Genomic DNA, 219,894 nt, shown 5'->3' on the forward strand with positions numbered 1-219,894 from the left:
AGCGGCCCGGTGACGAGCAGGGCCAGCATGCGCGGCAGCACCAGGTGCTCGACCGGGTCGACGCCCAGTGTCGTCAGCGCGTCGATCTCCTCGCCGGCGCGCATGCTGCCGATCTGGGCCGCGAAGGCCGCACCGACGCGCCCGGCCAGCACGATGCCGACCACCAGCGCCGCGATCTCGCGCACCACGCCGATGGTGACGAGGTTGGCGATGAAGCTCTGCGCGCCGAAGCGCTGCAATTGCTCGGCGCCCATATAGGCCACGATGAGGCCGACCAGCGAGCTGACCAGCAGCACGATGGGCAGGCTGCGCGGGCCGGTCTGCTCGATCTGCCACAGCCAGTCGCTCATGCGCATGGCGGTGCGGCCGCGTGCCAGCCGGCCGACGGCGGCCAGCGTGTCGCCGATGAAGACCAGGGTCTTGCGCCATTCGGGATCGGGGGCTTCTGCTTCTTCCTCTTCGGCCTTCTTCTTGGGCGCCTGGGTATGAGGCAGGCTCAGCCCCAGCAAGGGCTGCAGGCCGCGCGGCAGTCCCGCCAGGTCCAGTTGCACGCCACCACGCGCCAGCGGCGCCAGCAGTTGCCACAGCGCGCCGGCCAGCGGCGGCTGCCAGTGCGACAGGGCCGAGCTGTCAAACCCCAGCCGTGTGCCGTCGGCGACCGGCAGTTCCGCGGGCGGCTTGGGCAGGTCCACGTCGCCGCCGTCGCCCGCCAGCACCAGCCGCCACTGCTGCCCCTCGCCCTCCCAGCGCGCCTCGTCCACGCCGACAGCGTCGGACGAAGGCAGGGGGGAGGAGGCGGCAGGGGACATGACGCTGCATGCTCTGTCCCGGCTGCCCGTTCGCGGCCCGGACGCCGACGGCGCGATTTGTAGGACGGCGCGCCGCCGCGGGCGGGTTGTCGGTGCGGACCGACACGCCAAAGGCGGCCCGGACGACCGCGCGTGCGCGCAGCGGCGACGAAAGTTGTAGTCAGCCCACTCGATTCAGGAGCCCGCCATGAAATCCACCGCCAAGACACCCGCTCAGGGAGACGGCCTGCAAGGCGAAGGCAACTACGACGCCGCCCGCCGCCACCGTGAATCGGCCGAGAAGTTTGTGAAGAGCGGTGCCGTCGAGCCCGCTGCGCGCGAGGCTGCGCCTCACAGCATCGACGAAGCACGCGAGTTGCGTGAGGCCGAAGAAGCTGGCAAGAGCCACGCCAAGCGATGAGCAAGACCATCAATCCCGATGCCGCCCGGCCCGAGGGCAAGCCCTCGCTGCCGCATGAGCGCGATCAGCAGAACACCGCGACCAACCCCGAGCCGGACCCGCAGGTGAAGCGCGCCGCGCGGGATCTCAAGCAGGGCCAGGTCGACACCGACCTGCGCGCCACGCCGGGGCTGGACGCCGATCGCCGTGGCGACATGGTGAAGGGTGGCGAGCATGGCGCGGGCGACCAGAAGGGGCGCCCGGGCCGTTGAGCTGCCGTGCGCTAGTCGCTGATGAGCAGTTCGCGGGCGCGCCAGGCGGCCTTGGCCTGCTCCATGACGACAAGCGCCAACAGCAGCAAGACGACAAAGGCGGCACCGCTGGCGATGCGCTGGCCGGTGTTGTCGGCGGTCAGGCACAGCCAACCGGTGACAACGGTCATCAGGCAGAGGAAGGGCGCCATCAGCAGCCACATGGAACCGGTCAGCAGGACTTCGCCGTTCACATGGTTCTTCCAGCCCGCGATGGACTGCCAGCTGCCCGGCGTTCTGAGCACGACAGTGACGCGGTCCCCGACCTCCAGCCGGGGTGAGCCAGGCAACTCCACGGAGAGATGACGTTCCCCATCCGCGATGCAGGAGAACTGCACATGCGGATAGTTACCGCTGCTGCGATGCTGAACGTCGAAGACGCGCTCAAGCTGGACGGTGAGGACTTGCACGGGAGTGAGGCGGGGCGATCGCGAATGGATGCAGTCTCGCCGATGCGGCGCACCAGGCGGCTAGGACGCGGCCAGCCGCTGCACCACCTGGTTGCGGCCTTGGGCCTTGGCCTGGTAGAGGCCGGCGTCGGCGCGGTTGAGCAGGGTGTCCAGCGTGTCCTCGGCTCTTGCCGTCGCCACGCCGATGCTGACGCGGTAGCAGGGCAGCGTCGCCTCTTCACAGGCACTGGCGCGGATGCGTTCGGCCACCGCCAGGGCCTGGGGTCCGTCGGTGTCGGGCAGCAGGGCCACGAATTCTTCGCCGCCATAGCGGCCCAGCACGGCCGGCCGGCGCAGCACGGCGTGGGCGCGTTGGACGAAGTCCGCCAGCACGCGGTCGCCCACCAGATGGCCGTGGGCGTCGTTGATCTGCTTGAAATGGTCCAGGTCCAGCATCAGCACCGACAGCGGGCGGCCCTGGCGCCGGGCGCGTGACAGCTCCGCCTCGCCACTGGTGAACAGCGCGCGGCGCGTCAGCGCGCCGGTCAGGCTGTCGTGGGTGATGAGGCGCTCCAGCTCCTGGCGCAGATGCTCGGCAGCCATCAGCACCGTGCCTATGCTGGTCAGCAGCGTGCCGAAGGCCAGGCCCAGCAGATAGACGACCTGCATGGGCGACGGCGTGAACAGGCCTTCCTGCGGCTGCATGAAGGGCGCCGTGACCGCGCGGGCCAGGATGATGGTGCTGCTGACCAGCAGGGCGACGATGGTGAAGCGGGTGGCGAAGCTGTGCACCGGCCGGTTCCAGATGAAGTGCGCATGCCAGCCGCCGACGCCGCCGAGCAGCACGCCCATGAACAGCACCCGCCAGCCATAGGGCCCGGTGAAGAAGTGCATGAAGCCGACGATGCCCAGGCCGATCAGCCACAGCAGCCCGGTGGCGCGCCGCGACAGCGGCCGCTCGAAGAAGCGGTAGCTGCCCGCCACGAAGAGCACGGCGCCGGCGAACATCAGCGCATTGGCCAGGCCCAGGGACAGCAGATCCGGCAGCTTGCCACGCAGCGTGAACAGCACCGCCGATGCGAAGGCCACCAGCGGCGCGGCCGCCCAATGGCCCAGGCCGTGGATGGACGGCGGATAGCTGCGGCGCTGGAAGAACATGACCAGCGCCATCAGGCAGCCCATCACCCCGGTGACGCCGCTGATGGTGCGAAGCTGCAGCATGTCCAGCACGATTGGCCTTCCTCCCGCCGATTCGCGAGTCTAGGGGCCGGGACGGTGGAGCCCGGATGGGAATAGTGCGCAATCCGGGTTGATGCGTCACCCGGATCGGGGCTGGCTGGGGGCAAAGCGCCGCGCCACACTGCGCGCCCCTTTGCCCGCCGCCCCGCCTTGATCTGCCTTGACGCGCCCCCGCCCGAGCCCTGCGTTGCGCATTGGCGCCAGCAGTTCCTGCGTGAGCTGGCGCAGCCGCTGGTGTGGGTGGAGGGCCTGTTCGACCGCCAGCCCGACATGGTCTTCTCCATCAAGGACCGCAGCGGCCGCTATGTGTCGATCTCGCAGGCCTGCGCCGAGCGCTGCGGCCTGGTGCACCAGGGCGACGCCATCGGCCGCACCGCGCGCCAGCTCTTCCCGGCCCACATGGCTGAGCGCTACATGGCCCAGGACGAACAGCTGTTCCGCACGGGCGAGCCCGTGCTCGACAACCTCGACCTGACGCTGTTCCCCAACCGCGAGCCGGGCTGGTGCCTCAGCACCAAGCTGCCCCTGCATGACCGGGCGGGCAACGTCATCGGCCTGGCCTGCCTGTCGCGCGACCTGGAGGAGCCCAGCCGCTCCGGCATGGTCGATGCGCGCATGGCGGCCGTCGTGGACCTGATGCAGGCGCGGCATGCCGAGCCGCTGGGTGTCGAGATGCTGGCCGACCATGCCGGGCTCAACGTCGCGCAGTTCGAGCGGCGCATGAAGAAGATCTTTCGCCTAAGCCCCAGCCAGTACCTCACCAAGCTGCGCATCGACGCCGCGGCGCGGCTGCTGCAGGCCAGCGACCGGCGCATCAGCGACATCGCGCTGGACTGTGGCTTCTGCGACCAGAGCGCGCTGACCAAGCAGTTCCGCGCCTTGACCGGCCTGACGCCGCTGGCCTTTCGCCGCTGGGTGCGCGGCATCCATCCCGAGGCGTGACGTCTTGTATCCGCGCCCCGCGTGGCGCGCCTGGGGCCAACCCGGCCCAGGACAACCCGCGCGGCGCCCATTGAAGCCGCGCTGAGGCCGCGCCTGCGGCCAGGTGCAGCACCTCGCCGATCGCAGCGAATCCGCACAAGACGGGTCGCCGGGCCGCGCGTACGTTGCGCCCCCGCTGCATCGCCACATCACCGGCAGCGGCGTCAACACAGGAGACACCCATGAAGACCTTGCACCGCCTGGCAACGAGCCTGGCGCTGGGCGCGCTGGCCACGCTGGCCCACGCCCACGAAGAACCCAGGCAGCAGGCGCCGCGCCCCAGCCAGCGCAGCGCCCTGCCACCCTCGCCCGAGCAGACGCAATACCGGCTGCTGACGCCGCCGCGCGATGCCGTCAAACCCGTCACCGGCCGCGTGAAGGCGCTGGCCGCGGCGCGGCCCTGCGAGGACATGAACGTGATCGCCGGCCTGCAGGGCAGCGCCCTGGCCGACTACATCGCCAGCCTGCCGTCCTTCGACTGCCACTACGGCCTGTTCTCCCTCGGCGGCGCACGCGCGGCCACCGTCTTCAGCGCCGCCAACGCGACGGCCGTCGCGCAGCGCTTCGCGCAGGAGTCCGCCAGCTACGACGCGACCAACATCCGCCTCGTCAACCTGGCCCTCTATCTGCGCGCCGGCTACTACGTCGCGAGCGGCGGCAATGGCCCGGCCCTGCCGGCCGGCGTGCGCGACCTCACGCGCAGCGCCATCGGCGGCCTGATCGACGGCGGCCGGCTGATGCGCAGCAACGCGCCCGGCTACACGACGGCCGGCGAGGTGATGACGCTGATCACCAACCAGAACGACGAGCTGTACTACATGCCCCGCATGCGCGGCCTGGTCACGCGCTTCACCAACACGCCGGCCAACCCGAGCGCCGCGCAGGCCCTGAGCGACCGCACCGTGGGCGCGGGCTTCACCGGCGTGCTGACGGTCATGTACTACGTGCACTGGCGCGACGGCGCCACGGCCGCGCTGCAGAACGACGCCAGCTACACCCAGGCCCTGTACGGCTTCGTGCGCGGCAACCGCGCCTCACTGCTGGGCACGGCCAACGACTATCAGCTCAACGACGCCCTGCGCGAGGCGCTGCGCTATGGCCAGTACCCGGCCCTGCTGCCCACGGTCAGCCAGCAGATCCGCGACACGCTGGCCAACAGCCGGCCGGGTGACAACAGCGTCTCGCTGTGGGCCGCCGCGGCCGAGGCCGTCAGCTACTACGACAACGCCAACTGCGCCAGCTACGGCACCTGCAACTACAAGGCGACGCTGGCCGATGCGGTGCTGAAGTTCTCGCAGAGCTGCAGCAGCACGCTGCGCGTGCGCGCCCAGTCGCTCACCGCCGCGCAGTTCAGCGACAGCTGCAGCCAGCTGGCCGCCGAGGAGAGCTATGCCCACACCATGCTGAAGACCCAACGCAAGCCGGTCGCCAATGACAACAACGGCGCGCTGGAAGTGGTGGTGTTCGACGACTACGCCAACTACCAGAAGTACGCCTCGCTGCTCTACGGCATCAGCACCGACAACGGCGGCATGTACCTCGAAGGCAACCCCGCCGATGCGGCCAACCAGGCACGCTTCGTCGCCTACAAGGCCACCTGGCTGCCCGACTTCCAGATCTGGAACCTCAAGCACGAGTACATCCACTACCTCGACGGCCGCTTCGACATGGCCGGCGACTTCGCGCTGGGCACGTCCAAGCCCACGGTCTGGTGGATAGAAGGCATTGCCGAGTACCTCTCGCTGGGCAACAACAACCAGGCCGCCATCGATGCCGCGCGCACGGGCCAGTACAAGCTCAGCGACATCTTCGGCAACACCTACGACATGGCCGACTACGTCAGCCGCGCCTACCGCTGGGGCTATATGGCCACCCGCTTCATGGTCGAGCGCCATCGCAGCGACGTGGACGCCACGCTGGCCTTGTTCCGCCAGGGCGACTACGCCGGCTACCAGGCGCGCATGCAGGCCATCGGCACGCGCTATGACGCCGAGTTCGCCAGCTGGGCGGCCAGCGCCACCACGGCCGGCCAGCCCCCGCTGCCGACGGAACCCAATCTGCCCGCCTGCAGCGACAAGCCCACGCCGTATCTGGGTCGCAACTGCACCCTCCCGCTGCCCACGGCCACGGTCAACTATCTCTACCTGCGCCTGCCGGCCGGTGCAAGCAATGTGCGCATCGCCACCAGTGGCGGCAGCGGCGACGTGAGCCTGTCGGTGGACTATGGCCGTTGGCCGACTGCAAGCCAGTACCTGGCGCGCTCCGCCCAGCCCGGCACGGCGCAGAGCGTCAGCATCGGCCAGCCCGCTTCGTCCGACTGGTACTACGTCGTGCTCGGTTCCAAGAACGCGAGCGCCAGCTACAGCGGCGTGCGCATTGCCGCCACCTACGACATGCCGGCGCCCTGACGCGCTGGAGCGAAGCGCGGCCCCGCCGGGGCCGCGCTCAGCCGTCCGTGTCGGCGCGTGCAGATCGACACCGACCTGCGCGCCACGCCGGGCCTGGAAGCCGAACTGCGGCGGCATGGTCAAGGGCGGCGGCGCCCAGAAGCCCAAGCGCTAGTTCGGCAAATCGATCAGCTTGTAGTCGCTCTGCGCTCGCAACCCGTCGCTGGAAATGCTCATCGACAGCAGCGGGAAGCTGGGCAGAAAGGCCTGGCTGTCGAAGGAGGCGTCCTTCCAGGACCTCTGCAGGCTGCCGTCGGCGCGCAGCAGCCACAGGTCCGCGCTCGGGCCGGAGGACGAAGGGCTGGTGCCGACCAGCATGCGACCGTCGCTGCCCAATGCCCAGGCGATCTTCGAGTGGAAGGTGAGTGCGTTCAAGGCGTCCCGGATGGGGCTGGGCGCGGCAATCAGCGCGCTGTCCGTGCTGACAAAGACGTCGAAGCCACCCATGACGCCGCCGCCGGGCATGGCTTGTGGCGAGCTTCCCGGCGCCCGCGCGACGCGGGCGAAGACCGTGCCTTTCGAATTGACCGCCGGGCGCACTTGCAGCAGCTCCCGCGCCGAGCCGTCGCTTTGGCCGGCGTAGATGAAGCGACCGTCCACGCTGGGGACGAGGTTCAGCAGGTGCAGCCCTGCGCCCTCCAGGGTCAGACTCGCTTCCTTGGCCCCTGTTTGGGGATTCAGCAGCGTTGAGACGCCGATGGTGGAGAGCGGTCCGTCATTGGCCAGCAGCATGCCGCGGCCGCTGAGGCGGAAGAAGGCAATCCGCCCGGCGCCGAAATTGGTGAACAAGCCGTCCAGGCTTGCGACGCTGAAGGATCTGTCGATGCGGGAGCGCTGCAGGTCGATGACGTGGATGCTTTTGCTGCGCTGTTCCAGTGCATACAGCTCGCGGCCGTCGTCGCTGACTGCCAGGCTGAGGATGCTGCCGCGCAAACTGCCGGTGGTTTCGCCCAGCAGCGGCCATGTCGCCAGCAGTTCGCCGGTATAGAAATGGCGCGCAATGATCCTGTCGGTGTAGCTGGCATAGAGCACCGGGCGGACGGGGTCGACCGCCGCGCTCCTGCCATGCAAGGCCGCCTCGGCGTCATGGCTGTGGGGCCGCTGCGCCATTTCGGCGGCCCGCGCGCCGCGCGTGACATACAGGCCTGCGGTGAGCGTCTGCGTGCCGGTGATGCGCGGGTTGTCGGAACGCACCGTCACGGTGGCCACATGCTGGCCTTCCGCCAGGCCGCTGTCGTTCGCTGCCAGGGTCAGGGTGCCCCCCGAGTTTCCAGAAGCCGTGACTTGCAGCCAGCCCGCGTCGCTGGTGGCGGTCCATGAGCTGGTGCTGCTGACGGTGTCGCGAACCTTGACCGCCTGGCTGAGCCGCTTGCCATGGGGTGCCGCCGCGAACGCGACGCCATACTGCGACAGCTCCAGCGCGGGCGTCGCAGCGGCGGCGCGCAGCTTGAGGTTGACGTCGACGGTCTTGGGGCTGCCCGGCACCTCGCGCGTGCACTTGCTGTCGAAGCAGGCGCGCACCGTGATGCGATCCTTGTAGCTCCCCGGCTGGAGCGCTGTCCATGGGCGGGGGTTCACGGTCAGCTTGCCGGTCGTCGCGCCGGTCAGCTCGAACTGGGCGGAACTGATCGCGACATCGGTGTGTTCCACGAACAGCAGGACGGGCTCGCTGGCGCCGTTGATGGCCCCCGTGATGGCCAGCGGACCCGCGGGCTCGGCTTCTTCGATGTCCCAGTCCAGGGCAGTCTGATCCAGTGTCAGGCCTTGGGCCGGCGTAACACTGCCGCCACCCGGGGCCGCCCCGCCGCCGCCGCCCCCACATGCGGCCAATGCCGCGCAGGCCAATGCCAGCCAAAACCGAGACATCATTTTTCTCCCTGCTGCGCCGCGTCTTGTGCGGGTGCTGGCGGGTGTGACGGTAGCAGAGCGGCGCGGCCGTTTTGTGGCGAGTGGTCCTGAATTCGGGGTGGATGCCGGCCGCGCCGATCGGCTGGGCGATAACCTCTGGCCATGCCCCTGCTGCCGCGCCGCTGGCGCCTTCCCTATTTCGCCGTGCTGGCCGTCATCGGCCTGCTGCTCAGCATTTCGGCGCTGCAGACCTACCGGCTCACGGGGCGCGGCCACCCCTGGGAACCCTTTCTGTGGGAGTTCAGCTCCGTCGTGGTCATCGGCGCGCTGGCCCTGGGCGTGCACGCGTTGATGGGGCGGCTGCGGGGAAGGCCCTGGCTGCGCCAGCTGGCGGCCCATGCGGTGGCGATGCCGCTGTTCAGCCTCGTCCACGTCGGCGGCATGTTCGGCCTGCGCTTTGCGGTCTACGCGCTGGCGGGCGTGGGCTACCACCCCGATGACCTGCAGACGGTGCTGGTCTACGAGGGCGGCAAGGACGCGGTCAGCTACCTGAGCTTCTGCCTGATCTCGCGCGGCGTCTGGATGGCGCAGGCGGCCGCGGCGCGTGCCCAGGAGCTGGACCGGGCGCGCCGCGAACTCGCCGAGGCGCGGCTGGCCCGCCTGGCCGACCAGGTGCAGCCGCACTTCCTGTTCAATACGCTGAACCTGATCTCCTCCGTCATGTACGAGGACGTGACGCGGGCCGACCGGCTGCTGTGCCAGCTGGCCGACCTGCTGCGCCAGACCCTGGCGGCCCAGCAGCGCGTCGAGCATTCGCTGCGCGAGGAGCTGGCCCTGGTGCAGCCCTTCCTGGCGCTGATGCAGGCCCGCTTCGGGCCGGAGCGGCTGGTCGTGCAGATCGAGGCCGATGCGGGCGCCGCTGAATGCCGGCTGCCGGCCCTGCTGCTGCTCGCGCCGGTGGAGAACGCCGTCAAGCACGACGTGGCGCGGCATCGCGGCCGTGTGACGGTCAGCGTGCGGGCCGAGCGCGCGGGCGGGAGGCTGCGGCTCAGCGTCAGTAACCACGGTGACACGTCGGTGCCCGAGTCGCCACCCGACCCCGATGGCGGCTTCGGCCTGCGCAATCTGCGCGAGCGGCTGGCGGCGCGCTATGGCGACGCCGCCCGCATCGAGTTCGGTCCGAGCGGCTCCGGCATGGCGCTGAACCTGGAGCTGCCGTGCGAGTGCTGATCGTCGACGACGAGCCGGCCGCCCGCGCCAAGCTGCGCCGCCTGCTGGCGGCCGAGGCCGATGTGGCCGAGCTGCTGGAAGCGCCCGACGCACCGGCGGCCCTGGCCCTGGTGCGGGGCCTTGCCACGCCGCCCGACCTGGCCCTGCTCGACATCGAGATGCCCGGCGGCAACGGCGTGCAGCTGGCCGCCGCGCTGCGCGAGGCCGGCGTGCGCTGCGTCATCTTCTCGACGGCCCATGCCGAACATGCGCTGCGGGCTTTCGAGCTCGCGGCCCTGGACTATCTGCTCAAGCCCTACACGGCCGAGCGGCTGTCGCAGGCACTGGCGCGCGTGCGCGAGCTGCTGGCGCGGCCGGTGGCGCCGGTCGGCGAATGGTGGGTGGACGGGGAGCGCATCCAGCTTGCCGACGTGCAGTGGATCTCGGCCGCCGACAACTACATCGAGCTGCATTTGCCGCCGCGCAGCCTGCTGGAGCGCGCCACGCTGGCCGATGCCCTGGCCCGCCCCGGCTGGGCCGCGCGCTTCCTGCGCGTGCACCGCAGCCATGCGGTCAATACGGCCCATGTGCAGCGCATCGAACGCCTGGCCAGCGGCGAGGCGCTGCTCACGCTGGCGGGCGGCGAACAGCTGCGCGTGTCGCGCGGCTACCGCGCGGCCATCGACGCCTTCGCGTCCTGAGTCGCGCTTGCAGGGCAGGCGTAGTGCCGGTCCAGGAAGGCGCGCATGACGTCCAGGTGCTGCTGCGGCACCGTGTGGCCGCCCTCGAACACACGGTGCTCGTGCACGGGCGCCGCGGGCAGGGCGTCGAGGCGGCGCATCAGGTTGTCGCCCATCTCGCGCGAGGGCCAGAGCTCGTCCTGCGTGGCCGACATCAGCAGCAGCGGTGCCTTCAGCTGCTCGATGCGGATCAGCGCCTCGGCCGGGGCGGTGGCGCGGATGGCTGCGAAGGCGGCGCGCTTGTCGCCGCGCATCGCGGGCGCCACGGCGGCCTCGGTCATGGGCGCGAAGGGCAGGGGCTTGCCGTCCAGCGCCCAGGAGGAGGTCGACAGGTCCATCGTCAGTGCCGGGAAGACGGCGTCGCCCGGCACGATGCCGACCACCGCCGAGGCCTCGTCGGGAAAGAGGGTGGCCAGCAGCAGCACCAGCTCGGCGCCCTTGGAGCCGCCCACCAGGGCCGCGCAGCCGTCGGCCACGCGTGGGTCGGCCTGGGCCTCGCGGATGGCGCGGCGGATGCTGGCGAGCTCGATGCGGTCCAGCATCGGCGGCAGGCCGGGGCGGCCGAAATAGCCCACGGCCAGCAGCGCATAGCCACCGTCCAGCAGCTTCTGCCGCTCGGCCTCCCAGACGCGCGACCCCCAGGCATTGCCGCCCTCAGAGCCGCCGAAGCCGACGACCAGCTTCTGCCGCTCGCCGCTGCCGAGGAAGAGCCGCGTCTGCAGCTGGCCGTGGTGCTCGGGCAGGGGGGCATCCGCGCTGGTGGCGGTGGTCAGGGCCAGGCCCAGCAGTGCGGTGCAGAGGGATCGCATCATGTCGGCTCGCTCCAGAAGAACACTTCGTTGATCGGCTTGTTGAACACATGGGCCAGGCGGAAGGCCAGCTCCAGCGACGGCGCATAGCGCTGCGCTTCCAGCGCGATGACGGTCTGGCGCGTGATGCCGGCGGCGCGGGCCAGCTCGTCCTGCGTCATCTCGCCGTGCTCGAAGCGCAGCCGGCGCAGATGGTTGCCCACCGGGCTGCGCGCGGTGCCATCGCCGCTCAAGCCGGCACTCCGGCCGCGTCGCGGCGGTAGGCCCACAGCGCCCACCAGCATTGCGCCATCGCGGCGATCTCGATCTGCAGGATCAGCACATGGGCCCACCAGGCCGGCGTGATGCGCTCCAGCACGCCGGGTGGCAGGAAGCCGATGAACAGGATGACCAGCGTGACCAGCACCAGCAGCGCGTGGTAGCCGATGCGCGAGGCGCGCAGGGCCAGCCAGCGGTCGCGCTCGTCACGCACCCGCGAGCCATGGCGGCGCAGCACCAGCAGCGCCACCAGCAGGCCGAAGAAGAGGGTCCAGGTGTCGATGCCCACGGCATGGGCCGCGTGCGTGTGCATCACGAACTGGCCCTGCATCTGCCACAGCACCGCGCCCAGGAAGCCCACCAGCACCGCCACGCCGAGCAGCCAGGCCAGCGACTGGCGCTCGGCATCGCCGATGACGGCGGCGCCGGCCGCCGCGCGCTGCTGCCAATGCCGCACCAGCCACAGCGCGATGCCGACGATGAGGACGACGCCGGCGAAGCCGGGCCGCAGCGGCAGCAGGCCGTTCGAGGCCTGCAGCGCGATACCGATCAGCAGGGCCAGGGCGACGCCCAGGTTGGTGAAGAGCATGGATGTTTAACCAGACAATATGTAAAACATAGATTACATCAAGTCTGGTTTACAAGACAACTGCGAGAAGCGCTGTCGCGAGTCGCCCCGCGCCAGCCGCCGTTCGCCCCGGCGCGCTCGCGGCGGCAGGCCGCGGCCGCGAAGCTGGCGGCCATGAACACCCCCACCGCCCCACGTCTGCCGTTTCTCGACGGCCTGCGCGTCGCTGCCTTTGCGCTGCTGATCCCCTATCACGTCGGCATGTACTACGTGACCTGGGACTGGCATGTGAAGAGCCCGGCGGCCAGCAGCGTTCTCGAGCCCTTCATGCAGCTCAGCTCGCCGTGGCGGCTGGGCCTGCTCTTCCTCATCGCCGGCGCGGCCTGCCAGGGGCTGTTCGCCCGGCGCGGGGCGCTGGGCACGTTGAAGGACCGCTCGCTGCGCCTGCTGCTGCCGCTGATCTTCGGCATGCTGGTCATCGTCACGCCCCAGGCCTATTACGAGGTGGCGACCCAGGCGCCCGAGGTGCTGCCCGGCGACGGCGGCTACCTGGACTTCTGGCGCTTCTACCTGACGGCCGGCAAGGCCTGCCGCGGCAATGACTGCATGGACATGCCGACCTGGAACCATCTGTGGTTCCTGCCCTATCTGTGGGTCTACGCGGTGCTGGGTGCGCTGGCGGTCCGCTTCATCAGCCGGCATGGTGAGCTGCACCTGCCCGCCTGGGCCTGGCTGCTGCTGCCGGCCCTGCCGCTGGCACTGCTGCGTGTGCTCGTCATGCCGCATTTCCCGAGCACGCACGACCTCGTGCACGACCTCTACAACCATCTTCAGTACGGACTGCTGTTCGCCATCGGCTGGGCCAGCCGCACGCCGCTGGCTGCAGGCTTCTGGGCCGCGGCGCTGCGGCTGCGCTGGACGGCCCTCGGCATCTCGCTGGCTGGCTGGGTGGCCGTGGTCGTCTTCAACAGCCATTACGACGAGGTCAAGCATCTCGAAGCCGTGGTGGCGGCTGCGCGCGCGGTGCGCGGCGCGCTGACCTGGTGGGCCATCGTGGCCTGCTGCGGCTGGGCCCAGCGCGCCTTCACGCGGGAGTCCCCATGGCTGCGCGAGGCCGGCAAGGCGGTGTTCTGCCTCTACATCCTGCACCAGAGCGTCATCGTCGTGCTGAGCCAATGGCTGAAGCCGCTGGCCCTGCCCTGGGGCCTGGAAGCCGTGCTGCTGATCGTGCTGACCTTGGGTGTCTGCGCAACGTCCTATCTCGTGCTGCGCCGCGTGCCGGGCCTGGCCCTGCTGATGGGCATCCAGCGCAAGCCGCGTGGCGCTGCGGCACCGGTGCTAAGGTCCGCAGCCTTGTCCTGACCCTGCCATGACTGATGTCCCGATTCGCCCCGGCGCTTGCCGCCCTGCTCCTGGCCTGCGGCTTCGCGCGGGCGGTTGAACCCCCGCCGGCCGAGCCGGCCTACGCCACGGTGCGGCCGATGATTGCCGAGCGCCAGCAGCTCGTGGCGCCGAATGCCGTCGAGGTCAGCGAGGCCGTCGAGCTGGGCGGGCTCAAGCAGTGGATCACCATCCGCGGCAACGACCGCGCCAACCCGGTGCTGATCTATGTGCATGGCGGGCCGGGTGCCGCCGAGATGGGGCGCAGCTGGCCCTACCAGCGCGGCTGGGAGGACTTCTTCACCGTCGTGCAGTGGGACCAGCGCGGCACCGGCAAGACCCTGCGCCATGGCGGCGAGGCGGCCAACAAGGCCGAGCTGACGCGCGAGCGCATGGCCCGGGACCTGGTCGAGCTGATGGCCCATCTGCGCCAGCGCCTCCAGGTCGAGCGCGTCGTGCTGCTCGGCCACTCCTGGGGCAATGTCATCGGCATGGACGCAGCCATGGCGCGGCCCGAGTGGGTCAGCGCCTATGTGGGCGTCGGGCCGCTGATGGCCCTGCAGGCCAACGAGAGCGCGCAGTACGCGGCCCTGCTGGCCGAGGCGCGCAAGCGTGGCGACGCCACTGCCCTGGCCGAGCTGGAGGCCATCGCGCCCTATCCGGGCGACGGCGAGATCCCCTTCGCCAAGGTCAACGTCACGCGCAAATGGGTGCAGGCCTGGGGCGGCCTGGCGGCCTACCGCGACAACGCCAACTTCTTCTACCGCGCTGCGCGGCTGTCGCCCTATTACGAGTTCGAGGACCGTGTCGCCATCGACCAGGGTGGCCAGCTGTCGGTGCCGGCCCTGCTGCCCGACATGCGGCGCACCGACCACACGCGCATCCGCGAGACGCGCTTCCCGGTCTTCATGTTCCTCGGCCGCCACGACCTGACGACGCCGGCCTCGGTCATCGAGCCCTGGCTGGCGCGGCTCAAGGCGCCGGCCAAGAAGCTGGTCTGGTTCGAGCATTCGGCGCATCTGGCGCCGCATGAGGAGCCGGGGCGCTTCCTCGTCGCTCTCGTCGAGCACGTCAGGCCGCTGGCGGCCCGCTAGTACCAGTAGACCGGATACACGCGCCGCGTGGCCCGGTGGTAGATCACGGCGACCACCACCATGGTGATGGCGCCGGCCAGTGTCGGGAAGAACAGGAAGCCCCATTTCGGGGCGGCCAGGAAGACGATGATGGGATTGGAGCCGGCGGGCGGGTGCATGCAGCGCGTCGCCATCATCAGCGCCGCCGACACCGCGGCCGCCGTCGCGAGGGACCACCAGCTCGGGCCGAGCAGGGTCAGCGCCGCCAAGCCCACGGCCGTGCAGATGAAGTGGCCGCCGATGACGCTGCGCGGCTGCGAGAAATGCAGCTCCGGGAAGGTGAACATCATGACCGCTGTGGAGCCGAAGGAACCGAGCAGCAGCAGCAGGCCCAGGTTGAAGGACGCTATCCCCAGCACGCCGATGATGGTGAAGACGCCGGCGCAGGCGACGATGCCGGCGCGCAGGCTGTAGCTGGGCGCGCGGCTGGGCTGGCGGACGGTGGGCGCCGGCTCGGCGGGCGGTGCCACGACGCCGGATGCAAGCTCGCTCATGGAGGTCCTCGGCAGGTCCCGGAGATCTAGCAAGGATCAGGCCGGATCGGGGCAAAAAAACAGGGGCAGGCCCTTGGCTCCGCCCCCGGCAAACGCCGCCGACACCTCACAGCGGCGGCGTGGAGATCAGGTCGGTGCTCAGGCGGTGCTGCTGGCCGTCGAACCGGGCACGGCGCCCAGTTCGCCGGATTCGCGGGCCTTCTTGCCGTAGACCAGTTCGAACACCGGGCTGGCCATCATGGTCGTGATGACGGCCATCAGCACCAGCATGGAGAACAGGGCCGGGCCGATGATGCCCTTCTGCAGGCCGATGTTGATGATGATGAGCTCCATCAGGCCGCGCGAGTTCATCAGCGCGCCGATGCCCAGGGCGGTGCGGTTGTCCTCGCCGGCCATGCGGGCGGCCAGGTAGCAGGCGCCGAACTTGGCCAACACCGAGGCGGCCAGCACGCCCAGGGCGATCAGCAGCAGCTGGACCGAATTGATCATGTCCAGGCGCGTGTTCAGGCCCGAGTAGGTGAAGAACATCGGCAACAGCAGGATCACGGTCAGCGGTTCGACCTTCTTCTTCAGCTCGGCGGCGAACAGGCCGCGCGGCATGACGGCGCCGAGGATGAAGCCGCCGAAGATGGCGTGAATGCCGACGGCGTCCATGATGAAGGCCGAGGTGCAGAAGGCGATCAGCGTGATGCCCAGCACCGTGTTGCTCATCTGGCCTTCACGCTCGACCCTGCGGCCCAGCGGTGCCAGCAGCTTGCGGCCGAAGATCATCACGAAGGCCGCCCAGAGGGCGCCGCCGCCGATGGCCAGCACCGCCACGCCGGGGCCGGCGCCAAAGGCCGCCAGCACCAGGGCCAGCACGCACCAGGACACGGCATCGTCGAAGGCGCCGGCCGTCAGCGACAGCGTGCCGAGCGAGGTGTTGGCCAGGCCGCGCTCATTGATGATGCGGGCCAGCATGGGGAAGGCCGTCAGCGCGATGCAGGCGCCCATGAACAGCGTCGCGTTGGCCGTCGAGATGCCCTCGGCGAACAGCCCTGGCACCTGCAGCAGCAGCGGCGTGATCAGGAAGGCGATGAAGAAGGGCGCCGCGATGCCGGAGATGGACACGCCGATGGCGCTCTTGGCCTTGGTGGCGAAGTGGTCCAGGCGCAGCGTCGTGCCGACCAGGAACATGTACAGGCCCACGCCCAGCTGCGCGCCGGTGTAGAGCACGTTCTTCATCTCCTTGGGGAAGATGGCCGCCTGGATGTCGGGCGCCAGCATGCCGAACAGCGACGGGCCGAGGACCACGCCGGCAATCATTTCGCCCACCACCTGGGGCTGGGCCAGGAACTTGGAGCCCAGCCAGCCGACCACGCGGCAGGCCAGGATGATGATCCCGAGCTGCAGGAAGAAATGGACGCTGAAGTCCGTCGGTGAATAGGTCTGGGCGACCGCGGGTGCCGCGGCGCCATGCTTGGCGAACACGTCGCCCAGGATGGCAAGAAGGTCGAATTCCATGGCTGTTCCTCGTCGTTTTTCTATCGCTGTCCCTGAGCCGCGTCGCGGTTTTGTACAGCGTTGTCTGCCGTTTTCTGTGAAAGCGCATTCACTGCTGGAAACACTTTGCCAGCCGGGTTTCTGATGTCCATTGGGTCGAGCAGCTCAGAGCCTATGTACCTACATCCCGATTGCGGAGTTGAAGGTACGTAGGTACATTCCAGGCACGATGAAGCTCCTCACCAGCCGCGAGTTCAACCGGGATGTCAGCCTCGCCAAGCGGGCCGCCCAGGTCGAGCCGGTGCTGATCACCGACCGCGGCCAGCCCACCCATGTCTTGATGAGCATCGGCGAGTACCGCCGCCTGACGGGGGAGGGCGAAAGCATCTTGGAGCTGCTGGCCATGCCCGAGAGCGTGGCCATCGACGCGGCCGATGCCGCGGCCGACGGCGCCTGGGATCACCGGGAGAACCTCTGATGTTCCTGCTGGATACGGGCATCGTGCTGGAGCTGCGCAAGGCCAAGGCCGACCAGTCCGACGCCGGCCTGGCGGCCTGGGCCGCCGGCCTGCCGCGCCAGAAGCTCTTCATCTCGGCGCTGAACCTGCTGGAGATCGAGAACGCCGCCGCCCGCCTGGGCCGCAAGGACCGCGCCGCCGGCCTGGTCGTGCGGGACTGGATCGACAACCGGGTGCTGCCGGCCTTCGAAGGCCGCGTGTTGCCGGTGGATGCGGCCGTCGTGCGCCGCCGCGCCCAACTGCCCTATGCCAACACCCGCGACGGCCTGCTCGCCGCCACGGCGCTGGAACATGGCCTGACCTTCGTGACCCACCGCGTCTCGGCCTTCCGCGTCGGCCGCGTCAAGCTGCTCAACCCCTCCGGCTATGTCGCCCAGCCCAGCGAGGAGGACGAAGACTGGAGCCACGGCGCACAGCAGACCGGCCACCAGTGGCTGAAGAACCTCTATACGAGAGCATGAACAAGCGACGCATCCTCATCGTGGGCGGCGGCACCGCAGGCTGGTTGACCGCCGCCTACCTGGCCAAGGCCCTGAAGCTGTCCGAGCGCAGCCATCTTGAAGTGACCGTGCTGGAGTCGCCCGACATCAGCAGCGTCGGTGTCGGCGAGGGCACCTTCCCCACCATCCGCAGCACGCTGCAGTTCCTCGGCATCGACGAGGCCCGCTTCATCCGCGAGACCTCGGCCACGCTGAAGCAGGGCATCCGCTTCGTGGACTGGGCCCAGACGCCCAGGGGCGGCCGGCAGCAGCAGTTCTTCCATCCCTTCGAGGCGCCCTTCTATGCCGAGGACCTCAACCTCGTGCCCTACTGGCTGCTGCAGGAAGAGGCCGGGCGCATGCCCTTCGCCGAGGCCATGACGCTGCAGGTGCGCGTGGCCGAGGCGCACCGCGCGCCCAAGCGCGCCGGCGAGGCGCCCTATGCGGCGCCGCTGAACTACGCCTATCACTTCGACGCGCTGAAGCTCGCCAAGCTGCTGTCCGCCCGCGCCCTCGAGCTGGGCGTGCGCCATGTCCAAGGCACGGTGACCGATGTCGTGCTGGACGCCAACGGCGCCATCTCGCATCTCGACACTGCCCAGGGGCGCTTCGACGCTGAGCTCTACCTCGACTGCACGGGTTTTCGCGCCGAGCTCATCGGCCGGGCCCTGGGCACGAGCGTCAAGTCCGTGCGCCACCAGCTCTTCGCCGACCGCGCCCTGGCCTGCAAGCTGCCGCTGGATGCCAATGCGGTCTTGGAGAGTTCCACCATCGCCACCGCCCACGAGGCCGGCTGGCTGTGGGAGATCGGCCTGAACGGCGCGCGCGGCATCGGCTGCGTCTACTCCAGCGACCACCTCAGCGACGACCGCGCCGCCGACATCCTGCGCGCCTACTGCGGCGCCGGCCAGGAAGACCTGGGGATGCGCAGCATTCCCTTCACGCCCGGCTATCGCGAGCAGCAGTGGGTCAAGAATTGCGTCGCAGTGGGCTTGTCAGCCGGCTTCCTGGAGCCGCTGGAGGCCACGGGCCTCGTGCTCATCGAGGCGGCCGTCGGCATGATCGCGGAGATGCTGCCGCACAGTGGCCCCATCCATGCGCCGGCGCGGCGCTTCAACGAGCTGATGACGGCCCGCTTCGACAACATCATCAACTTCCTGAAGCTGCACTACTGCGTCAGCCGGCGCGAGGAGCCCTTCTGGCGCGACAACGCCGTGGCCTCGACCATCCCCGACCGCCTCGCCGGCCTGCTGGAGGAATGGAAGCTGCGCCCGCCGGGCCGCTTCGACTTCGTGCTCGACACCGAGACCTTCGCCTTCTTCAACTACCAGTACATCCTCTACGGCATGGGCTTCGCCACCGACCTCAGTGCCGGCCGCGACGACTTCCCGCAGATCGAGGAGGCGAGCAAGCTGTTCGCCAAGATCCAGCGCTTTGCCGACCGCGCCATCGCCGACCTCCCGAGCCACCGGGCGCTGATCCAGCAGATCAATTCAGGCCGCTGAACGCCTGAAGTGGCGAGGGCGTGTCCAGCGGCCGCAGGCTCTTCTGCCACCAGCCCACATCGCGCCACTCGCCGTGCTTGAAGCCGACATGGCGGTAGACGCCCAGCGCCTCGAAGCCGACGGACTCGTGCAGGCCGACGCTGCCCGCGTTGGGCAGGGCGACGCCGGCAAAGGCCTGGAAATAGCCCAGCTCGGCCAGCAGCGGAAGCAGCCGGCCGTACAGCGCCCGGCCCACGCCCTGGCCGCGTGCGTCCTCTCGCACATAGACCGTCGTGTCCACTGACCACTGGTAGGCCGCGCGTTCGCGGTGCTTGCTCGCATAGGCATAGCCGCAGACAGCGCCGCTTGCGTCCTCGGCCACGAGCCAGGGCAGGCTGGCCAGGGTCTTCTCGATGCGCGAGCGCATCTCGGCCGCGTCGGGCGGCTCGGTCTCGAAGGAGATCGCCGTGTGCTGCACGATGGGGCCATAGATGGCGGCGACATCTGCGGCGTCGTCGGGCTTGGCGGTGCGGATCTTCAAGGTGAATCCTCGGTGGGTTTTGAGACGGAGCGCGCGGGCACGCGGATCAGCAGCAAAGCCGCGAGGCCGCTGAGGGCCAGCGCCGCGGACAACCACAGCACGCGGGTGCCGAACTGCGCCAGCAGCAGGCCGAACAGCCAGGGCGACAGCGCTTGCGCCAGGCGCGCCGGCAGCACCAGCAGGCCTTGCCGCTGGCCGTAGCCCTGGGCACCGAACAGCGCCAGCGGCAGCGTGCCCTTGGCGATGGTCAGGATGCCGTTGCCCGCCCCATGCAGCAGCGCGAAGGCGGCCACGGCCGGGGCGCCCAGCACGGCCAGCAGCGCCGCGCCCAGGGGATGCATCAGCGCCGCCGCGCGGGCCGAATGCAGCGGATGCAGATGGCGCAGCAAGCCAAACTCCATCAGCCGGCCGGCGACCTGGGCGGGGCCGACGAGGACGCTGACCAGGATGACCGCCGTGGAGGCCGCACCCACCTCCGCAAGCAGCCGCGGCAGGTGAGCCGCCATCGCGGTGCTGATGAACCAGCTCACCGCGAACACCCAGGCCAGCAGCGCCGCCGTCATTGCCGGCGGCTTGCGCTGTTCGCCCGCGGCCGCTTCGGCTCCTTGCGCGGTGGCGGGAACCGAGGCACGCGGCAGCCAGGCATTCAACGGCAGGCCGATGAGGAGATGCAAACCCGCCCAGGCCCAGCAGGCGCCGCGCCAGCCCCAGGCCTGCTCCAGTGCCGCCGTCAGCGGCCAGCCCACCGTGCTCGCAAAGCCCGCAATCAGCGTGATGCCGGTGATCGCGCTGCGCGAGTCCTGGCCGTACAGGCGCACCAGCGAAGCGAAGGCCGCCTCGTACAGGCCGCTGCCCATGGCCACGCCCATCACCAGCCAGGCCACGAACAGGCCGACCGGCCCGCCGGCCAGCGCCATGGCCGCCAGGCCGACGGCGAACAGGCCGCTCGTCGCCATCAGCACCGGCCGGCCACCCCAGCGGTCGATGCGCCGGCCCGAGTGCGGCCCCACCAGGGCCGACACGACCAGGGCTATCGAGAAGGCCGCGAACACGGTGGGCTCGTCCACGCCCAGCTCGGCCGCCATCGGTCGCGCCAGCAGGGCCGGCAGGTAGTAGGACGAGGCCCAGGCCAGGGTCTGGGCGGTGCCCAGCGAGGCAACGACGCGCGTGCGGCTGGCGGGCATCGTCAGCCGCAGCAGCGCTTGGCCGCCACCGCCTCGGGCGCCGGCTTCGGCCCGCAGCTGCTGGGCCCGCAGCCGCGCTTGGGCGGGACTTCAGCGGCCGCAAGGGCCACAGCTTCGGGCGCCGGTCCGCAGCAGCCGGTGGCTGCGCCTTCGGCTGGCGGACTGACCGAGCAGACACCCGTCTGCGGCAACTCCAGCTCGACGCGATCCGCCGCCGCCAGGTCACCCGCGATGGCCGCAACAACGGAGCGAGCCTGTTCGAAGCCCGTGGCCATCAGGAAGGTCGGCGCGCGGCCATAACTCTTCACGCCGACGGTGTAGAAGCCAGGCTCGGGATGGGCGAGCTCGCGGTGGCCATGCGGGCGCACCGTGCCGCAGCTGTGCAGATTGGGGTCGATCAACGGGCCCAGCGCCTCGTTGGACTCCAGCCAGGGATCGAGCTTCAGCCGCAGCTCGCTGGCGAGGGACAGATCGGGCCGCTGGCCGGTCGCGCAGACGATCTCGTCCATGCCTTCGGCGATGACGGGCTGCTGCTTCGCGTCCAGGCCGTGCACGCGCAATTGCTCGCCGGTGCGCTCGATGCGCGTGATGCGCAGGCCGCCGAAGAACTCCAGGGCGCCACCATTGCGCAGCCGGCGCAGCGAGGCGCCCAGGGCCCCACGGGCCGGCAATGCATCGGCATCGCCACCTCCGAACACGCGCTGCAGGGCGGGGGAGCGGACGGCCCATGCCAGTTGCGTGCCGGGCGATTGCTTCGCCAGTTCGGCCAGGGCCAGCAGCGCGTTGGCAGCGGAATGTCCAGCCCCGACGACCAGCGTGCGCTTGCCTTCGTAGCGGTTGCGCAAAGCGCCGGCCACGTCGGGGATGCCATAGAAGATGCGGTCGCGCGCTTCGGCCTCGCCAATGGCCTGCAGGCCGTTGGCGCCGACGGGATTGGGCTGGTTCCAGGTGCCCGTCGCGTCGATGACGGCGCGGGCGCGCAGCTCCTGCACCTCGCCGTGCTGCTCGAAGCGGACGAGGAAGGCCGCCTTGTCGCGGCCGGCGCTCTTGACCTTGTCCAAGCCCTCGCGGCTCACCGCCAGCACGCGGGCGCCCAGCTTGATGAACGGTGCGACCTGCGGCAGCGCGGCGAAGGGTTGCAGCACGCGGTCCGCGACCTCACCGGCACGCGGCAACTCGGCCGCGGGCGGCGCCGTCCAAGTGGTCGGCGCCAGCAAGCGCGCCATGGCGTGGTCCACGTCGTATTGCCAGGGCGAGAAGAGCTGCACATGGCCGTAGTCGCGCAGATTGGCGCCGACCTGCGTCCCGGCCTCCAGCGCGACGAAGGGCAGACCGCGCTCGACGAGCTGGGCCACGGCGGCCAAGCCCACAGGGCCCGCACCGAGCACGGCCACGGGCAAGCCGGCATCGGCGACCGGTGTTTCGCGCAGCGTCAGTGCCATCAGCGCGGCGCAGGCCGGGCAGGCGCCCTGGAACTCGGCCGAGGCCTTGAGCGCGGGCGGCACGTCCTCGATCTTCATGCGCTTGAAGCCGTACTGCGCGAAGTATTCCGGTGCGGTGACCGTCAGCAGATAGAGGGCCGCGATGTCGCGCGAGCGGGCCTCGTGCAGCAGCCGCTCGACGAGCAGCCGGCCAATGCCTTGCTTGTGCAAGCCGGGCGCAACCGCCACCGAGCGCAACAGCGCGACGCTGCCATAGACCTCGGCGCCGGCACAGCCGACGACCTCGCCATTGCTGATGGCCAGCAGATAGGTGGGCAGATGCGCCTGGGCGCCTTCGGTCGGCAGCTTGTTGGCCAGCAGCAGGGATTCAACGGCGGGCCAGTCGGCCGCGCCGGCTTGGCGCAGCGCCATGGAAGAGTTCAGCAACATGGTTTGGAGTCCTGGGTGGGCTCCTTCAAGCTTTCAGTCGAGGGCGGCAGGCAGCAGGTGGCGGCCGGGTCTTCGCGCAAGGCCTTCAGGAGGGTCAGCAATGAGGTTTCGACGGCATCGCGTTGGCGCGGGCTCAAGGAGGCCAGCAGCGTCTCGGCGTGCTCATCGAGGGTCTTGTTCAGCTCAGCGACGGTGCGTTCGCCGTCGGCGGTGAGCGTGACGAGCCAGCTCCTTGCGTCTTGCGGGTTCGGCTCCTTGCTCACCAGCCCACGGGCTGCCATGGCCTCCACGGCACGCGACACCCAGCTCTTCTCCAGGCTGACCCGCGTGCCCAGCTCCGACAGCGGCAGCGGCCCGGAGCGGCCCAGTTCGGTCAGCAGATGGCACTGCGTGCTGGTGGTGCGGCAGCAGTCGGCCACGACGCGCTGGGCGCGGGTGTACATGCGGGCGACTTCGCGCAGCAGGCTGCCGGCGCTGGATTCGGTCATTTGGATGTGTATAGCAACTATCTGGGCGCATGATCTCGGTGGCCGCTCTGGTTGTCAATAGCAACTATCTGGGTTGAAGAAGCGGGGCCGCAGCCCCGCAGGTCCGGGTGTCAGGTGGCTGTTGTCGTTGAAGCCGCTTGGCGGGGCGAGGGCCGGCGGTCCGCCAGCGCGCGATCCACGGCCACGGCCAGCGCCGCACCGACCAGCTCGGCCGCGACAAAGCCGGGCGCACTGGGGGGCGCGATGCCGGCAAAGCTGTCGCTGAACATGCGGCCGAAGACGGCTGCGGGGTTGGCGAACGACGTGGATGCGGTGAACCAGTAGGCGGCGCCGATATAGGCCGCCACCATGGCCGAGGCCCGGCCGGCCGGCGCGCGCAGGATGACCAGCAGCAGGCCGAAGGTCGCCACACCCTCGGCGCTCCACTGGCCGCTGCCGCTGCGCAGCTGGGTCGAGAACTGCAGGATGCTCATGTCGAACATCGCATGCGCCAGCCAGGCGCCCAGCATGGCGCCGATGAGCTGCACGGCGACATAGGGCAGCAGCGCGGCCACCGGCAGCTCGCCACGCCAGGCCATGACGGCGCTGACGGCAGGGTTGAAGTGGGCGCCGCTGATGGGGCCGAAGACCTCGATGAGGATGTAGAGGCCACCCACCGTCGCCAGCGTGTTGGCCAGCAGCGCGATGGCGACATTGCCGCCGGACAGGCGCTCCGCCATGACGCCGGAGCCGATGACCACGGTCAGCAGCAGGGCCGTGCCGAGCAGCTCGGCGAGGAGCTTGCGAGAGGGCTTCATCGCGTCAGCTCTTGGCAATGTCGGCCAGGGCCTGCTGCAGCTCGGCCTTGCCCATCGTGGCCAGGGGCAGCTGCAGCAACTGCAGCATGCGATAGCCGATGGCCTGGCGTGTCAGCTCGAAGGCGCGCCGCTTGCCTTCGTCGCCGCCTTCGGCATTGGAGGGGTCCGGATAGCCCCAGTGCATCTTGACGGGTTGGCCCCCTTGTTCACCGGCGCCGAAGAACACCGGGCATTGCTCGGCCGCCGCGCTGTCGCAGACGGTGATGACGATGGACAGCGGCGGCGCGCCGTCCTGGCTGAACCGGTCCCAGCTCTTGCTGTAGCAGCCGCTGGTATCGACGCCCGCGTTCTGCAGCGCTTCGACGGCGAAGGGGTTGATGCGGCCGCTGGGCGCGCTGCCGGCACTGTGGGCCTGCACGTCCTTGCCGAGCTTGCCGGCCCAGTGGTTGAGCATGCCCTCGCCGAGGACGCTGCGGGCGGAGTTGTGGGTGCAGAGGATGAGGACGTGGACGGTCATGGTGCGCTCAGCAGCAGGAGGTGTTGGCGGCACCGGGCACGGCGCAGGCGGCGCCCTGGCAGCAGTTCTCGGTCAGATAGCCCAGCAGTGCGTTCATCTGCGTGTAGTGGGCGCGGTAGATCAGGTTGCGGCTGGCGCGCTCCTGCGTCACCAGGCCGGCGTTGACCAGCTCCTTCAGGTGGAAGGACAGCGTGGCCGGCGCCACGCCCAGGCCTTCCTGCATGGCGCCGGGCGTCAGGCCCGCGTCGCCGACGACGACGAGGGCGCGGAACACCTGCAGGCGCATGGGCTGGGCCAGGGCGGCCAGGGCTTTGACGACGGCTTGTTCATCCATGATTCCATTATTATCGAATCATAGATCGAAGCGCAAGCACTCACCCGGGCGGGCGGAGTCGTGGCTGCGGGTTCTCGAACTGCCGCGCCACGAAGCGCCAGACCATGCGCGAGGCATCCGGCCCCTTGGCGTCGCTGAAGCGCTGGCGCGCCGCGCCGCCACTCCAGGCGTGGCCCAGGCGGTCGACCTGCACCAGCGTTGCGACCAGCTGGCTGGCGCGCTTGAAGTGGGTCACCGTCATCGGGTAGCGCGCGCCGCGCTTCTGGGCCTGCGGCTCGCCTTCGCGGGCGCCCGCCGCCTCCGACCACATCAGCGCCGCCGCGCCGGCGTTGCGCGCCGACACGACGCCGTCCGCCTCGCCATGGATGACCATCAGCGGCGGCCAATCCTCGCCCACCGCGCGCAGCAGCGGTTGGCGCCGCCCTTGCATGGCGACCACGGCCGATACCGGGGACTTCGCCGCGCCGGGCGGCACCCCGGAATGCATGACCAGGGCCTTGAAGCGCCGCGGGTAGCGCGTGGCCAGCAGGGCCGCCATGCTGGCGCCGGCCGACAGCCCGGCCACGGCGGTGCGCTCGCGGTCGGCCGCGTACAGCATGCAGACCTGGTCGATGGCCTTCATGATCCAGGCCGCCTCGTTGAAGGCGCGACCCGACTGGGTGTCGAACCAGTTCCAGCAGCCCTGGGCATTGCACAGCCGCGGCTGCTCGGGATAGAGCACGAGAAAGCGCTCGCGCGTCGCGACGGCATTCATGCGCGTGCTGGCCGCGAAGCTCTTGGCGTCCTGGTGGCAGCCATGCAGCATGACGAGCAGGGGCAGGCGCTCGCCGAAGCGCACGCCGGCGGGCCGGAACAGGTAGTAGCGGCGCGGGCCGTCGGCGGCCATCACCAGCCCCATCAGCCAGCTGCCCGCGCCGGCCGGCGGCCGGTGGCGCTCACGCAGCGGCTGGGTGGCCTGCCGGAACAGGTCGGCGTTGCGGTTCAGCAGCGCCGACCAGGACGGTGACTTCATCGGCATTCGGGGTGATCGGGGTCTTGTGAGCAGTCGACCTGCTCCAGCTCGGACGGGTCTGGATGCTCGCGCAGCGCGGCGTTCAGCTGGTCGATCTGCACGCACCAGTCGCCATCGTCGGCATGCCATTGCTCGCGGATGAAGGCCACCTGGCTGGGCGTCCAGAAGGGCGCCTCGGACAGGTTCAGCGTCTGCGGCAGCGGACGATGGCGGCGGATGAACTGCCGGATCTCGGCCGGCGAATCCGGCAGGCCGAGCTGGCTGAACAAGGCGGGCATGTCGTGGTGGGTGGTGGTGTCCATGGCGCTCCTCTCACGGGCGGTCGGTGGTGTGCAGAACTTAGATGGCGCCGCCGTCGCGTGGTGTCAGCCGACACCCCGTCGCGTCGCCTGTCAGCCGAGGCCCACAGACCCCGCTGCCACCCGCTGACAGACGGGCGGCGCCTGCGCGCCTACGGTCGTGGGATTGAAGACTGCTGGAGGTCGTGATGACCTGGAACGATTTCATCGAAAGAGTGCAAGCCGCCTGGCCCGACGTGGGCTGGACCGAAGTCCTGCCGGCCCTGCTGGCCGGCGCCCTGACCATCCTCGTCATCAAGCTGGGCCTGCGCTTTGTCGTGCAAAGGCTGCGCAGGCTGTCCCAGCGCACCAGCAGCTCGCTGGACGACGGACTCGTCAGCGTGCTGGAGCGCACCAATGGCGCGCTGATCTGGATCGTCGGTCTGCTGGTGGGTCTCAACATGCTGCCGCTGGAGGATCGCTGGCATGACCGCGTGTCCCAGCTGTGGTTTGCCGTCGTGGCCCTGCAGCTCGGCCTGTGGGCCCAGCAGGCCGTGGCCCAGGTGCTGAGCGCCCAGCAGAAGAAGCATGGCGGCACCGCGGCGCTGTCGGCCTCGGCCACGCTGCTGAGCTGGGGCCTGCGCGGCGCGCTGTGGGTCGTCGTGGTGCTGGCCGTGCTGTCCAACCTCGGCGTCAACATCACGGCCTTCGTCGCCTCGCTCGGCATCGGCGGCATTGCGCTGGCGCTTGCCGTGCAGAACATCCTCAGCGACCTGTTCGCGTCCCTCGCCATCGCCGTGGACAAGCCCTTCGAGGTGGGCGACTCCATCACCGTCGGCGACGTCACCGGCACGGTGGAGCGCGTGGGCCTGAAGACGACGCGCATCCGCAGCCTGGGCGGCGAGCAGATCGTCATGTCCAACGCCGAACTGCTCAAGCGCACGGTGGCCAACTTCAAGCGCCTGCAGACGCGCCGCGTGGCCTTCAACTTCGGCATCACGGCCGACGCCTCGGCCGACGATGCCGCTGCCGTGCCGCCCCTGGTCAAGACCCTCATCGAGGCCGACCCCAAGCTCGAACTCGTGCGCGCCCACTTCAAGGGCTTTGGCGAGAGCTCGCTGAACTTCGAGGTGGTCTACCGCGTCAACGACCCCAGCTACGACGTCTACATGGACCACCAGCAGATGCTGAACCTGGCCCTGATGCGCGAACTGGAGCAGCGCGGCATCCGCCTCGCCTTCACGAGCAACACCGTCAACGTCGTCGGCCTGCAGGCCCAGGCCGACGCGGCCCCGGCGCGCACCGCGCCGCAACGAAAGGGCGCCGCGCCGGATGCGCCCGACATCGTGCCCGCAGCCGCGGGTTGATCCGTGCTGCACAGCGTCGCCGCCGGTGCCGAGCTGCTGACGGCGGCGGCCGCCCTGCTGGTGCTGGTGGCCATCGCCGGCGCCCTCTACACCCACCGCTTCGGCCTGTCGCACCTGCTGGTCTTCATGGGCGTGGGCATGCTGGCGGGCGTGGACGGGCCGCTGGGCGTTCCCTTCGACAACCATTGGCTCGCCGTCAACGTCGGCAACCTGGCCCTGGCGCTCATCCTCTTCGACGGCGGCCTGCGCACGCGCTGGGACGACGTGCGCCGCGGCATGCTGCCGGCCAGCCTGCTGGCCACCGTGGGCGTGGCGGTCACGGCCCTGCTGGTCGCGGGCATCGCCCATGGGCTGCTGGGCATGCGCTGGATCGAGGGCCTGCTGCTGGGCGCCGCCGTGGCGGCGACCGATGCCTCCGCGGTGTTCGCGCAGTTCAGCGCCAGCCGCCTGAAGCTGGAGCCGCGCCTGGCCGCCACCATCGAGGTGGAGTCGGCCATGAACGACCCCATGGCCATGGTGCTGACGCTCGGGCTCATCGCCTGGCTGACGCCGCTGGCCGGCGGCACCGAGGTGGCCGGCGTGGGCGACCTGCTGCGCCTGCTGGCCGAGCAGCTCGGCCTGGGCCTGGTGCTGGGCTTGGCCGGTGGCCTGCTGGCCGCCTGGTGGGTGGCGCGCCTGCCCATCACCGACGACCACGACGGCCTGGCGGCCCTGCTGATGATGGCCCTGGCATTCCTGCTCTTCGCCGCCACCAACCGCTGCGGCGGCTCGGGCTTCCTGGCCGTCTATCTGGCCGGACTGCTGGTGCGCCACCGCGCCGAGCGCGTCGCCGTGCTGAGCCTGCCGGGGCTGAACGGCTACACCTGGCTGGCCCAGGCGGTGCTGTTCCTGCTGCTGGGCCTGCTGGTCACGCCCCACGAGGTCTGGCGCCTCATCGTCCCCGCCCTGGGAGTGGCGGCCGGCCTGATGTTCATCGCCCGGCCGGCCGCCGTCATGCTGTGCCTGGCGCCGCTGGGCTTTGGCTGGCGCCAGCAGTGCTTCGTGGCCTGGTCGGGCCTGCGCGGCGCCGTGCCCATCGTGCTGGCCACCTACCCGGTGCTGGCCGGCCTGCCGGACGGCTGGCGCTTCTTCGACGTGGCCTTCGTCGTCGTGCTGCTGTCCCTGCTGGTGCAGGGGCCGACGCTGGCACCGCTGGCGCGCCGCCTGGGCCTGGACAGATCGAAGGACTAGGGCGCCGGCATCAGCAGGTTGGCGTCGCGCGCCAGCCGCCAGCGGCCCTCGTCCTTGCGCAGCAGCGTCAGCGTGTGGCCGTCGCGGCGGGTCGCCGGCGAGCCATCGGGCGGCGTGGCGGTCACGCTGAGGCGGCTGCGCATGAAGGCCCAGTCGCCCATCAGCTGGATCTCCAGGATCTCGCTGTGCGCGTCGATGCGCGGCGCCCGGCCGCGGGTCTGGGCTTCGGCGGCCTTGCCGAAATCGGTGCGGGTCATGGGGGCGCGACCTGGGGTCAGGAAGACGGCGTCGGCCGTCATCAGGCCCAGCACGGTAGCGACATCGCCGGCGCGCGTCGCGTCCATCCACGTCGCAACCAGGTCGCGGATGGCTTGTTCATCGTTCATTCACCGACCTTACCGCGCCCGACGGCAGCCGCTGTATCAGGTTGTGCCGGCCAGCGAGTCCGCCTGGGTGACGAGGGCGCCGGGGGCGACGCTGCGCGTCAGCCAGACATTGCCGCCGATGACGGCGCCGCGGCCGATGGTGACGCGGCCCAGCACGGTGGCGCCGGCATAGATGACGGCCTCGTCCTCGACGATGGGGTGGCGCGGCTGGCCCTTGACGAGGTTGCCGTCGCCGTCGGTGGGGAAGCTCTTGGCCCCCAGCGTGACGTTCTGGTAGATGCGCACGCGCTCCCCCAGGATGGCGGTCTCGCCGATGACGACGCCGGTGCCGTGGTCGATGAAGCAGCCGCTGCCGATGGTGGCGCCGGGGTGGATGTCGATGCCGGTGTCGGCATGGGCCAGCTCGGCGATGACGCGGGCGATCAGCGGCAGGCCGAGCTTGTAGAGCTCATGGGCCAGGCGATGGCTGATGAGGGCGCGCAGGCCCGGGTAGCACAGCAGCACCTCGTCGACGCTGCGCGCGGCCGGGTCGCCCTGGTAGGCGGCGAGCACGTCGCTGTCCAGCAGCACGCGCACGCCGGGCAGGGTGCGCAGGAAGCGGGTGGCCAGCTCGGCGGCGTCCTGGCCGGGCGTATCGTCGCCGCGTTGGCGCGCGTCATGGCGCAGCTCGAGCGCGGCCTGCTGGCGCAGCGTCGCCATCGCCGTGCCCAGGGTGTGGCCGACGTAGAAGTCTTCGTTCTCGGGCTGCAGCGTCGGCGGGCCCAGGCGCATCGGGAAGAGGGCGCCCGACAGGCACTGCACCATGGCCGCCAGCAGTTCGCGCGACGGCAGCTCGCGGCCGTCGCCGCCGCGGCGGTGGGCCTCGCGCCATTGCCTGCGTGCGCCGCGCAGGGCCTCGACGACGGCGGTCAGTTCATCGCCAGGCGCGGGTGTCGACGTGGGGGCGGGGGCTGGGCTCATGGGTTCCAAGTATAGAAATCCACTTCCGCCAGAGGGCCCTTCCGCCGAGAGCCAGCACCGCCGTCACGGCCATCATGGCCGCCAGATGCACCGCCACGGCGGCCAGTGCCAGCACGAGCGAGCCTGAGGCCGTGATCTCGCGCGCGGGCGACGCGCTCAGGCACAGCGGCACGAGGGCCGGCACCAGCATCAGCCCGCTGCCATGGGCGCTGGCCACCAGACAGGACCACAGCGCCAGGCCGCAGCGGCGGCGGCGCAGCCAGAGCGCGACCAGCAGCAGCGCCGCGCAAGCCCATTGCAGGGGCGTGCCGCCGGTCGACAGGCCGAGGGCGACCAGCAGCGCGACACCGCCGACCGCCGCCGCATGGCCCAGCGACACCGCCAGCAGGGCGCGGCCGGCATGGCTCGAGCACGCCACCAGGCCCCAGCCGGTGGCGGGATTGAGGCCGTGCAGCGCACCCGCCAGCGCCACCATCAGCCAGGGCCACAGGCTGGCCATGCTCAGGTCTTGGCGCCGCCGCAGCAGGCGGCCGGCGCGGGCGCCTGCGACTCATAGCGGTCGTGATGGCGCACCCACTCCATCGTGTAGCTCAAGCCGGCCTCGTGGCGGCCCTTGGGCGTGAGGTCGATGAGGCGGTAGGTCCCCATCATCACTTCCACGCCGCGGCCGAAGGTCGAGTAGGTGTGGAATACCTGGCCGGCCTCGTCCTTGCAGAAGATGCTGATGCCGGGCGCCTCCTGCTGCGGGAAGGGCGTCATGTGGAAGTTGTAATAGACCGCGCCGTCGACGCGGTCGGCCGGCGTGAAGCTGACGTGGAAGTCGCGGTTGAAGTCGTTGCCGCTGGCCGAGGCCCAGGCGAACTGCCAGCCCATGCGGCGCTTGAAGGCCTCGATCTCGGCCAGCGGCGCGCTCGAGACGGCCAGCAGGGCGATGTCGCGCTGGGCCAGATGGGGCGCCATGCCGTCGAGATGGTCGGCCATGAAGGAGCAGCTCTTGCAGCCCTGCTCCCAGCCGGGGGCGAGCATGAAGTGCTGCACCAGCAGCTGGCGCCGGCCCTGGAAGAGCTCGCTCAGGCGGCGCGGGCCGGCGGGCGTGTCGAAGACATAGGCTTCATCGTCCAGGCGCACCCAGGGCAGGGCGCGGCGCTCGGCGGCGAGGCTGTCTTGCTGACGGGTCAGCTCCTTCTCGCGGGCGAGCAGGGCCTTGCGTTCGGCGATCCAGCGGTCGCGGGTGACGACGGGGTGGGGTGTCGGTGCATTCATGATGGAGCTCCGTGGGTTGAGAAGGCAATGCAGCGGCTCCACCCGGGCTCGGGTGGGGTTCTGCTCAGAGGGAAATCAGCGCTGCCTGGGCCGGCGCACGGCTCGAACTTTTCCGCTGCGTCCGCCGCCGGCGTAGAAGAGATCGGCGCCGTCGGACTCGAGGCCGCTGACGCCGGTGCCGGCCGGCATCCGCAGGCTTTGCAGCACGCTGCCGTCGGCGGGATCGATGCGGCGGATCTCGCTGTCGTCGTCCTCCCAGGTGCCGTGCCAGAGCTCGCCATCCACCCAGGTCACGCCGGTGACGAAGCGGTTGGTCTCGATGCTGCGCCGGATGGCGCCGGTGGCGGGGTCGATCTGGTGGATCTTGCGGGCGCGGTAGTGGCCCACCCACAGGCTGCCCTCGGCCCAGGCCAGGCCCGAGTCGCCGCCCTGGCCGGGCGCGGGGATGGAGGCGACGACCTCGCCGCTGGACGGGTCGATCTTGTCGATGCGCGCTTCGGCCAGCTGGTAGAGGTAGCGGCCGTCGAAGGCCGTGCCGGCGTCGCAGGGGCGGGCGAGGCGCTGGCGCGTCTCGCCGCTGGCGGGGTCGAAGGCGACCAGGGCTTCGCCCGTGGCGGCCCAGACGCGTTCGCCGTCATGCGTGATGCCGGCGATGTTGTGGCCCTCGAAGGGGCCGTATTCACGGACGATCTCGGCGGGCTGGCTGGTTGTGGAGGTCTGGGTGGTCATCGTGTTGCTCCTGGCGATGTCGCAACCTTAGCCAAGCGGCAGCGCGGCGGGGAGTAACAAGATCGTCGTGAATCCGGTCAGCGGCGGCGCCAGCCAGCGCCGCGCGCGCGTCTGGCCGACGGCGCGCACCCGGCCCGCCGCCTCCAGTTCGGCCAGCTCGCGCTGCACATGGCGCTGGCTGGCGCCCAGCGCGAGCGCCAGCGCCGAGGTGGACCAGGCGGCGCCATCGGACAACAGGGCCAGCAGCTCGCTGGCCTCGCCTTCCATGGGTGGTGCGAGCACGGCCACGTCCGGCGCACGCAGGGCAAAGCCGCGCGGCGTGGCCTCGATGCCGGCGACCGGCTTGACCAGGGCGCGCAGCCGGCCGATCTCGACCCGCAGCCGGGCGCGGTGGGTCTCGTCGACCTCGCGCAGCCGAAAGGCGCGCTCGATCAACACGTCGCGCTCGGCCTCGCCCGGCCAGGCCTCGGCCAGCACGCGCAGCACGGTGAACAGGATGGGGCGGCGCGCCATGTCCAGGGCCCAGTGGCCGGCGCGCAGGCCATGGCGGCAGGCGTCGACGACCAGGCTGCCCGAGTCCCTCAGCGTCGCCACGTCCTGCAGGCGCAGCGGCCGCCATTCACCGGCCAGCAGCCGGCGCGCGGCGGTGTGGTCCAGGGTCGCGGCCGCATCGCCGACCTCGGCCTGCAGGGCCGGCACGCCGCTGCGCACGGCCGCCTCACGGGCGCGCGCGAGGGCGCCGCGCACCTCGGCCAGGCGCAGCGAGCGCAGGGCCAGCTCGGCCGTGGCCAGGGCCGCGACAGCGGCGGGCAGGGGCGGCAGGGCCTGGCCCTCGAGCGGCGCCAGCAGCGCGGCCGCGGCATCGAGTCGGCCCAGCAGCAGCAGCTGGCGTGCCGCGATGAGGCGGGCCTGCAGTGCGTTGCTGCGGTCGCCGTGGGCCTCCAGGGTGGCCATGGCGGCCTCCAGCGCGCGGGGCGCCGCGCTGAAGTCGCGCAGGGCCAGCGCCACCTCGGCCTCGGCAACGACGCAGCGAGCCCGCGCCAGCGCCTCGTGCCGGCCAAAGGCCTGGCCGGCGCGCTTCAGCAGCTCGCGGGCGCGGGCCAGCTCGCCGAGCTGGGCCATGGCGATGCCGCGCAGGGCCAGGGCCGGCGGGTCTTCGCGCAACGCCACGCGCTTGAGGGCGGCCAGCGCGTCGCCGGCGGCCAGGGCGCGGGCGGCGGCGGAGATCAGCGAGTCCATGGGCCGGACTGTGCCAGTCCATGGCCTGATACAGCACGCCGCACATGGGCCCGCGCTGTAGCTTCACGCCAGGGTGGTCAGCCGCTGCAATGGCGCCATGAACGAATTGCTGCCCCTGCTGGCCTATTGCGCATTGATGTCCGGCACGCCGGGGCCCAACAACATGATGCTGGTGGCCAATGGCGCGCACTACGGCTACCGGCGCACCCTGCCCGCCATCCTGGGCATCAACACCGGCGGCGCGGTGCAGACCTTTGTCACCTGCATGGGCCTCGGCGCGCTGTTTGTCGCCTGGCCGGTGCTGCATGAGGCGCTCAAGCTCGCCGGCACCCTCTACATGCTGTGGCTGGCCTGGAAGCTGGCGGTGGCGCCGGCGGCCAGCGACCGGCCGCCCGAGCGCCTGAGGTTCTCGCAGGCGGCCCTCTTCCAGGCCGTGAATCCCAAGAGCTGGGTGAAGGCCGTGACCATCGCTTCGGTCTTCATGCCGGCGCAGTGGAGCGTGGCCTCGGGCGCCCTCATCGTCAGCCTGGTCGGCGCCGTCATCGGCTTTCCCTGCATCTCGATGTGGGCCCTGTTCGGCGTGGGCATCGGCCGCTTCCTGTCCAGCCCGGCCCGGCGGCGGGTGTTCAATACGGTCATGGCCGTCTCCCTTGCCGTGTTGGCTCTGCTGCTGTTGCGCTGATGTTTTCCCTGGACCGCGACTCTTCCCTCCCGCTGGCCGACCAGATCGAGCAGCGCCTGCACGCCTTGATCGCCAGCCATCAGCTGCCGCCTGGCGCGCGGCTGAACTCCATCCGCCAGCTGGCGGGCCGCCTGAGCGTCAGCCCCAATACCGTCGTCGTCGCCTACGACCGGCTGGTGGCTGCCGGCCTCATCGATTCGCGCGGCACGGCGGGCTTCTTCGTCGCCGAGGGGCCGGCCGATGCCATGCCCGACGCGGCCCGCGTGGAGGCCGGCGAGGAGCAGGAGGCCGTCTGGCTGGCCCAGCAGGCCAATGACCAGCGCTCCGGCGTGCTGCTGGCCAGCAGCGGCGCCCTGCCGGCCACCTGGCTGGAGGAGGCCATTCCCGCCGCCGCCGTGCAGCGCGGCCTGGCGCGGGCCCATGCCGGCATGGCCTCGCGCTGCCCGCCGCAAGGACTGCCGGAGCTGCGCGAGCGCATCGCGACGCTGCTGCGCGGCCAGGGCGTGGCGGTGGACGCGGGCCGCATCCTGACCACCTATGGCGGCACCCAGGCCATCGATCTGATCTGCCGTGCCTTCCTGCGCCCGGGAGATTCGGTCGCCGTCGAGACGCCGGGCTATTTCCTGCTCTTCGATCGCCTGCGCCAGGCCGGCGTCCACATCGTGCCCATCCCGCGCCGGCCCGATGGCATCGATCTTGAAGCGCTGGACGAAGCCTGCACCCGACACCGCCCGCGCCTGCTCTTCATCCAGAGCGTGCTGCACAACCCGACCGGCTGGGGCAGCACGGCGGCCAATCTGCACCGCGTGCTGATGCTGGCCCAGCGCCACGACTTCCTCATCGCCGAGGACGATGTGCAGGGCCATTTCCATCCCGGCGCACCGACGCGGCTGGCCCAGCTGTCGGGCCTGGAGCGCGTCATCTATTACTCCAGCGTCTGCAAGGCCATGAGCCCGGCGCTGCGCCTGGGCTATATGGCCGCCGAACCGGGGCTGCTGCGTGCGCTGATGCGCGAGAAGATCGTCTCGGTGCTGACGACCTCGGCGCTGAACGAATATGTGCTGCTGGAAGTGCTGGCCGCCGGCCGCTGGCGCAAGCACCTGGACCGGCTGCAGCAGAGGCTCGCCGTGGCGCGCGGCCAGGCCACCCAGCAGCTGCGCCAGGCCGGCGTGCTGCTGGAGCACCCGGGCGAGGGCGGCCTCTTCCTGTGGGGTGCGCTGCCGGCCGGCGTCGATGTGGACAGCGTCGTCAAGGAGGCCTTCCGCGCCGGCATCCTGCTCGTGCGCGGCGCCACCTTCGCGGCCGATGGCGCGCGCGACCCGCACATCCGCTTCAACGTGGCCTTCAGCCAGCAGCCGCGGCTGTCGCAGTTCCTGCAGGAGCAGCTCAGCGCCGCCGGCAGCGCCCTGCGCGCCGTGGAGCGCGCTCGCAGCCGCGTCAGCTGACGCTCACCGCATCGCCCACGCGGATGGCGCCGCCTTCGAGGATGCGCGCCGTCATGCCGCCGTGGCCGCGCATGGCCGCATAGCCGCCCGGGCCGATGACCTCCTCCATGCGCGAGCAGGGCGCGCAGGGGCCGACGATCTCGATCAGGGCGTCGCCAACGCGCACCTTCTGGTTCTTCAGCGTCAGCAGGTTGATGCCGGAGATGACGAGATTGCGGCGCAGGTCGACCGGGTCTATGGGGCCGCTGCGTGCAAAGGTCGCGATCAGCGGCAGATGCTCCAGCTGGATCAGCGTGACCTGGCGGGTCGACAGCTCGGCCTCGCCGCGCTGGCCCAGCCTGTCGTCGGCCAGTCCGATGCCGGCCAGGGCCGTGGTGTGCGCTATTGCACGCGCGCGGTCGCGCGGCGCGCCGCGCACGACGATGGTCTCGACACGGCCCTGGATGTGGGCCGGCGGCGTCATGAGGTCGCGCAGGGTTTTCATGGAAACACATCAGCCCGGCCAGGGCCCTCAAAGTTCACGGACGCCCGCCGCAGCGCCGTCAAGCCGCGGGTCATCTCGGTCGAAGATGGCTTCATTGCTGGAGTGTCTGCCGTGCCGCGTCGTCTTGTTGCCGTATTCGCCCTTGTCGCTGCCGCGCTGTCGCAGACCGCCCAGGCCACCGAGCTGACGCCGCTGGAAATGCGCTGGCTGCAGGGCATTGCGCCCGTCGTCGGCCACGCCCGCCAGACGCTGGGCCTGCCGCTGGACATCGTCGTCCAGCCCCAGGACGCGCCCGGCGTCGCACCGCTGGCCCTGGGCTTCGTCGATGGCCGCTGCAAGCTGGTGCTGTCGATGCGCGGCAACCCCGAGGGGCAGCGCCAGATCGACGCCCTGACGCCCGAACTGCGCGCCCCGGCCCTGGAACTGATGGCCGCCCATGAACTGGGCCACTGCCGCCGCTACCTCGACGGTGCCTGGCACGGCGTGCCGGCCGGGTTCGTCGCCGCCAAAGCGCCCGCCGGCCTCGCGCCGGACCTGCAGCAGGCCTGGCTGGACATGCGCTCCACCCGCCGCGAGGAGGCCTATGGCGACCTCGTCGGCCTGGCCTGGGCCCAGGCCCGCCACGCGGGGCTGTATGCCAAGCTGCACGCCTGGCTGGTCGCCGAACGCTCGGCGGAACTGGTGCCCGGCAGCCACCACGACACGCTGGACTGGCTGGCCCTGGCCCGCAACCCGGCCGTGCTCGAAGGCCGCACGATGTTCGAGGCCGCCGACCGCGTCTGGGCGCACGGCCTCAGGGACTGAGGCCAAAAAAGCCCAGCGACCCGGAGGCCGCTGGGTGGGAAGGCCTGGGTGTGCACCCCACACCTGGCAACTGCTTGGCCGGCATCATACTGGTGTTTTGTACAGCATCTTGAATGGCCTGAAGCGTGGCGGAGTCCTCATGCTTGAGGACGGACCACCCGATCCGGGCCTCGCCAGCCGCGGGCACCGCCGCTAAAACTGTGACTCGAAGTTGCAGTCGGGGACGCCATGAATGCTCAACATGCTTTCGTATCGCTGCTGATGCTGGCCGCGCTGGTCGGGCTGGCCTTCCTGGGCCTGTCCTTCGGCCACGCGCTCAAGCACGACGACCTGACCCTGTGGGGGCAGCACCCGCTGTTCGGCTCGGGCATGGCCTCGGTGATCACGGCCCTGCTGGGCGGCGGCCTCGCCTTCGGCCTGCGCGGGCGCGGCCAGTAAGGTCGCCCTAGCCGGCCATCATGGCGGTGTAGCGCCGCTGCATCTCCGCGGGCTCCAGCTTCTCGATCGAATGGCCCAGCAGCCAGGCGTGGCCGAAAGGGTCACGCAGCCGGCAGGAGCGTTCGCCGTAGAACTGGTCGGTGGGCGGCATCAGCACCGTCGCCCCGGCCGCCACCGCGCGCTCGGCCATGGTGTCGGCGTTGTCGACGTGGAGATGGATGGTGCAGCCGGTGAACTGGTCGCCTTGCGGCCCCACCATGCCGTACTCCGGGAACTCGTCGCAGACCATCAGCACCACCGGGCCGAGCTGCAGCTCGACATGGCCGATGCGGCCCGAGGGCTCGACGAGCCGAAAGATTTCGGTGGCGCCGAAGGCCTGGGCGTAGAAGGCGACCGCGGCCTCGGCGTCGCGCACCATCAGATACGGGAACACTTCGTGGATCTCGCTCATGACAACCTCTGTCTGCTGAATGCGGCAACTGGCCGCGAGGACCGCAGGCTAGGTGGGGGCGCGGGCGGCGTATTGGATATTTTTTCAGCGCGTCAGCGCCACATGGGTCGGCTGATCGGCCTGCACGGGCGCGTAGGCGCCGGGGGCCATGCCGGCCAGCTGCCGGAACTCGCGGATCAGGTGGGACTGATCGAAGTAGCCGGCGCCCGCGGCGATCTGCGCCCAGTCGCGCGGCCCGCAGCGCACCAGCGACGGCAGCAGCATGCCGAAGCGCAGCACGCGCGCATAGCGCTTGGGCGTGAGTCCCACGGCCTGCTCGAAGCGGCGGATGAACTGCGCGGGTGAGCAGCCGCTGTCGCGCTGCACGGGCTGCACCCGCGCGCCGGCCGGGTCGCGCCGGAAGGCCTCGATGGCGAAGGCCGCCAGCGGGTCGGGTGGTGGGTTGCCCCTCAGCCGCCGCTGCAGAAAGTCGTCCAGCAGCTGCAATGCGAGCTGCGGCGACCGCGCGGCCTGCAGCCGTTCGCGCAGCTCGAGGGCGGCGGGGCCCCAGACGTCTTCGAGCAACTCGGTGCGGTTGCGCAACTCGGGCAGGGCACCGCCGAAGAAGGCCGCCGCGCCGCCGGGCTTGAAGTGCACGCCCACCACGGCCGACGGCCCTTCGGTGCCGCGCACGCCGAGGCGGTCCGAGGCGCCCTGGACGATGGCGCCGTGCAGCCGCCGGGCCTGCGTGGCCTGCTCGTGCTCGTAGCGGACCAGGTGGTCCTGCAGCAGCGGCACGACGATGTCGGCGCAACCGGTCGGCAGGCTGCGCTCGCGGGTGTGCGGCAGGGCGCCGCGCTGGCTGAACCAGAGACAGTCGATGTAGGGGATGAGCTGCGAGGAAGGGCGTTGCCGCAAGAGCATGGGAGGCTTGTAGAGCGGATGCGGGCCGGACGCAAGCGCGCTTGTATCCAGCGATCGCCCACTCTATACTGAACTCTATGGTTCAGTATTCATCCGGACTCGACGCCTCCTTCGCCGCGCTGTCCGACGCAACCCGGCGCGGCGTGATCGAGCAGCTGTGGCGCCAGGACGCCTCGATCACCGAACTGGCCGAGCGCTTCCAGATGACGCTGACGGGCATGAAGAAGCATGTCGGCGTGCTGGAGCAGGCGGGGCTGGTCGTCACCGAGAAGGTGGGGCGCGTGCGCACCTGCCGCTTGGGACAGGGCGCGCTGGACGAGGAGTGGGCCTGGCTGGCGCGCTACCGCAGCGTGTGGACGGCGCGCTTCGATGCGCTGGACAAGGTCGTCGAGGAACTGAAACGCAAGGAGAGAGAAGATGGTCGAAGGAAGTGAGCCCACGGGCGCGAAGCATCCCACCTCGGTGGAACGCAAGTCGGACCGCGAAGTGGTGGTCAGGCGCATCTTCGACGCGCCCGCGCGCCTGGTGTTCGAGGCCTGGACGCGGCCCGATCTGTTCAAGCAGTGGTGGGTGCCGAAGTCGATAGGCCTGGTGCTGTTGTCCCTGGAGCAGGACGTGCGCGTGGGCGGCGGCTACCGCCTCGTGTTCGACCTCGGTGACTCGAAGACGATGGCCTTCTTCGGCAAGTACATCGAGGTGACGCCGCCGTCGCGCCTGTCCTGGACGAACGAGGAAAGCGATGACGGCGCCGTGACCACCGTCACCTTCGAAGAGAAGGACGGCCAGACCCATCTGACCTTCTCCGAGCTCTACCCGACCCAGGAAGCCCTCGACCGCAACATCGGGAGCACCGAGGGGCTGCCCGAGCAGTTCGCGCAGCTGGACGCGTTGCTGCAGACGCTCGTCTGACGGCGGCAAGCGCCTTGGCGAGGGCATGGCTGGGGGCTGGGTGGACCGTTTCGATACATTGACCTTCAGTTCGAAACTTTGTTATCAGCTCCCAAACCCATGGCCCTGCAGTACCTGACCCTCCCCGTCACCGCCTTCCAGCAGAACTGTTCCCTCGTCTGGTGCGACGCCACCCGGGACGCCGCCCTCATCGACCCCGGTGGCGAGTTGCCGCGACTGCTGGCAGCGGTGCAGGAGCGTGGCCTGACGCTGAAGGCCATCTGGCTGACCCACGCCCATATCGACCACGCCGGCGGCACGGGTCAGCTGGCGCGCGAACAGGGCCTGCCCATCATCGGCCCGCACCCGGGCGACCAGTTCTGGATCGACGGCCTGGCCCAGCAGAGCCGCATGTTCGGCTTCCCGCCGGCCGAGGCCTTCGCGCCCGACCGCTGGCTGGCCGACGGCGACACCGTGCAGATCGGCCAGGAGACGCTGGCCGTGCGCCACTGCCCGGGCCACACACCCGGCCACGTCGTCTTCCACTCGGCGTCCGCCAGGCGCGCGTTCGTCGGCGATGTGCTGTTTGCCGGCGGCATCGGCCGCACCGATTTCCCCGGCGGCAACCATCAGCAGCTGCTCGATGCCATCCGCCAGCGCCTGTGGCCCATGGGGGACGACACCGTGTTCATTCCCGGCCATGGGCCGGAGAGCAGCATCGGAATCGAGCGCCGCAGCAATCCCTATGTTGCAGATGGCATTTGAGCGACGGCGCTCAGTAATTCCTTCACAAACACACTCAGCAACATTTACGCCCGGCGAGAAACATGCTCTCCTACGCTTTGATGATGGTTCGCAAGGCGCGGGCCGAGGAGTGCTTCGATGTGGTTGTCCGAGTTTGTGCAGCCGGGCCAGGTCCCCGGCGCCCGTCCGCGTGAACGCCGCCAGGCGGCTTCGCTGTCCAATCAATGGCTGGGTTTGGTGCTGGAGGAGCTCGACCATGGCGTCGTGCTGCTCAACGGCGGCGGCCGCGTGCTGCACAGCAATCTCGCGGCGCGCGCGTCGCTGGATGACAACCACCCGCTGGAGCTTGTCGGCCAGCATCTGCGCGCCCGCCTGCTGACCGACGCGGTGCCGCTGGCCGAGGCGCTGGAAGGCGCCGAGGCGAGCGGCCGCCGCTGCCTGCTGCGCCTGGGCGATGACCGCGCCGAGTGCGGCCGCGCCAATGTCGTCGTCGTGCCGCTGAATCGCGATGTCAGCCAGGCGGCCGTGCTGCTGATCCTGGAGCGGCGCGCCCTCTGCGGCGACCTGGCCGCGCAATGGTTCGCGCTGCGCTACCAGCTGACCCCGGCCGAGACCGAGGTGCTGAAGGCCCTGTCCAACGGCGTCAAGCCGACCGAGGTCGCGCAGCGCCAGGGCGTGGCCATCTCGACGGTGCGCAGCCAGATCCAGAGCATCCGCGCCAAGAGCGGCGCGGACAGCATCGGCGAATTGATGCGCCAGCTGGCCCTCCTTCCGCCGCTTGTTTCGTCGCTCAGACCCGCCAAGCTGGTCAATTGATCCAGTGAACTAACATTCCGGCGCGCCACGGGCCTCATGCCCCTGGGCGCCGCCGGATGCCTGACGACACCCTCGACACCGAACTCATGGCCCTGCCGCCCTCGCTGCGGCTGCTGGCCGCGCGCGGCATGGCGCGCAGCTACCGCAAGGGCATCGTGCTGATCGAGGAAGGCTCGGTCGGCGACAACCTCTACCTGATCCTGTCCGGCTCGCTGCGCGCCTTCAGCAGCGATGCACGCGGCCGCGAGATCACCTACGGCGTCTACGGCCCCGGCGAATACGTCGGCGAGATGAGCCTGGACGGCGGGCCGCGCTCGGCCAGCGTCATCACCGAGGAGGCCAGCCGCCTGGTCATGGTCACGCGGGCCAGCCTGCTGACCCACATCAGCGAGCACCCCGAGTTCGCCTTCGAGCTGCTGACCAAGGTCATCCGCCGCGCCCGCGCCGCGACGCTGTCGACCAAGCAGCTGGCGCTGAACGATGTCTATGGCCGGCTCAAGAACCTCGTCGACGAGTCGACGGGCGACGGCCGCCACCTCGAGCTGACCCACCAGGGCATGGCCCAGCGCCTGGGCTGCTCGCGGGAGATGGTGTCCAAGCTGGTCAAGGACCTGGAGCTGGGCGGCTATCTGCGCCGCGTGGCCGCGGGCGAATACCAGCGGCTGAAGAACCTGCCGGCGCGCTGGTGACATGGCGCCCCTCGGCCGGCGATTACACCGGCCGATCCCCCGCGGGGATGCGGGCCGGCTAGGGGCGGCCCGTCGCTCGGCCCGTCACTTGTTGGCGCGCGTCGGCAGCGGCGGCGCGACCGGGAAGCGCTGATCGGGCTTGGGCGCGCGCTTGTACAGGCCGTCGACCTGGGGCAGGCTGGCCTGGATGTCGCGGATGCGCGTCGTGCTGGCCGGGTGGGTGGACAGCCATTGCGGCGGCGCGCCCTTGTTGGCCGTCATCATCTTTTCCCACAGCCGCACGGCGGCGGACGGGTCGTAGCCGGCGCGGGCCGACAGCTCGATGCCGACCAGGTCGGCCTCGCTCTCGTCGTCGCGGCTGAAGCGCAGATTCACCAGCTGCCCGCCCAGGCCGGCGATGCCGCGGCCGAGGTTGCCCAGGCCGAACAAGGCCGAGCCCAGCTCGATGACGACATTGGTCGCGGCCGACTTGCCCACCCGCTCACGCGCATGTTCGCGCAGCGCGTGCGCGACCTCGTGGCCCATGATGGCGGCGACCTCGTCGTCCTCGAGCTTGAGCTTCTCAAGGATGCCGTAGAAGAAGGCGATCTTGCCGCCCGGCATGCAGAAGGCGTTCAGCTGCGCGCTGGCCAGCAGGTTGACCTCCCACTTCCATTGCCGGGCACGGTCATTCCATTCGTAGCTGAAGGGAATGATGCGCTGGGCGATATAGCGCAGCCGCTGCGCCTGCGGGTGTTCCATGGGCGCCAGGGCGCGCTGCTGGCCGGCCTCGCGCATCATCTGCGCGTACTGCTGGCCGCCGGCCGTTTCGAGCTGGTCGGCCGACACGAAGCCGGTGAACTTGCTCTTGGGGCCGACGTCGACGCCTTCGCGCGCCCAGGCCGGCAGCAGGGCCGTGGCGCCGGCGGCGCCCAGCAGGCCGGTGAACAGGCGGCGGCCGCGCCGGGCGGGGGGCGCGCAGCGGCCGGCGGCGCAATCGGCGCAGTTGCCAAACATGCGCGTCGGCGGGTGGCTGAACTGCAGGTCGTCGCGAAGCTGGAAGTCATCGGAAGGCATGCCGGCATTGTGCTTCGGCTGCAAAGCCTGCTCTCGTAGGACGAGCGCGCAGGACTGGCGACAATCAGTCCATGGACAGCCAGCAATTTCGCGCCGCCTTGGGGCTTTTTGCCACCGGCGTGACCATCGTCACCGTGCGCTCGCCCGACGGAGGCCTCGTCGGCCTCACCGCCAATTCCTTCAACTCCGTGTCGCTCGATCCGCCGCTGGTGCTGTGGAGCCTGTCGCGCCGGGCCGGCTCCATGCCGGTGTTCACGCATGGCTCCCACTATGCGATCAACATCCTGGCGGCCGACCAGAAGGAGCTGGCCCAGCGCTTCGCGATGCGCGACATCGACCGCTTTGCCGGCGTGGCCTGGCGCGAGGGGGCGGGCGGTGCGCCGGTGCTGGAGGGCGCGGTCGCCACTTTCGAGTGCGCCAACCGCAGCCGCTACGAGGAGGGCGACCATGTCATCTTCGTCGGCGAGGTCGAGCGCTGCACGGCCCGGGTCGGTGCCCAGCCGCTGATCTTCCACGGCGGGCGCTACTTCACCGAGTTGCCGTTGTGAGACCCCTCGTCCAGCCGCATACCGCTGAACGCGGATGCGTCTGACCGGTCCCCCGAGGGGACGGCGATGCTTGCGGCATTGAACCGCAAGCACATCGCCAGACGGGCCGGCTCGGGAGCGGCCCAGCGCTCGGCCCGGAATATGCCCGTTTCGTGCAGCGCGGGTTTTTCGGTGCTTGCTTTGTCGATCCGGCGGGGCCTGAATCGTCGAGACTGCAGAGGGATGTCCTCTGTCTCACATCAGGAACCACCATGCCCAGCACCGTCACCTTCCACCGCGTCCTGCGCTGCCCGCCGGACCGTGTCTACCGCGCCTTCACGACGCCGGCCGCGATGGCCAAGTGGCTGCCGCCCTTCGGCTTCACGGGCACCGTCCACGAGATGGACGCCCAGGTCGGCGGCAGCTACAAGATGTCGTTCACCAATTTCACGACCGGCGGCAGCCACAGCTTCGGCGGCCGCTACCTGGAGCTGGAGCCGGGCAAGAAGCTGCGCTACACAGCCGCCTTCGACGACCCCAACCTGCCCGGCGAGATGCAGACGACCGTTGAGCTGCGCGCCGTGTTCTGCGGCACCGAGGTCCACATCAAGCAGGAAGGCATCCCCGACGTCATCCCCGCCGAGGCCTGCTATCTCGGCTGGCAGGAATCGCTGACGCTGCTGGCCCAGCTGGCCGAGCCCGAGATTCCGCAGTGATCAGCTGAGGCGGCCGGCGGGAAAGGCAGCCGGCGCGCTGCCCAGCGCCCGCCAGCGCGCCGCCAGCAGCGCGGCTGACAGCAGGGGCACCGCCACGGCCAGCAGCCCCAGCGGCACGCCAGCCCATTGCACCAGCAGGTAGAGCAGCCCGGCGATCACGAAGAAGGCGAGCACCGGCCACAGCGCCGTCATGGTGTGCGGTGCGCGCATCTTGGCAAAGTGGCGGGTGAGGTTGAACGCCGTGACGGGCAGTGCGGCCAGTGGCAGGCAGAGCAGCCAGACGCTGTCGGCCACGGTGGCGAGGGCCGCCAGCGCGCTGCTGGTCACCAGCCAGGCGACCAGGCCGTCGCGCAGCTGGTGGGCGGCCACGGCGCGGTTCAGCGCGGCACCGCGGGGCATGGCGGGCAGCAGGCACAGCAACGCCTGTTCGCGCCGGCTGTGCCAGACCATCATGGGCAGCGAGAAGCTGGGGTTGTAGCCCATGCTGGCGATGCCGATGCCCATGCCCAAGGCGCCCGGCAGGAGGTTGTTCCAGGTCAGCTGGACGAAGCTGGACGCGATGGTGAAGGAGAGCATCACGATGACGACGACGACGACCATGGTCATCACCTGGCACAGCCAATGCTGCGTGCCGTGCAGCACGATGGCGGCGCGCGCCATCACGTTGCGCGGATTGCGGTTGTCCGCGCGCGCCAGCAGCCGGTCCTGCCAGACGTCGAAGGCGAGCGAGAAGGGACGGGTCAGCCATTCGATGGGGCGGCCCCAGACGTAGGCCGAGCCCTGCTTGCCTTCCAGGTGCATGCGCATTGCATTGCGCATGAGGACCCGCCTCGCATAGCGCGCCTGGTGCTGGGCGCCGCCGCCCTCGAAGGCGGCCGTCACGAGCGCGGCCTGGGCCAGCAGGCTGAACAGCAGGAAGACGCCGGTATGCGCCGCCCAGAGCTCGGCGATGGCCCGGCCCAGTGGCGCCAGGTGGCCGGCCAAGGACCCGAGCAGCGGCGACAGTATCGTCAGTGCCAGCCACAGCCAGACCGACCGCGAGGACCACACCAGGAAGACGGCGACAAAGCCGTTGATCAGCAACAGGAGCTGCCAGTGGTGCTTGGGCACCAGCATGGCGTGCATCAGCAGTGTGCTGAGCGCCATGCACAGGGCCCAACCCAGCATCGCGGCGCGGCGCAGCGTGCGCAGCTGCCCCGGTACGCAGCGCGCGGCGTGCGGGTGGTTCTGCTCCTGCAGGTTGGCGGCGACGCCCAGCCAGGTGCCGAGCAGGACGAGCAGCAGCATGCCCGCCACCAGCCGCCAGCCGGCCTCGAAGGGCAGCCAGATCAGGACAGTGGCGGCGCTCAGAATCAGCGCTGCGGCCAGGGCGCGGCGCAGCCACGGCGCTGCCGGGTCGCGCTGGCGCCAGACGGCCAGCAGCACCTGCGAATGACGGGCGGCGGCGCTCATCAGGTCAGCTCCGAGAACAGGTCGTCGAGGTTGACGCGGTCGCCCGCGACGCCCGCCGGCAGCGCCCTGTCGGCCGGCAGCCGGGCCAGCACGCGCTCGCGGCCGGCCTCCAGCGGCGTGCGCTTGAGGGGCTGGGCGCCGAGGCGGGCCATCAGCGTGGCCATCTCGGTGACGCTGCCGGTGAAGGCGCGCACCTGGTCGAGCAACTCGTCCAGCGGTGCCTGCAGCGCGATGCGGCCCTGCGTCAGGAAGGCGAGGTTGAAGGCCACGCGCTCCAGGTCGGACAGGATGTGGGTGGAGAACACGACCGTCGCGCCGCGGTCCAGCACCTGGTCCACCAGTTCGCGCAGAAAGTCGCGGCGGCCGGCGGGGTCGAGGCTGGCGACGGGCTCGTCCAGCACCAGCAGGTCGGGCTCGTGGGCCAGCGCGCGGATGATGGACAGGCGCTGCTTCTGGCCGCCCGACAGCTTGCGGATGGGCTGGTCGGGCCGGATGTCCCAGCGCGACATCAGGCCCTCGACCTTGGCCTCGTTCCAGCGCGGGTAGAAGCTGCGGAAATAGGCCAGCAGCTGGGCCGGCGTGAAGGACTCGAACAGGTCGCTGTGCTGGGGCACATAGCCGATGCGGGCGCGCGCGGCGTCGTCCAGCTGCAGCACGTCCTGGCCGAACAGCCGCACCGCACCGACATCCGGCTCGCGCAGGCCGAGCAGCGTCTCCAGCAGCGTCGTCTTGCCGGCGCCGTTGCGGCCCAGCAGGCCGACGACCTGGCCGGGCAGCAGCTGCCAGTCCAGGTTCTGCAGCACATGGGCGCCGCGCGGATAGGACAGACTCACGCCGCTCAGTTCGGCGCTTGGCGTTTCGGAGTGGGGGAAGTGGGTCATGGGGCTTGCTCGTCGAGGATGGTCTTGAACAGGTTCAGCGCCTGGGTCTTGGACAGCTCCAGCTGGCGCGCTTCGGCGGCGGCCTTCTCCAGCGTGGGACGCAGCAGCTCCACGCGGTCGGCGGCGGGCTGGGCCTTCTGGTGCTGGGCCGCCACCACCATGGACAGGCCGCGGCGGCGCTCCAGCACGCCCTCCATCTCCAGCATGGAATAGGCCTTGGAGATGGTCATGGGGTGCACGGCCAGCGCTTGGGCCAGCTCCCGCACCGACGGGATCTCGTCGCCCGCCTTCAGCTGCCCGGCCGCGACGCGCCGCTTCACCTGCTCGATGAGCTGGCGGTAGATGGGCTCAGGCGAGCCGGTATTGATCTGGACGAAATGGGAGGGATCCATGCGCTACTGCCTATGTGTATCAGTACGATAGTACACGTGGACAGAAGGTGTCAAGATGGCATGGAATGCCCGTGCCGCCAGGGCAAAAAAAAGCGGCCCGCTTGGGCCGCCTTGCTTCAGTGTTGAAGTCAGTGTGCGCGCATGGTCTGGCGGCGCCGCCAGGCCAGCAACGGAAGGCCGAGCAGCAGCAGCGCTGCGGCGGCCGGCTCGGGCACGGGCATCTGTGCCACGAACATCTGCTGGCCACCCGTGAACGTCCCGATGGGATTGAGGTTCAGGTCGAAGATGGCGGGGGCAAGTTCCCTGCTGCCAACGATCAGCCGGCCGTCATGCGTCAGCAGCAGGTCGTCGGCATACAGCAGATTGGTGCTGGCCTTGACCTGTCCCGTCTGGCCGTCCAGGCGCATCAGCGCAAAGAAGTTGTCGGTGTGGCCCAGCATGCTGACGAAGATGTCGTGCGAGACGGGGTCGTACTCGACGCCGCGAGCGCCGCTGAACCATTCCGGATGGGGGTTGATCGAACGCACCAACTGGCCCTGCGGCGTGATCTCGTCGAGGTCGTACTCGGAGAGGACCAGCAGGTTGCCGGAAGGCAGGACTTCGACATCGAAGACCTGATTGTTGGTGTAGACCACGGTCGGCGTGGCGACGCCGGGTGTGAACGACAACAGCTCGTCCTGTGCCGCCACATAGAACCGGCCCTCCTTGCCGAAGGCAATCTTGCCGTAGGAGAGATTGCCATAGACATAGGTGTTGCTGCCGTAGGTCTCACGCAACGCGCCATTGCCATCGAACGCATAGACGGCCAGCCCGAATTGCGGCGTTGAAGCGACCGTGTAGAGCCAGCCCTGCGGGCCGAATGCCAAACCTCTCAGATCCCAGCCATAGCTGCTTGGCAATGTTTCCGATTCCAGCAACTGGCCGCTGGAGTCATGGTGCTGGATCGTGCGCGAGAAGTAGTTGGTCGAGTAGAGATCTCCGGGAACCAGTGAAACCGCTCCCGCTGCCCAACTGACGGCCATCAACGCAGCTGACGCCGCGAGTCGATAGATCGAACGCATATCTCTCCCTGAACTATTGGTTTGGCGAACGGGCGCGATGATGCATCAGTCCTCCGGGTGGGGCTGGGCATGAAATCCCCCGACTGAGGGGCTGGCAAGAGGTCGCGAGCCACCGGGCGCTGGGGCGCCCTCAAGGCCTCGTGCAAGGGCTGACGGGACTGCGCACAATGCGGGCTTCCTTGTCGTTGAAGTCACCCGCCATGCGCCGTCTGCTGATCGCTTCCGCCCTGTTCACCGCCCTGGCCGCCCAGGCCCAGAGTCTCGCCGTCAAGGTCGACGACCCCTGGGTGCGCGCCACCGTGGCGCCGCAGAAGGCCACCGGCGCCTTCATGCAGCTGACCTCGGCTAAGCCGGCCAAGGTGGTCGCGGCCAGCTCGCCGGTGGCGGCCATGGTCGAGATCCACGAGATGAAGATGGACGACGGCGTCATGAAGATGCGTGCCGTCGACGCGCTGCCTCTGCCCGCGGGCCAGGCCGTGGCGCTGAAGCCGGGCAGCTATCACGTCATGCTGATGGGCCTGAAGGGTCAGATCAAGGCCGGCGAGACCGTGCCGCTGACGCTGACCGTGGAGGGCGAGGACAGGCAGCGCACGACGGTCGAGATCAAGGCGCTGGCGCGCTGATGCACCGCCATGTACCGCGTTGACGCCACCGATCCCGAGAGCTATGTCGCCGCGCTGAGCGGCTGGCAGCAGGCCCGGGTGGTGGCCTTGCGCGCCGCCGTGCTGGAGGCCGCGCCGGGCCTGGAAGAGCGGCTGAAGTGGGGCCATCTCGTCTACTTCAGCAATGGCCCCGTGCTGCTGATCCGCGCCGAGCCCAGCCGCGTGCTGTTCGGCTTCTGGCGCGGCAAGCGCCTGCTGCATCTGGAGCCGCGCATGCGCGGCGGCGGCAAGTTCGAGCTGCGCACGCTGGAGCTGCGCGAGGACACGCCTTTCGAGCGCGATACTGCGCTCGCCCTGGTGAAGGCAGCCGTGGCGCTGAATACCGAGCTCGGCAACCCTCAACACTCGTCGTGAAGCCGACGTAAAGCCGGTTCAGCCCGGCTCTGGCGGCCGAGAATCCTGGACCACCCTGGAGTCGCCCATGGTCACCGCAGTCACCACCCCAGCCCCGGCCGTCGCGGTGTCCAGCGTGCGGCCCGAGGCCGAGCCGGTCGTCCGCAAGCCGGACGGCGGCGACAGGCGCGATCTGCAAGCCGTCGTCGTCAGCATCTCCACCGAGGGCGCGCAAAGGGCCGAAGCGGCCGCCCAGACGCCCGTGTCGGGTGACCGTGGCGCCAGCGCGACCACCAGCGTCGGCCGGACCTACGAGCCGGCCGATACCAACGAGGACGGCGAGGTCTCGCCGCTGGAAGAGACGGCCTACGAGGCCAGGCTGGCGGCCGAGAAGCAGGCGAAGGCGGAGGCGAACAGCGGCCGCATCGCCGAGGCCGATACAGCGGTCAGGGCCTACGAAGCGGTCGAGCAGCTCGGCGCTGCGGGCTGAGGGCCGTCAGACCCGGGCCGCATTGACCGCGATCTCGGCGGCCAGCCGCGGCCACAAGGCCTCGGGCAGGTCGTGACCCCAGCCGGCGATGGTCTCCAGCCGCGCATCGGGAATGCGCTTGGCGAGGTCATGCGCGGCGGCGACCGGGATCAGCGCATCGTCCTGGCCGTGGATGACGAGGGTGGGCGCCGTGATGCGCGACACCCTCTCGGCGCGGTGCGCATCGGCGGCGATGGCCACCATCTGGCGGGCGACGGCCTGGGGCCGGAAGGCGCGCTTCACGCCGCGCGCTAGGCGCTCGCGCAGGGCTTGGGGCTCGGGCGGGTAGCCGGGGCTGCCGATGACGCCGTAGAGGCGGACGTAATGGTCGAGGATGTTCTCGAACTTCTGCTCGGGCGTGGCCGCCGGCTTGGGGCGCGACAGCAGGGCGCCGCGCACGCGCAGGCTTTCCTTGGGTACGTCGCGGTGGCCGCTGGTCGTCATCATCAGCGTCAGGCTCTTCAGCCGCTGCGCGTGCGAGAAACCCAGGTGCTGGGCAATCATGCCGCCCATCGACGCACCGCAGACATGGGCCCGGGCGATGCCCAAGGCGTCCAGCACGCCGACGGCGTCGCGCGCCAGGTCGCTGAGCTGGTAAGGCGCCTTGACCGGCAGGCGCAGCGTGTGCAGCAGGGCCGCCAGCGGGATGTTGGCCGGGCCGAGCTCGTCGAAGGACTGCGACAGGCCGACATCGCGGTTGTCGAAGCGGATGACGCGAAAGCCCTTGGCCACCAGCTGCTCCACCAGGCCCTCGGGCCAGGCGATGAGCTGCATGCCCAGGCCCATGATCATCAGCAGGGGCTCGCCGTCGGCGGGCCCGTGGATGTCGACCTCGATGCGGACGCCGTTGGCTGATACCTGCATCTTGATTCAGCAGCCAGCGGGCATTTCCGAGGCGCGCGCAGCGCCGCCGTCCTTGGCGCGGCTGCCGTGGACCCGGCTTTGCCGGGCCACTGGCAGCGCCCCCTTGAGGGGGCTCGCGAAGCGAGTAGGGGGTGGTCTCATCCCAGGTCGACCTGGCGCTCGATGACGCGCGAGACCAGGCCGTAGGCGATGGCCTCCTCGGTGCCCATCCAGAAGTCGCGCTCGATGTCGATGCGCACGCGCTCCAGCGGCTGGCCGGTTTCGCGGGCGATGACGGCGGCGATGCGCTCGCGGGTGCGCAGGATTTCCTTGGCCTGGATGGCGATGTCGCTGGCCTGGCCGCCGGCGCCGCCGGCCGGCTGGTGGATCATGAAGCGCGTGTTGGGCAGGGCGACGCGGCGCTCCTTGGGCACGGCCAGGTAGATGTGGGTGCCGGCGCTGGCGACCCAGCCCGTGCCCACGGTCGTGACCGGGGCGCGCACGAAACGGATCATGTCGTGGATGGCGTCGCCGCTCTCCACATGGCCGCCGGGCGAGGAGATCAGCAGCGTGATGGGGGCGTCCGACTCCTGCGACAGGGCCAGCAGGCGGCGGCAGGTGGCATGGGCCATCTTGTCGTCGATCTCGCCAAAGATCATCACGTAGCGGCCCTTGAAGAGCAGCTGCTCTTCCATCTTCTCGGGGGCGTCTTTCTTGGCGGCCTTGTCGTCGGCGGCGAGGGTGTGGTGGTGCATGGGCATATCCGGTTGAAGGCGATACCTTACCGCGAGTGAGGCGGGGGAGGTCGCGCGAGGTGCAGGGTGCGGTCAGGCGTCGCGCCGCCTTCGCCACCAGATGAGGCTGGCGGCCAGGAATAAAAGGGCGAAGCAGGCCGTGGTCCAGACGACCGTGCGCACGACGAAGCGCGATGTGGCGGCGGGCTGGGAGGGTGTCGCCAGGGCGAATGCAACCAGCACGCCCACGAGGACGGACAGCGCGAGACCGGCGAGGAGCAGCCGCTTGCGCAGCACTTCGCTGTCGGGCGACGACACCGCCGGCATGGGCCGCGATCGGATGCTGCCCCGGTAGACCCAAGCCATGGCTGCCAGGCCCAGGGCCGTGCTCAGGTGCTGCAGCAGGTTGAAAACGCGAATCTGCCGGTCGCCCGCAGCGAAGAGCTGCAGGTCAAGCAGGGGAATCAGCGCCACGCCCCAGCGGTTCGCATGGGTGAAGGAATCCCACAGCACATGGCTGGCGGCGCCGATCAGCAGGGACAGGGCGGCGATCATGAACTCGACCCGGCCGCTGCGCCCGGTGCTTTGAAACGCCGCGCGCGAGAGCTGCCGATGCGGCGTGGGCAGCAGCACCGTCAGCGGCCGCAGGAAACGCGTCAGCAGCGCGAGCAGCAACAGGCCCAGGGGCAGGCAGCAAACGACGATGCCCAGCGGCGTATGGCTGAACGACGACATCTCGAGCTGCCCGCCGTAATAGCCCAGATCGGGCATCAGCGACCCGAGCACCAGGGCCGGGAGGGACAGCCAGCGCGGGCAGAGCCGGCGCAGCGGCAGCACCGCCGCGGGGTGGGCAAATGTCCAGGGCAAGGGGGTGGGCGCCTAGGGCGCGAGATCGCAGGAGAGGCTCAGCCGGCTCACTCCGGCTTGACCGGTGTCCTGTAGAACCAGCGCCGTGCCCCCTTGGGCTCGAAGGGCTTCCATTCGCCATCGGGCTGGGCCAGGCGGTCGGCCAGCGCATACAGCGCGATGGGGTTGACGCCCAGGCCGATGTGGCTGGCCTGGACCTCGATGTTCTCGGTCAGCGGCGAAGGCTCGTTGACGCTGCAGCGCCAGGCGACGACGCCGTCGGTCTTGGAGTAGATGGAGGTCGTCGGCACCGGCGGGGCCTGGCGGATGGCCTCCAGCAGCTCGGGGTCGTTGGAGGCATGGCCGCTGACCATCTCGAAGAAGCGCCAGGCATTGGTGGCGCGCGGATGGCCGGTGAAGGGCGTGCCCAGGGTGATGACGCAGCGCGTCAGCTCGGGGCATTCCTTGGCCAGCTCGCGGGCATAGATGCCGCCCAGGCTCCAGCCCAGCAGGCTGACCTTGCGGCCGTGGCGGCGGTGCAGCTCGACGAGGTCGGCCTTGATCTGGTCCAGCACGCCGGCGCGCGGGCCGAAGTTGAAGCCCTGGCCCCAGCCCTGGGTGGCATAGCCCAGCGACTCCAGCATGGCGCGCAGCGGCGCGGTGGTGAAGTCATGCGCGCCCAGGCCCGGAAAGACCAAGACCGGATGGCCGTCGCCGTGCGGCAGCTTCTTCATCCACGGCATGGTGGCCAGCAGGGCCGCGTACTCCCAGGGTGCGCGGCCTTCCAGCATCAGCAGCCAGGCATTGGGTGCACGCAGGTCGGACCAGTCGGGATGCGCGTTGGTGGGGTTCTGGTTCCAGCGCGTGAAGCGTGGCGAGCGGGGGGCGGACATGCTGGAAAACAAGGCGGATCGGAGCAGGACAAAGCAGAGCCCATGTTAGCCAGCTGTCGCTGGTTTCCGGGGCGTGCTTGCCCGGGGGATGGCGTGTCGCGTTGGTGACTCGACTGGAGCGCTATTCGGGCCGATGGGGGCGCGATGCTGACAGGTCTTTGGGCTGGCGAAGCCAGAGCCTGCGGGTGCCGGCCACGAAGCGGTGCGGGTCGCTCGAGCCCTTCCATTCAGCCCATGCCAGCCACGCGAGGGCGGCCACCATCATCAGCAGATAGGCCCGCATGAAGAGCCGCTGCGAGCGCACGACCTCCTGCAGGTAGACGCCCAGGCCCAGAGCCGCCATGCCCAGCCAGCCCAAGAAGGGGAGGTCGCGGCGGTCGCGCACAGACCCGTCGCAATGCGGACACTGCTGGCGGACCGTTGTCGGCCGCCACCAGGGCACCTTGGGAGGCCACAACACCTGCGCTGGTGCGGCGAAGCGTTCGTGGCAATGCGGGCAGATGTATTTGCCCGGCGCGCGGGGCGCTTCCGCCGTCAGTTCGGCTTCGCAATGCGCGCAGACGGCATCGGGAGATGCCAAAGACGCGCCACAGCCTTGGCAGTGGAGGGCGGGCTCGTTCATCGAGTGAATCCGCCTTCGGACGAATAGCGGGTCGGACACTCGACCGTCATTTGCGCGCGCTTCTGGGAGGTTCCGAAGGCCTGGCGTGCATCAAAGGCCAGATAGCCGATCCAACACACGGACGCCGTCAGCAGTGCCAGGCCACCGATGCCCCTGAGCTGGGCGCGCCAACCCGCGACGGCAATGGTGTCCTGGGCTGGCGCCGAGTCCAGCGGCGGGGCATAGCCGCCGCGCAGGATCTGGAGGAAGCGACGGGCCATCCACAGGGCGGGCAGCAAGGTGAAAATGGGCACGCCGGGGAAGATGAACACCAAGGTCCAGCGCAAGGTTTCGGCCACTCCCACGCGACTGCACAGGAACAGGAGACCGTGTTCCATGACGTAGGACAGGCTATAGAGAACGCCGAGCGTCAACGCAGCGTTTCGCAACGGCGGCCACCATGAACCCGATGTGGGCTGACCCCGCAGGATGACTGCGCGGGCGCTGGCGGGATAGCTTGCCAGGCGCTCCTGCAACGCCTGCTCTCGCTTGGATGGCGTGTGGCCGTCGTCGTTGGCGACCTGCCAGATCAAGCCTATGCCGGCCAGCAAGACCAGGCCCCACAGCAGCAGATCCCAGGGTGAAGCGTCCACCGGCTATCAAGCCGCCTTGGCCACGCGCCGTTTGGCTGGCGCCTTCTTCGCCACGGTCTTCTTGGCCGCCACCTTCTTGGCCGGCGCCTTTTTCGCGACGGCCTTCTTCACCACCGGAACCGGCTCAGGCTCCACGACCTCGGCCACCGGCAGCGCCTGGAACTCCATGAAGGCGGCCTCGACATAGGCCGCGAACTCGGCCGTCTCGGGCATGGCTTCGCCGCAGGCCATCAGGCCGATGTCCAGGGACTGGTTGTAGGTCTGCACCGTCACGTTCAAGGCCAGGCCGTGAACGGCGATGGACGTGGGGTAGTTGGTCAGCATCTTGGCGCCGGCGAGATACAGCGGCAGTTGCGGCCCCGGCACATTGGAGATGACGACGTTGGCCACCACCGGCAGCTTCTCGGCCACCTTGGCGCGGCCGTAGAGCATGGCGCCGGCCTGCATCAGCCAGGGGATGCCCAGCGACGGGAAGTCCGTCGGCATCAGGCTCTTGAGCTGGCTCATCTGCGCCTTCATGGCCTTGCTGGAGGCCATCACATGGGCCAGGCGCTCGGCCGGGTCGCTAAGGTGGGTGCCCAGGCTCATGAAGGTCATGGTGGCCTGGTTGTTGGACGTGGTGTCGCCAGCGGCGCGCGTGGACACGGGCACTGCGGCGATCAGGCTCTTGCGCGGCAACGGGCCGTGCTTGGTCAGGAAGCGGCGCAGCGCGCCGCCGATGACGAAGAGGACGGCGTCGTTGACGCTGGCGTGATGGCGCTTGCGGGTGCGGTGCAGCTCGGCCAGGGCCAGGGTCACGCCCGAGAAGGCGCGCGAGTCGGACAGGCTGACGTTGAAGCGGGTGCGCGGTGCCGGGCCCAGGCTGGAAACCGCCTGCTTGCCGCGCACGACGGCCGTCGTCTGCGAAGCGACGCTGGACAGCAGGCTGCGCAGCTTGTCGATGGAGGCGCCGGCCGCGGCGCCGCCGGCATAGCCCATGGCCATGTTGCCGAGGATGTTGGCGGCGCTGGGCAGGGAGCGGGCCAGCTTGACGGTCTGCTTCCACTGCTGGGAGACGGCGGCGCGCAGCATGCCGACGGTGCCGAGCTGGCCGCGCTTCTTGCCGCGCGCAGCGATGGCGTCGATGGGGCGCGGCTCGGGGCTGAGGTCGAGGATGACCTGGGCCAGGGCGACGGCGGCCTGGCCGTCCACGGCGGCGTGGTGGAGCTGGGTGTAGAGGGCCACATGCTGCTCGCCGTCGGGGCCGGGCTCCAGGCCGGTGAAGACGTGGAACTTCCACAGCGGCAGGCCGCGGTCCAGCAGCACGGGGTGCAGGGCGCCGACCTGGGCTTCCAGCTCGGCCATGCCGCTGCCCGCGGGCAGGGCGATCTCGACGATGTGTTCTTCGAGATCGGGTTCGGCGTCCACCCAGCCCGGGTTGGACAGGCCCAGCGGCATGGCGACGAGGCGGCGGCGCAGGGCCGGCAGCAGCGGCATGCGGGCGCGCATGTGCTCGCGCAGGTCTTCGATGAAGTCGCCGTCGTAGCCGACCGGCAGTTCCAGCAGATGCAGGGCGCCGACATGCATCGGCATCTGCGGCGTTTCCAGGTAGAGGAAGCTGGCGTCGAGGCCGGCGAGCTGTTTCATCGGGGCGTCTCCTGGGCGTTGTCGGCCCAGCATACCCGCGCTCCCGGCCCCGGGCGTCTCGGGGGCGACCCTGGCCGGGCCGCCCTTCGCGTCACTCTTCAGGAACGAAGATCCACAGCAGGATGTAGAGCAGGATGCCGCTGCCGAAGGCCAGGAAGAGCACCGTGAAGATCAGGCGCCAGACCCAGGAGTCCAGGCCGGTGACCTTGGCGATGCCGCCGCAGACGCCGCCCAGCCAGCGGTCCAGGCGGGCGCGGCGCAGGCCGTTGACGGCGCCGACATTGGGGCTGGCGGCTGCGCTGCCGGCGCCGACGCCGGGGGCGGCCTGGCCGCTCAGCACGCGGGCCTTGGCGCGGGCGAACTCTTCGTCGTTGAGCACGCCACGGGCATGCAGGTCGGCCAGCTTGTTGAGTTCTTCGGCGTCGTTCATCTGGGACTCCTTGCGGTGTTGATGAGACGAAGCCTAGCGGCCCTGTGCGTGCGGGCCAGGGCCTTGCGACAGTCGGTCGTTTTCGTGGGACGCGGGCGCCGATTTCAATGGACGGGCTGCTTGGCGGGATCGACGTCGACGAACTGCCAGAAGTCCTGCCAGAACAGCGGGCGGCGGAAGCCGCTCATCCAGGGCTGCTCGATGTCGGTCAGGATGCGGTGGGCGTGGACCTTGTAGGCCATATAGGTCACGGCGATGCGCTTGGCTTCCCGGAACAGGGCCTCGCGCTCGGGGCCGTCGGGCATGCCCTGCATGCGGTCGTACAGGGCGTCGAAGCGCGCATCCTTGAAGCGCGGCAGGTTCTGCGTGCCCGAGGCCGGGCCGTAGAAGCGCTGAAGGGCCTCCTGGCCGTCCGATGAGGCCGCCGTCGAGCCCACCGGCCACATCTGGTAGTTGGCGGCCTGGGCGGCCTTCAGGTTCTCGGGCCATTGCTGGATCTTGGTCTTGAGCTTGATGCCGACGGCGCGCATGGCCTTCTCCCACAGCTGGTCGATGGCCAGGCTCAGCGAGTTGGGCTCGGTGTTGCGCGTGATGACGAGGGGCTTGCCGTCGGGCAGGTCGCGCCAGCCGTCGCCGTCCTTGTCGACATAGCCATACATGTCGAGCAGGGCCATGGCGCGCGCCGGGTCGTAGTCGCTCATCTCGCTCTTGAAGGCGGGGTCGTAGCCGCTGGTGTTGGGCACGATGGGCGACTGGGCCGGCACGCCCTGGCCGCGGCGCGCGACCTTGATCTCCTTGCGCACGTCGTAGGCCAGCGAGATGGCGCGGCGCAGCGCGACCTTGTCGGGCGTCAGCCCGCCGATGACCGGGTCCTCGAGGTTGAAGCAGGTCAGCGTCATGTCGGGCGCGAGCGTGAACACGGCCTGCATGCCGCGCTTGGCCAGGTTGGGTGCGATCTTGCCGCCGGGGGCGGCCTGGGTGATGAACTCCTCGGGCACGCGCTCGATGAAATCGTGCTCGTTGTTCAGGAAGGACAGCCAGCGCGGCTGGTTCTCGACGATGACATCGACGACGACGCGGTCCACCATCGGAATGCGCCGGCCCTTGAACTTGGCGAGGATGGCCTGGGCCTCCTTGTCGTCGGCGGCCGGCTGGGATTCGTAGACGCGTTCGCGGTAGGCCGGATTGCGCTCGAACACCATCTGCGAGCTGCGCCGCCACTCCTTCAGCAGGAAGGGGCCGGTGCCGACCGGATGCTCCATGATCTTGTCGCCGTAGAACTCGACGACCTCGCGGGCGACGACGCCGTAGATGTCGTTGCCGGCGAAGATGGATTCGATGAGGCGGGGGCGCGGGTCGATGGTCTTGACCTGCAGGGTGTAGCGGTCCAGCGCCCGCACGCCCTCGATCTCGGTGTCGTAGGGGAAGGGCTTCTTGGCCTTGATGACCTTCTCGCGCAGCTCGTTCAGGCCGACCAGGCCGTTCTCCTCGTAGGCCACCCAGGCCTGGGCGTTGGTGGCGGGGTCGGCGAAGCGCTTGATGCTGTAGACGAAGTCGGCCGCCGTGACCTCGCGCTTCTTGCCCTTGAAGGCCGGGTCGTCGGCGAAGTAGATGCCAGGCCGGATCTTCATCGTGAAGGTCTTGAAGTCGGCGCTGACCTCGGGCTCGCCGGCGGCCAGCAGCGGCATCAGCCGGGTCGGCCGGGCCAGCGGGTCGAAGGCGTAGAGCGTCTCGAAGATGTGGGCGGTGACGGTGCGCGAGTAGATGTCGGAGATGCGCGCCGGGTCGAAGCCGGTCTCGGCGATGCGGAAGGCATAGCGCAGCGTCTTGACGGGCTCGGCGGCCTGAGCCGGCGCGAGCGCCGCTGCGCAGACGGCCAGCGCGGCGAGCAGTTGTTTCATCACTTGGCCTTGGGCTTGGCGGCGGGGTCGATGTCGACGTACTTCCAGTAGTCGCGCACGAAGATGTTGCGGCTGTAGCCGTGCACCCAGGGGTGGGCCATGTCGGTCCAGATGCGGTGGACATGGAACTTGTAGGGCGCATAGGCGATCAGCAGGCGCTGGGCCTCCAGCATCAGCGCGGCGCGCTCGGGGCTGTCGGGCAGGGCCTTCTGCTTCTCGTACAGGGCCTCGAAGGCCGGCAGGTCGAAGCGGGCCTTGTTGGCCTTGCCCTTGGCGGCGCTCGAGCCCAGCGCGAGGAAGGTGTCGCCGTCCGGCGTCGTGCCCACCCAGCCCACGCCCCACATCTGCAGCTTGCCGGCGTTGGCGGCCTTGAGCTGCTCGGGGAACTTGCCGATCTTGAAGACCATGTTGATGCCCAGGGCATCCATGTTCTTCTTCCACTGCTCGGCCAGCTGGCGGCGCTCGCCGTCGGCCAGCGTCGAATACTCGATGACGAGGGGCTTGCCGTCGGGCAGCTCGCGGTAGCCGTCGCCGTCGACATCCTTGTACCCGTACATGTCCAGCAGGGCCTTGGCCTTGGGCAGGTTGTACTCGGTCATCTCGGACTTGAAGGCCGGGTCGTAGCCGAAGGCGACGGTGGGCACGGGGCTCTGGCTCTTCAGGGCCTGGCCGCGGCGCACGAGGCGGATCTCCTTGTCCAGGTCGACGGCCAGGTTGATGGCGCGGCGCAGCGCGATCTTCTCCGGCGTGTAGCCGCCGATGACCGGGTCCTCCATGTTGAAGTAGCTCAGCGAGATGTCGGAGCGCGGGTAGCGCGTCATCGAGATGCCCTGCTTGGCCAGGTTGGGCGCCAGCTTGTTGCCGGGGATGGCGATGCCGGCGAAGTCGATGGGCACCTCCTCGATCATGTCGGCCTCGCCGCGCAGGAAGGACAGCCAGCGCGGCTGGCTCTCCTCGATGATGTCGACGATGACGCGGTCCACCAGCGGCAGCTTCTTGCCCTGCAGCGCGGCGACCTCGGCCTGCAGCCGCGCGTCCGAGCCCGGCGGGGCGGTCTCGGCGTAGCGCACGTCGCGGAAGTTGGGGTTCTTCTCGAGCACGATGCGCGAGTTGCGCCGCCACTCGCCCAGCCGCCAGGCATTGGTGCCGACGGGGTGCTCCATGATCTTCTCGCCATAGAACTCGACCACCTCGCGCGCCACGGCGCCCAGGAAGCCGGCATCGCTGAACTGGTAGACGAAGCGCGGGTCGGCCACGCCCAGCTTGATCTGGAAGGTGTAGCGGTCCAGCGTCTTCAGGCCCTCGACGACGCGGTCGTAGTCGAAGGGCTTCTTGGCCTTCATCAGCTCGGTGCGCAGCTCCGACAGGCCGACGATCTTGACGTTCTCCAGCAGGTAGAGGTTGCCGCTCTTCCAGCGCGGGTCGTAGTGGCGCTTGATGCTGTAGACATAGTCCTCGGCCGTCAGCTCGCGCTTCTTGCCCTGGAAGGCCGGGTCGTCGGAGAAATAGATGCCCGGCTTGACCTTCATCGTGATGGTCTTGAAGTCGGCGCTGATCTCCGGCATCTCCGACAGCGTGGCGGGCCGCAGCTTGAAGGGGCGGGCGCCGAAGTCGTATTCCAGCGGCGAATCGAGGATGCCGGCGACGATGGCCTTGGAGTAGAGATCGGTGATCTGGGCCGGGTCGAAGCCGGTCTCGGCGACCTTGAAGGCCTGGCGGAGGACCTTCTCCTGGGCGTGGGCCGCATGGAGGGTGCAGGCCAGCAGCAGACCGGTCAGCAGGGCAGGTAACTTCATCACAGCGCGTTGTCAGGCTCTTGAAAACCGCGGAGTCTAGTGAAACCGTCAGGCCAAACCGGAAGTCAGCTCGCATAGACTCCGGCCCGTTTTCTCGTGTAACCCCGCTTGTCACGGCGGGGTTTATGGTTTTTGGAGCCCCGCTGGAGTCCTGAATGGCGGCCTATCTCGTCCGACGCCTGTGGCAGATGATCCCGACCTTGCTCGGTGTCGTGCTGCTGGTGTTCTTCCTCTTCAAGTATTTCGGCAGCGACCCGGCCATCATCCTCGGCGGCATGAATGCCAGCCCCGAGCAGATCGAGGCCATCCGCGACCAGCTCGGCCTGAACAAGCCGGTCTGGGAGCAGCTGCTGATCTTCATCAAGCAGATCGTCACCTTCGACTGGGGCCTGAGCTGGGCCACGCGCGAGTCGGTGGCCAATCTGTTCGCCACCCGCCTGCCGGCGACGCTGACGGTGACGGTGCCCATCCTCATCCTCGAGGTCATGCTGGCCATCCCCTTCGCCCTGGCCGTGGCCACGGTGCGCGGCAGCCTGACCGACCGCGCCGTGATGATCAGCACGACGGTGGCCGTGTCCATCTCGCTGCTGGTCTACGTCATCCTGGCCCAGTATGTGTTCGCCTTCCGCCTGGGCTGGTTCCCGGTGCAGGGCTGGACGGGCAGCCATTGGACCAATCTGACGACCTACGCGCCCCTGCCCATCCTGGTGGCCGTCTGCGTCGCGATGGCGCCGCAGATCCGCCTGTACCGCAGCTTCTTCCTGGACGAGATCGGCCACGACTATGTGCGCACCGCGCGCGCCAAGGGCATGACCGAGGGCACCGTGCTGCTCAAGCATGTGCTGCGCAACGCCATGATCCCCATCCTGACCAATGTGTCGGTGCTGCTGCCCGGCGTGCTGGTGGGCAGCTTCCTCATCGAGGTCTTCTTCTCCATCCCCGGCCTCGGCCGCGAGCTGCTGCTGGCCGTCAACCGCGGCGACTATCCCGTCATCCAGGCCTTCGCGATCTATCTCGCGGCGCTGACGATGACCGTCAACCTTCTGGTGGACCTGCTCTACAAGCTCGTCGACCCGCGCGTGGTTCTCAAATGAGCACGGTTTCCAACTCCTCCGGCGGCGTCTGGGCCGCTTCCTGGCGCCGGCTCAGGACCGACCGCGTCGGCGTCGTGTCGATGTGGATCGTCGGCGCCTTCCTCATCCTGGTGCTGCTGGCCGCCACCAACCTGGTCGCCGCGGGCTGGCAGTCCGAGATCGGCGTGCCCAATGCGCCGCCGACGCTGCTGGGCCCGCAGCCGGCCGAGGACACCGGCACCATCGTGGCGCCCAAGGGACCGAATGTCGACCTGTCCGACATCGATCCGCTGGCACCGCGCTATGCCGAGTGGGCCGAGCGCGCCAAGAGCTTCAAGACCGAGGAGCTGGCCAAGGCCGAGACCCTGCCCCTGGGCGGCGACCGCCTGGGCCGCGACGTGCTGGCCAAGGTCATCAAGGGCGCCGAGGTGTCCATCGTCGTCGGCCTGGCGGCGGCCGTCGTCGCGACGCTGATCGGTACCGTGCTGGGGGCCCTGTCGGGCTTCTTCGGCGGCAAGGTCGGCGACCTGCTGGAGTGGGTCTACAACGTCTTCACGGCCATCCCCAGCATCCTGCTGATCTTCGCCTTCGCGGCCATCTTCCCGCGCGGCATCGGCGCGGTCGTGGCCATCCTGGCCCTGACCGGCTGGACGGGCATCTACCGCCTGATCCGCGCCGAGTTCATGAAGCACCGCGTGCGCGAGTACGTGCGCTCGGCCGAGGCCATCGGCGCCAGCCAGTGGTCGCGCATGTTCAAGCACATCCTGCCCAATGTGTCGCACGTGGCCTTGGTGCAGCTGTCCCTGCATGTGGTGAGCTTCATCAAGAGCGAGGTCATCCTGAGCTATCTGGGCCTGGGTGTCGGCGTCGACCAGGTCTCCTGGGGCACCATGCTGGGCGAAGCGCAGAACGAACTCATCCTCGGCTACTGGTGGCAGCTTGCCGTCGTCGCGGTCTTCATGGCCGTCTTCGTCACCGCCTTCGCGCTCTTCACCGACGCGCTGCGCGATGCCCTCGATCCCAAGCTGCGCGGTCTGGAGTAAGCGCCATGTTGCTCAGCATCCAAGATCTCAAGGTCGCCTTCCGCATGGGCAAGGTCGACGGCGTCATGCAGCGCCCGCCGGTCGTCAAGGGCGTCAGCTTCGACGTGCCGGAGAACAGCACCGTCGCCCTGGTGGGCGAGTCGGGCTCGGGCAAGAGCGTGACGGCCATGTCCATCCTCAACCTGCTGCCCAGCAATGCCGAGCGTGAAGGCCGCATCCTGTTCCAGGGCCGCGACCTGCTGCAGACCGGCCTGCGCGAGCTGCAGGCCATCCGCGGCAAGGACATCGCCTGCGTCTTCCAGGACCCGATGAGCTCGCTGAACCCGGTGTTCAACGTGGCCACGCAGATCTGCGAGCCGCTGATGAAGCACATGGGCATGAGCCGCCGCCAGGCCCTGGTGCGCGCCGAGGAGCTGCTGCACGAAGTCGGCATCCCCGAGCCCAAGCGGCGCCTGTCGGCCTACCCGCACGAGATGTCGGGCGGCCAGCAGCAGCGCGTCATGATCGCCGTGGCCCTGGCCTGCTCGCCCAAGCTCCTCATCGCCGACGAGCCGACGACCGCCCTGGACGTGACCATCCAGCGCCAGGTCATGGAGCTCATGGCCAGGCTCAAGGAGAGCCACAAGATGAGCCTGCTCTTCATCTCCCACGACCTCGGCGTCGTCGGCGAGATCTCGGACCAGGTCGTCGTCATGCGCCATGGCCAGGTGCGCGAGAACGCGCCGGTCGAGCAGATCTTCAACCACCCGCAGGACGCCTACACCAAGGCCCTGCTGGCCTGCCGCCCCTCGCTGACCGAGAACCCGGCGCGGCTGATGGTCATCGACGACCACATCGCGGGCCGCACCGCGTCCAACGACATCAAGGCCAAGGACGACAGCGCGCCCGTCGTGCTGGAGGTGACCGGCCTGCAGAAGAGCTTCTGGCTCAAGGACGGCCTGTTCGGCAAGCGCGAGTTCAAGGCCGTCAAGGGCGTGAACTTCAAGCTGAAGAAGGGCCACACTCTGGGCGTCGTCGGCGAGTCCGGCTCGGGCAAGACGACGATGGGCCTGACGCTCTTGCGCCTGCACGAGCCCACCGGCGGCCAGGTGCTGTTCGAGGGCCAGGACCTGCTGAAGATGAGCGGTGCCGACTGGCAGCAGATGCGCCGCCGCATCCAGGTCGTGTTCCAGAACCCCTATGCCTCGCTGAACCCGCGCTTCACCATCGCCCAGACCCTGCGCGAGCCGATGGAGATCCACGGCATCGGCAAGGACACCGCCGAGCGCGAGGCGCGCGCCGTGGCCCTGCTGAAGAAGGTCGGCCTGGACGAGAGCGCCATGGCCAAGTACCCGCATGAGTTCTCGGGCGGCCAGCGCCAGCGCATCGCCATCGCGCGCTGCCTGACCCTGCAGCCCGAGGTGCTGGTGCTGGACGAGGCCGTGTCGGCCCTGGACGTGTCGGTGCAGGCCCAGGTGCTCAACCTGCTGAAGGACCTGCAGGACGAGTTCGGCCTCAGCTACATCTTCATCAGCCACGACCTGGCCGTCGTCAAATTCATCTCCGACGAGGTGCTGGTCATGCAGAACGGCGATGTCGTCGAGCAGGCCCAGACCCAGGCCCTCATCGCGGCGCCGCGTGAGGAGTACACGCGCCGGCTGCTGGGCGCCGTGCCGCGCGGCTACCAGGGCGGTGTCGCCCGGCCGGCCTAACCGGGCGATTTTGACGGTTGCGTGCAATTTCAACGGTCTCGGGCGTGGTTACCGCGACAGCGCCGCCGAACCGCGCTGAAATCTGCGCCACGGCCTCACTTGCCAGGCCGTTGACCGTCTCGATGCATCGACCTCTGGCTTCCCGATCGACGCTGTGCGCGGCGCTGGCCGCGTTGGCCCTGCTGTGCGCCTGCTCGCCCGGCGAGGGCCCCGGCACGTCGCCGTCCGTCGCCTCGGCCGTGCAGGACGAGGGCCTGGCCCGCGACCTGGAACGCATCGAGCGGGCCGCCCGTGCCAAGCCGGGTGCGCTCGAGCAGGAGCTGCGCGCCCGCGGCGACAAGCTCACCCCCGGCAGTGCCGCCGAACTGGAAGTGCTGGCTCTGCGCGGCCTGCTGGTGGCCCTGGCGCGCGACCGCGCCCTGACCGACCAGATCGCCCAGCGCCTGCGCGACTGGCCGGCCGGCAACCTGCAGCGCGCCGGTGCCGTCGTCGCCGCAGCCAGCATCAGCGCCGAATACCTGCGCTCGCATGGCGACCTGCGCGAGGCCCGCAAGGCCTTGCTGGGCGTCGACACCGTCCAGCTCAATGCCGCCGCGCCCGTCATCCGCTGGCGCTACCACCACCAGCTCGCCGGCATCGCCAGCGACTCGGGCGAGCTCGACCTGTCGCTGAACCATGGCCACGCCGCCCAGCGCCTGGCCGAGCAGATGGGCCAGCCCTGGCGCGTTGCGCTGACGCTGGTGGACCTGGCCTTCACGTCCAGCCGCGCCGACACGCCGGCGCGCGCCCGCCAGCTCATCGGCCAGGCCCTCACCGAGGCCCAGAAGGACCCGGATCCGATGACGCTGAACCAGGTCTACACGATGCGCGGCATCGTCTATGCCGACGACAGCGACTCCAGCATCACGCTGCAGGCCAACTCCGATGCGCTGGAGCAGGCCACGCGCGCCGGTGCCGACTCGGTGCGCGCCCTGGGCCTGGCCAACTTCGCCGACTACCACCTGCGCCAGGGCCATCCGGCGCGTGCGCTGGAGCTGGCCGAGCAGGCCCTGCCGCTGGCCCGCTCGACGCGCAACATCAGCGCCGAGAGCGTGGCCCGCTCCAACATCGGCCTGGCCAAGATCGCCATGGGCCGCATCGCCGAGGGCCGCGACGACGTGCGCGCCGGCATCACGCTGGACGAGCAGCAGGGCGCCCTGTCCTATGCCTCGGCCGGCTGGCAGGAACTGGCGGGTTATCTGGAGCGTGCCGGCGATCTGGCCGGCGCCATCGCCGCCTACCGCGAGCACCGCCGCATGGACGAGCGCGTGCTGCGCGACGAGACCCGCAAGCTGCTGCTCGAGGCCCAGGAGCGCCAGGACGCGGAGCAGCGCGCCCGCGACATCGAACTCCTCAACCGCGACAACGCCTTGAAGGCCGAGCAGGTCCACCAGCGCAACCTGGCGCTGACGCTGTGGTCGGCCATGGGCGGCTGCATCCTGGTGTCGCTGGGCCTGCTCTACCAGGCCTTCAGGCGCGTGCGCCGCACCAATGAGGCCCTGGCCCACAGCAATGCCTCGCTGAAGCGCCAGAGCGAGACCGACCCGCTGACCGGCCTGGCCAACCGACGCCACTTCCAGGCCGCCATCAAGAGCCTGGCCAGCAGCGGCGGCCTGTCGGCCAGCGTCTTCCTCATCGACATCGACCACTTCAAGCGCATCAACGACAGCTTCGGCCATGCCGCCGGCGACGTCGTCCTCATCGAGATCGCCGGGCGCCTGCGCCAGGCGGTGCGCGACGACGACCTCATCGTGCGCTGGGGCGGCGAGGAATTCCTCATCGTCGCGCGCACCCATGAGGGGGCGTTCGCGCCCCAGCTGGCCCAGCGTCTGCTGGACCTCGTCGGCAGCAAGCCGGTGCGCCACGACGGCCGGGACATCCACGTCACCGCCTCCATCGGCTTCGTCAGCCTGCCGGTGCCGCCGCATGGGCTGCGCCTGTCCTGGGAACGCGCCATCGACCTGGTCGACACCGTCATGTATCTCGCCAAGGCCCATGGCCGCAACAAGGCCTATGGCGTCGAACGCATCCACGCGGAGGACGCCCTGGCCGCGGCCCAGCTGACGGCCCGCCTGGAGGCCGCCTGGGCCGAGGGCCTGGTCGGCCTGCAGGCCCTCAGCGGCCCGGCCCGCGCGGCCGACAGCGGCTTCCATCCCGACGCCGCCAGCCGGCCGGCCAACGCATGAAGGCCGCCGTCGCGTTGTGGCTGATGCTGGCCGGCGCCGCCGCCCTGGCCGCGCCCGTCGTCGCCCCCGATCCGGTGGCCGAGGACACCGTGCTGGCCAACATCACGCGCCGCGCCTTCGACGCACCCGAGGCCATGCTGGCCGAGCTGAACCAGCGCTGGCCCACCCATGCCGAACCCGGCCAGCCGCGCGAGTCGGCCTGGCTGATGGCGCGCGGCCGCGTGCTGCTGCACGCCGGCCGTGCCGAGTCGGTTGACGCCACCGCCGTGCAGCTGATGGCCCGCGAGGACGGTGTCGACCGCAGCTGGCTGCTGCGCGCCCTGGCCCAGGAGCGCGCCGGCAAGTCCGCCACGGCCCTGGCCACGCGGGCCCTGTCGGGCCTGGACAAGCGCTGCCCGGCTGGTGACGAGGTGCGTGGCGTGCGCGAGCTGGGCTGCGATTTCCGCAGCGCCTGGGAGGCCCTGCGCATCCTGCAGCGCGAGCAGTACGCCCAGGGTGCCTTCGCCGTCTCGGAGGCCAATGTCAGGCGCGCCCTGGCGCTGGCGCGGGCCGGCGAGGACAAGCATCTGACGGCCCTCAGCCACGGCATGCTGGCCGTGTCCCTGCAGTCCCAGGACAAGCTGGACATGGCGCGGGCCGAGCTGCGCACCGCCGCCGCCGAGGCCGCCGGCGATCTCGTCGCCGGCGCGCGCGTGCGCAACTACGAGGCGGCCATCGAGCGCCGCGCCCGCGACATGGCGGCCTCGCGCAGTGCCGTCGAGGCGGCGCTGCTGCTGGCCGAACAGGCCGACGCGCCGCATCTGGCCGCGCAGCTGCGCTCCAACCTGGTCGACTCCTACATGCATCTGGGCATGCCCAAGGAGGCCATCGCCGCCGGCCAGCGCGCCATGCCGGTGCTGCAGCGCTTCGGCGACCGCTTCTACGAGCGCAGCACCCACCACAACTTGGCCGTGGCCCACATCAAGCTGCGCCAGTTCGAACATGCCCGCGCGGAGCTTGCCAAGGTGGGTGAGTTCGGCTCCGACCCGGGCGACCTGGTGCTGCGCGCCCGCGAGCTGCGCGAGCTGGCCGAAACCTGGACCGAAGCCGGCCAGTACAAGGAGGCCCTGGCGGCCCTGCACGCCGAGCGCGACCTCAACACCCGCGCCAACGAGCGCAACCGCGCCGCTGCGCTGGAGGAGCTGGGCCGCAAATACGACAGCGCCGCCAAGCAGCGCGACCTGGACCTGCTGGCCCGCGACGGCCAGCTCAAGGACCAGCAGATCTCCAACCAGCAGCTCGCCCAGCAGGTCGGCGTCGCCGTCGGGGCCCTGCTGCTGCTGTCCGTCGCCCTGGTCGGCGTGACCCTGGTGCGCATGCGCCGCGCCCAGGCCAACCTGACGGCCAACCAGAGCCTGCTGCGCGCCCAGAGCGAGCGTGACCCGCTGACCGACCTGTCCAACCGCCGCCATTTCCTGGCCGTCATGGACCAGGCCGCCCGCGAGGCCAAGGGCGAGGGCTTTGTGGGCGCGCTGATGATGATCGACATCGATCACTTCAAGAACGTCAACGACTGGCATGGCCATGCGGCCGGCGACGCCGTCATCGTCGAGGTGGCGCGCCGCATCAAGGCCGCCGTGCGCGACAGCGACCTCGTCGTGCGCTGGGGCGGCGAGGAATTCCTCGTCTTCGCGCCCGAACTGCCCGGCGACGACCTCGCGCTGATGGGCGAACGCATCCTGCGCTCCATCGGCGGCCAGCCCATCGAGACGCCCGAGGGTCCGCTGCGCGTCACCGCTTCCATGGGTTTCGCCAGCTTCCCGCTCGGCGGCTCGGCCGGCGCGGGCCTGCGCCTGCACTGGGAGCAGGCCGTCAACTGGGCCGACATGGTGCTCTACAAGGCCAAGGCCGAGGGCCGCAACCGCGGCGTCGGCATCAGCGCCGTCGAGGCGCCCGACAGCCATACCCTGACCGCCATGCTGCAGGACTTCGATGCCGCCTGCATGAACGGCCAGGTCAGGCTCAGGCAACTGCCGGGACCGGCCCAGCCATGAATGCGTTGATGCCAAGGCGCCGCCTGCTGATGTGGCTGAGCGCCCTGTCGACGCCCACCGCCTGGGCCCAGCCCAATGGTGCCTGGCCCGCGCGGCCGCTGCGCATCGTCGTGCCCTATGCGGCCGGCGGGGCCTCCGACGTCGCCGCGCGCCTGCTCGCGCCCGAGCTGCAGAAGAGCCTGGGCCAGCCGGTCACCGTCGACAACAGGCCCGGCGCGGACGGCAATATCGGCACGGCCGAAGTCGCCGGCGCCGGCGACGGCCACACCCTGCTGATGGGCAGCGTCGGCACCCATGTCATCAACCCGCTGCTGTCGCGCCGGCTGCCCTATGACCCGGTGAAGGACTTTTCGCCCGTCGCCCTGGTGGCCACCGTGCCCCTGGTGCTGGTCGTCAACCCCGGCATCGCGCAGAGCCTGGGCATCCGCCGCCTGCCCGACCTCGTGCACGCCGCCACTGCCCAGCCGGGCCGGCTGCATATCGCCTCGGGCGGCAACGGCAACCCCTCGCACCTGGCCGGCGAGCTGTTCAAGCGCCTGACCCAGACCTACATGCTGCACTTCCCCTACCGCAGCACGGCCTCGGCCCAGCAGGACGTCATCGCCGGCAACATGGACCTGATGTTCGACTCCCTGCCGACGGCCCTGCCGCAGATCAAGGCCGGCAAGCTGCTGGCCCTGGGCGTCACCAGCGCCCGGCGCAGCTCCAGCCTGCCGGATCTGCCCACCGTCGAGGAAGCCGGCGGCCCGGCGCTGAAAGGCTACGAGGCCAGCGCCTGGATCGGCCTGTTCGCCCCCGGCAGCCAGCCGGCCGAACAGCTGGCGCGGCTGCAGCGCGACAGCGTGGCGGCGCTTGCTGGTGCCGTTCTGCGTGAGCGGCTGACCAACCGTGGCATGCTGGTGCATGGCAGCGGCGGCCCGGAGTTCGCCGCGCTGATCGCCGCGGAGACGGCCAAGTGGGCGCGCGTCGTCCAGCTGTCCGGTGTCAAGGTAGACAGATAGAGTGAGCCCCTCGCCCAGCTCCGCGCTGCTGAACGCGCGCGGGTCTGGTCGGTCCCCCGAGGGGACGGCGATGCTCGCGGCATCGAGCCGCGAGCACACGCCCGAGCGGGCCGGCTAGGGAGCGGCCCGTCGCTCGGCCCGAACAAGGACAACTGCGATGGAGACTGCCATGAAGCTGAATCGCCGCCAGGTCACTGCCCTGGCCGGCAGCCTCGCGCTGCCCGCTTCTGCACAGGCGTCTTGGCCGACCAAGACCCTGCGCCTCGTCGTGCCCTTCACGCCCGGCGGCACGACCGACCTGCTGGCGCGGGCCATGGCGCCCGAGCTGCAGCAGCGCCTGGGCCAGAGCGTCGTCGTCGATAACAAGCCCGGCGCCGGCGGCAATATCGGCTCGGCCGAGGTGGCCAAGGCGGCCGACGGCCACACGCTGCTGATGGGCACGGTCGGCACGCACGCCATCAATGCGGCCCTCTACCCCAAGCTGCCCTACGACCCGGTGAAGGACTTCGCGCCCATCACCCTGGTCGCGGCTGTGCCCAATGTGCTGGTGCTCAATCCGGCCAGCGCCGAGCGCTACGGCATCAAGACCGTGGCCGACCTGATCCGCGTCGCGCGTGCCAATCCGGGCAAGCTCAACATGGCGTCCAGCGGCAACGGCACCTCCATCCACCTGGCCGGCGAGCTGTTCAAGAGCATGACGGGCAGCTTCATGCTGCACTTCCCCTACCGCGGCTCGGGCCCGGCCCTGCTGGACCTGATCGCCGGCAACATGGACCTGATGTTCGACAACCTGCCCTCGGCCCTGCCGCAGATCAAGGCCGGCAAGCTGCTGGCCCTCGCCGTCACCAGCGCCCAGCGCAGCCCGGCCGTGCCGGATCTGCCGACGTTGGCTGAGGCCGGCGGCGCGGTTCTGAAGGGCTATGAGGCCAGCTCCTGGTTCGGCCTGCTCGCGCCCAGCGGCCAGCCCGCCGACCAGGTCGCCCGGCTGCAGCGCGAAGCCGCCGCCGCATTGGGCACACCGGCCATGCGCGAACGCATGGCGGGGCAGGGCGCGGTCGCCGGCGGCGGCTCATCCACCGAATTCGCGGCGCTGATGGCGAGCGAGACGGCGAAGTGGGCCAAGGTCGTGAAGGCCTCGGGCGCGAAAGTCGATTGATGCCCTTGTCGAGGACCTGGCGCGCCGACCTCATCGCCGGCGCCGTCGTCGCCGTGCTGCTGATCCCGCAGAGCCTGGCCTACGCGATGCTGGCCGGCCTGCCGCCGCAGGTGGGCCTGTACGCCAGCCTGCTGCCGCTGCTGGCCTATGCGGCCCTGGGTTCCAGCCCGGTGCTGGGCCTGGGGCCGGTGGCCGTGCTGGCGCTGATGATTGCCCAGGCCCTGGGCGGGCTGCCGGCGGGTGTCAGCGTGACCGAGGGGGCGCTGGTGCTGGCGGCCGAGGTCGGGCTGGTGCTGGGTGTGGCCGCGCTGCTGAGGCTGGATGCCCTGTCCAGCCTGCTGTCGGTGCCGGCCCTGCGCGGCTTCGAGACCGGGGCGACGCTGATGATCGCGGCGGGCCAGTTGCCGGTGCTGCTGGGCAGCGCGGCCGCCGGCTTCACGCTGCCGGCGCTGATCGAGTCTGCCCCGTCGGGCGGCTTCGGCGTGGTCAGTGCCCTGTGGGGTGCCGCCGGCATCGCGCTGCTGCTGCTGTCGCGGCGGGCCGGCTCGCGATTGCTGGCCCGGTTGGCGCCGCTGTTGCTACTGGTCGCGGCCATGCTCATTTCGGCTTTCACGCCCGCCGCGACCGGCGTGGCCCAGGTCGGCGCCTTGCCGTCGCTGGCCTTGCCCATGGCCCTGCCGCGGCTGGACGCCGCGCTGTGGCTGCAGCTGCTGCCGTCGGCGGCCCTGGTGGGGCTGATGGGCTTCGTGTCCAGCCTGGCGGTGTCGGAGTCGCTGGCCCAGCGGCGCGGCGAGAAGCTGCTGCCGGCGGCCGAGCTGCGCGGCCTGGCGGCGGCCAACCTGGTGGCTTCGGTCAGCGGCGGCATGCCGGTGGCGGGCAGCTTCTCGCGCAGCATCCTGCTGCACGAGGCCGGCTCGGCCAGCCGCTGGAGCCTGGTCTTCGTCGCCATCTTCATGTTCATCGCCATGCTGGCCCTGGCCGGGCCGCTGGCCCATCTGCCCAAGCCGGTGCTGGCTGCGACCATCGTTGTCGCCGTGCTGGGCGGCTTCTCGCTGCGGCCCTATCGCGAGGCCTGGCGCTATGCGCGGGCGGAAGGGCTGCTGATGGCGGCGGTCACGGTGGCCGTGCTGTGCTGGAGCATCGCGGCGGCGCTGGCCATCGGCGTGGTCGGTTCCGTCGCGCTGCTGATCCAGCGCACCGCCCAGCCCCATGTGGCCCGCATCGGCCGGGTGCCGGGCACCCAGCACTACCGCAACATCGAGCGCTACGCGGTCGAATGCCAGCCCGAGGTGGTGGGCCTGCGCGTCGACGAGAGCCTGGTGTTCACCAATGCCCGCGGCCTGGCGGATGCGGTGCTGGCCCATGTGCGCGAGCACCGCGCCAGGGTCGGCGCGCCGGCCCGGGTGCTGATGCTGATGGCGCCGGTCAACCACATCGACGTGTCCGGTCTGACGGCGCTGCAGGAGCTGCATGCCGCCCTGCAGGCTGAAGGGCTGAGGCTGGAGTTCTCCGAGGTCAAGGGGCCGGTGCTGGACCGTCTCAAGGCCGTGGGCTGGCTGGAACGCTACGACGTCTCCCTCTACCTCAGCCACCATGAAGGCATCCAGGCCGGTGAACATGCCCTGAGGCCGAGTCTGGCTGACCACGACGCCCCCGGGCAGCTGTAGCCGCGTTCTGCTACCGTCTCGTTCCAATTCCCGGTCCGCGGACGCCATGAACGACAAAGAGACATTGCTCGGCATCCGCCGTGGCATCGAGAAGGAAAGCCTGCGCGCCCTGCCTGGTGGCGGCCTGGCCCTGACCCCGCACCCGCAAGCCCTCGGCTCGGCCCTGACGCACCCGCACATCACGACGGACTACAGCGAGTCCCAGCTGGAACTCATCACCGGCGTGCATGCGGGCGTGGACGATGTCCTCACCGAGCTGACCGAGATCCACCAGGCCGTCTACCGCGCCCTGGCCGACGAGCGCCTGTGGGTGGGCTCCATGCCCTGCGGCCTGCCGGCCGACGAGACCATCCCCATCGGCCGCTACGGCAGCAGCAATGTCGGCCGCGCCAAGAGCATCTACCGCATGGGCCTGGGCCAGCGCTATGGCCGGCGCATGCAGACCATCTCGGGCATCCACTACAACTGGTCGCTGCCAGGTGTGTCGACGGAGGGCTATTTCGGCGCCATCCGCAACTTCCGCCGCGAGGGCTGGCTGCTGCTCTATCTCTTCGGCGCCAGCCCGGCCCTGTGCGACAGCTTCGTGCACGACCGCGAACACGGCCTGCAGCGCCTCTCTAGCCACACCCTCTATCTGCCCTATGCGACCTCGCTGCGCATGGGGCGACTGGGCTACCAGAGCGACGCGCAGAGCAGCATCGCCGTGACCTACAACTGCCTGGAAAGCTACGCCGCCTCGCTGCAGGACGCGCTGAGCCGGCCCTATCCGGCCTACGAGGCCATCGGCGTGCAGACGCCAGGCGGCGACTACAACCAGCTCTCCACCAGCCTGCTGCAGATCGAGAACGAGTTCTACAGCACCATCCGCGCCAAGCGCGTGATCCGCTCCGGCGAGCGGCCCCTGCATGCGCTGCGCGAGCGCGGCGTCGAGTACATCGAGGTGCGGCTGATGGACCTCGACCCCTTCGAGCCGGTCGGCATCGGCGCCGACGCCATCCGCGTGCTGGATGCCTTCCTGCTGCACTGTCTGAACAGCGACAGCCCGGACGACACGCCGGCCGAGAACGCCGCCAACGGCCGCAACCAGCACCGCGTGGCCGCACGCGGCCGCGAGCCGGGGCTGATGCTGGAGCACTGGCGCGGCGGTGAACGGTCCCTGTCCGAATGGGCTGGCGAGATCCTGGCTGCCTGTGCGGTGCATGCCGAGGCCCTGGACGCCGCCCATGGTGGCGATGCCTACCGCGCCGCGCTGCGCCGCGTCGCCGAGCGCCTGCGCAAGCCCGATCTCTGCCCCTCGGCCCGCGTGCTGACCGTGATGGCCCAGGACTTCGACGACAGCTATGTCGGCTTCACCCGCCGCCAGAGCGATGCCACGCGCGCCGCCCTGCTGGCCCTGCCGTTCTCGGATGAACAGCAGCGCCGCTTCGAGAAGATGGCCGCCGAATCGCTGGCCGAGCAGGCCCGCATCGAGGCCGCCGACACGCTGGACTTCGAGGAGTTCCGGCGCTTTTATGTCGCGCCGGAGCGCATGGCGGTCTAGATCCGCGTATCCAGCGCCGCGTAGACCGAGGAGCTGAAGCGCAGGCCGTCGTCCTGCTCGCGCATGGCCCAGCGGGTCAGCTCGTCGGCCGGCATGGGGCGGGCGAACAGGAAGCCCTGCAGCTTGTCGCAGCGCTTGCCTCGCAGCACCTCGGCCTGGCCTTCGGTCTCGACGCCTTCGGCCACCACCTGCAGGCCCAGGGCATGGGCCAGTTCGATGACGGCCTTGACGATGGCGCGCGCGTCGGCGCTGCTCTCCAGGTCCTGGATGAAGCTGCGGTCGATCTTGAGCTGCGACACCGGCAGGCGGCGCAGATAGGCGAGGCTGGAATAGCCGGTGCCGAAGTCGTCGATGGACAGGGCCAGGCCGAGCCCGGCCAGGCGCTGCAGCGAGCGTTCGGTGGCCGTGGCGTCGTCCATGGCGACGGATTCGGTGATCTCGCAGGTCAGGTAGCGGGCATCGACGCCATGCTGGGCCAGCGCGTCCTCGAAGCGGCGCACCAGGGCGTCGGGCTGGCGCAGCTGCTGCACCGACAGGTTGATGGCCACGCGCATCTGCAGGCCCTGTTCCTGCCACAGGGCGATCTGGCGGCAGGCCTCGGCGATGACCCAGTCGCCCAGCGGCATGATGAGGCCGAAGCGCTCGGCCACCGGGATGAAGACGCCCGGGCTGATGGGGCCGCGCTGCGGGTGCTGCCAGCGCAGCAGGGCCTCGACGCCGGTGACTTCGCCCTCCAGCGTGGCGATCTTGGGCTGGTAGTGCAGGGCCAGCCGGCCGCCGCTGGCCTCGCCGGCCAGGGCGGCGCGCAGGTCGCGGGCCAGCTCGACCTGCTCGCGCACGCCGGCCTGCATATGGGCCTCGAAGAAGGCGAAGCCGTTGCCGCCGGCGCGCTTGACCGATTGCGCGGCCGAGTCGGCCTGGGCCACCAGGGCCTCGCCCGGTCCCTTGCCGTCGTACAGCACGATGCCGACCGAGGCGGACAGGCGCAGCGGCTGGCTGCCGGCGCCGGGCACCTCGGTCATGGGCTCGGCCAGGGCGTCCAGCAGGCGCTGGGCGATCTGGGCCAGCGTCGTTTCGCCGACATCGCCTTCCACCATCAGCACGAATTCGTCGGCGGCCAGGCGGGCCAGGGTGTCGTGGCCGCGGGCCAGGCCCTGCAGCCGCCGCGCGGCTTCGCGCAGCACCTGGTCGCCGGCGGCCAGGCCGAAGCTGTCGTTGATGGGCTTGAAGCCGTCCAGGTTGACGGTCAGCAGGGCGAGGCGGTGGCCCTCGCGCTCGCCGCGTGCCGCAGCGTGCTGCAGGCGGTCGTCCAGCAGCTGGCGGTTGGACAGGCCGGTCAGCGGATCGCGCAGGGCCAGCTGCTGCAGCTCCGTCGTGGCGGCTTGCAGCGACTGCTGCAGCCGGTTGGTGCGGCGCTGGCCGCGGGCGTCCAGGGCCGAGGTGACCAGGGTCAGCAGCAGCAGCGCGAAGGTGGCGCCGGCGACGAGGTTGCCGAGGTTGTCGCCGCGCAGGCCGCCCGCGCTCAGGCAGAGGGCGCCTTCGGCAATGCCGGCGGCGGCCATGCCGGTGTAGTGCATGCCGGCCACGGCGGCACCCATGACCAGGGCGGCGACGAACTGGCCCCAGCGGGCCCAGGCGCGCGGCAGCTGGCGCAGACCGAAGAAGATGATGAGGGCCGCGGCGGCCGCGCCGGTGGCGACGCCGGCGGAGGCGGCCACCAGGGCCCAGTTCCACTGGATGCCGGGGTCCAGCACCAGGGCGGCCATGCCGGTGTAGTGCATGGCGCAGATGCCGGCGCCCATGCTGAGGGCGCCTGCCGCCAGCCGCGTCGGCGTCAGCGTCTCCTGGGACGCGACGCGCAGCGCGATGGCCGACACGCCGACGGCGGCCAGCCAGCTCAGCAGTGTGATGGCGGTGTCATAGCCGACCATGAAGGGCAGCTTCAACGCCAGCATGCCGACGAAATGCATGGCCCAGATGCCGGTGCCCATGGACAGCGAGCCGGCGATCCACCAGGTGCGCGCGACCAGCGCATCCGGCGTGCGGACGCGTTGGGCGAGGTCCAGCGCCACATAGGAGGCGAAGGCAGCGGTCAGATAGGACAGCACCACGACCGCAGGGTCGAAGCGCAGCGCGAGAACGGCGGACATGCCGCCAGTATGAAAGCTCAGCGCAAGATTGGATTGCCGCACCCCGTGGCAGGCGTGAAGGGCTGCCGGAACTCTCGCCGACAAACCCGGCCGGCCTCGCGCCCTTGGGCGCGGACGGGCTTCTGGGCACAGGGCCTCCAGGCCCCGGCGCTTCAGTGCCGAGCGGTTCGCGCTAGCGAGGCGCGTGCCCAGTGACCGGCAAAAAAAGACCCGGTCAGCACGCTGCCGGGTCGTGAAGCCCTCGGGTGAGGGCGTCGTTGGGATGGGTGCACTCTAGGCGCTTGACCGATGCGGCGGCGGGCAATATTCACTTGCGCGTACTGATAATCCCGCCATGTCCGCCCCCCAGCACGCCCCCGCCGAATCCTTCTCAGAAGCCGAACTGGAGCGCCTGCAGCAGCTGTTGGATGCGCTGCCGGCGCCGCTGGAGCCGCTGGACGTCAGCATGCTCGACGGCTATCTCTGCGGCGTGCTGCTGCAGCCCGAGGCGGTGCCGCTGAACGCATGGCTGCCGCCTTTGCTGGACAGCGAGGGGCGCCCCACGCCGGCTCGGTTGAATGACGAGCTGCTGGCCCTGCTGCGGCGCCGCCACAAGGAGCTGAATGTCGCCATCGCCGGCCGGCAGTGGTTCGACCCCTGGATCTTCGAGCTGGACGATGTCGAGAACCCGAGCGAGACCGTACTGCCCTGGGTGGCCGGCTTCGCCCACGCCCTGGATGCCCATCCAGCGCTGATGCGCCTGCCCGAAGAGCCCCTGCTGGAGCCGCTGGCGGCCATCTACCTGCACCTGGACCCCGACGACCTCGAGGATGCCGATGCGCTGCTCGAGGAGATCGAGTCGCTGGAGCCGCCGGTCGACCTGGAAGAGGCCGTCGAGGGCCTGGTCAGCGCGGTGCTGATGCTGGCCGACGTTTCTCGACCCGTCAGGCCCCAGCAGGCGCAAAGACCCGCTGGGCGTGCAGGCCCAGGCCGGTCGCGACCGAAGCAAACCGGTCGCCGCTGACGCGCGCCGCCTGCGGGAAGCCGGCGGCCATGCCGTCGACCAGCAGGCGCAGGCCCGTAGAACCGCCGGTGAAGTAGAGGGCGTCGATCTGTTCGGCCTTGAGGCCGGCCAGGGCCACGGTCTCGTGGGCCGTCGAGATGATGCGGTCGAGGTCGGCGCGCAGCGCGTCCACGGCGGTCTTCTCGCTGAGCGGCAGCACCAGGCCGGGCTCGATGTGGCCGAGGTCCACCGTCGTGTCCTCGCCGCCGGAAACGGCGATCTTGGCGCCCTCGGCGCGGGCGGCCAGTTCATGGCCGAGGCGCTCCTCCAGCACCGTCATCAGCCGCGCATGCTGGCGCACGTCGGTGAACCAGCTCTTCATGCCGCGCCACTCGGCCACGCGCAGCGGCGAATAGCAGGTGTTGATGAGGTGCCAGGTGGCGAGGTCGAAATAGATGCCGCTGGGGATCTCGCGGCCGCTCGGCCCGGTGGCGCGGTAGCCGAACTCCTGCAGCAGGCCGGCGAGCTCGATGTGGCGGTCGAAGTCGGTGCCGGCGATGTGGATGCCGTGGCTGGCCAGGATGTCGTCGCGGCGCGCCAGGCGCTGCATGCGCTCGGGGCCGACGCGCACGATGGAGAAGTCGCTGGTGCCGCCGCCGATGTCGGCCACCAGCACGATCTGCTCGCCCTTGCCTTCACGGATGGCCTGCTGCTCGAAGTCGAAGGCGGCCGCGATGGGTTCGTACTGGAACTGCACCTCGCGAAAGCCCACGGCGCGGGCGCAGGCCTCGAGCTGGGCCTGGGCGGCGGCGTCGCGCTCGGGCTCGCCATCGACGAAGAACACCGGCCGGCCCAGCACGACGCGCTCGGGTTCACCGGCCAGACGGCGCAGCCGCTTCAGATAGCCGCTCACGATGTCCGCATATTTGGCACCCCGGCCCCCCCCGACATCGGTGGTCTGGTCGATCAGCGGCGAGCCCAGGATGCTCTTCATGGAGCGCATCAGCCGGCCGTCATGGCCCTCCACATAGGCGGCCACGGCGGCCCGGCCGAAGGCGCGCGGCGGGCCGTCGGCGTCGTGCGGACCTTCGGCGAAATAGAAGACGGCCGTCGGCATCGTGCGCTGGCCGGGCTCCAGCTCGATGAGGCGCATGGCGGCGCTGGAGGCCTGGGGCACGGCGACGGCGGAATTGGAGGTGCCGAAGTCGATGGCACAGAAAAGGGAAGACATGTTCATGACGTCACGCCGGAGCGAATCTACCCCTGGGGGCATCACTGACAAGGGGCGCGGATTCTAGGAACACAATCGCGCGCCTGTATTTGGGAGATTCAATGAAGACGCGTCATTTCGCCCCGCTGCTGCTCGTCGCCGCGCTGGCCGCCTGTGGCCAACGCTCCGAGCAGGACATCTTCGCCGCTGCGGAAAAGCGCATGGAGCAGAAGGACGTCGGCGGCGCCGTCATCGAGCTGAAGAACCTGCTGCAGCAGAACCCCGAGAACGCCAAGGCGCGCCATCTGCTGGGCAAGGCCCTGCTGGAGGCCGGTGACGTGGCCGGCGCCGAGATCGAGTTGCGCCGCGCCTGGGAGCTCGGCGCGCCGCGCGACGAGCTGGCGCCGCTGCTGGCGCAGACGCTGCTGCAGTCGGGCCAGTCGCGCAAGCTGATCGGCGAGTTCTCCGACCAGACCCTGTCGGACCCCGTCGCCCAGTCCAAGCTGCAGCAGCACCTGGCGCTGGCCTTCCTGGCCCAGGGCAATGTGACCGAGGCCAGGGCCGCCGCCGGCCGCGCGCTGCAGTTGCAGCCCGACTCCGAGGACGCCGTCATCGTCAGCGCGCGCACGCGGCTGGCGGCCGGTTTCCCGGACGAGGCGATCGTCTCCCTCGACCAGGTCATCCTGAAGAATCCCAAGGCGGCCAAGGCCCTGCAGCTCAAGGCCGAGGTGCTGCTGGCGCGCGGCAAGCTGGAAGAGGCCGAGCCGCTGCTGCGCGAAGTGCTGGCGCTGGACCCCAACTCCTACGACGCACGCTCGCTGCTGCTGCGCCTGGCCTTCGGCAACCAGAAGCTGGACGTCGCGGCCAAGCTCGTCGAGGAGATGCCGCCGGCCGTGGCCAAGAAGCCCCAGGGCCGCTTCATGCAGGCCCAGCTGGCCCTGGCCAAGGGTGAGGCGGCCAAGGCCAAGGAGCTGGCCGTTCCGCTGCTCAAGCTGATGCCCAACTACCTGCCGCTGCTGCGCCTGGCTTCGGGTGCGCACCAGCAGCTCGGCGAGATTGCCGACGCGGAAAACCTGCTGAACCAGGCCCTCAAGCTCGCACCGGAAGACCTCGCGCTGCGCCGCCAGTTCGCCGGCCTGCAGCTGCAGCGGCGCTCACCGGCCAAGACGCTGGAGACCCTGCGCCCGCTGATGGAGAGCGGCAAGGCCGATGCCGAGTCCCTGCTGCTGGCCGGCAAGGCGCAGCTGATGCAGGGCAATTTCGAGGCGGCCGACCAGGCCTTCGGCGCCGCCGCCAAGCTGCGCCCCGATGACGCCAAGACCAGCGCGGCCCTGGCCCTGTCGGCCATCATCCGCGACAGCGCCGCGCCAGGCGGCGCCAACCGCGCCAAGGCGGATGCGGCCATCGGCCAGCTGCGCGACATCGCCGCCAAGGACAGCGGCAGCAGCTACGACCTCATGCTCATCAACGCGCTGCTGCGCCGCAATGACCTGCCCGCGGCGCTGACGGCGCTGGACAAGCTGGTGCCGAAGATGAAGGGCAGCCCGGTGCCCGATGGCCTGCGCGGCCGCATCCACCTCGTGCGCAAGGACAACGCCGCGGCCCAGGCCTCCTTCGAGGCGGCGCTGAAGGCCGATGCCGGCTATCTGCCGGCCGTGCTGGGCCTGGTCACGCTGGACATGCAGGCCAACCGCAGCGAGGCGGCGATCAAGCGCCTGGAGGCCTTTGTCGCCGGCCAGCAGCGTTCGCCCCAGGCCCGCCTGGCCCTGGCCGACCTGCTGGCGCAGACGCGCGCCCCCCTCGAGAAGGTCACGGAGGTGCTGGCCACCGGCGTGCGCGAGGAGCCGACCGAAGCCGCGCTGCGCACCGCGCTGATCGACCACCAATTGCGCGCCGGCGACGTGGCCAAGGCGGCCCAGTCCGCCCAGGAAGCGTCGGCGGCCATGCCGCAGAACCCGGACCTGCTGGAGCGCCTGGCGCGCACCCAGCTGGCGTCGGGCGACCGGGCCCAGGCAGCCAAGACCTATTCGCGCCTGACGGTGTTGGCACCCAACCGGGCCCAGGGCTGGCTGGGTCTGGCCCAGCTGCGCTTCCTGGAGAAGGACGACGCGGGCGCCGAGCGGGAGGTCAAGCGCGCGCTGGAAGCCGAGCCGGGCTCGGTGCCGTCGCAGCGCCTGCAGATCCAGCTGGCGGCCCGCCAGGGCCGCACGGATGAAGCCCTGGCCGCCCTGCGCGAGCGCCAGAAGAAGTACCCGCAGGAGGCCTTCGCGCTGATCGCCGAAGCCGAGATCGAGGCCAACCGCCAGCGTCCCGATGCCGCCATCGCGGCCCTGCGCAAGGCTGCGGCCCTGCGCGAGCCGGGGGATGCGCCGGCTCGCCTGTTCGCCACGCTGATGGTGAACAAGAAGCGCGACGAGGCGCTGGCCTTCGAGACGCAATACCTGGCGGCCCACCCGCAGGACCAGGCCTTCCCGGCGGCCACGGCCGATGTGCTGCTGGCCCGCGGCGATTTCGACGGCGCGCTGACCCGCTACGAAGCCCTGCTCAAGCGTGCGCCGGAGGCCCTGCCGGTCATCAACAACGTCGCCTGGCTGCGCAGCAGGACGGGCAAGCCGGAGGCGCGTGCGCTGGCCGAGCGCGGCCTCAAGATCAACCCCGACTACGCGGCCCTGCGCGACACCTATGCCACCGTGCTGGCCAACGAGAAGGACTTCAGCAAGGCGGTCAGCCTGCAGCGCCAGCTGATCAGCGATCAGCCCGACCAGCCAGCCTACAAGCTCAATCTGGCCCAGATCCTGATCCAGTCCGGCGACAAGCCGGCGGCCAAGGCCGAACTCGAGGGCCTGGCCAAGCTGGGCAAGAAGTTCCCGCAGCAAGCCCAGGTCGAAGCGCTGCTGAAGACGCTTTAAACGCTGCCGTAGAAGCCGAAAGCCATCTCGGGCTTTCGGCCGGCGATCAGCTCCGCCATCGCGTGGCCCGAGCCGGCGCCGTGCGTCCAGCCCAGGGTGCCGTGGCCGGCGTTGATCCACAGGTTGCGCGCGCGTCTGCTGCGGCCGATATAGGGGATGTTGGTCGGCGTGCTGGGGCGCAGGCCGGTCCAGTAGTTGGGCTCGCTGGTGTCGGCCACGCCGGGGAAGAGCTCCTCGTAGCGCCTGACCAGCGCAGCACAGCGCACCTTGGCCGTCGGTGAATCGAGGTTGAGGTCGAAGCCCGACAGCTCGGCCGTGCCGGCGATGCGGATGTGGTCGCCCAGGCGCGAGATGGCGATCTTGCGCGTGTCGTCCAGCAGGCTGACGACGCTGGCCGCCTCGGGCTTCTTGAGGCGCAGCGTGGCGGAGTAGCCCTTGGCGGGGTAGATGTTCAGGTGCTCGCCGAGGGGCTGGACCAGGGCCGGCGTGTAGGAGCCCATGGCCGCGACGAAGGCGTCCGCCTTCAGCATCTTGCGTTCACCGCTGCGCGTATGGGCGATCTGCACGGCCTCGATGCCGTCGCCCCCGCGCTGCAGGGCCAGGATGTCGTGCTCGTACAGGAACTGCGCGCCGCGCTCGGCGCACAGGCGCGCCAGCTTCTGCGTGAAGACCATGGCGTCGCCGCTTTCGTCGCTGGGCGTGAAGGTGCCGCCGAAGATGCGGCTGCCGAAGGTCGCCAGGGCCGGCTCGACCTTGAGCACCTCGTCGCGGTTCAGCACACGGCGGTCCACGCCGTGGCGGCGCATGATCTCGGCGCCCGCGGCGCCGTTGTCGAAGTCGGCCTGGCTGGAGAAGAAGTGCAGGATGCCGCGCTCCAGGCGGTCGTACTCGATGCCGGTACGGGCGACGAGCTCCTTCAGCGAGGCGTGCGAATAGCGGCCCAGCTGCACCAGCTCCTCGACATTGCGCTCGAAGGCGGCGGTCGTGCATTGCAGCAGGAAGGCCAGGCCCCAGCGCCACTGGTTGGGGTCCAGGCGCGGGCGGAACAGCAGCGGCGAGTCATCGCGCAGCAGCCATTTCGCGACCTTGAAGGGCGCGCCGGCATTGGCCCAGGGTTCGCAGAAGCTGACCGAGATCTGGGCGCCGTTGGCGAAGCTGGTCTCCAGCGCGGCGTCCGGCTGGCGGTCGACGACGATGACTTCGTGCCCCTCGTCGAGCAGATACCAGGCGGTGGCGATGCCGATGATGCCGGCGCCGAGAACGACGATCTTCATGGCGGTCCTTCGAGTTCTTAGAGGGGTTGCAGGAGGAGTTGTAAACCCAGCGCCGCCATCAGCACAGCGACGAGGGCGTCGATGACGCGCCAGGTGTGGGCGCTGCGCAACCGCGGGGCGGCGGCCGCGGCGCCGAAGCCCAGCAGGCCGAACCACATCGCCGAGGCCACGGCCGCGCCGGCGGCAAAGGCGGCGCGCAGCTCGGACGGCTGGCGGGCGCCCAGGCCGCCGAGCAACACGACGGTGTCCAGGTAGACGTGGGGGTTCAGATAGGTGAAGGCGAAGGCGGCCGACAGCGTCGCGCCCAGGCTGGAGGCGGTGCCGGCGGCCTCCAGGCCGGCGGCGGGGCGCCAGGCGCGGCGCGCGGCCAGCAGGGCATAGCCCAGCAGGAAGGCCGCACCGCCGAAGCGGAAGATCTCCAGCAGCAGGGGCTGGCCCTGGATCAGCGCGCCCAAGCCGAAGACGCCCAGGGCGATCAGCAGCCAGTCCGACAGCGTGCAGACCGCGACGACGGCGCCGACATGCTCGCGCTTGAGTCCCTGGCGCAGCACCAGCGCGTTCTGCGCGCCGATGGCCAGGATGAGGCCGGCGCCCATGACCCAGCCCTGCGCGAAAACGGCAGGCGCGGTGACGGAGGCCAGGGCAGAGGCGGGCATCGGCGGATTCTCTGCATGGGCCGCGATTTCAAGAAGCGTCATTCATATTCTTCGCCATACATTAGCGGTGCTTATGAATGACTTCGATCCCGCCACGCTGGACTGCCTGGCCGCCCTGGCCGACGAGCAGGGCTTCGAGCGCGCCGCCCAGCGCCTGTCGATCACGCAGAGCGCGGTCTCGCAGCGGCTGCGGGCCCTGGAGGCCCAGGTCGGCCAGCCCCTGGTCGTGCGTTCGCGGCCGCTGCGGCTGACCGAGGCCGGCAAGGTGCTGCTGCGCTTCGCCCGCCAGCTGCAGGCCCTGCGCGTGGACGTGGCCCGCGAACTGGGCGAGCGGGTCGCGCCGCAGTCGCGCCTGGCGATCGCCGTCAATGCCGACAGCCTGGCGACCTGGGTCATGCCGGCGCTGGACGGCCTCGTGCAGCACGGCCTGCGCGAGGGCTATGGGCTGGAACTCGTCGTCGACGACCAGGACTTCACCCACGACAGCCTGCGCCAGGGCGCCGTGCTGGGCTGCGTGTCCACGGTGGCCGAGGCCCTGCAGGGCTGCCGGGTACAGCCGCTGGGGGTGATGCGCTATGTGGCGGTGGCCAGCCCGGGCTTCCTGGCGGCCCAGTTGCCCGACGGCCTGCATGCGGGCAATTTCGCTGACACGCCTTTCCTGGTCTTCAACCGCAAGGACGACACCCAGGTGCAATGGGTGTCGCAGGCCTTCGGCGTGCGCGGCCCCAGGCTGCGCGAGCGCTTCGTGCCGTCCAGCGAGGCCTATGTGAGGGCCGTCGTCATGGGCTGGGGGGTGGGTGTGGCGCCCGAAATCCAGGTGCGCCCGCTGGCCGAGGCGGGGCAGCTGGTCATGCTCAGGCCGGACATCAGCGTCGAGGTGGCGCTGTACTGGCACCAATGGCAGTTGCAGGGGCGGGGCGCCCTGCTCGATCAGATTGGCGAGGCGCTGGCCGATGGCGCCCGGCGGGAGCTGGCCTGATCAGCGCGTGGCCGTGGCCGGCGCGGAGGCCGCCGCCGCGGGCGCGGCAACCTGGGCCAGCAGCAGCGTGGGGCCGCCCTGCTCGGGGTGCACGGCGTGCGCCATCCAGAGCGTGCTGGCAAGCACGGCCGCAATCAGGCCGCTGGCGACCCACTTCAACAGTTCTGAACTCATGCAGTAAGCCGGGGGGCTTTGAGGAGGCGCAGCTTAAGCGCCGGAGCTTGCGAACCTATCCTGAGCTCTAGGGAGGTGCAGAAAAGAATTGCAAAAGCGCAACGCCCCCCTTGGATTGGGGGCCGCCGCCTCGGAAGGCCCATCGCCACTGGGAAAAACAGGCGTTGCGGCCGTGCGGTAATGCCAGTAGAGGCAATATTTACTCACAGATGAGGGGTTCGGTTGTCACACGAATCCCGCACACTGAGTTCACGGTGCTGATGTTGTTGTCGGCCCGTCATGCGAGTGAGGTCTGCCATGCGATTCGTTCCAGCGCTGCGTTTCTTCCGCCGTGACGTCGCCGCGCGCAGCGAGCCCGATCCGGCTGATCTCGGCACCGCCTTCGGTCTGGATGCCTGCCTCGACGGCGTCGGCTTCAGCGAATACCGCAGCCAGCCGCCCAGCGATTTCCTCGAGTCCCAGTCGGGTCAAGCCCAGCAGGAATCGCCGTTGAGCTGGTTGTCGCGCCGGACAGCCTAAATCTTCGGAATCCGGATCCGGCTCACCATCAGCGAGCCGGACAGCAGGAACATCAGCACCAGCGGGTGCAGCTTGAAGCCCGCCAGCCACCAGACGCCACCCCAGAGCGCATCGCCGACGGCTCCTTGCGCCGCGGCCACCCATAGCACCGCCACGAGCAGCATGGACGTCGGGATGGGCGTTCCCTCGAAATACGCGACCTTGTCCGAGCCGGCACTGAGCTTCTCGGCCGTCACGTTGTAGCGCGCCAGGCGGCTGACGCCGCAGGCGACGAAGAACACCAGCACGACGCGGTCGTACAGGCCCTGCATGCCGCAGCCATAGGCGATGGCGGCCGGCGCGACGCCAAAGGAGATGACGTCGGCCAGGGAGTCGAGTTCGCGGCCCAGGGCCGAGCTCTTCTGGCGCCAGCGCGCGATGCGGCCGTCCAGCACGTCGAAGGCCAGGGCCAGCGGGATCAGGGCGCAGGCGTACTGCAGATGCTTGGACTCGCCGCTTTGCAGATAGGTCATCACCGCGAACAGCGCGCCCATGCCGGCGCAGGCATTGCCCAGCGTGAACCAGTCGGCGAGATGGAACTCGCGGATCATCGAAAAAGGCTTGGGCTTGTCCATGTCTGCCGACATTGTGGACCGGCTCAGGGCGATTGCGTCTCGGCAGGAGGTTGCAGGCGCAACCAGGCCTTACGGGCGAGATGACGCGCCAGCAGGCCCACGGGCATGCGCAGCCAGTGCGAGCGCACATACAGGGCCAGCCGCGCAAAAGGCGTCAGCGGGCCGTCGCAGCTGTCATGGACGGGCATCAGCGCACGCCCGTAGCAGGCGTCCAGCAGGGCCTGCCGGCGCGGCGCATCGGCCGCGGCGTCGCGCATCACTTCGGCCGGCACCGGCGTGCCCAGCAGCCGGGTCGTGTAGCGCAGCGCGTGAAAGAGGGGGCGGCTCAGGCCCAGCATGCGGGCCCGTGGCACCAGCTCTGCCCAGAAGTCCGGCTCGCGGCCGAAATCGCGCAGCAGCGCGTCGAGGTCGAAGAGGTCGCGCAGGCCGTTGTCCAGCTCGCCCTCGTGGAAGAGGTGGGCGGCGCTGTGCAGGAACATGGTCACCGGCGCCAGCACATGCAGGCCCGGCAGGTCGGGCAGCGGCCGGGCGTCCTCGAACAGCGCCGCCGTGTTGACCTTCACGCGCGCCGTCGGCGGCAGGATGCTGTGGTGCAGGTCCAGGGCGGTGTCGCGCTGCTGGTGGTACAGCGGCGGGATCTCGTGCATCCACTGGCGGTAGTAGCGGCTGTCGTAGTCGCTGATCTCGGCGTCGAAGGCCCAGCCGGCGCCCATCAGGCCCGCTTCCGCGGCCTCCATGCTGGCCTTGGGGACGAGCAGGTCGATGTCGCCGAACAACCGGCCCTGTGCTGCCGGCAGGCCGGCCAGCAGATAGGCCGCACCCTTCAGCAGGATGGGCTGGATGCCCAGCGGCAGCAGGGCCGCGCGGATGCATTCGGCCTCCCAGCGCGTGGCGATGCGCTGGCGGCGGGCGATCAGCAGGGCCGCGCGCAGATGCCGCACCGGAGCGGCGGGCAGGGCCTGCAGCTGGGGTTCCAGTGCCGTGGCGAGGCGGGCGATCAGGTTGGCCCGGCGGGCCTGGCGGATCAGCAGGTCCCACTGCGCGGCACTGAGCCCGGCGGCGCTGGCGGGCGCCAGCAGCACCTCGACGAGCAGGGGCCGCTTCATGGCTCGCCCGCCAGGCGGTCGAAGACGTCCACGGCGTCCTCCAGCCTTGAATAGCTGAAGGCCCAGCAGGCGGCGCCCTCCACCAGGTCGGCCGTGGCCTCGAAGCCGTCGACGCCATGGATGTCGTAGTTGAAGGCCTGGTCGGCCAGCAGCAGATGGGCCTGAGCCTTGGGCAGGGGCTCCAGGCTGGCCGCGGCGTCGGGCTCGTAGCTGGGCACGACGATCCAGGCCGGCCGCGCGCCCTCGCGCACGCGCGGGATGGCGTCCCTTGGGGCCTTCATCAGCGACAAGGTGCCCTTGAGCGTGTCCGGCACGGGCTCGGTGAGCACGGCGTCGGGAGCGAAGGCCCGCATCAGCGGGATGGCCTGGTTCTTCAGGTTGACCGGCCGGGCCAGCCCGTAGAGCAGGTGGTCGCGCGGGTCCAGCAGGGCCAGTTCATCGGACAGCAGCCGCCAGCCGCGCTGCGCGAGAGCGGCCGTCAGCGTGCTCTTGCCCGAGCCCGGCGGCGCCGGCAGCACCAGGGCCCGGCCGTCACGCTCGAGCACGGCGGCGTGGTAGACGACGAAATGATGGGCGTGGGCGGTGACCGCCCAGTTCAGCCCCCACTCGATCATGTGGAAGGCCTGGGTGGCCGGCAGCGTCGTGAAGGCGGCCAGGCCATCGGTCGAGAAGCGCGCCTGGCGCTTGCCGGCCAGACGCCGCCACAGGGCATGCCAGCCGCGGTCGAAGTTGACGGCCAGATGGAAGTCGGCGAACTCGTCATCGCGGCCCAGCGGGAACTCGCCATACAGGCGCAGCAGGTCCTCGGCGACGCGGGGCACGTCGGATTGCAGCCGGGCGACAAAGGGCGGCAGGTGCAGGGTCAGGCCCGGCCCGCGCAGGCGTCGGTGCAGTTCTCCCTCTCCCAGGGCCGCCAGGCGCTGGCTCATGCCACGGCCGTCACCAGGTCCAGCCGGGCGAGTTGCTCCAGCTTGGCGCCCAGCAGTCTCGGCACGGCGTCGGCATCGAGGTCGTCGGGCAGGGAGTCGCGCAGCTCGGCCACCAGCTCGTCCAGGCTCCAGGCCTGCTGGCGCAGCAGATCCAGCAGCTCCAGGCCGAGGGCATCCATGAGGTGGGTGTTGCCGCTGGCGGCGTCGTAGATCACACCGGCATCATCCCATTCCCGCACGCGCAGGGCCTCGGCGCGGATCAATTGCCAGCGCGCGGGCACGGCGAAGAGAACGCGAGGCGGGCGCGAGCGGCCCTGGTCAGACGCAGTTGTCGTCGGCGCAGGCGACGAAGTTCTTCTTCAGGTACTTGATGATGGTGGCCTGATCCCACTGGGCGCCGGTCGGGCCCACATAGGTGGCGGAACTCATCTTGACCAGCACATTGGTCGTGCCGGGCATCAGGCACTTGTTCAGCGTCGAGTTCAGAACCTTGAAGTTCAGCCAGGCCACGAGCATCAGCTTTTGGAATTCGCCGCAGGTCGAGGAGCCGCCGACCAAGCTGCCGTTGAAGGGGCTGGTCGCCGGCTTCTTGGCCGTGCCGTTCAGGATGCTCCAGACGGTGTCATTGCTGTTGATGCCCAGGATGCTGGCGCAGCCCGTGCCCGACAGCAGCTGGGCCACCGTGTAGCCCTTGTAGTACGTCGAACTCGTCGTCGTCGTCGTGTTGCGACTCAGCGGCGTCTGCGCCCAGGGATTCGTGTTCAGACCGGCGCGCGTCGAGTTGTTCAGCCAGCAGGTCGTCGTGTAGGTCTCGTCGGGGAAGAGCCGGGTGGCGTCCCGCGAACGGGTGTAGGAGCTGTTGGACTGACCCTGGGCGGAACCCCAGGTGGATGCCGTGTTGCAGTGCCAGGCCATCACGGGGCGGCTGGCCAGCGTCAGGGCGGTCGGGACGGCAGCGCCGCCCAGCTTGATGAAGCGGCGGCGACGGGCCGAGGCCAGTTGGCGGGCGCACACGTCGACAGACGCCGGCGCCTGGGGCGTCGACCGCGGGTCGTTGTGGTGGTGTTCGCTCATGACAGTGGGCCTCGTATCGTTTTGGTTGCACCAGTTGAGGGAGCAACTTCCCTGGAATTCAGGGCGGCCGATGCTACTGGAGGGCTCGGCTATTTGGATGGAAGTGTTTCACACAAAGCCTTTTGGGGGTCATCTGGCGCCCCCTTGATTGGGTGGGCCCAAATTGGGGACTCATAGGGCGGCTGACGAAAAGGTGTCACATGCCTTCAGGTCGCCGGCTTCCAGGCCGCGCTTGAACCAGCGCACCCGCTGGGCGCTGCTGCCATGGGTGAAGCTTTCGGGCACGACGGCGCCCCGGGAGCGCTTTTGCAGGGTGTCGTCGCCGATCTGGGCGGCGGCGTTCAGGGCTTCCTCGATGTCGCCCTGCTCCAGCCAGCCCTTGCCGCGCTGGGACAGCTGGGCCCAGACGCCGGAAAAACAGTCGGCCTGCAACTCCAGCTTGACGCTCAAGGCGTTCATTTCACGTTCCGAAACGCGGCTGCGGGCCCGGTCCAGCTTTTCCGTCGTGCCCATCAGGTTCTGCAGATGGTGGCCGACTTCATGGGCGATGACATAGGCCTGGGCGAAGTCGCCGGGCGCCCCCAGCCGCTGGCGCAGCGTGTCGTAGAAATCCAGGTCGATATAGACCTTGCGGTCGCCCGGACAGTAAAAAGGCCCCATGGCGGACTCGCCGGTACCGCAGGCCGTGGGCACGCGGCCCCGGAAGACCGTCAGCTTGGGCATGGGGTATTGCTGGCCGCTGCGCTGGAAATAGGCGCTCCAGACATCCTCGGTGTCGGCCAGGACGACCTTGACGAAGCGGTAGCCGGGGTCCTGGGCATGGGAATCCGCGGCCGGCGCCTGCACGGGCGCGCCACCGCCGCCGCCATCCAGCAGGCCCAGCACCGTCAGCGGGTTGATGCCCAGGGCCCAGGAGGCCAGCAGGGCCACGACGATGCCGCCCACGCCCAGCCCCCGGCCGCCGATGGGCAGGCCGCGCCCGCCACCCCCACCGCCGCCACGGGCGTCCTCGACGTTCTCACTCTCGCGCTGGCCTTCCCACTTCATGATGGCTCTCCTGCAGATCGCTTCATCCTACGGCCCATGACCGCGGAAATGCAGTCTGTCGCGCGGCAACGGTGCCGCGTCTGTCGGTCGGACAAACTGCCGTCATCGCCTGAACCGGGAAGCCAGAAATGAAACGACTCGCCCTCTTGATCCTGATCGCCGCCGCCTGCGGCACCGTCTCGGCCAGCGACAACGACTGGCGACTGAGGATCAAGAAGGAGTCCGACGGCTGGACGGCCCATTTCAGCGGCCCCATCGAGTACGGCAGCGGCAAGAACCGCATCAAGGGCTCGGGCGTCAAGGTCGAGAAGGCGCGCAGCCTGGGCGCTTTCAGCAAGCTGCGCATCGAAGGCCCCTTCGACGTCAAGCTGGCGCAGGCCGGCAGCGACCAGGCCACCGTCGTCGCCGACGACAACATCGAGCCCCTGGTCGAGACCGTCGTCGAGGGCGATGCCCTGGTGGTGCGCATGAAGCGCGAGGTCGGCTTCACGACGCGCTCGGCGCCGGTGGTCCGCGTCGATGCCCGCGCCCTGCAGGCCATCGCCATCAACGGCTCCGGCGACCTCGCCGCCGATCGCTTCAAGGCCGACAGCCTGAACCTGAGCATCGTCGGCTCCGGCGATGTGCATTTCGGCCTCGTCGAGGTCAAGGACCTGAGCGTCAGCATCAGCGGCTCGGGCGATGTGCGCCTGGCCGGCCGGGCGGACCAGCAGAGCTGGTCGGTCAGCGGTTCGGGCGATGTCGATGCGCGCTCCCTGGCCGGCCGCGCCGCCAAGGTCAACATCAACGGCTCGGGCGATGTGTCCATTGGCGTCACCGAACAGCTGGACGTCCAACTGAGCGGTTCCGGCGATCTGAGCTATGCCGGACGCCCGCAGTTGCGCCAAAGCGTCAGCGGCTCGGGCGAGATCAGCCGCCGTTGACGCGTCGCGGCCCCAGAATCGGGCCGTGAACCCCAATGACCTCTGGTGGCAGACCCTGGCCGATGGCCCGCTGCTGCTGGCCCTGTTCGACGCTGGCGACCGCCTGCTGCAGGCCAATGCGGCCTATCGCCAGGCCTGGGGCCTGGATGCCGAAGCGGCGCCGGACTGGAGCGAGATGGTCGAGTCCGCCCGCCGGGCCGGCCTCGGCCCCGTCGATGCGCCGGAGCGACGCAGCCGCATCGCCCAGCGCGGCTATGAGCAGGCCTGGCGCGACGGCCGGCGGCTCTGGTGGGTGGAGCAGCGCACGCCGGACGGCGGCCTGGCCCTGACCGGCGTGGACATCAGCGCGCTGGCGGGGCCGCGCCCCCTGACCGGCCAGTTGCTGACATCCCAGGCCGGCCGCGAGCTGCTGCAGGCCCTGCTGGCCGACCCGCGTGCCTGGCCCCTGTCCGTGGCCACGCTGGCCGTCGAGGCCGACCCGGCCGAACTGCTGGCCCGCATCCGGGGCGAGGACGGCTGCATGCGGCTGGACGACGGCCGCCTGCTCGTCATGCTGCCCTCCACCGGACCGGCCCAGGCCGTCGCCCTGGGCGAGCGGCTGGGCGCGCTGACGTTGACCGAAGCCGTCTGGGGCGAGTCCGCGGCGGCGCTGATCCTCAGGGCTTGAGCTTCAGGTCGCGGCCCTGGGCCTGGGCGGGGGCCTTCAGTCCGGCGACGGCCGCCAGCGACGGCGCCAGGTCGGCGACCTCGGCTCTCTCCTTCATCTCGCCCTTGCCGACATAGCCCGGCCCCCAGAACAGCAGGGGCACATGGGTGTCGTAGTCATACGGGCTGCCATGGGTGCTGCCGCCGGCGCGGTAGCTGAAGATCCAGCCGCGCTTCAGCACGATCTGCAGCTGGGCGGCGCGCGACGGGTCGTAGGACTTGCGCATGGCTTCCAGGTAGGGCGTGGCCTTGTCGCTGCCCAGCAGCTGCTCGCGCGTGAAGACGGCTTCCACGCCCGGCAGCTTCAGCAGCTCCTCGCGGGCGGCGGCCTGCACGTCGGCGAACTTCAAGCCCTTGTCGGCCGCGAGCTTCTCGTTCATCAGCAGGCCGGAGGCAGAGAAGCCCCAGGCCAGCTTGTCGACGCCGAACCTGGCGGCCAGCGCGCCGTTCACGGCGGCCAGGGCCGGGCCGCTGGTGAAGCGGCCCGCATCGCGGCCCTGGGTGACGGCCCATTCCGGCGTGTCGGTGAAGCCATGGTCGGCCGTCAGGGCCAGCACATAGTTGCCGGCGCCGACTTCCTTGTCGAGGAACTGGAAGAAGGCCTGCAGATGGCGGTCCAGGTGCAGGGTGTGGTCCTGCGACAGCCGCGACTCGGGGCCGAAGGCATGGTTGATGTAGTCGTGGCTGGACAGGCTGACCGACAGCAGGTCCTGCACGCCGCGCTGGCCCAGCTGCTCGTTCTTCACCGCCGCGCGGGCGAAGGCCAGCGTCAGCTCGTCGCCGAAGGGCGAGGCCAGCAGGCTGCCGTAGAAGCGCGGCCCTGGGCCGTCCATCTTGTCGCCGACGACGGTCGGCAGCCGGTTGCCGTTGCCGCTGGCGATCTGCCAGGACTGGCCGTCCGGCACGGAGCGCGCATAAGCCGTGTCGGGCAGAAGCGGCGACCAGGTTTTCTTGAAGAAGGCGTCGGCCGGCCTGGCGGCGTTGAACGCCGTCACCCATTGCGGGTGGGCCTGCATGTAATAGGTGCTGGATGCGAACCGGCCGGTCTCGCTCATATACATATAGGCCGTGCCCTTGTGGCCGCCCGGCAGGATGGCGCCGCGGTCCTTGCCCGAGATGGCGATGACCTTGGACGTCGGCGAGCCGGTGCGCAGCACGTCGCCCAGGGTCTCGACCTTGAGGTTGCGCGGGCTGGTGCCGGACAGCGGCGCGGTCGGGCTGTCGATGTATTGATAGTCCGGATCGCCGGTGTTGTAGACCTGCTCGCCGGTGGCCGGGTTGCGCCACTCGTTGCTGATGATGCCGCTGCGCTGCGGATAGGCGCCGGACAGCATCACCGAATGGCCGGCCGCAGTGACGGTGTGGCCGTGGCCGTAATGGGCGTCGGCGAACCAGCGGCCCTGGTCGAGGAAGCGGGCAAAGCCGTCGGGAGCCAGCTGGTCGCGGTAGCCGGTCACCTGGCGCATCGGCAGGCCGTCGATGACGACGAGGACGAGCAGCTTGGGCTTGTGCGCTGCCGTCGCGGTCGCCGGTGGCGCCACCGTCGTGCAGGCGGACAGGGCGGCAGCAAGTGCGAGGCTCAGCAGGCGGCGGCGAGTGTGCAACATGACGTTTTTGTGACAGTGGATCCGCGAGCTTACGTCGTCACAATGTCTGGCTTGTAAACGCCATGGCCGAACCAGAAGCTTTCGATCCCACCCACGCGCTGGACGGCTGGCGTCCGCCCGCGCCTGCTGCCCTGTCCGAGCTGACGCTGGACAGCTTGCTGCATGCGAACGCCAGGCAGGACGCGCCGCTGGCGGCCCGCATCGATACCGAGGGCTTCGACCCGACGCATCTGCTCGATGGCTGGCGCCCGCCGGCACCGGCGCCGCTGGACCTGAACCTCAAGGCGCTGCTGCGTGGCGGCAGCGGCCCGGACCCGGCCAAGCTGGCGCGACTCAAGGCGCGCGGCTACGAGATGCTGGATGTCGAGGACGTCGAACTGGCCGAGGCGCCGCCAGCGCGAGTGGTGCTGGAGGCCTGGGTCCCGGAGATCCCCACGACGCCCCAGCCGGACCATGCGGATCTGGCGCCGTCCTTGGCCAGCGAGGACGCGGTGCAGGCCCGGGAAGCGGTCGACCTGCCGCTGCCCGACGAATCGCTCTGGCCCCTCTTCGCGGAGGAGGCGCAGGTGCTGGATGCCAGCGGCGCACCGACGGCCGATATCGAGGCGGCGGTCACCGATGAATTGCCGGAGCCCGAAGCGGAGGCAGCGATGGCGGTCCTGGCGGAGATGTCAGAGCCCGGGGTCGCTGAACCTGACAGGGGTGAGGCCGTCCCGGAGCCTGAGGCGCCCGCTGTCGGCGAGACATCGGCCTCAGCGTCGCCGATCGAGCCTCCGGTGCTTGATTTCCACGCCCCCCCGCCCGAGCCGCCCCGCGCACTCGACGACATCCGACTGCCTTCCGTGGCGGCAGCGCCCGCCGTGGTCGAGTCGCCGGTGCTGGACTTCCGCGTCGCACCACCGCCGCCCGACCCCGATCCGGAGTCGGTCATCGCCGGCATCGAACTGCCCCAGGTGAACCCGCCGCCGGTCAGCGCCGAGATGCCGGAGCTGGACATGGCGGCGCTCACGCCTCAGCCGCCAGCGCTTGATCCGCGCTTGCTCGCGCATTGGCAGGCCGACGCCTGGACGGCGCTGGCGCGGCAGGTCGCCGCTGCGAGCGAGGTGCTGGCGCAGACGCCGGCCGGCCTGCGCGTCGAGAGTCGCTCGCCGCAGTGGCTGTGCGCGATCTGGCCGCCGCAGACCCAGGACGCGTCGCTGGGCCGCTGGCCCGAACTGGCGGCCCTCGTGGCGGCCGAAACGAGGGCCGATGCCCTGCAGCAGTTGCTTGCCGAACTGCCGGAGGCGGCGCCCTTGTGGTCGGCCGGCCTGGAAGTCGACTGGGATCTGGTCGCCGAACTGGTGCTGCATCAGGACACCGGGCTGAAGGCCCCCGAGGCGCGAGCGCTGCAGGAGTTGGCCGAGGCGGAGCGCAAGGCGCGCCTGGCACGCCTTGGCGAAGCCTATGCGTTGCAGGGCCGCGTGGCGAGGCGGCGCGCATGACGAGCGGCCTGGCGCCGCTGCTGGAGGTCGACGCCGGCCTGGCGCGCATCACGCTGCGCCGGCCGCGCCAGGCCAACCGGCTGGCCGTCGAGGATCTCGACAGCCTGAGACGCCTCATCGACGAGGTGAACAGTGCCGAGGCCGTGCGCGTTCTCGTGCTGGCCGGCGAGGGCAAGCACTTCTGCAGCGGCTTCGACCTGGGCGCCCTGGGGGCCATCGACGCCGGCGCGCGCTTCGGCGAATTGGCCGACGCGCTGGAGGCCGCGCGGCCCATCACCGTGGCGCGCCTGCACGGCGGCGTCTATGGCGGGGCGGCCGACCTGGCCCTGGCCTGCGACTTCCGCCTCGGCGCCCCGGCGGTCGAGATGTTCGTGCCGGCGGCGCGCATCGGCCTGCACTTCTATGCGGGCGGCCTGCGGCGCTTCGTCGATCGGCTCGGCCTGCCCACGGCCAAGCAGGTGCTGCTGGCCGGGCGCACGCTGGATGCCGCCGCCCTGCTGGGCTGCGGCTATCTGGACCAGCTGCTGCCCGATGTCGAAACCCTGGACGCGGCACTGGCGGCCCTGACGACCGAACTGCTGGACATGGCCCCGCTGGCCCTGCTGCCGATGAAGCAGCATCTGAACGCCATCGCCGCCGGCCGCCTCGATGCAAAGCAGCTCGCCGCCGACATCCTGAAGGCCCGCGATTCCGCCGATCTGGCCGAGGGCCAGGCGGCCTGGGCGGGCAAAAGACCGGCACGATTCAAGGGGGGTTGAAAGCCCTAGGCCGGGGCCTTCGCCACATCGTGGAAAATACGGGGCCTGCGCGCCTGCCCGCGCGCCCCTTCTAAACACTCTTCGACAGGACCAGCGTGGCCAAAGAAACCACCAAGACCACCATCGAAGCGGATGGTTTGCGCTACCGCTCCAAAGCCCCGGGTTCGCCCTTCGCGGCAACTTCCTCTTTCGGCGCGGCCACGATGTCGTGCTTCCTCTGTGGCAAGCATCGCCCGCGCGCGATGCTCAAGTCCAAGAAGCTGCTGGGCAAGTCACAGCCCGTCTGCTCGCCGTCCTGCAAGGAGCTGGACGCGCAGATCGCCGCCAAGTAAGACCTTTTTGCCTCGCCCTGTGCGAGGCCCATGAATGACCAAGCGCCGCCACGGGCCCCGTGCCCGTGGCGGCGCTTCCCTATTTCAGCCCTGGCGAAAGCAGCGCCCGCAGACCGAGCGGTAGCGCGCGTTGCCGCCGATTTCGACCTGGGCGCCCTCGGTGACCTTGCGGTTGCTGGCGTCGACACGCATGTTCATGGTCGCCTTGCGGCCGCAGTCGCAGATGGTCTTCATTTCGTCCATCTCGTCGGCCAGGCCCAGCAGGGCCGCCGAGCCGGGGAAGAGCTCGCCCTGGAAATCGGTGCGCAGGCCGTAGCAGATGGCCGGCAGATTGCGCAGATGGGCCATCTCGTGCAGCTGCTGCACCTGGCGCTTGGACAGGAACTGCGCCTCGTCGATGAGGATGCAGGCAATGCCGGGGTTGTCACCCATCAGGGCGATGAAGTCGGTGTCGGCGTCGAACTGCTCGACCTCCCGCTGCGGGCCCAGGCGTGAGGTGACAAAGCCGCGGCCATAGCGATCGTCCAGCTTGGCCGTGAAGATGCGCACCTTGTGGCCGCGCTCCTCGTAGTTGTGGGCCACCTGCAGCAGGGCGGTGGATTTGCCGGCGTTCACTCTCGCTCCAATCCCCTATCTATACAAAGAATGGCATCGCTGCGGATAAGCGACTGTCAACCATAGAAAAGCTGGCAGAGGGCGGCGCGTCGATGCATACATCGAAGTGCAAAGTTTGAAGAGCGTTCGGCGCCGCCAGCGGTCTTGAGATGGTCGACCGCACTGGACGTGGGGCGTCCATCTTTCTTCGAGCACGGGCGTTGTCGTCGAGCCTGCCCCACGCAGGCGAATGGAGGCGTTCAGTTATCATTCTTCCCATGCTTACGCACATTCGTGCATATCTTGAGAAGAATCCCGGTGCTAAGGCAGGCGATATTGCTCGATATCTCAAGGTAGATAAGAGCAGCGTAAATAGCCTGCTTTACAGCAATGCTGACGTCTTCTTGCAGGGCGACGGATATCAATGGTTCATACGACCGATCGATCTTAGGATAGAACTAGGGGACGAATGGCTGACTTCGAGACAGTTTGAAAGGAAGCTGCAGCTTCATGACTCGATATGGAATGCTAAAGATACCCGGGTCATTTTCGGAGTTGATAGTTGCAAACTTATGTTGGAAGCTCAGGCCAGACTCTTGGCCCTCTGTAACCAATTAAGTGAGGCAAACAAGAAGATTGCGCTTGATTTCAAAGACTCCTCTAATAGCTCACTGAGCTTTCTTGATCGCAACGGATTCTTTGAGCTCCTATCTAAGGACGTCGAAGTCCTTCCCGAGCGGCCGCAGACAGGACGTGCGCAAAGCTACCGAGGCAACAATGAAGGCCTAATCGAACTGCGAACGATCGATCCTACCGAAGAAGATGCGACCGTTATTGAACTCATCCACAAAAGCTTTCTAAATTTTGCGGGCAAGACCTATGACATAGCGGCATTCACGATCCTTTCGGAACTCTATACAAATGTTGTTGAGCACTCGGGAACGTCATCTCATGGGTTCGCTGCATTGCAGTTTTATCCTAGTAGTAAGAAGATCCAGGTAGTAATTTCTGATAACGGTAAAGGGATCGTGGGTACGCTGGCGCCTCTACTCGGATCGAGATATCCAGACGTTGCAGAGAAAATTAAGGAATCTTCTGATCATCAAGGAGTGGCTCTTCTAAAAGAAATCTTCATTCACGGCTCAATCTCGCAAAAAAAGAAGAACGGCAGTGGATTAGGTCTTAAGCGTTCAGGCGATTTGGCAGAGAAGTTCAGAGCGACATTCACGGTACGCCAAAGCGATTTCGAGTTAAAGGTTTACCACTCACCGGACGGAGTGAGATTCGCTCATTGGCTCAACTTGGCACGAATTGACGGAACGCACATCTGCTTCGACTTTCGGCTTGACGCGGCGTAGGATGCGTCGTTAAATTAAGCAAATGAACCAGAACTCCATCGTCGTGAACCTTCGAGAGTTCACGGACAGCGAGCGGCCGTTCGGGAACATCCAGGGCAAAGCCGTCTTCCAGAAGCTGAGGGACTTTGTCGAGCAGAACTCCGCGGCGAAGTTCGTCGGCATCACGCTCAAGGACATTGAGGCGACCGACGCCTCGTTCCCACGTGAGAGCGTCGTTTCGCTGGCAAAGCAGCTGCGCGGCGAGGTGGGCATCTACTTGATGGACCTGCACGACCGAGATCTCATCGACAACTGGGCTTACGCTGCTCGCGCCAAAGAACAGCCTCTGGTCATCTGGGACCACTCGAAGTTCGAAGTGATCGGCCCCGAGCAGTCGCCGGCAACCAAGCTACTGGTCGACTACGTGATGGAGCGGGGCGCAGTCCTTGCATCACAGGCTGCGGCCGACCTTGACCTGTCAGTGCAGAACGCGAGCACCCGGCTCAAGAACCTGGTGAAGGACGGTTACCTGATGCGCGTGGAAGAGGTGGCTGCAACCGGCGGCATCGAGTTCCAGTACCGCGCGATCAAGGGATCTGATTAAACCGCTTGCTTTAAGCCGAGGAAGCTGCTAGTCTGATGGCAAGTCTTCGGCGCTCAGCCGCAGGCGATTTTAAACAGATTCATTTAAGCAGATAAGGAGCTGCCATGAATTCGACCCAGACTTCCACGTTGCCCATGCAGGCAAGCGGCGAGGCCAAGGACCGCGGGCACATCATTACGATCGAGATCGACGGCGTTTCCCGCTCCATCGAGCAGGGCAAGTACGTCGTGAGCGCGCTCAAGGCGATGTTCAACATCCCTGCCGAGTACGAACTCGACCGCGTTGTTGGCGGCAAGTTCATCCCGCTGGCCGACGACGAGACCATCCAGGTACACCCCAAGGAACAGTTTGTCAGCCACGTTCGCCACGGTGGCTCGTCGTGAAGGCGACGGACGAGGAAATCAACGCCCTCAAAGCGTTGAGCCCCGGTGCCACCGCGATGAGCGAGGGTGGCGGCCACTATGTCTTCTTGCCCGGACTGCGCCTGTTGGGAGCCGGGCAGGAGCGAGTGCTCGACGGGCTCCTGGCTCTGACGAACAGCGGCTACACGACCCGGCTGTTCCTCTCGCAGCCGGTGCCCGAGCGTGGCGCCAACTGGACGACCCACCTGCTCTTTGGCCGGACTTGGCACACCTGGTCCTGGAACAACGTACCGCGCGAGCAAGCGGCGATCCAGATCCTGCGCGAACACATGGAGGCGCTCAAATGAAGACGGTCTTCCGCATCGCACAAGGTCTGCTCAACCAGATTCATGCCGACCTCGATCGCCGTCATGCGTTCGCCCATGAGCGCGTCGGCTTCATCGCCTGCGCGACCTCGGTCGTCCCGGGCGGCATGCTCCTCCTGGCGGACGACTACTTGCCGGTAGCGGACCATGACTACGTCGACGCCCCCATGGTCGGCGCGATGATGGGACCCGCAGCCATTCGCAAAGCGCTCGAGTACGCGTACGGCCGTAGCGGCGCCGTCATGCTGCACGTTCACCGTCATGAACACCGTGGCAAGCCGGGCTTCAGCAGCGTGGACATGTCGGAGAGCGCCAAGTTCGTGCCTGACTTCTGGAAGGTGCGCCCTGGCTTGCCGCACGGCATGGTGGTGCTGAGCCACAACGAGATGACGGGTATGGCCTGGGACCCTCCCACGCGCCGTCCCCGGACGATCAACCAGATGTCGGTCGTGGGCCGGCCGCTGGGCATCTTCGGCAAATGGTGGCGCTGATGCGAGCACACCTGAAACGCCAAAGCTTTCTCGGCCCGGACAGCGACGCGCGCATCGCCTCTGCGCGAGTCGGCATCATCGGGCTCTGTGGTGGCGGCTCACACGTCGCCCAGCAGCTCGCTCACATCGGCGTGGGCCACTTCGAGCCGATGGACTTCGACCGGGGCGACCAGACCAATCGAAATCGCATGATTGGGCTTACGGCTCGCGCGGCACTGCAAGAGCAGCTCAAGACCGATGTCATCCGTCGGCTCATCAAGGCCGTGAACCCGGCGGCAAAGGTCAATCCCTTTGCGGGGCGGTGGCAGGACAACGTGGCAGCGCTGCGCACTTGCGACGCCATCTTCGGCTGCGTGGATTCATACGATCAGCGCGAGCAACTTGAGCGGTTTGCTCGGCGCTACCTGATCCCCTACGTCGACGTCGGCATGGACGTCACCGGCGAGGCCAACCGCTTCGCCATCTCCGGCCAGGTCATCCTGTCGATGCCCGGCTGCCCCTGCATGCGATGCATGGGCTTCCTGACCGACGAGTTGCTGGCCGCGGAAGCGAAGCGCTACGGTGCTGCAGGCGGTCGACCGCAGGTCGTTTGGCCAAATGGCATCCTGGCATCCACGGCCGTTGGCATCTTTATGAGCTTGCTAACGCCCTGGCACGGTGCCACGCAGCCGCCGCTGTACAGCGAGTACGACGGCAACCGCATGACTGTCACCCCGAGCCGCCGCCTGAGCTACCTCAGCGAGACGACGTGCCCACACTACCCGCTGCTGCGGGGGGCTCTGGGGGACGTGCAGTGGGGGGCGGATCGAATTGTTGCCGCCGCTTAGTAGCTCTTGCAGTCGCACATACACCGTGCCAGTAGGCTGCCGGCTGCCGAGTCAGATCGTCCTGCGGCGCCGAGCGCCAATCTCGATTGATCTCAAGTGGCCGATGCCGTACAAACCATCACCAAAATGCAAATACAGGGATGGGAGCCATGGCAAGAGCAGACGTGATCCGAATCAGCAGGCTAGACAGGGCAGGTCGCGGACCCAAGTAAAAGGGGAGGCGCTACCCAAGCCTGCGATGGTCATCCCCGTCCAGCGCCTGAAGTTCTATCGGCGCGTTAAAGCCCTGGCACCGCTCGCCGTCAACAACCCCGACGGCGTGGAGCGGCTCGTCAAAGGCCTGCTCTACCTGTGGCAGCGAGCGGCCTATCCCCGCCTGGCCGCTGATCGTGCCCCCTATGGGAGCAGCGGTTTCATCGCCGAGGATGCGGTTCAGGACTTCGCTGCCTGGCTCTCCGAAGAGCCGTTTAACGAGGCGGCTTACTGGCTAGCGACCGCCTACGCCATGCTGGTAGGTGACAAGCTGCGCACCGAACGCGCGCTCTATTTCACCCCTCCGCAGCTGGCAGAGAGGGTCATCGACAACCTGGTGGAGCAAGGTGCATCTCTGACAACGCACCACTGGCACGACCCGGCCTGCGGCGGTGCCGCCTTCCTGGTGCCGATAGCTCAGCGCATTGCTGCAGCGCTTGCCGATGCAGGTTTACCCGCAGAACAGCGGCTCGAGCACATTGAGCGCCACCTCAGTGGCAACGACCTTGACCCCGTGCTTCTCGAAATCTCGCGGCAGTTCCTGCGGATGGCCCTCTCAAGCCTGATGACGGCCGCAGGTCGCGAACTCTCGATCCAGCTCTTCAAGGGCGACGGCCTGACCTCTCCGGCCATCGAGACTTTGAAGCCCGACGTTCTTGCCTGCAATCCTCCCTATAGGAAGCTCAAGGCAGCGGAACTGGAGCGCTATCGCAAGGCGCACGGAGATGTTGTGGAGGGGCAGCCCAACATCTACGGGCTCTTCATCAATCGCACCCTGCAGCTCGCTAAGCACGGCGGCCTTATCGGGCTGCTCACCCCAACCAGCTTTCTCTCCGGTCAGTCCTTCTCCAGGCTGCGAACAAAAATTCTGACCAACGCGTACACGCTGCACGTGGACATGCTTAGCGATCGAAATGCTATGTTCATCGACGTGGAGCAGGAGACAGCCATCACGGTGCTACGCACTCGCTCTCCCAGCAAGGTCGTCGAGTCGAACACTCGAGTGAGTGTGCTCAAGCCTAACGGGCAGTTCGAGGCCGTCGGTGCCTTTCTGTTGCCAAACTCAGGACGGCCCTGGCCCATACCTCGCGCAGCAAGCGATGCCGATCTTCTTCAGTCGGCAGAGTCCGCTTGTTTCACCCTTTCAGACTACGGCTACGTAGCGCGGGTTGGACACCTCGTCGCGTACCGTGACGCGCGTCCGCGCTTTGCTCAGCTGCCCGCATCGAGGTCTGACCGCGTTGTTGTCCCCCTGGTATGGGCAACCGACATCACACCAGACGGACGCTTTGACCATGGGCGCGAGTGTCGCTTTAGCCGCGATAGACGTTTCGTTCAGATCAGCTCTCTGAACGACTCCGGCGTCTTCACTAAACCTACCGTCCTATTGCAACGGCTGACGTCGAGCGATCAGAAACGCCGGCTGGTGGCGGCTGCAGTGCCTGAAGCGTGGATTGCCCAATTTGGAGGTTATGTCTGCGAGAACCACGTCATCGTGCTCGAACCTGTGAGTGAGGACGCAATGCCACCAGACAAGCTGGCGGCCGTCCTAAATACGCAGCCAGTTGACCGCGTCTTTCGCTCCATCTCGGGTGCTAGCAACGTTGCGGTCTCAGAGCTGAACGAACTGCTCCTGCCGGACCCCGTCCGCGTCAAGCGACTCAAAGGTGGCGCACCCGGTTTCGATGATGCGGTCCGGGCGACGTACCGGTCAACGGACTGACTCAGCGCCTAAGCCCGTCGCATATCGATAGCGCATCACATCCACTTCAACAGCAACGCCCGATGTACAGGCCAGACAAGGGACGGAACCAGTTTCCCGCCGACAGGGCGGAGAAGCAACAACTCGCAGTCGAGCAGAAGAAGGCGCTCGCAGCGAAGCTGCCGTGGATGCGAGCCCAGGCCGAAAATTCGGAGAAGTCTCAGTCCGTCAAGCTCGCCACATCCGGCAACGGTGCTGCAAGGCCGGCGACAGCGTGTCAGCCTTCCAACTCGTCGGCATCACTCCAGGCGTCGCGCCCCGCCACTCGCGATTTGCCCCCGGCAGCGATGGGGCTGCCGCTGTGGGCGGATGACGCGGCAACTTCACTGAAGGTGGCTTCCTCGGTCGAGGCGCTTGCTTCTCAACTGCTGCACGCTGCTCAGACTAAGCATTCCGGCCTGGTGATGTTGTGGCCAGGTTCACTGCGGTCGCTGGGCATGGTGCATGCCGTCGCCTGCGCCGCATGCTGGCATCAAGGCGACAAGCAAGGCATGCGGACGTTGGTCTACCCGGCCAAGTCCAACTTCTTGCAAGCACTCAACCATGCCCACATTGACCGCGCGGCTCTGGTCCGGCTTGCGCAACATCTCGTTGAGGTCAAGCCGAATCCGGCCGTGACTGTTTCGCGACCTGAGAAGGACCCCTTCTGGCTTGCGCTCAACAGCGTCAGTGCAGATGCGTCGGGCGACATTCACCCGACGCTCGCCGAACTGCTTCCGCACTTCTTCGCCGATAGGGCATTTCAGTCCTGGAAGGCCTGCGACGGCGACCTGTTGAGATACGTCAAAGCTCGCATCACGGACATTGATCACCGCCGTGCACTCAGCAACTTGTCGCTACGCGCACTTGGCGAGATCGACAACGCCCCGGACGCGCTCCTTGCTGTGAGCTGGAAGGCCGCGGAGCACGACATTCGGCAGGCCCTGCGAAGTCTTCGCAACGGTCGCCAGCCTGATGTCCTGCTGTTGGATGCCACTCGGGCGCTGCGCAGAGACAACCCCTCTTGGAAGACAAACCTCGTCAAGTTTCTCGACTGTGCCTGGGAAGTGTGGCGCGAGCGCATCCCGCCTGTCCTCATCGTCATCGACGAGCCGCATTTGCGCACCCAGCTCTTGCAAGAGTTCGAAAAGCGGGCGAAGAAGCAAAGTCCAGCCGCAGCCTGGCTGCTGGGCTCGGGATTTCCCGTGCACGGTGTGGTCTGCACCGTTACCGGCGACAGCCTGATGCCAGCGGCGAGGCCCGAGTCGCTGAGCCCTGAACCCAGGCAGATCGTCGTTGACGTGGCCGACACTGAAGCGGCCAACGTCATCGAGTTGCTCTCTCGAGTGCGACGCGACGTGACCAATCCGACCTGGGGCGAGTCGATGGACCAGGCCGCTGCCTACTTGTCTCGCTTGGCTGCGCTGCCATCCAGCACCCGTGTGCTCGTGAACTGGCTCGGCGAGGCTGACGTGCCGATGGCCGTTCGGCAGAACTACGCCTGGCCTGTCTACAAGTCGAAGCTCGAAGCCATCCGAAACGACCCAGCCTTCGGAGAGCGCATCCGGCTTGAGCGCGCTATCGACAAGGGCGATGAAATGTGGCGCAACTACGAGAACGGCACGCCTCTGGCACGCATGCTCGCTGAGCTCATAGAGCAGCGGACTCGCGGCACCGAGAAGTGTTGCCTTGTCTTCACCAAGCCAACGGCTCTACGCCTTGCACAGCGGTATTTCGAGACCTACGACGGCTATCCGGACGGCGCGGGCTTCGAAGTGCTGCGCGACTGCGTTCGATTCGTGGTTTCGCGCAACCTCGAGTCCGAGGTCGACGCACCTCGCAAAGAGACTCTGATTTTCGTGGGTCTCGACGAAGTTTCTCTGCGCATGCTCATTCTTGAACCGCGCATCTCGTCGCCAGCGTACGTGCTTTTAACGCGCCGAAACGCCGCCTATCTGAAGGCGACGATCAAGGCCGTCCGCACGCTGTCCGGGTTTACGACCCTAAGGAGCCGGCTCGATGCGCTTTTTCAGCAGCTGCCTGACTTTCCCGACATCGACGAATACACCTTGTTCAAGCGCGGCGACTTCGTGCTGCCGACCTTCTCCTTCGAGCAAGGTCTGTCGTCTGTTGTCAAAGATCACGAGGAACACGACCCCAACGCATGGGAGTTTGTGCTCGAAGGCGGTGCTTCCGTTAAGCGCAGCCCCGCCACGCGCGCCTACCTTTTCGAGCCCGCCCTCGCGCATACCTCGACGCGGGGGTTTAAGGGGGTGAGCGTGTCGGACCTGCAAGAGGGTGATCGGCTCTTTGTCATGACTCTGGAGCTGCGGGAGCTGACGGAAGCGGCTTTGAAAGAAGCCGGGGTCCCCATCAGCCACGACCGTCGTTTCGAAGAGGATCTACGTCGCTACCACCGAACGGTGAGAGATCTGGCAAGCCAGGTTCCGGGGGCCACGCTGAGTCTGAGGGCCGCTCATGTCCACGAGGCCATCACACGGGAGCTCAGCCCGAGGGGCGCACCTCCTGCCGAAGGCACGGTTCGCGCTTGGCTCGACGTGGAGCGGTTTGCCGGTAGGTCATTCGATGACGCAAAACCGGGCGCGCCTCGCTCGGAAGGTCATTTCAAAGCATTTGCCAAGACCCTTGGCATGGACGACATCCATGCGGTCTATTTCTGGAAGGCCGTGATCCAGCCGCTGCGAGGGGTGCGCAGGGCCGACGGCCGCCGACTGTCGGATGTTTACGCGGAGATGCTGCTCGAGCCTGAGTCGACGGTAGTGCATCGCAGGCTTAGGCCCGCGGTCGTGCAGATGCTTTTCGAACGAGCCAAGGAAAACGTTCACCACATCGAAGCCATCCATCGGCCCGAGGGAGAAATGAAGGATGACTAATGTTGTCGTTCGCGCAGATCCTGCCAAGATCTCGACCACCCTCAAAGAGGGTATGGTCGACTCGCTGCTGAACCTGACCTTCTCACGAATAAGCGGTCACGGCCCGGAAGGCCAAGTGCTCTTCGGCTCTCGTCCGCGCTCAATCTTGGCATCGGCTTTCCTGCTACCTCCCCTGCGCGTAGGAGGTACGGGGGACGAGGTTACGCAGCCCATCCGCATCACGGCGCACGGGCTGGACTGCCAGATCCACCGTGGCGCGGCCGGGGTCGTAACGATTGATCCTCGCTTTGAAGTCTACGTCCGAGTTCTACCGACGCCGGAGGACATGAGGCGGCCGGACTGTGCGCCGCGATTTCGCCTGAGCGACGACGTCCGCAAACGCCTGCAGGCGCAAACCAAGGAAGCGCTGAGCGAGCGCTGGAAGATCGAATCGGCCGGGAAGTCCTTCAAGCGCCGCGTCGACCATCCTCAATGGCGAGAGATCGAGCAGGCTGTCAGACGGGAAGTGCTCGAACGCCTGCAGCTCCCGCCAAACATCACGATGCTGTTCTCCGTTGAGGGTGATGGTTCGAGTGAGCCCGGCGAGGAGTCCGGAGAGGGCGTCGTCGCGACGGGAGGAGCGCTGCCCGAGATCCGCGACGACCTCTTCAAACCGATGGACTTGCCTCACAAGTGGCTGCGCATCCCGATTGATCATGCACATTTGCCGGCCTTGGTCATTGATCCGGCACTTTCGGGAGGCGAGTTGGCGGCGCAAGTCCAGCAGGCGTCCGCTGATCTGACGGCTGCGGTTCAGCGTGCCGTGCGGCAGTGGGCCGATTCAGACGAAGGCAAGCTCTGGTGCTTCCGCAAGAACGCGGTCGTTCGCCCCTCTCAGTATCGTGACTGGCCTAAGTTCATCGAAGAGGTGCGAGCCGATCCGACCAAGGCTTTGGCGCTGCCTGAGATCTTGTTGTCGTGGCAAGTGAAGCTGTCCGCTGACTGGGCGCATCCCTCGCGCTCCAATTTGCACATCAGCCTCGAGAACGTCTCGGATGAACCGCTCCGAGGCGGGGATCTCACCGACCAAAGCATCTTCCAGGTGCATTTGGAAGTCTCGATGCCGCGAGCGCTTCACGCGCCACTGCGGCTCGGGCGCGTGGAGGCTTCGTATCGCTACAACCGCTACCTTGACTACCCGGCGATGGGCTTCAACGGTGGAGTGCAACTGCAGCACTCGCATGACACGACAGCGCTGCGTCTGCGAACAACATGGGCGCCTCGCTACACGCAGCCGCGCATCACACCCAAAGGGTATGACGGCATCAATCCCAACATGCGCCACCTCTCCACCCCCGGAGGTCTGGGTGCCGTACTGCCGTTGTCCGGGGCGTTAGACAACTGGTTCGCCAACCTCGACAAGACCGTGGAGCTAGCAGCCGGCCTGGAGCCCGGAGACATGGTGGGGCTTGAGCGCGAGCAAGGCGGCTTCACGAAGGACAAGCTAGGCTGGGAGAAAGAAATCGCCGCGGTCAAGGCAGGCCTGGCAATCCTCCAAGATTCCAAGGCGGCCTGGGACAAGACCGCCAAGCGCGGACCCCAAACTGACGACCGAGCGATCGTCTACGAGTCGTGGCTGTGCATGAATGAAGCCATGGCCGATCTCATGCTCGACAAGCTCAAGAGCGACAACGGCTCGTGGCGTCTCTTCCAGATCGCCTTTGTCATCGCCCATGTCCCGGCGATGGCCAGCCGGATGAAGTGCTTCCGCGACAAGTATGAGCGCGAGCGCGACGACACCGTGTCGCTGCTCTACTTCGCTACGGGTGGCGGCAAGTCCGAAGCGTTCTTCGGCCTGCTGGTGCTCTCGCTGTTCCTTGACAGACTGCGTGGCAAGCACGTGGGCGTAACCGCCATGATTCGCTATCCGCTGCGGCTGCTGACTATTCAGCAAGCTCAACGATGCGCGCTGGCGCTGGCCAAGGCAGAACTGGTTCGCAGGCGCTTGGCCATCGGCGGCGACCCTTTCGCTATCGGCTTTTGGGTGGGCAGCGGCGGCTCGCCCAACAACCACTACGCGCCCGGTGTCACTGACATCCCTGACATCAAGGACGTGACCGCGGACCTGAAGACCGAGCGAGCGCTGGAATCGGCAGAGGTCAACTACGAACTGCAGAAGGCCGCCTGGAACAAGATCCCGCGCTGCCCTTTTTGCCGCAGCGAGACGGTACTGCGTCGTTTTGCCGATAAGGGCGGGACGCTCGCGCATGTCTGCTCCAACGCGAAGTGCGAGTCGAACACGGGCGGCTACCAGCCGCTTCCGTTCTACATCTGCGACGTCGATATTTATGACCTCGCGCCATCGGTGCTTCTAGGCACGGTGGATAAGCTGGCACTGATTGGCCAGTCCTCCGGCACCCTGCGCCGTATCTACTCGATGCTAGGCGCGGCGCCCTTGCGTGACAGGGTGACTAAGCGCCTTGTCATGCCGTCCAAGACGAGCGAGTACGAGGGAGACGTTACGGCCAAGGGCTACGAGAAGCTCTATCCAGCCTATCCGGACGGGACGCACCTCTTCCACGATCCGTTCCCAAGCCTGCTCATCCAAGACGAGGCGCACTTGCTCGATGAGTCTCTAGGGACGTTCGCGGGGTTGTTTGAGTCGGCGCTAGACGCGGTTCTGACGTCTATCGCAAAGCCGCTCTACGAGCTCGTAGCTTATGAGCCCGATGGCAGCACACGCCGCCGCGCCAAGGTGGTGGCGGCTTCGGCGACGGTCTCCGACCCCGACCGGCAGCTCGAGCACCTATATCAACGGCCCGTGCCTGCCATGCAGTTCCCGTATCCGGGACAGAGCCTCTACGAGTCCTTCTACGCGGGGCCGACATCACCGCCAGAAGATGAGCTTCAGCGCGCCGCCCTGCAAAACGTCGAAGAGTGGTCGCGCTGGAGTCGGGTCTACGTGGGTTTTATGACCAACGGACGCGCCCACACGGCCACGACCGTAGCGGTGCTCTCCAACTTCCACACCATCATCACGGAGCTTATGCTGGCGCTAACTACGGGCGACGAAGCGCAAGTTGCTGCCGCTCGGGCCAAGCTAGTCGACAGCGTTTCACCCGGCACGCTTGAGCAGCTCTACCGTGCAAAGCTCCAAGCCGCTACGCCATCGGAACTCGCCACCGTCGTCGACTTGCATCGAATCGCGCTGACCTACGTGACCAACAAGAAGGGTGGCGACCAGATCATGGCAGCGGAGTTTGAGGAGACCCGCAAGCGACACGCAGAGCGTCGGCTTCCCATCTCGGACTTGCGCACCGAACTCATCACCGGCTCGGTGTCACAAGGCGAAATCCAGAAGACCGTTCAGGACGCTCAAGATCGCCCGAAGCCCGGTGATGCGCTTCCGGAGCTCGCTGACGCGCTTCGCTCGGTCATCGCCACCTCTGCCGTTTCGCACGGCGTGGACGTCGAGGAGTTCAACTCGATGTTTTTTGCGGGGATGCCCTCCGACGTCGCCGAGTACATCCAGGCGTCATCTCGGGTGGGCCGCACGCATGTGGGCTTCGTCGTGCTCATCCCGACGCCGCAGCGTCGTCGCGACCGCTACATCGTCGAGGTTTTCGACAGCTACCACCGCTTCTTGGAACGGATGGTCTCGCCCGCGGCCATCGATCGGTGGGCGGGACGAGCCATTGAGCGCGTATTGCCCAGCTTCATACAGGCCTATCTCACGGGCGTGCGCTACATCTCGGAGCTCTACAAGCTCGATCCAGACAAGAAGCACACCGTGCGAGACCTGTCCTGGATTCCGTTCATCGTCGACGTCTACAAGAGCCCTGCAGCCAAGGGGCCCCTCATCAAGGGCATCTGCGAGTTCGTCGAAAAGGCCATCGGCTTGGACGGCGACTTCGCGCCTGGCGGCAAGCAACACTACCAAGAACTCATCCGTGAGCGTGTCGAAACGCTATTGACTAGCTGGGCTCGCGACGCCTTAGGGGAGCAACGCAGCTTGATGGACTACTTCAAGGCACAGCCGAGCGTTATGAACAGGCCCATGACATCGCTGCGTGACGTGGACGAAGCCGGGGTTATCTACTTCGGTCACCGGGATCTTGATGGGCGACATGGGGTCAGCGACGGAGTAGCACGCAAGGTCATGCAGTTCATCAGGCGTGGTGTGGCCGAAGGCACGGATTTAGGAGATTGAAGATGGCGACGAAGAAGACCACCCGCGGTGACTTCGAGGAACGAGAGCCTTCCGCCGCGCGAATGATTCGCTCGCGTGGGCAACTTGCCACCGCCTATGCACCCGGCGCTCTGTTCACGTTTGAAGGCGGTCTGGGGGCCTGCCTGTCCATTGCCGACCAAAGCCAGAGCCCGGTGAAGGCGGATATCACGCACGAGACAGCTACCCAGATTCACTTGCGATTGCGCGAAATCTGGCAGAGCTGGTTGAGTCGTGCGATGCAAGGCGGCACTGACAAGGCTCCCGCACTGCCAGTTCAGTGTCTTGATCCAGCCTTGCTTCCAGACGGAACCTTCAAGGCGCCATCGACCAATCGGTTCGAGCTCGTCGACCCCAAGGCCATGAGCTACGTGCCAGCGCCGCTGGACTTTGTGTGCAATACGTGCGGACGATTTCGGAAGTTCGATTCAGTCCGAGATGCATCGGCCGAGATTGGCGAGCTGAGAGCGGACCAGTGCGACACCCGAAAGCTTGAGTACAAGGGCAAGTGCCGCTGGCGGCAGCTCGATGTCATTTTCGTGCACTGGTCAGGCAACTGGGAGCCGCCGAGCCCCGGGAAGTGGGAATGGAGTCAGCCCGAGCAGAAGGTCAAGCCGCCCATCCTGACGTGTTCCGTTTGCCAGAGCCGCAAGTTCTACCTTGTCGACAAGTCGCCTCGGATCGGTGAGTGGGTCTTCGAGTGCGAGAACGGCCACAAGGAAGGGGACAGTTGGCTGCAAAACGACCCCGAGACCACTCAACTGCTCGGTGACGAGTGTCTGCAGCGCCCGCCTCGCTGGCGCCGAATGGAACCTATCTCGTATCGAGCCACGCCGGCCTTCTACCCGCACAGCGAACAGTTCATCGTCTTCGCGGCCGACGAGCGCGATTTGCTGTTGATGCTGCAGGAGGGCAATGAGTCAGAGCTGGCTGGATTTGCCTCGGAGAGGTTCGGTCTCGGCGCCAAGCCGCCTTCTGACGCAGAGATCGTTGAGATGATGAAGAAGGCCGGGCAGACCGCCAAGGTGTCGCTCTACGAGAGCATTGATGGCATGCGCAGCACACTCGCCGGTAGCCCCATGGCCGACGAGCTGACGAAGCAGCTGCGGGTCATGATCGACGACTGGAGGGCCACGCCGGGACTCGTTCCAGTTCAGCATGAACCGCCGGCGTGGTTGGTAGGGCAGATAGACCGACGCGCCGAGTTCGGAAGTCGTTACGACCCCCTTGTGCTCTCCGTTGAACATGAAGCCCTGCGCCGCAGCAAGCTCAGCAAGTTGAGTTTGGCGGACGGCCGATCACCGTTCGTGCGCTTCAGGGAGCCGGACCGCGATCTCGCTCCCAGAACGCAAGCCGAGCTCAACGCGCAGACGGCGACTACTTCACGACTGGTCTCCGCCATGGGGCTGGCCGAGATGGGTCTCATTCGCGAGTTCGACTTGTGCCGGTTCACGCACGGATTCACGCGCATGTCCACCGACCCGCTCATTGAGAAGAGCGACCAGCAGCAACTCACACTGCCTGTGCGGTTAAACCTCTTCCAGGCGCTGGGCAACAACAAGATTCCCATCTACGTTGTCACCCAAGCCAACGAGGCTATTTACGCTCGACTGAACCCGGAGCTCGTCTACGAGTGGCTGCGGGCTGTCGGCGTAACGGATCTGCCCGAGTGGGACCCTGCTGGAGACTTGAAGCTGGGTGCGCACATCCTGCAAAGCGCCGCACCTTTCGGCAAGTACTTTGCGGATCTGAAGCCCGGGCCGGCCAACACCTATCGCTACGTCTACACCCTGCTGCACACCTACGCGCACACCCTCATGAAAGCGGTGGCCGAGTTTTCAGGTCTGGACATGGGCAGTCTCGGCGAGTACTTGTTTCCGGCGGACTTGGCGTTCGTCATCTACCGCAACGGAACGACGATGGATCTCGGCAACCTGTCAGCGCTCTGGCGCAACTACAACACGGTATTCCTCGAGCATCTGTTGGAGTCAAGAACGCTGATGTGTGGCTCCGGCAGTCTGTGTGACGCCGATGGCGGCGCGTGCCCGAGCTGCATCGTCATCCCGGAGACATCCTGCGTCGCTGCGAACCGGCTCCTGTCCCGTTCAGCGCTTCGGGGCGGGCTGGCCCCTCGCGAGGACGAGGGGAGGCAGCAGGGCAAGCGAATCGTCGGGTATCTCGACATCACTACGACCAAGGTGTCCTCTGTTGCTGCGAGCTGACGAAATCTTCGTCCGGCTTGCACCTCATGCCCAAGTACTGGAGCCTGCGCTGGTGATTGCTGGTGCGGGAAAGTTGCCCGGTCGATACGACGCGCGGGAGCTCGCGCGGCTTTGCGGCATCAGTGGGGCGCGGCTGCCTGCGGTCGTTGCGGCGCTGCAAGCAGCCGAACTGGCCGGCGCTATGAGCAGAGATGGGCACGGCATGTGGGCCGTTGCCTTGGCGCAGGAGGCCTCCCGAGAGGTCGCCTGGTTGATGCGCGGGGCACGGCTATACCGGGAACGGATTCACGCGGACGCCAACGAGGTCGATGTCGTCATCTCACGCCCGGCGGCACCAAGCCAACTAGTCGCTAAGCTGGAGCGCACCCTGGAAGGACTATGGGGACTCGAAGAGACCGCTGTGCTGCTGGGCCAGATGGCCGCTAGCGCATCAAGTCGTTTTTCGGTCATGACCCCCTTCGTCGACGAGGACGGGGCTGAACGAATCGTCAGCCTGTTCCACGCAACTGGGCCAAGCGTGTTGAGGGAGTTGATTGTGAGAGATGGACTTCCTGCGGCGCTAGCTGGCAAAGCCGAGGAGTTGAAAAGGCTGGGTGTCAGCGTTTACGACTTTCGTATTCCTCGGCCAGACAGGCCTGAGAACGAGACCTTTCATGCGAAGGTGGTTCGGGTAGATGCCTCGGAGTGCTACGCCGGATCGTCCAACATGACTAGATGGAGCTTCGAGTATTCGCTGGAGCTCGGCTTTCACGTGAGAGGTAGCGCCGCGGCAAAGGTCTCGCGGCTGCTGGACGCTGTTATGACGGTTTCGGCCCGCGTCGCGCTTTGAGTAGTTTCGACAGTACCTTACGCTGTCGATTCCGCTGGGACGTGTTGCTGCGGCGGTGCCTGTCACGTTTCGCCGAGCAGCTTCTTCAGGCCCGTAGCGAAACCGGGTTCAAAGATCGTTCGGCCGCTCTCGCTGACCACCTCTCCGAGCTTGGTCACTTCCCAACCCCTGCGTCTCAAAGAATCGGGCGCGAACGCCTTCTTGAGCGCGCGGAGTTCGGAGTCTTCAAGCCTCTTGACTGGGTTGCCAAGCAGTGGATCAGAGCTTTCCACGATTGGGCGCTTGTCGACAATGAACTTGGTCTGCGACTTCAGCAGGTTGAGCTCGGTGGTCACTCGGCTCAGGCGAGCCAGGTCGCGCTTCACCAGCATCCGTAAGACGGGGTCCTTGATCTCGCTCACATAAGCCTGTGAAGGCTTGTCCTTGTCGATTAGCTTTGGTGGCATCGGCCCAGCCAGATTCCCCCATGCGTCAATGAGCTTTCGGTAGTCCGCTGCCGCCTCGTTGTACAAGCCGCGGGCCTTCATGACTAGCTTGGCCTCGCACAGTTTTCCAATGTTGCTGTAGGAGTAGTCGCGAGGCCCAACCTCATACAAGGCCGTGCAAATTTCTTGCAGCGCCTTGAGGTTGCGAACTTTCTGCGGTCGCGGCGAAGTCTCGAGGATCGATTCGTAGACCTCATCGGGAGTCGACATGCCAGTCATGCTTCCAGCGCGTCTAGCGACGTTTGACGAACTGAACCGTCGCCTAGCGTGAGTTCAGTCATCATCGCCTGCAAGTCGATTCCCAGGCTGTCGCTAAGCTTCTTCCCTGCGTCCATGACCTTGACTACCTCACGAAGGCCGATGAAATCATCTTTCGGAGATGCGGCGCGAGACAGGCGCCGCATCAACGCATTGCCGTTCTTTAGTTGGTCTTCCTCGCTCAGGCGCATAAACATGGGTGGAAGCCCCTCGCTGTACAAGGCAGAGTCGAGCAGCTGGCTGCGTCGCAACACAGCTTTGTCGGCCTGGAGGTCGGGGTAAAGCTCAACACCCTCGCAAACGCCCGAAAGTTGAAGAAGCTCCGAGTCGACCTCCTCAAAGGCTGCCTTCACCTCAGATTGGGATCCTTGAATGATGAGTTGGGTGGCATTGGTCGGGTCTGCGTTCAACACGCTGATGCAGCGCTCCACAAGACGCCAAGTTGCCACCAAGTCTTCGGCGCGGTCGCTGAAATCGGAGAGCGTCGTCTCCACCAGCCGCTCTGCAGCATCGACTTTGCTGTGGTCGTTGAACAGTTCGTCGGCCAGTTCAGCCTCGACCTTGCGACGTAGCAGTTGCTGCCAAGTGCGTTCCGCGTCGGCTGCCCGGTTTCGCGCCTCGTCGAAGTGGTAGGCCAGGTTGTTGAAGTGATTGACCAACGCGTGCAGGTAGTGCGGCTCGGTCACGAACCAGCGGCAGCGAACGCAATTTCGAGAACCACCGGGCACAGGGCCATGCTTCGGCGTGCTAGGTGTTCCCATGTTCGGTCCGCCGTTGTAGCAGCCACCGATCTTGCGGTCTTCCATCTCACTGACGTTGCCGCCTGCTAAGCAGAGCCCGTGATGCATCAGCATCCAACCTGCCGGATTTCGATCAGCGGGGTGGATTTGAATCACCGCGGAAAGTGTCGATGAGCTGTTGCAGATAGCGTCTCTCACCAGGTTCTCGTGAGCGGTATTGCGAAGGAACCCGTAGATGCTCGCCTCCTTCTTGGCGGCCATCTTCGCGGCCGCTTCGGCAAGCGTTTCGGCGATTCGACTGAGGCCCGGCTTTGTGTAGTACAGGGTCATGATCAGACGGGAATGACCAACTAGCTTCTGCAAGATCGCGAACGGGACGCCGCCGTCAAGTGCAAGTGCAGTAATCAGCGATACGCGCAGGCTGTGCAGCGGAAACCGGTTGAACTCGCACCGCCCTTTTTCATCTCGCGAGACAAAGACGATGGCATGGCCATCTGGATCGACCTCTCCGTTCTCAGCCAGGCTCTCCTGCAATGCTTCAAGTAGGTTGAACCATGCATTGGCGACAACTGCATCGGTCAGCGGGAGACCTCGGAGCTCGGCCTTCTCCTCAGGGAGGCGGAAAAGGAAGCATGTATCAGCGTAGGACTGAAGTTGCTCGTCGGTTTTGGCATTGATGTGTTTCCCGCCCAGTTCAAGCCAAGCAGTTCTTCGCTTAATAGGGTTGTACTTGCTCTGCCAATCACGCAGCTTTTCCAGCCAGTAGTAGACGTTTTCTACCGGGTCAGATGCGGCATGCCATGGCATCGTGTAGCCCTTGTAGGGGCCTTCCTTGTCCATGTCGGCAGTCTTGTTGGTGCTGATGTAGAGGACGGTTTTGGGTTCGCTGTGATTCGGGTCAAAGTCCCTGCGCAAGACTCCTTGCTCCCATGGCTGCCGCTCGTTCTTATCGGCCAGGGGATGGTCGTTGCGCACCCATTGGCCTTTCAGCAGCTTCCAGGTGTCGGATTCGCCTGAATCAAGCATGCGCACCTGGCCGGTGCGCAACGGCAATAGCAGCTTGACCAATAAAGCTACCCACCGGACTGGGCTCCAAATTTGATACGCCGCTCGACCGCTGAAATACTTGCGTACGCGCCAGACGCAGTCCGGGTCGTCTCTGTCAATTAAGGACGGGTCAACGTCAAACCATTCCCGAGCGGGACGCCCTTTCTCGCCTGCATCCGATCCCTGTGCGCCTTGGGCAAGCTTCCAATCGCTGAACGTAGGACCTTGTGCCACCATGTGCCGGAGGGTGTGGATGTAGCCGTAAGGAAGGGCATTGTGGACAGACTGTGAGGTACCTTTTCCTCGTCGCGTGCTCACGCGCTGGATCGGATTGCGGAACGCAGGCGACACCATCAGCTCGCCGTCGTCTGTCTCGTCACTGAAGTTCCTTAGCAGTACCCAGGCGAAGAAATCGTGTAGGTAGTTGGCTTGTCTGGTCTTGTCGGCGCTATCTCGCGCCTTGCTCACTTCCGTGAACTCAGGCAAATGGACACCGCGGCGTAGAAGTTCTGCAGGCGAATTCGGAACGTCGGCTCGGGTCAAGTAGCTCTCAAAAAATGCATTGATCGCGATCAAGCGCTTCGAGAGACCTCCTCCCGCGGCCTGTAGCCATTCAGATGCAAGTGCGCGCCATTCTTCGAACTGCGGGCAATCCTGCCGTACCCACTCAAGGTCGGGGTCATGGGACTTGGGGCGAAGCACACGTTGCGAAGGCGGTGGCGCTCCTTCGGCTTCTAGCCATGGGCGGGAGAACCTGTGCCATGCATCTGTCAACGTGCGAAGCTCGTCGTACACGCTATTTCGGAGCGACTGCACAGATAGGATGCCACGGGCGGCGAGCAGCTTGCCAACCGTGATGACCGAGAAATCTCGGTCACCCGCCGCGTGGGCTAGGTAGCAAACGCGGTGCACGCCGAGAAGTGTTTCTTGCATGTCTGCTCGATAGAGCTTTTCCCTAAGGCGCCGAAACACCGAATGAGGGTTGGTCGGAGCGAGATCTGGATCAAAGTCGATCCACCGGGTGTCCGCTTTTGCCTGCCAAGCGTCGAGCAGTTGGGCAAAGCGGCTGTTCTCTGACAACCTACTCGGCAGTGCAGAGTTGCTAGCAAATACTTTGTTCTGTACGAATGCTCTCGCGCTGGCGCATCGCCCAAAATCGACCTCCCCGCTGTCGAAGCGAGCCTTGCAGACCTCGTACATGGATCTCAGTAGATCGATAGTCGAGGACTTGATGCGTCGTTCGCGAAGAAGCAAATCTAGGACAACAGCTGGGTCATCCTCTGGTCGACCTGCCTGCGATCCTCGAAAGCGGGGTGCTCTAGACGGACGCCGCCCTGCAACATCCTCATCCGACGTTCTGTCGGACTCGAAGTCCGCTTCGGAAGCATTCGGCGATGCAGCTGCGCGCGAATCGGAAAGCTCTTGCCACGCAAGAATCAACTCTCCATAGCTTGCCGACTGCCTACCGGAAAGACTTTTTGAACTGGCAATGGCGCCGATTTCTACTGCTTCACGCGTGATAGCAGCAGAAGAAAAGTTCCGCTCTTGGCGATTGAAGCGTTGTCTGCAGACCTTGTGGACGGCACGCATCGTGGTCGCCGCATTGCCGCGCCGTTTGGGGTCGGCCAGAAGCCGAAGCAGGACCGAGTCTGGATGTCCGGGAGGAGCGCAGTGATCGAGCCCAAGATCCACAGCGTCGGCGTAGTCTTGCCATGCCTTGCCAAGCTCTTGATTCTGGGGCGCTCGCGAGTCCGCATAAGTTGAAGCCGCAAGCAAGCCGGCGTCGGCAAGTGCCCTGCTCATCTCGAACGGTTGAAAGTTGCGTTCGCCGCGATCAAAGCGTGCCTGGCAGAAATCATGAATGACAAGAAGCGTCGCCTTCTTCTTCTCGCTCAGCAAGTACTTCGAGATCAGCCCGTCAATGGTCGAGTTTGGGTGGATAGGCTCGTGCGTCCGCATGAGATGGCTCAGTGATCGCCGATTTGGAGGGAGAAACGCTTGGGAATGTTCTGACCAAGCCGAACATGGGCATCGGCGAGCGCTTGAGTCACTTCTGCACTCCCCGGCTCTGTATAGACTTTCTGGCTGTCTTCGGATGCGTGGTGAAGCATGACTTGAATGATTTTTGTGTCGAGTTTTGCAGCGTCAGCTCGCTGGCCATAGGCGTGTCGATGGCCATGAGGTGTGGTGCCCAGCTCTTTGCGTGGTTCAAGGCCGATTCGGCGGCACGCTGCGGCATGCTGGTTGAGGAAGTTTCCGAGCTTGAAGATTTCTCCCACCTCGCCGCGCCTCATGTTCACGAACAAGAAGGGATGGTTGCGCCTAACGTGCACGAGTTGCTCCATGTAGCGGTTCCAGTGATAGAGAAACACCTCGCCGTACCAAGGCGCGAACCAGTGGGCCATCTTGTAGTTGTCCGCGTCGTATAGCCCTCCCTTCCAGCCGGCGTGGAGGCTTCGCCTGACTTCATCTCGTGGCTTCAGTCCATATTGCGCGGCCAGATAAGCGCGCCGTTGGCCTCGGACGCCAGCGATCGGATCACGCCAGCCGTCGGGGGCGTATCCCGCCGATGGATGATGGATTGCTACAAGAGCGGTTTTGGGATTGGTTGGGTCAGGAGCGACGTCATGTACATACAGGTGGAACGGCTCTGAGACACGGAAGCCTGCCCCATGCATGAGTAAGGTTATGCAGATGCTTCGATGGTCCACGCGTTCGCCAACTTTGAAGCCGTCCGTGATGAGGTCGACAAAGCGGTTTTCGGGGAAGGCAGGAGGTTCCGCAGCCTTTGGCTTGGGATCCCTGACTCTGTCTTGCCTGCGCGTGAGTTTGTCCGCTCCTGGATTCGACCAGAGGTGACCGAGAAGGGCGCGCTCTCGGCGGTACAAGCGCGCTGCGGCGTTCCAGCGCTCCTCGTATGCGTTCGCAACGACCAATGGGTTGATGTTGGCTGCAATTGGATTGCTCTGCCCCATCCAGTCAAAGAACTGAGTTAGGTCCGTGACTACGCCATCCCGGTCCGGACCCCTTCGCGGTCCCCAAAAAAGGCTGCTTGGGTCATCGCCTGTCGCGATGTCGCATGTGCCCGCAAGTAGTGCTGAGGTGAATCCGGTGAACAGTGCGCGCGTATTCCGTTGGTGGGGGTTGGCATCGATGTAGTAGCAGAGAAGACGCACCGAGCGGAGCACCTTGTCCATCCAAGATGGGCTCCGGCTCTGGGATTTTTCGATGAAGTATTCCAAGAGCGGGGTGAGAAAGCCGCCGGGGGTGAGCAAGCCAGGCACTTCGATCACGTTGCCAGTGTTGTCGAGCCGAACCTCAGTTTCTACGCGCACGAACATTTGGGATCTCCAGCGACGCCTACCTTGGCTGTATTAAATTCATTCAGTGTGCGTATGCGCAGATGTGTTGTAAGTGGTTGATTTATATAGACAATTTACCACGGGCCGCGCTTGCGCAGCACCATCCCGTGCGCCGTCCCGCTCGATGCGTTAGGACGTTCAGTCGGGCGTCTGCCTAGCGACTCGTTGCCCATCTCCACGATGTGGCAGTGGTGCGTGAGCCAGCAGCGCCGTCGTCATCTTGGCGTCAACGAACACGCTGGACCACTCGGCGAAGCATGCGTCTGGTGGCGGACCGAGCGCATCGCGCCGTCCGTCCCTTCGGCCTGCAACAGGTGCTCGATCAATCAGCGCGAGGACTCGATACCTGCATTGCCGCCTTGCTCGACCAGGTCGGCCCAGGCGCCGGCATGCCGTGCAGGCGTAGCGCCTTCAACTCGACCATCACGTCAGGCTTTATGACGGCTCTCGTCGGCGTTGCTCAGCCGGTCGTGTCGAGCGAGGCATGTCAGCTTGGCCAGTGACGGTCAGCGCTCTACTCAACGAAGCCGAAGTTCGGTTAAGTCGAAGCGAAGAAGATCCCAGGCATATACGCTGACGTCCACTGCGTCCCCCATGCCGAGCTTTGCCGCGACGCAGTGCAGGACGTCGCGCTCGAATTCACGAGCCTCTGGTGGCTGCGTCAACAGGTACTGACGTCCGGATGATGTGGTCACCACGCGGCCCTGGCCATCGACCTTTGAAATCGGCGAGGTCAACCACACCGTGCCGCGACCCGCGCTCAGGCTTCTGAGGATCACCAAATGTGCCTTGCCTGACGGAGCGCGGATCACCCGCCAGGAATCCACCTCGATACGCCGTTCTTCTTGTACCGGCGCCGCCGCCCGTTCGTTGGCCACGGTGACGTCGAAGTCACCAAATTGGGTCACGGTCATGCGGCGGCTTCCTATGTGTTTATATAACTCAAGAAATTTTGAGCGACCATCGGGCCTGCGCCAAGCTTTTCAGCCAATGCGCCACGTGGCCGCGAGGAAAAAAAAGCGCTTATCGAATACGGCGCGGAATGGGCTAGGGTGTGTAGTTGGACCTGACCATGCCCAAGATCCTTCACTCCCGCCACAACGACATCTTTCTGCAGAAGCTCAAGGACACAAGGAAGAGCAAGCGCCTACGCCAGAGAGATCTGGCGGATCTGCTCGGCCGCCATCAAGGACTGGTCAGCAAGGTTGAACGGGGCGAGCGCAGACTGGATGTCATAGAGCTTCGGGACTGGTTGACGGCGCTGGAGATTGACTTCGTGCAATTCCTGAGCGAGCTGCACGCTGAGTTAACGCCACATGGCACTGCGGGGCTTCGGGTCTTGCGCCGGAACTGCCCACGCCCCTCACCACCGTAACGTCAGGCTGATTGCTTTGAGTTATATATAACGTGGCATAAGAAGCTCAGTTCTTAGAGCCTTGGGCGGATGCCAGTCCGCCCAAAGACGCCCCCCAAGCCCGGTCGACCAAAGGGCGCTACCAGCCTGGATCTGGGTATCGCCGAGGTTTTCGGGAAGCACGCCCAAGCGCGCCGCCTGAAGGCGGGGCTATCCCAAGAAGCGCTTGCTCTTGAGGCAGGACTCGAACGCTCATACCTTGGCCGGCTTGAACGGGGCAAGAGTCAGCCGACGCTTTTGGCGCTGCTCAAACTCGCCAAGGGCCTTGGATGCGAGGTGGCTGAGCTGTTGGGGCCGGCTGAGAAGGCTTTCAAGCGACGCCGCTAGCTCAGACCTGGAGCGTCTAGTCAAATGATCTGACGCTCGTGACCTGCTGACTGTGGGGAGGAGTGCTGCCTCAGCGCGCACGGGTCGCGGCCAGCAACTGAGTCAAGCGCCGTCCAGCCCTGATGCCCTGGTCTTCGAAATTGACGTTCACCACCACCTGTGCATATTCCGACGCGACCTGAGCACCCGGTCCAGCGTCCTGCTGGAGGCTGTTGAAGAACACCGCTCGATCTCTGCTGCCGCGAAGTCGTTGGGCATGTCCTATCGCCGGGCCTGGGTGCTGATCGTTCCAGCGTGCTGCGCAGGGCGCTGATGCTCCTGCGCAGCGTGCTGGCGCTCCTAGACAGCTTAGCGAATGGCAGGATCTTGGCCAGAGCGACTTCCGGCTTGACCCTTGAAGACTATGAGCAGACGCCGTTAGCCTGTCCCAGCAAACGAAGCGGTCACATCCACCGCATCGCGGCCGCCCAGCAGCGCGTCGCGGCGCGCCTTCTGTTCTCGCAATTCTTCGGAGTTCGCTGGCGGGCCCTCCAGGCGATAGATGCTGCCGGACCTGGTCACCACCTGTCCGCCCTCAAACTGATCTATCGGGCTCGTAATCCGGAGCCTCGTGAGCTTGATCCAACCCACGGCCAATCGAACCACGCTGTTATCGTCGTCCACCACCTCCAACACCGACCAAGCGCGCAGCGTCGCGACGGAAGGCGACTCGGGGAACCCAATGGGCGCCAGCAGTTTCATGGACTAACCCTTTAAGTTGCGACTTTCATGCAAGTTGCGACTTCAACGCTGGAGATGAAGCGTGCCCGTGCAAGCTGTTCCTCAACGAGGATGACGCACGCTAAGCTGTCAACAATAACTGCGCAAGCCGGTTGAGCGGCCATCCAAACGGCCTTCTGCACGAGACGAATCGTAGGCGCACCCCAACCATGAACGGCTTCATATTCCTCGGCATCGTTCTCGTTGTCGGCGCCCTGATCGTGAGCGCGCCGTACGCTACTCCTTGGCTCGATTCGGCGATAAAGCGCCTTGAGGCGAGGCGAGACAAGTTGCTCGGCGACCAGTAGCTGCCGTCAAGGCTGCCCCTCTCGGGGTTCGTTGGCCGAATCTTCGTTCGCCAGGGCACTAGTCGACGTCTCGCCATGCTCAGCACCCCTCGACCTTGAAAGAGCTAGGGGCTTTTTGGAACCGGCCATCAAGCCGGTCGCATGACGCGGCTCGGTCGCCACGAGATCGAGGACTTGCTCGCGCGTGAGCCCAGAAGCGAACACGCGTGCCGCCTTCGCCGCCAACTCATCGGAGATGACGACGTGTTTACCTTTGGCGATGCGTACTCGTTTCATTGGTAGACCTCAACTCGACAGGCCCGGGGGTGTGGTGCCAGCGTGTGATCGAGCCCGCGCAAGCGGCTGCACAGTGATTACGGTAATTACCGTAATCAGCCAGAAGCCGCCGCAGATGGCCGCCATCCTCAACGACACACTGCGCCGAGGCACCCCAAGGATGCCACGGAGACTGTGTGCTGAAGAGTCGGCCAACGCCATACGACGGGCCCCGTCGCGCCGATCTGCGCGATCCCGAGAAATGTTCGCATGTACCTTCGGCCGAATGTCAGATGTCAATGGATCAGGTGCGTCGCCCACGCTGATTGTGCGCCGCGACAAGCACCGCGGCGGTCGCCCTACACTTCGCTAACAGGCCACGAGCGGCCTGCCTCCCAGAGCAGATTGATGACCGCACCCGACGTTTCCACGCTTTCCTACATTGAACTCGTGGCCCTCAGCAAAGAGTTGGATCGACAAATCGCGGCAAAGCGCGGCGAGGAGTTGAAGGTTATGGCAGACGGGTTCGCCAAGAAAATTCAGGCCGCCGGATTCACGGTTCGGGAGGCCATTGACGAGTTGGAGGCGTATGACACGCCCTCAGCGCGCACGAAAAAGCGCTCAACGAGCGCCGCGGCACCGCTGTACCGTGACCCCGCGAATCATGCGAACACCTGGAGCGGCCGCGGTCTTCCTGCCAAATGGTTGAAGGCGTACGAAGCTCAAGGTCGGGCCCGGGAGGAATTCCGGATCAAGAGCTAGTGCTCTACCGGCCAAACGCCGCCTGTTCCTTCTCAAAGAATCCCCGGTCGTGCCGTGGATTGAACCTTCTGCGCTGTCAGCGTTGAAGCGTCCTTAGCAATCGTCTTGCAGTCAAGCCGCGGCCGCCCCGCTGGGGCGGAAACGCCTGACTGGAAGACGGCTCTGCAGCGGTTGCTGACGGTCGCGGTCGACGTCCATATGGCAGCAATGTGCCCAAAGCGGAAGCTCGCCGAACCTCAGCAAGAGGCTGGTCAGAGCCATTCGCGGTCTGCGGTCTGAGTGGCTGCATTGATCAACACTTGCCATTCGACTGGCACTGCAACCTATGGCCGATGCTCATCTGGAGGCATTCGTTCAAGCGAAGTGACTGACGGCCTTCGTCGTGTTGACCTCCGACTCGTCGAGAGGGGCCAGCATCTCTGCGCTGGGGCCGCCACGCGCCCGCCAGGCGTTGGAAGGCCGGCCCGGGTTCTCGCGGCCCGCTTTGACGACGCTTGCACCACTGCGCCCAAGCCCTAGACTCGCAGCACGCCACCCCACTCAGCCGGCAGTCGACCGAGGCGCGGTGCCGACACCATGCGTGATCGACCATCCGCCGCTGCCAACGCGAAGTTCGAACTTCTGGCGCGCGAACTTGAGCAACAGATCGCCGCAGGGGTGCTGCGGCCTGGCGATCGCCTGCCTTCGGTGCGCCAGACCTGTGCCAGCCGGGGCCTGAGTCCGAGCACCGTCTTCCAGGCCTATTACCTGCTTGAATCGCGCGGCTTGGTGCGTGCCGAGCCGCGCTCCGGCTACTTTGTTGCCGCCCGCGCGAGCGGCGTGCTGCTCGCCGAGCCCAAGACGTCGACACCGCAGTCCGGAGCGCAGCCCGTCGAGGTCAACGACCTGATCTACGCCTGTCTTGGTGCGGCACGAGCGCGTGACATCGTGCCCTTCGGGTCCGCGTTCCTGAGCCCAACCTTGTTTCCGCTGGATCGACTGCGCCGCGCGCTGGTTTCCAGCACGCGCCGACTCGATCCCTGGAGCATGGTCGAGGACCTGCCGCCGGGCAATCTGCGACTCAAGCGCGAGATTGCCAAGCGTTACTTACTGCAGGGCATGGCCATCGCCACCGACGAAATCGTACTGACCCACGGCGCGATGGAGGCGCTGAACCTTTGCCTCAACGCCGTGACGCGGCCGGGTGATGCGGTGGTGGTGGAGTCACCGACGTTCTACATGGCGCTGCAGGCGCTCCAGCGCCTGGGCCTGCACGCCATTGAAGTGCCGACGCATATGCGCGAGGGCATCGACCTGGGCCGTCTGGCGCAGGTACTCGAGCTCCACCGCCCGCAGGCCTGCTGGCTGATGACCAACTTCCAGAACCCGCTCGGTAGTTTGATGCCCGAGGCGAAGAAGCGTGACCTCGTCGAGTTGCTGGCTCGCCACGAGGTGCCTCTGATCGAAGACGATGTCTATGCCGAACTCTACGAAGGCAAGACGGCGCCGCTGCCGGCGAAGGCCTTCGACCGTCGCGGCCTGGTGCTGCACTGCTCGTCGTTCTCGAAATGCCTGTCGCCGGGCTATCGCGTAGGCTGGGCGGCGCCCGGCCGGCGGGCGCGCGAGGTCGAACGCCTGAAGCTGATGACCAGCCTGTCGGGATCGATCCCGGTACAGGCGGCGCTGGCCGAGTACCTTCAGGAGGGCGGCTACGACCGCCATCTGCGCAGCCTGCGCGAGGCGCTGCAGGCGCAGCGGGAAAGTCTGTTCGACGCCGTCAGCCGGCACTTCCCCGACGGCAGCAAGGTGCTGCGGCCCGCGGGTGGCTACTTCGTGTGGGTGGAACTGCCCGTCGGCGTCAATGCGATGGCACTGCACCAGGCCGCGCTGGCGGAGCGCATCAGCCTGGCCCCGGGCCCGATGTTCTCGGCACGCGCCGACTTCCAGCACCACATCCGGCTGACCTGCGGGCAGCCGTGGGACGGCACGCTCGAGCGCGCCATGCGCACCCTGGCGCGCCTGGTCGACGACGCCGTGCGCGCAGGCCAACCGGCGCCTGCACCGAACTGATCCGGTCGTCGGCGGCGGCAACTGCTCACGCCAGCGGCGCAGGCCGCCGGGCAGAGTGAAGGCATGTCCAAACCCACCCTGCCTCGCGTATGCCGCACCGCCATGCCGCGCTGACGCTGGTGCCGTCCAGCCCCCCCGCATCCGGCCCCGAGCTGTCCCTGCACGAGGTGATGGACAGGTTGGGCCCCTCGGTCTTTGCCGGCCTGCTAGATGTTGATGGCCGGCTGCGCTACGCCAACCAGGCGGCGCTGCAGGCCGTCGGCTGCACGCCGGATCAGGTGCTCGGCCAGCGCTTCGAGGCCACGCCCTGGTGGCAGGCCTGCGAAGTGTCGAGGGGGCGCGTGCAGCGGGCCCTGGCCAGCGCGGCCCGCGGCGAAGCCTCGCGCTTCGATGTGCGTATTACCACTGCCGGCGGCGCCACACTGGCCATGGACTTTTCCTTGCTGCCGCTGTTCGGCCCCGACGGACGCGTGCTCTGGCTGATTCCTTCCGCACGCGACGTCAGCGAACGCGAGCAGGCCCAGCAGCAATTGCTGCTGACCCGCCACGCAGTCGAACAGGCCAACGACGCCCTGCTCCAGGTCGGGCCCGACGGAGCGGTTCTCGATGCAAATGCGGCGGCATGCCGGCTGCTCGGTCTGGCGCACGCCGAACTGCTGCGGCTGCGCGTGCCCGACATCGACACCCAGGTCAACGAGGCGCAGTGGCCGCAGCGCTGGCGCGAGTTGTGCGAACGCGGCTCCTTGCGGTTCGAGACCCAAGTCCGCCACCAGGCAGGCCATGAGATTCCGGTCGATGTCTCCGTCAGCCTGGTGACCAGCGGCGACACCTCCTTCGCACATGTCTGCATCGACGACCTGCGCGAACGCCGGGCCGCCGAACGTCGCATCCAGCAACTGCTGCAGTTCGATGAGCTGACGGGTCTGCCGAACCGCCAATTGCTCTACGAGCGCCTGAGCGCGACCCTGCAGACCTGCACCGAAACCGTGGTGCTCTTGCTAGAGCTCGATCGTTTCAAGCGCATCAACGATGGCCTCGGCACACACATCGGAGACCAAGTGCTGCGCGAAACGGCCCAGCGCCTCGCCACCACCGTACGCAGCATCGACCTGGTGTCGCGCCGCGGAGGCGACGAGTTCGTGATCGTAATGCCGGCCCCAACAGTGCCGGCGCTGCATACGGCGCAGGCACTATTGGATGCCATTGCCCGGCCGATGTTCGTCGAAGGACAAGAGATCCACATCACCTGCAGCATAGGCATTGCCTCGGCACCCGCAGACGGCGACGACGCCGACACCCTGGTGCGGCGCGCCAACGCCGCGCTGCACCAGGCCAGGCTGCTGGGACGCAATCAGGTCAGCTTCTATGCCGGCGCACCGCACGATGACGACCCCAATCGGCTGGCGCTGGAGACCGCACTGCGCCATGCGCTGCGTGACGAACAGCTCGAACTGCACTACCAGCCGCAGGTTGACCTGGGCCATGGCCGCATCGTTGGCGTCGAGGCCCTACTGCGCTGGCGGCACCCGACGCTGGGGGCCGTCGCCCCGGATCGGTTCATCCCCATCGCCGAGGAAACCGGCCTGATCGTTCCGATTGGCGATTGGGTGCTGCGCCACGCCATCGAGCAGGCTGCCCGTTGGCAGCGCGACGGGCTGCCGCCGCTGCGCATGGCGGTCAACCTGTCGGCACGCCAGCTGCTGCAGCCGGACCTGGCGCGGCGCATCGAGGCCCTGCTCGCGGCCAGCGGCCTGGACCCGCAGCGCTTCGGCGTCGAGGTCACCGAGAGCATGCTGATCGCCAACTTCGACCAGGCCGTGCAGCACCTGGAGGCGCTGCGCGCCCTCGGCGTCGAGGTCTCGCTCGACGACTTCGGCACCGGCTATTCCAGCCTGAGCTATCTGCGCCGGCTGCCGGTGGACGTGGTCAAGATCGACCGCTCGCTGGTGCCCGACGTCAGTGCCCCGGCGGAAGCGGTGTCGATCACGCGCGCCATCATCACCATGGCCCAGCAGCTGCAGATGAAGGTGCTCGCCGAAGGCGTCGAAAGCGAAGGACAGGCCGCGCTGCTGGCCGCCAATCGCTGCGACCAGATGCAGGGCTACTGGTTCAGCGCCGCGGTGCCGGCGGAGGCCGTCGAGACCATGCTACGCGAGGGCCGGCAGATCGATGCAGCGCTGATCGGCCGGCGTTCGCGGCAGCGCACCCTGCTGCTGGTCGACGACGAGGAGAACATCCTCGCCGCGCTGCGCCGGCTGCTGCGGGCCGAAGGCTGGCTGGTGCTCAGCAGCACCAGCGCGGAGCAGGCGCTTGAGCAGATGGCACGGCACGAGGTCGACGTGATCCTGTCCGACCAGCGCATGCCGGGCATGACCGGCGTCGAGCTGCTGCGCCGCACCCGCCAGCTGTACCCGGAGACCATCCGCCTGGTGCTGTCGGGCTACACCGAGCTGCAGTCGATCACCGACGCGATCAATGAGGGGGCGATCTACAAGTTCCTCGCCAAGCCCTGGGACGACGAGCAGCTGCGCTCCCATCTGCGCGAGGCCTTCGCGATGAAGGAGATGGCCGACCAGAACCGCCGCCTCGGCCACGAAGTGCAGGCCGCCAACCGGGAACTGGCCGAGCTGAATCGGCGCCTGCAGACGCTACTGAGCGCCCAGCGCGAACGCAACCTGCGAGAGGTCGGCAGTCGCGAGGCGGCGCAGGAGCTACTGGATGCCGTGCCGGTGCCCGCGTTCGGCATCGACGACGAAGGCCTCCTGGTGTTCGCCAATGCGCCGGCTCGCGCGCTGTGCGGTCTGGCCGTCGAGCGGCTGGGTGAGCCGGCCGGCGAGCAGTTGCCGTCCAACCTGCAGCAAGCACTGGACGGCGTCGCCATGCTGGTGACGCTGGCCGGGCGCCGCTGGTGGGCGATCAGCCGTCTGTTGGACGGCAATGCGCGCGGCCGCCTGCTGGTGCTGCTGCCGCAAACCGAGGATTCGAAATGAGCAGTCAAAACATTCCCGAGAAAGCACCGGTGGAGCCGGCGGCGCTGGCCCAACTGTTCCGCTACAGCCTGCGTGAAGGGCGGGTGCACCCGCTGCTGCATCCGGTGCGCCGGTATCGCCAGGAGTCGCCGCGATGAGCACGGCCTCGCAAGCCATCAGCCGCGACGAGCTGCTCGCCGCGCTGCGCGACCTGCCGCCGCTGCCCTCGTTGGTGCTCGAACTGGTCGAGTCGCTAGGGCAGGAAGGGCTCAGCGCCGAGCAGTTCGCGACCAAGATCTCTCAGGACCAGGCCCTGGCCGCCAAGACCCTGCGCCTGGCCAACTCGTCCTTCTACGGTCGTGGCAGGCGGGTTGGGTCGGTGGCGGAGGCGATCGGCGTGCTGGGCCTGCGCACCGTGCGCGGGGTTGTCACGGCCGCCGGCCTGGCCGGCAGCTTCGGCCACCCCGCCGATTTCGACCACGGCGCCTTCTGGCGCCACTCGTTGGCCAGCGCCCTGAGCGCACAGGCGCTTGCCAGCGAACTGGGGCGCGACGACGCCGACCTGGCTTTTACGGTGGGGCTGCTGCATGACATCGGGCGGCTGGCCCTGGCCAGTGCATTTGCACCGGCCTATGCCGAGGTCGAACGCTGGAGGCACGAGCAAGACTGCCCCGCCGACGACGCTGAGCGCGCCGTGCTCGGCATAGATCACGCCGAGGTCGGCGGGCTGATCGCTGGGCATTGGAACTTCTCGCCGGCCATCGTCGACGCCATCCGCGAGCACCACGCACCGCCGGCCGCCGCCGGGCTGACGCTGACCGGCATCGCGCATGTCGCCGACGCCATCGCCCATGCGCTGGGACTGGCCGGCGATGCCGACGAGGCGGTGCCCAGCGTGGCGCTGCCGGTCTGGGCCGCCTGCGGCCTGGACGACGCCGCCTGCCAGCGGGTGTTTACGCACACCGAGGCCCAGTTCGAGGCCATCTGCGAGGCGCTGCTTCACTGAAGGACCCCCATGACCGACTCCGAACTCCTCTCATTGCAACGCGCCAACCAGGAACTGCGCGCGTTGAACGAAAGCCTGCGCAGCGCGCAGGACCAGTTGCTGCAGTCCGAACGGCTGGCCTCGATCGGGCAGCTCGCCGCCGGCGTGGCGCACGAGATCAACAACCCGATCGGCTATGTGTTCTCCAACTTCGGCACGCTGCAGGCCTATCTCGAGCGTCTGTTCGAGATGCTCGAGGCTTACGAGCAGGCCGAGGCAGCGCTGGAAGGCAGCGCCGTCGCGGAGCGGCTCGCGGCCTTGCGCGAGCGGGTAGAACTCGACTACCTGAAGCAGGACATCCCGATGCTGATGGGCGAGTCCAAGGAGGGTCTCTCCCGGGTGCGCCAGATCGTCCAGGACCTGAAGGACTTCTCGCGTGTCGACACCCACCAGGAATGGGTCTGGGCCTCGCTGCACCAGGGCATCGACTCGACGCTGAACATCGTCGCCAACGAGATCAAGTACCGGGCCGAGGTGAAGCGCGAGTACGGCGATCTGCCCGACATCGAATGCCTGCCCTCGGAATTGAACCAGGTGTTCCTGAACCTGCTCGTCAACGCGGCCCACGCGATCGGCCCGGAACGTGGCCTGATCGCCGTGCGCAGCGGCGATGCCGGCGACAAGGTCTGGGTTGAGGTCGAGGACGATGGCTGTGGCATCGCGCCCGAACACCTGCCGCGCATCTTCGACCCCTTCTTCACCACCAAGCCTGTCGGCCGCGGCACCGGCCTGGGCCTGTCGCTGGCGTATGGCATCGTGCAGAAGCACCAGGGCCGCATCGAGGTGCGCAGCGAACCGGGCCGGGGCTCGTGCTTTCGCGTCACGCTGCCGGTGCGGCGCACGGCCGCCCCGGGAGCCGCGGCATGAGCGCAGACACGATGCCCTGGACCCTGCTTGCCGTCGACGACGAGCCCAACATCCTGGCCGCGCTGCGCCGGCTGTTCCGCAGCAGCGGCTGGCGCATCCTGACCGCCAGCAGCGCCGAGGAGGCCCTGGCCCTGCTCGCCCGCGAGCCCGTCAACGCCGTGCTGTCGGACATGCGCATGCCGGGCATGGACGGCGTACAGCTGCTCGAACGCATCGGCCAGGACTGGCCGCAGACCGCGCGCCTGCTGCTGACCGGTCAGGCCGACCTGAGCTCGACCATCGCCGCCATCAACCACGGCCGCTTGCACCGCTACATCGCCAAGCCCTGGAACGATGAAGAGCTGCTGCTGACCCTGAGGCAGGTCGCCGAGATGCAGCAGCTTGAAGCCGACAAGCGGGCGCTGGAGCGCCTGACGCAACAGCAGAACCACGAGTTGAAGACGCTGAACGCGAGTCTGGAGGTCCGCGTCGCCTTGCGCACCGAGGAGCTGGCCGCCGCCAACGACAGGCTCAAGCGCAACTACCTGACCTCGATCAAGGCCTTCACCGCGCTGATCGAGCTGCGCGACCGCGCCCAGGTCGGCCATGCCCGCCAGGTCGCCGACCTGACGCGGCGCATCGCCCAGGTGATGACGGTGGATGCCAATACGGCGCGCGATCTGCCCATCGCCGCGCTGCTGCACGACATCGGCCACATCGGTCTCAGCGACGCGGTGCTGGCGCGGCCGCTGAACAAGCTGGATCGTGACGAGCTGCGCCGCTACCGCCTGCACCCGGTGCTGGGCGAGCAGGCGCTGCTGGCCAGCGACGACATGCAGGGCGTGGCGCCGCTGATCCGCGCCCACCACGAGCGCTGGGACGGGCAGGGCTTCCCCGACGGCCTGCGCGCCACGGCCATCCCCCTCGGCGCCCGCATCCTGGCGGTGGCCGATGCCTACGAGGACCTGCGCAGCGGCCATCTCGACGGCCAGGTCCTGAGCCCCTTCGAGGCCCGCCAGGCGGTGATCGCCGGGCGTGGCAGCCAATTCGACCCGGCCGTCGTCGATGCCTTCGTCAGCTTGTTCTCGACCGCGCCGGCGAGGCCCAAGCCGGCCATGCTGCGCTTGTCTACTGCGGAGCTGCGCGCCGGGCAGATCCTGGCCAAGGACTTCATGTCGCCCGAGGGCGTGCTGCTGCTGTCGGCCGGCCAGCGTCTCGGCGACGATCTGATAGAGCGCATCCGGGGCTTCGAGCGCAAGCATGGCCTGAGCCTGCTGCTGTGCGTGCAACCGCCGCAGGAGGACGGGCCGTGAAGCGCCTGCTCATCGTCGACGATGAGATGCCGGTGCTGCAGGCCCTGCGCCGCCTGCTGCAGCGCCAGTTCACGCCGCAGCAGCTCAGCGTGGCGCTGTGCAGCGATCCGCTGCAGGCCCTTAAGCGCCTGAAGCAGGAGCGCTTCGATGTGCTGATCAGCGACTACCGCATGCCGGGGCTGGACGGCGTCAGCCTGCTCGCCCGCGCCCGCGAGCTGGACCCGCGCGCAGTGCGCCTGATGCTCAGCGCCGCGGCCGACTTCGGCACCCTGCTGGCCGCGGTGAATCGCGCCGGGGTGTTCCGCTTCATCCCCAAGCCCTGGAGCGAGGCGCAGCTGCTCGCCGATCTGCAGGCCGCGCTGGCCTTCGACCCCTATGCGATGCCCAGCGCCTACGAGCTGGAACGGCGCCGGCTGGAAGCGCTGGAGCCGGGCATCACCCAGGTCGACTGGGGCCCGAACGGCGAGGTGCTGATGCCAGGCCCGCCGCCGACGGGACCGGGTGTGTTGTGAGGCTGCCGTAGATCAAGTTTGCCGACGCCGCCAAGTCGAGGCACGCGGGCGTGAACAGCGGCGGGCTGGTCGCCTCGCTGTCGACTGCTTTGGCGCCTGCAGCGGTCAGATCTGGGGCCAGACCGAAAAACTGCACACGCTGCGGCGCCGTCCTTCGTCGTCGATCGCGACCTTCCGCTTTGGGCACATTGCTGACGCCCCCGACGCGCGGGCCGGTGGCCTCAACGGGGCGCCTTTCGCAACGGGCGAGAGCAGTCGTTTGTGCCTGCACGAGTACTCGAGCCGCGTCGAGCGACCGGTTCCGCAAGTGAAGCAGCCGGTGAGAGCCAGCGACCATCACCCGAGCCTAAGACAGCAACCGGCGAAGCTCCGAGCGCTTGTGGACCATGCGGTAGCAAACTTCGCATCCAACTGAACCATCGCGTAGCGCCCTTGAAGGGTGTGAGAGCAATGGTCGCAAGCGAAGGCGCGCGAGTCTCGGTAGGGCCAGAAAGAAAGCCCCGCAGCGAATCGCCGAGTGGCAGGAACCTACGCTGTCGCAGGCCTGCTCAGGGAGGAAAAGCAGGGTGACGGAACCGAGGCCGCGCCACGGAAGTCAATGTAACAGAGCCAATACCCGGCGACGTCCAGGTTTCCACTGGGCGACCGTCGACGGTGAGCCTTGGCTCAGACGACGAAGACGACGCAGAGGTTCAGCGATCCTGTCCGTCGAATCGAAACATCAGGCAGGCCTACGTTTTCGCCGGTTGATTGGTGACCCCGAACGGGATATGAACCGACGGAACCACTGCGCTAGCGGATTTTAGATGTCCTGACTGGTCATCGAAGAAGATATGTGGCTTCAACACGCCCAAAACCTTTCCCTTTTCGATGCCCCCAAGGAAGAAAGCGTCATTTGCCATGACGCCCCAGCTCTTTAATGTTTTGAGAGCCCTTTCATGTGATGGGGCATTTCTCGCCGTCACGATAGAAACGCGAATTCGATTCTCGTATTCCGGATTCTGCTTCTTGTATGACTCTTCTGCGGACTGAATCTTTGAAATGCGAACCAAGAATTCTTTCAGCGGGCCGGGATGGTGCGGCTGCATAACATTCTTCACTTCGTGGTCGTGGAAGGCGGTTAAGCCAGAAGCCTGCATGACGGTTTCTGATTCGTCACCAGCTAGGACTCCGTCGAAGTCGAATGCGATTCGCAGTGTTTTGTCGTTTTCGTCATCGTATACCTTGGAATCGAGAACGTGGCCGGCTGGGTGTCCTAAGCCGATTGCCGCTTGAACGTCAGGCTTATTTCCTGAAAGGAACAGAGCAATATTCAGTGCAGGAATGTATTCATAGGGCGACCGACCTTGCATAAATATTGCCCTAGTCATTCCCAGGCCATAGTGCTCGATCGTCTTCATCACCCTTAGGCCCGTATCCGGGTCGTTTCGCGAAAGTAGCACTACCTCCACCAGTGGATCTGACTCACTGGGACTCAAGTCATTGAGTGCTAAGAGACGCTTGATGAACGGATACGCAATCCCCGTGGGCAAAGGCACATCAAGATTCTGCTCTTGGTACTTGCGGTACTGCTCTTCGCCCTCGCTCCGAAAAACAGCATCCGACGAGCTGAGGTCGAAAACAGCACTAGACGCGACTCCGATAACAAGACGGTTTTCTAGTTCGTATGCCATTTTTATTTTCAGATCCTTTATCGGACTTTGCTAGTCTGTGTAAAAGCAGCGGGCGCAAACTTGGCGATAACGATCGTTCCCGCCAATTAAAATTTGCTCTCCCTCGCGAACGCGTTTTCCGGAGTCGTCCGTTCGTAAATTCATGGTGGCGCGCTTGCCGCATTCGCAAATGGTTTTTATCTCCTCAATGTCTTCCGCCAGCGTTAGCAGCGCCGCAGACCCAGGGAACGGGTTTCCTTGAAAATCCGAACGTATTGCAAAGCAAATTACTGGAATGCTCTTCTGATGAACCCAACGGTGTAAATCGCGAACCTGATTGAACGATAAAAATTGCGCCTCGTCGATCAGAACGCAGGCTACATCTACGTGTTTAAGCAATTCGCTGAAATCAGTATTTTCGTTGTACGTCATGGCCGGCCTTTTAAGGCCGATACGAGAGGAAATTATTCCTGAGCCGTCCCTGGTGTCTAGAGCCGAAGTGAGAAGCAGCACCTCGCGCCCATTCTCTTCATAGTTGTGGGCGACCTGAAGCAAATACGTGCTCTTGCCGGCATTCATCGCCGAATAACGCAAAAAGAGGCGCGCCATATAAAAATCCTTTCTATGCTCGCCGTTTTTTCATTGCCACGGGAGCAGTCTTCTTCGAGCCAGAGCATGTCTTGCTACATGTGCAGACAACGAAGCATGAGGCTTGCAATTGGCTCATCGCCGGTAGTGAAATGCCCAAGGAGGGTGGAGGGGCGGCCGCGGCTGCGCCGCGGCGAGACTCACCCCGCATGGAGCCCCTGCAAAACTTTGCACTTTAGCCATTCGCAGGTGCTCACAGAGTCGCGTTGTCAGCCAGACGGAGCCGATGCGAGAGCCTCCTTTGAAGGCTTGTTGCTGCCCCAGACCGGCTCAAGCGTATGAGCCGAAGGAGAACTTTGACTTTTCGCAGCACCCAATAATCGCGGCATAACGAAAGAAGAGCTTGGCCATGGGGTCGTTTGAAGCGGATCGGCATTGTCCGCGCAGTCGAACCCCGCGGATCGAGGTCGGGAAAGCCCGCGGTTTCACACTGTTCAGTCAGAAACCTGGGGCTTGCGAGATGGCGCTGTCATCTTCGGCGTGAGTCAATTCATGTTTCGTCCCTGACCTGTCTGAAGAATGAGCAAAGACACCGTCACCGCGGTCCGCCAGGATGGCTTGCGCTATCAGTCCAAGATCGGCGGTTCGCCCTTCCTCGGCAGCGGACATACCCGCTCCTGCTTCAAGTGCGGCAAGCACCGCGCCCCGGCCAGCCTGCAGTCCATCCGGCTGCTCGGCCGCAACGAAGTGGTCTGCAAGCCCAACTGCAAGACCCTGCCCTGAGCTGATCTCCTGCTGACGGGCTGCGCCTGGCGCGCCCTGCGGCCACGACATTGACGCGGCTTGATCGAATGCATAGCATGATATGTATATCGATGAAGCAGGAGGCGCCATGGTCGAGGACGTCGTCAAGGAGCTGGGCCATCTGAGCCTGGGTACCCGGCTCAAGCGCATTGGCGAGACGCTGCAGGCCCAGACCCAGGCGGTGCTGGCCGCGCATGGCTTCGAGCAGCCGGCGGCCTGGTTTCCGCTGCTGGCGGCGCTGGACCGCCTGGGGCCCTTGAGCGTCGGCGAACTGAGCCAGGCGGTCGGCGTCAGCCAGCCCGTGGTCACGCGTTCGCTGAAGGGCCTGGAGGACGAAGGCCTGGTCGGCTCGGAGGCTTCCGACGCGGACCGGCGCGTGCGCCGCATCGGCCTCACCGTCAAGGGCGAGAAGCTGGTGGAGCGGTCCCAGACCGAGGCCTGGCCGGCCATCGAGGCGGCCGTCGCCGAGGCCTGTGCGGGTCTGGAAGGCGATCTGCTGTCCCAGCTCGCGGCGCTGGAAGACGCGCTGATCGAAGCGCCGCTGATGCAGCGGGTGCCGTCATGAGCGAGCTCGACAGACCCGTCTGGGCCAGCCTGCGGCATCAGCCCCATTGGGGCGTCGGTGATGAGCGCGCGCGGCGTTTCAAGGCCGATATCAATCGCTTTGCCGCGACGCCGGATGAGAGCCCGGCCCAGTTGGCCGCCCTGGCCGAACTCGTGAAGCCGGGCGATGACGCCGTCTTCCTGGCCCAGGTACCGCCCATCGTCGTGCCGCCGGGGCTGATGGCCGCGAAGCAGGCGCTGGGCGTGCAGATGATGGCGACGCGCGTCCTCCAGGCCGATGAGGGCCTGGAAGTGCTTGGCGATGCCGACGCCGCCGAGATGCTGGCGCTGGCAACGCTGACCGAGCCCGGCCCTTTCCTGGCGCGGACGCACACCATGGGCCGCTTCATCGGCATCCGCATCGACGGGCGGCTTGCCGCGATGGCCGGCGAGCGCATGCGCTTCCCCGGCCATGTCGAGGTCAGCGGCGTCTGCACCCACCCCGACTTCCGCGGCCGGGGCCTGGCGCGGCGCTTGTCGGCCGCCGTGACGGCCGATATCCAGCGGCGTGGCGGGCAGGCCTTCCTGCACGCCTGGACGACGAACACCGCCGCGATCGCGCTCTACGAAAGCCTGGGCTTCGTCACGCGGGCCACGGTGAACATCGCCGTCCTGAGGAAACGCTGAACGAGCCCTTCGTGCGCAGCGCATCCCTGCTTTGGGCGATCTGTTGCGTTGCAAATACTCGTCGGGTGTTCAACCCGACTCCGTTTTGCGCCTTGCATCTCATCCCAAACCAGGGCGCGCTGCATCACGAGGACTCATTCAACGTTCCCTAGACGCCAGCCAGTTTGACGCTGGGGTCGCTGCTCCAGCCGCCGCCCAAGGCCCGGATCAGCCCGACCGTGGCCTGGTATTGCGCCGAGCGCACCTGCAACGCGGCCCGCTTGTTGGCCAGCTCGCTGCGGCGCGCGTCGAGCAGTTCCAGCTGACTGACCAGGCCGTTGCGATAGCGTGTGTCCGACAGCTTCAGGGCCTGGCTGGCCGCGCTGACGGCGCGGGCATTGGCCTCGCCCTGCTGTTGCAGCAGGGTCAGCGCGCCGAGCTGGTCTTCCACGTCCTTCAGCGCCAGCAGGAACTGCTCGCGGAAGGCGATGGCGCTGCCATCGAGCTGGGCCTTGGCCGCGTTGACACCGGCCTCGCGGCGGCCGCCGTCGAAGATAGGCAGCGCAGCCAAGAGGCCGACGCCCCAGGTGCTGGCGCCGCTCTTCAGCAGATTGGACAACTCGCTGGACACGCCACCGCCCTGGGCGGTCAGCGACAGGCTGGGCCACCAGGCGGCACGCGCCTCGCCGACGCGGGCCTGGGCGGCCTGCAGCTGGCTGCGTGCGGCGGCGAGGTCGGGGCGACGTTGCAGCAGCTCAGATGGCAGGCCGGCGGGCACGATGGGCAGGGCGGTCGCCCAGGCAGTGGGCGCGAGGCGGAAGTTGGAGGCCGGCTCGCCCAGCAGCACGGCCAGCGCAGTTTCCAGCTCCAGGCGGCGGCGGTCCAGGGCCAGGGCCTCGGCTTCGTTGGCGGCCAGCTCGGCACGAACGCGCGCCAGGTCCAGGTCGGCCACGTCGCCGGCGCGGGCGCGCTTCTCGGTCAGGGACAGCGTCTCGCCATAGGCGGCGACGGTGCCGCGCACGATCTCGCGCTCGGCATCCAGCGCACGCAGCGCCAGATAGCCGCGCGCCACATTGGCCTGCACCAGCAGGCGGGCATCGGCCAGCAACTGCTCGCGGGCCTGCACGTCCAGCGATGCGGCATTGCGTTCATGCAGCAGGCGGCCGCCGAGGTCCAGCTCATAGGCCAGGTTCAGGCCTGCGTTGTACTGGTTGATGCCGCGCGCGCCGGGGTCGGCAGCACGGCCGGCACCGGCGGCGATGCCGAGCTGCGGCATGCGCGCAGCCTCGGCACCACCCAGGGCCGCGCGGGCCTGGGCCAGGCGGTTGGCGGCGGCCTGCACGCTGGTATTGGCCGCCATCGCGCGGCCGACGAGGTCGTCCAGCACGGGGTCGGCAAAGGGCTGCCACCAGCTGGCGGTCAGTGCAGCTGCGCCATTTGCGCTGGCCGTCTTGTAGGCATCAGGCGCCTGGGGCAGCTGGGCTGGGTCGACGGTGCCGACCGACGCGCAGCCGGCCAGGACCAGGGCAGCGACCAGAGAAGTCAGAGTCGTTCTCATGATGGGAATCACTTTCCGCGTTGCGGCAGGGCGTCGATGAAGGGCTGCGCAGGGTGGGTGGTGGGCGCGGTGGGCGCTGCCACCACGCCACCGTGGTGGCGCAGCGGCGCATTGCCCGTCAGGCGGCGCACGATGACGTAGAACAAAGGCGTCAGGAACAGGCCGAACAGCGTCACGCCGATCATGCCGGCGAACACCGCGATGCCCATGGCCTGGCGCATCTCGGCGCCGGCGCCGGTGGAGAGCACCAGGGGCAGCACGCCCATGACGAAGGCCATCGACGTCATCAGGATGGGACGCAGCCGCAGCCGCGCCGCCTCCAATGCCGCCTGCATCGGCGTGCGGCCGGCGAACTCCAGCTCGCGGGCGAACTCGACGATCAGGATGGCGTTCTTCGCACTCAAGCCGACCAGCACGATCAAACCGATCTGCGTGAAGACGTTGTTGTCGCCATGGCTGAGGTACACGCCCGTCATCGCCGCCAGCAGGCCCATGGGCACGATGAGCAGGATGGCGATGGGCAGGGTCAGGCTCTCGTACTGGGCGGCCAGCACCAGGAAGACCAGCAGGATGGCCAGCGGGAACACCCAGGCGGCCGAGTTGCCGGCGATCTTTTCCTGGTAGGTCAGGTCGGTCCACTCGTAGCCGATGCCCGGGGGCAGGGTCTCGGCGGCGATGCGCTCGACAGCAGCCTGGGCCTGGCCCGACGAGAAGCCGGGGGCGGCACCGCCGTTGATGTCGGCGGCCAGGAAGCCGTTGTAGCGCATGGCACGCTCGGGGCCGAAGCTGGGCTGGACCTTCATCAGCGCCGACAGCGGCACCATCTCGCCGGTGTTGGAACGCACCTTCAGCGCGCCGATGTCCTCGGCCCGGGCGCGGTAGGCGGCGTCCGCCTGCACGCGGACCGAGTAGGTGCGGCCGAACTTGTTGAAGTCGTTCACATACAGGCTGCCGAGGTAGATCTGCATGGTGTCGAACACGTCCGTCACGGCGACGCCGAGCTGGCGGGCCTTGGTGCGGTCGAGGTCGGCGAACAGCTGCGGCACATTGACCTGGTAGCTCGAGAACAGGCCGGCCAGTTCGGGCGTCTTGTAGGCCTTGGCCATGAAGCCCTTCAGCGCCTGGTCCATGGCCTCGTAGCCGAGGCCGCCGCGGTCCTGCAGCTGCAGCTTGAAGCCACCCGTCGTGCCCAGGCCCTGCACGGGCGGCGGCGGGAACATGACGATGAAGGCGTCCTCGATGGCGCCGTACTGCGCGTTCAGCTTGCCCGCGATGGCGCCGGCCGACAGATCCTTGCTCTTGCGTTCGTCAAAGGGCTTGAGGGTCGCGAAGACGATGCCCGAGCTCGAGCTGTTGGTGAAGCCGTTGATGGACAGGCCGGGGAAGGCCACGGCGTGCTCGACACCCGGCGTCTTCAGCGTGATGTCGGTCATGCGGCGGATGACGTCCTCGGTGCGGTCCAGCGTGGCGCCGTCGGGCAGCTGGGCGAAGCCGATCAGGTATTGCTTGTCCTGGCCGGGCACGAAGCCGCCGGGCACGGCCTTGAACAGGCCGGCCGTCGCCGCGACGAGGGCCAGGTAGACAAGCATCATGATCGTCTTGCGCGACATCAGCGTCTTCACGCCGCTGCCGTACTTGTTGGAGCCGTTGGTGAACAGCTTGTTGAAGCCGCCGAAGAAGCGGCCCAGCACGGCGTCCATGCCGCGGGTCAGCGCATCCTTGGGCGCATCGTGGCCCTTCAGCAGCATGGCGGCCAGCGCCGGCGACAGCGTCAGCGAGTTGATGGCCGAGATCACCGTCGAGATGGCGATGGTCAGCGCGAACTGCTTGTAGAACTGGCCCGTCAGGCCGGTGATGAAGGCCAGCGGCACGAAGACCGAGATCAGCGTCAGCGCGATGGCGATGATGGGGCCGGACACCTCACGCATCGCCTGATAGGTCGCGTCGCGCGGGGAGAGGCCGTTGGCGATGTTGCGCTCGACGTTCTCCACCACCACGATGGCGTCGTCCACGACGATGCCGATGGCCAGCACCAGACCGAACAGGCTCAGCGCATTGATGGAGAAGCCGAAGCCGTGCATGACGGCGAAGGTGCCGATGATGGACACCGGCACGGCCAGCAGCGGGATGATGGAAGCGCGCCAGGTCTGCAGGAACAGGATGACGACCAGCACCACCAGGGCCACGGCTTCCAGCAGCGTGTGGATGACCGACTCGATGGAGGCGCGCACGAACTGCGTCGGGTCGTAGACGATGGTGTAGTCCACGCCTTCGGGCATGGCCGTCTTCAGGTCTTCCATCGCGGCGCGCACATTGGCCGAGATGTCCAGGGCATTGCCGCCCGGGGCCTGGAAGATGGGCACGGCGACGGCTTGCTTGTTGTCCAGCAGCGAGCGCAGCGCGTATTCGCTGGCGCCCAGCTCGACGCGGCCGAGGTCGCGCAGTCGCGTGACGGCGCCTCCTGAGCCGCTCTTGACGATGATGTCGCCGAACTCTTCAGCGGTCTGCAGGCGGCCCTGGGCGTTGACCGACAGCTGCAGGTCGATGCCTGCCAAGCCCGGCGAAGCGCCGACGACGCCGGCGGCGGCCTGCACGTTCTGGCTGCGGATGGCGGCCACGACGTCGCTGGCCGACAGGCCGTGCTCCGCCACCTTCTGCGGGTCCAGCCAGACGCGCATCGCATAGTCGCCCGAGCCGAACATCAGCACCTGGCCCACGCCCGGGATGCGCGCGAGGCGGTCCTTGACGTTGAGCAGCGCGTAGTTGCGCAGATAGGTCATGTCGTAGCGGCCGTTGGGCGAGGTCAGGTGCACGACCATGGTCAGGTCGGGGCTGCTCTTGACCGTCGTCACGCCCAGGCGCTTGACCTCCTCGGGCAGGCGCGCTTCGGCCTGCGAGACGCGGTTCTGCACCAGCTGCTGGGCCTTGTCGGGGTCGGTGCCCAGCTTGAAGCTGACGGTCAGCGTCATCAGGCCGTCGGTGGTCGCCTGGCTGCTCATGTAGAGCATGTCCTCGACGCCGTTGATGGCTTCCTCGAGGGGCGTGGCGACCGTCTCGGCGATGACCTTGGGGTTGGCGCCGGGGTATTGGGCGCGCACGACGACCGAGGGCGGCACGACGTCGGGGTATTCCGAGATCGGCAGCGCGCGGATCGACAGCAGGCCGCCGATGAAGATCAGCAGCGACAGCACGCCCGCAAAGATGGGGCGGTCGATGAAGAATTTGGAGAGATTCATGAGGTGCTCCGGCAGCACGCCGCCCGCAGGCCGGCTGAACCGGCCCGCCAAGCGGGGTTTCTGTGGGGGAAGGGCTTAGGAGTTCTTGGCAGCGGCCTGCTGCGCGGCCAGCTCCGGTTTGGCATCCATGGCGACGTCCTTGGGTGCAAGGACCGAGCCGGGCCTGACGCGCTGCAAGCCGCCGACGACGATGCGCTCGCCGCCCTTGAGGCCGCTGGTCACGACGCGCAGGCCGTTGACGTTGGCGCCGAGGGTCACGCCGCGCCATTCGGCCTGGTTGCCGTCGCCGACGACGATGACATAACGCTTGTCCTGGTCGGTGCCGACGGCGCGCTCATTCACCAGCAGGGCCGGCTCGTTCCTGGCCTGGCCCATGCGCAGCTTGGCGAACTGGCCCGGCAGCAGGCGGCCGTCCTTGTTGTCGAAGACGGCGCGCACGCGCAGGGTGCCGCTCTTGGCGTCGACCTGGTTGTCGACCAATTGCAGACGGCCGGTCAGCGAGTCGGCACCGCCATGGGCCATCTCGACGGGGATCTTCTCCAGACCACGGCGGTCGGCCGGCAGGGCGGCCAGGGCACTGCCGACGATCTTCTCGTCGGCGTCGAAGCTGGCGTAGATGGGGCTGACCGAGACCAGCGTCGTCAGCACCGGAGCACCGGCGCCGGCGGCGACGAGATTGCCCGTCGTCACCTCGATCTTGCCGACGCGGCCGGCCACCGGCGCGCGCACCTGCGTGTAGCCGAGGTTGAGCTGGGCCGTCTGCAGCGCGGCCTGGGCGGCGCGCAGATTGGCGGCGGCCTCGCGAGCGGCGTTGTCGCGTTCATCGAAGTCGCGCTTGGCGACGGCGCGCTCTTCCAGCAGGGCCTTGCTGCGGGCCAGCTCGCTCTGCGTGTAGGTCACGCGTGCCTGGGCGGCGGCCACTTGGGCCTCCACTCGGGCCACGTCGGCCTGGTAGGGCGCGGGGTCGATGGTGACGAGCAGATCACCTGCCTTGACGAGGCTGCCCTCGCGGAAGTGCACGGCCTGCACGGCACCCGACACGCGGGCCCGCACGTCGACGCGGTCCACGGCTTCCAGCCGGCCGGAGAACTCGTTCCAGGCCGAGACCTCCTGGCTGACAACCTGGGCGACGGAGACCGGCGTGGCCTGGGGCGCGCCAGGGCCGGTATTGGCCTGAGCGTTGTGGCTGCCGAATTGGCCGATGCCGACGGCACCCAGGGCCACGAGGGCGGCGGCACCGGCGATAAAGCCGAGGCGGCGGTTGAAGCGAGGAGGGGTGGACTGCATTTCTATTTCTCCCGGGGGGTGGTTCAAGCAGGAAGCGAAAGCGCGCGGCGGGCTGCCTCGCGCAGGAACTCGTGGATGGGATTCAGCGCATAGCCCGGCGCAACGGCCGGCAGCGTCAGGTCCCGGGCGCTGCCGCCGTGCTCGCGCAGGGCGGTGGCGTAGCGGCGCGATTCATCGTTGAGCGGATGGCCGGCGGCGCTGAGGATGAGGGCGGGGGCCAGGCCGGTCAGGCGGCTGGCGTTCAGCGGCACCGCATAGGGGTGGTCGGCGCGGGTGCAGTCACCCAGATAGGCCTGCCAGCCCCTGGCATAGATGCATTCGCAGCCGCCGCATTCGCCTTCGCGCATGGAGGCGCTGCCGAGCTGGGGGTCCAGCATGGGCGAGATCAGCAGCTGGCCGGCGAGGCGGGGCGCGTGCTGGTCGCGTGCCATCAGGGCCAGGGCCGCGGCGATATTGCCGCCGGCTTCCTCGCCGGCGACGAAGAGAGCCGTGTGTGCCGAACCCGTCAGCTTGGCCGGCTTGGCGGCCAGGGCCTGCAGAGCCTCGAAGGCGGCACTCAGGCCGGCGGGGAAGGGGTGCTCGGGCGCGAGGGGGTAGTCCAGGGCGACGACATCGGCACCGGCCTGGGCCAGCATCTCGCCGCGGGCCTGGGTGGCTTCCAGCGAACCGTCGGTGAAGCTGCCGCCATGCAGCCACAGCAGCAGGGCGCGGTCGCCGCCTTCCAGCGGCCGGCGCGCGGCATAGACCTGGGCCATCAGGCCCGGCGCGGGGCCGAGGCGCAAAGTGGCAGGGGAGGCGATCTTGTCCATGGACCGAAAGATAGGGATCAATGGCTTTGGGATAAACGCCCCTTCGGGTGACTCACTTTTCCTTGCCGTGGAACAATGAAGCCATGGACCGACTCACCGCGATGCAAGCCTATGTCCGGGTCGTCGAGGCCGGCACCTTCACCAAGGCGGCCGACTCCCTGGACCTGCCCAAGGCCACCGTCACCCGCCTGATCCAGACCCTGGAAGGCCATCTGCGCACCAAGCTGCTGAACCGCACGACGCGCCGCGTCACGGTGACGCCCGACGGCGCCGCCTATTACGAGCGCGCCATGCGCCTGCTGGGCGACCTGGAGGAGCTGGAAGGCAGCATGAACCAGGCGCGCGTGACGCCGCGCGGCCGCATCCGCATCGACGTGCCGGGCGTGGTGGGCCGCGAGATGATCATTCCCCACCTGCCGGACTTCTACGCCAAGTACCCGGACATCCAGATCGAGCTGGGCGTCAGCGACCGCACGGTGGACCTGATCAGCGACAACATCGACTGCGTCATCCGCGGCGGCGAACTGACCGACCAGAGCCTGGTGGCGAGGCGCATCGGCGAGTTCCGCTTCATCACCTGCGCGACGCCCGAATACCTGCGCCGCCATGGCACGCCGGCCCATCCGCTGGAGCTGACGCAATCGCCCCACCGCATGGTGGGCTATTTCTCGGCGCGCACCGGCAAGGTCATGTCCGACACCTTCCGGCGCGGCGATGAAGAGGTGGAGGTGGTGGGCAACCACATCATTGCGGTCAACGATGCGAATGCCTATCTGAATGCCGGCCTGGCCCATCTGGGCGTGGTGCAGGTGACCTGCTTCATGGCCGGCCCGCTGCTGAAGAGCGGCGAGCTGGTGCGGGTGCTGGAGGACTGGGACGCCGACGCGGTGCCCGTCTATGTGGTCTACCCGCCGAATCGCCACCTCAGCAGCAAGCTGCGGGTCTTCGTTGACTGGGTCGTCGAGCTGATCGGCCGCGAGGCGCTGGGCGGGCTGAAGCTGCGCTGTACGACGAGCTGAGGCTCAGGCCTCGTCGGGCGTGCTGGTGGCCACGAGTGCGGCCGGACCGAAATCGGCAGCGGCGGGCGCCGGGGCGCTGATCGCCAGCAACATGCCCGCCGCCAGCGCTGCGACGGCCGTCGCGGCGGTGATCAGCGTGGAAAAGGATCGGGTGTTCATGGTGACTCTCCTGGTCGGCAACCTCTTGTTGGAATGGGGTGTGCCGATAGGTTGTCACTGTAGGAATTGCGGGCCGCGAGAAAAAGCGGCCTGGACAGAACGGCGAGTTGCTCCAGACGAAACAATCGTCGGCGCGGAAGGAAGACTCCGCGGCAGGGGCTGGAAGCCTCCGGGGCAGGTTTCGACACTGGGTTGGCCTCAACAACCCGGTCAATCATGTCTTCTCGCCGTTGGACTGTCGCTCTCGCCGTTGCCCTGGCCTTGGCGCTCGCATTCGTGGCGTTCGCCGCCAGCGCCCAAGCCTTCGAGCGCTACCTGTCGATGGGCGCCGCGGCAGCGAAGCAGGACGACTGAGGCGCTGCGTCAGTGGCCGTCTTCAACGCTGGGCGAGCGGGGCGCACCGCGGCCTCGCTCTTCCAGCCAGGCCTTGGCCGTCGAGAAATGGCCGCAGCCGATGAAGGGCCGCGGCGGCTTCAGGGCCGACAGCGGCGAGGGGTGGTTGGCCTTCAGCACCAGATGGCCCTGGCGGGCCGCCTCGATCAGCGGTGCCTTGGCCTGGGCATAGCTGCCCCAGAGCATGAAGACCTTGGGGGCGGCGTCTTCGGCAGCTGCCTTGATCAGCGCGTCGGTCAGCACCTCCCAGCCGCGGTTGGCATGGCTGGCGGGCTGGCCGTCTTCCACGGTCAGCACGGCATTCAGCAGCAGCGTGCCGCCTTCGGCCCAGCGCACCAGGCTGCCGTCGGGCGGGAAGGGGCGTCCCAAGTCGCGCTGGATCTCCTTGAAGATATTGCGCAGGCTGGGCGGAAAGGGCACACCGGCCGGCACGCTGAAGGACAGGCCCTCGGCCTGGCCGGGGCCGTGGTACGGGTCCTGGCCCAGGATGACGACGCGGGTCTGGGCCAACGGCGTGAGAGTGAGCGCGCGCAATGGCTGGGGCGGATAGATGGTGGCGCCGGCGGCGGCACGCTCTTCCAGAAAGGCTTCCAGCTTCTGGCCAACGGGCGACGTGGCCCAGGCTTCGACGACGGGACGCCAGTCGGTATCCGGCAGATCGAGAGGCAGCTTCATCCGAACAAGTTTGCCAGCGCTGCGCCCGGATCCGGCGCGCGCATGAAAGCCTCGCCCACCAGGAAGGCATTCACGTTGGCATCGCGCATGCGCTTCACATCGGCCGCGCCGAGGATGCCGGACTCGGTCACCAGCAGGCGGTCGGCCGGTACGCGGGGCAGCAGGCCCAGCGTCGTGTCCAGCGTCACGTCGAAGGTGCGCAGATTGCGGTTGTTGATGCCCACCAGCGGCGTCTTCAGCTGCAGCGCGCGGTCGAGCTCGTCGCCGTCATGCACCTCGACGAGGACGTCCAGGCCGATGGCATGGGCCGCGGCCTCGAGGTCGGCCATCTGCGAGTCGGCCAGGCAGGCGGCGATCAGCAGGATGCAGTCGGCACCCATGGCGCCGGCCTCCATGACCTGGTACTCGTCGACCATGAAGTCCTTGCGCAGCACCGGCAGTTCGCAGGCGGCGCGGGCCTCGCGCAGATAGGCGGCCGAGCCCTGGAAGAAGCGTTCGTCGGTCAGCACGCTCAGGCAGGCAGCGCCGTTGCGGGCATAGCTCTCGGCGATCAGCCCCGGTTGGAAATCCTCGCGCAGCACGCCCTTGCTGGGGCTTGCCTTCTTGATCTCTGCAATGACGGCCGCATGGCCGGCCGCGATGGTGGCGCGCAGCGAGCGCTCGAAGCCCAGCTGCTCACCCTTGCGGGCTTCGGCTTCTTCGCGCTGGGAGGCCAGCGAGCGCCTGGCCTTGGCCGCCGCGATCTCTTCCCACTTGACCTCGACGATGCGGTTCAGGATGTCAGACATGGTGCCCCTCGTTCGGCGAATACGCCGCCCGATCCCCCAAGGGGATGCGGGCCGGCTCGGGAGCGGCCCAGCGCCCGGCCCTCACGCCTTGCCTCCCAGGCCCTGCGTCTGCTTGACGAAGGCATCCAGCTTGGCACGGGCGCCGCCGCTGTCCAGTGCCGCGCGGGCACGCCCGATGCCGTCGGCCAGCGTGGGCGCCACGTTGGCGGCGTACAGCGTCGCGCCGGCGTTCAGCAGCACGATGTCGCGTGCCGGGCCGGGATTGCCGTCGAGCACGCCGATCAGCATCTGGCGCGACTGCTCGGGGTTGTCGACCTTGAGGCTGCGGTTGCTGGCCATGGCCATGCCGAAGTCTTCGGGGTGGATCTCGTACTCGCGCACCGCGCCGTCCTTCAGCTCGCCGACCAGCGTCGTCGCGCCGAGGGAAATCTCGTCCATGCCGTCCTTGCCATAGACGACCAGGGCGTGCTCGGCGCCCAGGCGTTGCAGCACGCGCACTTGGATGCCGACCAGGTCGGGGTGGAAGACGCCCATCAGGATGTTGGGCGCGCCGGCCGGGTTGGTCAGCGGGCCCAGGATGTTGAAGATGGTGCGCACGCCGAGTTCGCGGCGCACCGGCGCGATGTTCTTCATCGCCGGATGGTGGTTGGGCGCGAACATGAAGCCGATGCCGCATTCGTCCAGGCAGGCGGCCACCGCGCGCGGCGCCAGCTGGATGTTGGCGCCCAGCGCCTCCAGCACGTCGGCGCTGCCGGTCTTGCTGCTCACACTCCGGTTGCCATGCTTGGCCACCTGGGCACCGGCGGCCGCGGCGACGAACATCGAGCAGGTCGAGATGTTGAAGCTGTGCGCGCCGTCGCCGCCCGTGCCGACGACGTCGACGAGGTGGGGCAGGGGGCCGAGCGGCACCTTGTTGGACAGCTCGCGCATGACTTGCGCGGCGGCGGTGATCTCGCCGATGGTTTCCTTCTTCACGCGCAGGCCGGTCAGCAGGGCCGACGCGATGACGGGCGACATCTCGCCGGCCATGATGCGGCGCATCAGCGTCAGCATCTCGTCGTGGAAGATCTCGCGGTGCTCGATGACGCGGGTCAGGGCTTCGGTGTCGGTGATGGGCATGTGGGGCCTGCTAGCGCTACGGGAATCGGTGCGAGAGTGTCTGCGCGGGTGCAGGGCTAGGCGGGCGACGCCGCCTGGGCTCATGCCCAGGCCAGGCGCGCAACAACGCCATGCGCCCGCGCAGACACTCTCCCGAAGGGTTGTCACTCAAAAGCCCGCGCGCGGCGTTACGAAGCCTCGCTGGGGGCCGGCCCCAGCTTCGTTTCGCGCCTTGCTCGCGGGCTTTTGAGTGGCAACGCATCCGATCCCCGTAGCGCTAGCAGGCCCCGGCCTCGCGGCGCTGGGGTTCTTGTTGATGCAGGTGGCGGGTGAACAGGTCGCGCGGTGGCGGCGTGTCGATCAGCTTCATCAGCATGCCGACATTGCCGCGGTGGTGGCTGCCATGGTGGATGACATGGGCCAGGATTTCCTCGCGGCTCATGCGGCCGGTGTCGCCGTCGGTGAAGTGAAAGCTCAGCACTTCCTCGAACTGCTCGGGTGCCAACGCGCGAACGTAGTCGATGTACCAGCCGTCTATCTGCTCGACGGAGGCACGCAGTTCGTCCAGCGTCGGCGTGGCTTCGGTATTGCTGGCGGTGAAGCCGTGAGGTTCGCCGCGCAGATGGCCCGCAAAGATGCGGTCCACCGTGTGGATGTGGTTGAGGGTGCGGATGGCGATGTGGCGGTTGTCGGCGGACAAGGGCGCGCCGGCCAGCGCCGCGAAGAACTCGCGGTTGATGGCGGCCTTCTGCTCGTAGAGCGAGATCAGCAGCGTGGATGTCGACACGATCAAGCCTCCGTGAGGAACTCGCGGGCCGCCGCGATGGCATGGTCGACACCGGCGGCATCGACGTCCAGATGGGTCACGAAACGCAGGCCGATCAGGCCGGTGGCCAGCACGCCGCGCGACTTCAGATGCTCCAGCAGGGCCGGCGTGCGGCCGCCGCTGACCTGGGCGAAGACGATATTCGTCTGCGGTGGCGTGACCGTGACACCGGGCAGCGCGGCAAGGCCCTCGGCCAGGCGCCTGGCCAGCGCATGGTCCTGTGCCAGCCGCTCGACGTGATGGGTCAGCGCGTAATCCGCCGCGGCCGCCAGCAGGCCGACCTGGCGCAGGCCGCCACCCACCATCTTGCGCACGCGGTGGGCGCGGGCGATCAGCTCCTTGCTGCCGACCAGCATCGAGCCGATGGGCGCACCCAGGCCCTTGCTGAAGCAGATGGAGACCGAGTCGAAATGGCGCACCAGCTCGCCGACCGTGCGGCCGGAGGCCACGGCCGCGTTGAACAGCCGGGCGCCGTCCAGATGCGTGGCCAGGCCACGCGAATGGGCCAGCTCGCAGGCTTCGGCCACATAGCTGGCGGGCAGCACATTGCCGCTCCAGGTGTTCTCCAAGGCCAGCAGCCGCGTGCGCGCGAAGTGCGGGTCATCGGGCTTGATGGCCGCGGCGATGTCCTCGAGCTTGATCGTGCCGTCGGCCTGGTTGGGCAGGGGCTGGGGCTGGATGCTGCCCAGCACGGCCGCGCCGCCGCCTTCATAGCGATAGGTGTGGGCGAGCTGGCCGACGATGTACTCGTCGCCACGGCCGCAATGCGCCAGCAGGCCGCAGAGGTTGCTCTGCGTGCCGCTGCTCATGAAGAGCGCCGCCTCCTTGCCGAGCAGGGCGGCGACGCGCTCCTGCAGCGCATTGACGGTGGGGTCGTCGCCAAAGACGTCGTCGCCGACCTTGGCGGCCTTGATCGCCTCCAGCATGGCCGGCGTCGGCTTGGTGACGGTGTCGCTGCGCAGGTCGACGATGGCATCGCCACCGTCTCCTGAGGACGGGGCGTAGTCGCTCATGCCTTCAGCTCCAGGAAGTTGCGCAGCATCGCGTGGCCATGTTCGCTGAGGATGGACTCTGGGTGGAATTGCACGCCCTCGCATGGCGTGGCCGAGCCGGCCAGCTCGCGGTGGCGCACGCCCATGATCTCGCCGTCCTCGCTGCGCGAGGTGATCTCCAGCACGGCGGGGCAGCTCGCTTCCTCGATGACGAGGGAGTGATAGCGGATGACTGAGAAATCCTTGGGCAGGCCGGTGTAGACGCCGCGGCCGTCGGTCGTGATGGTGCTGGCCTTGCCGTGCATCTGGCGCTGGGCCCGGATGATCTTGCCGCCCAGGGCCTGGCCCATGGACTGGTGGCCCAGGCAGACGCCCAGCAGCGGCTTCTTGCCGATGAAGTGCTGGATGGCTTCCACGCACACGCCGGCTTCGTTGGGCGTGCAGGGGCCGGGCGAGAAGACGATGTGATCCGGGTTCATCGCCGCCATGTCGGCGACCGTGATCTCGTCGTTGCGCACCACCTTCACGTCGGCGCCCAGTTCACCGAAGTACTGGACGATGTTGAAGGTGAAGCTGTCGTAGTTGTCGATCATCAGCAGCATTTAGAAGCCCTCCTCGACGAGTTCAGCGGCGCGCAGCAAGGCGCGGGCCTTGGCCTCTGTTTCCTGCCATTCCAGCTCGGGGACCGAGTCGGCGACGACGCCAGCCGCCGCCTGCACATACAGCGTGCCGTTCTTGATGATGCCGGTGCGGATGGCGATCGCCAGGTCCATGTCGCCGGCAAAGCTCAGATAGCCGCAGGCGCCGCCGTAGATGCCGCGCTGCACGGGCTCCAGTTCGTCGATGAGCTCCATGGCCCGCACCTTGGGCGCGCCGGTCAACGTGCCGGCCGGGAAGGTGGCCTTGAGCACGTCGAGCTGGCCCACCTCGGGGCGCAACACGCCTTCGACGTTGGAGACGATGTGCATCACATGCGAGTAGCGCTCGATGGTGAAGGCCTGGGTGACCTTGACGCTGCCGGTGCGAGCGATGCGGCCGATGTCGTTGCGGGCCAGGTCGATCAGCATCAGGTGCTCGGCGCGCTCCTTGGGGTCGGCCTGCAGCTCGGCTTCCAGCGCGAGGTCGCGCTCGACAGTCGCGCCGCGCGGGCGGGTGCCGGCCAGCGGGCGGATGGTGACCTTGCGGCTGCCGTCGCCGGCATGCTCCTCGCGCACCAGGATCTCGGGGCTGGCGCCCACGATCTGGAAATCGCCCAGGTCGTAGAAATACATATAGGGGCTGGGGTTCAGCGCCCGCAGCGCCCGGTACAGCGCAATCGGCTCGGCCTTGTAGGGCTTGGAGATGCGCTGGCCCACCTGCACCTGCATCAGGTCGCCGGCGGCGATGTACTCCTTGGCCTTGGCCACGGCCTCCAGGTAGTCCGCCTTGGCGAAGCCGCGCGTGACCGGATGGGCTTCGCTGCGCTGCACGCGGGGCACGCTGACCGAGTAGGTCAGCTTGTCGCGCAGCGCCGAGAGGCGCTTCTTGGCGCGGAAATAGGCCTCGGGCTGGCGCGGGTCGGCCCAGACGATGAGGTAGAGGCGCCCCGACAGGTTGTCGATGACGGCGATTTCCTCGGACAGCAGCAGCACGATGTCCGGCGTGCCCAGGCCCTCGCCCTTGTGGGCATGGTCCAGCTTCTTCTCGATGGCGCGCACGGCCTCATAGCCGAAGTAGCCGGCCAGGCCGCCGCAGAAGCGCGGCAGGCCGGCGGGGATCTTGGGCTTGATGCGCTCCTGGTAGGCCGCGATGAAGTCCAGTGGATTGCCTTCATGCGTCTCGATGATCTGGCCGTCGGTCAGCACCTCGCTGAGGTGGCCGGTGGCCCGGATCAGCGTGCGGGCCGGCAGGCCGATGAAGGAATAGCGCCCGAAACGCTCGCCGCCCACGACGGATTCGAGCAGGAAGCTGTTGCGGCCCTGGCCGGAGCCGGCGCAGAGCTTGAGATACAGGGACAGCGGGGTTTCGAGATCCGCAAAGGCCTCGCTGATCAGCGGGATGCGGTTGTAGCCCTCGGCGGCGAGGCTCTGGAATTCGAGTTCAGTGATCACGTCTCAAACCTTGAAAGACAAGTTTCAGGGCTTGGCGTGCAGCCCGGGGGAAACACGGGCAACGCGGAAAATGCGCGTCAGGGCGCGCCAAGCGACATCAGGCCAGGGTTGACCAGCGACGCCAGGGCCAGGCTCCCCGGTCGCTCGACCCCGTGATGTACTTCCGCGTGATGAACATGATCGAACCAGTGTATCAGCGGGTTTTTGGGCATGTCAGGCCATACTTCGGTTCACGAAGATGCCGCCATCGCGGCACGACAACGGAGCGAGACATGCGCGCATTCATCGTCGCGGCCCTGGTGGCCGCGGGCAGTCTGAGTGGGGGGAGCGCCTGGGCCCAGGCGGTCGAGGTGAGCAATGTGAAGTATGAGCAGGCCGTCGACATCGCCGGCCAGAAGTTGCAGCTCAACGGTGCCGGCACACGCTACAAGTTCGTCGTCAAGGTCTACACGGCGGGTTTGTACCTGACGCAAAAGGCCAGCACGACGGCCGAGGTGCTGGCCGCACCCGGCCCCAAGCGCATCCACATCTCGATGCTGCGCGAGATCGACGGCAACGAGCTGGGCAAGCTCTTCACCAAGGGCATGGAGGACAACGCGCCGCGCGACGAGTTCGTCAAGTCCATCAACGGCGTGCTCAAGCTCAGCGAGGTCTTCGCCAGCCGCAAGCAGCTCAACACCGGCGACAGCTTCTCGGTCGACTATGTGCCCGGCATCGGCTCCACGCTGCTGCTCAACGGCAAGCCGCTGATGAACGAGCCCATCAAGGAGCCGGAGTTCTTCACCTGCCTGCTGCGCATCTGGCTGGGCGAGAAGCCCGCCGACGCGGCACTGAAGGACGCCCTGCTGGGTATCAAGAAGGCGCGTCGGGGTAGCTGACCACCCCTCGCCCAGTCTTGCTTCGGCTGAACGCCGGCAAGCCTGATCGGTCCCCCGAGGGGACGGCGATGCTTGCGGCGTTGAGCCGCAAGCACATCGCCTTAGGCGGGCCGGCTAGGGAGCGGCCCGGCGCTCGGCCCGCAGCAACGCGATGAGCCGGGCTAGCCGAACGTGATCTCGTCCAGCCGGCCCAGATGCTGCAAGGCCGGCACGGCGCGGATGTCCTCGCCATGGTTGTAGCCATAGGTCATCAGCACCAGGGGGCAGCCCGCCGCGCGGGCCGCCTCGGCGTCGTTGCGCGAGTCGCCGACCATCCAGGTGGATGACGGCGCCGTCCCCAGGGCCTCGCAGGTCTTGAGCAGGGGCAGCGGATCGGGTTTCTTGCGCTCGAAATCGTCGCCGCCGAAGACATGGCGGAAATAACCGTCCAGGCCTTTGCGTCGCAGCAGTTCGCGAGCCGGCGCGCCGGGCTTGTTGGTCAGCACGGCCAAGGGCAGGCCCAGAGACTGCAGCGCCTGCAACCCTTCGATGACGCCCGGGTAGATCGCCGCGTGTTCGCCGTTGATGGCCGCGTAATGCTGCTGGTAGAGCGGCCAGGCGCGGTCGAACAGCTCGGGCGCGCCGCCCACATGGGCCAGCGTCGTGCGCACCAGGTGCTCGCTGCCGCGGCCGATCGTGTGCTCGATGAAGTCGCGCGTGACGGGCGGCAGGCCCAGGTCGGACAGCACCCGGCCCAGCACGGCGACAAAGTCGCCCAGGGTGTCGATCAGCGTGCCGTCGAGGTCGAGGATCAGGGCCTGGGGCGGCTGGGATGGGGGCATGGCATGCAATGGCGGGGAGATCCCCGCCATTGTCATGGTCAGGACGTCAGCATCAGATAGTCCGCCGTGTAGGGCACCTTTTCCACGGCCCCTGCGTCGGCCACGCCGCAGGCGCGTTGGGGCGCGGCACCGCCCTGGGTGTTGATGCGCTGGATGGCCGTCACGCCGGAGAAGCGGCCGCTGGTGCCGACGGAGTTGGCGCTCAGCAGCAGCCAGGGGATGGCGCCGGGCTGGGCGGCGTCGGCCTTGACCTGCACGGCGCCGCGCACGCGGCTGCCATCGGCGGCTTGCCAGTGCGGGCCGGCATCGTGGCTGCCGATCTGCCGGCCGCTGGCGTCGAACAGCGCCGCCTCGGGAGCGGTGAACTGCCAGGCGCCTGCCCGGCATTCATAGACCTGCACGCCGCGGGCGCTGATGCGCTCGACCACCTTGGCGCCGGCCGGGGCCGCGAGGGCCACCGGCACGCCGGCATCGACCGGCGCTGTGGCGATGCGCTGCGCCGCCAGGGCGCCGACGCGCCGGCCCATGTCCAGGCCGACCTGGGTGGACGTGCGGTAGTGGATGCCGGCCCAGATGCGTGCCAGCGAGACTTCCTCGGTGAAGGCTTCCACCGAAGTCCAGCGATGCGTGGCGCCATTGGCCGTGGGGCTGCTGGTCGACAGCTCGGGCAGGCGCCTGTCCCTGGCGTCGGCCTTCAGCACTTCGCCCAGGGAGGCCGCCAGCACGCTGTGGGCACTGGGGTATTCCGGATGCATGGGGGTGTCGATCAGCGGCGACCAGCCGGCCTCGATGGCGGTGTCCTCGCGGCCGTCGCGATCGCCATTGCGCACGGCCGTGACGGGGCGCCAGAAGCCGTAGTGGTACTTGGCGTCCATGATGGCGATGAGACCGTCGTCCATGGCCTGGGCCGCGGCGGCGAGCAACTGGGCGTTCTGCGCGGGGCTGCGGCCGGGCGCGTCGGCCACGGAGCGCAGCACGCCGAAGTAGATCGGCGGCAGCGAGAACTCCCAGAACTTGGCGATCTCGGTCTGGGCCGCCGTGCGCTGGGTGCTGGTCTTGCCGCCCAGGGTCCTGACTTCGTTGAAGTCGCGGGCCCAGGCCTCGCTGTCCAGGGCCGGCGGCGGGCCAGGGCGGAACTGCGCGCCGTCTTTCATCAGCCAGGGCTTGCGCTGGCCCCATTGCGGCGTGGCCACCGGCGCTGTCGGCACGTACTGGCCGGCGGCGGCATGCGGGCGGTAGACATCCTTGGCCGCCACGCCGTCGGTGGCCCGCCAGGCCAGCACGCGGCGGGCAGCGTGTTCGCCGGTGGCGGCGCCCTCCAGCACCGCGGGGGCGTTGCCCAGCTTGTCCATGGCCTTGCCGTAGGCAGTGTTGATGTCGGCCTCCAGCTGGGGCATCAGCTGCAGCAGCGCGGTGCGATTGGCGGCGGCGACGGCCGCGTCGGTGCTGGCCTGCAGGCGCTGGGCGTCGGCGACGGCCTCATGGACGGCGGTCTGCACGATGGCCATGGTGCGCACGGCGGGCGGCGTGCCCATGCGGGACTGGATCAGCAGCTCGCCGGCAGTGAAGTTCCAGCTCGTGACGACATCGGCATGTGCCGGAAGGGCTGCTGCGAGAGCCGCCAGGGTGCAAATCGAGAAACAGGTTTTCATGATGGGGATGTGGATTGGCCATGCGGCGGCCGGACCCGGTGCCCGGGCCGCACGGCGGTTCAATGGAAGATCAGGCCACCTTGACGACGATCTCGGCGTATTCGCTGGGCACGACCAGGCCGCGTCCGGCGCCGATGTCGTGCTCGCGGGTCAGCGCGAGGATGTCCTTTTCCAGCGCCGCGCCGGCTTCGGCATCCAGGGCCGCGAAGGCCTTGTGCGTGGGACCGTAGAAGGTCTTGAACACCTGCAGGAAGTGCTCGGCCGAGCGGTAGCGGAAGTTGAAGTGCTTGCGCACCACCTGGAGATCGCTGGCCGAGGGGCCGAACAGGGCCGTGATGTGGGGCTCGGACCCCCACAGCGCCGGCGAGCGCAGGCCGGCGGGCGGCGGCAGATGCTTGCCCAGGGTCTTGAACAGCTGGCCGATGAAGCCCTCGGGCGTCCAGTTGGCCAGCGCGATGCGGCCACCCGGCTTGACGACCCGCAGCATCTCGCGCGCCGACGTGGCGTGGTCGGGCGCAAACATGACGCCGAAGGTCGACATGACGACATCGAAGCCACCGGCCTCGAAGGGCAGGGCCTCGACGTCGGCCACCTCGAAATGCACAGCCAGGCCTTCGGCCTCGGCGCGCCGGTGGCCCTTGTCGAGCAGGGCGCCCACATAGTCGGTGGACGTCACGCGGGCGTAGCGGCGCGCGGCGGCCAGCGTCGCGTTGCCATTGCCGGCGGCCACGTCGAGCACGAGCTCGTCGGCGCGCACATCGGCGGCTTCGGCCAGTTGCTCGCCGACGATCTGCAGCGTGGTGCCGACGACGGCGTAGTCACCGCTGGCCCAGGTGGCCTGCTGGCGTTGCTTGATGGCGGCATAGTCGGGGCTTGCCGGGGTGGGGGTGGTGTTCATGACATTTCCTTGGTGGTGAAGAAGACCCGACTTCGTGTGCATCGGTGCCGCTATGGTTCGTTTTTGCGGCTTTTCGCGCTTCACCCGGCGTCGCCCGCGTTTGCTCGAGCGTCCGTGCAAATTCCCAGGAGTGCTTCATGACGGTTGCGGATCCGCTGTCCGACGTGCTGCGCAGCGTGCGGCTGCGCGGGGCGGTGTTCTTCCATGTCAGCTGCCGCGACGAGTGGTCGGCCCTGGCCGCGCCGGCCAGCGAGCTGGGCCCGATGGTCATGCCGGGCGCCGACCACGTCATCGAATACCACCTGTTCGCCAAGGGCGCCGGCTGGTGCGCCGTCGAGGGCGAACCGCCGATGCGCCTCGAGCAGGGCGATATCGTCATGCTGCCGCATGGCGACGCCCATGTCGTCTCCAGTGCGCCCGGGCTGGCGCCCGCCATCGGCGACGACGACGCCTGGTTGCTGGGCATGCGCGATGGCCCCAAGCCCATCCCCATCACCTACCGAGGCGGCATGTTCCTGCCCGGCGAGGGCCTGCCGAGTGCCGAGGCCTCGACGGTGCTGGTCTGCGGCTTCATCGCCTGCGACCTCAAGCCCTTCAACCCGCTGATCGAGGCCCTGCCGCGGCTGCTGCGTCTGCCGGCCCAGGGCGTGGGCCCGTGGGTAGAGCCCGTCATGACCCAGGCCGCCGCCGAATGGGACTCGCCGCGGGCGGGCAGTTCGGCCCTGCTGCAGCGCATGAGCGAGATGGTCTTCGTCGACGCGACGCGGCGCTATCTGGACTCCCTGCCCGAGCAGAGCCAGGGCTGGCTCGGCGCCCTGCGCGACCGCCAGGTCGGCCGCGCCATCGGCCTCATGCATGCCGAGCCTGCCCAGGCGTGGACGCTGGACGAGCTCGGCAAGCGTGCCGGCCTGTCGCGCTCGGCCCTGCATGAGCGCTTCGTCGCGCTGACGGGCATTCCGCCCATGCAATACCTGACCAACTGGCGCATCCAGTGCGGTGCGCGCCTGCTGCGCGAGACGCCGGGCAACGTCGCGGAGATAGCCCAGCAGGTCGGCTACGACTCGGAGGCGGCCTTCTCGCGTGCCTTCAAACGCGCGACGGGCCTGCCGCCGGCGACCTGGCGCCGCGAGCAGGCCGCGAGGGCGAACTAGGGCTTCAGCAGCCCATCGGCCTTGAACATGGCCTTGATGCCGCGCACCGCCTGGCGGATGCGCGACTCGTTCTCGATCAGCGCGAAGCGCACATGCCCGTCGCCGTGGTCGCCGAAGCCGATGCCGGGTGACACGCAGACCTTGGCCTTCTCCAGCAGCTGGCGAGCGAACTCCAGCGAGCCCAGCTCGCGGTAGGGCTCGGGGATGCGGGCCCAGATGTACATGCTGGCCTTGGGGCAGTCGACCTGCCAGCCGGCTTCGATCAGCCCCTTGTAGAGCACGTCGCGGCGGCGCTGGTAGCTGGCGGCGATGTCCTGCACGCATTGCTGGTCGCCTTCGAGCGCGGCGATGGCCGCGACCTGCAGCGGCGTGAAGGTGCCGTAGTCGTGATAGCTCTTGATGCGGGCCAGGGCCGCGACCAGGTCGGGGTTGCCGACCATGAAGCCGACCCGCCAGCCGGCCATGTTGTAGCTCTTGCTCAGCGTGAAGAACTCGACCGCCACGTCCTTGGCGCCGGGCACCTGCATGATGGACGGGGCCACATAGCCGTCATAGACGATGTCGGCATAGGCCAGGTCGTGCACGACCAGGATGTCGTGCTTCTTGGCCAAGGCCACGACGCGCTCGAAGAAGCCGATGTCCACACACTGTGCCGTCGGATTCGATGGGAAGCCGAACACCATCATCTTGGGCTTGGGATAGCTGCCGCGGATGGTGCGCTCCAGCTCGGCGAAGAAGTCGACCTCGCTGCTGACCGGGATGGCGCGGATATCGGCACCGGCAATGACGGCGCCATAGATGTGGATGGGATAGCTGGGGTCGGGCACCAGCACGGTGTCGCCACGGTCCAGCGTCGCCAGCATCAGGTGGGCCAGGCCCTCCTTGGAGCCGATGGTGACGATGGCCTCGCTGTCGGGGTTGATGTCGACGCCGTAGCGGCGCTGGTACCAGTGCGAGATCGCGCGGCGCAGGCGCGGGATGCCCTTGCTGGCCGAATAGCCGTGGGTGTCGGGGCGCTGCGCCACCTCGGTGAGCTTGGCGACGATGTGCGGTGGCGTGGCCCCGTCGGGGTTGCCCATGCTCATGTCGATGATGTCTTCGCCACGCCGGCGGGCCGCAAGCTTGAGCTCGGCCGTGATGTTGAAGACGTAGGGCGGGAGGCGGTCGATGCGCGCGAAACGGCGCTTGCCGCCGGAGGCGGAAGAGGAGGCAGTCATTGGCTGTGTACGTAAGCGCCCGGAACCGTCCGAGCGACGTGGGCGGCTTGGCGCCGCACCGCGGGCGACTCTAGCGCACTAAGCTCGTGGCATGGAAATCGAGCCCCTCAAGCTGAAGGTCGACGCTGACACCACCGTGTCGGCCCTGTGGCTGCAGCCGCCGCAGCCGCGCGCCGTCTATGTGTTTGCCCACGGCGCGGGGGCCGGCATGCACCACAGCTTCATGGCGGAGCTGTCGCAGGCCCTGTTCGACCAGGCGGTGGCGACGCTGCGCTATCAGTTTCCGTACATGGAAAAGGGCTCCAAGCGGCCCGACACGCCGGCCGTCGCTCATAGGGCCGTGCGCGCCGCGGTGGCGGCCGCGCGCAAGCGTCTGCCCGATGCGCCGCTGTTCGCCGGCGGCAAGTCCTTTGGTGGCCGCATGACTTCGCAGGCCCAGGCGGCCGAGGCCTTGGCCGGCGTGCGTGGCCTGGTGTTTGTCGGCTTCCCGCTGCACCCGGCCGGCAAGCCGGGCATCGAGAGGGCGGCGCATCTGGCCCAGGTGCAGGTGCCCCTGCTCTTCCTGCAAGGCACGCGCGACGAACTGGCCGAGCTCGAGTTGCTGCGCGGGGTTGTCAAGGACCTGGGCAAGCGCGCCACCCTGCACATCGAGGACGATGCCGACCACGCCTTCCACGTCAGGGCGCGCAGCGGCCGCACTGATGCGCAGGTGGTACAGGCCCTGGCCGGGGCGATGACGGCCTGGTTCCCGGCTTCCTAGAATCGGGCGATGAATACCACCGCCGCCCCCATCGTCTGCATCGGCGGCCTCAACATCGACCGCAAGCTCAAGCTGCTGGCCCGCTCCTGGAGCGGCTCGTCCAACCCCTGTGAATCGCATGAGACGCCCGGCGGCGTCGTGCGCAATGTCGCCGAGAACCTGGCGCGCCTGGGCCTGCCCGTCGCGCTGGTCGCGGCCGTGGGCGACGACGCCGGCGGCCGCATGCTGCTGGAGCAGGCCGCCGCCGTCGGCCTGGACACGCGCGCGGTCATACGCCTGCGCCGCCATGCCAGCGACAGCTACACGGCCGTGCTGGCGCCCGATGGCAGCCTGGAACTGGGCCTGGCGGCCATGCCCCTGGTCGAAAGCCTCAATCCCTGGGCGCTGGAAGCCAGCAAGGCCCTGCGCGCCAGCGCGGCCCTGGTCGTTGCCGACGGCAATCTGCCGACCGACGCCTGGCCGCTGCTGCTCGGCGAGGCCCGCGCCAACGACATCCCGCTGGTCTGCGTGGCCGTGTCCGAGGCCAAGATGGGGCGCCTGCCCGAGTCGCTGGCCGGCCTGCACCTGCTGATCCTGAATGCCGGCGAGCTGGCCACGGTGGCCGACGATCCCCTGGAGGCCTTCGCGGCCCTGCATGCGCGTGGCGCTGCCCGCGTCCTCGTGTCCAAGGGCGCCGAGGGCCTGCTGCTCAGCGAGCCCGGGCATGCGCCGCGCCACTGGCCGGCCCCCGATGTCGCGGTCGTCGACGTGACCGGCGCCGGCGATGCGCTGTCGGCCGGCGTCTGCGCGGCCCTGCTGCGCGACTGCGCGGACTTCGACGCTGCCGCCCGCCTGGGCCTGGACCTGGCCGCGCTGACGCTGCAGACCACGGACAGCGTCCACCCCGAACTGACCCCCCGTTTCCTCGAAGAACGATAGAAGAAGATGAACGACCTGATCCACCTCTCGCCCGAAGTCGCCGCCGCCCAGGCACAGGGCCGGCCCATCGTGGCCCTCGAATCGACCATCATTGCCCACGGCATGCCCTGGCCGCAGAACCTGGACACGGCGCGCGAGGTCGAGGATGTCATCCGCATCGAAGGCGCCGTGCCAGCCACCATCGCCGTCATCGGTGGCCGCATCCGCGTCGGCCTGACCGACGACGAACTGAAGCAGCTGGCCCAGGCGCCCGACGCCATGAAGCTCAGCCGCCGCGACCTGCCCTTCGCCATCGCCACCGGCCGTCTCGGCGCGACGACGGTGGCCGCGACCATGATCTGCGCCCATCTGGCCGGCATCGAGGTCTTCGTCACCGGCGGCATCGGCGGCGTGCACCGCGGCGGCCACGAGAGCTTCGACATCTCGGCCGACCTGCAGGAGCTGGCGCGCACGCCGGTGGCGGTCGTCTGCGCCGGCGCCAAGTCCATCCTCGACCTGGGCCTGACGCTGGAGTACCTGGAGACCCACGGCGTGCCGGTGCTGTCGGTGGGCCAGGACAACTTCGCCGCCTTCTTCACGCCCGACAGCGGCCTCAAGGCCGACTTCCGCATGGACGGCGCCGACGAACAGGCCCGCTTCATCCGCGCCAAATGGGCCCTGGGCCTGCATGGCGGCGTGGTGGTCAGCAACCCCGTGCCGGCGGCCCAGGCCATGCCGCGCGAGGAGATTGACGCCATCACCGCCCAGGCCCTGGCCGAAGCCGAGGCCCAGGGCATCCAGGGCAAGGCCATCACGCCCTTCCTGCTGGCCCGCATCAAGGCGCTGACCGGCGGCCGCAGCCTGGTGACCAATATCGCCCTGGTCAAGCACAACGCCGTCGTCGGGGCGCGGCTGGCGCGTTCGCTGAAGAACTAAAGAAGCAAAACGCGCATCTGGCGGGGTGGCCAGCAATCTGCGAGCAAAACGGGCCACCTAAGCTGGCTCGTTTTTGCCGTCGATTCCCATTACTTTTGGCAGCCCCATGCGCGCGACTCTCCCCCTGATCCTCTGCAGCCTGGCCCTGGCGGCCGGCCTGGCCGGCTGCGGCCGCAAGGCCGAAGGCGGTGGCGCCGCGAGCGCCTCGGCGCCGGCCGGTGCGGCCAGCGCGCCGCCGCCGCAGAACGTCAGCGTCATGCGCGTGAAGCAGGCCGACGTGCCCCTCACCGTGGAAGCCAGCGGCACCGTGACGGCCCTGCAGAGCGTGGACCTGCGGGCGCAGACCACCAGCACGGTCGCCCAGGTGCTGGTCAAGGACGGGCAGAGCGTCAAGAAGGGCGAATTGCTGTTCCGCTTCGACGACCGCGCCGACCGCGCGGCGCTGGAGAAGGCCAAGGCCCAGCTGGCCCGCGACCGCGCCAGCCTCAGCGACCTGGAGCGCCAGCTCAACCGCGCCAAGGAGCTCAAAGGCCAGAACTTCATCGCCCAGAACGCCGTCGACACGGCGCAGGCCAATTTCGACGCCGGCCAGGCCGTGATGCGCAGCGACGAGGCCGCCATCCAGGCCGCCCAGGTCACCACCGGCTACAACGAGCTGCGCGCGCCCATCAGCGGCCGGGTTGGCATCGTCAGCGTCTTCCAGGGCAGCCTGGTGCAGGCCAACGCTACGGCCGCGCCGCTGGTCAACATCGCCCAGCTCGATCCCATCGGCATCACCTTCAGCGTGCCCGAGACCCAGCTGGCCGCGCTGCTGGCCGCGACCCGCGCCGGCGAGCTCGACGTCGAGGCCCTGCCGCCGCCGGGCTCGCCCAAGGGCACGGCGCCCATCAAGGGCCGCGTGTCGGCGGTGGACAACCTCGTCGACGCCAACACCGGCACCATCAAGGTCAAGGCCGAGTTCGACAACAAGACCCAGGCCCTGTGGCCGGGCCAGTACCTGCGCGTGCGCGTCACGCTGCGCACGCTGAAGGGCGTGACGGTGGTGCCCCAGGCCGCCATCATCATGCGCGGCAACGAGCGCTCGGTGTACGTCGTCGGACCGGACAACACCGCCCAGCTGGTGCAGGTCCAGATGCGCCAGTCCATGGGTGAGCAGGCCGTCGTCGAGGGCCTGGAGGCCGCGGCCCAGGTCGTCATGGACGGCAAGCAGAACCTGCGGCCCGGCACACCGCTGCGCATCGCGGCGCCAGCGGCCGGCGCGGCCTCGGCGCCCGCACCGGGTGCCAGCAAATGAGGCTGACGGAGCTTTTCATCCGGCGGCCGGTCATGACCGTGCTGCTGAACCTGTCCCTGGTCATCGCCGGCCTGGCGGCCTGGAGCAAGATCCCGGTGGCGGCCCTGCCGTCCTACAACACGCCCATCATCAATGTGGGCGCATCGCTGCCGGGGGCGTCGCCGGAGACCATGGCCTCGTCCGTGGCCCTGCCGTTGGAGAAGCAGTTCTCGACGATCGCCGGACTGCTGACGATTTCGTCGACCAACACGCTGGGCAACACCTCGCTGACGCTGGAGTTCGACCCCTCGCGCAACATCGACGCCGCCGCCGTCGACGTGCAGGCGGCGCTGTTCCGCTCCCTGCGTGCGCTGCCGGCGGAGATGACCTCGCCGCCCAACTACCGCAAGGTCAACCCGGCCGACGCGCCGGTGCTGATGGTGGCGTTGACGTCGCCGTCCATGGACCTCACGGAGCTGAACGATTACGCCGAGAACCTGCTGTCGCCGGGCCTGTCCACGGTCGACGGCGTGGCCCAGGTGTCCATCTTTGGCCAGAAGCGCTATGCGGTGCGCATCAAGGTCAAGAACGACCTGCTCAACCAGCGCAACATCACGCTGAGCGAGTTGCAGGCGGCCGTCAACAGCGCCAACGCCAACACGCCCGTCGGCACGCTGGACGGCTCGCGCCAGACTCTGACCATCCAGGCCAACAAGCAGCTGAAGAACGCCGCCGAGTTCGGCCGCATCGTCGTCGCCTCGCGCAATGGCGCGCCGGTCTTCCTGCGCGACGTGGCCGACGTGCAGGACAGCGTCGAGACCAGCAAGACCTATGCGAGCTACCAGGGCGAGCGCTCCATCACGCTGGCCATCCAGCGCCAGCCCGACGCCAACACGGTGCAGGTGGTGGACAGGGTCAAGGCGCTGCTGCCGCGCTATGCGGCGCAGATGCCGGCGTCGGTGCAGATGAACACGCTGAACGACCGTTCGCTGTCGATCCGCGAGTCGCTGCACGACGTCTACCTGACGCTGGCGCTGACGGTCGGCCTGGTGGTGCTGGTCATCTTCATCTTCCTGCGCCGCGCCGTGGCGACGCTGATCCCGACGGTCTCGCTGCCCATCTCGCTGATCGGCGCGCTCACGCTCCTGTTCGCGCTCGGCTACAGCCTGGACAACATCTCGCTGCTGGGCATCACGCTGGCCGTCGGCCTGGTGGTGGACGACGCCATCGTCATGCTGGAGAACATCGTCCGCCACGTCGAGGACGGCATGAAGCCCTTCGACGCGGCGGTGCGCGGCGCGAGAGAGATGGCGTTCACCATCCTGTCCATCTCGGTATCGCTGGTGGCGGTGCTCATCCCCATCTTCTTCATGCCGGGCGTCATCGGCCTGCTCTTCCACGAGTTCGCCGTGGTGGTGGGCCTGTCCATCCTGGTGTCGGCCGTCGTCTCGCTGACCCTGGTGCCCATGCTGTGCAGCCGCCTGCTCAAGCCCCATGCCCACCATGAGGACGGCCCCCTGGGCCGGCTGTTCGAGCGCGGCTTCACGGCCACGCTGAACGCCTACACCCGCACGCTGGACCTGGCCCTGCGCCACCGCAACTGGGTGCTGGGCGTGGCCCTGCTGAGTTTCGTTGCGACGGTGTGGTTCTACATGACCATCCCCAAGGGCTTCTTCCCCGAGGAGGACATCGGCCAGATCCAGGCCAGCACCGAGTCCGCCGAAGACACGTCCTTCGCCGCGATGACCGTGCTGCAGGAGCGCGTCGCCGCCATCGTGCGCAACGATCCCAACGTGGCGGCGGTCAGCTCGGCCGTGGGCGGTGGCGGCAGCAGCCAGCCGGTCAACAACGGCCGCATGTTCATCAACCTGAAGGCCCGTGGCGACCGCGCCCCCATGACCCAGGTGCTGGAAGGCCTGCGCAAGAAGCTGCGCACCGTGCCGGGCATCCAGGTCTATCTGCGGCCGGTGCAGAACCTGCAGCTCGGCGGCCGCCAGAGCAAGAGCCGCTACCAGTACACCCTGCAGTCGGTGTCGGCCGGCGAGCTCAACAGCTGGGCCGTCAAGCTGCAGGAGAAGCTGCGCGGCGACACGCGCTTCCGCGACGTCACCAGCGACTCCCAGCTGCGCGGCCTGCAGGCCAGCCTTGTCATCGACCGCGAGCGTGCTTCCCTGCTGGGCGTCGACATGGGCGAGCTGCGCAACGCCCTCTATGGCGCCTTTGGCGAGCGCCAGGTCGGCAGCATCTATGCCGAGAGCAACACCTACCAGGTCATCATGGAGGCCGGCGAGGCCGACCGCAGCAGCGAAGCCGCCTTCGACAAGATCTACCTGCGCGGCAACAACGGCGCCCAGGTGCCGCTGACGGCCTTCGCCACCGTGCAGCGCACGCTGGGGCCGACGGCGGTCAATCACCAGGGCCAACTGCAGGCCGTCACGATCAGCTTCAACCTGGGCCCAGGCGTGCCGCTGGGCGATGCGACGCAGCAGATCGCCGCCTTCACGCAGGAGATCAAGCTGCCGCCCAGCGTCATCACCAGCTACGGCGGCGATGCGGCGGTGTTCCAGGACTCGCAGGGCGGCCAGCTGCTGCTCATCGGCCTGGCCCTGGCGGTCATCTATGTGCTGCTGGGCGTGCTCTACGAGAGCTATATCCACCCGCTGACCATCCTGGCCGGCCTGCCGTCGGCGGCGGTGGGCGCGCTGATCACGCTGCAGCTCTTCGGCATGGAGCTGACCATCATCGCGACCATCGGCATCGTCATGCTGATCGGCATCGTGAAGAAGAACGCCATCATGATGATCGACTTCGCGCTGGACGTGCAGCGCAGCCAGGGGCTGGCCCCTGGCGAGGCCATCCGCCAGGCCTGCATCCTGCGCTTTCGTCCCATCATGATGACGACGCTGGCCGCGCTGATGGGCGCCTTGCCCATCGCCCTGGGCCTGGGTGCCGGCGCCGAATTGCGCCAGCCCCTGGGCCTGGCCGTGGTCGGCGGCCTGATCCTGTCGCAGGCGGTGACGCTCTACATCACGCCGGTGATCTACCTGGCGCTGGACCGTTTCAGCGGCAGCGGTCCGGATGTTCGGGAAGTTGCCGAGTTCGCGACCAAGGCCTGATCAGCTGAACTTCAATCGGCCTTCGCGGCTCTCGGTGAGCAGCCGCTGGGCCGCACGCTCGATCATGCCGATGACGGCATCGAAGCCGGCGACCGGGCCGAAATAGGGGTCCGGGATGTCCTCGCCGGCCATCTCGGGCACGAAGTCGGTGAGCAGCAGGATGCGGGCATGGTGCTCGGGCGCGGCCTTCTTGCGCAGGGCGTCCACATGCTCGGACTCCATGGCCAGCACCAGGTCGTATTTGCCCAAGGCTTCGGGATCGACGCGGCGCGAGCGCCATTTGCGCTCCAGGCCGTACTTGTGCCTCTCCAGCGCGGCGGCGGCACGAGCGTCGACCGGCCCGCCGCGCGGGTCGGCATGCACGCCGGCCGATTCGATGGTCTTGAACACATCCGCCAGCCTGGCCTTGAAGATGGCTTCGGCCATCGGCGAGCGGCAGATGTTGGCGGTGCAGATGAGGAGGACGGCGGCCATGGCGTTCAGACCTTCGCGAGCTCGGCGCGCATCGCGTCGATGACGGCCTTGTAGTCGGGCTTGCCGAAGATGGCCGAGCCGGCCACGAAGGTGTCGGCGCCCGCGTCGGCGATCTCGCAGATGTTGTCGATCTTGACGCCGCCATCGATCTCCAGGCGGATGTCGCGGCCGCTCTTGGTGATGATCTCGCGCACCCTCTTCAGCTTCTGCAGCGACGACGGGATGAAGCTCTGGCCGCCGAAGCCCGGGTTGACGCTCATCAGCATGACGAGGTCGACCTTGTCGATGACCCATTCCAGCACGTCCAGCGGCGTGGCCGGGTTGAACACCAGGCCGGCCTGCTTGCCTTCGCCCTTGATGAGCTGCAGCGTGCGGTCCACATGCGTGCTGGCATCGGGGTGGAAGGTCACCATGTCGGCGCCGGCGCGGCAGAAGGCCAGGGCGAGGCTGTCGACGGGTTGCACCATCAGGTGCACGTCGAGGATGGCCGGCGTGCCGTCGGGCTTGACCGCGTGCTTGCGCAGCGCCTCGCAGATCATGGGCCCGAAGGTCAGGTTGGGCACGTAATGGTTGTCCATCACGTCGAAATGGATCCAGTCGGCGCCGGCGGCCAGCACGTTCTTCACCTCGTCACCCAGGCGGGCGAAGTCGGCGGACAGGATGCTGGGGGCGATGAAGTGTTGGCGTGCGGCGGGCATGCCCGCATTCTAGGGAATGGGCCCTAGGCGCCGAGCCCGCGGAAGCAGTGGTCCACGAGCCAGCCCACGACCTGTTCGTCGCTGTGGCCGCTGGCCCGCATCACGCCCAGCACGGGGTCGCAGGCTCGGGCGTAGAGAAGGTACAGCACCAGCTCGGGCGGCAACGCCCGGTCCAGCCGGCCGTCTGCCTGGGCCTGCATGATCCAGGCTCCCAGTTCGTCGGACAGATGGATCAGCCGGTCCATGTAGGCCTTGTCGGCCATCAGGGCCGTGCGCAACGACGAACTCTGCGACGGCAGCGCCGGCATCTGGCCTGCGATCTGCTGCCCATAAGCCCAGCGCGCCAGTGCCTTGAGGCGGCCGATGTCGTCGAGGTCAGAGCCACGCAGCCGCGCCACTTCCTCCAGCGCTCGGTCCAGCACCCGCACCATGGCTGCGGCGGCCAGCTCCTCCTTGGAGGTGAAGTGCTTGTAGAGGCTGGCTTTGCCGATGCCGACGTCGGCGACGACCTGGTCGACCGTCATGGCCTCGAAGCCCTTCTCGGCCAGCAGGCGGTTCACCGACGCCACGATGGCTTCCTCGCGGGCCTGCAGCACTTGTTGCTTGAAGCTGGGTCTGACCATGGCGTCATTCTAGGCTGACCGGTCCAGTTTCAGACTTTCGAGTCGCTTACAGAACTAAGCATTTCGCTATTGGACTGCATGGTTGACTTTGGAAACTGATTGGTTCACATTCTGCACCGTGCAGTTTTGATCGATTGCCTGATGCGCAAGAAGCCCCCGTCAGGGTTGCCGCAGCGGCCGAGCGGCTGAAGGCCGCGGCGTCCTCCCCTTCGTTTCGCACCGGTGCCCGCAAGGCGCCGTGGCTGTGTTCGTCCCCTCGATTCCAAGGAGGTTTCCATGCTTGTCACGACCTGGTTGAAGCGTCTTGGAGTGGCGCTGGTTTTCACCGGCCTGAGCGCCTGCGGCGGTAGCGACCCCGAACCCGACATCGTGCAAACCGCGCAGGCCGATGCCCGCTTCAGCACGCTGGTGGAGGCCGTGCAGGCCGCGGAGCTGGCCGGTACGCTGTCGGGTCCAGGGCCGTTCACGGTCTTTGCGCCCACCAACGACGCGTTCGCGGCATTGCTGGCAGAGCTGGGCGTGACCAAGGCTCAGCTGCTGGCCAACAAGGCGCTGCTGACCCAGGTGCTGCAGTACCACGTGCTGTCCAGCGAGGTGGCGAAGGCCGCCGTGCCGCTGGGCAAGCCGATCGCGCCGTTGCAGGGCGGCATCTTCAAGATCGATGCAGTTGGCAGCGACCTCGTCATCACCGACGGCCGCAACCGCACCGCCAGGATCACCGCCGCTGACATTCACACCCGCAACGGCGTCATCCACGCCATCGACCGGGTGCTGCTTCCGGCTGACAAGACCGTCGTCGCCACCGCGCAGGCGGTGCCCGACTTCAGCATCCTGGTGGAAGCCGTCGTGGCCGCGGGACTGGTGGACACGCTCAACGGCGCCGGGCCTTTCACCGTCTTCGCGCCAACCAATGCCGCCTTCGCCAAGCTGCTGGTCGAACTGGGCGTCACCAAGGAGCAGCTGCTCGCCAACAAGCCGCTGCTGACCCAGGTGCTGACCTACCACGTGCTGCCTGCCCGCGTGCTGAAGGCCGAGGTGCCGGTTGGCGCCGCCATCACCACGGTGCAAGGGCAGACCTTCACGGTGGACGCGAGCCTGGCCATCACCGACCAGCGTGGCCGCAAGGCATCCATCACCGCCACCGACGTGCTGGCCCGCAACGGCGTCATCCACGTCATCGACACGGTCATCCTGCCCCGGCCCTGATTTTCCCGCCGGGCCCGTCGGGCCCGGTCAACACCGCCCCCCGGCACATCCCCAGGAGTTTTCCATGAAGCGTTATCTCACCATCTGCGCCCTGTCCCTGCTCGCCGCAGCCGCCCAGGCCAAGGACATCGTCGACACCGCCGTCGCGGCCGGCAATTTCAAGACGCTGGGCACGGCGCTGCAGGCTGCGGGCCTGGTCGACACCCTCAAGGGGCCGGGCCCGTTCACCGTGTTCGCGCCCACGGATGCGGCGTTTGCCAAGATCCCAAAGGCCGACCTGGACGCGCTGCTGAAGGACAAGGCCAAGCTCACCGCCGTCCTGACCTACCACGTCGTGCCCGGCAAGGTGATGGCCAAGGACGTCAAGGCCGGCAAGGTCAAGACCGTGCAGGGCAGCGAGCTGACGGTCGGCACCAGCGGCGGCGTCACGGTGGACAACGCCAAGGTCACGGCGACGGACATCGCCGCCGACAACGGCGTCATCCATGTCATCGACAGCGTCGTGATGCCGAAGTGAAAGCCTAGCCCGGGCGCTGGAAGGCCTCCCTGGCCTTCTGCGCCTCTTTCCAGTGGTGGCAGCCGGGCTGGTGGTCGTTGATCAGGCCCATGGCCTGGATCAGCGCGTGCATGGTGGTGGGCCCGACGAACTTCCAGCCGCGCTTCTTCAGGTCCTTGGACAGGGCCTCGGAGGCCGGCGACGTGGCGAGGTTGTGGGCCACCGAGTTCCTGGGCGGCTCGAAGCGCCACAGATAGGCGGCCAGCGAGCCCTCGGAAGCGACCAGCTCCACGCAGCGCGCGGCGTTGTGGATGGCCGCCTCGATCTTGCCGCGGTGGCGCACGATGCCGGCGTCCGCCAGCAGGCGGTTCACATCCTTCTCGCCGAACTTCGCGACCTGGTGGTAGTCGAAGCCCGCAAAGGCGGCGCGGAAGGCCTCGCGCTTGTTCAGGATGGTCCGCCACGACAGGCCGCTCTGGAAGCCTTCCAGGCAGAGCTTCTCGAACAGGCGGAAGTCGTCGCCCACCGGTCGGCCCCATTCCTCGTCGTGATAGCGCAGGTATTGCTCGTCGCCGGGGGCGGCGGCGCACCAGGCGCAGCGGGGGCGGCCGTCAGGGGGCAAGTACAAGGGCTTCATCGGTATTTGTCTGCGAGCTGGCGCAGCGTGCCGTCTTTCTCCAGCTTGCGCAGGGCCTGGGTCAAGCGCTCTTCATGGGCTGCCGGCAGGTCGGCACGCAGCGCGAGGAACTGCGGCTCCTCCTGGAAGACGGTGCGGCCGAACTTGAACTTGTCGCCCTGCCGGATCTCGGTGACATGGCGCTGCAGATTGATGTCCTGGCCGTAGATGGCATCGGCCCGGCCCATGGTCAGCATCTGCAGGGCTTCGCGCTCCGAACCCACCTCGGAGATGTTGACGTCGGCCGCCAGCAGCCGGCGCGCCAGGGCCGTGCCGCGCATGACCAGCACCGGCTTGCGCTTGCTCCAGGCGGCCAGCTCGGCCAGGGTGTCGGGGTTGCGCGAATCGTCGGCGCGCTGCACGACGACATGGCGGATGGTGTACAGCGGCACTGCCGCATAGCGCCATTGCTTTTCGCGCTCGGGCGACTTCAGCAGGCAGAAGAAGGCATCGACCAGGCCTTCGGCCAGCAGGCGCTCGACGCGCTTGAGCGGCACGGCCTGATCCAGACCGGTGAAGTGCAGGCCCGGGTCCAGCTTCTCGACGGCGCGCAGCACCTCCAGGCAGAGCCCGGGCTTGAGCGGAGCGCCCTCAGGGTCGTACTTGACCGTCGAGTTGGCCTGCTGGACGGTGCGCAGCGTCAGCTCCTGGGCCGGCGCTGCCAGGCTCAGAAAGGCACTCAGCAGACAGAGCCAGCGCAGCACTTAGGATCACGCATCCCGAAGAACATGCGGCGAGCATAGCGTTCGACACCGAAAATAAGCTGATGGCGAACCCCCGTTTCAGTTGCAGCGTGGCCGTGCAGGCCCTGCCCGAGCAAACCCACCTCGAGCAAGGCCTCTACGCCTTCAGCTACACCATCACCATCGAGAACACCGGCGATGTGCTGTCCCAGCTCATCGGCCGGCACTGGGAGATCACCGACGCGCGCGGCCAGGTGCAGATCGTCGACGGCCTGGCCGTCGTCGGCCACCAGCCGGTGCTGGCGCCGGGCCAGAGCTTCCAGTACAGCTCCTGGGCCCAGATCGGCACGCCCCAGGGCACGATGCAGGGCCGCTTCCTGTGCGTGACCGAGGCCTGCGAGGTCTTCCATACCGAGGTCGCCGAGTTCCTCTTGGCAGACAGCGCCAGTCTGCATTGACCTGGGATCTCACCGCCCTGCTGAACGCGGCCGACCCGCAGGCCGCCCTCGCCGAGCGCAATCTGTGGCTGGTGCGCCTGCTGGAATGGCTGCGCCACGCGCCGCGCGAGGAGGGGACGCCCCGGCCCATCGTGCGGCTCAAGCACCTGCTCAATGTGCTGGAGCGCCACCCCGAGCACGCCTACAAGTTCGCGGGCGTCATCGCCGGCGTCTGGAGCGACGTCGATGCCGTCAGCCTGTTCGCCGAGGTGGGCTTCGCGCCGCGCATGGCGCTGTGGCACGAGTTCCTGGCGCGGCTGCGCCGGCGCGTGCTGCCGGCCACGGCCGACACGCGCGACCTGGCGGCGCTGTTCGAGCTGCTGTTCGGCGACGAGGCCGACGAGGACTGGATCGCCGCCATCGACGACGAGCTGCTGGGCCGTTTGAGCCTGCTCTTCGTCGCGGCGCCGGACGGCGGCTGGCGCGTGGAGATGCATGCCGCCATCACCGTGCTGGTCAGCAGCGTGCATGCGGCCGGCCTGTCCGGGCCGCTGCGGGTGCGCATGGATGAGCTGCTGCTGCAGGACCGGCCCTTCCACCAGCTGCCCGCCGCCTGGGAGGCCGTGGAGCGCGCGCTGCAGCAAGGCGAGGATGCCGCGCTGGCGCCGGCGCTGCAGTATCTGCATGCCCTGCTGGACCGCTGCCGGGCCGCCGCGCTGACCGTGCCCGAGCATCTCGAGGCGCATGGCGTGTCGGTGGACCTGATGTTCTCGGTCGAGCAGCTGACCGCGCGCCTGGACCGCATCGAGGCCCTGCTGGCCTGCCTGGTGTCCCACGAGCCGCAGCGCGAACTGCTGCGCCTGGTGGCCGGCCTGGTGCGGGTGGTGCACGAGCGGCGCAGCCTGCGCACGCTGTTCGCCCGCCACTACTCGCTGCTGGCCCGCAAGGTGGCCGAGCGCAGCGCCGAGACGGGCGAGCACTACATCACCCGCAGCCGCGAGGAGTACCGCGACATGCTGAAGCGCGCGGCCGGCGGCGGCGCCGTGATCGCCGGCACCACGCTGCTGAAGTTCCTCATCGCCCTGCTCGGCTTCACGGCCTTCTGGGGCGGCTTCTGGGCCGGCGTGAACTACGCTGTCAGCTTCGTCCTCATCCATCTGCTGCACTGGACGGTGGCCACCAAGCAGCCCGCCATGACGGCGCCGGCCATGGCCGACAAGCTGCAGCACATTGACCGCGACGAAGGCCTGGAAGGCTTTGTCGACGAGGTGACTCACCTCGTGCGCTCCCAGGTCGCCGGCATCATCGGCAACCTGGCCCTGGCCGCGCCCCTGGTGCTGGCCGTGCAGGGCCTGTGCTGGCTGGCCTTCGGCGCGCCGCTGGTAGGCCTGCGCGACGCCGAGTACGTGCTGCACTCGCTGAGCCTGCTGGGCCCCTCGCTGCTGTTCGCGGCCTTCACCGGCACGCTGCTGTTCGCGTCCAGCCTGATCGCCGGCTGGGTCGAGAACTGGTTCGTCTTCCATCGCCTGGACAGCGCCATCGCCTGGAACCCGCGCATCGTCGCGACGCTCGGGCCCGCTCGCGCCCAGCGCTGGTCGCGCTGGTGGCGGGCCAATATCTCGGGCCTGACGGCCAACACCAGCCTGGGCCTGATGCTGGGCCTCGTGCCGGCCCTGTTCGGCTTCTTCGGCCTCGGCATCGAGGTGCGCCATGTGACCCTGTCCACCGGCCAGCTCGCGGCCGCCGTGGGGGCGCTGGGCGTCGGTGTCATGGCCACCTGGGCCTTCTGGTCCTGCGTGCTGTGCATCGCCGGCATCGGCATGCTCAATGTCGGCGTCAGCTTCTTCTGCGCCTTCAAGGTCGCCATGCGTTCGCGCGGCGTGCGCCTGGCCGACCGCAAGCGCGTCTACGCCGCCATCCGCGCGCGGCTGCGTCGTGCGCCCCTGAGCTTCCTGATTCCCCCGCGCTAGTCCTCCTTGCGCTCGCCCTTTTTGCGACCGGCGAACATGGTCCACCAGATGATGAAGACAAAGATCGCGAGCGCGCCGAGGGCTTCGAGGGCGAGGAGCAGCATGGGAGGAGGATGGGCGCGTGGGTTGCTGGCCGTGATTCTAGGAAGCCTGGCCGCCTGCTCCTCGCCACCGCCGCTTCAGCCGCCGGTCGAGCCCGTGCCGACCCCTGCGCCGACACCGTCACCCCGGCCCGCGCAGCGCTGGGTCGCCGTCGACTGGAAGGACCTGCCCGGCTGGGGCAGCGACAACCTCGTCGCCGCCTGGCCTGCCCTGCTGGCCGGTTGCCAGCGCCCGGCGCCGGGCTGGGCCGAGTTCTGCGCCCGTGCCGCGCTGCAGGCGCCGACGGACGCGCTCGAAGCCACGCTCTTCCTGATGAAGCATCTGCGTCCCTGGCGGCTGGCCGCCGACGGCGGCGAGACCACCGGCCTGCTGACCGGCTATTTCGAACCCCAGCTGGCCGCCAGCCGCACGCGCCAGGGCGTCTTTCAATGGCCGCTGCACGCCCTGCCCAGCGACCCGGCTCTGCGCCGCACGCCGCGCCGCGACATCGAGGCCAATCCGCGCTTCACGGCGCTGGAGCTGGCCTATGTGGAGGACCCCTTCGCCCTGCTGCAGCTGCAGATCCAGGGTTCGGGCCGCCTCGTCGTGCGTGATGCGTCGGGCGCGGAGCGCACCAGCCGCGTCGCCTGGGCCGGCCACAACGACCAGCCTTTCCAGTCCGTCGCGCGCGCCCTGCTGGACCGCGGCGAGGTGAGCGATGCGACGCCGCGCACGCTGAGCGACTGGGCGCGCCGCAACCCGGCCAAGGTGCGCGAGGCCCTGGCGGTCAACCCGCGCGTCGTCTACTTCCGCGAGGAGGCCCTGCCCGACGCCAACCAGGGCCCGCGCGGCGCCCAGGGCGTGCCGCTGACGCCGGGCCGCTCCGTCGCCATCGACCGGGCCTTCATCGCGCTCGGTACGCCGCTGTGGCTGGACAGCACCGAGCCCCTGTCCCCCACGCCGCTGCGCCGCCTCGTGCTGGCCCAGGACACCGGCAGCGCCATCCAGGGCGCCGTGCGGGCGGACTTCTTCTGGGGCTGGGGCGACGAGGCCGCGCTGCAGGCGGGCCGCACCAGGCAGGCCCTGCGGCTGTGGGCGCTGTGGCCCGTCGAGGGACGCCCGGCCGTTCCGTAGCCCCTCGAACCCCCTCGGGGGCGGTCGAGTCCTCGCCTCGACCCGGGGCTCCAGCTCGCTACTCCGAAACCTTGACGCCCTTCCAGAAGGCGTAGCGGCCCTTGATGTTCTCGGCGGCAGGCAGCGGGTCCGGGTAGTACCAGACCGCATCCGGATTCATCTCGCCATTGACCAGCAGGCTCAGGTATTTGGCCTCGCCCTTCCAGGCGCAGCGCGACACATGGTTGCTGAAGCTCGTGTATTGCTTGTTCAGCGACTCGGCCGGGAAATAGTGATTGCCTTCGACGACCACCGTGTCGTCGCTCTCAGCGAGGGTGATGCCGTTCCAGACTGCTTTCATCGCAAGGGGCTCCGGGGAGAATGAAGGGATGCGACGCTACCACTCTCACCTCGGCCGCGACATCGTCCTCACGGGCGGCAGCGCCCGCGACCTCGAGCCGGGTCAGTTCGGCGTCCTCGCCATCGATGGCGGCGCCGGTGGCTGGTCGGTCGTCCACAAGGGGCCTGGCGGCGAGGTCATTGAGCTCAACAACGAGATGCACTTCGAGCTGCCGGAGGATGCGCTGGCGTTTGCGAAGGAGTTGATCGAGATGATGGCCGCACCCGAGTGAAGGAGGGAGCGATGGCGTGGAGAAGAGTCGTCAGCTGGTATCTGCTCGTGCTGGCTGTCGTCGCGGGTGCCACGGCAGGGGTGGGCTGGTTTCGCCATGCAGGCGCGATGAAGGACTGGGTCGATACCGCGACCCTGGTTTCCCTGGCCATTGCCTTGCTGGCCCTGCCCTTGCTGCGGGGTGATTCGTCAGGCGGTCCACAGCGACACGAGTCGGAGCAGGCTGCCATGCCCTTGAGCAACGGCGCGCGAGGCGCGGTGACGCTGGCCGCGGCGGCGAGCTGGCTGGCGCTGGCGATCGCAGCGGATATGGTCGCTCGATGAGCACTGCCCCCAACCCCATGTCGCCGCTGTTGCTTTACGGCGCTGCCGCCTCGGGCTCCGTGGCTGTCGAAGCCACGCTGACGCTGCTGGGCCTGCCCTATCAACTGATCGAAGGCGCCACCTGGGCCGAGGCGTCGGCCCGCGAACGCGTCGCGCCGGCCAACGCCATGCGTCAGATCCCGACGCTGGTGCTGGAGGGGGGCGAGGTCATGACCGAGAGCGCGGCCATCCTCATCTATCTGGCCGATCTGCATCCCGAGGCGCGGCTGGCGCCGGCCGCTGACGACCCGCTGCGGCGGCAGTTCCTGCGCTGGATGACCTATGTGTCCTCGGCCATCTATTCCTTGCACTGGATCAAGCCGGATGTGAAGCGCATTGGCGCACCCGAGAGTGCGCGCGATGCCGTTGTCGATGCAGTGCATGAGCGCATCGCCTTCTGCTGGTCCCACATGGATGCCCAACTGACGCCGGGGCGCTGGCTGTTGGGCGATCAGCTGACGGTACTGGATCTGTATGTCGCCACCATCTCACGCTTCGGGCCTTGGCGGGAGCGCTTCTATGGGGCGGCGCCGGGGATGGCGGAGGTGATCCGGCGCGTTGACGAGGAGCCGCGGCTGACGGCCTTGTGGCGAGAACGCTTTCCGGAGGATTGAAGGCGATGGCAACCCAACGCTTCAACATCTTCGGCCGCCTCTTCGACATCGAGCGGCGCGGCGAGCAGTGGTCGGTGCTGTACGTCGGCAATGACGGCAAGCGGGCGCCCGCGGGCTTCGTCATCCCGGAGTTCGTGATGGACGAGGAACTGGAGCAGTTCCTGTTCGACCTCTTCCACGAGCAGGCCGCCTACAAGAAAGGCGGCATCTCGCGCGTGCAGCGCTAAACCTGCCCACCCGCCTTCGCCCCCTTGCCCTGCAGCACCGGCGCATCCGGCATGCCCAGCAGATCCGCCGCCAGCGCCTCGGCCACTTCGATGCCGTCGACACCGGCGCTCATGATCCCGCCCGCATAGCCGGCGCCCTCGCCGGCCGGGAACAGCCCGCGCACATTGAGGCTCTGGTAGTCCCGCCCGCGGTTGATGCGCAGCGGGGATGAGGTTCGCGTCTCCACGCCCGTCAGCACCGCGTCCGGCCGGTCGAAGCCGCGGATCTGGCGGGCGAAGGCGGGCAGGGCCTCGCGGATGGCTTCCAGCGCATAGGGCGGCAGCGAGCCGCGTCCCTTTTCCTGCAGATTGGTCAGCGTGACGCCCGGCTTGTAGCTGGGTGCCACATCGCCGATGGCCTTGCTGACCTGGCGCTTGACGAAGTCGCCCACCAGGGAGCCCGGCGCCAGATAGCCGCCGCCGCCCAGTTCGTAGGCGCGGCTTTCCCAGATGCGCTGGAAGGCCATGCCGTCCAGCGGGTTCACCGGGCTGCCGTCGCGCTTGCCGTCCTGGCGGTAGTCCTCGGGCGTCAGGCCGACGACGATGCCGGCGTTGGCGTTGCGCTCGTTGCGCGAATACTGGCTCATGCCGTTGGTGACGACGCGGTCCGGTTCGCTGGTGGCGGCCACCACCGTGCCACCGGGGCACATGCAGAAGCTGTAGACGGAGCGGCCGTTCTTGGCGTGGTGGACAAGCTTGTAGTCGGCCGCGCCGAGGATCTCGTTGCCGGCGGCAGCGCCGAAGCGGGCCGCGTCGATCAGGCTTTGCGGATGCTCGATGCGGTAGCCGATGGAGAAGGGCTTGGCCTCCATCTGCACGCCGCGGGCATGCAGCATCTGGAAGGTGTCGCGGGCGCTGTGGCCCAGCGCAATGACGACATGGGTCGTGCTGATTTGCTCACCCGATTCCAGCTGCACGCCGCGCACGGCGCCGTCCTCGATGAGCAGGTCGGTCATCTTCTGCTGGAAGCGGATCTCGCCGCCCAGGGCTTCGATGTCGGCCCGCATCTTGATGATCATGCTGACCAGGCGGAAGGTGCCGATATGGGGCTTGCTGACGAAGAGAATCTCCTCGGGCGCGCCGGCCTTGACGAACTCGGTCAACACCTTGCGCGTCAGATGGCGCGGGTCGGAGATCTGGCTGTAGAGCTTGCCATCCGAGAAGGTGCCGGCGCCGCCTTCGCCGAACTGCACATTGCTTTCGGGATGCAGCTTCTGCTCGCGCCACAGGCCCCAGGTGTCCTGGGTGCGCTCGCGCACGGCCTTGCCGCGTTCCAGCACGATGGGGCGCAGGCCCATCTGGGCCAGGATCAGCGCGGCGAACAGGCCGCAGGGGCCGAAGCCGACGACGACGGGCCGCGGGCCGGTGTGCTCCCCGACCTGGGCCAGGAAGTGATAGCCGGTGTCGGGCGTGGCGCGAATCTGGTGGTCGCCGGCAAAGCGCGCCAGCACGGCGGCTTCATCCACACCCTCGGCCAAGGTGCAGTCCAGCGTGTAGACCAGCTGGATGTCGCTGCGCTTGCGGGCGTCATAGCCGCGGCGGGCGATGTGCAGGCCTGCCAGGTCGGCGTCGGCCAGCTTCAACCGGGCCAGCGCGGCGGGGCGCAGCGCCTCCTCGGCGTGGTTGAGCGGCAGGCGGAGTTCGTTGATGCGGATCATGATTTGGTCGATATCTAGCCGACAAAAGCAAACAGGCCCCGAGGGGCCTGTGAGAGGGGGACCTTCAGGCGCTTGGCCCGATGATCAACCCGAATGGGGGCGCTTGCCCGGGTTCTTCTTGGAACGGGTGTGCGAACCGCGCTCCAGGCTGCTCAGCTGGCCCTTGCCGGCGGTGAAGGTGACGCCCTTGGGGGCGGCGGGACGGGGAGTGGCCTTGCGGTCCGCTTCGGTAACGATCTTGTTGCCCATGATGGCTCCAGTGAAACAAGCCCACAGCAGGGGCGAATCGCCAATACAGCGACGAAAAGCGCAGATTTTAGCCTGTACGGGCCAACCAGGCTTCAAAGTCCGGCAGATCCATGGGTTTGGCCAGCAGATAGCCCTGGATCAGGTCACAGCCGCAGGTGGTGATGCAGGCCAGCTCGGCAGCGTTCTCGACGCCCTCGGCCGTGACGGTCAGGCCCAGGCCCTGGCCGACGCTGACGATGGATTTCAGCAGGGCCTGGCGGCGCGGATCGCCGTCCACGTCCTGCACGAAGCTGCGGTCGATCTTGAGCTCATCCACCGGCAGGTGCTGCAGATAGGCCAGGGACGACTGGCCGGTGCCGAAGTCGTCGATGGCCAGGCTGACGCCCCAGGCCTTCAGCGCGTTCAGCACGGCGATGGGGTCGGTGCCGCTGGACATCAGGCCGGTCTCGGTGACTTCCAGCTGCAGCTGGCCCGGGTCGACGCTGTACTCGGCCAGCAGGGCGGCCAGGCGGGCCGGCAGGGTCTGGTCCTGGATGTCCAGTGTCGAGATGTTGACGGCGATGCTCATGGGCTTGCGGCCCTCGGCCTCCCAGGCGGCCAGCGTCTTCACGGCCCGGGCCAGCATCCAGTCGGTGATCTGGCGGATGCGGCCGCTGCGCTCGGCAAAGGGCACGAAATCGCCCGGCGGCAGCCAGCCGCGCTGCGGATGCTGCCAGCGCACCAGGGCCTCGGCGCCGGTGATGCGGCCGGTCTTCAGGCAGCGCTTGGGCTGCAGGAACTGGCGCAGCTGGTCCTGCTGGATGGCGGTGGCCAGGTCGGACAGCAGGCTCAGGTGCAGGGCGCGGGCGGCCTCGGCGCTGGGGTTGAAGACGGCGACGTCCTGGCGCAGGCGCTTGGCCTCGAACATGGCCTGCTCGGCGCGGCGCAGCAGGGCCTCGGTGTCGGCCGCGTGCTCGGGCCAGTGGGCCACGCCCAGGGACACCGACAGGTCCAGGGACTGGCCCTGCCAGCTCAGCTTGTGCTCGACCTCCTCGCGCAGCTGGGAGGCCAGGGCGGTGCCATGGTCCAGCCTGGCCACGGGGGCGAGGGCGGCGAAGGTGCCGCCAGCCAGGCGGCCATAGGCGGCCACGCCCTCGAACAGGCCTTCCAGCTTGGCGGCGGCGCCCTTCAGCAGGGCGTCGCCGGCGTCGAAGCCCAGCACGCTGTTGACGGCCTTGAGGCGGTCGACGTCGATGCAGATCAGCACCGCCTGGCGCTCGCCTTCGGGCAAGTTGGCCAGCAGGCGGTCGCCGTCGGCGATGAAGCGGGCGCGCTGGGGCAGGCCGGTCAGCAGGTCGACGTCGGCCAGGCGGCGCAGCTCGGCCTCGCGCTGGCCGACGGCCTCGGCCATGGTGTTCATCGCGCTGGCCATGTGGCCGACCTCGTCGGCGGAGTCGACCTCGATGCGGTGGCTGTACTGGCCCTGGGCGATCAGCTCGGCGCCGTCCTCGGCGCGCTTGAGCGGGTTGATGATGGAGCGCGTGACGCCGACGGCCAGCAGGGCGCCGGCGATGAGGGCGCCGATGCACAGGCCCAGCACGCCGGTGCGGTCGGCGTCGATCTGGTCGCGCAGCTCGCGGGCCTGGGCGGTGCCGGCGCGCTCCTCGCTGGCGGCCAGCTGGTGGATGGCGCTGACGAAGAGGGACAGGGCCGATTCGGTGTCGCTGCCCAGCAGGGCCCGCGCGGCCTGGAAGTCGTCGCGCTCGATGAGGCTGCGCACGTCGACATAGCTGGCCCGATAGTCGGCCAGGCGCTGGCGCACCTCGGCCAGGCGCTCCGTGCGCGGCCCCGAGGGCAGCACCATGGCCAGGCGCTGCATGGCGTCGTCCAGCCGGCTGTTGGAGGAGTTGATCTCCGGATAGGCCGCCACGCGCAGCTCGGCGTCGGGGCTCATCAGCACGAGCAGCTTGCGCGCCACGGCCTCGGCGTTGCGGTTGATCTCGTTGACCGAGTCGCGGATGACGGCCTGGTCGTCGACGATGCGGTTCAGCGCGTCCGACAGCCCGTTCAAACGGTGCACGGACAGGGCCGCCAGCCCCATCAACAGCAGCAGCAGCAGGCCGAAGGCCACGCCCAGGCGGGTACGGATGCGCAGCCGCCGCGACAGCCGGCTGATGGGCCTGTTGAGGCTGCTCATGGCAGGGTTGGCACCTCGTGCGTCACTTGGCATCCTTCGCGCTGCGCGCTTGCTTGGCCATTGCAGTGGCCAGCGCGTTCGTCAGGCTTGCGATGCCCTGCATCGCAAGTCCGGTCTCACTCCCGCCACGCGGGAGCTGAGCGCCTTCGGGCGGCCGGGCGGCGCTCACGCTGCGCTCCAGCTCGTCAGCAGCAGGCGGGCCGTGGCCACATTGGTGGCGCAGGGCACGTCATGCACGTCGCAGGCGCGCACCAGGGCGTTGATGTCGGGTTCATGGGGCTGGGGCGTCATCGGGTCGCGCAGGAAGATGACGCCGTCCAGGTCGCCCACCGCCAGCCGGGCGCCGATCTGCAGATCGCCCCCCATCGGGCCGCTCAGCATGCGCTCGATGGTCAGGCCATGGGCGGCATTCAGCCGGCTGCCCGTGGTGCCGGTGGCCATCAGCTGGCAGCGCCGCAGCAGGGGCAGGAAGTCGGCTGCCAGGGCGATCATGGCGTCCTTCTTGCCGTCATGGGCGATCAAGGCAAGCTTCATGGTCGGGAAGGCGGTGAGTTCTGCAAAGGATTGACGTTACACGCAAGACGTGACCGCAAACGCGCAAGACTTGGCACATTGCCATTCTGGCCACAGCTGTTACTCAACGTACCTGCTGCCACGGCCTGGCAGCGGCGCCGGGCAACATCCCCAATCTATCGCGCCAACCCGCAAAAGGCACCATGAACTTCCGTCAGCTCCACCAAGGCCCCGCCCTCCTGAAGATCGCCAATGTCTGGGACGCCGGCAGCGCCGTCCTGGTGCAGGCACTGGGCGTACCCGCCCTGGCCACGACCAGCGCCGGCCTGGCCTGGGCCCTGGGCTATGCCGACGGCAACCACCTGCCCGTGGACGAACATGCCGACGCGCTGCGCCGCATCGCCAGGGTGGCGCGCGTGCCCCTGTCGGCCGACAGCGAGGCCGGCTACAGCGACGACCCCTCCACGGTGGCCGACAACATCATGAAGTTCACCGCGGCCGGCGCCGTCGGCATCAACCTCGAGGACGGCGGTGACGCGCCGGCCCTGCTGTGCCGCAAGATCGAGGCCATCAAGGCGGCCGCGGCCCGGGCGGGTGTGGATGTGTTCATCAATGCCCGCTGCGATGTCTGGCTGAGGAATCTGGCGCCCGGCCGGGCGGTCGAGGAGGTGCTGCTGCGGGCGCGCGACTACGCGGCCGCGGGCGCCGACGGCCTGTTTGCCCCGGGCGTGACGGCCGTGGATGACATCGCGGCCCTGGTGGGCGGCCAGCCGCTGCCCCTGAACGTGATGGCGCGCCCGGCCCTGCCCGGCCTGGACGAGCTGCAGCGCCTGGGCGTGCGCCGCCTCAGCGCCGGCAGCGCCATTGCCGAGGCGGCCTGGGGGCGCTCCCAGCGGGCGGCGGCAGGCTTCCTGGCCCAGGGCGGCGGTGCCGACCTTTATGACGGCGCGGCACCCTATCCGCAGATCAACGGCGCGCTGGCGGCCGCGAATCAGTCTCAAGGCTGAATAGACACGCGCAACTGCAGCTCGCGCTCCGGCTGGCCGGCCGCGTCGCGGCTGCTGACGGTGCCGCGCGGCGCGGGCTGCACTGCAGCGTCGCCGCTGCGTGCCACGGTCTGCCAGCGCTCCAGCGGCAGCTCCAGCATGGACTGAAACTCGCTGCCGTCCTCGTCGATGTGGAACTCCACGCGCACCGGCGCGCGGCCGCCGGCCCAGGTCGGCGTGACCGTGAAACCGCGCGTGACGCGGCGTTCGCGGGGCTGCGGGTTGGCATAGATGCCGCGCACGCTGCCGGTCGGCGCCACGTCGACCACCATGTCCACCCATTGCAGCGGCTCGCGCGTCGTCAGCCGCGTGCTGGCGCGCTGGCCGTTCTGCACCATCAGCCGCTGGCCCACCTGAGGCGAGGTCTGGGCTGTGGACGTGACGACGCTCGGCCCCCGCGGCGACACCGCCCCCGCCGTGCCGACGACGACGGCACCGTCGCGCACCGCGGCCTGGGCGGCGGGCGGCAGGTTGGAGTCCACCCAGCGCAGTTCGACCACCAGCGTCACGGTCGGCGGCGCGGCGGCCGCGGCCAGGGGCAGCAGGGTCAGCAGCAGGGCGGCGCGGCGCTTCATGCGCCCAAGCTTAAGACTTCTGCGCGCTTGCCTTGGCGGGCAAAAGCCGCGGTCCGAACAGGTTGATTGCCAGACCGGCCAGCACCAGGGCCGCCGCGGTCAGCTTCCAGCCCGGCAGCGGCTCGCCCAGCAGGGCCGCGGCCGAGCCCATGCCGAACACCGGCACCAGCAGGGCCATCGGCACGATGCGCCCGGCCGGATGGCGGGCCAGCAGCCAGCTCCAGACGCCATAGCCGAACAGGGTGTTGCCCACCGATTGCCACAGCACCGCCGCCCAGGTGCCGAGGTCGGATGCGGCCACGCCGGCAGCCATGGCCTGCGGTCCGTCGATCAGCAGCGCCAGCACCAGCAGCGGCGGCACCGCGAAGGCGCTGCTCCAGACCACATAGGCCAGCATGTCGATGCGGCCGGCCTTCTGCGTCAGCAGATTGGCGCAGGCCCAGGAGAAGGCGGCGGCCAGCACCATGGCCAGGCCCAGCCAGGTCGTCGTGCCGTCGGTGTGCGAGGCGATGACGGCCACGCCGCCGGCCGCCAGCGCCAGGCCCAGCCAGGTGGTCGCCAGCACGCGCTCGCCGCGCAGGCGCACGGCCAGCAGCAGCGTGAAGAAGACTTGCGTCTGCACCACCAGCGACGCCAAGCCCGGCGAGATCTGGCTTCGCATGGCCAGGTAGAGCAGGCCGAACTGGCCCACGCCGATGAGGAGGCCGTAGCCCGCCAGATTGCCCCAGCCCACCTGCGGGCGGCGCAGGAAGAAGCAGGCCGGCACCAGGGCGAAGGCGAAGCGCAGCATGGCCAGCGTCAGTGGCGGCAGCGTGTGCAGGGCGTACTTGATGACGACGAAGTTGCTGCCCCAGATGGCCACGACGGCCAGGGCCAGCAGCAGGTGGCGAAAGGGCAGGGCGGTGGTCGTCGACATGGACGCAGCCTAGTCCATGGCAGCGGCATAACGCTTCAGCAGCGCGGGAAGCACCTCCACCGCCGCGGGCCGCCAGGCCCCCATCAGGCAGACCTGCACCCAGTTGCGGTCGCGCAGATAGGCGCTCTGGAAGGCGATGCGGCAGCCGAGGCGGTTCAGGCGCTGCCCCAGGCGTTGCGCGTCCGTACCGGGTGGCAAGGCCAGCGTGATGACGCCGGGCTGGGCCTGGGCCGCCGGCACCAGGGCCGGCAGGCCCATGCCCTGGAAGGCCTCGCGCAGCTCGGCATCGGCCGCCCGGGTGGCCTGCCAATGGGAGGGCCAGTCGATGGCCAGGGCGGCCTCCAGCGCGGCCACGGCGTTGGAGCTCTGGGTGGAGGCCACGCCGCCCGCCCGGGCAATGGCGCCCAGGTCCAGCGCGGCCGGCAGCGTGTCGCCTGGTGCCAGCTCGCCGTCGTGCAGCAGCAGCGCCAGGCCGGGATAGCTGCCCAGGGCCTTGCCGCTGACGCTGCTGGCCAGCCAGACGCCGCGCAGGTCCAGGGCCTGCAGGCCCAGGGCGCTGACCGCGTCCAGGCAGAGGGCCGCGCCGACCTCGGCGCAGGCGTCGCGCAGCAGCTCGGGCGCATTGCGCATGCCGGTCGAGGTCTCGCAGACGGTGGCCCAAACCCAGGCCGGGCGCTGTTCGGCCAGCAGGGCGCGCAGGCGCTGCGGGTCAATCGCCTCGCCCCAGGCCAGCGACAGCGTCCGGTGCGGCAGCTGCCAGCGCCGCGCATGGTCGGCCAGGCGTTCACCGAACTCCCCGTTCGTGATGACCAGGCCGCTGTCGCCGCGCCGGGCGATCTGGCCCGCCACCGCGTCGTTGGCCAGCGTGCCGCCGCCGGGCAGCAGCAGGGTGCCGGCACAGCCGGTCAGGGCCTGCAGACGTTCGCCAATGCGCTGGACACGCCGCATGTGCTCGACCGAGCGGTGCGACACCGGGGCGGCGCTCCAGGCCTCGCGCACGGCGTTCGACAGCGGCACTGGACCGGGCAGGAAGGATGCAGCCTCCTCGCCGGCGCTCAGCTCCAGGTGGGCCACGCGCTCCGCATAGTCCGGCAGGCGCAGCCACATCGGCTGGTAGATGGCATCGCCGCTGCCCACGCGCGGGCCGAAGGGCTGGAAGCCGAGGTGGGCATAGAGCTTGAGCTGGCGCGTCGTGCCCGAAATCACCGCCAGGTCGCAGCCCTGGTCGCGGAACTCGCGGCCCAGCACGCCCACCAGGCGGGCGAACACGGTGGCGTTGCGCCGGTCAGGCGCCACGGCCAGCAACCTCACCTCGAGGGCGCGCTGGTGGGCGGGCAGGTGGTTGTCCAGGTCGGCCAGCTTGCCGTCCAGCGAGAAGGGCCGCCGCGCGCGGCCGGCGATCATGCCGACGAGCTCGTCGCCCTCCAGCGCGATGGCATAGGTGTTCTCTTCATGGAAGCGGTCGATCAGCCGGCGCTGCGGGTTGGGTGGATGCTGGGGAATCTCTTCGACGAAGGTGCGGTAGTTGAGTTCGTGGATGGCTTCGAACTCGGCCGTGGTGGTGGCGATCTTGTAGACCAGGGGCATCGGGCGATTCTGGCGTGAACCTCGGGCAGGCCACCTCGGCCAGTGCGGGGCGGGCTCCTACAATTTTTTGCATGGAGTTCCTCGTCCCCGCTGGCGCGATCGCCGGCCTCGAAGCAGCCGCGGAGTCGGGTGACGCCGCGGCGCTGGTCGAGCTGGCGTGGCAGCTGCGCCAGCGCGACAGCCGCCGCGCATCGGCGCTGTGCGACGGCGTCGAGGCCGCGCTCGGCGCACCGCTGCGGGCGCGGCTGGCCCTGGCACGCTGCGAGATTGCGGCACTGCAGGGCCGGTTCGACGAGGCCGAAGGCCTGCTGGCCCAGGCGCGCGGCGATGCGACGCTGGAGGGCGACGCGCTGCTGGTTGAAGCCTGCGTCGCCAAGGCGCGGGGCCAGCGCGAGCGCGAGCTGGGCGCCCATGCGCGTGCCGCTGCCTGCCATGCACGCGGGCCGGACCGCCGCCGCCAGGCCTTGGCCGAGGCCTGGCTGGCCTACGAGCAGAGCTTCGCGACGCCCGCCGACACGGTGGGCGGTGCGCCCGACGAAGCCGCCTCGGCATTCACCGATGCGACGCTGGCCCTGACGCTGTCGCGCCGCGACCCGGTGCGCGCGGCCGAGCTGTTCCTGCGCGCCGCCGACGTGGCGCGCCACTGGGGCCTGTTGCGCCATGCCCTGGTCTGCACCATCAATGCAGGCACCGCCCTGCAGGGCCTGGGCGAGTTCGACCGCGCCGCCGCCTGCTACGACCAGGCCACGCTGGAGTCGCGCGCGGCCGGTTGGCCGGCGCTGGTGGGCGCCTGCGAGACGCGGCTGGGGGCCTTGCTGAAGGAGATCGGGCGCCTGGACGAGGCCCTGCTGCTGCTGGGCGATGCGCTGGCTTCGCTGTCGGCCGTGCCACCCGGCATCAACAAGGCCAATGCCTGTGCCGAGCTGGCCCAGACCCTGCTCGGCCTGGGCCGCGGCGTCGAGGCCGTCGGGCCGATGGGCGAGGCGATCGGGATGTACCGCGCGGCGCGGTCGACCGACAACCTCGCCGTCAACCTGCTGGGCCTGGCGCGGGCGCTGTCGGCGGCCGGCCGGGTCGATGCGGCGCGTGAGGCCCTGGCCGAGGCCGAACAGCTCATCGAGCGCCATGGCTTCAGCGCCCTGGTCGTCGGCGTGCAGGAGGCGCTGACCGAGATGCACCGCCGCCACCCCGGGCTGCCGCCGCCGCCCGGCATGAGCCTGCCCAATGCCGCCCTGCACCATGGCGAGGCGACGCTGGCGGAGGGCCTGAAGATAGCCGGCTGGCGTGCGCCGGCCCTCCTCTTCGTCGCGCTGGCCGAGGACTGGGCCGCGGCCGGCGACATGGCGCGGGCCTATGCCCACGCCCGCCAGGCGCTGGCCGCCAAGGACCGCGAGGCCGGCCGCATGCGGCTCAGCCAGCCCTTGGCGGCTTTGCGCCGCGGGTCCCTGCCGCCAGCCGCGAGCGCGGCCGAGCGCCTGCTCAGCCCCAAGGAGCGCGAGGTGCTGCTGCTGCTGGCGCGGGGCTATGCCAACAAGGAGATCGCGACGGCGCTGGCGGTCAGCGATGAGACGGTCAAGTCGCATCTGAAGAAGATCTACGCCAAGCTCGAAGCCGGCTCGCGCAAGCATGCGGTGACACGGGCCCGGGCCCTGGGCGTCATCGCCATCGCGGGATAAGGGATTTCCAGCGGCGGGTTTGTGCTCCCCGCGCTCGGGCGTCCCCCGCCGCGGGGGATGGGCGGCCCGCTGGAGGCGCCGCACAGTGGCTTCACCCCGGACAGGACGACCACCGAGCGGGGCCGGCGACATGAACGCGGGCCCGGCGGGCGGAGCGCTGTCCGCCCGCAAACCCGAACCGCTTCCCGCCATGAAACGAGAACCCTTCTCCGCGCTGCGGCGCCTGGCCCTGCTGGGCGGCCTGGCCGCGCTGCTGGCGCCGGCCCACGCCACCCAGCTGGTGCACCAGAACCTCAAGCAGATGATCCATGCCGCCGACCTCATCGTCAGCGGCGATGTCGCCAAGGTCAGCGACGGCATCGACCGCGGCGTGCCTTTCACCGAGGTGACGCTGAAGGTCAAGGGCAGCGTCAAGCGCGAGCTGGCGGCCAACAGCAGCTATCGCTTCCGCCAGTACGGCCTGCTGAAGAACCGCCGCATGGGCGATGGCAAATACCTGCTGGCCACGCGCATCGAAGGCCTGCCGTCCTGGACCGTGGGCGAGAAGGTCACCGTCTTCATGAACAAGCCGTCGGCGCGCACGGGGCTGACCAGCCCGGTCGGCCTGGCCCAGGGCAAGCTGACCGGCAGCGGCGCCAAGCTGGCCAATGCCTTCGACAACCGCGGCCTGTTCCAGGGCATGAGCGTGGACCCGGATGTGCTGAGCCCGCTGGAGGCCGAGATGCTGACCCGCAACAGCGGCGCCGTCGATGGCGGCGTGCTGAACCAGCTGGTCAAGCGCGCGGTGCGCGAGCAGTGGATTCAGAAGGGAGTGATGCGTTGATGAACACCTTGCTCAAGTTCCCGCTCGCCGCGCTGTTCGCGGCCGCGTCCCTGGCCCAGGCCGCCGGCCCCCTGCTGCTGACCGAGCACCCGCGCAACCCGCAGCCGCTGCGCTGGGACACGGCCAAGCCCGTCCAGGTCTACACCGACATCGGCCCGCTGACCTTGCGCGACAACGGCAAGGAGTTCCTCGGCAACGCCCAGGCCGACAAGATCACTGCTTTCGCGCTGAAGCAGTGGAGCGATGTGTCGACGTCGACGTGGAAGGCCGTGACCGACCCGGCCAAGTTCAAGAAGTTCAGCCAGGTGCCCAGCATCGGCGTGGACGTGAAGGACGGCGAGACCGCCAAGCGCGTCTATGGCCAGCCCAACGTGGGCGGCATGTACGTCATCTACGACCAGCACGGCCTCGTCATCGAGGAGTTCTTCGGCGTGCCCAAGGACCAGGTGCTGGGCATCGCCTTCGCCGAGATTGCCGAGGACCGCGATGGCGATGGCTACCCCGAGACCATCGTCAAGGCCACGGCCGTCATGAACGGCTATGTCGTGCCGCATGAGCCGGTGCCCGCCGACCAACCCTGGATGCCGCCGCCCGACGTGGACGGCAAGCGCATTGCCGGCGTGTTCACGCACGAGTTCGGCCATGCCATCAACCTGTCGCACTCGCAGGTCAACGGCGCCATGGCCTATTTCAGCGAGCCGGGCTATTACGAGGCCTATCCGGGCGTGCCGGGCTGCGTGCCGGCGCTGCACTCCTGGGCCAGCGCCGATCCATCGGCCAGGCGCATCGACCCCAAGTACATCGAGACGATGTTCCCCTTCATCGACCCGGCCTACCCGGATGCCCAGGGCCGCAACGCCGGCTACGAGCAGAGCACGGTGGACCGCAGCGATGACATGGCGGCGATCTCGGACCTCTATCCGAGCGCGACCTATGCGAAGACGCGCGGCTCCGTCGCCGGCACGCTGTTCCTGAAGGACGGCCGCACCCCCTATGGCGGCATCAACATCGTCGCCCGCAACATTGCCGACCCGCTCGGCGACGCGATCTCCGCGATGAGCGGCGACAAGACCCAGGGCCTGGTTGGCCCCGACGGGCGCTTTCGCATCAACAACCTGAAGCCGGGGCAGAAATACCTGCTGTATCTCGAGGAGATCGTCGCCGGCGGCTACCCGACGACGCCGACGGCCCTGGTCTCGGAGGCCGAGTACTGGAACAGCAACGAGCAGTCCAACGCGGCCAGGGACCGCGCTTGCACGGCCAGCACGATCACGGCCGAGGCCGGCGTCACCAAGACGGCCAACTTCTACTTCAATGGCTACAAGGACGGCGTGCAGTACACGCCGGTCGTCTATGGCTTCCTGGGCAGCATGTCCAAGGACGGCGAGCGCGCGGCGGGCTGGATCGACAACAAGCCCTTTGTCTGGGACGCCAGGACCGGTGTCGAGTGGGCACCCGACGGCGTCGTCGGCGTCAACACCAGCATCACCCGCGACGGCCGCAAGCTCATCGTGCAGGCCGACCTGGACGGCCGCGCCGTCGGCACGGACTGGGAGGGCCTGCCGCTGAAGACCAACTCGGCCACGATCTGGGACACGCGCACCGGCGGCCTGACCGACCTGGGCAGCCTCAACCGCGACCGCTGCGGTGGCAGCAGCCAGATCGGCTACTCCAGCAGCTATGGCTGGGCGCTGGATTCGACCGGACGCACGGCCGTGGGCACCGCCTATGTCGACCGCAACGGTGATGGCAACTGCGAAGGCGGCTGGAGCGGCGACAGCGCCGGTGGTGGGGAAGTCATCCCCTTCATCTGGACATCAGGCCGCGGCATGCGGGCGCTGAGCCTGGAGGGCGTGGACCTGGCCAGCGAGCCCTGGCACCGGGCGCATGCGGTGTCGGCCGACGGCCGCGTCGTGCTGGGCAACAGCAACTTCATGAAGGCCTATGCCTGGATCGACGAGGGCAAGCCCATCGACCTCTACAAGGCCGCCGGCGCCATCGACGCCTATGCGATGACGCCCGACGCCAGCCGCGTCGCGCTGCAGACCGAGAAGGACGGCGTGGTGCTGTGGAATGCCAACAAGGGGACCAAGGCCGGCGCCTTCACCAAGCTCAAGCCCATGCAGTGGTGCGTGGACCTGCCGCTGCTGGGCCTGGACGTGAGTTGCGAAAGCGAGGGCGCGGCGTCCATCCAGCAGCAGTTCGGCCCCATCCCCATCCAGATCAGCGACATCAGCGACGACGGCAAGGTCATGATCGGCTCGGCCGGCATCTGGTTCGGCGGCCTGCACGGCGTGCTGTGGCTGGAGGACCTCGGCTGGATCCAGCTCAGCGACTTCTTCCGCAGCCAGGGCGTGGCCGAGGCCTACCGCTATGGCCTGGACGGCCCGGGCTCGATGAACGCGGCCGGCAACGAGATCGTCGGCGGCATCCCCGGCTACCCGATGAGCTGGTATGTCGACCTGAAGAAGGCCTTCGTCTGCAAGCATGGCAACTCGACGGAGGTCAGCTTCCCGGGCGATTTCATCGATGAAGTGAAGCGTGGCGCGCGCATGGGGCGCTGCGAGCACCTGCGCGCAGCCACTCGCTGAAGAGGCGATGAAGCCCTGTATTTGCGGGCCGAGCGACGGGCCGCTCCCTGGCCGGCCCGCGTTGGCGATGTGCTTGCGGCTCGACGCCGCAAGCATCGCCGTCCCCTCGGGGGGCCGACCGGACTCGCTCGCGTTCAGCGATGCGAGGCCGGGCAAGGGGCTTCATTCAATGCAAGTGCGGTTGCGCCCCTGGGCCTTGGCCTTGTAGAGCAGCTGGTCGGCGCGCTCCAGCGTCTGCGCCAGCGTATCGCCGCGGCGGTGGCCGGTCAGGCCGATGGAGACGGTGATGGCCACCTGCACGCCGCCGTCGATGGCAATGCGCAGGGCGGCGGTCTGCTGGCGCAGCCTCTCCATGCCGGCCACGGCCGGCGGCATCGCGGTCTCGGGCAGCAGCACGAGGAATTCCTCGCCGCCCCAGCGGGCCAGCACGTCGGTGCCGCGCATGGACGTCTGGCCGCCCTGGGCGAAGGCGCGCAAGACGGCGTCGCCGGCGGCGTGGCCATGCTCGTCGTTGACGCGCTTGAAGTGGTCGAGGTCGACGATGGCGACGCAGAACTCGTGCTGGTGGCGCAGCGAGCGAAGCAGTTCCTGGTCCATCAGGGCCTGCATCTGGCGGCGGTTGGGCAGGCCGGTCAGCTCGTCGCGCGTGGCGATGGCCTGCAGCTGGGCCAGCGTGCGCTCCAGTTCCTGGCGCTGCTCGGACAGGCGGCGGCGGATGTGGCCCAACCGGGTCGTCAGCACCGCGCCGGCGGGCAGGACGCAGGCCAGCATCATGAAATGGCCCAGCTCCACGGCCGGCGGGTAGTGCACCGGGTCCACCCAGGCCATGACGCCCATGACCAGACCGAAGACGACCAGCGCGTAGACGCCCATCGCATGGGCATTGCGCGTGCGCAGCTGGAACATGCCGAACATCAGCGTCAGCATCAGCGCGGGGAAGCAGGCGCCGCGCAAGGCGCCCGCCTGGGCATAGGCCAGGGCGGCAGCCGCAATGGCGAAGGCGATCTGTTCGCGGGTCAGCGAGGGGTCGGCAAAGCGCAGCGACCAGCCGCTGCGGATGGCGGCATAGACCAGCACCAGGCCGCCCAGCGACATCACCGTCCAGGGCCACAGCCAGGGTCCGGGGGGCACGCCGCCCACGCGCACCGCGTAGTGCAGCATGGCGACGCTGATGCCCATCAGGGCGACGGCGAGCAGGTTCTGGCGCAGCCGCAGGCGCTGGGCCGGGTCGCTGCCCAGCCACAGGTCGACGAGCTTTGCCAGGGCCATGCCGCAAGCCTAACGCGGCCAAAGGTGGCGGGGTCAGGTTTTTCGCGGTTGCGGGTTCGCACGCTGTAACGGTTTGGCTCAGCCGCCCAGATGACCCAAGGGCAGCACCCCGCTGGCCTTGACCTCGCCCAGCGAGAAGCTGGTGTGGATGTCCTTCACGTTGGGCAGGTTCAGCAGCGTGTCGATGGAGAAGCGCGAGAAGGCGTCCAGGTCGGTGGCCATGACCTGCAGCTCGAAAGTGCCGGCGCCCGAGATGTAGTGGCAGGCGATGACCTCGGGCAGCTGGCGGATGGCGTCTTCCAGCGGCTTGGTGGCGGCACCCGCGCTGCGCTCGGCGTCCACGCGCACGAAGGCCAGCACGCCCAGGCCCAGCTTGCGTCTGTCGATCTCGGCGCGGTAGCCGGTGATATAGCCCTGGTCTTCCAGCCACTTGACGCGCCGCCAGGTCGGCGCGGCCGACAGGCCGATGCGCTGGGCCAGCTCGGCGTTGGACAGGCGGGCGTCCGCCTGCAACTCGGCCAGGATGGCGATGTGGTGGCGGTCGAGGGCCTCGGGGGTTGAGTCTTCGGTGCTCATGGTTTGCCCTGATTGGCGAAGTGGCGATGCAATTCGCACGAATTTTGCATCTTGAAGAAAGGAAATTGCCAGTCGACTCGATTTGGAGCGCAAATGAGAAAGCACTCCTCCCGACCATTTCCCTACACTGCCCGGTCCGGCCATACTGGCCCATGGCCCGCGCGGCCGCCTCACAAGGGCAGGTCGAACGGGTCGCCATCCCAGGAGCTCCCACCGATGAACGCCCCGCTGCCCGAACACATCCTGAAGGCGCTGCAGACCGTCTCCCTGGACGACAAGTACGCCCTCGATTCCGGCCGTGCCTTCATGAGCGGCGTGCAGGCCCTGGTGCGCCTGCCCATGCTGCAGCGCACCCGCGATGCGATGGCCGGGCTGAACACCGCCGGCTTCATCAGTGGCTACCGCGGCTCGCCGCTGGGCACCTATGACCAGGCGCTGTGGGCGGCCAAGAAGCATCTGGCCAAGCAGAACATCGTCTTCCAGCCGGGCGTGAACGAGGAGCTCGGCGCGACGGCCGTCTGGGGCACCCAGCAGCTCGACCTCTTCCCCGAGAAGGCCAAGTTCGACGGCGTCTTCGGCCTCTGGTACGGCAAGGGCCCGGGCGTGGACCGCTGCATCGACGTGTTCAAGCACGCCAACATGGCGGGCACGTCCAAGCACGGCGGCGTCATCGCCATCGCCGGCGACGACCACATCGCCAAGAGCTCGACGGCGGCCCACCAGAGCGACCACGTCTTCAAGGCCGTCGGCTTCCCGACCTTCTTCCCGAGCAGCGTCCAGGACATCCTGGACATGGGCCTGCATGCCTTCGCCATGAGCCGCTTCTCGGGCGTGTGGGCGGGCATGAAGACCATCCAGGAGATCGTCGAGTCGTCGGCTTCGGTCAGCGTCGACCCCGACCGCGTCAACATCATCCTGCCGGAGGATTTCCAGATGCCGGCCGGTGGCCTGCACATCCGCTGGCCGGACCCGCCGCTCGAGCAAGAGTCGCGGATGATGAATTACAAGTGGTATGCCGCCCTGGCCTACATCCGCGCCAACAAGCTGAACTACAACGTCATCGAGGGCAAGAACGACCGCTTCGGCCTCATCACCAGCGGCAAGGCCTTCAACGACACCCGCCAGGCCCTGCACGACCTGGGCCTGGACGACGACACCTGCCGTCGCATCGGCATCCGCCTGCACAAGGTCAACGTGGTGTGGCCGCTGGAAGCGCAGATCACGCGCGACTTCGCCAAGGGCCTGCAGGAGATCCTGGTCGTCGAAGAGAAGCGCCAGATCATCGAATACCAGGTCAAGGAAGAGCTCTACAACTGGCGCTCGGACGTGCGCCCCAATGTGCTCGGCAAGTTCGACGCCGGTGACGGCGGCGAAGGCGGCGAGTGGAGCGTGCCCAACCCCAGCAACCACTGGCTGCTGCGCCCGCAGGCCGACCTGACGCCGGCCATCATTGCCCGCGCCATCGCCAAGCGCCTGAAGAAGCTGGGCGTGGACAGCGACATCGTGGCCCGCCTGGATGCCCGCCTGGCCATCATCGACGCCAAGGAAAACGCGCTGCTGGCCGAGACCCAGACCGCCGGCGGCGCCGACCGCACGCCCTGGTTCTGCTCGGGCTGCCCGCACAACACCTCGACGCGCGTGCCGGAAGGCTCGCGTGCCGTCGGCGGCATCGGCTGCCACTACATGGTCACGTGGATGCCCGGCCGCAACACGGCCACCTTCACGCAGATGGGCGGCGAGGGCGTGCCCTGGACGGGCCAGGCGCCGTTCACCGACGAGAAGCACATCTTCTCCAACCTCGGTGACGGCACCTACTTCCACAGCGGCAGCCTGGCCATCCGCCAGAGCATCGCCTCGGGCGTCAACATCACCTACAAGATCCTCTACAACGACGCCGTCGCGATGACCGGTGGCCAGACCGTGGGCGAGCGACCCGAGGGCCACACGGTGCTGCAGATCATGAACAGCGTGATCTCGGAAGGCGTGAAGAAGCTGGTCATCGTCACCGACGAGCCGGCCAAGTACGAGGGCGTGGCCCTGGCGCCCGGCGTCACCGTGCATCACCGCGACGAACTGGACGACATCCAGCGCCAGTTCCGCGAGATCGAAGGCACGACGGCCATCATCTACGACCAGACCTGCGCCACCGAGAAGCGCCGCCGCCGCAAGCGCGGCAAGATGGTCGACCCGGCCAAGCGCGTCGTCATCAACGAGCTGGTCTGCGAAGGCTGCGGCGACTGCTCCGTGCAGTCGAACTGCCTGTCCATCGAGCCGCTGGAGACCGATTTCGGCCGCAAGCGCCAGATCAACCAGAACACCTGCAACAAGGACTACTCCTGCGTGAAGGGCTTCTGCCCCAGCTTCGTCACCGTCGAAGGTGGCGAGCTGAAGAAGCCCAAGAAGGAAAGCCGCAAGAGCCCCTTCGACGCGGCGCTGCCGCAGTTGCCGCTGCCCGTCATCCCGAACGCCGAAGAGGCCTGGGGCATCGTCGTCGGCGGCGTCGGCGGCACGGGCGTCATCACCATCGGCCAATTGCTGGGCATGGCGGCCCACCTGGAAGGCAAGGGCGTCATCACCCAGGACGCCGCCGGCCTGGCCCAGAAGGGCGGCGCGACCTGGAGCCACATCCAGATCGCCAACACGCCCGAGGCCATTTTCTGTACCAAGGTGGGTACGGCCGAGGCCGACCTCGTCATCGCCTGCGATGCCATCGTCGCCGCCAACAAGGCCACGCTGGCCGTCATGCGCGAGGGCCGCACCTATGTGGCGCTGAACACGCATGGCTCGCCGACGGCGACGCTGGTCAACGACGCCAATTGGAGCTTCCCGGGCGCCGCCTGCGAGCAGGCCGTGGGCAACGCGGTGGGCCGCGACCACCTGGGCTCCTTCGACGCCGAGGAAGTGGCGGTGAAGCTGGTGGGCGATTCGCTCTACACCAACCCGCTGATGCTGGGCTATGCCTGGCAGCAGGGCCGCATCCCGCTGAGCTATGACGCGCTGATGCGCGCCATCGAGCTCAACGGCGTGCAGATCGACAACAACAAGATCGCCTTCGAATGGGGCCGTCGCTGCGCCCATGACCTGAAGAGCGTGCAGTCGCTGTACGCGGCTCAGGCCGTCATCCAGCTTGTCAAGCGCCAGAGCGTCGACGAGATGGTCGCCAAGCGCGTCGACTTCCTGACGGGCTACCAGAACGCCGCCTATGCGGCCGAGTACAAGGCCTTCGTCGACAAGGTGCGCGCTGCCGAAGCCAAGCTGGGCAGCAAGACCACGCTGACCGAAGCCGTGGCCCGCTATCTGTTCAAGCTGATGGCCTACAAGGACGAGTACGAAGTCGCCCGCCTGCACACCGACGCCGCCTTTATCAACAAGGTCGCCGGCATGTTCGAAGGCGACTACAAGCTGGTCCACCACCTCGCGCCGCCGCTGTTGGCCAAGAAGAACGCCAAGGGCGAACTGGTCAAGAAGCCCTTCGGCGGCTGGGTGCGTCCGGCCTTTGCGGCCTTGGCCCGGATGAAGGGCCTGCGCGGCACGGCCTTCGACATCTTCGGCCACACGGCCGAGCGCAAGATGGAACGCCGCTGGATCGGCGACTACCGCGCCGGTGTCGACAAGGCCCTGGCCGGCCTGACGGCCGACTCACTCGCCACCGCCGTCGAACTGGCCCGCGTGCCGGAAGACATCCGTGGCTACGGCCATGTGAAGGAGCGCCACGAGAAGGCCGCCAAGGCCAAGTGGGACGCGCTGCTGGCCAAGGTCTGATCTCGCGCCGGCCCGCACGACGACTTGCGGGCCGAGCGACGGGCCGCTCCCTAGCCGGCCCGCGTTAGGCGATGTGCTTGCGGCTCAATGCCGCAAGCATCGCCGTCCCCTCGGGGGACCGGCCAAGGTACTCCTTGGACGAGGGGCTTCATCTCAGGGCCTGAGGGTCGAGTGCTGCAGCACGATGAGCCAGCGGCCCTCGACGCGCCGGTAGGCAAAGCTGTAGCGGGCCGGTTTCTCCCTCGTCACGCCGCCCACCTGCTCGCTGAGCTCGTATTCGCCTGAACGCACCGCCGTGTCGCCGAAGAACTGCAGGTTGCCGATCATCCAGCGCATGCGCGCCGTCGGCCGCTGCGCCATCTGGTCGAAGAACTCCGGCAGCGCCACGCCGTCCAGCGGCACGGCCGTGTACTCGTCGTCGGTGATCAGGGCGCCGGGGGCGTAGAGCTGCTGCAGGCGGCGCGGGTCGCGGGCGTTGTAGGCGTCCTTCCAGTGCTCCAACGCCAGCATCAGGTCATTGACGCAGTGGCTTGCCGGGTCGTCGCAGCCACGCGGGGCCGACACCGTCACCTTCGGCGTCGACGTGCAGCCGCTGCCCAGCCCCATCAGCAGCAGCAGGCAGGCGGCGGCGAGCGGCCGGCGCAGCTTGTTGATCCTTGCCATCTCGAGTCTCCCTGGTCGTGGGGAGGATTGTGGGACGGCGCGTTGCAGGCTCGAGCCGCGAAGCCGTGAATCCTCCCCTGCGGGGCAATCCCTGAAGAAATCCCACTTGGGGCCTGCCTAGACTGCGGCCTGATTCACAGGGGGAAATCCATGAAGAAGAACATCGCACGCGGCCTGCTGGCCGCGTCGGCCTTGCTGCTGGGCCTGAGCATCCAGGCGGCCGACGCACCCGAGAACCCGGCCTGGACCGCGGCCAAGGCGGCCGCCAAGGCCGGTCCCGCCGACATCGCGATCGCCGGACAGGCCACGCTGCACCTGCCGGCCGACCGGGTCTTCATTCCCCAGCCTCAGGCGGGCAAGCTGCTGACGGCGATGGGCAATCCGGGCGAGCACACCGAACTGGCCGGGCTGATCTTCCCCAAGGGCGAGGAGCAATGGTTCGCGACGCTGCGCTATATCGCGTCCGGCTATGTGAAGGACGGTGACGCCAAGGAATGGAAGGCCGACGACCTGCTGGCCAGCTACAAGGAAGGCACCGAGGCGGGCAATGAGGAGCGCAAGAAGATGGGCGTGCCGGCGCTGGAGATCACCGGCTGGGCGGAGGTGCCCGCTTATGAGGCCACGACCCACCGCCTCGTCTGGGCTATGAGTTCCAGGGAAAAGGGCGCGCCGGCCGATGCGGGGCAGGGCGTCAACTACAACACCTATGCGTTGGGCCGCGAGGGTTATCTGAGCCTGAACTTCGTGACCGACCTGAAGGAGCTGCCGGCCCAGAAGCCCGATGCCAAGGCCCTGCTCGGGGCGCTGGAGTTCGACAGCGGCAAGCGTTACGAGGATTTCAACGAGGCCACGGACCATGTCGCCGAGTACGGCCTCGCGGCCCTCGTGCTGGGCGTGGGTGCCAAGAAGCTCGGCCTGTTTGCCGTCATCCTGGCTTTCGCCGCCAAATTTGCGAAGGTCATCTTCATCGCCGTCATCGGTATCGGCGCGGCCCTGACCAAGTTCCTCAAGCGCGACAAGACCCAGGCCTGAACGCTTGCCCTGAAACGGGGCGGTGCTTCGCGGCGCACGCAGGATGGCCGGCCTAGACTGCACCGCCATGTTGAGCCGCCGCCCCTTCATCGCCCTGCCGCTGGCCCTCGCTGCGGGTGCCGCGGCCGCGGGCGAAGCGCTGCGCACGGTGGCGCAGTCGGGCATGAACCTGAAGTTCAACTTCAGTGGCGAAGGTCCGCCGGGTTTCTGCATCGACTACATCCAGGCCCTGCAGCGCATCGACCCCGGCCTGCAGTTCAGCGGCCTCGACGACGCGCTGCCGCTGACGCGCATCGAGGGCGACCTCGCCGCCGAGCGCATCGATCTCTTCTTCGCACTGCTGAAGACACGCGAGCGCGCCGCGCGGTTCCGCTTTGTCGAGGTGCCGGCCCTGTACAACGTGCGCCACCAGGTCGCCGTCCGCGCCGATGACCCGATCAGCGTGCGCACCTTCGACGACATCCGCGCGCTCGGGCCCCGGGGCGTCATCCTGGCCACCCGCTCGACGGGCTACCCAAACTTCCTGGCCGACCAGCCGGGGCTCATCGTCGATACCGGCGCCTCCGACAACCTGCGCAATCTGCGCAAGCTGATCAATGGGCGCGGCCGCTTCTTCTACCAATCCGACGCGACCTTGCGCCATCTCATCGAGGCTGAGGGCCTGCAGGGCAGTGTGCGCATCCTGCCGACCGTCTTTCACGCGGACTCGCAGTTGCTGGCCCACTCACCCGGCCTGGCTCCGGAGCGGTTGGCGCGCGTCGTCGCGGCCATGCGCGCGCTGGAGATCAACGGCATGGCGGCGCGACTGCGCACGAGCTACGGGCTGCTGTGAAGGCGCAGCAGCTCTGGCCCGGCCTGCTGCTCGCGGTGCTGGGCGCCATCGGTTTTTCCGGCAAGGCCATCATCGTCAAGCTGGCCTACCGCCATGGCGTCGACGCGGTGACGCTGCTGATGTGGCGCATGCTCCTGGCCCTGCCGTTCTTTCTCGCCATGGCCTGGTGGGCCGGCCGCGGCAAGCCTGCGTTGACGCGCCAGGACTGGCGCGACATCGCGGTGCTGGGCTTCACCGGCTACTACCTCGCGAGCTATCTCGACTTCGCCGGCCTGGCCTATATCAGCGCCAGCCTCGAGCGCCTCATCCTCTATCTGAACCCGACGCTGGTGCTGCTGATCTCCGTCGTCTTCTTCCACCACAAGCTGCAGGCGCGCCAGGTGGTCGCGCTGGCCATCAGCTATGCGGGCGTCGTCGCGGTGTTCGCGCATGAGCTGAGCTTCGAGGGCGCCAACACGGCCATAGGCGCGGCCCTGGTGTTCGCCAGCGCCGTCAGCTATGCCGTCTACCTGGCCCTGTCCGGCAAGGTCGTGCAGCGTCTGGGCTCGATGCGCCTGGCCGGCCTGGCCAGCAGCGTGGCCTGTGCACTGTGCATCGCCCAGTTTGCCGTGCTCAAGCCCATGTCTGCCTTCATCGTGCCCGAGCCGGTGATGTGGCTGTCGCTGCTGAACGCCACCGCCTGCACGGTGGCGCCGGTGCTGATGGTGATGCTCGCCATCGCCCGCATCGGCGCGCCGCTGTCGTCGCAGGTCGGCATGGTGGGGCCCATGAGCACCATCGTGATGGGCGTCTTCATCCTCGGTGAGGCGATGAATGCCTGGATCGTGTTCGGCACGGCGCTGGTGATGGTCGGCGTCTTCCTCGTCACCGCCCGTAAAGGTAACCCGGCAGCCACAGCGTCATCTGCGGCCACACGTACATGAACACCATGCACAGGATGACGATGAGCATGTAGGGCATCATCCCCGCGAAGATCTGGTTCAGCGTCACGTGCGGTGGGCTGACGCCCTTCAGATAGAAGGCCGACATGGCCACCGGCGGGCTCAGGAAGGCGGCCTGCAGGTTCACGAAGACCAGCACGCCCCACAGCATGGGGTCGATCTGGAAGTGGGCCAGCAGGGGCAGGAAGATGGGCACGAAGATGACGATGATCTCCGTCCATTCCAGCGGCCAGCCCAGCACGAAGATGATGGCCTGGGACAGCAGCATGAACTGCAGCGGCGTCAGGTTCATGCCCATCACCCACTGCTCCACCAGGGCCTGGCCGCCGAGCAGGGCGAACACCGCCGAGAACAGGGCCGAGCCGACGAAGAGCCAGCAGACCATGGCCGTCGTCTTGGCGGTCAGGAAGACGGCCTCCTGGATCTTCTTGAGGCTCAGCGTGCCGGCCTGCCAGGCCATCAGGAAGGCGCCGGCCGCGCCGACGGCCGCGGACTCGGTCGCCGTCGTGATGCCGAACAGGATGACGCCCAGCACCACCAGGGTCAGGATGCCCAGCGGCATCACCGACGACACCAGCATGTTGAGGATCTCGTACTGCTCGGCGTCGAAGCGCCAGTAGTACCAGGCCAGCAGCAGGGCCGTCAGCACGCAGACGACGGTGAAGCCGGTGTAGAAGCTCTGCGGCACGGCCTCCGCATGCGGCGCGGCGGCGGTGCCGTCCATGCGCTCCAGGCCGCCGGACTCGGGCTTGGCGCCGGGCTCCTTCAGCGCGCCGGGCGGCTCGCTCAAGCCACCGCTGGAACCCGGGGGCTCGGACAGGCCGCTGCTCGCACCGGGCGGTTCCGCCAGGCCACCGCCACTGGCGCTGGGTGGCTCGGCCAGCCCGCCGCTGTTGCTGCTCGGCGGCGCCGACAGCGAAGCCGGCGCAGGCGCGCTGACCTCGGTCCTCTGCGTGTAGATGGTGACGTACCACCAGGTGCTGCCCAGGCAGACCAGGGCCAGCCAGACCGGCACCAGGGCGCGCAGCAGACCCAACACCAGCTTGGGCCAGCTCATGGTGGCGCCGGCCGGCGCCAGCACCGCCTTGCACAGGGCCCACAGCATGCGGGGCGAATAGCGTTCGGCCAGCGCAGCCACGGGAGCCGAGATGGGAGCGCGCTGCTGCTCCGGCGGCAGCTGCGGCGCGACCTTGGGGTTGATCAGCGCCCAGCCGATCACATAGACGAGATACAGGAAGGCCAGGAAGAAGCCCGGGAACATCGCCGCCGCGTAGAGCTTGACGACGGACTGCCCGGCCACGGCCGCGTAGACGATGATCATCACGGACGGCGGAATCAGGATGCCCAGGGTGCCGCCGGCCGTGATGACGCCCGAGGCCAGGCGCACGTCATAGCCGGCCTTCAGCATGGGCCGCATCGCGATGACGCCCATCAGCACGACGACGGCGCCGACCAGGCCGCTGGCGATGCCCCAGAAGGTGCAGATGACCAGGGTGGTCACGGCCAGGGACCCCGGCAGGCGGCGGAAGGCCAGCTGCACGCTGTGGAACATGCGGTCCACCAGCGCCCCTCTCTCCATGATGTAGCCCATCAGCACGAAGAGCGGAATGGACAGCAGGGTGTCGTTGTTCATCGCGCCGAAGGCGCGCTGCACCATCAGGTCGAAGATGCGGTTGTCCAGCCAGGGCTGGCCGGGGTCGTAGAAGGCGACGAAGCCGAACAGCATGCCCAGGCCCATCAGCGTGAAGGCCGTCGGGAAGCCGAGCAGGATGACGACGACGATGAGGCTGAGCATCGTCAGGCCGAGTGCGGCATCGGTCATCAGCTTCCTCCACCCAGGCGCTGGCGCGCCGCTTCGTCGATGTGCTTGGCGCTGGCGATGGCTTCGCGCGCCGCTTCTTCGTCGACATGCTCGCTGGCGGCCAGCTGCTGCTCGACGACGTCGATCTCCTTGGCGTCCTTGAGCCTTTCCGTCCAGGCGCCGGTGCGCAGGCAGACGACGCAGCGCAGCATCTCGGACAGGCCCTGCATCAGCACCAGGGCGCCGGCGATGGGGATCATGAGCTTGAAGGGATAGACGGGCAGCGGTGTCGCGTTGAAGGTGGTTTCGCGGATGCGCAGCGAGTCGCCGAAATAGGTCCAGCCGCTCCAGGTCAGGGCCGCGACGCCGGGCAGGAAGAAGGCGATGTAGAGCACCAGGTCCAGCGCGGCCTGGGTGCGCGGCTTCATGCTGCCGTAGAGGAAGTCGCCGCGCACATGGCCGTCATGGGCCAGCGCGTAGGCGCCACCCATCATGAAGAGGGTGCCGTAGAGCATGTTGCTGGCGTCGAAGACCCAGGCCGTCGGCATGTTCAGTGCATAGCGCTTGAACACCTCGACGACGACCAGCAGCATCAGCGCGACGATCAGCCACGCGAAGGCCTTGCCGACCCAGGTGCTGATGCCCTCGGCCGTATGAAGAATCTTCTGCACAGACATTCAAGCCCCCGAAAAAGGACACCGTGTCCAGCTACCCAGCGAAGCCGGTGGATCCGGCTTTGCCGGTCCACCTGGCTTGCCCCCTTGAGGGGGCGGCCGTCAGGCCGTAGGGGGTGGGCTATTTCCTGAAGTAGTGATTCCAGGCCATCTTGAAGTCGACGAGGTAGTCGTTCTGCCACTGGCCGGCGCGCTGTGCGAAGGCGCGCTGGCTGTCCAGCACCTTCTTGAACAGCGGGTTCTCGGCCGACTTCTTGGCGATCACCTTGTCCCAGGCGTCGAGCTGGTTGCGCAGGATGGCGTCGGGCGTCTTGTAGAAGGCCACGCCGGCCTTCTTCATCTCGGCATAGTCCTTGGAGTTGCGGTCGATGGCCTTCCAGCTCATGTCGGCGCTGGACGCCTGCACCGCGTAGTCGATGATCTTCTTCAGCTCCGCCGGCAGCGCGTTGTACTTGGCCTTATTGAACAGGATCTCGAACTGCTCGGTGCTCTGGTGGAAGCTCTGCAGCATGCAGTTCTTGGCCACGTCGGGGAAGCCCAGCACGCGGTCGCTCGAGGCGTTGTTGAACTCGGCCGCGTCGATGAGGCCGCGGTCCAGGGCCGGCACGATCTCGGCGCCGGGCAGCGGGTTCACGGCGGCGCCCTGCTCGGTGTAGAGGTCCACCGCCAGGCCGACGGTGCGGAACTTGACACCCTTCATCTGGTCCAGGTTGGCCACCGGCTTCTTGAACCAGCCATAGGGCTGGGTGGGCATGGGGCCGTAGAGGAAGGACACGACCTCCATGCTGATGGATTTGTAGATTTCCTCCAGCAGGTCCTCGCCGCCGCCATAGTTGTGCCAGGACAGCAGCATGTTGGGATCCATGCCGAAGCCCGGGCCCGAACCCCACAGGGCCAGGGCCGAGTTCTTGCCGTAGTGGTAGGCCACCACGCCATGGCCGCCGTCCAGCGTGCCCTTGTTGACCGCTTCCAGCAACTGGAAGGCCGGCACCACCGAGCCCGAGGGCAGCACCTCGATCTTGAGGCGGCCGCCGGCCATGTCGTTGACCTTCTTGGCGAAGTCGTTGGCGTACTCGTGGAAGATGTCTTTCGCGGGCCAGGTCGACTGGAAGCGCAGGTTGACGGTCTGCGCGGTCGAGATCATGGGAGCTGCCAGAGCGGCGCCCCCGGCCGTCGTGGCTGCGGCCGTCTTGATGAAGCGGCGGCGCGCGCTGGGTTTCTGGGTCATGGGCTAGTCTCCATCGATGGTGTTGGAATGCGCCTCGAACAGAACCTGCGGCCGGCGCTGGCCGCTGCCTGACTGTCTGGCTGCACGGCAGCGCCGCGCAACTGGGTCAAACCCACGGGATTGCACGGAACACCCCAGGGCTGTTCAAAATCGCTGAACATTGGCGTCAACGCCGATGAACCGCTCCCCGGTCTGCCGGGAACACACTGCGAGTCCTATGAGCCCTGCCACCCGCTACACCCCCGTCGCCATCGCCTTGCACTGGCTGCTGGCCCTGGCCATCGTCGGCGCCTTCGGTGTCGGGCTCTACATGACCAGCCTGCCGTTCTCGCCGGCGCGGCTCAAGCTTTACAACTGGCACAAATGGGCCGGCGTCACCATCCTGACCCTGTCGGCCCTGCGCCTGCTGTGGCGCCTGACGCACCGTCCGCCCGCCGACATCCCCATGCCCGCCTGGCAGCTGCGCGCCGCCCATGTGACGCACAACCTGCTCTATGTGCTGTTCTTCGCCGTGCCGCTGGCCGGCTGGGCCTACAGCTCGGCGGCGGGCTTCCCCATCGTCTGGTTCGGCGTGCTGCCCCTGCCTGACTTCGTGCCCAAGGACAAGGAACTCGCCGAGACGCTGAAGCTGGTGCACCGCTTTGCCGCCTATGGTCTGGCCCTGCTGGTCGCCGGCCATGTCGGCGCCGCCCTCAAGCACCATTTCATCGACCGCGACGGCCTGCTCGCCCGCATGGGCCCGGGTCGCAACTGAACCGCGCCTGAAGAAAGGAACCCATGAAACGACTGCTCTCCGCCCTGCTGATCGCCACCAGCGCCCTGGCCGCCCACGCTGCCACGCTGCAACCCGAGAAGAGCGATCTCAGCTTCACCTTCAAGCAGATGGGCGTGCCGGTGGACGGCAAGTTCAAGAAGTTCGAAGCCCAGTTGGACTTCGACGCCAAGAAGCCCGAAGCCGGCAAGATCGCCTTCACGGTGGACCTGGGCAGCGTGTCCCTGGGCGACGCCAGCTTCGACGCCGAAGTCGCCAAGACGCCCTGGTTCGACACCAAGCGCAACGGCAAGGCCACATTCGTGTCCAGCGGCATCAAGGCCACCGGCCCCGGCAAATACGACGTGGCCGGCAAGCTGACCATCAAGGGCGCCGCCCGCGACGTGGTCGTGCCCATCACCCTCGCCTCGGGCGTGGCCAGTGGCAGCGTGGCCATCAAGCGCCTGGATTTCAAGATCGGTGACGGCGAATGGGCCGACACCTCCATGGTCGCCAACGATGTGACCGTCAAGTTCAAGCTGGCCTTCTCTGGCATCTAGGCTGGCCTGTAACCTTCCACCCCTCTCTTCCCACCCCCCGGAGACCCTCCCGATGAAGCAAGCCCTGCTGATCACCGCCCTGCTGGCCGCCGCCGGCGCCGCTCAGGCCCAGAGCGCCACCTACGCCATTGACCCCAGCCACACGGCGGTCACCTTCGAAGCCAAGCACTTCGGCACCAGCACGCTGCGTGGCCGCTGGGACAAGAAGGAAGGCACGGTCACGCTGGACAAGGCCGCCAAGACCGGCAAGGTCGAGTTCACCATCGACATGGCCTCCATCTCCACCGGCACCGTGCCTTTCGACGGCCACCTGAAGAGCAAGGACTTCTTTGCGGTCGAGGAGTTCCCGACGGCCAAGTTCGTCGGCGACAAGTTCACCTTCAACGGCGACAAGGTCACCAGCGTCTCCGGCGAGCTGACGCTGCGCGGCAAGACCAACCCCGTCACGCTGACGGCCACCGGCTTCAACTGCTACGACAACGCGCGCCTGAAGCGCGAGGTCTGCGGCGGCGACTTCGAGACCACGATCCAGCGCAGCCAGTGGGGCATCACCTATGCACTGCCGGCTGTCACGCCCGATGCCATCCGCCTGCTGATCGAGGTCGAGGCCATCAAGCAGTAATTCGCTGCCGACGCCCTTGAGAAGCCCGCCCCCGGCGGGCTTTTTGCCGTGTGATCCGTGAACTATTGCCGGGGCCGTCACCGCCCTGTCACACCAGGCCCGACGGCCTGTCGCGCGCCCATGCAGTTCGTCCCCCAGCCCGGCCGGAGCGTCGCTTCCGCCCCACAGGGCCTTGAGCCCCTCTTTACAGTGGCTCCCAACGACAGACCCCGGCCATGACTCCCTCCTTCTCCCCCAGCCCCCAGCAAAAGCTCTGGATCGAGCGTTGGCAGCGTTTTTCCAGCACCGTGGTGCGCTATTTCCACATCTATGCCGGCTGGCTGGTCGGCATCAGCTGGAAGCGCTTCGTGCTGCTGGCGCTGGCGCTGATGATCGGCGTCAATGTGCTGAAGAACCTGCCGCCCTTCACCTGGCGCATCAGCGAGCAGGTCGAGGACCATGACCACGGCGCCGCCCGCCGCAAGGCCAAGCTCGAGGTCGAGGCCAAGAAGGCCGCCGAGTACGCCCGCAAGGTGGCCGAGCAGGCGGAAAAGGCCGAAAAGGGCGAATCCGGCAAGGGCGGTGTCCGCTACGAGGTCAAGATCGACGAGAAGGGCGTGCGCATCCAGCCGGTGCGCCCGGCCTCCGCGGCCAGCGCCGTCGACGACAGCGGCGAGCCCAAGGCCGACGAAGCCCCGGCCATCGCCATCGACTTCCCCAAGAGCGCCCGTCCCGAGGACATCCGCGACGCCATCGACCAGGCCAAGGAGCAGCTCAGCCAGCTCAAGCACGAGGCCGAGGAGGTCAAGGAGGCCCGCGAGGCCGCCGCTCAGGCCCAGGCCGCCCTGCAGGAGGCCGTCGAGGAAGTGGCCAACGCCCAGGGCCGCAAGCGCGTCACCGTGGTGCATGCCGGCGACTCGCTGGTCGACCTGGCCGTGCTGTGGATCCTGGCTTCGGCCGTCATCAAGGCCATGTACAAGGGCCGCATCCAGGCCGAGGTCAAGGCTGCCCAGGCCGCCGAGAACGCCGAGAGCGAGGCGCTGAAGCGCCAGGTCATCGAGGCCCGCATGGCCGCCATGCAGGCCCAGGTCGAGCCCCACTTCCTGTTCAACACGCTGGCCAGCATCGACCACCTCATCGAGGTCGACCCGCCGCGCGCCAGCCAGATGCAGAAGAACCTGATCGCCCTGCTGCGCGCCTCCATGCCGACGATGCGCGAGGCCAACGCCACCGCGGTGCGCGACCTGGGCCGTGAGCTGGCCGTCATCCGGCCCTATCTCGAGATCCTGAAGATGCGCATGGAAGAGCGCCTGCAGACCGAGATCGACGTGCCCGAGGGCCTGCTGTCCGCCGAATTCCCGCCCATGATGATCCAGGGCCTGGTCGAGAACGCCATCAAGCATGGCCTGGAGCCCAAGGCCGAGGGCGGCAGCCTCAAGGTCAAGGCCGAGATCGTGCACGGCAAGCTCGCCGTCACGGTGGCCGACACGGGCCTGGGCTTCGGCCGCGCCGCCACCAGCGGCACCGGCGTGGGCCTGGCCAATATCCGCGAACGCCTGCAACTGCTGCATGGCAGCAAGGCCAGCGTCACCGTCACCGAGAACCAACCCAGTGGCACGGTCGTCACCATCACCGTGCCCTATCGCAGCCGCAACGACGAAGGAGCCGCAGCATGAAGACCTTGTTCAAGATCCTGTTCATCGGCACAGCGCTGATGGTCCTGATGGCCATGTTTGGCGGCTTCGCGCTGCTCAACCACCATGGCTCCGACATGCACATCGTGCTGGGCGACGAGGACCTCTTCTTCGGCGGCGGCGACGTCGGCGACTGGCTGGGAGCGACCATCGGCCTCTTCGTCGCCGGCATCATCTGCGTCATCGTCGTGCCCCTGGTGCTGCTGCTCGGCGTGGCCCTGCCCCTGCTCATCGTCGGCGGCGTCATCGCCGTGGTGTTGGCCGGCCTGCTGGGCGTGGGCGCCGTGCTCGGCTCGCCGCTGATCCTGCTCGGCCTGCTGTTCTTCGTCGTGCTGCGCAACCGCAGCCGCGCCAACGCGGCCAAGTCGACACCGGTCTGACGGCAGCCGATCTGATCTAGCATCGTCGGCTATGAGCAATGCACCCATCCGGGCCGTCCTGGCCGACGACGAAAGACTGATGCGCGAGCAGCTTCGCGCCCGATTGACCGAGGTCTGGCCCGAGCTGGACATCGTGGCCGAGGCCAAGAACGGCCTGGAAGCCGTCGAGCTGACCAAGGAGCACAAGCCCGACCTGGTCTTCCTCGACATCCGCATGCCCGGCCTGACCGGCGTAGAGGCCGCCCGCCAGATCGCCCAGTTGGGGGATGAGGGCTCGGAAGACGACGACTGGCTGGTGCCCGAGATCGTCTTCATCACCGCCTACGACCAGTACGCCGTCGAGGCCTTCGAGCAGGGCGTGGCCGACTATGTGCTGAAGCCCGCCGAGCGCGACCGCCTGCAGCTGACCGTGGCGCGCATCAAGAAGCGCCTGGCCCAGCGCGAGGCGCCCTCCAGCGACTTCAGCGACAGTGCCCCCGTGCCGCTGCAGCAGCTGCTGCACAAGCTGTCGGGCCAGATGAACCCGTCCGCCAAGCCGGCCTATCTGCAATGGATCCAGGCCACCGTCGGCCAGGCCATCCAGATGATCCCGGTCGAGGACGTGCTGTTCTTCATCAGCGACGAGAAGTACACCCGCGTGCAGACGGCCAAGATCGAGGCCCTGATCCGCAAGCCCATCAAGGAGCTGGTGGACGAACTGGACCCGCAGGTCTTCTGGCAGATCCATCGCTCGACGCTGGTCAACGCCCGCGCCATCGACGGCATCACCCGCGACTTCCGCGGCCGCCAGCTGGTGGGGGTGCGCGGCCTGACCGAGAAGCTCGAAGTCAGCCGCAGCTACACGCACCTGTTCAAGGGCATGTGATGCGGCGCCGCCGTGCGCTGATCGCACCGCTGCTGGCCCTGCCGGCGCTGCCATCGGCGGCCGGCCTCATCGACTGGATGAACGGCGTCAAGCTTGGCAGCACGCTGCCCGCGCACGACGCCGTCTACCTGAACACGCCCCCAGCCGAATCGCCCCGGCTCACGCTGATCGACTTCTGGGCCACCTGGTGCGCCCCCTGCATCACCGCGATTCCCGCTCTCAACGAGCGCCAGCAACGCTTCGAGGCGCGAGGCCTGAGCGTCATCGGGCTGTCGAGCGAGCCGATCGAGAAGGTCAAGCCCTTCCTCGCGCGGCACGAGGTCCGCTACGCGATAGGCGCCGGAGGATCGAAGCCGCTGCAGACGCAGCTAGGCATCAAGGCCCTGCCCTACGCATTGCTGCTCGGCGCCGACGGCAAGGTGCTGTGGCGCGGCCAGCCCGGCGAGCTGGCGGACGAGCTGCTCATCAAGCAGCTCGCCTGAGCCCGCAGGCGATGTGCGAGCGGCCCGATGCCGCTTGCATTGCCCTGCCCTCGGGGGACCGGCCAGGCTTGCACGCGTCCTGCGCGGCAAGACTGGGCGAGGGGCACCTACTTCTCTACGAACGCGCGCTCGATGACGTAGTCGCCCGGCGTCGTCGTGCTGCCTTCCTTGAAACCGCGGATCTCCAGCATCTCCTGCATGTCCTTCAGCAGGGCCGGGCTGCCGCACAGCATGATGCGGTCGGTCTCGGGGTTCAGCGGCGGCAGGCCCAGGTCGGCCTGCAGCTTGCCCGTCTGGATCAGGTCGGTGATGCGGCCCATGTTCTTGTAGGGCTCGCGCGTGACAGTCGGGTAGTAGAGCAGCTGCTCGCTGGCGAATTCGCCCAGGAACTCGTGCTGGTGCAGGTCGACGGTGAGGTGGTCGTGATAGGCCAGCTCGTTCACATGGCGCACGCCGTGCACGACGACGACCTTCTCGAACCGCTCATAGGTCTCGGGGTCGCGCGCGACGCTGATGAAGGGCGCCAGGCCCGTGCCGCTGCCCAGCAGATACAGGTTCTTGCCCGGCAGCAGGTAGTCGATCAGCAGCGTGCCCGTGGGCTTGCGGCCGACGATGATCTTGTCGCCCGGCTTGATGTGCTGCAGCTTGGAGGTCAGCGGGCCGTCCGGCACCTTGATGCTGAGGAACTCCAGCTGCTCTTCATAGTTGGCGCTGACGATGCTGTAGGCGCGCAGCAGTGGCTTGCCCGTCTCGGTCTTGAGGCCGATCATCGTGAAGTGGCCGTTGGAAAAACGCAGGGCCTGGTCGCGCGTCGTCGTGAAGCTGAACAGGCGGTCGGTCCAGTGGTGGACGGTCAGGACGGTCTCTTCGTGGAAAGCACTCATGGCAGGGGAGTTTGGCAGGTCAACACCCCGATTTTCGCCTCGAGTTGACTACCCTTTGTCGCCTGGGGGTCAGATAGGGGGCTTCGCGCCTCTCCCGGCCGCTCTCTTTCGTGGCGAAAGCTCGGTGCCCGCGCTCAGGCCCGGCGTGGCGTCAGCACCGGCGCGATCGAGCGCGCGAGGTCGTCCAGCAGCACCTCGATAGGCCCAGAGCCGGCCGCCGCCCATTCGGCCGCCGTGCGCCTGTCGGTGCCCTTGATGCGGTATTTGCGGGTCCAGACCGGCGTGTCGCTGCCCGCGGCGTAGATGCTGGCCTGCGCCACCAGCACCAGTCCCGTGGGCTTGCCTTCGGGGGCGCGCACCATGCGCAGGTCCGCCAGCGCCACGTTGAGCCGGTAGGCGGGCTGCGCAGCGGCCGCCGCCTCGGCGTCTGCTGCCGCCACGGGTGTCGCCGCCGGCTGCCCTGACTTCGCGGCCCATTCGCTTGCGCGCAGCTTGAGCAGCAGGACCAGCCGCTGCTGCGACGCCACCGTGTCCAGCTGCGCGGCCAGCTCGGGCGGCGCCAGCTCGGTGTTGCGCGTGACCGAGCCGCCGACGATGCCGCTGGCGACGGCCCCGGTCGTCACCGTGGTGGGGGCCAGGGTCAGGGCGCAGGCGGGGAGGGCGTAGGGGACGACGGCCGCGCAGATGAGGGCGCCGGCCGCGAAGCCGCCGAGGCCGCCCTTCATGGCGCTGGAGGCGACGACGTCGCCCTTGGTGCGGTCCGCCGGCTGCGCGGCGCCTTCCGTGGGCTCCAGGATGGCCAGCGTGCGGTAGTCCACGTCGCTGGGGCGGTGGGCGCAGGCGCCCAACATCAGGCTGAGCAGCAAGGTGCAGGCCCTGGAAGCTGGCGTCATTCGTGTCTCCCTGTGTTGTCCGCGTATTCTGCGGCGGCTACGAGCCGGGTGACGCGCCTTCCTGACGGTCCAGCAGCAGGGGGCCGGTCCCGTTCCTGCTCATCGCGTCCTCGGGGTTGTAGAGGGCGCAGGCCTTGAGCGACAGGCAGCCGCAGCCGATGCAGCCGGTCAGCCGGGTGCGCAGCCTCTGCAGGGCCGCGATGCGCTCGTCCAGCAGTGGCGCCCAACCGGCCGACAGCCGCGTCCAGTCGGCCTTGGTGGGGGTGCGGCCCTGGGGCAGGGTGGCCAGGGCCGCTTTGATCTGCGGCAGCGTCAGGCCCACCACCTGGGCAGCGCGGATGAAGGCCACCCGGCGCAGCACATGGCGGGGGTATTGGCGGTGGCCCCCACTGCTGCGGCTGCCCGCGATCAGCCCCTCGGCCTCGTAGAAGCGCAGGGCGCTCGTCGCCACGCCAGCGCGCCGGGCCAGCTGGCCGATGGTCAGCGGGGCTTTCGCCGGGTCGGGGCTTGACTTCAAGTCCACTTCAACTTCGAGCATGGCGCCATATTCCCACAACCGAGGCCCTCCATGCTGATGAAAACCGCGACGCCGGCACCCGCCACCCTGGCCCAGCTGCACCACCTGCTCGACGCCGGTGCGGCGCTGGCGCCCACCTATCGCGTCCGGCTGAGCAACCACCTGCCCATGGCCCAGCAGGCCTTGCTGGAACTGGGCGCCTCGGCTGAGCGCCTGCAGGCCTGGAGCGAGGCCTACGAAACGCAGCTGGAACCGCGCGTCGTCGCCCGCCCGGCCCGCATTGCCGCCGACCGCGACCTCGGGCGCGCCGACAGCGAAGCGGGCTGGCACGCCCATTTCGTGGCCCGCATCGCGGCCGTCGGCGCCGCCGCCACGCTGCGCGAGGCCCTGCCGCTGCTGCTGCCCGGCGCGGGCGCCATCGCCTTCCATGGCTTGATCCGCACCGGCCATGCGGTGCTGGCCGGCCACGAAGGCGAGCTGGCGACGGCGTTGGCGCATTGGGCGACGCACTTCCTGGCCTTGCCGACGACCGACGATGGCCCGCCGCTGGAACTGGCCGAATGGTTGCAGGCCTTGAAGGCCTTGCCGCGACCGCTCTACCCGGCCGGCAGCTTCATCGCCGATCGCATGCAGGCCTGGGGGCAAATGCCGGCGTTCGCGGCGGTCGCCGGCCGTCTGTGCCACGGGCCGGACACCCTGCGCGAGCTGGCCCTCCTCGCCGCCCGCAGCTATGCGGCGAGCGGCAACTTCACGGTGCTGCATCTGCTGACGGCCAGCCATGCGATGGCGGTGCTGGAGCCGTGGTGGCCAGCACCCGAGCTGGCGCGTGGTTTCAGCGTCGCGGCGGCCGCCGGCCTGCTGGCCAGCGGCGCCGAGCCCGTCCTGGCGCTCGACCGCCAGCCCGGCCAGCCCTGGCCGGCGCTGATCGCGGCGGCCTGCGAACAGGACGACCCCCACGTCATCAAGCTCACCCATGCGGCCTGGCGCTTGGGGCGGCGCTGGCCCGATCCGGCCTGGCGCAGGGCCGTGGAGCGTGCCATTCCAGTTTGATGGATGAGATATCCAGTAAAAAGGAAAGTCCAGTAAACTGGAATGCATGGACATCACGCAACGCATTGGCCGCCGCCTGCATGGGCTGCGCTCGGCCGCCGGCCTGTCGCTGGACGCACTGGCCCAGAAGAGCGGCGTCAGCCGCTCCAACATCTCGCTGATCGAGCGCGGCCAGAGCAGCCCGACGGCGGTCGTGCTGGACAAGCTCTCATCGGCTTTGGGGGTCAGCGTCGCGTCCCTGTTCGAGGCCGGCCCGCCGCCCACGGCGCCGTCGCCGCTGGCGCGGGTGGCGGATCAGCCTGTCTGGAGCGACCCCGCCTCGGGCTATGTGCGCCGCAATGTGTCGCCCTCGGGCGTGTCGCCGCTGCAGCTGGTGGACGTCGTCTTCCCGCCGGGGCAGCGCGTGTCCTTCGAGACCTCGGAGCGCGATGCCGACATCCACCAGCTGGTCTGGATGATCGATGGCGCCATGCAGATCGGCCATGGCGATGAGCACTGGGAGCTGAACCCGGGCGACTGCCTGGCCATGCGCCTGGACGCTCCCATCCGTTTCCACAATCCTGGAACCAGGCCGGCGCGCTATCTCGTCGCCCTCACCGGAGCCCGGCCATGATCCGGGAACTGGCTGGCGCCGAGGCCCTGGCCCGCGTGGATGAGCTGGCCGAGGTGCTGCGCGACTGTGTGGAGGGCGGGGCTTCGGTGGGCTTCATGCTGCCGCTGGCCGAGGGGCGGCCCGAGGTCTTCTGGCGCAAGGTCGCTGCCGGCGTGGCCGCCGGCGAGCGCCATCTGTTTGTCGCCGAGGACGACGGAGGCCGCATCAGCGGCACGCTGTCCCTGGTCATCGACATGCCGGACAACCAGCCGCACCGGGCCGACGTGTCCAAGATGCTGGTGCACCGCCGCGCGCGGCGCCAGGGGCTGGCCGAGCGGCTGCTCAAGGCGCTGGAGGCGAAGGCGCGCGAGCTGGGCAGGACGACGCTGGTGCTGGACACCGTCACGGGCAGCGATGCGTCGCGGGTCTATGAAAGGCTGGGGTGGCTGAAAGCCGGCGACATTCCGAACTACGCCTTGATGCCGGACGGGCCGTTCTGCTCGACGACCTACTATTTCCGCATGCTGTGATGCTGACTCGGCCCGCTTCGTCGCGATGAGTGCCAATCGAGGCAAGCAAAAGGGGCGGTAGAAACCGCCCCTTTTTGCTCTTCGTGCCAGCTTGCCGATCCGCAGACCCGCAAGCCGTCGACTCAGGCGTGCGCCACTTACTTCTTGGCTGCGGCGGGGGCGCTGCAGGTGCCCAGCTTGGCCATTTCGATCTGGGACACGTCCTTCTTGCCTTGTTCCTCGGAAACCGCCTCGATGTTGGCGCCACCGACGAACACGCCCATCTTGATGTACTGGCGGAAGAAGTGGTTCTTGCCGGCCGCAAGCGTCGCCTCGAAGGTGTTGGGCGAGAACTCGGATTCGGTCGAGATCTTGTAGGCCTTGTCGCCCGGAACCTGGGTGTAGAAGAAGACGTTGTTGGCGCTTTCGCCAATGCAGTTGCCGTCGAGCCAGACGTCCTTCTTCAGGGCCTGGCCGACGAAGCTGTTGCGGTAGATGTAGAGGCCGGCCTGCCCGGCAGCGGGCGGCTTGAATTCCTTGGCCTGGGCGGACTCTTCCTTGGACGCCATGTTCACGGATGCGCAACCCGACAGCACCAAGGACGCGGCCACGGCAAACCCTGCAAAGCTCAGTCTTTTCATCATCGAATTCCTCCTCTGTTTTGATTCGATTCCGCCAGCACCGCTGGGCGGCGGCGCATGCTAGCGCGGCGCAAGACGCGTCGCGCCCTTGCGGCCTTGCTGTTGCCTGTGGACCTGCGCATGCCCCGACGCGCCGCGTGAAGTTCCGCACGGAGCGCTATTGGCTCCGCTGCGGTGGCAGGGCTTCCCGCCCCGCCTCAGCGGAAGCCGATGCCGCGCCTTTCGCGCACTTCGGGCTTGGCCCTGTGCTCGGCCTCCAGCTGAGCCAGGAACTCATCCGGCGTGAAGGCCTCGCCGAGGATCTCGACCTGCTGACGCACGGCCGCGAAGTCGCCATGCGTCAGGCAGTCCATCGCGACCAGCCTGGAGCGCTGCTCTGCGGTCGGCGGCGCGCCGGCCTCGCGCTCGAACATCGTCGACCGCTGCTCGGGCTTCAAGGCCCTGAACCGGATCTTGAAGGCAAAGCGCCGCAGCGCGGCTTCGTCGAGGTCGTCGAAGAGATTGGTCGTGCAGATGAAGAGGCCGCTGAAGCGCTCCATGCCGGCCAGCATCTCGTTGACCTCTGACACCTCGTAATTGCGCTCGGCATGCTTGCGGCTGCGCAGGAAACTGTCGGCCTCGTCCAGCAGCAGCACGGCGCCTTCGGTCTGGGCGGTGTCGAACATGCGGGCCATGTTCTGCTCGGTCTCGCCGACGAATTTGCTGGCGATGTCGCTGGCGCGCCTGACCATCAGCGGCCGCCCCAGGGCCTGGGCGATGTGCTCGGCCAGCGCCGTCTTGCCACTGCCGGGCGGGCCGTAGAAGCAGAGTTGGCCGCGGCCCTTGCGGCGCAGGGCTTCGACGATGCGCGGTATCTCGAAGCGGCTTTCGCAGTTCAGCAGCTCCAGCGCATAGCTCGTCACGCAGGGGCGGGCGAGGCTGGCCGCGTCGTCGCGGCCCAGGGCCTTGTCGGCATTCAGCAGCTGGCGCTCGATGAGCTTTTCGGCATCGCCCGCGCCACCGGCCAGCTGGGCGAAGCGCACGGCCGTGCGGATCTGCGCGGGCGTCAGGCCCGGGCGCTCGGCCAGCTTGGCGACAAAGGCTTCGCTGACGCCCACCTCGCCCAGGGCCTTGGCCACCAGGCCCTTGCGGGCGCCGGGCGGCGGCGACTTCAACTCCAGGTGGTACTGGAAGCGGCGGCGGAAGGCCGGGTCGATCTGCTCGATGCGGTTGGTGACCCAGATGACGGGCACCGGATTGGTTTCCAGGATCTGGTTGACCCAGGCCTTGCCGCTGACCGAATTGCCGACGCCGCCTTCGCCGCTGGCGTCCAGGCGGTTCAGCAGCGAGGCCGTGTCGCTGGACAGGGGCGGGAAGACATCCTCGACCTCATCGAACAGCAGGGCCACATTGGCGCTGGCCTTCAGGAAGACCTGGCTGATCTGCAGCGAGCGGTAGCGGTCGCGGCCGGACAGCGAATTGCCGTCGCGGTCGGCGTACTCCACCTCGTAAAGATCCAGGCCCGCGGCGGCGGCGGCGACCTTGGCCAGCTCGGTCTTGCCGGTGCCCGGCGGGCCGTAGAGCAGCACGTTGACGCCGGTGGCATGGGTGGCCACGGCCTGACGCAGCATGCCTTTCAGCAGGTCGAGGTCCTCGACGACGAAATGGAAGTCGGTGGGCGCCAGCGTGCTGGGCGTGGCCGGCCGCGTGAACACGGCCATCAGGTCGTGGGGGCCCTGGTATTCACGCATCAGCACCGGCGGCAGCTGGTCGCTGACCTTCATCAGGTCCGCCAGGTCGGTGATGTTGTGCTCCGAGATCAGGTTCTCGACCATGCCGATGCGCTCGAGACGCGAACCGGCGCGCAGGGCTTCCGCGACCTCGCGCTCGTCCACGCCGGCGACCGCGGCGATGGCCGCAAAGGCCTCCTGGGCCGTGTTGACCTTGAACTCGACCAGGGCGCCCCGCAGCTCGCGCTGGTATCGCGCCAGCGTGCCGTAGAGCAGGATGGCACGCTCGGCCGGATTGAGCTGCAGCAGCGTGCCAAGGGCGGCGATGTTCTTCTCCACCAGCGTCGACTCGCGCTTCAACTGGCGGTCCAGGTGCTCGCAGGTCGTGGCGAGCAGGGCCATCATGTCCTTGGGTGCGTCCTTGACGTATTCGTCGAGGTAGAAGAACAGCGTCGCTTCGCTGAAAGGGCCGCTCCATTGGCCAAAGCGGTCGAGGAAGGCTTCGTCGCCAAGGGATTCGTGGCCACGCCACAGCTCGTTGCCGGCGCAGCGCTGGCCGAGATAGCCGCGCAGCCTCTGCAGCACGCGGGTGGGCCAGACGAGATGGCGGCCGGTGAAGGACAGCAGGCCGTTGAAGTCGCGCCGCAGATTGAAGCGGCCAGCGTGCCTGACGGTCAACGTCAGCACGAACTGCGAGCACATGCGGTCCAGCACCGGAGCGCTGTCCAGGCCGGGCGAGGGCAGCACGCGGGCGGATGCCCGGGAGGCTGTCTCAACGGCGGCTCGCTTCACCATTCGATGGGCTCCTTGGCGCACGGCAGCGGCCGGCGCGGACCCATCTTGTATCAGGGTTGGCGGCAGATCAATGCAAGATCGGCCCCCCAAATGTTCAGTGCATCACGACCGGCTGCTGGCCCATCACGGCATAGCGCTCGATGAAGGCGTCCAGTTCGTCCTCGGAAGGCTCGCCGTCGTCGATGAGGGCCTGCACGCCTTGCTGGAAGGATTCGGCCAGGGCGCCCTCGATGAAGATTTCCTTGCGGGCGAACTTGTCGACGATCTCGAAACCGCCGCGATTGAGCTGCGGACCCGCCTCCACCGCTTGCAGTTCGGCGTGAGGGACGTCGAACTGGACGACGATGAAGCTGTCGGAGTTGTAGAGCATGTGCATGGAGTTCTCCTCAGGGCTTCAACTGCGGGTGGGGCCTGAGGTTTCAAGCCCCGCTTGGTTTAGATACTGGCAGAACGCCCCGCTGTTCGGGTCATCCCATGGCCCAGCAACGTGTAGGAAGCGTCAGGAGTTCACGTCGGACAAGCGGATTTCGAAACCACGCGTTTCAGGGTCGCCCTGGCGCAGCCGCACCGGCCAGTAGCCCCGGGCGGGGTCCAGCCACAGCTCGACGCCCGGGTCCCGCTCGCCCAGTGGCAGGCGGCGCAGATGCAGAGTCCCGGCGTCTTCTGGCGCCGGATCGATGGCTTCGAAGGTCCATTCGCGCAGTTCGCCGCGCAAGCCGGCCACCCAGACCCGCCAGCGCCCGCCCGGCGCGGGGGCCGCCTGCACCAGGGCGGCCAGCTGCAGCCACCAGGACAGGCGGTCCTGGGCACCCTCGGGCAGCTCCAGCTGGGCCGGGCTGGCCGAGAAGCTGACGCGCCGGCCCTCGGCGTCGAAGTTGATGGCCTGGCGATCCTGGCCGCCGCGCTGCAGGGCGAAGCGTTCGGGCGCCAGGCCTGCGCTGCCGGTGTGGCCCAGGCTTTCCAGGGCGGGCAGGCTGCGCTCGCCGATGCGCCGCGTCAGGCGCAGGCTGTAGCGGCCATCGGGCTCGGGGCGCCAGTCCAGCAGGGCCTCGCCGTCCTGGCCGCCCTGGCGCAGCCGGTAGTGCCAGGCGGCCGGACCGGCCAGTCGCAGCAGGGGGGCGTCGGACGCGGCGGCGGGGGCTTCGACGGCGGGTGCCGGCGGCTGGCGGCTGGGACGGGTCGAGCGCGCCTGGGGGGCGGGCAGGGCGGGCGGCGCCGGCTCGGGCAGGGCAAGGGGAAGCGTCGGCGGCAGCAACGCGACGCTGATGGCCCGGGTCGGCCGCGCGGCGACGTCGTCGCGCTCCCGGCCGCCGCCCAGCAGCGCCACATGGGCGAGCAGGCTGGCCGCCAGCGCGAGCGCGGCGGCGCGGGGGGAGGGCAGGCCGGCGCGCATCGCACAATGCTGCCATCACCCCGCTACTCTGCGGCTCACCGCCCATGAAACTCGCCACTTACGCCGACGGTTCGCGCGACGGCCATCTCGTCGTCGTGTCGCGCGACCAGACCCAGGCCCACTACGCCACCGGCATCGCCACGCGCCTGCAGCAGGTGCTGGACGACTGGGGCTTCCTCGCGCCCCAGCTCGAAGACCTCGCCGTGCAGCTCAACCACGGCAAGCTGCGCCATGCCTTCGCCTTCGAGCCCGAGAAATGCCTCGCGCCGCTGCCCCGCGCCTATGGCTGGGCCGTCGTCGATGCCGAGGGCGGCGTGCGCCGCGAGGCCGGCCAGTTCCAGGGCCCGCACCAGCCCCTGAAGGCCCCTGCCGCCTGCGAACCGGCCCTGGTCGCCATCACCGGCGACCTCGGCGCCGCCAGCGATGCATCGGCCGCCCTGGACGCGCTGCGCCTGCTGGCCTTTGCCGTGGACTGGCGGCTGGACGGCGAGCTGATCGCCAGCCATTGCGCGCCGCTGGCGATCACGCCCGACGAACTGGGCGAAGCCTGGGCCGGCGGCCGCCTGAAGGGCCGCCTCGTCGCCCTGCACAACGGCGCCAAGCTGGAGCCGCGCGACGTGACCGCCGCGCCGGGCGAGGCCCTGGCCCGCCTGGCCCGGTTGCGGGCCCTGCGCGCCGGCCAGCTCGCCGGCGTGTCCTTGGGCGGCCTGGAACTGCCGCTGGCGCCCGGCGACAGCCTGCGCCTGGACCTCAAGTCCGCCGAGGGCCAGCACGGCCTGTTCGGCGCCATCGACCTCGATCTCGCACCGCCGCCCGCCGCCCCTGTATGAGCCTCCCCATCATCATCGACACCGATCCTGGCCAGGACGACGCCATCGCGCTGCTGCTGGCCGCTGCCAGCCCCGAGCTGGAGCTGCTGGGCGTGACGACGGTGGCCGGCAATGTGCCGCTGGCGCTGACGACGCTGAATGCCCGCAAGGTCATGGAGCTGGCCGGCCGCCGCGACGTGCCCATCTGCGCCGGCGCCGACCGGCCGCTGGACGTGCCCCTGGTGACGGCCGAGCATGTGCACGGCGACACCGGCCTGAACGGTGTCGAGCTGCCCGGGCCGACGCTGGGCCTGGACCCCCGCCATGCCGTCGACTTCATCATCCAGACCCTGCGCGAGCGCGAGGCCGGCACGGTGACGCTCTGCCCCCTGGGCCCGCTGACGAATATCGCGTTGGCCCTGCGCCAGGCGCCCGACATCGCCGCGCGCATCCGCCGCATCGTGCTGATGGGCGGCGGCTGCTTCGAGGGCGGCAACGTCACGCCGGCGGCCGAGTTCAACATCTATGTCGACCCGCAGGCCGCCCACGAGGTCTTCACCAGCGGCGTGCCCATCACGATGGCGCCGCTGGACGTCACCCACGAGGCGCTGACGACCGCCAAGCGCATCGAAGCCATCCGGGCCATCGGCAACCGCGCCGGCCCCGTCGTCGCGGCCTGGATGGAATTCTTCGAACGCTTCGACGAGGCCAAGTACGGCCAGGACGGTGGCCCCCTGCACGACCCCTGCGTCATCGCCTGGCTGCTGCGGCCCGAGCTCTTCAGCGGCCGCGACTGCAATGTGCGCATCGAAAGGCATAGCGAGCTGACGCGGGGCATGACCGTCGTCGACTTCTGGGCCGTCACCGGCCTGCCCCCCAATGCCCACATGCTGCGCCATGTCGACTCGGACGGCTTCTTCGCGCTGCTGACCGAAAGGCTGGCGCGGCTGAATTAGCCCATTCCTGACGGGCAAATCCCTGTCGACATCATTTATGGTGAGATGTAAGAATTCGTCTCTCAACAGGGATTGATCCGGCAGAGAGCGTCGCTCCACGGAGCTGCATCCGCAGGCGATGCAGGCGGGAGATGAAGTGCCGAGCAGAGAAAAGCTGCTGGAGGTGATCACCATCCAGACCGAGGTGGCCCGGCTTGGGCTCGACCTGGGCGGGCTGATGAGCCTGGTCGTGCAGCGCACCCTGACCCTGGTGGGCGCCGATGGCGCCGCCGTCGAACTGGCCGAGGGCGATGACATGGTCTATCGCGCCGCCGCCGGCATGGCCAAGGGCAGCCTGGGCCTGAGGCTCAAGCGCGGCGCCAGCCTGTCGGGCCTGTGCGTGCGCGAGGGCCAGGTCCTGCATTGCGACGATGCCCTCGTCGATCCCCGCACCGACCGCGCCGCCTGCGAGAGGCTGGGCCTGCGCTCCATGGTCGTCGTGCCGCTGCGCCACAACGGCGAGACGGTGGGCGTGCTCAAGGCCATGTCGGCCCAGGTGGCCCATTTCAATGACCGCCACTTCGCGCTGCTGGAACTGCTGTCCGACCTGGTCGCCGCGGCGATGTATTTCGCCACCCGCTATGCGCCGGGCGAGCTCTTCCACAAGGCCACCCACGACGGCCTGACCGATCTGCCCAACCGCTCGCTGTTCCTGGACCGCCTGCGTTCCTCGCTGGCCCAGGCCGTGCGCGACGGCCAGCCCATGGCCGTGCTGATGCTGGACCTGAACGGCCTCAAGCCGCTCAACGACAACCACGGCCATCGCGCCGGCGATGCTGCCCTGCTGGAGTTCGCCCGTCGCCTCAACGCCGGCGTGCGCCAGTCCGACACGGCGGCCCGCCTGGGCGGCGACGAGTTCGGCGTGCTGCTGCGACCCCTGGCCGCGGAGGGCGGCCTGGAGGCGACGCTGACCCGCCTGCGCCAGCAGCTCAACGGCAACTTCCATTTCGAAGGCCACAGCCTGCCCCTGGCCGCCAGCCTGGGCGCGGCCAGATTCCCCGAGGACGGCAACGACGTCGCGCAGCTGCTGGAGCTGGCCGACCAGCGCATGTACCGCCAGAAGCGCGACATCCACCGAGCGCTGCAGCACGTCGCCGCTTGAGCGCCGCAGTGGCAAGATGGATCTCCCCCGACCGGAGACCACCATGCAACGCCGCCTCGTCATCGCCACCGCACCCGCCCTGTTGTTGCTGCGTCCGGCCTGGGCGCTGAACCTCAGCGAAGGTGATGCCAACGCCGGCATCCGCTCGGCCCTGGAGCGCGGCGCCAACTCGGCGGTCGCCCTGCTGGGCAGGCAGGACGGCTTCCTCGGCAACCCCCTCGTCAAGATCGAGTTGCCGGGTTATCTGAAGGACGCGGCCAAGCTGCTCAAGGCCACCGGCCAGGGCAAGAAGCTGGACGAACTGATCGTGGCGATGAACCGCGCCGCCGAAGCCGCCGTGCCGGCCGCCAAGCCCCTGCTCGTCAAGGCCGTCAAGGACATGAGCGTCGATGACGGGCTGAAGATCCTCAAGGGCGGCGACGACTCGGTGACGCAGTTCTTCGCCGGCAAGACCCGCGAGCCGCTGGGCCAGCAGTTCCTGCCCATCGTCACCAAGGCCACCGAGAAGGTGTCGCTGGCCGACAAGTACAACGCCGTCGCCAAGAAGGCCGGCGGCTTCGGCCTGGTCAAGGGCGACGAGGCCAATATCCAGCAATACGTGACGGCCAAGGCCCTGGACGGCCTCTATCGCATGATCGGCGAGGAGGAGAAGAAGATCCGCCAGGACCCGGTTGGCACGGGCAGCGCGATTCTCAAGAAGGTCTTCGGCGGCCTCGGCTAGAAGCCGTGCGCCCGGTGCCACTCGGCGAGTGACACATCCGGGTACTCGTCAAAGCGCGGGTCTGGGGAATCGCCTTCGACGCGCACCCAATCCGCCTTCGAGCCCAGCATGCAGTGCACATGCTCGGGCGCGGGCGGCATCGGCGTGTCGATGGCGCTGGCATGCGGGTGCACGAGCTCGGGCCAGGTCGGGTCCCACAGCCACAGCGCGCTGCCGCATTTCACGCAGAAATAGCGTCGCGCGCTGCTCTTGTGCTTGCCCTTGCCATCCTTGTCGGCCAGCTTGGCGCGGTAGATGCGCAGGTGGCGCTTGCCCTTGACCTTCATCGTCAGCGTCTGGGCGCCGAGGTTGATGGCGAAGCCGCCGGCGCCGGCCGTCTTGCGGCAGACCGAGCAGTAGCAGCGCATGAAAGGGATGGGCGAATCCGCCTCGACGGAGAACTTCACGCTGCGGCAGTGGCAGGAACCTTCGAGATGCATTTGCTGGCCTTTGTCGAGGGATGCGTGGAAGCGGCCATGATGGCCGACAATCCCGCCCCTTGCCTGTTTGCTGCCGCGTCGACGGCTTTGCGATGAATTCCGATCTTCCTGATCCCGTCACCCCGTCCGAAGAACCGGCAGCCGCTGTGGCTGCACCCGGGCCCGCGCCAGAGGCGGCGCCCGCCGTCGAGGGCACGCCCGAGGCGCCCGCTGATGCCGCGCCAGCTGCTGCCGCGACGGCGGCCGCTGCACCGGCGGCAGACGCCACGGCCGAGCTCAAGGCCCTGTTCCCGGCCCTGTTCACCGGCAAGCCCAAGCCCGTCAAGCTGCGCGTGCAGGCCGATATCCAGGAGCGCGCGCCCGGCAAGTTCAGCAAGGCCCAGCTCAGCGCCTTCCTGCGCCGCTACACCGGCAGCACCGGCTATCTGATCGCGCTGACCCAGGCCAAGACCCGCTTCGACCTCGACGGCCAGCCGGCCGGCGAGATTACCGAGGAACACCTCAAGGCCGCCCAGGAAGAGCTGGGCCGCCGCCGCGGGCTGAAGCAGGAGCGCGAGCAGGCGGATCAGGAGCGCCACCACCTCGAAGCCCAGCAGCGCCGCAACCGCGCCCAGCTGCTGTGGGACTTCGAGCGCACGACGCTGACCGAAGCCAATTTCTGCGTGCTCAAGGGCACGACGCCGGAAGCGCTGCCGGGCCTGCTGGAGATCGCGCGCAAGGAACGCGCCGAGGCGCCGCCGGCCCCGCCGCGCGAAGCGCGCCGCGATGGCCCGCCGCCGCGCCGTGACGACCGCCGCCCGGGGGGCGGTGGTGGTCGCAACGAGGGCCGCCGTGAAGGCGGCCGGCCGCCGCAGCGCCAGGGGCAGGGCGGCAAGCCCGGCCAGCCGCGTCGGGATCAGGCTGCCAAGCAGCAGGCGCCCAAGGCTGAGCCGGTCCAGGCTGAGCAGCCGGCCCCGGAGGCTCAGCCGCCCAAGGATCAGGCGCCCGAGTAACGTTGCTCCAGGTAGGCGAGCAGGGTGCGGATGGTCTGCGCCTCGCCGCCCACCGGGCGGCCGGCGCGCGGCGCATCGTTCCAGGCGAACAGGTCGACGTGCAGCCAGTCCTGCTGGGCGGGCAGGAAGTCCTCCAGGAACAGCGCCGCGTTGATGGCGCCGGCCAGCGGGCTGTTGCCCGTGTTGACGATGTCGCCGATGGTGCTCTCGATGCCGGCGTGGTACGGCGCCCACAGCGGCATATGCCAGAGCGGGTCGTCCAGCTTCAGGCCCAGGTCGACGAGATCGCGGGCGGTGTCCATGTGCTTGGCGAACAGGGCCGGCAGCTGGGCGCCCAGGGCCACGCGGGCGGCGCCGGTCAGCGTTGCCAGGTCGATGACGAGGTCAGGCTTGCCTTCGGCGGCATAGGCCAGGGCGTCGCAAAGGATGACGCGGCCTTCGGCGTCGGTGTTGCCGATCTCGATGTGCAGGCCCTTGCGGGTCTTGATGATGTCGCCGGGCCGGTAGGCATTGCCCGAGATCGAGTTCTCGACCGCCGGGATCAGCAGCTGCAGGCGCACCGGCAGCTTGAAGGCCATGATCAGCGTGGCCAGGCCCAGGGCGTTGGCGGCGCCGCCCATGTCCTTCTTCATCTGGCGCATGCCCTCGCCGGGCTTGATGTTCAGGCCGCCGGTGTCGAAGCAGACGCCCTTGCCGACCAGGGCCAGCTTGGGGTGCTTGGGGTTGCCCCAGTTCACCTCGATCAGGCGAGGTGAGCGCGTGCTCGCGCGGCCGACCGCATGGATGCTGGGGAAGTTCTTCTTCAGCAGGGCGTCACCGACGGTTTCGGCATAGCTCGCGTCGTACTGCTTGGCCAGGGCCTTGGCGGCCGCGGCCAGTTCGGCCGGGCCCATGTGCTCGGCCGGCGTGTTGACCAGGTCGCGCGTGGCCGCGATGGCGGCGGCCAGGGCCAGGCCGCGCTCGGCGTCGGCACCGCCTTTCAGGGCCAGCGTCGCCGGGGCGCGCTTGGCCGGCTTGTAGAGGTCGAAGCGGTAGCCGCCCAGCTCCCAGGACATGGCCGCCGCCTCGGGCAGCAGGGCCAGGCCGGCGTCGTCCAGCTTGTAGACGCCTTCCGGCAGGGCCAGCGGCAGATGGCTCAGCGCAAAGGGATGGGCGGCGTGGGCCACGCCGGCGAAGACCTGGGCCAGTTGGCCGTCGGCCCCGGGCACCAGGGCGTGGCTGTCGGCGGCGCCGACGAAGCCGACGGTCGCCAGCCAGGCCCGCGTGGCCGGCGGCAGGCCGGCGGCCAGGGCCTGGAAGGCCGCGCGGTCGACAACG

218 protein-coding genes and 3 pseudogenes (2 of these 221 cut by a window edge) are annotated in these 219,894 nt (G+C 68.2%); 111 read left to right on the forward strand and 110 right to left on the reverse strand.

Going from position 1 to position 219,894, the window contains the following annotated elements:
* Window positions 1-809 carry the 5' portion of an MlaE family ABC transporter permease gene (locus tag AC07OY_RS14235; RefSeq protein WP_495043248.1) on the reverse strand. 316 nt of this gene lie to the left of the window's left edge, so the window shows 809 of its 1,125 coding nt (coding positions 1-809); the start codon lies at window positions 807-809; the stop codon falls past the left edge of the window.
* A 187-nt stretch (window positions 810-996) separates the two neighbouring features.
* Here AC07OY_RS14235 and AC07OY_RS14240 point away from each other — a divergent pair, with 187 nt between their 5' ends.
* Entirely contained in the window at window positions 997-1,209 is a 213-nt protein-coding gene (locus AC07OY_RS14240; RefSeq protein WP_495043249.1) for a hypothetical protein, read from the forward strand.
* Window positions 1,206-1,460: a hypothetical protein gene (locus AC07OY_RS14245; RefSeq protein ID WP_495043250.1), complete on the forward strand. Its 255-nt coding sequence runs from the start codon at window positions 1,206-1,208 to the stop codon at window positions 1,458-1,460. Before AC07OY_RS14240 ends, AC07OY_RS14245 begins: the two co-directional genes overlap by 4 nt.
* Before the next feature lie 11 nt (window positions 1,461-1,471).
* Here the strand turns inward: AC07OY_RS14245 and AC07OY_RS14250 are convergent, their stop codons facing one another.
* Both AC07OY_RS14250 and AC07OY_RS14255 read right to left on the reverse strand, forming a co-directional pair.
* Window positions 1,472-1,909, reverse strand: coding sequence for a hypothetical protein (locus AC07OY_RS14250; protein WP_495043251.1), 438 nt, complete (start codon window positions 1,907-1,909; stop codon window positions 1,472-1,474).
* Window positions 1,910-1,969: 60 nt separating this feature from the next.
* A complete protein-coding gene (locus AC07OY_RS14255) occupies window positions 1,970-3,109 on the reverse strand; it encodes a GGDEF domain-containing protein (protein ID WP_495043252.1) in 1,140 nt (379 codons plus the stop codon).
* Between the two features lie 168 nt (window positions 3,110-3,277).
* On the opposite strand from AC07OY_RS14255, the gene AC07OY_RS14260 reads away from it, so the two are divergent.
* Together AC07OY_RS14260 and AC07OY_RS14265 are read left to right on the forward strand one after the other, a co-directional pair.
* Window positions 3,278-4,069: a helix-turn-helix domain-containing protein gene (locus AC07OY_RS14260; RefSeq protein ID WP_495043253.1), complete on the forward strand. Its 792-nt coding sequence runs from the start codon at window positions 3,278-3,280 to the stop codon at window positions 4,067-4,069.
* 221 nt (window positions 4,070-4,290) lie between these two features.
* On the forward strand, window positions 4,291-6,516 hold the full coding sequence (locus AC07OY_RS14265; RefSeq protein ID WP_495043254.1) for a M9 family metallopeptidase: 2,226 nt from the start codon (window positions 4,291-4,293) through the stop codon (window positions 6,514-6,516).
* A 150-nt stretch (window positions 6,517-6,666) separates the two neighbouring features.
* On the opposite strand, the gene AC07OY_RS14270 is transcribed toward AC07OY_RS14265, so the two are convergent.
* On the reverse strand, window positions 6,667-8,424 hold the full coding sequence (locus AC07OY_RS14270; protein ID WP_495043255.1) for a BACON domain-containing protein: 1,758 nt from the start codon (window positions 8,422-8,424) through the stop codon (window positions 6,667-6,669).
* Between the two features lie 141 nt (window positions 8,425-8,565).
* On the opposite strand from AC07OY_RS14270, the gene AC07OY_RS14275 reads away from it, so the two are divergent.
* Complete coding sequence (locus AC07OY_RS14275) at window positions 8,566-9,633, forward strand: sensor histidine kinase (RefSeq protein ID WP_495043256.1); 1,068 nt, start codon at window positions 8,566-8,568, stop codon at window positions 9,631-9,633.
* Complete coding sequence (locus AC07OY_RS14280) at window positions 9,621-10,313, forward strand: LytR/AlgR family response regulator transcription factor (protein ID WP_495043258.1); 693 nt, start codon at window positions 9,621-9,623, stop codon at window positions 10,311-10,313. Before AC07OY_RS14275 ends, AC07OY_RS14280 begins: the two co-directional genes overlap by 13 nt.
* Here the strand turns inward: AC07OY_RS14280 and AC07OY_RS14285 are convergent.
* From AC07OY_RS14285 to AC07OY_RS14295, 3 genes are read right to left on the reverse strand one after another with little or no spacing between them, the layout of a single operon-like run.
* Window positions 10,280-11,164: an acyl-CoA thioester hydrolase/BAAT C-terminal domain-containing protein gene (locus AC07OY_RS14285; protein WP_495043259.1), complete on the reverse strand. Its 885-nt coding sequence runs from the start codon at window positions 11,162-11,164 to the stop codon at window positions 10,280-10,282. The genes AC07OY_RS14280 and AC07OY_RS14285 overlap by 34 nt on opposite strands.
* Window positions 11,161-11,394 (reverse strand): helix-turn-helix transcriptional regulator, encoded by a 234-nt coding sequence (locus AC07OY_RS14290; protein ID WP_495043260.1) that lies wholly within the window; start codon window positions 11,392-11,394, stop codon window positions 11,161-11,163. The genes AC07OY_RS14285 and AC07OY_RS14290 overlap by 4 nt, the downstream gene beginning before the upstream one ends.
* Window positions 11,391-12,008 (reverse strand): hypothetical protein, encoded by a 618-nt coding sequence (locus AC07OY_RS14295; protein ID WP_495043261.1) that lies wholly within the window; start codon window positions 12,006-12,008, stop codon window positions 11,391-11,393. The genes AC07OY_RS14290 and AC07OY_RS14295 overlap by 4 nt, the downstream gene beginning before the upstream one ends.
* 153 nt (window positions 12,009-12,161) lie before the next feature.
* Here AC07OY_RS14295 and AC07OY_RS14300 point away from each other — a divergent pair, with 153 nt between their 5' ends.
* Both AC07OY_RS14300 and AC07OY_RS14305 read left to right on the forward strand, forming a co-directional pair.
* Window positions 12,162-13,349, forward strand: coding sequence for an acyltransferase family protein (locus AC07OY_RS14300; RefSeq protein ID WP_495043262.1), 1,188 nt, complete (start codon window positions 12,162-12,164; stop codon window positions 13,347-13,349).
* A gap of 14 nt (window positions 13,350-13,363) precedes the next feature.
* Window positions 13,364-14,461: an alpha/beta fold hydrolase gene (locus AC07OY_RS14305; RefSeq protein WP_495043263.1), complete on the forward strand. Its 1,098-nt coding sequence runs from the start codon at window positions 13,364-13,366 to the stop codon at window positions 14,459-14,461.
* Here AC07OY_RS14305 and AC07OY_RS14310 read toward each other — a convergent pair.
* Together AC07OY_RS14310 and AC07OY_RS14315 are read right to left on the reverse strand one after the other, a co-directional pair.
* Complete coding sequence (locus AC07OY_RS14310) at window positions 14,458-14,994, reverse strand: HPP family protein (RefSeq protein WP_495043264.1); 537 nt, start codon at window positions 14,992-14,994, stop codon at window positions 14,458-14,460. The two genes, AC07OY_RS14305 and AC07OY_RS14310, sit on opposite strands and share 4 nt — an antisense overlap.
* A 138-nt stretch (window positions 14,995-15,132) precedes the next feature.
* A complete protein-coding gene (locus tag AC07OY_RS14315; protein ID WP_495043265.1) occupies window positions 15,133-16,497 on the reverse strand; it encodes a cation:proton antiporter in 1,365 nt (454 codons plus the stop codon).
* Window positions 16,498-16,705: 208 nt separating this feature from the next.
* Here AC07OY_RS14315 and AC07OY_RS14320 point away from each other — a divergent pair, with 208 nt between their 5' ends.
* Genes AC07OY_RS14320 through AC07OY_RS14330 form a run of 3 tightly spaced genes read left to right on the forward strand, consistent with a single transcriptional unit; the run spans window position 16,706 to window position 18,977 of the window.
* Window positions 16,706-16,954 carry a type II toxin-antitoxin system Phd/YefM family antitoxin gene (locus AC07OY_RS14320; protein ID WP_495043266.1) on the forward strand — a complete coding sequence of 83 codons (249 nt, stop codon included), beginning with the start codon at window positions 16,706-16,708 and terminating at the stop codon, window positions 16,952-16,954.
* Window positions 16,954-17,454 (forward strand): PIN domain-containing protein, encoded by a 501-nt coding sequence (locus AC07OY_RS14325; protein WP_495043267.1) that lies wholly within the window; start codon window positions 16,954-16,956, stop codon window positions 17,452-17,454. The genes AC07OY_RS14320 and AC07OY_RS14325 overlap by 1 nt, the downstream gene beginning before the upstream one ends.
* Complete coding sequence (locus AC07OY_RS14330) at window positions 17,451-18,977, forward strand: tryptophan halogenase family protein (protein WP_495043268.1); 1,527 nt, start codon at window positions 17,451-17,453, stop codon at window positions 18,975-18,977. Before AC07OY_RS14325 ends, AC07OY_RS14330 begins: the two co-directional genes overlap by 4 nt.
* Here the strand turns inward: AC07OY_RS14330 and AC07OY_RS14335 are convergent.
* The 9 genes from AC07OY_RS14335 to AC07OY_RS14375 form a co-directional block, all read right to left on the reverse strand.
* Window positions 18,961-19,497 (reverse strand): arsinothricin resistance N-acetyltransferase ArsN1 family B, encoded by a 537-nt coding sequence (locus tag AC07OY_RS14335; protein ID WP_495043269.1) that lies wholly within the window; start codon window positions 19,495-19,497, stop codon window positions 18,961-18,963. The genes AC07OY_RS14330 and AC07OY_RS14335 overlap by 17 nt on opposite strands.
* Window positions 19,494-20,681, reverse strand: a complete 1,188-nt coding sequence (locus AC07OY_RS14340; RefSeq protein ID WP_495043270.1) for an MFS transporter — start codon at window positions 20,679-20,681, stop codon at window positions 19,494-19,496. Before AC07OY_RS14340 ends, AC07OY_RS14335 begins: the two co-directional genes overlap by 4 nt.
* A 2-nt stretch (window positions 20,682-20,683) precedes the next feature.
* On the reverse strand, window positions 20,684-22,552 hold the full coding sequence (gene arsN2 / locus AC07OY_RS14345) for an arsenic resistance N-acetyltransferase ArsN2 (RefSeq protein WP_495043271.1): 1,869 nt from the start codon (window positions 22,550-22,552) through the stop codon (window positions 20,684-20,686).
* Window positions 22,543-23,040 (reverse strand): MarR family winged helix-turn-helix transcriptional regulator, encoded by a 498-nt coding sequence (locus AC07OY_RS14350; RefSeq protein WP_495043272.1) that lies wholly within the window; start codon window positions 23,038-23,040, stop codon window positions 22,543-22,545. Before AC07OY_RS14350 ends, arsN2 begins: the two co-directional genes overlap by 10 nt.
* Window positions 23,041-23,150: 110 nt before the next feature.
* A complete protein-coding gene (locus AC07OY_RS14355) occupies window positions 23,151-23,837 on the reverse strand; it encodes an aquaporin (protein WP_495043273.1) in 687 nt (228 codons plus the stop codon).
* Window positions 23,838-23,841: 4 nt separating this feature from the next.
* Entirely contained in the window at window positions 23,842-24,354 is a 513-nt protein-coding gene (locus AC07OY_RS14360) for an arsenate reductase ArsC (protein WP_495043274.1), read from the reverse strand.
* A gap of 7 nt (window positions 24,355-24,361) precedes the next feature.
* Entirely contained in the window at window positions 24,362-24,688 is a 327-nt protein-coding gene (locus AC07OY_RS14365) for an ArsR/SmtB family transcription factor (protein WP_495043275.1), read from the reverse strand.
* A gap of 40 nt (window positions 24,689-24,728) precedes the next feature.
* Window positions 24,729-25,700, reverse strand: coding sequence for an extracellular catalytic domain type 1 short-chain-length polyhydroxyalkanoate depolymerase (locus AC07OY_RS14370; RefSeq protein ID WP_495043276.1), 972 nt, complete (start codon window positions 25,698-25,700; stop codon window positions 24,729-24,731).
* Window positions 25,697-26,002: a DUF2789 domain-containing protein gene (locus AC07OY_RS14375; RefSeq protein ID WP_495043277.1), complete on the reverse strand. Its 306-nt coding sequence runs from the start codon at window positions 26,000-26,002 to the stop codon at window positions 25,697-25,699. Before AC07OY_RS14375 ends, AC07OY_RS14370 begins: the two co-directional genes overlap by 4 nt.
* Window positions 26,003-26,187: 185 nt before the next feature.
* On the opposite strand from AC07OY_RS14375, the gene AC07OY_RS14380 reads away from it, so the two are divergent.
* Window positions 26,188-27,345 carry a mechanosensitive ion channel family protein gene (locus tag AC07OY_RS14380; protein ID WP_495043278.1) on the forward strand — a complete coding sequence of 386 codons (1,158 nt, stop codon included), beginning with the start codon at window positions 26,188-26,190 and terminating at the stop codon, window positions 27,343-27,345.
* 3 nt (window positions 27,346-27,348) lie between these two features.
* Entirely contained in the window at window positions 27,349-28,575 is a 1,227-nt protein-coding gene (locus AC07OY_RS14385; RefSeq protein WP_495043279.1) for a potassium/proton antiporter, read from the forward strand.
* Here the strand turns inward: AC07OY_RS14385 and AC07OY_RS14390 are convergent.
* The 6 genes from AC07OY_RS14390 to AC07OY_RS14415 all read right to left on the reverse strand — a co-directional run bounded on the left by AC07OY_RS14390 (window position 28,572) and on the right by AC07OY_RS14415 (window position 33,152).
* Window positions 28,572-28,961 (reverse strand): YybH family protein, encoded by a 390-nt coding sequence (locus AC07OY_RS14390; protein ID WP_495043280.1) that lies wholly within the window; start codon window positions 28,959-28,961, stop codon window positions 28,572-28,574. The genes AC07OY_RS14385 and AC07OY_RS14390 overlap by 4 nt on opposite strands.
* Window positions 28,962-28,997: 36 nt before the next feature.
* Window positions 28,998-29,921, reverse strand: a complete 924-nt coding sequence (gene epsC, locus AC07OY_RS14395; RefSeq protein ID WP_495043281.1) for a serine O-acetyltransferase EpsC — start codon at window positions 29,919-29,921, stop codon at window positions 28,998-29,000.
* Window positions 29,875-30,420, reverse strand: a complete 546-nt coding sequence (locus AC07OY_RS14400; protein WP_495043282.1) for a hypothetical protein — start codon at window positions 30,418-30,420, stop codon at window positions 29,875-29,877. Before AC07OY_RS14400 ends, epsC begins: the two co-directional genes overlap by 47 nt.
* A 2-nt stretch (window positions 30,421-30,422) precedes the next feature.
* The gene (locus AC07OY_RS14405) at window positions 30,423-31,184 is read right to left on the reverse strand and encodes a DUF899 domain-containing protein (RefSeq protein ID WP_495043283.1); all 762 of its coding nucleotides are present in this window, start codon (window positions 31,182-31,184) and stop codon (window positions 30,423-30,425) included.
* A 75-nt stretch (window positions 31,185-31,259) separates the two neighbouring features.
* Window positions 31,260-31,913 (reverse strand): Vgb family protein, encoded by a 654-nt coding sequence (locus AC07OY_RS14410; protein ID WP_495043284.1) that lies wholly within the window; start codon window positions 31,911-31,913, stop codon window positions 31,260-31,262.
* Between the two features lie 27 nt (window positions 31,914-31,940).
* Entirely contained in the window at window positions 31,941-33,152 is a 1,212-nt protein-coding gene (locus AC07OY_RS14415) for a helix-turn-helix domain-containing protein (RefSeq protein ID WP_495043285.1), read from the reverse strand.
* A 97-nt stretch (window positions 33,153-33,249) separates the two neighbouring features.
* Between AC07OY_RS14415 and AC07OY_RS14420 the strand changes: the two genes are divergently transcribed.
* Window positions 33,250-33,834 carry a LysE family translocator gene (locus tag AC07OY_RS14420; protein ID WP_495043286.1) on the forward strand — a complete coding sequence of 195 codons (585 nt, stop codon included), beginning with the start codon at window positions 33,250-33,252 and terminating at the stop codon, window positions 33,832-33,834.
* Entirely contained in the window at window positions 33,834-35,279 is a 1,446-nt protein-coding gene (locus AC07OY_RS14425; protein ID WP_495043287.1) for an aminotransferase-like domain-containing protein, read from the forward strand. Before AC07OY_RS14420 ends, AC07OY_RS14425 begins: the two co-directional genes overlap by 1 nt.
* Here AC07OY_RS14425 and AC07OY_RS14430 read toward each other — a convergent pair.
* Window positions 35,272-35,763: an MOSC domain-containing protein gene (locus tag AC07OY_RS14430; protein ID WP_495043288.1), complete on the reverse strand. Its 492-nt coding sequence runs from the start codon at window positions 35,761-35,763 to the stop codon at window positions 35,272-35,274. The genes AC07OY_RS14425 and AC07OY_RS14430 overlap by 8 nt on opposite strands.
* A gap of 111 nt (window positions 35,764-35,874) precedes the next feature.
* Between AC07OY_RS14430 and AC07OY_RS14435 the strand changes: the two genes are divergently transcribed.
* Window positions 35,875-36,567, forward strand: a complete 693-nt coding sequence (locus tag AC07OY_RS14435) for a hypothetical protein (RefSeq protein ID WP_495043289.1) — start codon at window positions 35,875-35,877, stop codon at window positions 36,565-36,567.
* A gap of 228 nt (window positions 36,568-36,795) precedes the next feature.
* Window positions 36,796-37,005 (forward strand): hypothetical protein, encoded by a 210-nt coding sequence (locus tag AC07OY_RS14440; protein ID WP_495043290.1) that lies wholly within the window; start codon window positions 36,796-36,798, stop codon window positions 37,003-37,005.
* 7 nt (window positions 37,006-37,012) lie between these two features.
* On the opposite strand, the gene AC07OY_RS14445 is transcribed toward AC07OY_RS14440, so the two are convergent.
* Window positions 37,013-37,456, reverse strand: a complete 444-nt coding sequence (locus AC07OY_RS14445) for a VOC family protein (RefSeq protein WP_495043291.1) — start codon at window positions 37,454-37,456, stop codon at window positions 37,013-37,015.
* 84 nt (window positions 37,457-37,540) lie between these two features.
* Window positions 37,541-38,359 carry an AraC family transcriptional regulator gene (locus AC07OY_RS14450; protein ID WP_495043292.1) on the reverse strand — a complete coding sequence of 273 codons (819 nt, stop codon included), beginning with the start codon at window positions 38,357-38,359 and terminating at the stop codon, window positions 37,541-37,543.
* 77 nt (window positions 38,360-38,436) lie between these two features.
* Between AC07OY_RS14450 and AC07OY_RS14455 the strand changes: the two genes are divergently transcribed.
* The 5 genes from AC07OY_RS14455 (at window position 38,437) to AC07OY_RS14475 (ending at window position 41,496) form a co-directional block, all read left to right on the forward strand.
* On the forward strand, window positions 38,437-38,793 hold the full coding sequence (locus AC07OY_RS14455; RefSeq protein WP_495043293.1) for an ArsR/SmtB family transcription factor: 357 nt from the start codon (window positions 38,437-38,439) through the stop codon (window positions 38,791-38,793).
* On the forward strand, window positions 38,777-39,268 hold the full coding sequence (locus AC07OY_RS14460; RefSeq protein WP_495043294.1) for an SRPBCC family protein: 492 nt from the start codon (window positions 38,777-38,779) through the stop codon (window positions 39,266-39,268). The genes AC07OY_RS14455 and AC07OY_RS14460 overlap by 17 nt, the downstream gene beginning before the upstream one ends.
* A gap of 99 nt (window positions 39,269-39,367) precedes the next feature.
* Complete coding sequence (locus tag AC07OY_RS14465) at window positions 39,368-40,012, forward strand: MBL fold metallo-hydrolase (protein WP_495043295.1); 645 nt, start codon at window positions 39,368-39,370, stop codon at window positions 40,010-40,012.
* Window positions 40,013-40,129: 117 nt separating this feature from the next.
* A complete protein-coding gene (locus tag AC07OY_RS14470) occupies window positions 40,130-40,807 on the forward strand; it encodes a helix-turn-helix transcriptional regulator (protein ID WP_495043296.1) in 678 nt (225 codons plus the stop codon).
* 56 nt (window positions 40,808-40,863) lie between these two features.
* Window positions 40,864-41,496, forward strand: coding sequence for a Crp/Fnr family transcriptional regulator (locus AC07OY_RS14475; protein WP_495043297.1), 633 nt, complete (start codon window positions 40,864-40,866; stop codon window positions 41,494-41,496).
* A gap of 84 nt (window positions 41,497-41,580) precedes the next feature.
* Here AC07OY_RS14475 and AC07OY_RS14480 read toward each other — a convergent pair whose 3' ends face one another.
* The gene (locus tag AC07OY_RS14480; RefSeq protein WP_495043298.1) at window positions 41,581-42,552 is read right to left on the reverse strand and encodes a M48 family metallopeptidase; all 972 of its coding nucleotides are present in this window, start codon (window positions 42,550-42,552) and stop codon (window positions 41,581-41,583) included.
* Between the two features lie 71 nt (window positions 42,553-42,623).
* On the opposite strand from AC07OY_RS14480, the gene AC07OY_RS14485 reads away from it, so the two are divergent.
* Both AC07OY_RS14485 and AC07OY_RS14490 read left to right on the forward strand, forming a co-directional pair.
* The gene (locus AC07OY_RS14485; RefSeq protein WP_495043299.1) at window positions 42,624-43,100 is read left to right on the forward strand and encodes a flavin reductase family protein; all 477 of its coding nucleotides are present in this window, start codon (window positions 42,624-42,626) and stop codon (window positions 43,098-43,100) included.
* Between the two features lie 251 nt (window positions 43,101-43,351).
* Entirely contained in the window at window positions 43,352-43,795 is a 444-nt protein-coding gene (locus tag AC07OY_RS14490) for an SRPBCC family protein (RefSeq protein WP_495043300.1), read from the forward strand.
* Here the strand turns inward: AC07OY_RS14490 and AC07OY_RS14495 are convergent, their stop codons facing one another.
* The 4 genes from AC07OY_RS14495 to AC07OY_RS14510 all read right to left on the reverse strand — a co-directional run bounded on the left by AC07OY_RS14495 (window position 43,796) and on the right by AC07OY_RS14510 (window position 47,581).
* A complete protein-coding gene (locus AC07OY_RS14495; protein WP_495043301.1) occupies window positions 43,796-45,247 on the reverse strand; it encodes a hypothetical protein in 1,452 nt (483 codons plus the stop codon).
* The gene (locus AC07OY_RS14500; RefSeq protein WP_495043302.1) at window positions 45,247-46,128 is read right to left on the reverse strand and encodes an ABC transporter ATP-binding protein; all 882 of its coding nucleotides are present in this window, start codon (window positions 46,126-46,128) and stop codon (window positions 45,247-45,249) included. Before AC07OY_RS14500 ends, AC07OY_RS14495 begins: the two co-directional genes overlap by 1 nt.
* Complete coding sequence (locus tag AC07OY_RS14505) at window positions 46,125-46,520, reverse strand: GntR family transcriptional regulator (protein ID WP_495043303.1); 396 nt, start codon at window positions 46,518-46,520, stop codon at window positions 46,125-46,127. The genes AC07OY_RS14500 and AC07OY_RS14505 overlap by 4 nt, the downstream gene beginning before the upstream one ends.
* 128 nt (window positions 46,521-46,648) lie before the next feature.
* The gene (locus AC07OY_RS14510; protein ID WP_495043304.1) at window positions 46,649-47,581 is read right to left on the reverse strand and encodes a PEP-CTERM sorting domain-containing protein; all 933 of its coding nucleotides are present in this window, start codon (window positions 47,579-47,581) and stop codon (window positions 46,649-46,651) included.
* 200 nt (window positions 47,582-47,781) lie between these two features.
* Between AC07OY_RS14510 and AC07OY_RS14515 the strand changes: the two genes are divergently transcribed.
* The 3 genes from AC07OY_RS14515 (at window position 47,782) to AC07OY_RS14525 (ending at window position 49,066) form a co-directional block, all read left to right on the forward strand.
* Window positions 47,782-48,204 (forward strand): copper chaperone PCu(A)C, encoded by a 423-nt coding sequence (locus tag AC07OY_RS14515; RefSeq protein WP_495043305.1) that lies wholly within the window; start codon window positions 47,782-47,784, stop codon window positions 48,202-48,204.
* Between the two features lie 9 nt (window positions 48,205-48,213).
* Window positions 48,214-48,597 carry a DUF1801 domain-containing protein gene (locus AC07OY_RS14520; protein WP_495043306.1) on the forward strand — a complete coding sequence of 128 codons (384 nt, stop codon included), beginning with the start codon at window positions 48,214-48,216 and terminating at the stop codon, window positions 48,595-48,597.
* Window positions 48,598-48,664: 67 nt separating this feature from the next.
* A complete protein-coding gene (locus tag AC07OY_RS14525; RefSeq protein WP_495043307.1) occupies window positions 48,665-49,066 on the forward strand; it encodes a hypothetical protein in 402 nt (133 codons plus the stop codon).
* Window positions 49,067-49,072: 6 nt separating this feature from the next.
* Here the strand turns inward: AC07OY_RS14525 and AC07OY_RS14530 are convergent, their stop codons facing one another.
* The 10 genes from AC07OY_RS14530 to AC07OY_RS14575 form a co-directional block, all read right to left on the reverse strand.
* Entirely contained in the window at window positions 49,073-49,969 is an 897-nt protein-coding gene (locus AC07OY_RS14530; RefSeq protein ID WP_495043308.1) for an alpha/beta fold hydrolase, read from the reverse strand.
* Window positions 49,970-50,106: 137 nt separating this feature from the next.
* Window positions 50,107-50,703, reverse strand: a complete 597-nt coding sequence (locus tag AC07OY_RS14535; RefSeq protein ID WP_495043309.1) for an ATP-dependent Clp protease proteolytic subunit — start codon at window positions 50,701-50,703, stop codon at window positions 50,107-50,109.
* Between the two features lie 72 nt (window positions 50,704-50,775).
* Entirely contained in the window at window positions 50,776-51,549 is a 774-nt protein-coding gene (locus AC07OY_RS14540; RefSeq protein ID WP_495043310.1) for a DUF4184 family protein, read from the reverse strand.
* A gap of 47 nt (window positions 51,550-51,596) precedes the next feature.
* The gene (locus tag AC07OY_RS14545; protein ID WP_495043311.1) at window positions 51,597-52,421 is read right to left on the reverse strand and encodes an esterase/lipase family protein; all 825 of its coding nucleotides are present in this window, start codon (window positions 52,419-52,421) and stop codon (window positions 51,597-51,599) included.
* Window positions 52,422-52,542: 121 nt separating this feature from the next.
* A complete protein-coding gene (locus AC07OY_RS14550; protein WP_495043312.1) occupies window positions 52,543-53,043 on the reverse strand; it encodes a hypothetical protein in 501 nt (166 codons plus the stop codon).
* Window positions 53,040-53,675, reverse strand: a complete 636-nt coding sequence (locus AC07OY_RS14555) for a hypothetical protein (RefSeq protein ID WP_495043313.1) — start codon at window positions 53,673-53,675, stop codon at window positions 53,040-53,042. The genes AC07OY_RS14550 and AC07OY_RS14555 overlap by 4 nt, the downstream gene beginning before the upstream one ends.
* Window positions 53,676-53,681: 6 nt before the next feature.
* On the reverse strand, window positions 53,682-55,301 hold the full coding sequence (locus tag AC07OY_RS14560) for a wax ester/triacylglycerol synthase family O-acyltransferase (protein WP_495043314.1): 1,620 nt from the start codon (window positions 55,299-55,301) through the stop codon (window positions 53,682-53,684).
* A 91-nt stretch (window positions 55,302-55,392) separates the two neighbouring features.
* Window positions 55,393-55,731: a PspC domain-containing protein gene (locus tag AC07OY_RS14565; protein WP_495043315.1), complete on the reverse strand. Its 339-nt coding sequence runs from the start codon at window positions 55,729-55,731 to the stop codon at window positions 55,393-55,395.
* A gap of 104 nt (window positions 55,732-55,835) precedes the next feature.
* Window positions 55,836-57,632, reverse strand: coding sequence for an ABC transporter substrate-binding protein (locus AC07OY_RS14570; protein WP_495043316.1), 1,797 nt, complete (start codon window positions 57,630-57,632; stop codon window positions 55,836-55,838).
* Entirely contained in the window at window positions 57,632-59,428 is a 1,797-nt protein-coding gene (locus AC07OY_RS14575; protein WP_495043317.1) for an ABC transporter substrate-binding protein, read from the reverse strand. Before AC07OY_RS14575 ends, AC07OY_RS14570 begins: the two co-directional genes overlap by 1 nt.
* 155 nt (window positions 59,429-59,583) lie before the next feature.
* On the opposite strand from AC07OY_RS14575, the gene AC07OY_RS14580 reads away from it, so the two are divergent.
* From AC07OY_RS14580 to gshA, 9 genes are all read left to right on the forward strand, one after another.
* Complete coding sequence (locus AC07OY_RS14580; protein WP_495043318.1) at window positions 59,584-60,522, forward strand: ABC transporter permease; 939 nt, start codon at window positions 59,584-59,586, stop codon at window positions 60,520-60,522.
* On the forward strand, window positions 60,519-61,544 hold the full coding sequence (locus tag AC07OY_RS14585) for an ABC transporter permease (RefSeq protein WP_495043319.1): 1,026 nt from the start codon (window positions 60,519-60,521) through the stop codon (window positions 61,542-61,544). Before AC07OY_RS14580 ends, AC07OY_RS14585 begins: the two co-directional genes overlap by 4 nt.
* Window positions 61,545-61,549: 5 nt before the next feature.
* A complete protein-coding gene (locus tag AC07OY_RS14590; protein ID WP_495043320.1) occupies window positions 61,550-63,235 on the forward strand; it encodes an ABC transporter ATP-binding protein in 1,686 nt (561 codons plus the stop codon).
* A gap of 122 nt (window positions 63,236-63,357) precedes the next feature.
* Window positions 63,358-65,460: a GGDEF domain-containing protein gene (locus AC07OY_RS14595; RefSeq protein ID WP_495043321.1), complete on the forward strand. Its 2,103-nt coding sequence runs from the start codon at window positions 63,358-63,360 to the stop codon at window positions 65,458-65,460.
* Window positions 65,457-67,493, forward strand: a complete 2,037-nt coding sequence (locus AC07OY_RS14600) for a GGDEF domain-containing protein (RefSeq protein ID WP_495043322.1) — start codon at window positions 65,457-65,459, stop codon at window positions 67,491-67,493. Before AC07OY_RS14595 ends, AC07OY_RS14600 begins: the two co-directional genes overlap by 4 nt.
* An 8-nt stretch (window positions 67,494-67,501) precedes the next feature.
* Window positions 67,502-68,494 (forward strand): Bug family tripartite tricarboxylate transporter substrate binding protein, encoded by a 993-nt coding sequence (locus tag AC07OY_RS14605; RefSeq protein WP_495043323.1) that lies wholly within the window; start codon window positions 67,502-67,504, stop codon window positions 68,492-68,494.
* A gap of 169 nt (window positions 68,495-68,663) precedes the next feature.
* Window positions 68,664-69,650 (forward strand): Bug family tripartite tricarboxylate transporter substrate binding protein, encoded by a 987-nt coding sequence (locus tag AC07OY_RS14610; protein ID WP_495043324.1) that lies wholly within the window; start codon window positions 68,664-68,666, stop codon window positions 69,648-69,650.
* Entirely contained in the window at window positions 69,650-71,317 is a 1,668-nt protein-coding gene (locus AC07OY_RS14615; protein ID WP_495043325.1) for a SulP family inorganic anion transporter, read from the forward strand. Before AC07OY_RS14610 ends, AC07OY_RS14615 begins: the two co-directional genes overlap by 1 nt.
* Before the next feature lie 46 nt (window positions 71,318-71,363).
* The gene (gene gshA / locus AC07OY_RS14620) at window positions 71,364-72,857 is read left to right on the forward strand and encodes a glutamate--cysteine ligase (protein WP_495043326.1); all 1,494 of its coding nucleotides are present in this window, start codon (window positions 71,364-71,366) and stop codon (window positions 72,855-72,857) included.
* Here the strand turns inward: gshA and AC07OY_RS14625 are convergent.
* Window positions 72,854-75,007, reverse strand: coding sequence for a putative bifunctional diguanylate cyclase/phosphodiesterase (locus AC07OY_RS14625; protein WP_495043327.1), 2,154 nt, complete (start codon window positions 75,005-75,007; stop codon window positions 72,854-72,856). The two genes, gshA and AC07OY_RS14625, sit on opposite strands and share 4 nt — an antisense overlap.
* 334 nt (window positions 75,008-75,341) lie before the next feature.
* Here AC07OY_RS14625 and AC07OY_RS14630 point away from each other — a divergent pair, with 334 nt between their 5' ends.
* A complete protein-coding gene (locus tag AC07OY_RS14630; protein ID WP_495043328.1) occupies window positions 75,342-76,010 on the forward strand; it encodes a YecA/YgfB family protein in 669 nt (222 codons plus the stop codon).
* On the opposite strand, the gene AC07OY_RS14635 is transcribed toward AC07OY_RS14630, so the two are convergent.
* Entirely contained in the window at window positions 75,931-77,226 is a 1,296-nt protein-coding gene (locus AC07OY_RS14635) for an Hsp70 family protein (protein ID WP_495043329.1), read from the reverse strand. The genes AC07OY_RS14630 and AC07OY_RS14635 overlap by 80 nt on opposite strands.
* A gap of 95 nt (window positions 77,227-77,321) precedes the next feature.
* Here AC07OY_RS14635 and prsT point away from each other — a divergent pair, with 95 nt between their 5' ends.
* Complete coding sequence (gene prsT / locus AC07OY_RS14640) at window positions 77,322-80,108, forward strand: XrtA/PEP-CTERM system TPR-repeat protein PrsT (protein ID WP_495043330.1); 2,787 nt, start codon at window positions 77,322-77,324, stop codon at window positions 80,106-80,108.
* On the opposite strand, the gene AC07OY_RS14645 is transcribed toward prsT, so the two are convergent.
* Both AC07OY_RS14645 and AC07OY_RS14650 read right to left on the reverse strand, forming a co-directional pair.
* Window positions 80,105-81,382 (reverse strand): D-amino acid dehydrogenase, encoded by a 1,278-nt coding sequence (locus AC07OY_RS14645; RefSeq protein WP_495043331.1) that lies wholly within the window; start codon window positions 81,380-81,382, stop codon window positions 80,105-80,107. The two genes, prsT and AC07OY_RS14645, sit on opposite strands and share 4 nt — an antisense overlap.
* Window positions 81,383-81,399: 17 nt before the next feature.
* Window positions 81,400-82,038 carry a LysE/ArgO family amino acid transporter gene (locus AC07OY_RS14650; protein WP_495043332.1) on the reverse strand — a complete coding sequence of 213 codons (639 nt, stop codon included), beginning with the start codon at window positions 82,036-82,038 and terminating at the stop codon, window positions 81,400-81,402.
* 73 nt (window positions 82,039-82,111) lie between these two features.
* On the opposite strand from AC07OY_RS14650, the gene AC07OY_RS14655 reads away from it, so the two are divergent.
* On the forward strand, window positions 82,112-83,017 hold the full coding sequence (locus AC07OY_RS14655; RefSeq protein WP_495043333.1) for a LysR family transcriptional regulator ArgP: 906 nt from the start codon (window positions 82,112-82,114) through the stop codon (window positions 83,015-83,017).
* Here AC07OY_RS14655 and AC07OY_RS14660 read toward each other — a convergent pair whose 3' ends face one another.
* The gene (locus AC07OY_RS14660) at window positions 83,018-83,191 is read right to left on the reverse strand and encodes a hypothetical protein (protein ID WP_495043334.1); all 174 of its coding nucleotides are present in this window, start codon (window positions 83,189-83,191) and stop codon (window positions 83,018-83,020) included.
* Between the two features lie 297 nt (window positions 83,192-83,488).
* Between AC07OY_RS14660 and AC07OY_RS14665 the strand changes: the two genes are divergently transcribed.
* Window positions 83,489-83,710, forward strand: coding sequence for a hypothetical protein (locus AC07OY_RS14665; protein ID WP_495043335.1), 222 nt, complete (start codon window positions 83,489-83,491; stop codon window positions 83,708-83,710).
* On the opposite strand, the gene pssA is transcribed toward AC07OY_RS14665, so the two are convergent.
* The 6 genes from pssA to ypfJ all read right to left on the reverse strand — a co-directional run bounded on the left by pssA (window position 83,707) and on the right by ypfJ (window position 88,480).
* Entirely contained in the window at window positions 83,707-84,324 is a 618-nt protein-coding gene (pssA, locus tag AC07OY_RS14670) for a CDP-diacylglycerol--serine O-phosphatidyltransferase (protein WP_495043336.1), read from the reverse strand. The two genes, AC07OY_RS14665 and pssA, sit on opposite strands and share 4 nt — an antisense overlap.
* 23 nt (window positions 84,325-84,347) lie before the next feature.
* Window positions 84,348-85,430, reverse strand: a complete 1,083-nt coding sequence (locus AC07OY_RS14675) for a nucleotidyltransferase domain-containing protein (RefSeq protein ID WP_495043337.1) — start codon at window positions 85,428-85,430, stop codon at window positions 84,348-84,350.
* The gene (locus AC07OY_RS14680) at window positions 85,427-86,359 is read right to left on the reverse strand and encodes an HprK-related kinase A (RefSeq protein WP_495043338.1); all 933 of its coding nucleotides are present in this window, start codon (window positions 86,357-86,359) and stop codon (window positions 85,427-85,429) included. Before AC07OY_RS14680 ends, AC07OY_RS14675 begins: the two co-directional genes overlap by 4 nt.
* A complete protein-coding gene (locus AC07OY_RS14685; protein ID WP_495043339.1) occupies window positions 86,356-86,640 on the reverse strand; it encodes an HPr-rel-A system PqqD family peptide chaperone in 285 nt (94 codons plus the stop codon). Before AC07OY_RS14685 ends, AC07OY_RS14680 begins: the two co-directional genes overlap by 4 nt.
* Before the next feature lie 37 nt (window positions 86,641-86,677).
* On the reverse strand, window positions 86,678-87,433 hold the full coding sequence (locus tag AC07OY_RS14690) for a hypothetical protein (protein ID WP_495043340.1): 756 nt from the start codon (window positions 87,431-87,433) through the stop codon (window positions 86,678-86,680).
* Window positions 87,434-87,604: 171 nt separating this feature from the next.
* Complete coding sequence (gene ypfJ / locus AC07OY_RS14695; protein WP_495043341.1) at window positions 87,605-88,480, reverse strand: KPN_02809 family neutral zinc metallopeptidase; 876 nt, start codon at window positions 88,478-88,480, stop codon at window positions 87,605-87,607.
* Window positions 88,481-88,608: 128 nt separating this feature from the next.
* On the opposite strand from ypfJ, the gene AC07OY_RS14700 reads away from it, so the two are divergent.
* Together AC07OY_RS14700 and AC07OY_RS14705 are read left to right on the forward strand one after the other, a co-directional pair.
* Entirely contained in the window at window positions 88,609-89,403 is a 795-nt protein-coding gene (locus AC07OY_RS14700) for a head GIN domain-containing protein (RefSeq protein WP_495043342.1), read from the forward strand.
* Between the two features lie 25 nt (window positions 89,404-89,428).
* The gene (locus tag AC07OY_RS14705; protein WP_495043343.1) at window positions 89,429-90,070 is read left to right on the forward strand and encodes a hypothetical protein; all 642 of its coding nucleotides are present in this window, start codon (window positions 89,429-89,431) and stop codon (window positions 90,068-90,070) included.
* On the opposite strand, the gene AC07OY_RS14710 is transcribed toward AC07OY_RS14705, so the two are convergent.
* Window positions 90,060-91,715, reverse strand: a complete 1,656-nt coding sequence (locus AC07OY_RS14710; RefSeq protein ID WP_495043344.1) for an alkaline phosphatase family protein — start codon at window positions 91,713-91,715, stop codon at window positions 90,060-90,062. The two genes, AC07OY_RS14705 and AC07OY_RS14710, sit on opposite strands and share 11 nt — an antisense overlap.
* A gap of 62 nt (window positions 91,716-91,777) precedes the next feature.
* Between AC07OY_RS14710 and AC07OY_RS14715 the strand changes: the two genes are divergently transcribed.
* The 3 genes from AC07OY_RS14715 to AC07OY_RS14725 all read left to right on the forward strand — a co-directional run bounded on the left by AC07OY_RS14715 (window position 91,778) and on the right by AC07OY_RS14725 (window position 94,286).
* A complete protein-coding gene (locus AC07OY_RS14715; RefSeq protein WP_495043345.1) occupies window positions 91,778-93,196 on the forward strand; it encodes a hypothetical protein in 1,419 nt (472 codons plus the stop codon).
* Window positions 93,193-93,954, forward strand: coding sequence for an enoyl-CoA hydratase/isomerase family protein (locus tag AC07OY_RS14720; RefSeq protein ID WP_495043346.1), 762 nt, complete (start codon window positions 93,193-93,195; stop codon window positions 93,952-93,954). Before AC07OY_RS14715 ends, AC07OY_RS14720 begins: the two co-directional genes overlap by 4 nt.
* Window positions 93,955-94,049: 95 nt before the next feature.
* A complete protein-coding gene (locus tag AC07OY_RS14725; RefSeq protein WP_056266878.1) occupies window positions 94,050-94,286 on the forward strand; it encodes a hypothetical protein in 237 nt (78 codons plus the stop codon).
* An 84-nt stretch (window positions 94,287-94,370) separates the two neighbouring features.
* Here the strand turns inward: AC07OY_RS14725 and AC07OY_RS14730 are convergent, their stop codons facing one another.
* Window positions 94,371-94,901 (reverse strand): thymidine kinase, encoded by a 531-nt coding sequence (locus AC07OY_RS14730; protein ID WP_495043347.1) that lies wholly within the window; start codon window positions 94,899-94,901, stop codon window positions 94,371-94,373.
* 257 nt (window positions 94,902-95,158) lie between these two features.
* Here AC07OY_RS14730 and AC07OY_RS14735 point away from each other — a divergent pair, with 257 nt between their 5' ends.
* From AC07OY_RS14735 to AC07OY_RS14785, 11 genes are all read left to right on the forward strand, one after another.
* The gene (locus AC07OY_RS14735) at window positions 95,159-96,238 is read left to right on the forward strand and encodes an ATP-binding protein (protein WP_495043348.1); all 1,080 of its coding nucleotides are present in this window, start codon (window positions 95,159-95,161) and stop codon (window positions 96,236-96,238) included.
* A gap of 22 nt (window positions 96,239-96,260) precedes the next feature.
* Window positions 96,261-96,821 carry a DNA-binding protein gene (locus tag AC07OY_RS14740; RefSeq protein WP_495043349.1) on the forward strand — a complete coding sequence of 187 codons (561 nt, stop codon included), beginning with the start codon at window positions 96,261-96,263 and terminating at the stop codon, window positions 96,819-96,821.
* Window positions 96,822-96,925: 104 nt separating this feature from the next.
* The gene (locus AC07OY_RS14745) at window positions 96,926-97,204 is read left to right on the forward strand and encodes a hypothetical protein (RefSeq protein ID WP_495043350.1); all 279 of its coding nucleotides are present in this window, start codon (window positions 96,926-96,928) and stop codon (window positions 97,202-97,204) included.
* On the forward strand, window positions 97,201-97,530 hold the full coding sequence (locus tag AC07OY_RS14750) for a hypothetical protein (protein WP_495043351.1): 330 nt from the start codon (window positions 97,201-97,203) through the stop codon (window positions 97,528-97,530). Before AC07OY_RS14745 ends, AC07OY_RS14750 begins: the two co-directional genes overlap by 4 nt.
* Window positions 97,527-98,039: a hypothetical protein gene (locus tag AC07OY_RS14755; RefSeq protein WP_495043352.1), complete on the forward strand. Its 513-nt coding sequence runs from the start codon at window positions 97,527-97,529 to the stop codon at window positions 98,037-98,039. Before AC07OY_RS14750 ends, AC07OY_RS14755 begins: the two co-directional genes overlap by 4 nt.
* On the forward strand, window positions 98,027-98,866 hold the full coding sequence (locus tag AC07OY_RS14760) for a HesA/MoeB/ThiF family protein (protein ID WP_495043353.1): 840 nt from the start codon (window positions 98,027-98,029) through the stop codon (window positions 98,864-98,866). The genes AC07OY_RS14755 and AC07OY_RS14760 overlap by 13 nt, the downstream gene beginning before the upstream one ends.
* 238 nt (window positions 98,867-99,104) lie before the next feature.
* A complete protein-coding gene (locus AC07OY_RS14765) occupies window positions 99,105-100,841 on the forward strand; it encodes an Eco57I restriction-modification methylase domain-containing protein (protein ID WP_495043354.1) in 1,737 nt (578 codons plus the stop codon).
* Window positions 100,842-100,903: 62 nt separating this feature from the next.
* On the forward strand, window positions 100,904-103,753 hold the full coding sequence (locus AC07OY_RS14770; RefSeq protein ID WP_495043355.1) for a hypothetical protein: 2,850 nt from the start codon (window positions 100,904-100,906) through the stop codon (window positions 103,751-103,753).
* On the forward strand, window positions 103,746-107,942 hold the full coding sequence (locus AC07OY_RS14775; protein WP_495043356.1) for a helicase-related protein: 4,197 nt from the start codon (window positions 103,746-103,748) through the stop codon (window positions 107,940-107,942). Before AC07OY_RS14770 ends, AC07OY_RS14775 begins: the two co-directional genes overlap by 8 nt.
* A 2-nt stretch (window positions 107,943-107,944) precedes the next feature.
* Window positions 107,945-110,182, forward strand: a complete 2,238-nt coding sequence (locus AC07OY_RS14780; protein WP_495043357.1) for a DUF8724 domain-containing protein — start codon at window positions 107,945-107,947, stop codon at window positions 110,180-110,182.
* Entirely contained in the window at window positions 110,169-111,011 is an 843-nt protein-coding gene (locus AC07OY_RS14785) for a phospholipase D-like domain-containing protein (RefSeq protein ID WP_495043358.1), read from the forward strand. The genes AC07OY_RS14780 and AC07OY_RS14785 overlap by 14 nt, the downstream gene beginning before the upstream one ends.
* A 62-nt stretch (window positions 111,012-111,073) precedes the next feature.
* Here AC07OY_RS14785 and gmtX read toward each other — a convergent pair whose 3' ends face one another.
* From gmtX to AC07OY_RS14815, 6 genes and pseudogenes are all read right to left on the reverse strand, one after another.
* A complete protein-coding gene (gene gmtX / locus AC07OY_RS14790; protein ID WP_495043359.1) occupies window positions 111,074-111,706 on the reverse strand; it encodes a gamma-mobile-trio protein GmtX in 633 nt (210 codons plus the stop codon).
* 5 nt (window positions 111,707-111,711) lie between these two features.
* On the reverse strand, window positions 111,712-115,500 hold the full coding sequence (gene gmtZ, locus AC07OY_RS14795) for a gamma-mobile-trio integrase GmtZ (RefSeq protein ID WP_495043360.1): 3,789 nt from the start codon (window positions 115,498-115,500) through the stop codon (window positions 111,712-111,714).
* 8 nt (window positions 115,501-115,508) lie between these two features.
* A complete protein-coding gene (gene gmtY / locus AC07OY_RS14800) occupies window positions 115,509-116,882 on the reverse strand; it encodes a gamma-mobile-trio recombinase GmtY (RefSeq protein WP_495043361.1) in 1,374 nt (457 codons plus the stop codon).
* Between the two features lie 179 nt (window positions 116,883-117,061).
* Window positions 117,062-117,158: pseudogene (locus tag AC07OY_RS14805) on the reverse strand (ATP-binding protein); the annotation flags it as partial.
* A pseudogene (locus AC07OY_RS14810) lies at window positions 117,155-117,342 on the reverse strand (ATP-binding protein); the annotation flags it as partial. The pseudogenes AC07OY_RS14805 and AC07OY_RS14810, both read right to left, overlap by 4 nt.
* Window positions 117,343-117,421: 79 nt before the next feature.
* The gene (locus AC07OY_RS14815) at window positions 117,422-117,817 is read right to left on the reverse strand and encodes a hypothetical protein (RefSeq protein ID WP_495043362.1); all 396 of its coding nucleotides are present in this window, start codon (window positions 117,815-117,817) and stop codon (window positions 117,422-117,424) included.
* A gap of 158 nt (window positions 117,818-117,975) precedes the next feature.
* Between AC07OY_RS14815 and AC07OY_RS14820 the strand changes: the two genes are divergently transcribed.
* A complete protein-coding gene (locus AC07OY_RS14820; RefSeq protein WP_495043363.1) occupies window positions 117,976-118,278 on the forward strand; it encodes a helix-turn-helix domain-containing protein in 303 nt (100 codons plus the stop codon).
* 69 nt (window positions 118,279-118,347) lie between these two features.
* Window positions 118,348-118,644, forward strand: coding sequence for a helix-turn-helix domain-containing protein (locus tag AC07OY_RS14825; protein WP_495043364.1), 297 nt, complete (start codon window positions 118,348-118,350; stop codon window positions 118,642-118,644).
* A 70-nt stretch (window positions 118,645-118,714) separates the two neighbouring features.
* Here the strand turns inward: AC07OY_RS14825 and AC07OY_RS14830 are convergent, their stop codons facing one another.
* Window positions 118,715-118,867 (reverse strand): hypothetical protein, encoded by a 153-nt coding sequence (locus AC07OY_RS14830; protein ID WP_495043530.1) that lies wholly within the window; start codon window positions 118,865-118,867, stop codon window positions 118,715-118,717.
* Here AC07OY_RS14830 and AC07OY_RS14835 point away from each other — a divergent pair.
* Window positions 118,808-118,930 (forward strand): annotated as a pseudogene (locus AC07OY_RS14835) (winged helix-turn-helix domain-containing protein); the annotation flags it as partial. The gene AC07OY_RS14830 and the pseudogene AC07OY_RS14835 overlap by 60 nt on opposite strands.
* A 131-nt stretch (window positions 118,931-119,061) precedes the next feature.
* Here AC07OY_RS14835 and AC07OY_RS14840 read toward each other — a convergent pair.
* A complete protein-coding gene (locus tag AC07OY_RS14840) occupies window positions 119,062-119,385 on the reverse strand; it encodes a hypothetical protein (RefSeq protein WP_495043365.1) in 324 nt (107 codons plus the stop codon).
* 332 nt (window positions 119,386-119,717) lie between these two features.
* On the reverse strand, window positions 119,718-119,987 hold the full coding sequence (locus AC07OY_RS14845) for a hypothetical protein (RefSeq protein ID WP_495043366.1): 270 nt from the start codon (window positions 119,985-119,987) through the stop codon (window positions 119,718-119,720).
* A 387-nt stretch (window positions 119,988-120,374) separates the two neighbouring features.
* On the opposite strand from AC07OY_RS14845, the gene AC07OY_RS14850 reads away from it, so the two are divergent.
* From AC07OY_RS14850 to AC07OY_RS14885, 8 genes are all read left to right on the forward strand, one after another.
* Window positions 120,375-120,728, forward strand: coding sequence for an H-NS histone family protein (locus tag AC07OY_RS14850; RefSeq protein ID WP_495043367.1), 354 nt, complete (start codon window positions 120,375-120,377; stop codon window positions 120,726-120,728).
* Between the two features lie 576 nt (window positions 120,729-121,304).
* Window positions 121,305-122,777 carry an aminotransferase-like domain-containing protein gene (locus AC07OY_RS14855; RefSeq protein ID WP_495043368.1) on the forward strand — a complete coding sequence of 491 codons (1,473 nt, stop codon included), beginning with the start codon at window positions 121,305-121,307 and terminating at the stop codon, window positions 122,775-122,777.
* Between the two features lie 179 nt (window positions 122,778-122,956).
* Complete coding sequence (locus AC07OY_RS14860; RefSeq protein WP_495043369.1) at window positions 122,957-125,767, forward strand: EAL domain-containing protein; 2,811 nt, start codon at window positions 122,957-122,959, stop codon at window positions 125,765-125,767.
* Window positions 125,764-125,904, forward strand: a complete 141-nt coding sequence (locus AC07OY_RS14865) for a hypothetical protein (protein ID WP_495043370.1) — start codon at window positions 125,764-125,766, stop codon at window positions 125,902-125,904. The genes AC07OY_RS14860 and AC07OY_RS14865 overlap by 4 nt, the downstream gene beginning before the upstream one ends.
* Complete coding sequence (locus tag AC07OY_RS14870) at window positions 125,901-126,752, forward strand: HDOD domain-containing protein (protein ID WP_495043371.1); 852 nt, start codon at window positions 125,901-125,903, stop codon at window positions 126,750-126,752. Before AC07OY_RS14865 ends, AC07OY_RS14870 begins: the two co-directional genes overlap by 4 nt.
* 9 nt (window positions 126,753-126,761) lie before the next feature.
* Window positions 126,762-127,658: an ATP-binding protein gene (locus AC07OY_RS14875; protein WP_495043372.1), complete on the forward strand. Its 897-nt coding sequence runs from the start codon at window positions 126,762-126,764 to the stop codon at window positions 127,656-127,658.
* A complete protein-coding gene (gene nosR, locus AC07OY_RS14880; protein ID WP_495043373.1) occupies window positions 127,655-128,950 on the forward strand; it encodes a response regulator c-di-GMP phosphodiesterase, NosR family in 1,296 nt (431 codons plus the stop codon). Before AC07OY_RS14875 ends, nosR begins: the two co-directional genes overlap by 4 nt.
* Window positions 128,947-129,462 carry a response regulator gene (locus tag AC07OY_RS14885; protein ID WP_495043374.1) on the forward strand — a complete coding sequence of 172 codons (516 nt, stop codon included), beginning with the start codon at window positions 128,947-128,949 and terminating at the stop codon, window positions 129,460-129,462. The genes nosR and AC07OY_RS14885 overlap by 4 nt, the downstream gene beginning before the upstream one ends.
* Before the next feature lie 731 nt (window positions 129,463-130,193).
* On the opposite strand, the gene AC07OY_RS14890 is transcribed toward AC07OY_RS14885, so the two are convergent.
* Both AC07OY_RS14890 and AC07OY_RS14895 read right to left on the reverse strand, forming a co-directional pair.
* Entirely contained in the window at window positions 130,194-131,135 is a 942-nt protein-coding gene (locus AC07OY_RS14890) for a 5'-nucleotidase (protein ID WP_495043375.1), read from the reverse strand.
* Between the two features lie 30 nt (window positions 131,136-131,165).
* Entirely contained in the window at window positions 131,166-131,723 is a 558-nt protein-coding gene (locus AC07OY_RS14895) for a thymidine kinase (RefSeq protein ID WP_495043376.1), read from the reverse strand.
* 558 nt (window positions 131,724-132,281) lie between these two features.
* On the opposite strand from AC07OY_RS14895, the gene AC07OY_RS14900 reads away from it, so the two are divergent.
* From AC07OY_RS14900 to AC07OY_RS14910, 3 genes are all read left to right on the forward strand, one after another.
* Entirely contained in the window at window positions 132,282-132,485 is a 204-nt protein-coding gene (locus tag AC07OY_RS14900; protein WP_056266871.1) for a hypothetical protein, read from the forward strand.
* A gap of 109 nt (window positions 132,486-132,594) precedes the next feature.
* The gene (locus AC07OY_RS14905) at window positions 132,595-133,071 is read left to right on the forward strand and encodes a MarR family winged helix-turn-helix transcriptional regulator (protein ID WP_495043377.1); all 477 of its coding nucleotides are present in this window, start codon (window positions 132,595-132,597) and stop codon (window positions 133,069-133,071) included.
* Entirely contained in the window at window positions 133,068-133,736 is a 669-nt protein-coding gene (locus tag AC07OY_RS14910; protein WP_495043378.1) for a GNAT family N-acetyltransferase, read from the forward strand. The genes AC07OY_RS14905 and AC07OY_RS14910 overlap by 4 nt, the downstream gene beginning before the upstream one ends.
* A 148-nt stretch (window positions 133,737-133,884) precedes the next feature.
* Here AC07OY_RS14910 and AC07OY_RS14915 read toward each other — a convergent pair whose 3' ends face one another.
* The 4 genes from AC07OY_RS14915 to AC07OY_RS14930 form a co-directional block, all read right to left on the reverse strand.
* Complete coding sequence (locus AC07OY_RS14915; RefSeq protein WP_495043379.1) at window positions 133,885-135,273, reverse strand: efflux transporter outer membrane subunit; 1,389 nt, start codon at window positions 135,271-135,273, stop codon at window positions 133,885-133,887.
* An 8-nt stretch (window positions 135,274-135,281) separates the two neighbouring features.
* Window positions 135,282-138,509 (reverse strand): efflux RND transporter permease subunit, encoded by a 3,228-nt coding sequence (locus tag AC07OY_RS14920; protein WP_495043380.1) that lies wholly within the window; start codon window positions 138,507-138,509, stop codon window positions 135,282-135,284.
* A 75-nt stretch (window positions 138,510-138,584) separates the two neighbouring features.
* Window positions 138,585-139,796, reverse strand: a complete 1,212-nt coding sequence (locus tag AC07OY_RS14925) for an efflux RND transporter periplasmic adaptor subunit (protein ID WP_495043381.1) — start codon at window positions 139,794-139,796, stop codon at window positions 138,585-138,587.
* Window positions 139,797-139,819: 23 nt separating this feature from the next.
* Window positions 139,820-140,605 carry an alpha/beta hydrolase gene (locus tag AC07OY_RS14930; protein WP_495043382.1) on the reverse strand — a complete coding sequence of 262 codons (786 nt, stop codon included), beginning with the start codon at window positions 140,603-140,605 and terminating at the stop codon, window positions 139,820-139,822.
* Window positions 140,606-140,688: 83 nt separating this feature from the next.
* Between AC07OY_RS14930 and AC07OY_RS14935 the strand changes: the two genes are divergently transcribed.
* On the forward strand, window positions 140,689-141,624 hold the full coding sequence (locus AC07OY_RS14935) for a LysR family transcriptional regulator (RefSeq protein ID WP_495043383.1): 936 nt from the start codon (window positions 140,689-140,691) through the stop codon (window positions 141,622-141,624).
* 3 nt (window positions 141,625-141,627) lie between these two features.
* Here the strand turns inward: AC07OY_RS14935 and AC07OY_RS14940 are convergent, their stop codons facing one another.
* Window positions 141,628-141,783 carry a hypothetical protein gene (locus tag AC07OY_RS14940; RefSeq protein ID WP_495043384.1) on the reverse strand — a complete coding sequence of 52 codons (156 nt, stop codon included), beginning with the start codon at window positions 141,781-141,783 and terminating at the stop codon, window positions 141,628-141,630.
* Between the two features lie 216 nt (window positions 141,784-141,999).
* Between AC07OY_RS14940 and AC07OY_RS14945 the strand changes: the two genes are divergently transcribed.
* Complete coding sequence (locus AC07OY_RS14945) at window positions 142,000-142,137, forward strand: hypothetical protein (protein ID WP_495043385.1); 138 nt, start codon at window positions 142,000-142,002, stop codon at window positions 142,135-142,137.
* Window positions 142,138-142,146: 9 nt separating this feature from the next.
* Here AC07OY_RS14945 and AC07OY_RS14950 read toward each other — a convergent pair whose 3' ends face one another.
* The 7 genes from AC07OY_RS14950 to trpE form a co-directional block, all read right to left on the reverse strand.
* Entirely contained in the window at window positions 142,147-142,851 is a 705-nt protein-coding gene (locus AC07OY_RS14950; RefSeq protein WP_495043386.1) for a uracil-DNA glycosylase, read from the reverse strand.
* Window positions 142,848-143,639, reverse strand: coding sequence for an indole-3-glycerol phosphate synthase TrpC (gene trpC, locus AC07OY_RS14955; protein WP_495043387.1), 792 nt, complete (start codon window positions 143,637-143,639; stop codon window positions 142,848-142,850). The genes AC07OY_RS14950 and trpC overlap by 4 nt, the downstream gene beginning before the upstream one ends.
* An 81-nt stretch (window positions 143,640-143,720) precedes the next feature.
* A complete protein-coding gene (gene trpD / locus AC07OY_RS14960) occupies window positions 143,721-144,758 on the reverse strand; it encodes an anthranilate phosphoribosyltransferase (RefSeq protein WP_495043388.1) in 1,038 nt (345 codons plus the stop codon).
* A gap of 256 nt (window positions 144,759-145,014) precedes the next feature.
* The gene (locus AC07OY_RS14965) at window positions 145,015-145,524 is read right to left on the reverse strand and encodes a DinB family protein (RefSeq protein ID WP_495043389.1); all 510 of its coding nucleotides are present in this window, start codon (window positions 145,522-145,524) and stop codon (window positions 145,015-145,017) included.
* A 2-nt stretch (window positions 145,525-145,526) separates the two neighbouring features.
* Window positions 145,527-146,576, reverse strand: coding sequence for a low-specificity L-threonine aldolase (ltaE, locus tag AC07OY_RS14970; protein ID WP_495043390.1), 1,050 nt, complete (start codon window positions 146,574-146,576; stop codon window positions 145,527-145,529).
* Complete coding sequence (locus AC07OY_RS14975) at window positions 146,573-147,157, reverse strand: anthranilate synthase component II (protein ID WP_495043391.1); 585 nt, start codon at window positions 147,155-147,157, stop codon at window positions 146,573-146,575. The genes ltaE and AC07OY_RS14975 overlap by 4 nt, the downstream gene beginning before the upstream one ends.
* Entirely contained in the window at window positions 147,158-148,645 is a 1,488-nt protein-coding gene (trpE, locus tag AC07OY_RS14980; protein WP_495043392.1) for an anthranilate synthase component I, read from the reverse strand. It abuts the gene before it with no gap.
* Window positions 148,646-148,917: 272 nt separating this feature from the next.
* On the opposite strand from trpE, the gene AC07OY_RS14985 reads away from it, so the two are divergent.
* Window positions 148,918-149,523 carry a chalcone isomerase family protein gene (locus AC07OY_RS14985; protein WP_495043393.1) on the forward strand — a complete coding sequence of 202 codons (606 nt, stop codon included), beginning with the start codon at window positions 148,918-148,920 and terminating at the stop codon, window positions 149,521-149,523.
* 161 nt (window positions 149,524-149,684) lie between these two features.
* On the opposite strand, the gene gph is transcribed toward AC07OY_RS14985, so the two are convergent.
* The 3 genes from gph to AC07OY_RS15000 all read right to left on the reverse strand — a co-directional run bounded on the left by gph (window position 149,685) and on the right by AC07OY_RS15000 (window position 152,894).
* Window positions 149,685-150,344: a phosphoglycolate phosphatase gene (gph, locus tag AC07OY_RS14990; protein WP_495043394.1), complete on the reverse strand. Its 660-nt coding sequence runs from the start codon at window positions 150,342-150,344 to the stop codon at window positions 149,685-149,687.
* A gap of 38 nt (window positions 150,345-150,382) precedes the next feature.
* Window positions 150,383-151,996, reverse strand: a complete 1,614-nt coding sequence (locus AC07OY_RS14995) for a DUF3455 domain-containing protein (protein ID WP_495043395.1) — start codon at window positions 151,994-151,996, stop codon at window positions 150,383-150,385.
* 70 nt (window positions 151,997-152,066) lie between these two features.
* Window positions 152,067-152,894 carry a class I SAM-dependent methyltransferase gene (locus AC07OY_RS15000; RefSeq protein WP_495043396.1) on the reverse strand — a complete coding sequence of 276 codons (828 nt, stop codon included), beginning with the start codon at window positions 152,892-152,894 and terminating at the stop codon, window positions 152,067-152,069.
* 137 nt (window positions 152,895-153,031) lie between these two features.
* On the opposite strand from AC07OY_RS15000, the gene AC07OY_RS15005 reads away from it, so the two are divergent.
* Entirely contained in the window at window positions 153,032-154,045 is a 1,014-nt protein-coding gene (locus AC07OY_RS15005) for an AraC family transcriptional regulator (RefSeq protein ID WP_495043397.1), read from the forward strand.
* Here the strand turns inward: AC07OY_RS15005 and alaC are convergent.
* Window positions 154,042-155,262, reverse strand: coding sequence for an alanine transaminase (gene alaC, locus AC07OY_RS15010; RefSeq protein WP_495043398.1), 1,221 nt, complete (start codon window positions 155,260-155,262; stop codon window positions 154,042-154,044). The genes AC07OY_RS15005 and alaC overlap by 4 nt on opposite strands.
* 91 nt (window positions 155,263-155,353) lie before the next feature.
* Here alaC and AC07OY_RS15015 point away from each other — a divergent pair, with 91 nt between their 5' ends.
* The 5 genes from AC07OY_RS15015 to AC07OY_RS15035 all read left to right on the forward strand — a co-directional run bounded on the left by AC07OY_RS15015 (window position 155,354) and on the right by AC07OY_RS15035 (window position 162,244).
* Window positions 155,354-156,022: an alpha/beta hydrolase family protein gene (locus AC07OY_RS15015; RefSeq protein WP_495043399.1), complete on the forward strand. Its 669-nt coding sequence runs from the start codon at window positions 155,354-155,356 to the stop codon at window positions 156,020-156,022.
* Between the two features lie 9 nt (window positions 156,023-156,031).
* A complete protein-coding gene (locus AC07OY_RS15020) occupies window positions 156,032-156,940 on the forward strand; it encodes a carbohydrate kinase family protein (protein ID WP_495043400.1) in 909 nt (302 codons plus the stop codon).
* 6 nt (window positions 156,941-156,946) lie between these two features.
* The gene (locus AC07OY_RS15025) at window positions 156,947-157,855 is read left to right on the forward strand and encodes a pseudouridine-5'-phosphate glycosidase (RefSeq protein WP_495043401.1); all 909 of its coding nucleotides are present in this window, start codon (window positions 156,947-156,949) and stop codon (window positions 157,853-157,855) included.
* Window positions 157,856-157,961: 106 nt separating this feature from the next.
* Complete coding sequence (locus AC07OY_RS15030) at window positions 157,962-159,149, forward strand: efflux RND transporter periplasmic adaptor subunit (protein ID WP_495043402.1); 1,188 nt, start codon at window positions 157,962-157,964, stop codon at window positions 159,147-159,149.
* Window positions 159,146-162,244, forward strand: a complete 3,099-nt coding sequence (locus AC07OY_RS15035; protein WP_495043403.1) for an efflux RND transporter permease subunit — start codon at window positions 159,146-159,148, stop codon at window positions 162,242-162,244. Before AC07OY_RS15030 ends, AC07OY_RS15035 begins: the two co-directional genes overlap by 4 nt.
* Here the strand turns inward: AC07OY_RS15035 and AC07OY_RS15040 are convergent, their stop codons facing one another.
* Genes AC07OY_RS15040 through AC07OY_RS15050 form a run of 3 tightly spaced genes read right to left on the reverse strand, consistent with a single transcriptional unit; the run spans window position 162,245 to window position 164,039 of the window.
* A complete protein-coding gene (locus AC07OY_RS15040) occupies window positions 162,245-162,718 on the reverse strand; it encodes a low molecular weight protein-tyrosine-phosphatase (RefSeq protein ID WP_495043404.1) in 474 nt (157 codons plus the stop codon). It lies immediately after the preceding gene.
* A 5-nt stretch (window positions 162,719-162,723) separates the two neighbouring features.
* Window positions 162,724-163,416 carry a ribulose-phosphate 3-epimerase gene (gene rpe, locus AC07OY_RS15045; RefSeq protein ID WP_495043405.1) on the reverse strand — a complete coding sequence of 231 codons (693 nt, stop codon included), beginning with the start codon at window positions 163,414-163,416 and terminating at the stop codon, window positions 162,724-162,726.
* 23 nt (window positions 163,417-163,439) lie between these two features.
* Window positions 163,440-164,039, reverse strand: a complete 600-nt coding sequence (locus AC07OY_RS15050; protein WP_495043406.1) for a TetR/AcrR family transcriptional regulator — start codon at window positions 164,037-164,039, stop codon at window positions 163,440-163,442.
* A gap of 276 nt (window positions 164,040-164,315) precedes the next feature.
* Here AC07OY_RS15050 and AC07OY_RS15055 point away from each other — a divergent pair, with 276 nt between their 5' ends.
* Window positions 164,316-165,245 (forward strand): fasciclin domain-containing protein, encoded by a 930-nt coding sequence (locus AC07OY_RS15055; RefSeq protein WP_495043407.1) that lies wholly within the window; start codon window positions 164,316-164,318, stop codon window positions 165,243-165,245.
* A gap of 64 nt (window positions 165,246-165,309) precedes the next feature.
* The gene (locus AC07OY_RS15060) at window positions 165,310-165,762 is read left to right on the forward strand and encodes a fasciclin domain-containing protein (RefSeq protein ID WP_495043408.1); all 453 of its coding nucleotides are present in this window, start codon (window positions 165,310-165,312) and stop codon (window positions 165,760-165,762) included.
* A gap of 4 nt (window positions 165,763-165,766) precedes the next feature.
* On the opposite strand, the gene AC07OY_RS15065 is transcribed toward AC07OY_RS15060, so the two are convergent.
* Both AC07OY_RS15065 and AC07OY_RS15070 read right to left on the reverse strand, forming a co-directional pair.
* A complete protein-coding gene (locus AC07OY_RS15065; RefSeq protein ID WP_495043409.1) occupies window positions 165,767-166,378 on the reverse strand; it encodes a DNA-3-methyladenine glycosylase I in 612 nt (203 codons plus the stop codon).
* Window positions 166,375-167,121: a substrate-binding periplasmic protein gene (locus tag AC07OY_RS15070; RefSeq protein WP_495043410.1), complete on the reverse strand. Its 747-nt coding sequence runs from the start codon at window positions 167,119-167,121 to the stop codon at window positions 166,375-166,377. Before AC07OY_RS15070 ends, AC07OY_RS15065 begins: the two co-directional genes overlap by 4 nt.
* 62 nt (window positions 167,122-167,183) lie before the next feature.
* On the opposite strand from AC07OY_RS15070, the gene apaG reads away from it, so the two are divergent.
* The 3 genes from apaG (at window position 167,184) to mltA (ending at window position 170,722) form a co-directional block, all read left to right on the forward strand.
* Window positions 167,184-167,558, forward strand: coding sequence for a Co2+/Mg2+ efflux facilitator ApaG/CorD (apaG, locus tag AC07OY_RS15075; protein ID WP_495043411.1), 375 nt, complete (start codon window positions 167,184-167,186; stop codon window positions 167,556-167,558).
* Window positions 167,555-169,507: a transporter-like protein TlpB gene (gene tlpB / locus AC07OY_RS15080; protein ID WP_495043412.1), complete on the forward strand. Its 1,953-nt coding sequence runs from the start codon at window positions 167,555-167,557 to the stop codon at window positions 169,505-169,507. Before apaG ends, tlpB begins: the two co-directional genes overlap by 4 nt.
* A 135-nt stretch (window positions 169,508-169,642) precedes the next feature.
* On the forward strand, window positions 169,643-170,722 hold the full coding sequence (mltA, locus tag AC07OY_RS15085) for a murein transglycosylase A (protein ID WP_495043413.1): 1,080 nt from the start codon (window positions 169,643-169,645) through the stop codon (window positions 170,720-170,722).
* Window positions 170,723-170,780: 58 nt separating this feature from the next.
* On the opposite strand, the gene AC07OY_RS15090 is transcribed toward mltA, so the two are convergent.
* A complete protein-coding gene (locus AC07OY_RS15090; protein WP_495043414.1) occupies window positions 170,781-171,062 on the reverse strand; it encodes a DUF427 domain-containing protein in 282 nt (93 codons plus the stop codon).
* Between the two features lie 28 nt (window positions 171,063-171,090).
* Here AC07OY_RS15090 and AC07OY_RS15095 point away from each other — a divergent pair, with 28 nt between their 5' ends.
* The 4 genes from AC07OY_RS15095 (at window position 171,091) to AC07OY_RS15110 (ending at window position 172,536) form a co-directional block, all read left to right on the forward strand.
* On the forward strand, window positions 171,091-171,333 hold the full coding sequence (locus AC07OY_RS15095) for a hypothetical protein (protein WP_495043415.1): 243 nt from the start codon (window positions 171,091-171,093) through the stop codon (window positions 171,331-171,333).
* Between the two features lie 107 nt (window positions 171,334-171,440).
* Window positions 171,441-171,656, forward strand: a complete 216-nt coding sequence (locus AC07OY_RS15100; protein ID WP_495043416.1) for a hypothetical protein — start codon at window positions 171,441-171,443, stop codon at window positions 171,654-171,656.
* Window positions 171,653-172,309, forward strand: coding sequence for a glutathione S-transferase family protein (locus AC07OY_RS15105; RefSeq protein WP_495043417.1), 657 nt, complete (start codon window positions 171,653-171,655; stop codon window positions 172,307-172,309). The genes AC07OY_RS15100 and AC07OY_RS15105 overlap by 4 nt, the downstream gene beginning before the upstream one ends.
* Window positions 172,310-172,314: 5 nt before the next feature.
* Window positions 172,315-172,536 (forward strand): DUF7661 family protein, encoded by a 222-nt coding sequence (locus AC07OY_RS15110; protein WP_495043418.1) that lies wholly within the window; start codon window positions 172,315-172,317, stop codon window positions 172,534-172,536.
* On the opposite strand, the gene AC07OY_RS15115 is transcribed toward AC07OY_RS15110, so the two are convergent.
* The 4 genes from AC07OY_RS15115 to AC07OY_RS15130 all read right to left on the reverse strand — a co-directional run bounded on the left by AC07OY_RS15115 (window position 172,533) and on the right by AC07OY_RS15130 (window position 177,192).
* Entirely contained in the window at window positions 172,533-174,233 is a 1,701-nt protein-coding gene (locus tag AC07OY_RS15115) for an NAD(P)/FAD-dependent oxidoreductase (protein WP_495043419.1), read from the reverse strand. The genes AC07OY_RS15110 and AC07OY_RS15115 overlap by 4 nt on opposite strands.
* An 84-nt stretch (window positions 174,234-174,317) precedes the next feature.
* On the reverse strand, window positions 174,318-174,482 hold the full coding sequence (locus AC07OY_RS15120) for a hypothetical protein (RefSeq protein WP_199701996.1): 165 nt from the start codon (window positions 174,480-174,482) through the stop codon (window positions 174,318-174,320).
* A gap of 67 nt (window positions 174,483-174,549) precedes the next feature.
* Complete coding sequence (locus AC07OY_RS15125; protein WP_495043420.1) at window positions 174,550-176,658, reverse strand: putative bifunctional diguanylate cyclase/phosphodiesterase; 2,109 nt, start codon at window positions 176,656-176,658, stop codon at window positions 174,550-174,552.
* 165 nt (window positions 176,659-176,823) lie between these two features.
* Window positions 176,824-177,192: a methylglyoxal synthase gene (locus AC07OY_RS15130; protein ID WP_495043421.1), complete on the reverse strand. Its 369-nt coding sequence runs from the start codon at window positions 177,190-177,192 to the stop codon at window positions 176,824-176,826.
* 182 nt (window positions 177,193-177,374) lie between these two features.
* Between AC07OY_RS15130 and AC07OY_RS15135 the strand changes: the two genes are divergently transcribed.
* Window positions 177,375-178,178, forward strand: coding sequence for an isocitrate lyase/PEP mutase family protein (locus tag AC07OY_RS15135; RefSeq protein ID WP_495043422.1), 804 nt, complete (start codon window positions 177,375-177,377; stop codon window positions 178,176-178,178).
* On the opposite strand, the gene AC07OY_RS15140 is transcribed toward AC07OY_RS15135, so the two are convergent.
* Genes AC07OY_RS15140 through AC07OY_RS15150 form a run of 3 tightly spaced genes read right to left on the reverse strand, consistent with a single transcriptional unit; the run spans window position 178,169 to window position 181,295 of the window.
* On the reverse strand, window positions 178,169-178,792 hold the full coding sequence (locus AC07OY_RS15140; protein ID WP_495043423.1) for a hypothetical protein: 624 nt from the start codon (window positions 178,790-178,792) through the stop codon (window positions 178,169-178,171). The genes AC07OY_RS15135 and AC07OY_RS15140 overlap by 10 nt on opposite strands.
* Window positions 178,793-178,802: 10 nt before the next feature.
* A complete protein-coding gene (locus AC07OY_RS15145; protein WP_495043529.1) occupies window positions 178,803-179,690 on the reverse strand; it encodes an EamA family transporter in 888 nt (295 codons plus the stop codon).
* 27 nt (window positions 179,691-179,717) lie between these two features.
* On the reverse strand, window positions 179,718-181,295 hold the full coding sequence (locus AC07OY_RS15150) for a GNAT family N-acetyltransferase (RefSeq protein WP_495043424.1): 1,578 nt from the start codon (window positions 181,293-181,295) through the stop codon (window positions 179,718-179,720).
* 71 nt (window positions 181,296-181,366) lie between these two features.
* On the opposite strand from AC07OY_RS15150, the gene AC07OY_RS15155 reads away from it, so the two are divergent.
* The 3 genes from AC07OY_RS15155 (at window position 181,367) to AC07OY_RS15165 (ending at window position 186,385) form a co-directional block, all read left to right on the forward strand.
* A complete protein-coding gene (locus tag AC07OY_RS15155; RefSeq protein ID WP_495043425.1) occupies window positions 181,367-182,971 on the forward strand; it encodes a helix-turn-helix transcriptional regulator in 1,605 nt (534 codons plus the stop codon).
* Window positions 182,972-183,161: 190 nt separating this feature from the next.
* Window positions 183,162-183,794, forward strand: a complete 633-nt coding sequence (locus AC07OY_RS15160; RefSeq protein WP_495043426.1) for a hypothetical protein — start codon at window positions 183,162-183,164, stop codon at window positions 183,792-183,794.
* Complete coding sequence (locus tag AC07OY_RS15165; protein WP_495043427.1) at window positions 183,794-186,385, forward strand: hypothetical protein; 2,592 nt, start codon at window positions 183,794-183,796, stop codon at window positions 186,383-186,385. The genes AC07OY_RS15160 and AC07OY_RS15165 overlap by 1 nt, the downstream gene beginning before the upstream one ends.
* A 162-nt stretch (window positions 186,386-186,547) precedes the next feature.
* Here AC07OY_RS15165 and AC07OY_RS15170 read toward each other — a convergent pair whose 3' ends face one another.
* Window positions 186,548-187,654 carry a diguanylate cyclase gene (locus AC07OY_RS15170; protein ID WP_495043428.1) on the reverse strand — a complete coding sequence of 369 codons (1,107 nt, stop codon included), beginning with the start codon at window positions 187,652-187,654 and terminating at the stop codon, window positions 186,548-186,550.
* A 78-nt stretch (window positions 187,655-187,732) separates the two neighbouring features.
* On the reverse strand, window positions 187,733-188,230 hold the full coding sequence (locus AC07OY_RS15175) for an Lrp/AsnC family transcriptional regulator (protein WP_495043429.1): 498 nt from the start codon (window positions 188,228-188,230) through the stop codon (window positions 187,733-187,735).
* 216 nt (window positions 188,231-188,446) lie between these two features.
* On the opposite strand from AC07OY_RS15175, the gene AC07OY_RS15180 reads away from it, so the two are divergent.
* Window positions 188,447-191,992, forward strand: a complete 3,546-nt coding sequence (locus AC07OY_RS15180; protein ID WP_495043430.1) for an indolepyruvate ferredoxin oxidoreductase family protein — start codon at window positions 188,447-188,449, stop codon at window positions 191,990-191,992.
* 153 nt (window positions 191,993-192,145) lie between these two features.
* On the opposite strand, the gene AC07OY_RS15185 is transcribed toward AC07OY_RS15180, so the two are convergent.
* Window positions 192,146-192,655, reverse strand: coding sequence for a DUF4440 domain-containing protein (locus tag AC07OY_RS15185; RefSeq protein WP_495043431.1), 510 nt, complete (start codon window positions 192,653-192,655; stop codon window positions 192,146-192,148).
* A gap of 150 nt (window positions 192,656-192,805) precedes the next feature.
* Between AC07OY_RS15185 and AC07OY_RS15190 the strand changes: the two genes are divergently transcribed.
* The 3 genes from AC07OY_RS15190 (at window position 192,806) to AC07OY_RS15200 (ending at window position 195,442) form a co-directional block, all read left to right on the forward strand.
* Complete coding sequence (locus tag AC07OY_RS15190; protein ID WP_495043432.1) at window positions 192,806-193,687, forward strand: DUF2167 domain-containing protein; 882 nt, start codon at window positions 192,806-192,808, stop codon at window positions 193,685-193,687.
* Window positions 193,688-193,754: 67 nt separating this feature from the next.
* Window positions 193,755-194,519 carry a type 2 periplasmic-binding domain-containing protein gene (locus tag AC07OY_RS15195; RefSeq protein ID WP_495043433.1) on the forward strand — a complete coding sequence of 255 codons (765 nt, stop codon included), beginning with the start codon at window positions 193,755-193,757 and terminating at the stop codon, window positions 194,517-194,519.
* Window positions 194,516-195,442, forward strand: coding sequence for a DMT family transporter (locus AC07OY_RS15200; RefSeq protein WP_495043434.1), 927 nt, complete (start codon window positions 194,516-194,518; stop codon window positions 195,440-195,442). Before AC07OY_RS15195 ends, AC07OY_RS15200 begins: the two co-directional genes overlap by 4 nt.
* On the opposite strand, the gene AC07OY_RS15205 is transcribed toward AC07OY_RS15200, so the two are convergent.
* The 3 genes from AC07OY_RS15205 to AC07OY_RS15215 form a co-directional block, all read right to left on the reverse strand.
* On the reverse strand, window positions 195,384-197,282 hold the full coding sequence (locus AC07OY_RS15205; protein ID WP_495043435.1) for a TRAP transporter large permease: 1,899 nt from the start codon (window positions 197,280-197,282) through the stop codon (window positions 195,384-195,386). The two genes, AC07OY_RS15200 and AC07OY_RS15205, sit on opposite strands and share 59 nt — an antisense overlap.
* The gene (locus tag AC07OY_RS15210) at window positions 197,282-197,938 is read right to left on the reverse strand and encodes a TRAP transporter small permease subunit (RefSeq protein WP_495043436.1); all 657 of its coding nucleotides are present in this window, start codon (window positions 197,936-197,938) and stop codon (window positions 197,282-197,284) included. Before AC07OY_RS15210 ends, AC07OY_RS15205 begins: the two co-directional genes overlap by 1 nt.
* 118 nt (window positions 197,939-198,056) lie before the next feature.
* On the reverse strand, window positions 198,057-199,163 hold the full coding sequence (locus tag AC07OY_RS15215; RefSeq protein ID WP_495043437.1) for a TRAP transporter substrate-binding protein: 1,107 nt from the start codon (window positions 199,161-199,163) through the stop codon (window positions 198,057-198,059).
* Between the two features lie 175 nt (window positions 199,164-199,338).
* On the opposite strand from AC07OY_RS15215, the gene AC07OY_RS15220 reads away from it, so the two are divergent.
* The 7 genes from AC07OY_RS15220 to AC07OY_RS15250 all read left to right on the forward strand — a co-directional run bounded on the left by AC07OY_RS15220 (window position 199,339) and on the right by AC07OY_RS15250 (window position 204,496).
* A complete protein-coding gene (locus AC07OY_RS15220) occupies window positions 199,339-199,917 on the forward strand; it encodes a cytochrome b (protein ID WP_495043438.1) in 579 nt (192 codons plus the stop codon).
* Window positions 199,918-199,940: 23 nt separating this feature from the next.
* Window positions 199,941-200,474, forward strand: a complete 534-nt coding sequence (locus tag AC07OY_RS15225) for a YceI family protein (RefSeq protein ID WP_495043439.1) — start codon at window positions 199,941-199,943, stop codon at window positions 200,472-200,474.
* Window positions 200,475-200,526: 52 nt separating this feature from the next.
* Window positions 200,527-201,096, forward strand: coding sequence for a YceI family protein (locus tag AC07OY_RS15230; protein ID WP_495043440.1), 570 nt, complete (start codon window positions 200,527-200,529; stop codon window positions 201,094-201,096).
* A 215-nt stretch (window positions 201,097-201,311) separates the two neighbouring features.
* Entirely contained in the window at window positions 201,312-202,751 is a 1,440-nt protein-coding gene (locus AC07OY_RS15235) for a sensor histidine kinase (RefSeq protein ID WP_495043441.1), read from the forward strand.
* Entirely contained in the window at window positions 202,748-203,149 is a 402-nt protein-coding gene (locus AC07OY_RS15240) for a hypothetical protein (RefSeq protein WP_495043442.1), read from the forward strand. Before AC07OY_RS15235 ends, AC07OY_RS15240 begins: the two co-directional genes overlap by 4 nt.
* 31 nt (window positions 203,150-203,180) lie before the next feature.
* Window positions 203,181-204,014, forward strand: a complete 834-nt coding sequence (locus AC07OY_RS15245; RefSeq protein WP_495043443.1) for a LytR/AlgR family response regulator transcription factor — start codon at window positions 203,181-203,183, stop codon at window positions 204,012-204,014.
* Window positions 204,014-204,496, forward strand: coding sequence for a TlpA family protein disulfide reductase (locus AC07OY_RS15250; RefSeq protein WP_495043444.1), 483 nt, complete (start codon window positions 204,014-204,016; stop codon window positions 204,494-204,496). The genes AC07OY_RS15245 and AC07OY_RS15250 overlap by 1 nt, the downstream gene beginning before the upstream one ends.
* A gap of 107 nt (window positions 204,497-204,603) precedes the next feature.
* On the opposite strand, the gene AC07OY_RS15255 is transcribed toward AC07OY_RS15250, so the two are convergent.
* The 3 genes from AC07OY_RS15255 to soxR all read right to left on the reverse strand — a co-directional run bounded on the left by AC07OY_RS15255 (window position 204,604) and on the right by soxR (window position 206,790).
* Window positions 204,604-205,380, reverse strand: coding sequence for a ferredoxin--NADP reductase (locus tag AC07OY_RS15255; RefSeq protein ID WP_495043445.1), 777 nt, complete (start codon window positions 205,378-205,380; stop codon window positions 204,604-204,606).
* A 134-nt stretch (window positions 205,381-205,514) separates the two neighbouring features.
* Window positions 205,515-206,273 carry a hypothetical protein gene (locus AC07OY_RS15260; RefSeq protein ID WP_495043446.1) on the reverse strand — a complete coding sequence of 253 codons (759 nt, stop codon included), beginning with the start codon at window positions 206,271-206,273 and terminating at the stop codon, window positions 205,515-205,517.
* Between the two features lie 37 nt (window positions 206,274-206,310).
* Window positions 206,311-206,790 (reverse strand): redox-sensitive transcriptional activator SoxR, encoded by a 480-nt coding sequence (soxR, locus tag AC07OY_RS15265; protein ID WP_495043447.1) that lies wholly within the window; start codon window positions 206,788-206,790, stop codon window positions 206,311-206,313.
* A 51-nt stretch (window positions 206,791-206,841) separates the two neighbouring features.
* On the opposite strand from soxR, the gene AC07OY_RS15270 reads away from it, so the two are divergent.
* Genes AC07OY_RS15270 through AC07OY_RS15280 form a run of 3 tightly spaced genes read left to right on the forward strand, consistent with a single transcriptional unit; the run spans window position 206,842 to window position 208,962 of the window.
* A complete protein-coding gene (locus AC07OY_RS15270) occupies window positions 206,842-207,840 on the forward strand; it encodes a questin oxidase family protein (protein WP_495043448.1) in 999 nt (332 codons plus the stop codon).
* 46 nt (window positions 207,841-207,886) lie between these two features.
* Window positions 207,887-208,453 (forward strand): helix-turn-helix domain-containing protein, encoded by a 567-nt coding sequence (locus tag AC07OY_RS15275; RefSeq protein ID WP_495043449.1) that lies wholly within the window; start codon window positions 207,887-207,889, stop codon window positions 208,451-208,453.
* Window positions 208,450-208,962: a GNAT family N-acetyltransferase gene (locus tag AC07OY_RS15280; protein WP_495043450.1), complete on the forward strand. Its 513-nt coding sequence runs from the start codon at window positions 208,450-208,452 to the stop codon at window positions 208,960-208,962. Before AC07OY_RS15275 ends, AC07OY_RS15280 begins: the two co-directional genes overlap by 4 nt.
* A 137-nt stretch (window positions 208,963-209,099) precedes the next feature.
* Here the strand turns inward: AC07OY_RS15280 and AC07OY_RS15285 are convergent, their stop codons facing one another.
* From AC07OY_RS15285 to AC07OY_RS15300, 4 genes are all read right to left on the reverse strand, one after another.
* Window positions 209,100-209,585: a DUF2846 domain-containing protein gene (locus AC07OY_RS15285; RefSeq protein WP_495043451.1), complete on the reverse strand. Its 486-nt coding sequence runs from the start codon at window positions 209,583-209,585 to the stop codon at window positions 209,100-209,102.
* A 194-nt stretch (window positions 209,586-209,779) separates the two neighbouring features.
* Window positions 209,780-212,086: an ATP-binding protein gene (locus tag AC07OY_RS15290; protein ID WP_495043452.1), complete on the reverse strand. Its 2,307-nt coding sequence runs from the start codon at window positions 212,084-212,086 to the stop codon at window positions 209,780-209,782.
* A 94-nt stretch (window positions 212,087-212,180) separates the two neighbouring features.
* The gene (locus tag AC07OY_RS15295; RefSeq protein WP_056191800.1) at window positions 212,181-212,462 is read right to left on the reverse strand and encodes a BTH_I0359 family protein; all 282 of its coding nucleotides are present in this window, start codon (window positions 212,460-212,462) and stop codon (window positions 212,181-212,183) included.
* Window positions 212,463-212,585: 123 nt separating this feature from the next.
* A complete protein-coding gene (locus AC07OY_RS15300; protein ID WP_495043453.1) occupies window positions 212,586-213,479 on the reverse strand; it encodes a hypothetical protein in 894 nt (297 codons plus the stop codon).
* A gap of 44 nt (window positions 213,480-213,523) precedes the next feature.
* Here AC07OY_RS15300 and AC07OY_RS15305 point away from each other — a divergent pair, with 44 nt between their 5' ends.
* The 4 genes from AC07OY_RS15305 (at window position 213,524) to AC07OY_RS15320 (ending at window position 217,106) form a co-directional block, all read left to right on the forward strand.
* Window positions 213,524-214,309, forward strand: coding sequence for a fumarylacetoacetate hydrolase family protein (locus AC07OY_RS15305; RefSeq protein ID WP_495043454.1), 786 nt, complete (start codon window positions 213,524-213,526; stop codon window positions 214,307-214,309).
* Entirely contained in the window at window positions 214,306-215,244 is a 939-nt protein-coding gene (locus tag AC07OY_RS15310) for a nucleoside hydrolase (RefSeq protein ID WP_495043455.1), read from the forward strand. The genes AC07OY_RS15305 and AC07OY_RS15310 overlap by 4 nt, the downstream gene beginning before the upstream one ends.
* Before the next feature lie 136 nt (window positions 215,245-215,380).
* Window positions 215,381-216,385, forward strand: coding sequence for a diguanylate cyclase domain-containing protein (locus AC07OY_RS15315; protein WP_495043456.1), 1,005 nt, complete (start codon window positions 215,381-215,383; stop codon window positions 216,383-216,385).
* A 43-nt stretch (window positions 216,386-216,428) separates the two neighbouring features.
* Window positions 216,429-217,106, forward strand: coding sequence for a DUF4197 domain-containing protein (locus AC07OY_RS15320; RefSeq protein ID WP_495043457.1), 678 nt, complete (start codon window positions 216,429-216,431; stop codon window positions 217,104-217,106).
* Here the strand turns inward: AC07OY_RS15320 and AC07OY_RS15325 are convergent.
* Complete coding sequence (locus AC07OY_RS15325) at window positions 217,103-217,585, reverse strand: GFA family protein (RefSeq protein WP_495043458.1); 483 nt, start codon at window positions 217,583-217,585, stop codon at window positions 217,103-217,105. The genes AC07OY_RS15320 and AC07OY_RS15325 overlap by 4 nt on opposite strands.
* A gap of 146 nt (window positions 217,586-217,731) precedes the next feature.
* Between AC07OY_RS15325 and AC07OY_RS15330 the strand changes: the two genes are divergently transcribed.
* Window positions 217,732-218,577, forward strand: coding sequence for a ProQ/FINO family protein (locus tag AC07OY_RS15330; RefSeq protein ID WP_495043459.1), 846 nt, complete (start codon window positions 217,732-217,734; stop codon window positions 218,575-218,577).
* Here AC07OY_RS15330 and AC07OY_RS15335 read toward each other — a convergent pair.
* Window positions 218,562-219,894: the 3' portion of a leucyl aminopeptidase family protein gene (locus tag AC07OY_RS15335; RefSeq protein WP_495043460.1), read on the reverse strand. It continues 50 nt past the right edge of the window; 1,333 of the gene's 1,383 nt are visible here — the last part of the coding sequence; the start codon falls outside the window, past its right edge; its stop codon occupies window positions 218,562-218,564. The two genes, AC07OY_RS15330 and AC07OY_RS15335, sit on opposite strands and share 16 nt — an antisense overlap.

It is taken from the genome of Roseateles sp. GW821-FHT09H10, from assembly GCF_059415865.1.

Coding starts and splice junctions, on each gene's coding strand:
- AC07OY_RS14240 (WP_495043249.1), top strand. CDS start 997: ATGAAATCCACCGCCAAGACACCCGCTCAGGGAGACGGCCTGCAAGGC.
- AC07OY_RS14245 (WP_495043250.1), top strand. CDS start 1,206: ATGAGCAAGACCATCAATCCCGATGCCGCCCGGCCCGAGGGCAAGCCC.
- AC07OY_RS14255 (WP_495043252.1), bottom strand. CDS start 3,109: ATGCTGCAGCTTCGCACCATCAGCGGCGTCACCGGGGTGATGGGCTGC.
- AC07OY_RS14265 (WP_495043254.1), top strand. CDS start 4,291: ATGAAGACCTTGCACCGCCTGGCAACGAGCCTGGCGCTGGGCGCGCTG.
- AC07OY_RS14270 (WP_495043255.1), bottom strand. CDS start 8,424: ATGATGTCTCGGTTTTGGCTGGCATTGGCCTGCGCGGCATTGGCCGCA.
- AC07OY_RS14275 (WP_495043256.1), top strand. CDS start 8,566: ATGCCCCTGCTGCCGCGCCGCTGGCGCCTTCCCTATTTCGCCGTGCTG.
- AC07OY_RS14285 (WP_495043259.1), bottom strand. CDS start 11,164: ATGATGCGATCCCTCTGCACCGCACTGCTGGGCCTGGCCCTGACCACC.
- AC07OY_RS14295 (WP_495043261.1), bottom strand. CDS start 12,008: ATGCTCTTCACCAACCTGGGCGTCGCCCTGGCCCTGCTGATCGGTATC.
- AC07OY_RS14300 (WP_495043262.1), top strand. CDS start 12,162: ATGAACACCCCCACCGCCCCACGTCTGCCGTTTCTCGACGGCCTGCGC.
- AC07OY_RS14305 (WP_495043263.1), top strand. CDS start 13,364: ATGTCCCGATTCGCCCCGGCGCTTGCCGCCCTGCTCCTGGCCTGCGGC.
- AC07OY_RS14310 (WP_495043264.1), bottom strand. CDS start 14,994: ATGAGCGAGCTTGCATCCGGCGTCGTGGCACCGCCCGCCGAGCCGGCG.
- AC07OY_RS14315 (WP_495043265.1), bottom strand. CDS start 16,497: ATGGAATTCGACCTTCTTGCCATCCTGGGCGACGTGTTCGCCAAGCAT.
- AC07OY_RS14320 (WP_495043266.1), top strand. CDS start 16,706: ATGAAGCTCCTCACCAGCCGCGAGTTCAACCGGGATGTCAGCCTCGCC.
- AC07OY_RS14325 (WP_495043267.1), top strand. CDS start 16,954: ATGTTCCTGCTGGATACGGGCATCGTGCTGGAGCTGCGCAAGGCCAAG.
- AC07OY_RS14330 (WP_495043268.1), top strand. CDS start 17,451: ATGAACAAGCGACGCATCCTCATCGTGGGCGGCGGCACCGCAGGCTGG.
- AC07OY_RS14340 (WP_495043270.1), bottom strand. CDS start 20,681: ATGCCCGCCAGCCGCACGCGCGTCGTTGCCTCGCTGGGCACCGCCCAG.
- arsN2 (WP_495043271.1), bottom strand. CDS start 22,552: ATGTTGCTGAACTCTTCCATGGCGCTGCGCCAAGCCGGCGCGGCCGAC.
- AC07OY_RS14350 (WP_495043272.1), bottom strand. CDS start 23,040: ATGACCGAATCCAGCGCCGGCAGCCTGCTGCGCGAAGTCGCCCGCATG.
- AC07OY_RS14355 (WP_495043273.1), bottom strand. CDS start 23,837: ATGAAGCCCTCTCGCAAGCTCCTCGCCGAGCTGCTCGGCACGGCCCTG.
- AC07OY_RS14360 (WP_495043274.1), bottom strand. CDS start 24,354: ATGACCGTCCACGTCCTCATCCTCTGCACCCACAACTCCGCCCGCAGC.
- AC07OY_RS14365 (WP_495043275.1), bottom strand. CDS start 24,688: ATGGATGAACAAGCCGTCGTCAAAGCCCTGGCCGCCCTGGCCCAGCCC.
- AC07OY_RS14370 (WP_495043276.1), bottom strand. CDS start 25,700: ATGAAGTCACCGTCCTGGTCGGCGCTGCTGAACCGCAACGCCGACCTG.
- AC07OY_RS14375 (WP_495043277.1), bottom strand. CDS start 26,002: ATGGACACCACCACCCACCACGACATGCCCGCCTTGTTCAGCCAGCTC.
- AC07OY_RS14380 (WP_495043278.1), top strand. CDS start 26,188: ATGACCTGGAACGATTTCATCGAAAGAGTGCAAGCCGCCTGGCCCGAC.
- AC07OY_RS14390 (WP_495043280.1), bottom strand. CDS start 28,961: ATGAACGATGAACAAGCCATCCGCGACCTGGTTGCGACGTGGATGGAC.
- epsC (WP_495043281.1), bottom strand. CDS start 29,921: ATGAGCCCAGCCCCCGCCCCCACGTCGACACCCGCGCCTGGCGATGAA.
- AC07OY_RS14400 (WP_495043282.1), bottom strand. CDS start 30,420: ATGGCCAGCCTGTGGCCCTGGCTGATGGTGGCGCTGGCGGGTGCGCTG.
- AC07OY_RS14405 (WP_495043283.1), bottom strand. CDS start 31,184: ATGAATGCACCGACACCCCACCCCGTCGTCACCCGCGACCGCTGGATC.
- AC07OY_RS14410 (WP_495043284.1), bottom strand. CDS start 31,913: ATGACCACCCAGACCTCCACAACCAGCCAGCCCGCCGAGATCGTCCGT.
- AC07OY_RS14415 (WP_495043285.1), bottom strand. CDS start 33,152: ATGGACTCGCTGATCTCCGCCGCCGCCCGCGCCCTGGCCGCCGGCGAC.
- AC07OY_RS14420 (WP_495043286.1), top strand. CDS start 33,250: ATGAACGAATTGCTGCCCCTGCTGGCCTATTGCGCATTGATGTCCGGC.
- AC07OY_RS14425 (WP_495043287.1), top strand. CDS start 33,834: ATGTTTTCCCTGGACCGCGACTCTTCCCTCCCGCTGGCCGACCAGATC.
- AC07OY_RS14430 (WP_495043288.1), bottom strand. CDS start 35,763: ATGAAAACCCTGCGCGACCTCATGACGCCGCCGGCCCACATCCAGGGC.
- AC07OY_RS14440 (WP_495043290.1), top strand. CDS start 36,796: ATGAATGCTCAACATGCTTTCGTATCGCTGCTGATGCTGGCCGCGCTG.
- AC07OY_RS14445 (WP_495043291.1), bottom strand. CDS start 37,456: ATGAGCGAGATCCACGAAGTGTTCCCGTATCTGATGGTGCGCGACGCC.
- AC07OY_RS14450 (WP_495043292.1), bottom strand. CDS start 38,359: ATGCTCTTGCGGCAACGCCCTTCCTCGCAGCTCATCCCCTACATCGAC.
- AC07OY_RS14455 (WP_495043293.1), top strand. CDS start 38,437: ATGGTTCAGTATTCATCCGGACTCGACGCCTCCTTCGCCGCGCTGTCC.
- AC07OY_RS14460 (WP_495043294.1), top strand. CDS start 38,777: ATGGTCGAAGGAAGTGAGCCCACGGGCGCGAAGCATCCCACCTCGGTG.
- AC07OY_RS14465 (WP_495043295.1), top strand. CDS start 39,368: ATGGCCCTGCAGTACCTGACCCTCCCCGTCACCGCCTTCCAGCAGAAC.
- AC07OY_RS14470 (WP_495043296.1), top strand. CDS start 40,130: ATGTGGTTGTCCGAGTTTGTGCAGCCGGGCCAGGTCCCCGGCGCCCGT.
- AC07OY_RS14475 (WP_495043297.1), top strand. CDS start 40,864: ATGCCTGACGACACCCTCGACACCGAACTCATGGCCCTGCCGCCCTCG.
- AC07OY_RS14480 (WP_495043298.1), bottom strand. CDS start 42,552: ATGCCTTCCGATGACTTCCAGCTTCGCGACGACCTGCAGTTCAGCCAC.
- AC07OY_RS14485 (WP_495043299.1), top strand. CDS start 42,624: ATGGACAGCCAGCAATTTCGCGCCGCCTTGGGGCTTTTTGCCACCGGC.
- AC07OY_RS14490 (WP_495043300.1), top strand. CDS start 43,352: ATGCCCAGCACCGTCACCTTCCACCGCGTCCTGCGCTGCCCGCCGGAC.
- AC07OY_RS14495 (WP_495043301.1), bottom strand. CDS start 45,247: ATGAGCGCCGCCGCCCGTCATTCGCAGGTGCTGCTGGCCGTCTGGCGC.
- AC07OY_RS14500 (WP_495043302.1), bottom strand. CDS start 46,128: ATGACCCACTTCCCCCACTCCGAAACGCCAAGCGCCGAACTGAGCGGC.
- AC07OY_RS14505 (WP_495043303.1), bottom strand. CDS start 46,520: ATGGATCCCTCCCATTTCGTCCAGATCAATACCGGCTCGCCTGAGCCC.
- AC07OY_RS14510 (WP_495043304.1), bottom strand. CDS start 47,581: ATGCGTTCGATCTATCGACTCGCGGCGTCAGCTGCGTTGATGGCCGTC.
- AC07OY_RS14515 (WP_495043305.1), top strand. CDS start 47,782: ATGCGCCGTCTGCTGATCGCTTCCGCCCTGTTCACCGCCCTGGCCGCC.
- AC07OY_RS14520 (WP_495043306.1), top strand. CDS start 48,214: ATGTACCGCGTTGACGCCACCGATCCCGAGAGCTATGTCGCCGCGCTG.
- AC07OY_RS14525 (WP_495043307.1), top strand. CDS start 48,665: ATGGTCACCGCAGTCACCACCCCAGCCCCGGCCGTCGCGGTGTCCAGC.
- AC07OY_RS14530 (WP_495043308.1), bottom strand. CDS start 49,969: ATGCAGGTATCAGCCAACGGCGTCCGCATCGAGGTCGACATCCACGGG.
- AC07OY_RS14535 (WP_495043309.1), bottom strand. CDS start 50,703: ATGCACCACCACACCCTCGCCGCCGACGACAAGGCCGCCAAGAAAGAC.
- AC07OY_RS14545 (WP_495043311.1), bottom strand. CDS start 52,421: ATGTCCGCCCCCCGCTCGCCACGCTTCACGCGCTGGAACCAGAACCCC.
- AC07OY_RS14550 (WP_495043312.1), bottom strand. CDS start 53,043: ATGAACGAGCCCGCCCTCCACTGCCAAGGCTGTGGCGCGTCTTTGGCA.
- AC07OY_RS14560 (WP_495043314.1), bottom strand. CDS start 55,301: ATGAAACAGCTCGCCGGCCTCGACGCCAGCTTCCTCTACCTGGAAACG.
- AC07OY_RS14565 (WP_495043315.1), bottom strand. CDS start 55,731: ATGAACGACGCCGAAGAACTCAACAAGCTGGCCGACCTGCATGCCCGT.
- AC07OY_RS14570 (WP_495043316.1), bottom strand. CDS start 57,632: ATGAAACAACTGCTCGCCGCGCTGGCCGTCTGCGCAGCGGCGCTCGCG.
- AC07OY_RS14575 (WP_495043317.1), bottom strand. CDS start 59,428: ATGAAGTTACCTGCCCTGCTGACCGGTCTGCTGCTGGCCTGCACCCTC.
- AC07OY_RS14580 (WP_495043318.1), top strand. CDS start 59,584: ATGGCGGCCTATCTCGTCCGACGCCTGTGGCAGATGATCCCGACCTTG.
- AC07OY_RS14585 (WP_495043319.1), top strand. CDS start 60,519: ATGAGCACGGTTTCCAACTCCTCCGGCGGCGTCTGGGCCGCTTCCTGG.
- AC07OY_RS14590 (WP_495043320.1), top strand. CDS start 61,550: ATGTTGCTCAGCATCCAAGATCTCAAGGTCGCCTTCCGCATGGGCAAG.
- AC07OY_RS14595 (WP_495043321.1), top strand. CDS start 63,358: ATGCATCGACCTCTGGCTTCCCGATCGACGCTGTGCGCGGCGCTGGCC.
- AC07OY_RS14600 (WP_495043322.1), top strand. CDS start 65,457: ATGAAGGCCGCCGTCGCGTTGTGGCTGATGCTGGCCGGCGCCGCCGCC.
- AC07OY_RS14605 (WP_495043323.1), top strand. CDS start 67,502: ATGCCAAGGCGCCGCCTGCTGATGTGGCTGAGCGCCCTGTCGACGCCC.
- AC07OY_RS14610 (WP_495043324.1), top strand. CDS start 68,664: ATGAAGCTGAATCGCCGCCAGGTCACTGCCCTGGCCGGCAGCCTCGCG.
- AC07OY_RS14615 (WP_495043325.1), top strand. CDS start 69,650: ATGCCCTTGTCGAGGACCTGGCGCGCCGACCTCATCGCCGGCGCCGTC.
- gshA (WP_495043326.1), top strand. CDS start 71,364: ATGAACGACAAAGAGACATTGCTCGGCATCCGCCGTGGCATCGAGAAG.
- AC07OY_RS14625 (WP_495043327.1), bottom strand. CDS start 75,007: ATGTCCGCCGTTCTCGCGCTGCGCTTCGACCCTGCGGTCGTGGTGCTG.
- AC07OY_RS14630 (WP_495043328.1), top strand. CDS start 75,342: ATGTCCGCCCCCCAGCACGCCCCCGCCGAATCCTTCTCAGAAGCCGAA.
- AC07OY_RS14635 (WP_495043329.1), bottom strand. CDS start 77,226: ATGAACATGTCTTCCCTTTTCTGTGCCATCGACTTCGGCACCTCCAAT.
- prsT (WP_495043330.1), top strand. CDS start 77,322: ATGAAGACGCGTCATTTCGCCCCGCTGCTGCTCGTCGCCGCGCTGGCC.
- AC07OY_RS14645 (WP_495043331.1), bottom strand. CDS start 81,382: ATGAAGATCGTCGTTCTCGGCGCCGGCATCATCGGCATCGCCACCGCC.
- AC07OY_RS14650 (WP_495043332.1), bottom strand. CDS start 82,038: ATGCCCGCCTCTGCCCTGGCCTCCGTCACCGCGCCTGCCGTTTTCGCG.
- AC07OY_RS14655 (WP_495043333.1), top strand. CDS start 82,112: ATGAATGACTTCGATCCCGCCACGCTGGACTGCCTGGCCGCCCTGGCC.
- AC07OY_RS14660 (WP_495043334.1), bottom strand. CDS start 83,191: ATGAGTTCAGAACTGTTGAAGTGGGTCGCCAGCGGCCTGATTGCGGCC.
- AC07OY_RS14665 (WP_495043335.1), top strand. CDS start 83,489: ATGCGATTCGTTCCAGCGCTGCGTTTCTTCCGCCGTGACGTCGCCGCG.
- pssA (WP_495043336.1), bottom strand. CDS start 84,324: ATGGACAAGCCCAAGCCTTTTTCGATGATCCGCGAGTTCCATCTCGCC.
- AC07OY_RS14675 (WP_495043337.1), bottom strand. CDS start 85,430: ATGAAGCGGCCCCTGCTCGTCGAGGTGCTGCTGGCGCCCGCCAGCGCC.
- AC07OY_RS14680 (WP_495043338.1), bottom strand. CDS start 86,359: ATGAGCCAGCGCCTGGCGGCCCTGGGAGAGGGAGAACTGCACCGACGC.
- AC07OY_RS14690 (WP_495043340.1), bottom strand. CDS start 87,433: ATGAGCGAACACCACCACAACGACCCGCGGTCGACGCCCCAGGCGCCG.
- ypfJ (WP_495043341.1), bottom strand. CDS start 88,480: ATGAAGTGGGAAGGCCAGCGCGAGAGTGAGAACGTCGAGGACGCCCGT.
- AC07OY_RS14700 (WP_495043342.1), top strand. CDS start 88,609: ATGAAACGACTCGCCCTCTTGATCCTGATCGCCGCCGCCTGCGGCACC.
- AC07OY_RS14710 (WP_495043344.1), bottom strand. CDS start 91,715: ATGTTGCACACTCGCCGCCGCCTGCTGAGCCTCGCACTTGCTGCCGCC.
- AC07OY_RS14715 (WP_495043345.1), top strand. CDS start 91,778: ATGGCCGAACCAGAAGCTTTCGATCCCACCCACGCGCTGGACGGCTGG.
- AC07OY_RS14720 (WP_495043346.1), top strand. CDS start 93,193: ATGACGAGCGGCCTGGCGCCGCTGCTGGAGGTCGACGCCGGCCTGGCG.
- AC07OY_RS14735 (WP_495043348.1), top strand. CDS start 95,159: ATGCTTACGCACATTCGTGCATATCTTGAGAAGAATCCCGGTGCTAAG.
- AC07OY_RS14740 (WP_495043349.1), top strand. CDS start 96,261: ATGAACCAGAACTCCATCGTCGTGAACCTTCGAGAGTTCACGGACAGC.
- AC07OY_RS14745 (WP_495043350.1), top strand. CDS start 96,926: ATGAATTCGACCCAGACTTCCACGTTGCCCATGCAGGCAAGCGGCGAG.
- AC07OY_RS14755 (WP_495043352.1), top strand. CDS start 97,527: ATGAAGACGGTCTTCCGCATCGCACAAGGTCTGCTCAACCAGATTCAT.
- AC07OY_RS14760 (WP_495043353.1), top strand. CDS start 98,027: ATGGTGGCGCTGATGCGAGCACACCTGAAACGCCAAAGCTTTCTCGGC.
- AC07OY_RS14765 (WP_495043354.1), top strand. CDS start 99,105: ATGGTCATCCCCGTCCAGCGCCTGAAGTTCTATCGGCGCGTTAAAGCC.
- AC07OY_RS14770 (WP_495043355.1), top strand. CDS start 100,904: ATGTACAGGCCAGACAAGGGACGGAACCAGTTTCCCGCCGACAGGGCG.
- AC07OY_RS14775 (WP_495043356.1), top strand. CDS start 103,746: ATGACTAATGTTGTCGTTCGCGCAGATCCTGCCAAGATCTCGACCACC.
- AC07OY_RS14780 (WP_495043357.1), top strand. CDS start 107,945: ATGGCGACGAAGAAGACCACCCGCGGTGACTTCGAGGAACGAGAGCCT.
- gmtX (WP_495043359.1), bottom strand. CDS start 111,706: ATGTCGACTCCCGATGAGGTCTACGAATCGATCCTCGAGACTTCGCCG.
- gmtZ (WP_495043360.1), bottom strand. CDS start 115,500: ATGCGGACGCACGAGCCTATCCACCCAAACTCGACCATTGACGGGCTG.
- gmtY (WP_495043361.1), bottom strand. CDS start 116,882: ATGTTCGTGCGCGTAGAAACTGAGGTTCGGCTCGACAACACTGGCAAC.
- AC07OY_RS14815 (WP_495043362.1), bottom strand. CDS start 117,817: ATGACCGTGACCCAATTTGGTGACTTCGACGTCACCGTGGCCAACGAA.
- AC07OY_RS14820 (WP_495043363.1), top strand. CDS start 117,976: ATGCCCAAGATCCTTCACTCCCGCCACAACGACATCTTTCTGCAGAAG.
- AC07OY_RS14825 (WP_495043364.1), top strand. CDS start 118,348: ATGCCAGTCCGCCCAAAGACGCCCCCCAAGCCCGGTCGACCAAAGGGC.
- AC07OY_RS14840 (WP_495043365.1), bottom strand. CDS start 119,385: ATGAAACTGCTGGCGCCCATTGGGTTCCCCGAGTCGCCTTCCGTCGCG.
- AC07OY_RS14845 (WP_495043366.1), bottom strand. CDS start 119,987: ATGAAACGAGTACGCATCGCCAAAGGTAAACACGTCGTCATCTCCGAT.
- AC07OY_RS14850 (WP_495043367.1), top strand. CDS start 120,375: ATGACCGCACCCGACGTTTCCACGCTTTCCTACATTGAACTCGTGGCC.
- AC07OY_RS14855 (WP_495043368.1), top strand. CDS start 121,305: ATGCGTGATCGACCATCCGCCGCTGCCAACGCGAAGTTCGAACTTCTG.
- AC07OY_RS14865 (WP_495043370.1), top strand. CDS start 125,764: ATGAGCAGTCAAAACATTCCCGAGAAAGCACCGGTGGAGCCGGCGGCG.
- AC07OY_RS14870 (WP_495043371.1), top strand. CDS start 125,901: ATGAGCACGGCCTCGCAAGCCATCAGCCGCGACGAGCTGCTCGCCGCG.
- AC07OY_RS14875 (WP_495043372.1), top strand. CDS start 126,762: ATGACCGACTCCGAACTCCTCTCATTGCAACGCGCCAACCAGGAACTG.
- nosR (WP_495043373.1), top strand. CDS start 127,655: ATGAGCGCAGACACGATGCCCTGGACCCTGCTTGCCGTCGACGACGAG.
- AC07OY_RS14890 (WP_495043375.1), bottom strand. CDS start 131,135: ATGGCATACGAACTAGAAAACCGTCTTGTTATCGGAGTCGCGTCTAGT.
- AC07OY_RS14895 (WP_495043376.1), bottom strand. CDS start 131,723: ATGGCGCGCCTCTTTTTGCGTTATTCGGCGATGAATGCCGGCAAGAGC.
- AC07OY_RS14900 (WP_056266871.1), top strand. CDS start 132,282: ATGAGCAAAGACACCGTCACCGCGGTCCGCCAGGATGGCTTGCGCTAT.
- AC07OY_RS14905 (WP_495043377.1), top strand. CDS start 132,595: ATGGTCGAGGACGTCGTCAAGGAGCTGGGCCATCTGAGCCTGGGTACC.
- AC07OY_RS14910 (WP_495043378.1), top strand. CDS start 133,068: ATGAGCGAGCTCGACAGACCCGTCTGGGCCAGCCTGCGGCATCAGCCC.
- AC07OY_RS14915 (WP_495043379.1), bottom strand. CDS start 135,273: ATGAGAACGACTCTGACTTCTCTGGTCGCTGCCCTGGTCCTGGCCGGC.
- AC07OY_RS14920 (WP_495043380.1), bottom strand. CDS start 138,509: ATGAATCTCTCCAAATTCTTCATCGACCGCCCCATCTTTGCGGGCGTG.
- AC07OY_RS14925 (WP_495043381.1), bottom strand. CDS start 139,796: ATGCAGTCCACCCCTCCTCGCTTCAACCGCCGCCTCGGCTTTATCGCC.
- AC07OY_RS14930 (WP_495043382.1), bottom strand. CDS start 140,605: ATGGACAAGATCGCCTCCCCTGCCACTTTGCGCCTCGGCCCCGCGCCG.
- AC07OY_RS14935 (WP_495043383.1), top strand. CDS start 140,689: ATGGACCGACTCACCGCGATGCAAGCCTATGTCCGGGTCGTCGAGGCC.
- AC07OY_RS14940 (WP_495043384.1), bottom strand. CDS start 141,783: ATGAACACCCGATCCTTTTCCACGCTGATCACCGCCGCGACGGCCGTC.
- AC07OY_RS14945 (WP_495043385.1), top strand. CDS start 142,000: ATGTCTTCTCGCCGTTGGACTGTCGCTCTCGCCGTTGCCCTGGCCTTG.
- AC07OY_RS14950 (WP_495043386.1), bottom strand. CDS start 142,851: ATGAAGCTGCCTCTCGATCTGCCGGATACCGACTGGCGTCCCGTCGTC.
- trpC (WP_495043387.1), bottom strand. CDS start 143,639: ATGTCTGACATCCTGAACCGCATCGTCGAGGTCAAGTGGGAAGAGATC.
- trpD (WP_495043388.1), bottom strand. CDS start 144,758: ATGCCCATCACCGACACCGAAGCCCTGACCCGCGTCATCGAGCACCGC.
- ltaE (WP_495043390.1), bottom strand. CDS start 146,576: ATGAGCGACTACGCCCCGTCCTCAGGAGACGGTGGCGATGCCATCGTC.
- AC07OY_RS14975 (WP_495043391.1), bottom strand. CDS start 147,157: ATGCTGCTGATGATCGACAACTACGACAGCTTCACCTTCAACATCGTC.
- AC07OY_RS14985 (WP_495043393.1), top strand. CDS start 148,918: ATGCGCGCATTCATCGTCGCGGCCCTGGTGGCCGCGGGCAGTCTGAGT.
- gph (WP_495043394.1), bottom strand. CDS start 150,344: ATGCCCCCATCCCAGCCGCCCCAGGCCCTGATCCTCGACCTCGACGGC.
- AC07OY_RS14995 (WP_495043395.1), bottom strand. CDS start 151,996: ATGAAAACCTGTTTCTCGATTTGCACCCTGGCGGCTCTCGCAGCAGCC.
- AC07OY_RS15000 (WP_495043396.1), bottom strand. CDS start 152,894: ATGAACACCACCCCCACCCCGGCAAGCCCCGACTATGCCGCCATCAAG.
- AC07OY_RS15005 (WP_495043397.1), top strand. CDS start 153,032: ATGACGGTTGCGGATCCGCTGTCCGACGTGCTGCGCAGCGTGCGGCTG.
- alaC (WP_495043398.1), bottom strand. CDS start 155,262: ATGACTGCCTCCTCTTCCGCCTCCGGCGGCAAGCGCCGTTTCGCGCGC.
- AC07OY_RS15015 (WP_495043399.1), top strand. CDS start 155,354: ATGGAAATCGAGCCCCTCAAGCTGAAGGTCGACGCTGACACCACCGTG.
- AC07OY_RS15020 (WP_495043400.1), top strand. CDS start 156,032: ATGAATACCACCGCCGCCCCCATCGTCTGCATCGGCGGCCTCAACATC.
- AC07OY_RS15025 (WP_495043401.1), top strand. CDS start 156,947: ATGAACGACCTGATCCACCTCTCGCCCGAAGTCGCCGCCGCCCAGGCA.
- AC07OY_RS15030 (WP_495043402.1), top strand. CDS start 157,962: ATGCGCGCGACTCTCCCCCTGATCCTCTGCAGCCTGGCCCTGGCGGCC.
- AC07OY_RS15035 (WP_495043403.1), top strand. CDS start 159,146: ATGAGGCTGACGGAGCTTTTCATCCGGCGGCCGGTCATGACCGTGCTG.
- AC07OY_RS15040 (WP_495043404.1), bottom strand. CDS start 162,718: ATGGCCGCCGTCCTCCTCATCTGCACCGCCAACATCTGCCGCTCGCCG.
- rpe (WP_495043405.1), bottom strand. CDS start 163,416: ATGCCCGCCGCACGCCAACACTTCATCGCCCCCAGCATCCTGTCCGCC.
- AC07OY_RS15050 (WP_495043406.1), bottom strand. CDS start 164,039: ATGGTCAGACCCAGCTTCAAGCAACAAGTGCTGCAGGCCCGCGAGGAA.
- AC07OY_RS15055 (WP_495043407.1), top strand. CDS start 164,316: ATGCTTGTCACGACCTGGTTGAAGCGTCTTGGAGTGGCGCTGGTTTTC.
- AC07OY_RS15060 (WP_495043408.1), top strand. CDS start 165,310: ATGAAGCGTTATCTCACCATCTGCGCCCTGTCCCTGCTCGCCGCAGCC.
- AC07OY_RS15065 (WP_495043409.1), bottom strand. CDS start 166,378: ATGAAGCCCTTGTACTTGCCCCCTGACGGCCGCCCCCGCTGCGCCTGG.
- apaG (WP_495043411.1), top strand. CDS start 167,184: ATGGCGAACCCCCGTTTCAGTTGCAGCGTGGCCGTGCAGGCCCTGCCC.
- AC07OY_RS15090 (WP_495043414.1), bottom strand. CDS start 171,062: ATGAAAGCAGTCTGGAACGGCATCACCCTCGCTGAGAGCGACGACACG.
- AC07OY_RS15095 (WP_495043415.1), top strand. CDS start 171,091: ATGCGACGCTACCACTCTCACCTCGGCCGCGACATCGTCCTCACGGGC.
- AC07OY_RS15100 (WP_495043416.1), top strand. CDS start 171,441: ATGAAGGACTGGGTCGATACCGCGACCCTGGTTTCCCTGGCCATTGCC.
- AC07OY_RS15105 (WP_495043417.1), top strand. CDS start 171,653: ATGAGCACTGCCCCCAACCCCATGTCGCCGCTGTTGCTTTACGGCGCT.
- AC07OY_RS15110 (WP_495043418.1), top strand. CDS start 172,315: ATGGCAACCCAACGCTTCAACATCTTCGGCCGCCTCTTCGACATCGAG.
- AC07OY_RS15115 (WP_495043419.1), bottom strand. CDS start 174,233: ATGATCCGCATCAACGAACTCCGCCTGCCGCTCAACCACGCCGAGGAG.
- AC07OY_RS15120 (WP_199701996.1), bottom strand. CDS start 174,482: ATGGGCAACAAGATCGTTACCGAAGCGGACCGCAAGGCCACTCCCCGT.
- AC07OY_RS15125 (WP_495043420.1), bottom strand. CDS start 176,658: ATGAGCAGCCTCAACAGGCCCATCAGCCGGCTGTCGCGGCGGCTGCGC.
- AC07OY_RS15130 (WP_495043421.1), bottom strand. CDS start 177,192: ATGAAGCTTGCCTTGATCGCCCATGACGGCAAGAAGGACGCCATGATC.
- AC07OY_RS15135 (WP_495043422.1), top strand. CDS start 177,375: ATGAACTTCCGTCAGCTCCACCAAGGCCCCGCCCTCCTGAAGATCGCC.
- AC07OY_RS15140 (WP_495043423.1), bottom strand. CDS start 178,792: ATGAAGCGCCGCGCCGCCCTGCTGCTGACCCTGCTGCCCCTGGCCGCG.
- AC07OY_RS15150 (WP_495043424.1), bottom strand. CDS start 181,295: ATGCCCCTGGTCTACAAGATCGCCACCACCACGGCCGAGTTCGAAGCC.
- AC07OY_RS15155 (WP_495043425.1), top strand. CDS start 181,367: ATGGAGTTCCTCGTCCCCGCTGGCGCGATCGCCGGCCTCGAAGCAGCC.
- AC07OY_RS15160 (WP_495043426.1), top strand. CDS start 183,162: ATGAAACGAGAACCCTTCTCCGCGCTGCGGCGCCTGGCCCTGCTGGGC.
- AC07OY_RS15165 (WP_495043427.1), top strand. CDS start 183,794: ATGAACACCTTGCTCAAGTTCCCGCTCGCCGCGCTGTTCGCGGCCGCG.
- AC07OY_RS15170 (WP_495043428.1), bottom strand. CDS start 187,654: ATGGCCCTGGCAAAGCTCGTCGACCTGTGGCTGGGCAGCGACCCGGCC.
- AC07OY_RS15175 (WP_495043429.1), bottom strand. CDS start 188,230: ATGAGCACCGAAGACTCAACCCCCGAGGCCCTCGACCGCCACCACATC.
- AC07OY_RS15180 (WP_495043430.1), top strand. CDS start 188,447: ATGAACGCCCCGCTGCCCGAACACATCCTGAAGGCGCTGCAGACCGTC.
- AC07OY_RS15185 (WP_495043431.1), bottom strand. CDS start 192,655: ATGGCAAGGATCAACAAGCTGCGCCGGCCGCTCGCCGCCGCCTGCCTG.
- AC07OY_RS15190 (WP_495043432.1), top strand. CDS start 192,806: ATGAAGAAGAACATCGCACGCGGCCTGCTGGCCGCGTCGGCCTTGCTG.
- AC07OY_RS15195 (WP_495043433.1), top strand. CDS start 193,755: ATGTTGAGCCGCCGCCCCTTCATCGCCCTGCCGCTGGCCCTCGCTGCG.
- AC07OY_RS15205 (WP_495043435.1), bottom strand. CDS start 197,282: ATGACCGATGCCGCACTCGGCCTGACGATGCTCAGCCTCATCGTCGTC.
- AC07OY_RS15210 (WP_495043436.1), bottom strand. CDS start 197,938: ATGTCTGTGCAGAAGATTCTTCATACGGCCGAGGGCATCAGCACCTGG.
- AC07OY_RS15215 (WP_495043437.1), bottom strand. CDS start 199,163: ATGACCCAGAAACCCAGCGCGCGCCGCCGCTTCATCAAGACGGCCGCA.
- AC07OY_RS15220 (WP_495043438.1), top strand. CDS start 199,339: ATGAACCGCTCCCCGGTCTGCCGGGAACACACTGCGAGTCCTATGAGC.
- AC07OY_RS15225 (WP_495043439.1), top strand. CDS start 199,941: ATGAAACGACTGCTCTCCGCCCTGCTGATCGCCACCAGCGCCCTGGCC.
- AC07OY_RS15230 (WP_495043440.1), top strand. CDS start 200,527: ATGAAGCAAGCCCTGCTGATCACCGCCCTGCTGGCCGCCGCCGGCGCC.
- AC07OY_RS15235 (WP_495043441.1), top strand. CDS start 201,312: ATGACTCCCTCCTTCTCCCCCAGCCCCCAGCAAAAGCTCTGGATCGAG.
- AC07OY_RS15240 (WP_495043442.1), top strand. CDS start 202,748: ATGAAGACCTTGTTCAAGATCCTGTTCATCGGCACAGCGCTGATGGTC.
- AC07OY_RS15245 (WP_495043443.1), top strand. CDS start 203,181: ATGAGCAATGCACCCATCCGGGCCGTCCTGGCCGACGACGAAAGACTG.
- AC07OY_RS15250 (WP_495043444.1), top strand. CDS start 204,014: ATGCGGCGCCGCCGTGCGCTGATCGCACCGCTGCTGGCCCTGCCGGCG.
- AC07OY_RS15255 (WP_495043445.1), bottom strand. CDS start 205,380: ATGAGTGCTTTCCACGAAGAGACCGTCCTGACCGTCCACCACTGGACC.
- AC07OY_RS15260 (WP_495043446.1), bottom strand. CDS start 206,273: ATGACGCCAGCTTCCAGGGCCTGCACCTTGCTGCTCAGCCTGATGTTG.
- AC07OY_RS15270 (WP_495043448.1), top strand. CDS start 206,842: ATGCTGATGAAAACCGCGACGCCGGCACCCGCCACCCTGGCCCAGCTG.
- AC07OY_RS15275 (WP_495043449.1), top strand. CDS start 207,887: ATGGACATCACGCAACGCATTGGCCGCCGCCTGCATGGGCTGCGCTCG.
- AC07OY_RS15280 (WP_495043450.1), top strand. CDS start 208,450: ATGATCCGGGAACTGGCTGGCGCCGAGGCCCTGGCCCGCGTGGATGAG.
- AC07OY_RS15285 (WP_495043451.1), bottom strand. CDS start 209,585: ATGATGAAAAGACTGAGCTTTGCAGGGTTTGCCGTGGCCGCGTCCTTG.
- AC07OY_RS15290 (WP_495043452.1), bottom strand. CDS start 212,086: ATGGTGAAGCGAGCCGCCGTTGAGACAGCCTCCCGGGCATCCGCCCGC.
- AC07OY_RS15295 (WP_056191800.1), bottom strand. CDS start 212,462: ATGCACATGCTCTACAACTCCGACAGCTTCATCGTCGTCCAGTTCGAC.
- AC07OY_RS15300 (WP_495043453.1), bottom strand. CDS start 213,479: ATGCGCGCCGGCCTGCCCTCCCCCCGCGCCGCCGCGCTCGCGCTGGCG.
- AC07OY_RS15305 (WP_495043454.1), top strand. CDS start 213,524: ATGAAACTCGCCACTTACGCCGACGGTTCGCGCGACGGCCATCTCGTC.
- AC07OY_RS15310 (WP_495043455.1), top strand. CDS start 214,306: ATGAGCCTCCCCATCATCATCGACACCGATCCTGGCCAGGACGACGCC.
- AC07OY_RS15320 (WP_495043457.1), top strand. CDS start 216,429: ATGCAACGCCGCCTCGTCATCGCCACCGCACCCGCCCTGTTGTTGCTG.
- AC07OY_RS15325 (WP_495043458.1), bottom strand. CDS start 217,585: ATGCATCTCGAAGGTTCCTGCCACTGCCGCAGCGTGAAGTTCTCCGTC.